The following is a 223,108-nucleotide window of genomic DNA, read 5'->3' on the forward strand; positions in this document are numbered from 1 at the left end:
CGCCGTGCCGGTGAATTCGCGCGGCGAGGCGATCGCCTTTGTGCGCGGCGCGGCCGAGCGGCAGGTGGCGATCTTCTACGATGGCGCGGCGATCAACGTGCCGTGGGACAATCGGCTCGATCTGTCGCTGCTCCCCGCCGCGCTCGCCGGCAGCGCGCAAGTGGCGGCAGCACCGCTCGCCCCGCGTTACGGCGTCAATGCGCTGGGCGCGATCAGCTTCACCGCCAGCCGCCAAGGTGGCGCCACCGCGCGCGTCATGGCCGGCAGCGCGGGGCTGCGCGAGGCGCAGGCGACGCTGCCGCTGGCGTGGACCGACACCGATCTTTTGCTCGGCGGCAGTTATGCGACACGCGATGCCGATCCGTTGTCGAGTGACGCCATGCTGCCCTTCTCGCAATCGAGCGAGGAGCGCCGCACGAACACCGATCGCGAGCTTGGCAGCGTCTTCGCCCGCGTCGCCACCAAGATGGGCGGCCATCGGCTGGCGCTCACCGCCTTCCACGTCGATGCGAGCAAGGGGATCGCGCCCGAGAGCGACCGGCCAAGCGGTGCGCGCTTCTGGCGCTATCCCGACGTGCGGCACACCCTCGTGTCCGGTGATGCGCTGTTCACGCTAGGTCCGGCTACCGCGCTTGATCTCATCGGCTGGTACCAGCGGTTCGACCAGACGATCGACAGCTACACCAACGTTTCCTACCAGATCCGCGACGCGCAGGAGCGCAACCGCGATCGCACCTTGGGCGGGCGGCTGTTGCTGACGCAGCAGATCGGCGCGCTGCAACTGGTGGCGTCGGGCAATCTGCTCAGCTCGGTGCACCACCAACGCGACCTTGCCTTCACCAATGGCGCGCCACCGGCGGTGATGCCGGGCTTCATCCGCTATCGCCAGCGGAACGCGAGCCTTGGCCTGGATGCCTCGGCCCCGCTCGCCAACGGGCTGAACGCGGAGCTTGGCGTCGGCTACGATCGGGTCGATTATCTCGACACTGGCGACAAGCCGGCAATCCGCGCGGCACGAGGCTGGACGGGCCGCGCCGGGCTGGTCTGGTCGCCCGATGACGCATGGCGGCTGCGCGTCGCGCTGGGCCGCAAGATCCGCGCGCCAACGATGCGCGAATTGTTCGGCCAGGCGCTGAACCGTTTCCTCATCAATCCCGATCTTCAGCCCGAACGGATCGTCAGCGCCGAGCTGGCGGCCAAATGGCGCAGCGATGCCTGGGATTTGTCGCTCGTCGGCTTCGCGCAGGATCTCGACGGCACGATCGACCAGCGCACGGTCGGCCGGCTGCGGCAGCGCATCAACCTGCCCGGCTCGCAGGTGCTGGGGGTGGAGGCGGTGGCGGTGTGGCGTCCCGTGCCCGCCTGGTCGCTCGGCGGCAGCGCCACCTATGCCCACACCCGCCGCAAGGCTGTCCCCGCCGGACAGACCGATCGGCTGGCGGAGAAGCCCGACGTGCTCGCGCGGCTGTACGCCGACTATCGCGCGCAAACTGGCTTCGGCGCCTTGGCCGAGCTGATGTACACCGGGCGCGCCTATTCGGCCGACGCCGACGGTGCGCTTGTTGCCTTGCCGCGATCGGCCACGGTGAACCTTCGGCTCAGTCAGCGCATCAGCATGGCCGCAGATACCGCCGTTGACCTGTTTGTGCGCGGCGACAACCTATTCGACGCGCTGATTATGCCGCAGCTGGGATTGCCGGCACCGGGACGCTCGGTTCGCTTGGGCATGACGATCGGTGTTCCATAGCGACGGTCGGATATCGGTGCTTGACGTGCCGATCCGATCGCGCCGCCGCCATGTAATTGTTCATGCGGGCCAAGGCCGTGGCGGGCAGCGAGATGCCGATCATCTTGTAGATCCGCTGGATCTCACGGCGCCAATCCTGATCGACCTCGTGATAGCGAACCTCGACCCTTGAGGCTTCGCTACGCGCGACCACCTCTGTCGTGCGCCGTGTGCGTAACGCGACCTTGCGTGTCCACTCACGCGCGATCCACCTGGGATCGACGCGCGCGGATTGGATCGTCATCTGATTACGGACCAGCGAGGCCGAAGAGGAGATTACCGCCTGTGGATCGCGGCTGAGGCAAACGAGCCGGGCGTCCGGGAAGGTGTGAAGAACGGCCGGGAGATCCTGGCTGAATTGCGGCACCTTCAGGATCCAGGGGCGCGACCCATCATCGCGGCGGAGCCATGCCAGCGTCTGCAACAGACGCCGGAACTCGGCATAAGCCATGATGCCATCATCTGCCTCTACGTGGGCCGTGTAGGCGGGGACGCGCCATTGCGCCTCGAATGCGGAGCCGAAGATCGAGACGCTCTGCAACCCGATTTCCTCGTCCGCGTCATTCCAGTGGGTGGGGTGGATCGCACCAAATGCTGGGTTGAGCAGGCGAACGCTCATAGTAGCAAGCCGCCCGCGTATCTTGCGATCGTCGAGCCACGCGCGACCCGGCCGTTGTGGCAACGGATTCCAGCTCTCGAAGAAGCGGGTGAACGCGAGCCGGGGATCGCAGGCGAGGAGACGTTGGATGCGAGTAGTGCCCGACCGCATCTGCCCGACGATGATGATCGGCGCGTGGATCGGCTGGTCCGCGATCTCCGGGTGCCGGCGCCAGAGCGCGTGGAGGCGGCGGCGGTTGCGCAGCGCGGCGACCAGCTGGCCGTGTGCGATGGTGCGGCCGAGCGGGGTGAGGTGCGCGACCGTTTCGAGGTCGTGGCACAGCGCGTCCAGGCGGGTGCGCCAGCCGTTGTCGGGGTCATCGGGCGGCGGCGCCGTCCGGCCCGCGGCCTTGCGGAGCAGGCCCTCGGGATCGAGGGTAGGGCGTTCGGCCCAGCCGCGTCGCCATGCGCCCTCCAGCGCGGCATCGAGCATCTGCAGGCGCCTGGGCCGAGGCGGGGCGAGCGGCGTTGCGGCCAGCGGTGGTGTCGTCTCGAGGGCGGCAGGCGCGGGCGGGCTGAAAGGCGGCATCGTTGCTGAACGCCGGAGCGCCGCGTGGGTGCCGCGGGGCCGGGAGAAGTGCCGCCCCGGTCAGTGGCTTGGCCGGCGCCGCTGGGGCCGTCCGGCCTAGCTTTCCTCGACCTGGGAGACGTCGCGCACCGCGCCGCGGGCGGCGTTGGTGGTCATGGCGGCATAGGCGCGCAGCGCGGGAGAGACGGCGCGCTTGCGGCCGAACGGCTTCCACGCCGCCTTGCCGCGCGCCTCCATCGCCTCGCGCCGGGCGGCGAGCGCGGCGTCGTCGACGTCGAGGCGGATGCCGCGGTTGGGGATGTCGATCACGATCGGATCGCCCGTTTCGACCAGCGCGATCAGCCCGCCCTCTGCCGCTTCGGGCGAGACGTGGCCGATCGACAGACCCGAGGTGCCGCCGGAGAAACGCCCGTCGGTGATGAGCGCGCAGGCTTTGCCCAGCCCCTTCGATTTCAGATAGCTGGTCGGATACAGCATTTCCTGCATGCCCGGCCCGCCCTTCGGCCCTTCGTAGCGGATCACCACGACGTCAGCGGCCTTTACCTCGTTGCCGAGGATGCCGGCGACTGCCGCGTCCTGGCTTTCGTACACGCGCGCGGTGCCGTGAAAGGTGAGGATGCTGTCGTCGACGCCGGCGGTCTTCACGATGCAGCCCTCGGGCGCGAGATTGCCGTAAAGAACGGCCAGCCCGCCATCGTGCGAGAAGGGATGCTCGGCATCGCGGATCACGCCGGCAGTGCGATCGGTGTCGAGCTCCTTCCAGCGGTTGTTCTGGCTGAACGCCTGGGTGGTGCGCACGCCGCCGGGCGCCGCGCTGTAGAATTGGCGCACGCTGTCGCTGGTGGTGCGGCTGATATCCCAGCGGTCGAGCGCGTCGGCCATCGTCGGCGCGTGCACGGTCGGCAGGTTCGTATCGAGCAGCCCGGCGCGATCGAGCTGGCCAAGGATCGCCATGATGCCGCCGGCGCGGTGGACGTCCTCCATGTGGACGTCCTGCTTGGCGGGCGCGACCTTGCACAGGCAGGGCACGCGGCGCGACAGGCGATCGATGTCGGCCATGGTGAAGCCCACCTCGCCCTCATAGGCGGCGGCGAGCAGGTGGAGCACCGTGTTGGTCGAGCCGCCCATTGCGATATCGAGGCTCATGGCGTTTTCGAACGCGGCGAAGCTGGCGATCGAACGCGGCAGCGCGCTGGCGTCATCCTGTTCGTACCAGCGCTTGGCCAGATCGACGATCGTGTGCCCCGCCTCGCGGAACAGCGCCTCGCGATCGGCATGGGTGGCGAGCACCGAGCCGTTGCCGGGAAGCGACAGGCCCAACGCCTCCGTCAGGCAATTCATGCTGTTGGCGGTGAACATGCCCGAACAGGAGCCGCAGGTGGGGCAGGCGGATCGCTCAATCACCTGCACTTCTTCGTCGGTGTATGCCTCGTCGGCGGCGACGACCATCGCGTCGACCAGATCTAGCGCCACCGTCTGGCCGCGAATGTCGGCCTTGCCGGCCTCCATCGGGCCGCCCGAGACGAAGATCGCGGGGACGTTGAGGCGCAGCGCCGCCATCAGCATGCCGGGCGTGATCTTGTCGCAATTGGAGATGCAGACCATCGCATCGGCGCAATGCGCGTTGACCATATATTCGACGCTGTCGGCGATCAGATCGCGGCTCGGCAGGCTGTAGAGCATGCCGCCGTGGCCCATGGCGATGCCGTCATCCACCGCGATGGTGTTGAATTCCTTGGCAACGCCGCCCGCTGCCTCGATCTCCCGCGCGACCAGCTGGCCCAGATCCTTCAGATGGACGTGGCCGGGGACGAATTGCGTGAAGCTGTTGACCACCGCGATGATCGGCTTGCCGAAATCCTCGTCCTTCATCCCCGTCGCGCGCCACAGGCCGCGCGCGCCCGCCATGTTGCGGCCGTGGGTGGTGGTGCGGGAGCGATAAGCGGGCATGGCGTTTGTCTCGGCTGTTACGAAGCGCGGATTAGCGAGCCGCTGGATAGCGCATCATGCGCGCAATCGGAAATGCGGCGTTGCGGTGGCGCAGACCGCGGGGCGCGGAAGTTGACAATGTTGACGCATATACAGTGTTTATTCTGAGCGTGTTGAGTTTCATTCTTTACTTCTTGAACTGCCGCGTGGCGATGCAACGTACGACGATGATTATCCCACGGGGAGGCGCTGTAGGACAGGGTTGTAGATGGGGCATTGTGCTCCAAGCTTCCCGTAGCCGCGTGCGCGCCTCACCGGCGGTTAAGCACACGTTCTTGACACACGTGCGGGATTAAGGCGAAGTAAGTTTATGCTGCCATTTGCCACTGAATTTCCGGTAAAGCAATCTAACAACAAAGCTGCGTTCGCTGCTGAGGTTTTTGCTTGGCTACGAGGAATGCGGCATAGTCAGATTTTAGCTGCATCTTCGGAACGGGAACTCGACGGGGAAAACGTATTTTTAACCGCTAAAGGCGGTGAAGAACTGCGGATGCGTGAGCTTCGGCGTGGTGACGACTGGGATGCGATTGGCTTTCGTCACGACATGCCTGATGAGCAAGGCAGAATTTGGCGCACTGAAGCCGTTTTGAAGCGAAGTCTAGAGCAGAGTGGGGATGATGTTGTTCGACTAAGAACGCAATGTCTTGCAGCGCGACCTGGCGCTGTCCTTCAGTCTCCTAAGAAGCCATATCTTATCAAGGGCCTGCTGAAGGGCTCGTGGGGCGGAATCGATGGGCAGATTGAGGTCTGCGATGAACCCCTTTGGCTTGAAGATAGTGCAGAAGATCTAGACCTCGCTGAGGCAATAATTTCTGGTACTGGTAGCCAATGGCTACCTATCGTGTACATCTCTGCGATCGGTTTTGAAGAATGGCGTTTATCTGAAAACGAAATAGAAAAACTCGCCTACGATCTTGGTGGGGTAGCGCATGTCGTAGTGGAGCCGAGTCGAACTTTCTCGTTTAAATTACGAGATGTGAGCGACGGAAAAAATATCTATGGGGCGCGATAGGGATAGCACTCCCGCAGCATGGCTTTATTCGTCGGTTTTTTACCGACCGTTACTTTGAGGGTGCAGATAACTTTTTCGAGTTGGTACGAAGCGCCGCAACCGATCTTAGGGCGCACATGCCTTCAAGTGGTTGGGACTGGACTGACTTTCAAGAACATGCTCTTAAAGCTCAGCGAGCTACACTTCGGGACTCTTTATCACAAGTTGATGCAGAGGAGTTATTTGAGGGATTTTCAAAGCAATTGGAGGACCTTCAAGACGAAAATCGTCGGCTTAAAGAAGAAATAAATAGACAAGCTACTGTCGCGATCACCATCACTCAGCCTGATATATCAAATGTGGGTTTCCTTGGAAGTGTGGCAAAAGAGATCTATCCCGGAGAGATTATAGATCGCGTGAGGCTTGCTGTTTATACAGCTATATTTGCAGCAGAAACAAGCGGTGTAGATGAACGTTCCTTGGCAATTTGGGAGGAAATCGTTCAACACACCCCACGGTCCCCTGCTTTAGACGAGCTGCTTTCCGACTTATCTCGCGCTACGAAGGATCCGAAACGGGTAGCAAACGAGGTGACAAGTTTGCTTGAGAGGCACGGGTACAGGGCTAAATCTGACAATAAGCACGTCAGGCTTGAGCCTCAGAACGGCTACGTCGGCTTGAAAAGTCTGACTGTTTCAAAGACACCGAGCGATAGTCGCGGTTTAAAAAACCTTTGTAAGCAAATCGAACGGACTCTGGGTATCAGTAAGTTACCCGCCGACTAGGGGTAGGAACAGCGCAACGCTGTCCCTACCATGATCATCAAACGTCCAGATTGGCCACGCTCAGCGCGTTCTCCTGAATGAACTCGCGTCGTGGCTCCACGACATCCCCCATCAGCCGCGTGAAGATCTCGTCGGCGACGTCCGCCTGGTCGATCGCGACCTTCAGCATCGAGCGGTTGTTGGGGTCGAGGGTGGTTTCCCAGAGCTGCTCGGCGTTCATTTCGCCGAGGCCCTTGTAGCGCTGGATCGCGAGGCCCTTGCGACCCGCGGCGAGGATCGCTTCGAGCAGCTGTGATGGGCGGGCGACGAGGGTTTCGCCCTTGCCGATCACCAGCGTCTCGTCGGCGTCGTTGTCCTCGATCGCGCCGTCGAGCGTCGTGTCGGGGCTGGGCTCCTCGGCGCGTTCGGCGGCCTTCAGCGACACGAGCTTGCGCGCGTGGTCGTAGAGGTCGGCGTGTTCGGCGGCGAGGGTGTGGAGCTTGCGCGCCTCGGCGGAGGCTACGAAGGCGGCCTCGACGATGTGATGATCGGTCACGCCGCGCCAGAAGCGCTGGAAGTGGAAGCCGCCCTCCGGCGTCATCTGCGCCGTCCAGCGCGCCTCGGGATCGCCCTGGTCGAGGCGGCGGGTGACTTGCTGGAGCCGCTGCGCGCGCTCGTCGGCCGATACCTGCGGATCGAGCGCGCCGCCCAGCGCCAGCGTTTCGATGATAACGGGATCGTAGCGGCGCGGCACGTAGCGCATCAGCGTGCGCATGCGGCGGGCGTGCTCGACGAGGTTGAAGAGCGGCTGCCCGGTGCCGACGCCGTCGAGCGTGGTGCCGGCGGTGCCGTTGCGCACCAGGTAATTATCGAGCGCGGCCTCGTCCTTGAGGTATTCCACCGCCTTGCCGCGCGTCGCCTTATAGAGCGGCGGCTGCGCGATATAGAGGTGCCCGGCGGTGATGAGGTCGGGCATCTGACGATAGAAGAAGGTGAGCAGCAGCGTACGGATGTGCGCGCCGTCGACGTCCGCGTCCGTCATGATGACGATCTTGTGATAGCGCAGCTTGTCGAGGTTGAACTCGTCGCGGCCGATGCCGGTGCCCATCGCCTGGATCAGCGAGATGATCTCCTTTGACGAGAGCATGCGATCGGTGCGCGCGCGCTCGACGTTCAGGATCTTGCCGCGGATCGGCAGGATCGCCTGATATTCGCTGTTGCGGCCCGACTTGGCCGAGCCGCCCGCGGAATCGCCCTCCACGATGAACAGCTCGGACTTGGCCGGGTCCTTTTCGCGGCAATCGTGCAGCTTGCCCGGCAGGCCGCCGATCGAGCCCATCACCGTCTTGCGGCTGGCATCGCGCGCCTTGCGCGCGGCTTCGCGCGCGGCGGCGGCGTCGATCACCTTCTGGATGATCTGACGCGCGTTCTGCGGATGCTCCTCCAGCCAGTCGGCCATCTTGTCGGCGAGCAGGCTTTCGAGCGGCTGGCGGACCTCGGAGCTGACCAGCTTGTCCTTGGTCTGCGAGGAGAATTTGGGGTCGGGCAGCTTGACCGAGACGATCGCGGTGAGGCCCTCGCGCATGTCGTCGCCGGTGAGGCTGACCTTCTCCTTCTTCAGCATCCCCGACTTGTCGGCATAGGCATTGAGCGTACGCGTCAGCGCCGAGCGGAAGGCAGCGAGGTGGGTGCCGCCGTCACGCTGCGGGATGTTGTTGGTGAAGCACAGGACGTTTTCGTAGTAGGAGTCATTCCACTGGAGGGCGACGTCGATGCCGATGTCGTCACGCTGGCCGCTGATCGCGATCGGCTCCGGGAACAGCGCGGCCTTGTTGCGATCGAGCCACTTCACGAATGCGGCGATGCCGCCCTCGTAATAGAGCTCGACGGTCTTGGGCTCCTCGTGCCGCGCGTCGGTGAGGAACAGGCGGACGCCCGAATTGAGGAAGGCGAGCTCGCGGTAGCGGTGTTCGAGCTTGTCGAAATCGAACTCGGTGATCTTGAAGGTGGCGGGCGAGGGGAGGAAGGTGACGCGCGTCCCCTTCTTGCCCTCCGCCGGGCCGACGACCTTCAACGGGGCGACCGCATCGCCGAATGCGAAGCGCATGTAATGCTCTTCGCCGTCGCGCCAGATGGTGAGATCGAGGAATTCGGACAGCGCGTTGACGACCGAGACGCCGACGCCGTGGAGGCCGCCCGACACCTTGTAGGCATTGTCGTTCGAGGTGTTTTCGAACTTACCGCCGGCGTGAAGCTGGGTCATGATGACCTCGGCCGCCGACACGCCCTCTTCCGGGTGGATGCCGGTGGGGATGCCGCGGCCGTTGTCGGTGACACTGACCGAGCCGTCCGAGTTCAGCGTGATGTCGATCCGGTCGCAATGGCCGGCCAGCGCCTCGTCGATCGCATTGTCGCTGACCTCGAACACCATGTGGTGGAGGCCCGAGCCGTCGTCGGTGTCGCCGATGTACATGCCCGGCCGCTTGCGCACCGCGTCCAGGCCCTTCAGCACCTTGATCGAGGAGGCGCCGTAGTCGTTCGAATTCTGCTGTTCTGCCATGCCGAGTATATAGGCACCGACGCGGTGTAACGAAAGCGAAATGGCATGCGCGCTCAGGCCGGGTGGGCGTGCGCCTGCACAAGCGGGAGGGGGCGTTCGCGCAGGCTGAGGAACAGGATCGCGGCGAGGGCGAGCGCGATCGCCGCCATGCCGAGCGCGGCGCTGTAGCTGCCCGTGCTGTCATGCAGGCGACCAAAGGCGGTGATGCCGGTCGCGGTGCCGAACAGGCCGATCATGACGAGCAGGCCGTATAGCTCGCCAAAGGCGCGCAGGCCGAACAGGCGGGTGGCGAGATAGGGCAGCAGATCATGCTCCGCGCCGTTCATGAGGCCCGCAAGAAAGACCAAGGCCAGCATCAGCGGCAGGCCGGGCGCGGGGAGTTGCAGCCCGACAAAGGCGAGGGCCGACAAAGCGGCAAAGGCGGCGGCGGTCGCCTGTGGCCGGAAGCGATCGACCAGCGCGCCCATGACGAGGCGCCCCACCACCTGGCTGGCGGCAAAGGACGTGACGAGCAGCGCGGCCGCGGCGGGCGTGAACCCGCGATCGGTGCCGAGCGGGACAAGCGAGGTGACGAGCCCGACGCTGGCGATGTTGATGAGCGCAGCGGTGGCGCCGAGCCGCCAATAGCGGCTGTCGCGGCGCGTTTCCGCCCCCGTCATGCCCTCTACCGGCACGGCGGCGGCGGCATCGTCGGGGTCGGGCCGGGTCGGGGCGGTGCGCTCGCGCCGCAGGAGAAAGAGGATCGCGGGGAGCGCCAGCGCGACCACCATGGCGCCCAGCGCAACGAAGCCCACGCGCCAGCCATAATCCGCGATGATCACGCCCAGCACGGGGGCGAGCGCCAGCGAGGTAATCGAGATGCCGGAGGTGGCGACGCCGAGCGCGATGCCGCGGCGCGCCTCGAACCGCTGCGCGATCAGCTTGCCGTACACGATCGCGCTGGTGCCCGGCACGGTGAGCGCCAAGCCGAAGATCAGCGTCTGATATTGCCACAAGGGGCCGCTGAGCGAGGCCATGCCGGCGTACACGAGCCCGAGCAGCAGCATGGCGAGAATGATGATCGCCTTCACCCCAACACGGTCGGCCAGCCGGCCAAAGAACGGCACGGTCAGCCCGCCAAGCAGGCCGAGCCCGGCGGCGGTGGCGATGTCGCCGCGGCTCCAGCCGAACTCCTCGACCGGGCCGGCGATGAACAGGCTCGACAGGTTCTGGAACAGGCCGGGGCCGGTGCCGATGCCGATCATCGCGGCGGCGACCACAGGCCAGCCAAGCCGCCACTCGCCGGCCTGGGCCGGTCGCGGTGGGGTTCTCTCCATGCCGCGATGGTAGCGTTGGCAGCGGGGCCGTCCAGCCCCATGCGGCGAGCCGTGGCGGGCGACGTCAGCCGAGCGCGATGCGGGTCGCGGCGTCGTCGATCGCGGCGAAAAGGGCGGGCTCGGTGCCGGTCATCCACACCTGGGGATGGTGGGCGAGGCGGGCGAACAATGCGGCGCGGCGGTCGGGATCGAGATGCGCGGCAACCTCGTCGAGCAGCAGGATCGGCGGTTGCCCACGGCGTTCGCCGACGAGATCGGCGTGGGCAAGGACGATGGCGAGCAGCAGCGCCTTCTGCTCGCCGGTAGAGGCCTGAGCGGCCGGGATGTCCTTGTCGACGTGGCGCACCATGAGGTCGGCGCGGTGCGGGCCCACCAGCGTGCGCCCGGCGGCGGCATCACGCGCGCGCCCGCTGCGCAAGGCGTGAAGCAGCGCGTCGGCATCGTCGTGCCAGCCGTCGAGCGACAAGAAGGCGCGCGGGAAATCGCCGCTCACTGTCTGGTCGAGCCGTGCGGTAAGCGCGGCGACGGTATCGGCGCGCGCGGCGGCGAGCGCGGCGCCATGCTGTGCCATCTGGCCCTCGAGCGCGGTGAGCCACTCGGGATCGGGATAGGGCTCTGCCAGCAGCTTGTTGCGCGCGCGCATCGCGGCGTCGTAGCGACTGGCCTCGGTGGCGTGCGCCGGGGCGAGTGCGAGCGTCAGGCGATCGAGGAAGCGCCGCCGCTCGCTCGCCGGCTCCACGAACAGGCGGTCCATCGCCGGGGTGAGCCACAGCACGGACAGCCACTCGGCCAGCGTATTGGCGGCGGCGCCCGCGCCGTTGATCCGCACCACGCGCCGCTCGGGCGAGGTGGCCAGCGTGCCGGTGGCGATTTCGGTCATATCGTCCAGCGTGGCGGCAATGCCGAACCCGCCCGGACCGTCGCGCCGGGCAACCTCGCCCAGTGTGGCGCGCCGCAGGCCCCGGCCGGGCGCGAGCAGCGACACTGCCTCCAGCACATTGGTCTTGCCTGCACCGTTCGGGCCGGTGAGCAGGACGAAGCCGGGATCCGGGGCAAGCGTCAGCGCCGCATGGTTGCGGACATGGGTCAGCACGAGCCGGCGGATCATCACGCGCGGCTCTACTGTGGGTTCACCCTGGGCGAAAGTGGCTGGTTTCCGGCCGTGCGCGGCCGCGTCAGGCGAGCAGCGCTGGAAGCGGGGAAGACGTGGCGTGATTCAGCCGACGCTTCATCTCGGCACCCGATGCGAAAGCGCCGGATCATTTGCCCTTGGGTAGCGGTTAGGCACCTCATGATGCCAAGGTTATTGCATTCGGCTGGATCGGCGACGCCTGCCCGACCGGCCGCACCCATAGGTGCGAGCGCGGCGGGGAACGAGGCCGTCCGCCATTCTTGTGACATTCAGCTAGAGCCCGCTAAGCGCGCGGCGATGCATGATGTGGGTGAGACGATGACGATGCGCGCGACCGTCGGCTGGGGCCTGTTGGGCGGATTGGCGCTGGCCGTATCCGGCTGCGCCACGGCGCCTGCCCCGGTGAAGCCGCCGCCGGTGGTGGCGACGCTGCCGCCGCCACCGACGATGCCGGCCGGTGGCTATATCGGCATGAAGAGCGCGCCCAAGCGTGCCGACGGCCGGTATATCACGCCCAATCTCGACAATACCGATCAGGCCGCGGTCTGGCATTTGCGCAACGCGCTGAACGTCGCCGCGCTCGGCTGCGACCAGGCCGGTGGCGGGGTGATCGAGCCCTATAATGCGTGGATCAACACGCGCGCCGCAGTGATCGATCGTTACTACCAAGCCTATATCAAGGAATGGCAGACGACCGGTTGGGGCGATTGGCAGCGCGTTTATGACGACAACCAGACGCGCATCTACAATTTCTACGCACAGCCCGCGATGCGGAAAGCCTTTTGCGCGATAGCCCGCGAGGAGGTGGCGCAGGTCGGGCAGGTTGCGGATGCCGATCTGCCCGCCTTTGCCCGCGCGTCGCTGCTGCGGCTGGATCGGCCGTTTACCGAATTCTATGCCGCCTATGACGCTTGGCGCGACTATTATCAGCCGGTGGTGAAGGCACCGCCGGCAGCGCAAACCACCGCCATTCCGGTCGTGGTGCCCCCGCCGGCCGCAGTCGCATCGCCGGGCGGCGCCGGTGTTGCGCCCACCGGTGTTGCGCCGGCTGCTGCGCCCGCCGACGTCGCGGTTGGCGCGCCCGCCGCGGCGGCGCCGATATCCGACGAAGAGGTAATCGTCGCACCCGCTGCACCGGCGGCCATGCCGAGCGAGGACATGGTCGTCGCACCCGCTCTGTCCGCCCCCGCGGCAAGCGAGGATATGGTCGTGGCGCCTGTTCTGTCGGCTCCTGCGGCAGGAAATGCACCGACCACTGCGACCACGCCGCCACAAGGTTAGCGCGTGGAACAACGCCGTGAGCGGCGTCGAGAGACGATCCGCAGCGATTGCCGGGACAAGGAGCACGCGGGAGGAAGGGCTGACCTCCCTCCCGGCGCAGGATCAGGCGGCGAGGCGTTCCGGCTCGGCGACGGCTTCTTCGCGGCGCTGGCTGAGATACGAGGCCATTTCGTCGCCGAGTTCTGCCTGCGCGCGCTTGTAGAGCACCGGCTCGGTCAGGCCGAGGCGCTTGCGGGCGGCGCCGAGCGGCTCGTGCATGAGCTTCAGATAATCCTCGCCGGCGAGCCACTTGGCCGCCTTGCCGCGCTGATAGCCCTCCATCACGGCGCGGGCGAAGAGCGTGCTGCCGGTGATCCGCAGGCTCTTGAGCGCGGCGGCCGAGCCGATGAAGGCCCAGCCGGCCCCGCCGACCTGCGCATAGCTGAATGCGACGAGCGCGGCTTCGCCGAGGCTTTCGTCGGCCTTGTAGCCGGTCATCACGTGCCAGATGTCGTGGATGTCGCGCGTGCGGCGGCCGAACCACGCATAGGGATGATCAACCTCGACGTTATCGTTGCCTTCGCGGCTGACCGCGACGAGGCCGTCGGCCGAATAGCCGGTGCTGTCGAGAAAATCGCGATAGGCGGCGCCGACGGTGCCGGGCGCGAAGCTGTCAACCCAGGCGCGATCGGAGAAGCGCTCCGACAATTCGGCCTGTTCGCGCGCGATCCGGCCGCCTTCTTCGGTGCCAAGCAGCTTGGCATAGCCCCATTCGGTGCTGCCGACATTCAGCGCGCGCATGATGCGGAAGACCTGAACCGTATCATCGCCGTTGTTCAGCAGCTTCTTGATCGCGTCGAACGCGGTGTTCCAGTCGCGCCGGCCGGTGCTGCCGGGGAATGGGGGAAGCTTAGCGGCCATGTTCATCGACTCCTACTGACACGGCTGTAAATAAAGCCGGTGTCGGTGGTCGTCAATGGGGCCGTGAGGTTCGGGCGAGATTTTGCGCTCGGCGCGGGGGATGCCGATGCTAGGCGGCGGCAGGCTGCGGCGTGGCGGCGGTGGCCATGTAGCGGGCTAGGTGATCGTCGCTGGTGCCCATCAGGCCTTCGATTACCGTGGCGCGCTTGAAATAGTGGCCGACGGCGAGCTCCTCGGTCATGCCCATGCCGCCGTGGAGCTGCACGCCATTCTGCCCGACGAAGCGGCAGGCCTCGCCGACGAGCACCTTGGCGCCCGAGATGGCGAGCGTTCGCTCGCGCGGCGGCGCGCCTAGCTTCATGGTGGCAAGATAGGTGGCGGAGGTGGCGGCCTCGATCTTCATGAACATGTCGACCATGCGGTGTTGCAACGCCTGGAAGCCGGCGATCGACTGGCCGAACTGACGGCGGTCGCGCGTGTAGGCGATGGTATCGTCGAGGATGCGGCGGGTGACGCCGAGCGCCTCGGCAGCGAGGGCGGCGATTGCGGCGTCGGTGGCGTGCTCGATGGCGGTGGCGGCGATGTCAGGCGCGGCGACCAACTGCGCTTCGGTGAGGGCGACCGCGTCGAAGCGAAGGTCGGCGGCGCGGCGGCCGTCGATCGTACGGTAGGGGAACATTGTGACGCCGTCGCTGTGTGGATCGACGGCGAAGACGGCGGTGCCGTCGGCCGTCTGGGCCGTGACGAGCAGGGTCGTCGCCCAAGGGGCGGCCATGATCGTCGATTTGGCGCCACCGAGCAGCCAGCCGTCGCCGCTACGGTCCGCGCGGGTGTGGTGCGGTGGGGCGCCGAGGCGGGCGCCGCGTTCGGTGTCGGCGAGGACCACCACCGCCGCGCCGGACGCGATGCGCGGCAACAGCGCGGCGGCGGCCTGCGTGCCGCTGTGGCGCAGCAGCGTGGCGCTGGTGATGGCGGATTCCAGATACGGCTCGGTCACCAGCGCGACGCCGAGTTCCTGCATGACGACGAGCAGGTCGAACGGATCAGGCGCGTCGGGACCACCCAGCGCGAGGAGGCCGAGCTGGTCGGCAAGACCGTGCCACAGCGCGGTGTTGCGGCCGCTTTCGGATGCGACCGCCGCCTGCCGCGCCGCAAAATCGTGATGATCGCGCAGATAGGCGGCGAGCGATGCGCGTAGCTGTTCCTGTTCGGGTGTGAAGCTGAAATCCATGCCGCCTCTCCTTGGGGCTGTGCTGGCCGTTGCCGGTCAATCAGACGATGTGATGTTCGCGCACCCAGAACAGGGGCGATTGCGCCAGGTCGATGAAATTGCGTTCGTCCTCCAGCAGGCGGCGACCGGCGTCGCGCGCATCCTTGCTGTCGTTCACCGCCACCAGATCATCGATGCTGTCCCAGAACAGCTCGGCGACGCCATCATAGGGCGGGACGGTGGCGCCGCGCGCGTCGGCGGTGCCGGCGAGCCGGTGATCGGCGAAGCTGTGGCTTTGCACATAGCGGCGGATGCGCAGCAGCGGCGCGACCTCCGCCACCAGCGGGGCGTGGTGATCGCGCCAATAGGCCTGGAACTGCTCAAGCGAGAGATCCGCGTGGCGGCGGAGCCAGAAGGTGAGCTTGATCATGACCGGGCGATCCCCGCGTTCGCGCGATCGAGTGCGCGCCACACGATCGTCTTCTGGATCTCGGTGGCGCCGCCGTAGATCGTCTGGGCGCGCTCGAAAAGGTAGGAGGCGGTGCGCGGCACGGCAAAGGGCGCGGCCTCGGGCGCCGCGTCGCGCCAATCGGCGCGGGTGCGATCGGCCACGATCGCGCGATCCCGCCCGGCGAGCTCGACCCACAATTCAGTGATCTCCTGTGCCAGCTCGGTGCAGGCGATCTTGAGCGCGGAAACGGCGGCGGGGGCGGCATCGCCGCACAGGACGCGCAGCACCGACATCTCGACGGCGTTCAGCCGGATCTCGGCGAGCGCGACGCGGCGGGCGAACAGCGGCTCGTCCGCCATGGTTGCCGCAACGCTGCCCGGCATGGTGGCGGCGACGCGGCGGAGCTCGGCCAAGTCGGCGCGCTTGCGGCCGATATGCGCATAGGAGACGCGCTCGGCGGCGAGCAGGACGTTGGCATAGTGCCAGCCCTTGCCCGGTTCGCCGATCATGTTGGCGGCGGGCACGCGCACATTGTCGAACTCGACGCGGTTGAGTTCGTGCGCGCCGTCGATCGAGATGATCGGATGGACGGTAATGCCCGGCGTGCGCATGTCGGCACAGATCATCGAAATGCCGTCCTGCTTGCGTTCGCACTTTTCGGTGCGGACGAGGCAGAAGATCCAGTCGGCCCAATGCGCGCCCGAGGTCCAGATTTTGGTGCCGTTCAGCACGTAATCGTCGCCGTCGCGCACCGCGCTCATGCGCAGCGAGGCCAGGTCGGAGCCCGACTCCGGCTCGGAATAGCCCTGCGCCCACATCGCGCGCGATTCGAGAATGTCGGGCAGCCAGCGGCCCTGCTGCTCGGGCGTGCCGAACGCGCAGATGATCGGGCCGATATAGATGACCGCCATCGGGATGATCGACGGCGCGCCGGCGAGCTCCAGCTCCTGTTCGAAGAGATAGCGCTCGACCGGCGTCCAGCCGGGACCGCCGTGCTCGGCCGGCCAGCCGACGCCAAGCCATCCCTTGGCGTTCAGCGCCTGCTGCGAGCGAACGTGATCGTCGCGTGTCAGCTTTCGTCCGTCGCGCACGAGCGCGAGCACGTCTTGCGGATATTCCTGGCTGAAGAAGCGGCGAATGTCCGCGGCGAAGGCCTGTTCGGCCGGGGAAAGCGCGAGATCCATGCCGTAGCGTCACCCACGATGTCGGGAGCGTCAACAGCAACATCGCGCCGCCTTCACGCGTTGGATGGGCAAGTCGCCTGCACATCGCGGGCAATTGCGGGAAAGGATGTGCGATGAACAGGAAAGTCACCGCCGTTGCGGCGATCGGTATTCCGGCGCTGATCGTCGGCGGGCTGGCCGTTGCCAGAGCGCGGCAGCGCGGCAATGCTGCGGTGCCCGAGCCGGCCAAGCCGGTCGAGTTGCAGCGGTATCTCGGCCGCTGGTACGAACAGTTCCGCTACGAGGCGCCGTTCGAAAAGGGGATGGAGGCTGTGACGGCGGATTACTTCCGCAACAGCGACGGATCGATCCGTGTGGTCAATCGTGGCCGCAAGGGCGGGCTCGGCGGGCAGGAAAAATCATCAACCGGCAAAGCAAAGGTGGTCGATCAGGCCACCAACGCAAAGCTGAAGGTGACGTTCTTCGGGCTGATCAGCGGCGATTACTGGGTGCTCGATCATGACGACGATTATGCCTGGTCGATCGTCGGCGAACCGTCCGGCCGCTATCTTTGGGCGCTGACACGCGAGAAGAAGCCGGGCGAGGCGACGGTCGACATGCTGCGCGAGCGCGCGCGGACGCTCGGTTATGACGTGTCGAAGATCCGGCGGACGCAGCAGCCGTAGCAGGGCGGGGCAGGGTTTGCGCGGCTGGCGCCCAAACCCCGCCTTGCCGTTCAATCAATCGGCGAGATCGGCCGTTTCGGCAGGTGCCGCGCGTCCGCTCTTCGCAGAAGCGGCCTTGTTGCCCGATTTGGTGATCTTCGTGCCGGGCTTGCGGCCCAAGCCCAGTTTCTTGGCGACTTCGCGACGAGCGGCCGAATAACCGGGCGCAACCATCGGGTAATCGGACTTGAGTCCGTAACGCTGGCGATATTCGTCGGGAGAGAGGCCGTTCGCATTCAGGTGACGCTTGAGGCTGCGATACTTCTTGCCGTCGATCATCGAGATGATGAATTCGGGGTCGGCGAGCGACTTGCGGGCGCTGACCGCCGGCTTGTGCTCGGGCGCGTCGACCGGCTCAGCGTCGTCGGACTCCGGTGCTTTTCCGAGGTTGCGGACCGCATCGTAGAGCGAGGCAAGGACCGCCGGCACATCGTTTACATCGACGCGCGTGTTCGGATTGGCGAGCCACGCGATGGTCAGTTCAGTTGCAAGAAGGGTGCTGTCGTCATCAGGCTTGTCAGTCATAGCTCTTTCTATCGGAAGGTAAGCAGGGGGAGTAGTAGGGACTTACACGATGCTGACGTTCACCAACGGTTAGAATCCGAACACTTTGTCCTGATTACTGCTCAGGAGGAGGTTCGTTTTCCTTGGTTAACCGTCATCTGGCAAGAACCTAATTATTCAACTGCGTTACGAAAATTCCCAAAGTGGAAACAAGGGCAGAAGCACTTGCCAAATCCGCTCTGCTGATAACGGCAAGTTGATCCGGCTGAGAGAGGATTGGGGTAAGAAGAAGCGAGCTGGTACGAAAGTTCCTCTGCCAGACACAATTACGGGTTTATTTTCGGACATAATGTCCGATAAAGAGTACTCAAAACCAGTTGGTTGCGCGGTCGTAGCATGACGGACCCATTTTCTGTGTCGGTCCACAGCGCGCGATCGTCGCGCCGAGCGGCTCGAAAAGCGCGCGTGCGATGAACGCCGCTCCTTTCGCGGTGGATGGAGCGGACGCCCTTTCTCCTGCGATCCCAGATCCCTAGCAGGTGGGCAAAGGGAGGCTCATGTCCGTTAAGTTCCTTAATGCGCTCGGTGCGGTTATCGCAACGAGCATTCTTGCCGCTTGCGTGCCCGCCGCGCCGCCGGTCGCCGCGCCTGCGCCGCCGCCAGTGGTACGACGTCCGCCGCCGCCGCGCCCGGCGCCCCGGCCGGCCCCCGAGCGGCCCCAGGCGCCGGCGGCGTTGCTGAATGCGGTACAGGCGCTGGGGCAAAGCTTCGATGGGGATGTCGGCATTTCCGTGCGTGACGTGGATGACGGCTGGGTGGTCGCGTGGGCCGGTGACAAGCCGCGGCCGCAGCAGAGCGTCAGCAAATTGTGGGTCGGCATCACGGTGATGGACGCGGTGGAGAAAGGGCGGCTGACGCTGGACGATCCCGTCACGGTTCGCCGATCAGACCTGACCGTCTTTCACCAGCCGATCCGCCCGCTGGTAAAGGGCGATGGCTATCGCACCACGGTGGGCGCGCTGCTGAGCGGCGCCATGACCCGCAGCGACAATACCGCGAACGACGTGCTGCTGTGGCGTGTCGGTGGCCCCGAGGCCGTGCGCCGGATGCTGGCCGATAAGGGCGTCAGGGGCGTCACCTTCGGTCCCGGTGAGCGGTTGCTCCAGGCGCGCACGGCGGGGCTGACGTGGCGGCCAGAATGGGCGGGCGGCTGGGGTTTCCTGCAGGCGCGTGCGGCCATGAGCTATGCTGCGCGCAAGAAGGCGCTGGACCGCTATCTCGCCGATCCGATCGATGGCGCCTCCGCCAATGGCGTGACGCTGGGTATCGCGCTGCTGGCGCAGGGCAAGTTGCTGAAGCCGGCGTCGACCGACAAGCTGCTATCACTGATGCGGGCGAGCAAGACGGGGCCGCTGCGGCTGAAATCCGGGCTTCGGCCCGGCTGGTCGCTGGCGCACAAGACGGGCACGGGGCAGGACCTGAACAGCCTGTCGACTGGCTATAACGACGTCGGTCTGCTCGTGGCGCCGGATGGCCACCGCTATGCCGTGGCAGTGATGATCGCCAGCACGCGGCAGCCAATCCCTGCCCGCATGCGGCTGATGGGCAATGTGTCGCGGGCGATCGTAGCGGCGCACAACGACGATTGAGCCAGTCGCCCGATCGGCGGCTGCTGCGGTCAGAAGCGGTTCGGTGGCGCGGGGCGGGGCGGCTCCGGGGGGGATGCCATCGAGGGTGCTGCTGGACGGGTGAGCCATTTGAGTCCGCCCGCCGCTGCCATCAGCGTGATGCCGAGCGCCGCCTTGTCCCGCTTGCCCAGCAGGGTGAGGCCAAGCGTGGCGAACACGGAGGGGATCAGGCCGACCTTGCCGATCGTGCCGAAGCGAACGGCGCGATCGAGATTGCGGCCGAGCGTCAGCTCGGTGCGCGCCGCCCCGGTGGTGGGTTGGCGCGAATGCGGCTGCGCCGAGCGGCCCGTGGGGTCTGTCGCCGGATCGGCATCGGTGCCGCCTGCCACCGTATCGGCGGCAAAGGCACCGCGCGTACCCATCGGGAGCGGCGCGCCGGTGGTGGTGTCGCGTGCGGTCTGGCGCTCGAGCTCGCAGTTGAACTCGGCACCGAGCAACAGAACATAGGCAGACAGGTAGAGCCAGGTGAGCAGCACAACGGCGGCACCGAGCGACCCATAGGTGGCATCATAGCTGCCGAAATTGGCGACGTAGATGCCGAAGCCGAGCGTCATGAGCAGCCAGGACAAGGCGGCAAGCACGGAGCCGGGGGTGAGCCAGACCCAGCGCGCGCCCTCCCGATTGGGGGCGAAGCGGTACAAGGTTGCCGCCACGCCGGCGCCGACGGCGGCCACCGCCAGGTACGATACGATCTTGCTGACGACCAGCAGCGGACCGGGCAAGGCGGGGAAAAGGTGCTCCAGCGCGCCCATCATCGTGATCGCGATCACCGCAACGACCGCACTGACGACCGCGCTCGCGGTGATGGCGAGCGCCAGCAGGTTGAGCTTCACGAAGCCGCGCGTCTCCTCCTCGTCATACGCAATGTTGAGTGCGGTGATGACTGCCGTCGCACCCTTCATCGCGCCGTACAGGGCGATGGCGAGCGCGATGAGCAGGCCGAAGCCTTTCTTGCCGTCCGAGGTGGATACGACATTCGCCAGTTGCTCACCGATCAGCCGCGCGGCATCGGCCGGCATCAGTTGGGTGAGCGCACGCACATTATCGATCACCGTTTCGGGCGTGGCGATGAGGCCGTAGCTGAGCACGATCGCGCCGAGCAGCGGCACCATAGCGAGGATACCGCAAAAGGCGACGCCCGAGGCGACGAGGCTGATATTATCCTGCCCCGCTTCCTTCCAGGCGCGCACGGCGACTTCCTTCCACCCGCCAGGCGGGATCGCCCATGGCTGCGCGGCGTCGCGCCCTTCATGTCGGTTAGCTATTGCTTGGCTGGTGACGGCCATTCGTCCTCCGGATCATCACCGTAACGAACCGGCCGGCGGCGATGACGTTCCCACGCGTTTGTGCTGAACGCGGTGCAAAGTGCCCGTAGAGGCAGCAGCAACCGGCCCGGAGAACCGCGCGTTTCCATCTCGCATCCGGCTAATCAGGGTCGGGCGCGGAAGGCCGGCCTGAAAACCGGCGCGGAGATCAAGCGATGACCAAGACGCTGAAGGCCGGCGATCACGTGAAATGGAATACGCCGCAGGGTGAGACGAAAGGCGAGGTGGTGCGCAAGGTGACGAGCACCACGAAGGTCGGCGGCCACGAAGTGAAAGCCACCAAGGACGAGCCGCAATATCGCGTCAAGAGCGACAAGACAGGCAAGGAAGCGGTCCACAAGCCGGACGCGCTGAAGAAGGCATAAGCAGATGATAAGCGGGGAGGCGGCCGCCGGGCTGTCGCCACGAGACCGGCGCCTCTCTGCATCTTAGGTGGGTGCCGGTACGACGACACCCCATTCGCGGCTAGCCGGACGTAGCGCTGCCTCAGGCGAGTAACGCGGTCAGTCGCTCCAACCGATCCGACGAACTGTCCAATGCCTCCTTCAGCAGCAGGCGACCGTCCTTTTCCATCAAGCCGGGGATCTGTGCAGCCTGCTTGCTCTTTGCGCGCGGGGTGAGCGCGATCGCAGCGGGGCCGGCATCGATGCGGGCGATCTCCAGTCCGCGCGCCCGCTCGCGCACCCGCGCGACCGCCATCAGCAGCGCGGCGTCTTCCGGCAGGTCGCCGAAGCGATCCTCCAGCTCGGCCTCAAACGCGTCGAGGTCGGCATCGCTGCGCAGCCGGCCGAGGCGGGCGTAGAGGGTAATGCGCAGATCCTCTTCGGGGATCCAGTCTTCGGGAAGGCGCCCTTCGAGGCCGAGGTGCAGTTCGGGCGTCCAGCGCTCCACCGTTTCGCCACGCTCGGTGCGCAGCGCGTCTTCGAGCAGTTGCTGATACAATTCGACGCCGATCAGCCGCATGTGGCCGGCCTGGGTATCGCCCAGCAGGTCGCCGGCGCCGCGCATGTCGAGATCGCGTGCGCTGATCGCAAAGCCGGCGCCGAGCCGGTCGAACGCCTCAAGCGTGCGCAGTCGCTTCAGCGTGCGCGGCGAGATGGCGTCATCGGCGTCGGTGAACAGAAGGACCTGGCCACGGCGATGCCCGCGCCCGACGCGGCCGCGCAGCTGGTGCAGCTGCGAGAGGCCGAAACGATCGGCGTGGATGATCGCCATCGTGTTGGCGCGCGGTACGTCGAGCCCCGCCTCGATGATGTTGGTGGCGAGCAGCACGTCGCCGTCGCCGCGGCCGAAACGCACCATCGTCTCGTCTATTTCAGCGGCGGGCATCTTGCCGTGCGCCTGAAGCAGCTCGAGCTCGGGCACCAGCTTGGCGATCTGTTCGGCGAGCGGCGCCATGTCGGCAATGCGCGGCACGACGACGAAGCTCTGCCCGCCCCGCGCCCGCTCGCGCAGCAGGGCGCTGCGCAGCGTGGCGGGCGCAAAGGCGGATACGGCAGTGCGAATCGGCTGGCGGCGCGCGGGCGGGGTCGCGATCACCGACAATTGCCGCAGACCAACGAGGGCGGTCTGCAACGTGCGCGGGATCGGCGTGGCCGACAGCGTGAGGATGTGGCCGGCGGAGAGATCCTGCAGCTTTTTCTTGTCCGCCGCACCGAAGCGCTGCTCCTCGTCGATGATGACGAGCGCAAGATCGGGATAGGTGACGCCCTTGCCCGCGACGGCGCCGGTGCCGATGACGATCTGGATCGAGCCGTCGGCCAGCCCGGCCTTGACCCGGCGCTTTTCCGCCGCGCTGGACAGGCGCGACAGGCCGGCGACCGCGATCTTTGTACCCTCGAACCGGGCGGTGAAGGTTTCGAGGTGCTGACGCGCGAGCACGGTGGTGGGCGCGGCGAGCGCGACCTGCTTGCCGGCGAGCGCAGCGATTGCGGCGGCGCGCAGCGCCACCTCGGTTTTGCCGAAGCCAACGTCGCCGATGACCAGCCGGTCCATCGGCCGCCCGGAGGCAAGATCGCTGCGCACCGCCTCGATCGCGGTGAGCTGGTCGGCGGTCTCGGAAAAGGGGAAGCCGGCGGCGAACCGTTCATAGGCGGCGGGTGAGGGATCGAGCACGGGGGCGGTGTGGTCCTCGCGCTCGGCGGCGAGCTGCGTCAACTGCCGCGCGGTATCGGCGATCGCCACCGCGATCTCGCCGCGTCGATCCTGCCAGGTGCGGCCGTCGAGCGTGTCGAGTGTGACGGCATCGTCCTCCGCGCCATAGCGCCACAGGCGATCCGTCTCGGCGACGGGCACCAGGCGCACGGCGTCCTTGGCATAGGTGAGCTTGATGGTGTCGCCGCCGGAGCCGTCTGCGCCGGGCAGCGGCTCGATGCCGGCGACGACGCCGATGCCGTGATCCTCATGGATGACGGTGTCACCGACGCGGATCTCCGACAGCTGAACAAAGGAGAGATCGACGCGGTTTGCGGCGCCATCCTGTCGATCGGCGCGGCTGCCGAGCAGATCGGCCGCGGCGACGGCGAGCACGCCCTTGCGCCGGAAGCCACGATCAGCGGGCGCGGCGAGCGTGAGGAACGTGCCGGCGGGTGCTTTGGCGATCGCCGGCCAGTCGCGGGCAAGCTCCGCCGCCGATTCGACGCGTTTTTCGACCCGCCGCGTGAGGAAGCGCAGGTCGCGCTCGCTGCCGAGCAGCACCAGCCGGTCGCCATCCGCCTGCGCCTGCCTGGCGACCTTGGCAAAGGCGGCGAGCGGGGAGCGTTGTTCGACAAAACGGGCTGGCGATTCACCCTCAGGCTCGAGCGGCGCGGTGCTGCGGCCATCCAGCGCCTTGGCCCAGCTTGCCTCATCGACGATGTCGCGCGCAGCGCGTCGGCTGCCACGCCTGGCCGCGTCGCTGCTCAGCGCCAGCAGCCGTCGCCGGCGCTCGTCGGCGCGATCGGTGATGGCGATGACCGCGTCTGGCAGGTGATCGAGCAAGGTGACGCGCGTGTCGCCCAGCGGTGGCTCGGCCACGCGGCCAAGCTCATGCCGGACCACATCGTCGATGCTGCGCTGGTCGAAGGGATCGTAGAAGCGCAGGCCAGTGACGACGCCATCGGCAGCCTCGATCCGCAACGGCGATTCCACGTCGGCGGGGAATATGTCTAACACCTGGCCGCGCAATGCGACCTCGCCCGGCTCGTCCACGCGTTCGTCGACGAAGTAGCCGAGCGCGATCAGCTCCTCATGCAAGGCAGCAAGATCGCAAGGCTCGCCCACCGCAACCGACGGCGGGCTGACGTCAAAAGAATCGGGAGCGGGATAGGCGCGCGCCAGCGCCTCGCCCGATGTCACCAGCGCGACATGCGGGCGCTTCTTCGCCGCCAGCGTTTGGCGCAGCGCGCGGAGCGCCGAGACGCGCTGGCCGACATTGGCGGGGGAGGGCGGGGCCTCGTCGCCCGGCAGCGCATCGGTGCCCGGGCAGAACAGAACGGTCGCGTCCGGCATCATGGCCGCCAGCATGCGGGTGAGCGCAATGGCGCGCGTCTCGTCCGCCACCGCGACGATCACGTCCTTCGATGCGAGAAGCGGGGCGATCGCCGCGGCGGTTTCCGCTATGCTCATCGGCGATGGCGGCAGATCGCCGAACGGCGGCAGGGTGGAAGCGTTCGCATGGGGCGTTTGGGACATTCCAGGGGCAGCATCCACGATGGCAAGTCCGCTCGAACGGGCGGCGGGCCGCGGCGTTCCCGCATCATTGCGGAATGGGCAGACCATGAGTGATTGGGCGGGTGCCGGCGGTCGCGCGCAACAGATAAGAGTCAGGGCGGCGGAACTTCGCCTAGCCATGTGGCTTAAACAGGCTGATAGTGGCGGAAGCGAGGAGAGCGTGATGGCCCGAACAGCAGAAAAGCGTGGCAAGGACGAAACCAAGGCTGCGGAAAAGAAGGTGAAAGCCACGGGCAAGCCCGCCGGCGGTGCACGCGGCGGCATCACCGCGCCGGTGACACCATCGCCCGAGCTTGCCGAAATCGTCGGCAAGGACGACCTGCCGCGCAGCGAAGTCGTCAGCAAGGTGTGGGACTACATCAAGAAGAACGATCTTCAGGATGCGAAGGATCGTCGCCAGATCAATGCCGATGACAAGCTGGAGAAGATCTTCGGCAAGAAATCGGTCAGCATGTTCGAGATGAACAAGCATCTGAGCAAGCATCTGTCCGCCAAGAAGGACTGAGCTTTGCGCAATAGGGCGTGTCATCCGCTGGTGGCACGCCGTTGCGAGCTCGTCCGTTGGACTGCGCGGCGTAACAGTTAGCCGTGCGGTAACGCCGTCACCACGGGCTCGAGACGCACCGGAAAGTTCACCGAGCGCGCGATGAAGCGCAAGGCGTGCGCCTGATCGTGCAAGGCGAACGCGGCCTGGATATCCGATGCGGCCGATACCAGAACATGCGGGCGCAGCGTGACGCTGTCGAACCGGCCGCCGCCGTCCGCTTCCTCGACCATGACGCCGGTCGGCTGGTCGCCGTAACGCTCGACAACCACGCCGGCACCCGCGCATAGCCCCAAATACCAGAGCTTGTGACAAGCCGCCAGGGAGGCGACGAGCAGTTCCTCGGGGTTCCAGCGCGCCGGATCGCCGCGGAAGCTGGGATCGGACGAGCCATGGATCGGCGGCTTGCCCGGCGCAGAAATGCGGTGGTCACGCGCATAGCCGGCAATGCTGCGCGTGCCCTCACCGGTGTTGCCGGTCCATGCCAGATCGAGGCTGTACTGGTGAAATTTCATTCCGGCGCTCCGCTGCGGTGGCAGAAGCGCGTGTTTATCGCGGCGTCGTGGCCGACGCGAGCGGCGGCGCGTTGCAGGAACACGCCGCCGCTCGCTGTTAATGCCGTCAGTTCGGCGTTTCGCCGGTTGCGGTGCCCGGCTGGCTCGATGGCGGCACGGGCGGGGTGGATGAGCGGGCATCGCTCACCGCCTCGTCATACCAGCCGGCGAGATCCTGCTTCATCTGACGCAGCGCATCGGGGTTCAGATAGGTCATGTGGCCGGCGGGATAATAAGCGTAGCGCAGGTTCGGCTGGAGCGTCGGATCCAGCATCATGTGACCGAGATCGTTCTCCGTGCCGAAGAACGGCGTCGCCATGTCGTAATAGCCGTTGAGCGACAGCACCTTGAGGTACGGATTGGTGCGCATCGCGGCGGCGAGATCGACCGCGGTGTTGGGATTGTTCTGGCTGCCGTAGCCGCCGCCTGGCGCCTTGTGCGCCCAGTTCCACTTGAACCCCGCGCCGTCGCGGGCCGACAGGCGATACGGCAGGTCGGTCTGATAGCCGAGCTTCGAGTGCAGATAATCCTGGAACGAGGCGATGTACGCGCCCGAGATGGCGTCGGACGATGCATCGGTTTCGGGGCTGTCGCCCGCCGCATCGGTGTCGATGCCGAGGTAGCGTGAGTCGAAGCGCCCAACGGTGCGGTTTGAGCCGCGCAGCAGCTCCTTGCGGAATCGCGACAGATCGATGCGTAGGTTGTTCTGCTTGATGAATTCCGGGCTGATGCCGATCAGCTGGCTCATCTGCTCCGCGACCTGGTCGCGCTCCTGCGGCGAGATCAGCTGTCCCTTGGCGAGCGCGCTCATATACGGGCCGGTGGCGAAGGCGCGCGCCTGCGCGACGACCGTGGTGACATCGGCCGGGCGGTTCTGCAGGCGATTATGGTACCAGGCGGTCGCGGCGTAGCTCGGCAGATAGTTCAGATAGACCTGATCTAGCCCCGGCTGACGATAGCCGTAGTTCATGATCGAGCTGAGCAGCATCACGCCGTTCAGCGCCATGCCGCGATCCTGCAGCTGATAGGCGAGCGCGCCCGCGCGCAGCGTCCCGTAGCTTTCGCCCAGAATGAACTTCGGGCTCATCCAGCGGCCGTATTTCGTCACATAGCGCATGATCGCGCGGGCGAAGACGTCGACATCCTCGTCGACGCCGTAGAAATCGCCGGGCTTCGCATCGCCGAGCGGACGCGAATAGCCCGAGCCGATTGCGTCGAGGAAGACGAGATCGGTCTTGTCGAGCAGCGAATAGGGGTTGGCGTCAACATCATAGGGCGCCGGACGAACGAATTCGGGATTGGTTGTGCGGATGCGGATCGGGGCGAAGGAGCCCATACGCAGCCAGAAGGAGGGCGAGCCGGGGCCGCCGTTGAACAGGAAGGTGATCGGCCGCTTCGTGCCCGGCTTCGTTCCGTCGAGCGTGTAGGCGGTGTAGAACATCGAGGCGGTCGGTTTCCCCTCGTTGTCGCGGGTCGTCAGCGTACCAGCGGAGGCGACGTAATTGTAGCGCTTGCCGTTGATGGTGACGCTGTCGCGGGTGCGCGTCTCGGTTTCCTCGACCGGCGCCTTGGCCCATGCCTCTTCTGCCTCGGCCTTCATCACCTCCGCGTGGCTACGGGCGGGCGGCTGCTTGGCGTCGGGCTTGTCCTGGGCGGCGAGAGGGGCGGAAAGGGTGGTGGTGGCGATCAGCGCGAGGAGGAAGTGCTTGGTCACAAACAACTCTTTTTGCGGAAAATTAGGCCATCATGATTGACCTGTTTTCCGTGAGGCGCAACCGTTCAGCCGCCCGAGCAGCAATCGTTATGTGATTATCGCCCAGAACCGCCGGCAATGCCGGCGTCGAACAGCCGCGCGATTTCGCCCGAGGACAGACCGAGCGTGTCGGCGAGCACCTGCTCGCTATGCTGGCCGTTGCGCGGCGCGGGGGCAGGCGGGCGGCGCTCCTCCGCGGGCATGGTGGCGAAGGCGCCGGCGGCGGGGTAGCGGGTGCCGCTAGGGTCCGCCGCAGTGCCGAAGATGGGGTTTTCGCCGACCAGCCGGGGATCGCGCACGGCATCGGCCATGGTGCCGTAGGCGGAGTGCACGATGCCGCCCCCGTCGAACGCGGCGGCGAGGTCGGCATGGTCGCGCGCCGATATGGCCGCCTCGAACAGTGGGAACAGCGCGTCGCGGTGCGTGAAGCGCAGGCCATCGTCCTTGGCGAAGCTGACGCCGCGCTCCGCTTCGATGCGGGCGATGGCGTCGCCGAGGTTCAGCGCGGCGACGAGGTTCGCCCATTGGCGATGCGTGACGACGACGATCATCGTGCGCTTGCCGTCGCGCGTGGTGAAGTCGCGCCCGAACAGGCCGAAGACGGTGTTGCCGAGGCGCGGGCGATCGGTGCCGGTGTTCATTACCTCCGCGATGCCACCGAGATTGGCGACGGTGCCGATTGCGACGTCGGACAGCGGGATCCGGATCTCGCCACCCTCGCCAGTCGCGTCGCGTCGGCGCAGCGCGGCCATCAGCGCAAAGGCAGCATAGGCGCCGGTGAGCAGATCCCATGCGGGGAGAACGTGGTTGACCGGCTCCGGCCCGGCGCCGGTCAGCAACGGATAGCCGACGGCGTTGTTGACGGTATAGTCGAGCGCGGGGCTGCCGTCCGCCCAGCCCATCACGCGTACGGTGATGAGGTCCGGGCGACCCTCAGCCAGCGTGTCGTGTGCGAGGAAGCCCTTCACCGGAAAGTTGGTGACGAACTGCCCGGTCGCCCGCACCAGCGCCTGAAGCAGTTCGCGTCCTTCCGGTCGGCCGAGATCGAGCGCGAGGCTTTTCTTCGCGCGGTTGAGGTTTTCCCAATAAAGCGAGTCGCCGCCTTGCGTGACCGGCCAGCGGCGGAAGTCTGGCCCGCCGCCGATCTGGTCCACGCGGATCACCTCCGCCCCCATCTGCGCGAGATAGAGCCCTGCGGTGGGCGAGGCGACGAACGACGACGCCTCGATCACGGTCAGGCCGGGGAGGAGGTTGTACATCTCAATTCACTCCGGCGGCGAACTCGCGCAGCATGTGCTTGGCGATCTGCAATTGCAGGATCTGCGTCGTGCCCTCGTAGATGCGGTAGATGCGCGCATCGCGGAAGAAACGCTCGGCATCATATTCGGCGAGATAGCCCGCGCCGCCATAGATCTGCACCACGCGATCGACGATGCGGCCGCAGGATTCGGACGCGAAGACCTTGGTCGCCGCTGCCTTGCGCAACACCGGCTCGCCCGCATCGACGCGGCGGGCGCAGTCGGCGAGCATGGTTTCGGAGGCGTAGATCTCGATGTCGCTTTCGGCGAGCATCTGCTGGATCAGCTGGAAATTGGCAATCGGCTCGCCGAACGCCTTGCGCTCGCTGGCGTAGCGCAGCGCCGAGTCCACCGCGCGGCGGGCATAGCCCATCGATGCCGCGGCAACCGAGAGGCGGCCGTTGTCGAGGCTCTTCATCGCAGTGACGAAGCCCTTGCCTTCCTCAAGCCCGAGCAACGCGTCGGCAGGGAGTTGCACGTCTTCCAGGATGATGTCGGCGATATGCGTGCCGGCCTGGCCCATCTTCTTGTCGGACTTGCCGACGGTGATGCCTGGCGTGTCCATCGGCACGATGAAGGCGGAAACGTGCGCGTTCTTGGGCAACGCCTCCTTCGAGGTGCGGGCCATGATGACGGCCATCTTCGCGTCAGGCGCATTGGTGATGTAGCGCTTCGTGCCATTCAGCACCCAGCCGTTGCCCGACTTCACCGCCATGGTCTGCATGCCGGCGGAGTCGCTGCCCGAGCCCGGCTCGGTCAGGCCGAAGGCGGTGACCATGCCCTCGGCCATCTGCGGCAGCCACTTGGCCTTCTGCTCCTCCGTGCCGCCATTTCGCAGCGCCGAATTGACCATGCCGACCGTGATCGAGATGATCGATCGGAAGCAGGGCATGGCATAGGCCAGCTCGCGGATCGTCTGGGTGTACTGATAGGTGTTCATCCCCGCGCCGCCATATTCCTCGGCGATGGTCAGCCCGAACAGCCCCATGTCGCGCATCTCGCCCAAGATGTCGGCAGGGATGCGATCGGTTTCGAGGATGTCCTTTTCGGCCGGGATCAGCCGATCGCGCACGTAGCGGCGCAGCTGGTCGATGAACTGGTCGAACGTTTCGGCATCCATGCCGGGATTGAGCGTGCTCATGCGTGGGAACCTCAGATCGGATCGTAGGGGAAGACGTGCGCCGACACTTCGTCAGGCCGCGCGAAGCTGGGGCGGAAGGAGGGGATCAGCTCATCGGCGATCGCCTGCGCCGACCAGCCTTCCAGCTTGGTCATCGAGCGGATCGGGCGCGGCTTGGAGAACAGAACGATCTCGTTCTTGCGCACGGCGAAGATCTGGTTGCTGACGTCCTTCGACAGGTCGGACGCCAGAAAGGCGACGAGCGGCGCGATCTTGTCGGCACTCATCGTCTGGAGGCGCGCGACCCGCTCCTTCGCCTCGGGCGTCTCGGCCGGGATCGAGGCGGTCATGCGGCTCCAGGCGAAGGGCGCGATACAGTTCGACCGGACGCCGGCGCGCGCCATGTCGAGCGCGATCGATTGCGACAGGCCGATGATGCCGGCCTTGGCGGCGGAATAATTCGCCTGGCCGATGTTGCCGATCAGCCCGCTGGTCGAAGTAAAGTGGACGAAGCTGCCCGACTGCTGCTCACGAAAGTACGGCGTGGCGGCCTTCGACACATTGAACGCGCCGTTGAGGTGAACGTCGATTACCGCGCGCCAATCCTCGTGGCTCATCTTGTGCCAGATGGAGTCGCGCAGGATGCCGGCGTTGTTCACCACCGCATCGATGCGGCCGAACTGCTTCACCGCATCCTCGACGATCGTGGCAGCGGCGGCAGGATCGGCGACGCTGGCGAGGTTCGCAACGGCCTTGCCGCCGGCGGTGACGATGTCCGCCGCGGTCTGCTCGGCAGGGCCCGCTTCGCCGCCTTCGCCGCTGCCGCCGACACCCGGATCGTTGATCACCACCGCGGCGCCCTCACGCGCACACAACAGGGCGATTTCTCGCCCGATGCCGCGGCCTGCGCCGGTGACGGCCACGACCTTGCCGTCGAGAATGCCCATGCTCCACCTCCCGAAACTGTTGGATGACGGGTTACGGCGCACGAGCACTCATTTCAAGATGGCGCATTGCAGTTTCAGTCCAATGAAGTTTATGGATCAGGCATGAGTTCTCCGGTGCCCTCCGTCGTTCAGGCGTTTGCCATTGTCCGTGCGCTGGCGGACGGGCGGGCGCTGACGCTGTCGGAAGTGGCGGCGAGCTGCGGGATCAGCCCGTCGAGCTGCCTCGGGCTGCTGCGCACGCTGGTCGGCGAGGGGGTGCTCTCGCTGGGCGACGGTAAGAGATACGCGCTGTCGCCGCCATGGTCGGACATCGCCGCAAGCGATCTTGATCGCTCGACGCGGCTGGTAGCGCGCGCGCGACCGTTGCTGGAGCGCGCCGCGCGCGTGTGGCATGCGCCGATCGGCTTGTGGCGGGTAACCGGGCGCGATCGGTTGCAGCTGGTCGCGCTGGGGCAGAGCGTCGCCGCCACGCGGATCCATATGGAAGAGGGGCAGCGCCAGCCGATCGGCAGCGGCGCCGTTGGACGGGCGTTGGCGGCCGCACAACGTGTCGGGCGCGACGAGTTGGCGCGGCGCTTCGCCGCGGTGCGCTGGCAGCGACCGATCGGGTTCGAGGATTATGCCGCGCAGGTCGCCGAGGCAGTCGCGCAGGGCTATGGCGTGGACGATGGGCTGAGCTATGCCGGCATCGCCTCGATTGCGGTGGGGCTGCCCGACGATGCGCACGGGCTGTGCGTCTCCGCCTCCGTGTTCGCCGGGTCGCGCACCGATGGCGAGTTCGCCGATCTGGCCGGCGCGCTCCGCCAACTGGCCGCAGACATCGCGGCGCTCGACCAAAAACAGCCGCAGCCGATCAGAAAGGTTCGTGCATGATCCCCGCCGCTCGCAATGATTTTCCCGAGATCCGCGACGCCGTTCGCGCGCTCGTGCGCGAATTTGGCGACAGCTATTTCCGCGAGGTGGACGACCAGCGCGCCTATCCCGAGGCATTCGTCGAGGCGCTGACCAAGGCAGGGTGGATGGCGGCGCTGATCCCCGAAAGCTACGGCGGGGCGGGGCTGGGGCTGACCGAAGCGTCGATCATCATGGAGGAGATCAACCGCGCGGGTGGCAATTCGGGTGCCTGCCACGGGCAAATGTACAATATGAACACGCTCTTACGGCATGGATCTGAGACGCAGAAGCAACGTTTCCTGCCTGAGATCGCCAGCGGGGCGCTGCGGCTGCAATCCATGGCGGTGACCGAGCCGACGACGGGCACCAATACCACCGAGCTGAAGACGCGGGCGGAGCGGCGCGGCGACAGCTATGTCGTCAACGGGCAGAAGGTGTGGATCAGCCGCATTCAACACTCCGACCTGATGATCCTGCTGGCACGCACGACACCGCTTGATCAGGTGAAGAAGAAGGCGGATGGCCTGTCGATCTTCCTGGTCGATCTGCAGGCGGCGATCGGCAAGGGTATGGAGATCCGGCCGATCCGCAACATGGTCAATCACGAGACCAACGAGGTTTTTTTCGACGATCTGGAGCTGCCCGCCGATAGCCTGATCGGGGAAGAAGGCCAGGGTTTCCGCTACATATTGGACGGACTTAACGCGGAACGTGCACTGATCGCGGCCGAATGTATCGGCGACGGATACTGGTTCGTCGAGCGCGCCGTGCAATATGGGTCGGAGCGGATCGTGTTCGACCGTCCGATCGCCAAGAACCAGGGCGTGCAGTTTCCGATCGCGCAGGCGTATATGGAAGTGCGGGCGGCGGACCTGATGCGATACGAGGCCTGCCGGCTGTTCGATGCGCACCAGCCGTGCGGTTCTGAGGCCAACATGGCTAAGCATCTGGCGGCGGAATCGTCGTGGAAGGCGGCGAACGCGTGCCTTCAGACACATGGCGGCTTCGGCTTTGCGGCTGACTATGATGTCGAGCGCAAGTTCCGGGAAACGCGTCTTTATCAGGTTGCGCCGATCAGCTCGAACCTGATCCTGAGCTTCGTCGGCGAGCATGTGCTGGGGATGCCGCGCAGCTTCTGAGCGGGGTCATACCCGCACGGGACGCGCGGACTGGTCGGGCGTGCCGAAGACGCGGCGGTAGCGGGCGATCTCGTGCGGATCGCCGGTCGCCTTGGCGGGGTTGTCGGACAGCTTGACCGCCGAACGGCCGTTGACCCGCGTAACCTTGCAGACGAGCGACAGCGGGGCGAGCGCGGCGTCGTCGCCGCTGGGATCGCAGCCGCGGAAGTCGTTGGTCAGGTTGGTGCCCCAACCGAAGCTCATGCGGACACGGCCGTGAAAATGGTGGTAGGTCGCCTCGATGCTGTCGATGTCCATACCGTCGGAGAAGATCAGCAGCTTGGTGCGGGGATCTTCACCCTTCTCCTGCCACCAGCGGATGATCTGCTCGCCGCCCTCGATCGGCGGCATGCTGTCGGGGCGGAAGCCGGTCCAGCGCGCTACCCAGTCCGGCGCGTCGCGCAGGAAGGCTGCGGTGCCGTAGGTATCTGACAGTACGATCAACAGGTTACCCGAATAATCTTCCTGCCATTCTGAGAGTATCTGATAGGGTGCCCGGGCGAGGTCCGCGTCGGTATCGGCGAGCGCGGCGGCGACCATCGGGAGTTCGTGGGCGTTGGTGCCGATCGCTTCGAGATCGGCGTCCATGGCAAGGCGGACGTTGGAGGTGCCGATGAAGCGGGGGCCGAGGCCTTCTTTCAGCGCCTCGACGCACCAGCGTTGCCAGAGGAAGCCGTGGCGGCGGCGGGTGCCGAAGTCCGACAAGACAAGGTCGGGAAGTGCTTGCAGACGCTCGACCTTTTCCCAAAGCCGCGCCTTCGCGCGGGCGTAGAGCACGTCGAGGGCAAAGCGACCGCGGTGGTGGAGGGCGGCGCGGGAGCGGAGCTCGTTGACGATGGCGAGGGCGGGGATCTCCCACATGGTGACGGCCGCCCAGGGGCCGGTGAAGCTGAGCTCGAACTGGCCGTCGACGACGCGTAGATCGTAGGCGGGGAGCTGAAAGTCCGCCAGCCATTCCAGGAACTTGGGACCGAACATTCGCTCGACGCCGTAGAAGGTGTTGCCGGCGAGCCAGATCAGTTCCTGCTTGGTGAAGCGCAGGGTGCGGGCGTGATCGAGCTGTTCGCGCAAGCCCGCTTCGTCGATCGTGTCGGCGAGCCGGACGGTGCGGGTGCGGTTGATGAGGGAGAAGGTGACCTCAACGTCGGGGTGGCGCGAGTGAATTAGCTGCAACATCAGCAACTTGTAGAAATCGGTGTCGAGCAGGCTGCGGACGATCGGGTCGAGGCGGAAGCTGTGATTGTAGGTGCGGGTGGCGAGATCGGTGAGCGTCATGGCAGGGGATTGCGCGAGGCAGGTGCTTCGTTCCACCGGGGGTGACGATCGGCCGCACGCCACCATGAAGCGGCCTGCCTTCGGAGATGATCGGCCTGTTTGCGGAGAAGATCGGCCACGCATGCATGCGACGTGGCCAGGTCGAAATCAGTCGTCGTTTTCGGCGCCGTTTTCGGCCTGGCTGCGCTTGATCGGCAGCGCTTCCTTGAAGGTGAGGGTGCGATAGGGGAACGGGATTTCCATGCCGGCATCGTCGAGCGCACGCTTGATCGCGCGGACCACCTGGTCGCGGCTGACGTGCGCGTCGACCGGCTTGGAGCCGGCCCACCAGCGCACCAGGAAGTTGATGCTGCTGTCGCCGAACTCCTTGGCGTAAACCTCCACCTTCTGATCGGCCGCGACGCTGTCGCAGCTCTTCACCGCCTCCAGGATCACATCGCGCGCGGCCTCGAGATCGACGTCATAGGCGACGCCGACGTCGACGGTGTGGCGGCGGATGGCGCGCTGGGTGACGACGGTGACCGGGTTCTTGAAGAGGTAGGCGTTGGGGACGATCACGATCTCGCCGGACAGGTGGCGCAGGTGCGTGTCGCGCAAGGATATCATCTCCACCCGGCCCTCGACATCCTCGCACGCGATCACGTCGCCGATGCGCATCTGCTTGCGCAGCATGATGAGGATGCCAGCGAGGAAATTCTCGAAAATGTCCTTGAAGGCGAAGCCGACGGCGACGGAGCCGAGGCCGAGCACGGCGAGGATGTTCGCCGGCGTGACACCGGGAAAGACGATGGAGGCGCCGATCAGGAGGCCGACGACCCAGATGAGCACGCCAATGAGCGTCTCGAACAGATTGACCAGCGAGCCGCGCAGCTCGGTGCGGCCGAGCAGGCGCTCGGCGAAGCGGCGCGCGAAGCGTGCGAGGATGTAGGTGACGCCGATCACGAAGATCGCGATGGAAAGCTGCGGCAGGAGGCGGATGAACTCGGCGGCCAGCTCCTGCACGCGGCGCAGCAGAATATTGATCACGTTCATCGGCGGCTCCCTTTCATAAAAGAACGCACAAAGGCGGAAAGGTTCGCCGACAACGGGCAAGGCGTGCTTGTCGATGCGGCGATTAGCCGCGACAAGGGCGTGAAAAGAGGAGCCTTTCCATGCGTCGTCGGACCTTTGTCGCCACCTTGCCCGCGCTTGCCATGGCGCCGACCCTTGCCCGTGCGCAGCAAGCCGGCGGAGCACAGGGAGCCGAGGGGCCGGGACAGGGCGGCGCGCCGCAGCCGGCGACCGCCAAGGCGGCGGCCGATCTGCCGGGGCATTGGGCGGCCGGCGAAGACCGCTTCATCCGGCCCGACGTGCATGCCGGGGACCGGCCGGTGGGGGCGAGCTTCGCCTCGCGCACGGCAGTCTATGGCATGAACGGCGCGGCGGGCACGGCGCACCCCTTTGCGACGCAGGCGGGGATCGACATCCTGCGGCGCGGCGGATCGGCGGTGGATGCCGCGATCGCGATCAACGCCTGCCTCGGCTTTCTGGAGCCGACCGCCAACGGGATCGGCGGCGACATTTACGCGATGATCTGGGACCCCAAGCAGAAGAAGGTGGTGGGGCTGGCCGGATCAGGGGCGAGCCCGCGCGGGCTGTCGCTGGAGACGGTGCGCTCGCGCGCCAAGAACGGCGTGCTGCCGCCGCTGGGGGCGATCACCGTATCGGTGCCGGGCACGGTGGACGGCTGGTGGACGATGCACCAGCGCTACGGCAAGCTGCCGTGGGCGGCGCTGTTCGAGCCGGCGATCGCGATGGCGGAGGCGGGGACGCCGGTGCCCGACATCATCGCTTATTATATCCGCCGCAGCCTGGTGAACTTCGCACGGCCGGGGAACGGCGTGGAGGAGACCGCCAATGCGCTGAAGACCTGGGGCATGGCGGACGGCAAGGGGCCGCAGGCGGGGCAGGTGTTTCGCAACCCCGATCTGGCGCGCACGCTGCGCGCGATCGCGCAGGGCGGCCGCGACGCCTTCTACACCGGCGAGATCGCGCGCACGATCGACCGCTATTTCAAGAAGATCGGCGGCTGGCTGCGCTACGAGGATCTGGCGGCGCATCGCTCCGAATGGATCGAGCCGAACCGCACCGATTATCGCGGCACCACCGTTCATGCCTTGGGCGCGAATACGCAGGGCATCGCAACGTTGCAGATGCTCAACATCCTTGAGCATTTCGACCTGAAGGGCGCGGGCTTTCAATCCGCGCTGTCGATCCACCTTCAGGCAGAGGCGAAGCGGCTGGCCTATGAGGATCGCGCGCGTTTCTATGCCGATCCGAAGTTTTCCAAGGTGCCGGTCGATTGGCTGATCTCCAAGGATTATGCCGCCCAGCGCGCCAAGCTGATCCGGCCCGATCGCATCCTGACGCCGGTGTATCCGGGGCAGGCGCCGAGCCAGGGCGACACGACCTATTTCTCCTGCGCCGACAAGGACGGGATGATGGTGTCGCTGATCCAGTCCAATTTCCGCGGCATGGGATCGGGGCTGGTCGCCGATGGGCTCGGCTTCATGTTCCAGGATCGCGGGCAGTTGTTCAGCCTGAAGGACGGGCACCCCAATATCTATGCGCCGGGCAAGCGGCCGTTCCAGACGATCATTCCGGGCTTCACGACGCGCGGCAGCGACCCCTGGATGAGCTTTGGCGTGATGGGCGGTGACATGCAGCCGCAGGGACAGACGCAGATCATCGTCAACCGCGTGGATTACGGGCTGGAGATCCAGTCTGCCGGCGATTCGCCGCGCTGGCACCATGAGGGCTCGTCGCAATCGATGGGCGAGGACGATCCCGATCTGGGGCCAACGGGGCGGCTGCGGCTGGAAAGCGGCGTGCCGGCCGAGACGCGCAAACGGCTGGCGGCGATGGGCTGGAAGCTGGGCGATCCCGATGGCGGCTTCGGCCGGTACGAGTGTGTCGAGCATCGCATGGATGGCGACACGCGGGTGTATGCCGCGGCGAGCGAGATGCGCGCCGATGGGTGTGCGCTGGCGTATTGAGCGAGGCGGTAGTCGCCTCCCCGGCGCAGGCCGGGGTCCAGCTGGGAAGGCAGATGTAACGACGCGCCGCGTTCACCATCAATGTCCCGCAACTGGGCCCCGGCCTTCGCCGAGGAGCAGCTGACTGACGGAAGGCGGTACTAGATCGGGCGAACGGTTCTATCCACCCGTTCGCCCTGAGCCTGTCGAAGGGCCTGTCCGAAGCGCTGGTACGCTGGGCACGTACTTCGACAAGCTCAGTACGAACGGCTCTCTTTGTTGAAACCGAGCGGCAGCCGCGCTCAATCCGGGTAGCGGGCGTGCATGAAGAACAGGCCGTCGGGCGGCGCGTTGAGGCCGAGGCGGGCGCGGTCGGCGGCGGCGAGCGCGTCGCCCATGTCCGCGATCGACCAGCGGCCGAGGCCGACCAGTGCGAGGCAGCCGACCATCGAGCGGACCTGATGGTGGAGGAAGGAGCGCGCCTCGGCGACCACCTCGATGCGATCGCCGCTGCGGGTGACGTTCAGCACGTCCAACGACTTCAGCGGGCTGGCCGATTGGCAATGCGCCGAGCGGAAGGTGGTGAAATCGTGCTGGCCGATCAGGAGCTGCGCCGCGGCGTGCATCGCGGCGGCGTCGAGCGGCTGGGCGACTTGCCAGGCGAGGCCCTTTTCCCACGTCAGCGGCGCGCGGCGATTGACGATGCGATATTCGTAGGCGCGGCCGGTGCAGGTGAAGCGGGCGTGCCAGTCGTCCGCCACTTCCTCGCAGGCGAGGATCGCGACCGGGTTGGGGCGCAGGCGGGCGTTGAGCGCTTCGCCGAGGCGGAAGGCGGTGATCGGCTTGGTGATGTCGAGATGCGCGCGCATCGCGGCGCCGTGGACGCCGGCATCGGTGCGGCCGGCGGCGTGGACGGCGGTGCGCTCGCCGGTGACGGCGAAGGTGGCGTCCTCGATCGCCTGCTGCACGCTCGGGCCGTGATCCTGCCGCTGCCAGCCCATGAAGGGGCGGCCGTCGAACTCTACGGTGAGCGCGAAGCGCGTCACAGATGCGTGCCGGGTGAGATGGGGAAGCCGCGGAGCAGCTCTGGGACGGTCATCACGCCCCGGCCGGCGCGCTGGACGGAAGTGGGGCGGATCGCGCCACTGGCGCAGGCGATGGTGAACTGGTCGTCGATGACGGTGCCGGGCGGGGCGGCTGGTGCGTCGAGCACCTCGGCGGCGAGGATGCGCAGGCGTTCGCCGTTGATCTCGAGCCAGGCCCCGGGCGGGTTGAAGGCGCGGATCTGGCGCTCGGCCGCGGCCGCGTCCTGCCCGAGATCGAGGCGCATCTCGTCCTTGGCGATCTTTGCGGCGTAGGTAATGCCGTCCTCGGGCTGCGGCACGGGCGGGTGCGCCGGTAGGTCGGCCAGCACCTCGACCATCAGGCGGGCACCCATTGCGGCGAGCTCGGTGGTCAGCTCGCCGGCGGTCTTTATCGCTACGGCCGTGCGGCCCTCGAGGCGGACGGGGCCGGTATCGAGCCCGGCCTCCATCTGCATGATGCCGACGCCCGTCTCGGCGTCGCCGGCGAGAATGGCGCGCTGGATCGGGGCGGCGCCGCGCCAGCGCGGGAGGAGCGAGCCGTGAATGTTGAGGCAGCCTTGGCGCGGCGCGTCGAGCACGGCGCGCGGGAGGATGAGGCCATAGGCGGCGACCACCGCGACGTCCGCGTCGAGCGCGGCAAAGTCGGCCTGCGCCTCGACATTCTTCAGCGAGACGGGGGTGCGCACCGCGATGCCGAGCGCCTCGGCACGCTGGTGGACGGGCGAGGGCACCAGCGCGCGGCCGCGCCGGCCTCCGGGGCGGGGCGGCTGGCTGTAGGCCGCGATGACATCGTGCCCGGCCGCGACCAGCGCGTCGAGCGCGGGCACGGCGAAGTCGGGCGTTCCCATGAAGACGATCCGCATGGGGCGCGCTTCAACGCGCTGGCGCGAGCGTACGCAACCCCCTATCTGTTCCCGCGATGGCATCGCAGGAGATCGAGGCGCTGACGGGCGCGCTGGCGCGGCTGCCCGGCCTGGGCCCACGATCGGCGCGGCGGGCGGTGCTGCACCTCATGAAAAAGCGCGAGGGCGCACTGGTGCCGCTGCTCGCGGCGTTGCAGGCGGTGGAGGAGCGGCTGGCGACCTGCTCGACCTGCGGCAATGTGGATACGACCGATCCGTGCGCGATCTGCGTCGATCCCCGGCGCGATGCGCGGGCGCTGTGCGTGGTGGAGGAAGTGGCGGACCTGTGGGCGCTGGATCGCTCCAGACTGTTTCCGGGGCGCTTTCATGTGCTGGGCGGGCGGCTCTCGGCGCTGGAGGGCGTGCGGCCCGAGGACCTCTCGATCGACCGGCTGGTGCAGCGGATCGAGGGCGGCGGCGTCGACGAGGTGGTGCTCGCGATGAACGCGACGCTGGAGGGGCAGACGACCGCGCATTACATCGCGGAGCGGCTGGAGCGCTTTCCGGTGCGGATCACGCAGCTGGCGCATGGCCTGCCGGTGGGGGGCGAGCTCGACTATCTCGACGAGGGCACGCTGGCGCAGGCGCTGCGCGCGCGGCGGCCGGTGGGCTGACGGCGAGCAGGGGCGGCCACGCTTGATTCACAACCGGCACGCCAATATCTGCGCGGGATGGCCGTTCTTCCTATTGTCGAGATCCCCGATCCCCGCCTTCGCCTGATGTGCGAACCCGTCGCCACGATCGATGACGCGGTGCGCCAGCTTTCCGCCGACATGACCGAGACGATGTATGCCGCGCACGGCATCGGCCTCGCCGCGATCCAGGTGGGCGTGGCGCGGCGCGTGGTGGTGATCGACCTGCAGGAGCGCGAGAGCGAGGACGAGGAAAAGCCCGAAGCGGTGCGTAATCCGGTGACGTACATCAACCCGGAGATCGTCTCGGTCTCCGAGGAGATGTCGCGCTATCAGGAAGGGTGCCTGTCGATCCCCGAGCAATATGCCGAAGTGGAGCGGCCGGCGCGGTGCCGCGTTGCGTGGCTCGACCTCGATGGCGCACGGCACGAGGAGGACATGCACGGCCTGCTCGCAACGTGCATGCAGCATGAGATCGATCACCTGAACGGCGTCTTGTTCATCGACCACATCACCAAGCTGAAGCGCGACATGCTGCTGAAGAAGCTGGCCAAGGCGCGCAAGAACGCTGCCTGACGGCGCTTGCCGTGCGTGTTGGGGGCGGCTAGGTTCGCGCTTCGTTCTCTTGAGGAGGAAGCGTGGATCCGATCGTCGGCATGGTTGTCATTGTTGCGTTGCTGCTCGGGCTGGCGGTCGGCTGGTGGCTGGCGCAGCGCCAGGTGGCGGCGATCCGCGCCGAGCGCGACGCGCGGGGCGACGAGTTCAAGCGCGCGATCGTCGACCTGGCGGGCGCCGAGGAACGGGCGAAGGCGGCTGACGCGTTGCGGCAGGAGCTGGCCGCGCTGCGCAGCGATCGCGACGCGGCGCGCGGCGACGTCGCGCGGCTGGAGGCGGAGGCGCGCGGTTTCGATGCGCGGCTGACCGAGCTGCGCGAGGCAAAGGATGCGCTGGCGGCGCAATTCAGCCAGGTGGGGCAGAAATTGCTGGCCGAGGCGCAGGACCGCTTTCTCCAGCGCGCGAACGAGCGCTTTCGCGAATCGGAGGAAGTGGCGGGCGCAAACCTGCGCGCGATGCTCCAGCCGGTGAGCGAGCGGCTGCAGCGCTACGAAGAGGGCGTGCACAAGGTGGAGGCCGAGCGGCGCGACGCCTTTGGCGAGCTGCGCGGGCAGATCGAGCAGATGCGCGTCGGGCAGGAAAGCGTGCGCAGCGAGGCGGCGAAGCTGGTCAACGCGCTGCGCAACGCGCCCAAGGCGCGCGGCCGCTGGGGCGAGCAGCAATTGCGCAACGTGCTGGAAAGCTGCGGGCTTTCCGAACATGCTGATTTCGCGACCGAGGTGTCGGTGTCGGATGGCGAGGGCGGGCGGCTGCGCCCCGACGTGATCGTGCGGATACCGGGCGGCAAGTCGCTGGTGATCGACGCGAAGGTGTCGCTCAACGCCTATCAGGATGCGTTCGGCGCGGTAGACGAGACCGAGCGCGCGGCGGGGCTGACCGCGCATGCCGCGGCGATGCGCGCGCATGTGAATGGCCTCGGCGCGAAGAATTACTGGAGCCAGTTCGACGATGCGCCCGATTACGTCATCATGTTCGTGCCAGGCGAGCATTTCCTCTCCGCCGCGCTGGAGCATGATGCGGGGCTGTGGGATTATGCCTTCGAGCGCCGCGTGCTGCTGGCGACGCCGACCAACCTGATCGCGATCGCGCGCACCGTCGCGGCGGTGTGGCGGCAGGAGCTGCTGGCCGAACAGGCGCGCGAGATCGCGCAGCTCGGCAAGGACCTGTATGCGCGATTGTCGGTGATGGGCGGGCATGTCGCGAAGCTCGGCAAGAACCTCGACACCGCGATGGGCGCGTACAACCAGTTCGTCGGCAGCCTGGAATCGCAGGTGCTGACACAGGCGCGCCGCTTCGAGGCGCTGAAGATCGACACGGCGGGCAAGAGCATCGAGGCGCCGCCGGTGAGCGAACAGAGCGCGCGGCCGCTGACGAAGCTGATCGGGAGCGAGGCGGCGGAATAGGGGCTGGTAGTGGCAGGGTTGTGGCGGTGAGGGGATGGTCCGCGCTGCTGGGGTGCGCGGGTGATCTGACGTGTCGTGCCGGCGGCCTTGGCTGCCCGCGCGGCTGGCTGGCTGCGATATGAACGGCGGGCGATCGCTTATTCCGGCTAAGGTCGGGCCAATTGCAGGGCTGCGACGTTGAGGGCGTAACGCGATGACCGCTGTGATTGCCTAGGACGTAGACTCATAAAAGCGCCCGTCTGCTTACGCCCAAGTGCGGATGTCAAGTCTTCGTGAGTAGGAAGGAGTATGCTCGATGATCCCGGCACAATCAGGGCGGAGAAGCATCCTTACCCCCGTCACGTCAGCGTTCCCCTGATGCTCGGGCTTCTCACCTTGCCATTACTGTTCGGATGGTTCTTGGCACGGCGGGGCTACCCAAATAGCATGAGGATCGCGGTCGTCATTTACGCCGTACTCACACCTGCCCTCGCCGCTCTAGGCCGGCTAGCATAGCCACAGATGACCATCCGCTTTCGCCCACTAGCGAACATCGGGCAGTTGTGTGACCATCACGAAATGCCGTCCTACCGTCCCTCGCTGTTATGCTTTGTCGCGTTGGCGTCCTGCGGTTCCAAGCTGGTCGAACTCGCTGCTGATAGGCGCTGGACTGTAGTTGTTGGCGATAAGGTCGAAGGGTCCGCTGTCCTCTTCGCGCACAAGGCCAAAGACGGCTGCATTGAATGCGGAGCTTCGGTGTCCGGGCGCGGATGCCCCGGCGTCGGGTTCGCCACGGGCAATGATAGCGTCGATCGGGATTATGACCGCATCGTGCAGTCAGCGCGTGAGGATGGGTCCGGCAACGTCCAAGTCGTCGTGCGTCTGGCAGGCGAGGTTGTTCCAAATGGTGCTACAGGCAGGCCGATGATACGCGCTAGCCTTTTCGAGGCCGGTTCACCTGACCGCAGCTAATCACAATAGCTCACCGCAAAGATGTCGTTCCGCAATCCTCCCAAGGCCGGCCGCTCACGATCGTGCTGGAGGCACTCGTAAGCGGACAGGCCGCTAACGCCCATTACTGGACGTTGGCGATAAGGCGCTCGGCAGCAGCACTGGCGCGTGCGGCGCAGCGGGCGAGATTGTCCTCAATGGCAGTGCACCGGATAATCCCGATACGCTCACCCTCGCGGTGGAAGGTCACAACGACATGGACCTTGCCGCGTCGTCTCGGCGTAATCTGCTCGACAACGGCTCGTATCCGATGGCTGCGATCGTTCGTCTGTATTTGCTGAGTTGTGGTTCGGAAAAGGCTCGCAAAGCGTTGGGTCAGCCCATCATCGCCGCCTGTCCAGACCTCTACCGCCGAGCTTTGCAAGGTAGCGAGCAGTATTATGAGAGCATAATTCACGAAGGCACTTTAGCTGCGACATGTCCGCTTTCCACGCAATATCGGTCATTCAGCCCATGGGCCGAGCGCTAGGTTATGCGTTCGCGACCTTCGCCGTGGCGTGATTTTGCAAGCTGGCTCGTTTTGAGGCTGATGGCTGCCGCTTGCTTTTAGACAATCAGCCGCAGCGCTCGTTGGACCTTGGATCCCGGCGCGGGGCCGGGATGACGAAGGTGGCGGGGGCGCGGTCTGGTGCTGGTCAGCTGCGCAGGGCTGCTGCAGCGCGGGCCTTGGCTTCGATCTCGGCGGGGGTGCCGGTGGTGATCCAGCTGCCGCCGACGCACAGGACGGGGTCGAAGGCGAGCCAGTCGGGGGCGGTGGCTTCGGTGATGCCGCCGGTGGGGCAGAAGCGGCATTGGTAGAAGGGGGCGGCGAGCGCCTTTAGCGCCTTCAGCCCGCCGGAGGTCTCGGCGGGGAAGAACTTGAAGTGGGTGAGGCCGAGGTCGAGGCCGCGCATGATGTCGCCCGCCGTGGCGATGCCGGGAAGGTACGGGATGCCGCTGGCGATGATCGGATCGGCCAGCCGCTCGGAGAGGCCGGGGGAGACGATGAACTCGGCGCCGGCCCTGGCCACCTGGTCGAACTGATCGGTGGAGACGACGGTGCCCGCGCCGACGATCGCGCCGGGCACCTGCTTCATCTCGGCGATGGCGTCGAGCGCGGCGGGGGTGCGCAGCGTGACCTCGAGCACGCGCAGGCCGCCGGCGACGAGCGCCTCGGCGAGCGGGCGGGCGGTGGCGGCGTCGTCGATCACCAGCACGGGGATGACCGGGCTGGTGCGCATGATGTCTGCGATGGTGGTCACGCGGTATGCTCCTGGGCGAAGGCGGCCGCGGCGCCGAAGAGGCCGGGCTGGGGATGGGTGATGAGCTTGACCGGGATGCCGGCCATCAGCGACTGGAAGCGCCCCTTGGCGACGAAGCGCTGGTCGAAGCCGGAGCGGATCAGCTTGTCCTTGATGCGCAGGCCGAGTCCGCCGGCGATCACCACGCCATTGGCGCCATGCGCGAGCGCGAGATCGCCAGCGGCGGCGCCGAGCGCGAGGCAGAAACGGTCGAGCGCGGCGAGCGCGATCGAGTCGGTACCCTCCAGCGCCTCGGTCCAGATCGTCTTGTCGTCGTGCGAGGGGACGGAGCGGCCCTCCATTTCGGCCAGCGTTTCGTAGATCGCGACAATGCCGGGGCCGGCGCAGATCCGCTCGGTCGAGACGCGGGTGAAGGTGCGGCGGAGACGGCGCAGGATCGCGTCCTCGATCGGATCGAGCGGGGCGTAATCCATGTGGCCGCCCTCGGTGGGGAGGACGTGGTAGCCGGCGCCGGTCTTCAGCACCTGAGCGACGCCGAGCCCGGTGCCGGGGCCGCAGACGGTGGTGACGCCTTTCTCGGGGAGCGGCATGTCCGGGCCGCAGAGGTGGTCGAAATCCTGCTCCGGCAGCTGCGCCACGGCGTGGCCGATCGCGCCGAAATCGTTGATGATCGTATAGGTGTCGGCGCCCAACCGCTCGGGGATGAGCGAGGGGCGGATCACCCAGGGGTTGTTGGTGAGGCGGATGACGTCGCCGGTGATCGGCGAGGCGACGGCGATCGCCGCGGCCTTTGGGACGGGGCGGTCGAGCTTCTTTTCGAACGCCTGCCAGGCGGTCTGCAGGCTGGCGTGCTCGGCGGTCTTCAGCGTGACGGGCTCGCCGAGCGAGACGACGCGGCCGCCCGCCACCTCAGCAATGGCGAAGCGGGCGTGGGTGCCGCCGAGATCGACCGAAACCAATTCCATTACGTACTCCCGCGTTCGTTCAGGGGTTGGGCAGTGCCGGGCGCTTTTGACTGCCCCTCTCCCCGGCCCTCTCCCCACAAGTGGGGAGAGGGAGATTACAGATCGGCGCCCGCGAGGACGGCGGAGGCGCCGCGTTCGGCCTCGTCGGAGAGGCCGCGGAACATGCCGAACAGCTCGCGGCCGAAGCCGCTGGCGGCGGGCGGGGCCGCGGCGGGGGTGCGCGCGGCCCATTCGGCGGGGTCGACCAGCGCCTCCAGCGTGCCGTTCACCGCATCGACGCGGATCAGGTCGCCGTCGCGGATCAGCGCGATCGCGCCGCCGGCGCCGTCGATGCCGGGCAGGGCCTCGGGCGAAACGTGGATCGCGGCGGGCACCTTGCCCGAGGCGCCCGACATGCGCCCGTCGGTGACGAGCGCGACGCGGTAGCCCTTGTTCTGGAGCACGCCGAGCGGGGGCGTGAGCTTGTGCAGCTCGGGCATGCCGTTGGCGCGCGGACCCTGGAAGCGGACCACGACCACGACGTCGCGGTCGAGCTGACCGGCCTGGAAGGCGGCGAGCACCTCGGCCTGATCCGAGAAGACGGCGGCGGGGGCCTCGACGATCCAGCGGTCCTGCTCGACGGCGGACACCTTGATGCAGGCGCGGCCGATGTTGCCGGCGAGGATGCGCATGCCGCCATCGGGGGCGAAGGGGTCGGCGGGGGTGCGCAGGATGGTGTCGTCGCCGCTCGGGCCGGGATCGCGCCAGGCGAGCGTGTCGCCGTCGAGCGTCGGCTTGGCGGCGGCGTCGGCGAAGCTGTCGCTGCCCGCCGTCAGGATGTCGCCGTGGAGGTGGCCGCTCGCCAGCAGCTCGCGGATGACGAAGGCCATGCCGCCGGCGGCCTCGAAGCCGTTCACGTCCGCCGCGCCGTTCGGGTAGACGCGGGCGATCAGCGGCACGGCGCGCGAGAGGCGGTCGAGATCCTCCCAGTCGATCACGATGCCGGCTGCGCGGGCGATGGCGGGAAGGTGGAGGAGGTGATTGGTCGAACCGCCGGTAGCGAGTAGGCCGACCGCGGCGTTCACGATCGCGCGTTCGTCGACGCAATGGCCGATCGGGCGGTAGTTCTCGCCGCGCCAGCCGAGCTCGGCGACGCGGTGGACGGCGGCGCGGGTGAGCTCCTGGCGCAGCTTGGTGCCCGGATTGACGAAGGCGGCGTTGGGGACGTGAAGGCCCATCACCTCCATCATCATCTGATTGGTGTTGGCAGTGCCGAAGAAGGTGCAGGTGCCTTGCGTGTGATAGGCGGCGATTTCGCTGTCGAGCAGCTCCTCGCGGCTCGCCTCGCCACTGGCATAACGTTCGCGCACCGCGGCCTTGGCCTTGTTGGGCAGGCCCGAGGGCATCGGGCCACCGGGGACGAGCAGCATCGGCAGGTGGCCGAAGCGCAGCGCACCCATGAGGAGGCCGGGGACGATCTTGTCGCAGATGCCGAGCAGCAGCGCGCCCTCGAACGTGCCGTGGCTGAGCGCGATGGCGGTGGAAAGCGCGATGGTGTCGCGGCTGAACAGCGACAGTTCCATGCCGGCATAGCCCTGCGTCACGCCGTCGCACATCGCCGGCACGCCGCCGGCGACCTGCGCCGTCGCGCCGATCTCGCGTGCCCAGACCTTCATCTGTTCGGGGTAGCGGTAATAGACGGCGTGCGCGGAGAGCATGTCGTTGAAGGCGGTGACGATGCCGATGTTCATGCCGTCGCCCGCCTTCATCGCGGGACGATCCTCCTCCGTACCGGCATAGGCGTGCGCGAGGTTCGCGCAGCCGAGCATCGGACGGCCGATCCACTGGTCGCGCTCCCGCGTCAGCAGGTCGAGGTAGCGCGCGCGACCGAGGCGCGAGCGTTCGATCACGCGATCGGTGACGGCGGAGACGATGGGGTTCAACGGCATGGGGATACTCTACTCCGTTCGGCCCGCGCTTGTCGAAGGTGGCGTGTCTTTGCGGACACGCGCTTCGCCAGGCTCAGCCCGAACGGTGTTGGGTGGGCGATCCTGAGCGCCTATTCCGCCCAGTGGATGTCGACGGGCAGTTCGGCGTCGGCGAGGACGCGGCCGATCGGATATGCAGAGCCGGCACCCTGCGCGATCGCGTCTTCAAGCACCTTGCGCTTCTTGGCGCCGGTGACGGCGATCATCAGCGCCTTTGCGGAGATGATGCCGGCGCGCGACAGGCTGACGCGCGCGACGGGTGCTTCGGCGGGCAGTTCCTCGGGCATGACGCCGAGCGCGCGGCGCTCGCGCGGGCCATTCAGTGCCTCGTCGAAATCCGGGCCGGGAAAGATCGAGGCGGTGTGGCCGTCGGCGCCGACGCCGAGCAGGCACAGGTCGAGCGGCCAGTGCAGATCCTGCATCAGCGCATCGGCCGAGCGGCCGGCGGCCTTATAGTCGTCGGTCGCCTGCGGCACGATCGGCATCACGCGCGCGCCCTTGGGGATGAAGATCTTGCCGATCATCGTCACGTTGCTGAGCGGATCGCCCAGCGGCACGATCCGCTCGTCGGTCGGCACGATCGTCACGCGCTTCCAGTCAAGCTTCGCGGCGGCGAGCTTCTGATAGATCGGGATCGGGGTCTTGCCGCCCGACAGCGCGATCACCGCCGCGCCGCGCGCCTCGATCGCGCTTTCGATAATGAACTGAACGTCGCCGGCGACGGCTTCCGCCATCTCCTGTGCGTCGTCATATTCCCACCATTCGATTTCTTCGCTCATGTTCTTCTCCGTCGTGCCGGCCGAAGTGCCGGCATCCACCCGTCCCATATCCACCGGCCGGCGATACGCGGCACGGTGGATGCCGGCACAAGGCCGGCATGACGGGTTTGTTCAATCGTCCTGCCAGGTGACGCCGTCGCGCTCGGTCAGCGCGATGGAGGCGGCAGGCCCCCAGGTGCCGCCGCTGTAATGCTTGGGCTTCATGTCGTTCGCCTTCCATCCTTCGCGGATGGCGTCGATCCAGGTCCATTGCGCCTCCACCTCGTCGCGGCGGACGAACAGCGTCTGGTCGCCCTCGATCAGGTCGAGCAGCAGGCGCTCATAGGCGATGCGGCGGCGCTTGCCGGCGAATTCGGCATCGAGGCTGAGGTTCAGCGGCACTTCGCGCAGGCGAATGCCCTCGCGATCAAGGCCCGGCTCCTTCGCCATCACCAGCAGCTGGATATATTCCTCGGGCTGGAGGCGGATGACCAGCATGTTGGGCTGGAGCAGGCCGCCGCGCCCCGAGAACATCGAGTGCGGGACCGGCTTGAACTGAATCGCGATCTCGCTGCGGCGGGTGGGCATGCGCTTGCCGGTGCGCAGGTAGAACGGCACGCCCTGCCAGCGCCAATTGTCGACATGCGCCTTCAAGGCGACGAACGTTTCGGTGTTCGAATCCTTGCCGAGCTCCTCGTCATAACCCTTGACGATCTCGCCGTTCACCGCGCCGCCGACATATTGGCCGATGACGCTGTTCTGCGGCACTTCCTCTGGCTTCAGCTGGCGCAGCGAGCGGAAGACCTTGGCCTTTTCGTCGCGGATCTCGGTGACGTCGTAGCGCGCGGGCGGCTCCATCGCGATGAGAGCGACGAGCTGCAGGATGTGGTTCGCCACCATATCGCGCAGCGCGCCGGCGCCGTCGTAATAGCCGGCGCGATCCTCCAGCCCGACCGTCTCGCTGACGGTGATCTGGACGTTGTCGATGCCTTGCGCGTTCCACACTGGCTCGAAGAAGGAATTGCCGAAGCGCAGCGCCAGGATGTTCTGTACCGTCTCCTTGCCGAGATAATGGTCGATGCGGAAGATCCGCTCTTCGGGGAAGGCGGTGGCGACGCAATCGTTGATCTCGCGGCTGGAGGCGAGATCGTAGCCGAGCGGCTTTTCGAGGCCGATGCGCACCGTTTCGCCGGCGAGCCCGGCGCTTTCGAGGCCGCGGATCACACTTTCGAACAAGGACGGCGCGGTGGAGAGGAAGATCGCGAGGCCACCCGACACGTCGCCGACCTTGCGGGCGAGCACGTCATAGCCCTCCAGCGTGGTGGCATCGAGCGACTGATATTGCAGCCGTTCGAGGAAGGAGGCGATTGCGTCCGCGTCCTTGCGATCCTTGGGAAGGAACTCCTCGAGCGCCTCTTTCGCAAAGGCACGGAAGCTGGCGTCGTCATGCTCTGAGCGGGCGGTGCCGGTGATCGTCAGATCCTCGGGCAGCAGCTTGTCGGCGTGGAGGCCGTAGAGCGAGGGCAGCAGCATGCGCTGCGCCAGATCGCCCGTCGCGCCGAACAACAATAATTTACCCACCGGATTGCGCTGCATGGGGGCTCCTCCTTCTGCGTTGTCGCTACCGCGCCCGAAGCGGATCGCGCCCGTCGGGCGAGGGGATCAGTGCACCAGCCCCGCGAGCGGATCGGCGCCGATCATGATGTTGAGGTTCTGCACCGCGGCACCCGACGCGCCCTTGCCCAGATTGTCGAGCGTGGCGACGAGGCGGAACTGGCCGGCGTCGGGGCTGGCAAAGGCGTGCAGCGTCATGCGATCGGTGCCGGCGTCATCCTCGATCCGGATTAGCGTGGCGGGATCGGCCGCGACGCGGACCAGCGGCGCGTTTCTATAGGCATCGCTCAGGGCTCCGCGCACCTGATCGAGCGTGGTGCCGGCGGCGAGATGCGCGGCGTGGAGCGGCACTTCGATCACCATGCCGCGGTGAATGTTCGCGACCGAGGGCATGAAGATCGGCGCCACGGTGAGGCGAGCGTGCTGCGTCATTTCGGGCACATGCTTGTGGCCGAGGCCGAGCGCATAGGCGCGGTGGGCGGAGCCGGCGCCGCTTTCGAACTCTGCGATCATCGCCTTGCCACCGCCCGAATAGCCCGAGGTGCCGTGTACGGCGAGCGGGGTGTCGGCAACCAGCAGCCCGGCGCGCACCAGCGGGGCGACGAGCGCGAGAAAGCCGGTGGGATAGCAGCCGGGATTGGAGACGCGGGCGGCGCCGGCGACGTCGAAGCCGAGCTCGGGAAAGCCATAGGTCCAGCCTGCGGCGACGCGATGCGCGCTGGACGCGTCGATCACGCGGGTGCGCGGATTGTCGATCAGCGCCACCGCCTCGCGCGCAGCGTCATCGGGCAGGCACAGGATCACGACATCGGCGGCGTTGACCGCGTCGCGCCGGGCGGCGGCGTCCTTGCGCTTGTTGTCGGCGAGCGTGACCAGCTCCAGATCGGTGCGGCCGGCGAGCCGCTCGCGGATCTCTAGCCCCGTCGTGCCGGCCGCGCCGTCGATGAAGACGCTGGCGGTCATGCGGCGTCCCGCAGCGCCGTTGCCGGGACATAGCCGACCAGGCCGCTGGCGGGCGCGACGCCCCAGGCGAGTTCGCCGGTAATGTCGAGCAGCTCGAACGAATCGCCCGGCGCCAGCGTGGCGAGCGTGTCGCCGTCCGCGGCACGGGTGGCGCGCAAGGGGGCCTCGACCGCGACGACGCGCGGGAGCGGGGCGGCATAATGCGGGGCGAAGACCTGATCGGCGAGGCGGACGTCCGCCAGATCGCCGCGCACGGCGAAGCGCGCCGGATCGAGCACGCGCGACCGGCCGACCAGCGCGAACGTCTTACGCGGTGGCACGAGCGGGGACGGGCTGGTCGCCGTCACCGAGGAAATGGCCGAACTCCTCAAGAAATGTTGCCCCTTCGGATGTGCGCGCGACGAAGATGTTGCGCTTGTCGCTATCGTCGCGTTGGCGGCGCAGATAGCCGAGCGCACCGAGCCTGTTCAAGGCGCGTGTCACAACCGGTTTGGAAACATTGAGAATGCGCGCAAGACCGCGCACCGTATGCGGCCCGGGCTTCAGATATACCACCAGCAGAAGGGCCATTTGCCGGTTGGTCAGATCCGGTTCGCCCGAGCGGACATAATCCACCAGGGTGTTCATCCAGGAACTGAGATCGGAATTCGCCAAAATTGCCACGTTGCGTCATCCGGATACAGGGCCGCTGATGCGTGCCATTCGCGAGAGATAACGTCCGCCTGCGCCGCTGGTTTCAGAACTGTCACGAAATCCGTTAAGGTTGTTCGGCGGTTGTGGGTCGCGTGCCGGGCAGTTGATCGCAGGGCCGCTGGGCCCTATGTGCGCGCATCCGCTGGCATGCGCCGGCCCAATATCGAGTTCAGCATGTTTACCTTCCTTCTCGTCGTTCAGGCGATCATCGCCGCCGCCCTCGTGACGGTGATCCTGATGCAGCGGTCCGAAGGTGGTGGGCTGACCAGCGGCGGCAGCCCGTCGGGGCTGATGTCCGCACGCGGCGCGGCGGATTTCCTGACGCGGGCCACCTCCGTGCTGGCGGCGCTGTTCGTGCTGATGTCGATCACGCTGGCGGTGCTGGCGGCGAATCGCGGCGGCACCAATGTCGACACCTCGCTGGAGCGGACCGCACCCGTGGCGCAGACGGCGCCGCAGCCGCAGAGCGACGACGCGGCACTCTCCGGCGCGGAAGCGGCCGCAGCGGCGGCGGCGGCGAACCAGATGGCGCCGGCCGATAACGGCGTGCCGCTCGCCCGCTAATTTTACCCGGTTCGCCGGTTTTCGTGGTGCCCGCGGCGACGCGGGCGCTTGTGTACCATGCTTGTTCGAGGCTAATCCGATATCCCCATGGCGCGGTTCATTTTCATCACCGGCGGCGTGGTCTCCTCGCTTGGCAAAGGTCTCATGGCGGCGAGCCTCGCGGCGCTCCTCCAGGCGCGCGGCTATCGCGTGCGTATCCGCAAGTTCGATCCGTATCTGAACGTCGATCCGGGCACGATGAGCCCGTACCAGCATGGCGAAGTCTATGTGACCGACGACGGGGCGGAAACCGACCTCGACCTTGGCCATTACGAGCGCTTCACCGGCGTCGCGGCGCGGCAGAGCGATAACGTGACCTCGGGCCGGATCTATCAGCAGATCATCCAGCGCGAGCGGCGCGGCGATTATCTCGGCGCGACGGTGCAGGTGATCCCGCACGTGACCGACGCGATCAAGGCGTTCGCCAAGGACCAGACCGACGACCTCGATTTCGTGCTGTGCGAGATCGGCGGCACGGTGGGCGATATCGAGTCGCTGCCGTTCATCGAGGCGATCCGCCAGCTGAAGAACGAGGTGGGCCGCGGCAATGCGATCAGCGTCCACGTGACGCTGGTGCCGTATATCGCGGCGGCGGGTGAGCTGAAGACCAAGCCGACGCAGCATTCGGTGCGCGAGCTCGCCGCGCTGGGCGTGCAGCCCGATGTGCTGGTGTGCCGCTGCGAACAGCCGCTGCCGCCATCCGAGCGGGCGAAGATCGCGCTGTTCTGCAACGTGCCCGAAACGGCGGTGATCCCGGCGCTCGATGCGAAGAGCATCTATGCGGTGCCGCTGCAATATCACGGCGAGGGGCTGGATACCGAGGTGCTGCGCGCGTTCGGCATCACGCCGTCGTCCGCGCCCGACCTGTCGCGCTGGACCGAGATCGTCGATCGCCTGACCAACCCGGAAGGCGAAGTGACCGTCGGCGTCGTGGGCAAATATGTCGGCCTGCAGGACGCGTACAAGTCGCTGAACGAGGCGCTGGTGCATGGCGGCATCGCCAACCGCGTGAAGGTGAACGTCCGCTGGATCGACGCCGAGATCTTCGAGAATGACGATGCCGAGATCGCCGCGCAGCTCGAGCCGTGCGACGCGATCCTGGTACCGGGCGCGTTCGGCGAGCGCGGCGCGGAGGGCAAGATCGCCAGCGTGCGCTTCGCGCGCGAGCGGGAGATCCCGTATTTCGGCATCTGCTTCGGGATGCAGATGGCGTGCGTCGAGGGCGCGCGCGACCTCGCCGGCATCTCGCAGGCGTCGTCGACCGAGTTCGGCCCGACGACCGAGCCGGTGGTGGGCCTGATCACCGAATGGATGGGCCGTGACGGGCTGCAGAAGCGCGAGGCCGAGGGCGACCTGGGCGGCACGATGCGGCTGGGCGCTTATGAGGCGAAGCTCGCCGGCAACAGCGTCGTTGCGTCGATCTATGGCGACACGACGATCCACGAGCGGCACCGTCACCGTTACGAGGTGAACACCGGGTACAAGGACGCGCTGGAAAAGGGCGGCCTCGTCTTCTCCGGCATGTCGCCCGACGGCACCTTGCCCGAGATCGTCGAGCGGCCGGATCATCCGTGGTTCGTCGGTGTGCAGTTCCACCCGGAGCTGAAGAGCAAGCCGTTCGATCCGCATCCGCTGTTCGCCAGCTTCATCGGCGCGGCGGTGAAGCAGAGCCGGCTTGTCTGATTTCGGCGAGGGCGATCTGCCGCCATGGCAGGTCGTCGCCTCGCGGCTGGTGATCGACGATCCGTGGCTGCGGGTGCGCGCGGACGATTGCGTGACGGCCGAGGGCGCACGGATCGCGCCGTTCTTCGTGACCGAATATCCCGACTGGGCGATCGTCGTCGCGATCGACACCGATGGCTGCCTGTTGCTGGTGGATCAATATCGCCACGGCTGGGGCGTGACGAGTCGCGAGCTGCCGACCGGCGCGGTCGATCCGGGCGATGTGGACGCGATCGCCGCGGGGCAGCGCGAGCTGCTGGAGGAAACCGGCTATGGCGGCGGCGACTGGCGGCTGGTGGCGACGCTGGCACCCAATCCGTCGAACCAGTCGAACCGCTGCTTCGTGCTGCTGGCGACGGGGGTGACGAAGCTGGCCGAGCCGCAGGACGAGCCGACCGAGCGGCTGCGGCTGGTGGCGCTGCCGGTCGCCGAGGCGGTGGCGGTCGGGCGGCGCGGCGGGATCGTGCAGGCGATGCATGTCGCGGCGCTGGCCATGGCGCTGCCGGCGGAATGGGGCGGGTCGGCGGGCGCATAAATCTGTGCATCGTGGCGGGATTAGGCCGCAAACTCATGAAGCGGACCGGCCGCTAACGCCCCAAAACCGTCACTCGCCGGCTTCGCCAACGCTCCCGAAAGCGGCCGCTTGTTCAACGAGCAGAAGACGTCGGATGACCGGCCAGTCTGATGGTTCGCGGGCAATAATGGTTGTGGGAGTTTGGCCCTCTCGCCGGATCGCACTCGGTCAACGCGCTCGAACTGCAAGGGGGCGGATCAATGCCGGCTAGGCTATTGCCTTATTCACAATGTTTTAGGGGCGCGTGCCTTATCTGTTTACCATGAGAATGGAACGTCTTTGCAGCGGCTGTCGCGATGGCTCGGATTTCGAGTTGCCCTTCACGATGGCCTTCCAGCCAATCGTAGACGTCGCAGCCGGAAAGGTTTTCGCTTATGAGGCGCTGGTTCGAGGCGTCGCCGGCGCTGGCGCGCATCAGATCCTCTCGGGTGTTAACGAAGCCAATCGCTACTCATTCGATCAGGCGTGTCGGGTCAAAGCAATCGAGATGGCCGTTGAAGCAGGGCTAATGCAGAGCGATGCGAAGCTCTCGATCAATTTTCTGCCAAACGCAGTCTACTCGCCCCTCGCATGTATCCAGCTGACGCTCGCCACTGCTCGTAGTGTGGATTTGCCTACCGACAGGCTGATCTTCGAGTTCACTGAAAATGAGCAAATGGGCTCGCCTGAGCACGTGTCGTCGATCATCGACACCTACAAGAAAATCGGATTTACCGTCGCAATCGATGATTTCGGCGCCGGACATTCCGGCCTGGATATGTTTGCAAGCTTTTGCCCCGACGAGATCAAGCTCGATATGCAGCTGGTGCGCGGAATAGACGGCGACCATCGTCGTCAGGCAATCGTGCGTGCTGTCGTCAATATGTGCGAAGATCTAAACACGCTTGTCGTCGCGGAAGGAATAGAAAACGCGCAAGAAGCATCGGCACTGCGCAATCTGGGCGTGCGATACCATCAGGGTTACTGGTATGCGCGGCCGAAAATCGGCAAATTGCCGGCTATCAATCCCGAGTGTTTCGTCAACTGATTACAGTCGCGATCTCGCGGCGGGCCGACGTGTGAGCGATTCGCGGCAGAAGCAGCTATCTAACAGGTTGCCGATGGACTTGCAGGCGCAAGCAACGTCTGCTTTCCTCCCACTGCCAGCCATTTCGCATCGAAGCTGCTCATCTCAAAAGCGGTCGTTCCGCTCCCGCCCAATTATGATCATTGAGAAGATGGCACGCGCGGCCGAGGCCGATCGTTCGTACAGCGCGAGCTTTCCCGTGTTTTGGTTCCCGACTGGCGGTCTCGGGAAAGCTCAACCTGCTCGCCGGCCATCTGCGCTCATCGGGACCCATCGTCTTACGACGGGTCATCAGCCGGCAGGCAGTTCGCGCGCGCTCAGTCGGTGGCGCGCCGCTTCTCCGAAGTCGTCGCGGGGCGGTGTCCGTAGCTTAGGACGCTGGTGATCCGCCAAGCGCCGTTCTGCTTCGCCCACACCATCACGAATCTGGCGACCCCCTCGCATCGTCCCGTCGCCAGGTCGCAAAAGCGGTGTTCGCCTTCCTCGACGGCACCATAATCCTTGATCGGATATACGCGAAACGTTGCCGCAATCAGCTCGCGCTTCACCTTTCCGCAAATGTATCGGCGAACGCCGTCGACCATCGCGTCGCGCTCAAAGGTGGCACCGCCGGTGTCGTGGTAAAAGGCGACCTCTGGATCGAAATAGCCGGAGAAGGTCGGCAGGTCGCAGCGGTTGTAGGCGTCGAACACCTTCGCATCGAGCACGCCGATTTCGGTCGCCAACGGATCGGCTGGCAACGGCACGGGTAACGCGAGCAAAGCTGCGCGACGGCGGTCGCAGTCATCATGACCATGGTCCTGTCAGTTCATCTGGCCGCGGAGAAAGGCGATCAGCTTTGGATCGCTGCCCGTCCGTTCAAGAATCGGCAGGATGACCCGCCACCCGTTGTCGCTGTTGGTCAGGATGACGATGCCGTTACCGCTCGCGCGGTCAATTGCGGCAAAGGTGAAAGCGCCTGGATCCTTGCCGGTGTGGAGCATCGTCGTGCCATCGGGAAAGCCGAGGAGCTGCCAGCCCAGCCCGAAGCCGGTCCAGGGGGGACAGGTGGCCGCTTTCGACCCGGCACACATTTCGGGCGTGAGGTCGGCCTGCGATTTGCTGCGCTCCGCCGCTAAAGATGCGCCAAGCCCGCGGTCGTCGCGGGCATCAATGAGAAAGCGGGCATAATCGCGTGCGGTCGCGTGCGCCAGATCGGCAGCATTGAAGCGGATAACCGGCTCAACCGGCAGGGGCTTGCCTGAGTCATCAAATGGCACGGCGATCGGCACCGTTTCGCCTTGCGCCGACACATAGCCCGAGGCGCGCATGCGGGCGGGGGAGAACAGCCAGCGGGCGGCGAGCGTCTCGAAGGATTGGCCGGTGCGGCGCTCGGCGTAGCGCGCCGCATATTGATATCCTTCCCCCGAATAGCCGGTGGTTGTGCCGGGATCATGATCGAACGCCAGCCCCTTCGCATCACGCCAGTTCGGCAGCCCCGTGCGATGGCTCAGCGCCATGCGGACTGTCAGCTTCATCCGCCGGGGATCGCGCGACAGGTCGGGGTCACTCCAGTAGCGATCCATCGGCTCATCAAGCGACAGCTTGCCGGCTGATGCGAGTCGCAGGATGACCTCCGCGGTCAGCGGCTTCGTCAGTGACGCGAGATTGTAGGGCGTGGCGACCGTGGCCGGACGACGGGGGCCAGCCATGCCCCAAGCTCCCGTCGAGACGATCCGCCCGCTGCGGATCACGGCGACAGACGCACTTTCCACGTGCTGTTCGCGAAGGGTACTAGCCATGTCGGGCAGCGCGTTGCTCGTCTTGGCGGCGCCCATCAAAGCGCCAGCCATCACCGCGACCATGCCGACGCGAACTCCCCGGCGCAGCACGCTAACTGTATTGCTCATGTAAGACAGCTAGCGATAGCGGAGGTTGGCAGCAACCTCGATCGTATGTGCCGTCGAGGTGACGGACGTGAGAACCGGGAAGGCGAGAGATTCCCCAAAGACGAAGGCGCCCGGGCCTGTCGGCCCGGACGCCCCACGACGCCTCGAAAGGGAGCAAAGAGGCGCCGAGCGGTTAGGCGGCTTGCGCCTCGTTCTCGTCGCGCTTGTCCTCGACCACGGTCGGCTTCTGGCCGGTCTTGATCGAAATGCTCTTGGGCTTCATCGCCTCGGGCACTTCGCGGACGAGATCGACGACCAGGAGGCCATCGTTCAGCCGGGCGTCCTCGACGAACACGAAATCAGCGAGTTCGAAGCGGCGCTCGAAGCTGCGGGTCGCAATGCCGACATGCAGGAAGTTCGGGCCGGTCGCCTTGTCGTCCTTCTTGCCCGCGACGAGCAGCAGATTCTGCTGTGCGGTGATCTCGATCTCGTCGCGCGAGAAGCCCGCCACGGCGAGCGTGATGCGGTAACGATCCTCGGCGAGACGCTCGAGATTGAAGGGCGGATAATTCTCGGACGACGAGCGGGCGTTCGCCTCGATGAGGTCGAACAGACGATCGAAGCCGATGGTCGAACGGCGATAAGGGGTAAGATCCAGACGCATCTTCAATTCCTCCGGTGAGCGAGTTGAAAAGCGGCATCGTGCACAGGGCCACGGTGCCGTCTGTGCGACCCGTACGTGGCGCCGCACGCCTAGAAATCTGGGGCGGTCAAGGCATTTTTCAAGAGGCTGAAGCAATATCCCCTGAACAGATAGGGTATTGATTCCCTACCGGCTTAGTAGGAGATTGCGTCCGTCATCGAAGGGGACGGATCATGTCGCTTACGCTTGCCCTTATTCTCGCCCAGGCGGCCGCGCCGCCGACCGATCAACAGGCGGTTCCGGCGTCGGCGCCTGCTGCGACGGAGCCGGATGGAGCCGTCGATCTCGGGCGACTCGGGCCGGCGCAGCAGGCGGGCGGGGACATCGTGGTGACGGCGCGGCGGCGGGCGGAGACGGTGCAGGACGTGCCGATCGCGATGTCGGTGATCGGGGGCGAGGCGCTGGCGGAAACCGGCACGTACAACGTGGGTCGGCTGACGCAGCTACAGCCATCCCTGCAATTCTATTCCACCAACCCGCGCAATTCCGCCGCCAACGTGCGCGGGCTGGGCGCGCCGTTCGGCCTGACCAACGACGGGATCGAGCAGGGCGTCGGCATCTATGTCGACCAGGTCTATTACAGCCGCATCGCCTCGGCGACGTTCGACTTCACCGATACCGAGCGGATCGAGATCCTGCGCGGGCCGCAGGGCACGCTATATGGCAAGAACACGACGGCGGGCGCGATCAACATCACCACCCGCAAGCCGAGTTTCGAGACCGAAGCGCGCGCCGAGGTGACAGGCGGCAATTACGACTTCTTCCAGGGCAAGTTCTCGCTGTCCGGGCCGCTGGTGAACGATGTGGTGGCGGCGCGCATTTCGGGTTCGGTCACCACGCGGCGGGGCACCGTGTACAATGTGCGGCAGCGCGAGTGGCAGAACAGCCAGGACAATATCGGGCTGCGCGGGCAGATGCTGTTCGAGGCGGCGCCCAACCTCGATGTGACGCTGTACGCCGACTATAACCGGCAGAACCCCAATTGCTGCGTGCAATATTATGCGCGGGTGGGCGCCACGCAGCGGCCGCTGGCGCGCCAATATGCCGCTCTGGCTGCTGCGTTCGGCTATGCCCCGCCGTCGACCGATGCGTTCGATCGGCTGACCGATGTGGATAGCGATTTGCGCGCCAAGCAGGAGCTGGGCGGCGCCTCTGCACTGGTCAACTGGAAGCTCGGAGGGGGGACGCTGACGTCGGTGACGGCGTGGCGGTTCTGGCATTGGGATCCGTCGAACGACCGCGACTTCATCGGCCTGCCGATCACGCCGGTGTCGGCGAACCCGTCGCAGCAGAGCCAGTTCACGCAGGAGCTGCGCTTTGCCTCCGATACCAAGGGGCCGGTCGAGTACACGGTCGGCGCGTTCTATTTCTACCAGACGCTCGATACACAGGGGCAGCAGGTGCAGGGGTCGGCGGCGAGCCGCTTCCTGCTCAATCCCGGCAATCCGCCCTTTGGCCCGAACGGCTGCGCGACGCCGACCGCCGCGGCGTGCAACCCGGCGGTGCTCGACGGGCTGACCTCGCGCAACGAGATCGGGTTCAAGAACACGTCGGCGGCGGTGTTCGGCAAGCTGACGTGGCGGCCGACCGATCGGCTGGAGATCGCGCCGGGCCTGCGGGTCAATTACGACGAAAAGGAAGGGTCGTATCTTGCCGTCGTGACCAACGGCACCGGCACGCCGCTGACCAGCGACCAGCGCGGCGTGCTGGCGCCGCAGAGCTACACGCCGTCGTTCGATAACTGGAACGTCTCGGGCGACATCACCGTGTCGTACGACATCGACCGGGACGTGCATGGTTATGCCACCTATGCGCGCAGCTATAAATCGGGCGGCATCAACCTGTCGGGCCTTCCCCTCGACGCGGCGAACAATCCGATCCTGGCGGTGCAGACGATCGATCCGGAAAAGGTGAACCATTTCGAGCTGGGGCTGAAGACGCAGTTCCTCGATCGCCGCGCGACGGTGAACATTGCCGCCTTCTGGACCGAGATCGACGATTATCAGGCAACGGTGAACAACCAGCAGGTGGGCGTGCTGCGCGGCTATCTCGCCAATGCCGGCAAGGTGCGCACGCGCGGGGTGGAGGTGGACAGCGCCTTTCGCCCGATCGCGAACCTGAACCTGTATGCCAACGGCGCCTATACCGACGCCAAATACGTCCGCTTCACCGACGCGCCATGCCCGCCCGAGCTGTCCGGTGGTACGACGGCCGGCGCGGGGCAGGCGGCGAGTGCGCCGGGGACGCCGGGCGGGATCAGCCCGCGGTCGTGCGATATTTCCGGGCAGGTGCTGCCGGGCGTGTCGAAATGGGCGTTCAGCTATGGCGCGGAATATGGCGTGCCGGTCGCGATCGGCGGCGTGTCGGGGCAGGCGTACCTCGGCTACGACGGCAGCTATCGCTCGCGCTTCTCATCCAACCCGTCACCGTCGCGCTACACCTTCGTCGATGGCTATGCGCTGTCGAACTTCCGGCTGGGCTTCAAGAACGACGACGGACTGAACGTCTTTGCGTGGCTGCGCAACGCGTTCGATCAGGATTATTTCGAGCTGCTGGCGACGCAGTCCGGCTCGACCGGGCTGATCGTGGGGCAGCCGGGCGATCCGCGCACCTATGGCGTGACGCTGTCGGCGAAGTTCTGATCGCGCGCCGCCTCAGTCGCGCAGATGGTCGCTGAGAAAGGCGATCAGCGCCTCGACGCGGGCGGGGCGCAGCGGGCTGGGCGGGGTGAGGAGGTGCAGGCCGATCGGCTCGGGCCGCCAGTCGGGCAGGATCTCGACCACCGCGCCGTCGCTCAGCGTGTCGCCGAGGATGAAGGCGGGGAGGCGGGCGATGCCGAGGCCGGCGACCAGCGCGGGCACCAGCGCCTCGCCGCTGTTCGCCGCGAGCGGGCCTTGCGCCTTGACCGAGATTTCCGCGCCGCCGGGGCCGCGAAAGCGCCACGGGCCGACAAGATTGGTGTAGCCGAGAAGGTGGTGCTCGCCGAGCTGGCCGGGGTGCGTCGGCGTGCCGTGGCGGGCGAGATAGGCGGGCGCGGCGACCAGGTAGGACTGGATCGAGCACAAGCGGCGCGCGCGCAGCGAGCTGTCGGGCAGGTCGGCGATGCGCAGCGCGACGTCGAACCCCTCCGCGACGATGTCGACGCGCGCGTCGGAGAGGTGCAGCTCGACCTCGATGCCGGGATGTTCGGCGAGGAAGCGCGTGAGCAGGGGCGCGATGTTGCTGACGCCGAAGGTCATCGGTGCGGCCATGCGGATGCGGCCAGCGGGTGCCTGGGCCCCGTCACGCGCCGCCTCTTCCGCGGCGTGGGCGGAGGCGAGAATGAGCGCGGCGTGATCGGCGAGCGGCTTGCCCGCCTCGGTCAGTGCGAGCCGGCGCGAGGTGCGGTGGAACAATGATTGGCCGAGATCAGCCTCCAGCCGCGAGATCGCCTTGGAGATGGTCGCCTTGCTGAGCCCCAGCGCCTCGGCGGCGGCGGTGAAGGAGCGATGCTCCGCCACGGTGGCGAAGATCGCCCAGGCTTCGAGATCGGGCAGGCGCATCGAACGATCCTTGGAGGGTTGGTCTGGCGCGCTACTTACAAGGTGAAACAATCCGTTTCAATCGTTTCTGTTTATGAGCGGTACGGGTCGACCTATCTCCGTCGCAACACACGGAAAGGTTCACCATGACCGACACTCGCACACAGATCGACGTCCGGCCTTTCAGCAGCCTTGGCCATGCCGATCACGGCTGGCTGGACGCGCGGCATCATTTCAGCTTCGCCAGTTACCACGATCCTGCCCGCATGGGATGGGGCGCCATTCGCGTGTGGAACGACGACACCATCGCGCCGCAGAACGGCTTTCCGCCGCATCCGCACAGCGACATGGAGATCATCACCTATGTCCGCAGCGGGGCGATCACGCATCAGGATTCGATGGGTAATCGCGGCCGCACCGGTGCCGGCGACGTGCAGGTGATGAGCGCCGGTTCGGGCGTGCGGCATGCCGAATATAACCTGGAGGCCGAGCCCACCACCTTGTTCCAGATCTGGATTCATCCGCGCAGCAGCGGTGGATCCCCGAGTTGGGGTGCCAAGCCGTTTCCCAAGGGCGATCGATCGGGCCGGTTCGTGACGCTGGCGAGCGGCTTTGCCGAGGATGGCGATGCGCTGCCGATCCGCGCCGATGCGCGGGTGCTCGGCGCGACGCTGCAGCAGGGCGAGCGGGTGACGTACCGCGTGGGCGAGGGGCGGCATGCCTATCTGGTCGCCGCGACGGGTGCGGTGACGGTGGACGGTACCGCGATCGGCACACGCGACGGCGTGGCGCTGCGTGGTGGAGACTATGAGATCGTCGCGAGCGAGGATGCCGAGCTCGTCCTTGTCGATGCCGAATGAATGTCGATGCCGAATGAATGACGCGCGCTCCGTCCCGATCGGACGGAGCGCTACCATCGATCAATGCGTTGCCCCGTGCGGGCTGAACAGCAGGAGACAGCAATGACCAAGGTTCTCGTTCTTTATTACTCGTCCTACGGCCATGTCGCGAAGATGGCGGATGCCTTTGCCGAGGGTGCGCGCGAGGCCGGCGCCGAGGTGGACGTGCGCCGCGTGCCCGAGACGGCGCCCAAGGAAGTGGCCGAGGCGGCTGGTTTCCAGAAGGACGAATCGCATCCGGAGATCGAGGGCGTGAACGCGCTGGAAAATTACGACGCGATCATCATCGGCGCGCCGACGCGTTTTGGCCGCATGCCCAGCCAGATGGCCGCATTCCTAGATCAAGCCGGTGGCCTGTGGGCGCGTGGTGCGCTGAACGGCAAGGTGGGCGGCGCGTTCACCTCGACCGGCAGCCAGCATGGCGGGCAGGAAGTGACGCTGTTCTCGATCATCACCAACCTCTTGCATTTCGGCATGACGGTGGTGGGGCTGGATTACGGCTTCAAGGACCAGATGACGATGGAAGCGATCCATGGCGGCTCGCCCTATGGCGCGACGACGCTGGCGGGTGGCGACGGCAGCCGTCAGCCGAGCGACATCGACCTGGGCGGTGCGCGTTATCAGGGCAAGCGGATCGCGCAGACGGCGGCCAAGCTGAGCGCCTGATCTTCTAGCTGGTACCTGACGGTCGCGGCTCGCCGGTTCGCTGGCGGGCCGCGATCGTGCGTTTGGGCCACGGTTTCGTCAGCGTTCGGCCTTGTTCTTGCGGCGCTGCCTTTTCTTGCGCTTGCCCGTGTCGGCCGGGGGCGGGGCGATCGTGCGCACGACGGGTGGCGGTACGATCACCGGGACGGGATCGACCGCCGGATTGGCGGCAAAGTCCCGGCGGGCGCGGGCGAACAGGAAGCGGGCGCGCGCGGCGCCGGGCGCGGTGGCCGACGTGCCGACCCAGCGCCAATGCCATGGCTCCCACTTCACGCCCTGCTTGTTGCCGGCGGGAAAGGACATCTCGAAGCCGAAGCGGGGCGCGTTGGCGGCGAGCCAGCGAAAGGCGGGCTTGGCGGCCATGCACGCCTCGGCATCGGGGCAGCCGTCGGCTGGGCGGACGGTGAAATCGAGCGCATAGCCGGTGGCATGCTCGCTATGCCCCGGCGGCGCGGCGGAGATCGCGCGATCGGCGCCGCTGTCGCTTTCGCGCGTGCGGCAAAAGGTGCTTTGCTGATAGGCGAGCGAGCGGTGGCAGGAGAAAGCATACAGCCGCCCCTCGACCGCGCGATCGCCGGCGGCGGCCGCGATCAGCCGTTGCAGGTCGGCTGCGGCTTCGGGGCGTAGCCTGCACGTGTTGATCGCGAGATCCCCCGGCACCGTTACCAACGTGCCGGGCGCGGCATCGCCGTAGGGCAGGTGGCCCAGGGCCCGCCCGTCCGGCTGCAACGGAATGCTGTTGCCATTGCACAGCTGGGCCTGCGCCGGTGTGGCGGCGATGAGGAGGATGAGGGGAAAAAGGGCGCGCATCGGCGCGACACTGGCCATGCTGCGCGCGGGATGGCAAGGGCCGCTGCATGATCGGCGACCATGTGCTCTTCCTCGATGGCGAGGCGTTGATAATCGACAAACCGGCTGGCCTGCCGGTCGATCGGCCGCGTGACGGCGCGATCAGTTTGGAAAACCATCTATCCAACCTCACCTTCGGCTTTCGCCGCTGGCCGCAGGCGGTGCACCGGCTGGACCGCGATACGAGCGGGTGTCTGCTCCTGTCGCGCAATCCCAAGGCGCATGCGCGCCTGCAGCAGGCGTTCGAGGCCGGGGCGGTGACGAAGCGATACCTCGCCGTTCTCGATGGCGTGCCGGAGGGCGAGGCGGGCGAGATCGACCTGCCGCTGGGCAAGGTGTCGTCGGCCGAGCAGGGCTGGCGGATGCGCCACGACCCCGCCGGCAAGGCGGCACGTACCGCGTGGCAGGTGCTGAAGGTGCAGGACGGGCTGGCGCTGGTGGAGTTTCGCCCCGCGACGGGGCGCACGCACCAGATCCGCGTGCACGCGCTGGAGGGGCTGGGCGTGCCGGTGCTGGGTGACCCGACATATGGGCGGTCGCACAAGGCGGGGATGATGCTGCACGCCGCCGCGCTGAGCGTGCCGCGCGCGGGCAAGCCCGATGCGGCGGCCGAGGCGCCGTGGCCGGCGCGGTTTGCGCACGTGGGCTTCGATGGTTGAGGTGCCCGAGGACGCGCTGGAGGAGCGCTTCCTCGCCGCCAGCGGGCCGGGCGGGCAGAACGTCAACAAGGTGGCGACGGCGTGCCAGCTGCGCGTCGACGTGTTTCGCCTGGGGTTGCACCCGGAGACGTATCGCCGGCTGAAGCTGCTGGCGGGATCGCGCATGACGAGCAGCGGCGCGCTGGTGATCACCGCGCGGCGTTATCGCACACAGGAGGCCAATCGCGCCGACGCACGCGAGCGGCTGGCGGAACTGCTCGCCAAGGCGGAGGAACGCGAGGCGCGGCGGGTCAAGACCAAGCCGAGCCGCGCGGCCAAGACCAAGCGGCTGGACGCAAAAAAGGGGCGTGGCGCGGTGAAGGCCGGGCGCGGCAAGGTGCGCGACTATTGAAGTGCGCCGCATGTGTATTATGTAGGCGACACACCTTGAGGCAGGACGGCGATGGCGAAGAAGGGCAAGAAGAGCGGATTTCGGATCCCCAAGGAAATCGGCGGGATGAAGGTGCCCAAGGAGGCGCGCCGTGCCGGTGAGGCCCTGATTGCAAAGGCGAGCAGCCCCGAGGGCCGGCAGGCGCTGGCGTCGGGGCTCGCTATGGCGGCGACGTTCGCCGCGGCGGCTGCGGCACGGCAGAGCCGGCAGCCCGGTTCGTCGGGCAGCGCCTGCCATCCGGGCGCAAGCACGCGCAAGGGCGGCGGCAGCACGCCCGGCATCGATCCCACGCGCGTTGCCGATGCGTTCGGTGAGGCGGCGAATGCTTTCATGAACAAGGTGTTCAGTCCCAAATAGAGGCAGCGGAACCACGCCGATCATGCTTTCGCTTTCTTCACCATCATTGGCGCGATAACGATCTGTTGAAACAACAGAGTCGCGGATGGTGGCCGAGCCACGGGGGATAGCGAACCACTTTCTGGAGGCAGCAATCGAGCCGGCGCGCTGGCTCGATGTGTTGCAGCATGTCGCCGAGGAAACGCGATCACGGCATGCTCAGATCGTAGGCGTGGGGCCTGATTTCGATGTCGGCTTCAATTGGGTGAACGGCATGGATGCTTCGGCTCATGCCGCCGCCGATCGAACCGAACTGATGCTGCCGTCGACCAACTATCGCGTTGCTGCCGGCCTGTCCGCTGCTCCGCACGATGTCGTGTGGGAGAACAGCTACGCTGCACTCCGACCCCGGCTGACCGGTGACGCTTATCTTGATCTGTGCAGCGATCTCGACATTCCCAACGGATGCCAGACCAACTTGGTGGCGGGCGCCGACGGGCTGATCGGATTCTCGCTGCTCCGCTCGGCACGCGAAGGGCCAACCGACGCGGCAACGCGCGCGATGTTCGCGGCATTCAGCGCCGCCGCGCGGGTCGCGGCATCGCTGCAAGTGGCGCTGGAGCAGGACGGCTGCAAGCTGGTGGCCGGCTCGTTCGACGCGATGGACGTTGCGTGTTTCGTGCTGGACCAGCGGATGCACGTGCGCGCGCTGAGCCGCGCGGCGGAGGATCTGCTGACGCGCGGCGCGTTGCGGCTGGTGGAGGGGCGTGTGTCATCGCCCATGCCGCAGATCGCGCGGCGTCTTTCCGCGGCAACGCAGGCGGTGCGCGATCAAGGCGTGGCGGCCGCGAGTGTCGTCGTGCCGCAGCACGCCGGCGCGAGCGGGGCGGACTTGCTGACGCTGAAGCTGCACCGCTTGCCGATGCGTCCCTGGAACATGGGCTTTGCGCCCTTCGCCATTCTGACGGCGAAGCGGCAATCGGCGGCAACCGACGGCGACCTTAAGCTGCTGCGCGACGATTATGGCCTGACCGCTGCCGAAGCGGAGATCGCCATGCTGCTGCGGCAGGGGCATAGCAGGGCGCAGATAAGCGAACGTCGCGGGATCGGGGCGGAAACGCTGCGCAGCCATTTGCGCGCGCTGTTCGGCAAGCTGGGCGTGCGGCGGGAGACCGAAGCGATCCACCTGCTGCACGCCCTGCTGAGCTGATTAGCCGCCGGTGCGCGCCTGATCCGCGGGTGGGCGCGGGGCATCGGGATAGGGCATGATCAGCGACCCGTCCGGCGCGGCGGTATAGTTCGTCTGCGTGGGGAACGGGATGGAGATGTTCTCCGCGTCGAAGCGCCGGTGGATCGCGAGACCGACCGCGTGGCGGGCGCGATACGAGGTTTCGTAATCGGCCGAGGGCGAATCGAATTGCAGCTCGAAGTCGATCGACGAGCCGCCGAACGCGACGAAGCCGGCGCGCACGAAGATCATGCCGGCGCGCTCCACCTCTTCCTGGAAGATCTGCGGCAGGCGCGCGAGCGTGTCGCGATCCGTTTCATAGGCGACGCCGATCGCCAGCTTTGTGCGGCGGCGATCGCGCTGCGTGTTGTTGATGATCTCCTTGTCGAGCAGATTGCGGTTGGAGATGATCCGCTGCTCGCCGTCGATGCCGCGGATGCGGGTGGATTTGAGGCCGATCTCCTCCACGCTGCCGCTGCTGCTGTCATAGGTGATCGAATCGCCGCGGCGGAACGGGCGGTCGAAGATGATCGCGAGCGCGGCGAACAGATCGGCGAAGATGCCCTGCGCCGCGAGGCCGATGGCGATGCCGCCGACGCCGAGACCGGCGACGAGGCCCGTCACGTTCACGCCGAGATTGTCGAGCACGACGACCAGCGCGATCGCAAACACGATGATCGTCACCAGAAGGCGGATGAGGCCCATGGCGTTCATCAGCGCCTCGCCCGAGTAATTCTCCGCATGGGTGCGATGCTCGATCGCGCCCAGGATCAGCTCGCGCGCCCAGATTGCCGCCTGGAAGACCGCGGCGAGCGTGAAGAGGAAGTTGATCGTCTTCGCCACGATCTCCGGCGGATCGGCGTAGCCGGCGACGAGTTGCGCGGACGCCATGACGATGAAGAAGGTGCCGGTGCGCTGGATCGCGCGACCGAGAATGGCCGACCAGCCCATGCCGGATTTGGAACGGCCCGCGAGCCGCGGACCGAGCCCGCGCAGCCAGAACAGGACGGTGGCGATCACCGCGCCGATCGCAAGCGCGATCACGATCTGGAGCCAGTGGGCGCTGAACCAGTCGATGCTGGAGACCCAGAATGTCCTAAACTGTTCCTGTACGTCCTCGCCGGAAAGCTTGGCTATCGGCGCCGTGCTGTTCTTTGCTGTCATTCGATCCTTCTATGCCGTTTTCGCCGGACTCATGCCCGGCGCGGTCCGGCGCTGTCGACCCCGGCTGCGATGCCGGGGGCGATGCGCGGGCTAGGCCGCTTCCTTGACGCCGTTGTTTTCGCCGGTTTCGAGAAAGGCGATAAAGCCGCGCTCGGCCCGGCTGAGCCAGCGCGTGGTGCGCGGCAGGTGCAGCGCCGCGCGAAAGGCGTCCTGCCCATCCTTGATCAGCGCGATGAGCGCCGGATGGACATAGGATTTGCGCGCGATCGCAGGCGTGTTGCCCAGCTGTTCGGTAACGGGGGCGAGCAAAGTCTTGAGGCTGATGTCCTTCTTCGCCGCGGCCAGCGTCTGAAAGGCGATGACGCTCGCGCCCCAGGTACGGAAGTGCTTGGCGGTGAAATCCTCGCCCATCGCTTCCTTGATATAGGCGTTGACGTCCGACGAGGTGATCGGCCGCGCCTCGCCGGCGTCGTCGAGATATTGAAACAGCTTCTGCCCGGGCAAATCCTGGCAGCGCTTCACGAAGCGCGCGAGGCTGCCGTCGGTGATGGTCAGCAGGCGCAGCTTGCCCGACTTGGCGCGATATTGCAGCTTCAGCGTGCGGCCGCGGATTTGGGCGTGACGATCGCGCAGCGTGGTAACGCCGAAGCTCTTGTTGCTCTTGGCATAGGTCTCGTTGCCGATGCGCAGGTGCGCGGTGTCGAGCAGCTTGACCACCGCAGCGATCGTCTTTTCCTTCGGGTGACCGCGCAGCTTGAGGTCAGCCTCGACGCGGCGGCGTAGCTTGGGCAGCGAGCGGCCGAAGGCGGCGCACAGATTATACTTCTCATCTTCGCGCGCGGCGCGGAATTCGGGATGGTAGCGATATTGCTTGCGACCCTTTTCGTCCCAGCCGACCGCCTGGATGTGGCCCTCGGGATCGGGGCAGAACCAGGCATCGCGATAGGCGGGGGGCAGGCCGATGCCGTTCAGCCGGTCGATCTCGTCGCGATCGGTGATGCGCTGCCCGTCGGTGTCGTAATAGCCCCAGCCATGGCGCATTTTCTTCCGGGTAATCCCGGGCTCCTCGTCATCGTGATAAACGATCTTGGTCGACGCCACTGGTGAACCTCCACATGCCCCGGAAAATGCGCAGACCGTCGCAGCGGTTCCGGAACGGGCGGCGGCGCCGCCGGTTGTGGGGAGAACCTCTCATCGGAGTTTTTCGCGACATGGCCGACCTTTCCAAAGCCCGCGTGCTTATTCTTGCCACCGACGGATTCGAGGATGCCGAACTGTTCGACCCGCGCCAAGCGCTGCTGGATGCCGGCGCCACGGTGACGCTTGCCTCGATCAAGACCGATCCGATCCAGGGCGTAAAGAACGACAGCGATCCCACGCGCACGATCACGCCGGACCTGACGCTGGATCAGGTGGACACGGAGGAGTTCGACGCGCTGCTGCTGCCGGGCGGGGTCGGCAATCCCGATAAGATGCGCATGGAAGAGCGCGCGGTGGCGATCGTCGGCGAGTTCATGGACGACGACAAGATCGTGGCGGCGATCTGCCATGCGCCATGGCTGCTGGTAGAAGCGGACGTGGTGGACGGCCGCCGCGTGACGAGCTGGCCATCGGTGCGCACCGACCTGGAAAATGCCGGCGGCGACGTGGTCGACGAGGAAGTGGTGATCGACGAAAACCTGATCACCAGCCGCAAGCCCGACGATATTCCTGCCTTCAACCGCGCGCTGGTCGCGGCGCTGGAGGAAGAGCTGGCCGACTGATGGCTTGCTCCCCGATCATGCGCGCGCCACGGTGCCGCGCATGACGGGTGCAACCAGGCCGGCGGCGATCGGCCATCAGTTCATCAGGGTGCCCGCGACCGGCCAGCCAGCGCCGGTATCGCGGGTGCTTGCCGATGAAGTGCCGATCGCGATCGAGTGCAACGGCCTGGCCTATGCCGTGCTGATGGCGACGCCGGCGGCGCTCCAGGAGCTTGCCGCCGGCTTTGCCTTGAGCGAGCGGCTGATCGATGGGCGCGATGATCTGCGCGCGATCGACGTGGCGGAGGCGGAGGCTGGCATATTGGTGCGCGTGACGCTGGCGCGGCGCGTTGCCGGACGGATCGCGGATCGGGTGCGGCATCGTGCCTCCGACGCGTCGTGCGGGCTGTGCGGGGTGGAGACGCTGGCGCAGGCGTTGCGGCCGTTGCCGGCGGCGGCGCGCTGGAGCGGTGAGGACGCGGCGGTGTTCGCCGCCTATCACGCGCTGCGCGATCACCAGCCGCTCAACGCCGAAACGGGCGCGGTGCATGCCGCCGCCGCTTGCTCACGCGAGGGTGAGATCCGCGCGGCGTTCGAGGATGTCGGGCGGCATAATGCCTTCGACAAATTGATCGGATCGATGCTGCTCGCGGGGCAGGCGTGGGACGGCGGCTTTGCGCTGCTCACCTCGCGCTGTTCGTTCGAGCTGGTCGAGAAGGCGGTGCTGTCGGGCTGCCCGATGCTGGCCACCATTTCTGCGCCGACGCGGCTGGCGGTGGAGCGCGCGGGCGCGGCGGGGCTGGCGCTGCGCTCGCTGGTGCGCGCCGATGCGTTGCTGGCGAGCGACGCCTAACGCGCGCGGCGCGTGGGGGCGTGGAAGTCCGCGGGTTTGTTGGCGATCCAGGCAAGGAAGCGCGCCATGGCGGGCAGCGCGCGGACGGCTTCCATGTCGGCCAAGCGAGCGAGCGTCTTGTTGTCGACCGCGGCATGGATCGCGCGGTGGCAGATCGGGTGAACGGGCGACGTTGCCGTGCCGCCCTGGCTCTTGGGCACGACGTGATGCCATTCCACCCGCTTGCCGAGCGGGCGCCGGCACAGCGCGCAATCGTTAGCGATCGGCGCGTCTATCCGCGCCGCTGCCTCGGCCAGGGCGATCTTGCGCTTCACGCGTCCCATCACCGCTGAAGATAGGGAGGCAGGCGGCGACTTGCAGCGTCGGGCGCAATCGGCATAACAGCCGGTAAGTCAGCCGGCTTACGATCGGCGACAGCAGGAGACGATGCATGGCCGAGCCGCACCCCTTGTTTGACCTGACCGGCAAGGTCGCGCTGATCACCGGGGGCTCGCGCGGGCTGGGCCGGGAAATGGCGCTCGCCTTTGCCGATGCCGGTGCGGACGTGATCGTCTCCAGCCGCAAGGCAGAGGCGTGCGAGGCGGTGGTGGCGGAGATCGAGGCGAAGGGCCGCCGCGCCGCCGCGATCCCGGCGCATGCGGGCAAGTGGGACGAGATGGACCGGCTGGCCGATGCCGCTTGGGGCATGTTCGGCCGGCTCGACATTCTGGTGGCGAATGCCGGCATGGGGCCGCTGGTGCCGAGCCATGAGGTGAGCGAGGCGCTGTTCGACAGCGTGTTAGGGCTGAACTTCAAGGGGCCGTTCCGCCTGATGGCGAACATCGCGCATCGCATGGCGCAGGGCGACGGTGGGGCGATCCTGGCGACGTCCTCGATCGCGTCGCTGCGCCCGACGCCGATGGTGGTGCCTTATGCCGGCGCAAAGGCGGCGCTGAACGCGATGGTTTCCAGCATGGCGCATGAATATGGGCCCAAGGTGCGCGTGAATGCGATCGCCGCCGGGCCGTTCCTGACCGACATTTCGAAGGCGTGGACCGAGGAAGCGCGCGAGACGACCGACAGCGCGTCGGGGCGCCCCGGCCGCCCGGAGGAGATCGTGACGAGTGCGCTCTATCTCGCCAGTCCAGCGTCCAGCTTCGTCACGGGCACGGTGATCCGCTGCGATGGGGGCTGCTGATGGCGGCCGATCTGGAATCGAGCGCGGTTGACGCAGCGTGGCTGACGACGCGGCTGCGCGATGCGGGTGTGCTGCGCGCGGCGCGGGTGACGGCGGTGGAGGCGACGCCGGTCGGCGTCGGAATGCTGGGCGATTCGATCCGCTTCGTCGTTGATTATGATCAGGACGAGGGCGCGCCGGGGTCGTTCGTCGGCAAGTTCGCGAGCACCGATCCGACCAGCCGCCAGACCGGCGCCGGCTTTGGCCTGTACGAGCGCGAGGTGGGTTTCTACCGCCATGTCGCGGATACGGTGGCGGTGCGGTCGCCCAAGTGCGTCTCGATCGAGCATGATCCGGCGGACGGCACCTTTGCGCTGCTGATGGAGGATCTGACGCCGGCACGCGCGGGCAACCAGCTGACCGGGTGCGACCTGGCCGATGCCGAGCGGGCGATGGAGCAGGCGGCGGCGCTGCACGGCCCCCGCTGGAACGATGCCAGCCTGCGCGATCATGCGTTTCTCGACACCAGCGGCGCGCGCGATTTCGTGGTCAACGTCTTTCCCGACTGTCTGGCCGAATTCCACCGCCGCTATGACGGCGTGCTGGAGCCCGAATATATGGCGGTTTGCGACCGCTATGGCGCGCTGCTGGGATCAGCGCCGGTGCTGCAGCCGACCAGCTTCACGCTGACGCATGGCGACTTCCGGCTCGACAACATGCTGTTCGACGCGCGTGGCGGCGAGGTGCCGCTGGCGGTGCTCGACTGGCAATCGCCGTCGATCGGGCTGGGCGCGGTGGACGTCGCCTATTTCCTGGGGCTGGCGCTGTCGATCGAGGACCGGCGGCAGCATGAGCGGCACCTGCTGGAATATTATCTGGAGCAGCTGCGCGGCTATGGCGTGCGGGAGTACGGCTATGACGACCTGGATCGCGATTATCGGCTGACGTTGCTGTCCGGTGTGTCGACGGCGGTGTTCGCGTCGGCCTCCACCAAGCGGACCGAGCGGGGGGACGCGATGTTCCTTGCCATGGCGCGCGGCGGATGCGCGCAGGCGATCGACTGCGATGCGCTCGCGCTGATGGCCTAAGGAGGAACACGGTTGGGGGGATTGGTAGCGGCGACCACGCTGGTGCCGCGCGATGACGGCTATGTCGTCACGCTGGATCGCGATTGGGAGATCTGGGGGCCGGCGGGCGGCTACATTGCGGCGATCGCGCTTCGCGCCGTCCGCGAGCGCGCGTTGCCCGGGCATCGCCCGGTGACGATCACCGGGCAATTCGTTCGCGTGGCGCGCTGGGGCACGCTCGACGTGCGTGTGGACGCGATCAAGGAAGGTGCCTCGGCCTTGTATGCTGTGACGCTGTCGCAGGACGCCAAGCCGGTGTTTCTGGCGCAGGTCTGGACGACGTCGCGGGCCGAGCCTTCGATTGCGGTAACGCCGGCGTTTCCCGCGGTCCCTGGGCCGACGGAGCTGCGCGATCAGGATTCCATCATTGCCGAGCGCGGGATCAAGACGAACGGCTTCTGGAACAATCTGGATGGGCGGCCGGTGCACTTCCGCTTGCACAGCGACCCGCCGGCGCCGGTGCCGAAACAATATCGCTGGATGCGCTTTCGCGAATGGCCGGCTGACGGCGCCGACGACTTGTTCTTTGATGCGATGCGCACCGCGCTCCTGATCGACCTGGGTATCTGGCCCGGGCATTGGCACCGCCTGTCAGAGACTGCGCCGTACCTCGCGCCGTCGCTCGATCTCACCGTATATTTTCACGGGCGCCAGCCAGCGGGCGACTGGCTATTGAGCGAGGCCGATAGCGATGTTTCGGGTGACGGGCTGATCAGCGGGCGCGTGCGCATGTGGAGCGAGGATGGGCACGTGCTGGCGACGGGCAGCGGGCATTGTCTGGTGACGACGCCCAAGCCGCGCTGATCAAGCGGGTGCGCTTCAAGCGTGCGGCAGCCACTCCTCGATGACTGCGTTCACCGCTTCGGGCGCTTCCTGTTGTACCCAGTGCGACACGTCTGGCAGGCGCCGGATGGTGAGATCCTTGACGTAGCGGTCGGTGCCGTCGAGCGTTTCGAGGCCGAGCGCCTTGTCCTCCTCGCCCCAGACGATCAGCGTGGGCACGTCGACCTTGCCGTCGCCGGTGTCGAGCGCGCCACGATTGCGCAGGGCGGCGCGGTACCAGTTCACCATTGCGGTCAGCGCGCCTGGGCGCTGCGCGGCTTTTGCGTAGACGTCGAGCACGTCGTCGGGGAAGCGGCTCTTGTCCACCGCCATGCCGCGGAACGCCTCGCGAATGCCGCGCGCGTCGTTGCGGCCGAGCGACCATTCGGGGAGGAACGGAAGCTGGAAGAAGGCGACATACCAGCTGCGCTTGCGCTGCGGGCCGTGCTTCAGCGCCTCGGCGAAGCAGGCGGGGTGGGGAAGGTTCATCACCACCAGTCGCTCGAGCGGGCGCTTTTTCCAGATCGCGAACAGCCAGGCGATCGCGCCGCCCCAATCGTGCGCCATGAGCGTCAGCTTAGTGGCGCCGCTGGCGTCGAACAGCGCGGCGGCATCCGCCACGATTTGGTCGGCGCGATAGGCGCTGACGCCCTTCGGACGCGAGGACCCGCCATAGCCGCGCTGGTTGGGTGCCCAGACGCGATAGCCCATGCTGGCGAGCAGCGGCATCTGGTGGCGCCAGGAGAAATTGAGCTCCGGAAAGCCGTGGAGGCACAGGACCAGGTGGTCACCGCTGCCGGCTTCCGCCACCTCGAAGCTGTGGCCGTTGGCGGCGACCTCCCGAATGGTGATGCCGCTGTCGGCCGGCGGGTGCCAGCTTGGTGTCATGCGACCGCGCTCTCGGCCGCCGCTGCGGCGTAGCGGTACAGATTGGGCTGCCCCGTCCAGGCGGTTTGGCCGCCATCGGCGACGAACGCGGCGCCGGTGACGTAGGAGGCCGCGTCCGAAGCGAGGAAGGCGATCACCTCGGCCATCTCCTCGGGGGTGCCGGCGCGGCCCATCGGGATCGTGTCGTGCCAGCCGGCTTCGAGACCGGGGATGGTCTTTGCGCTGGCGGTGAGCGGGGTGGCGATGAGGCCGGGGCACAGGCAGTTCACGCGAATGCCCTCGCGTGCGTGATCGACCGCGAGGCTGCGGGTGTAGTTGATGACGCCCGCCTTGGCGGCATTATAGGCGGTGAAGCCATAATCGCCGCCGAGGCCCGAGATCGAGGCGGTGTTGACGATCGCGCTGGCGCGCCCGGTCATGTGCGGGATGGCGGCGCGGCAGGCGTAGAAGACCGCGTTGAGATCGATCGCGATCACGCGCTCCCAGGTTTCCGGCTCCAGATCGGGGGTGCGGCCGAAACAGCCGATGCCGGCATTGTTGACCAGGATGTCGATGCGGCCATGCGCCTCGGCCGTCTGGGCGACCATTGCCTCCACCGCCGCGCGATCCGCGACGTCGACGGTGAGCGCATGGCCACCGATCTCGTCGGCGATCGCCTGTGCGGCCTCGCTCACCAGATCGGCAACCACGACCGTTGCGCCTTCGCCCGCCATCAGGCGTGCCGTTGCCGCACCGATGCCCGAGCCGCCGCCGGTGATCAGCGCCACCTTGTCCTTGAACCGCATGTTCCTCTCCCCTGTGCGGCCCGGTTGATTCGGTGCGCGCTTCGGGCCATCATAACTTTCGTTATGGCTGCGGGAAGAGGGCAGCCGGGGAGAAGGACATGGCGGAGAGGAAGCGCGCCTGTATCATCGGCGCGGGATGCTCGGGCTTCACGACCGCAAAGCGGCTGAAAGACGAGGGAATTTCGTTCGATTGCTTCGAGATGTCGGACGATATCGGCGGCAATTGGTACTTTCGGAATCCCAACGGCAAGTCGGCCTGCTACCAGTCGCTGCATATCGACACGTCGAAGTGGCGGCTGGCGTTCGAGGATTATCCGGTCCCGGCGAACTGGCCCGATTTTCCGAGCCACGCGCAGCTGTGGCAATATTTCCGCGATTATGTGGATCACTTCGGTCTGCGCCCGCTGATCACCTTCAACACCGAGGTGACCAAGGCCGAGCGGCAGGCGGGCGGCGGCTGGGTGGTGACGCTGTCGACCGGCGAGACACGCGAGTACGAGACGCTGTTCGTGTGCAACGGGCACCATTGGGACCCGAATGTGCCGAGCTATCCCGGCAGTTTCGACAACCCGCATTTTCACGTCCACAGCTATCGCGATCCGTACGATCCGGTCGATCTGCGCGGCAAGAATGTCGTCGTGGTCGGCATGGGCAATTCGGCGATGGATGTCGCGAGCGAGCTGTCGCAGCGGCACCTCGCCAAAAACCTGTGGGTTTCGGCGCGGCGCGGTGTTTGGGTGCTGCCCAAGATGGCGGGTGGCAAGCCGATGGACAAATCGGCCATGCCCAGCTGGATCCCGCGCAAGATCGGCAAGGCGCTGGCGCGGCGTGCGGTGAAGAAGCTGGTCGGGCGGATGGAGGATTACGGCCTGCCGAAGCCCGATCACGAGCCGCTCGACGCGCACCCCAGCGTCTCGGGCGAGTTCCTGACGCGGGCAAGCTGCGGCGACATCAAGTTCAAACCGAATATCAAGGCGTTGGAGGGCACGCGCGTCCGCTTCGGCGATGACAGCGTGGAGGAAGTGGACGCGATCATCTATGCCACCGGCTATCGGATCAGTTTCCCGTTCTTCGACGATCCCAAGCTGTTGCCTGACGCGCAGAACCGCTTCCCGCTGTTCAAGCGCATGGTGATCCCCGGCATCCACGACCTGTTCTTCATGGGGCTGGCGCAGCCGCTGCCGACGCTGGTGAACTTTGCAGAGCAGCAGTCAAAGCTGGTCGCGGGGTTCATGACCGGGCGGTATGCGCTGCCGTCCGTTGCGGAGATGGAGCGGATCACCAAGGAGGACGAGGACCGCGAGCTTGGCGATTATTACAAGTCGCAGCGGCACACGATCCAGGTCGATTTCGCCCGCTATGTCGCCGATCTGCACAAGGAGATCGCCAAGGGCGAGCGGCGCGCGCAGGCGCAGACCGGGAAGCAGGCGGCATGACCGACACGCTGGTGCGGCCGCCGATGTCGGCCGCGGCGCTCGATGCGGATGATCGCGCGGCGCTGGTGGAGAGCGTCCGCCGGCTGCTGGCGGATCGCTGTACCGAGGCGGACGTGCGGCGTATCATGGACAGCGAGAGCGGGCATGATCCGGCGTTGTGGCGGGCGCTCGCCGACCTGGGCGTGGTCGGGTTGGTCGCCCCGGAAGCTGCGGGCGGCGCGGGGCTGGGGCCGGTCGAACTGGGGATGGTGATGGAGGAGGCGGGCGCGGCGCTGCTGCCCGCGCCGCTCATCTCCACCGCGCTTGCGACGACGCTGGCGCCGGATCTGCCGGGCGTTGCTGATGGCTCACGTATCGCCGCGGTCGCCTTCGCCGGCAGCCATGACTGGACCGGACGCAGTGATGTTCGGCTGGATGGCGATCGGCTGAGCGGCACGGCGCGCTTCGTGCCCGATGCGGCGATTGCCGATGTGATCGTGGTGGCGAGCGACGATGGCGTCTTCGCGGTCGAGCGCGGCGACGTGGAGGTGACGCCGCTGCCGGTGTTCGATCGCACGCGGCGGATGGCCGATGTCGCCTTTTACGGGCCGGCGACGCGGATCGGGGATGCGGCGCGGGTGAAGGCGACGCGCGACCTTGGCATGGTGGCGCTGGCGGGCGAGCAGGCGGGCGGGGCGCGGCGGATGCTGGAGATCACCGTCGCGTACGCCACCGATCGCCACCAATTCGGGCGCGCGATCGGCAGCTTCCAAGCGATCAAGCATATGGCGGCGGACCTGCTGCTGGAGAGCGAATCCGCCACCTCGGCGGCGCGCGATGCGGCGCGGCAGCTGGCGGAGGACGCGCCGACGGTCGATGCAGCGGTGGCATTGGCGGCGTTCGCCTGTGCCGATGCCTTCGTGCGGGTGGCGAAGGATGGCGTGCAGATGCACGGCGGGATCGCCTTTACGTGGGATCATCCGGCGCATCTCTACCTTCGTCGCGCGCGCTCGGGCGCGCAGCTGTTCGGCGACAGCGCGGTCTGGCGCGAGCGGTATATTCAAGCACTGGAGGCGCAGGCATGAGCATGAGCGACGAGGCGCTGCGCGGTGAGGTAGAGGCGTGGCTGGCGGCGCATTGGAAGGGCGTGCCGGCGCATAGCGAGAGCTTCGGTCGCGATCCGCGCAGCGAATGGCTGGCTAAGGTACGCGATGCGGGGTGGGCCGTGCCGCGCTGGTCGAGCGAGTGGCAAGGGCGGGGGCTGTCCAACGATCAGGCGAAGATCGTCGAGCGTGCCTTTGCCAAGGTGGGCGCGCCGGGCGCCGGGCAGGACCGATCGAACCTGTGGGCGAACACCGCGCTGGCGCATGCGACCGATAGCTTCAAGCGCGAGATCGTGCCGCAATTGCTCGCCGGCGAGGTAGGTATGTGCCTTCTCTATTCGGAGCCTGGCGCCGGATCGGACCTGGCCGCGGTGCGCACGCGTGCCGACAAGGTAGATGGCGGCTGGCGCGTCACTGGGCAGAAGGTGTGGACCAGCGGCGCGCGGGTGGCGGATTACGGCATGCTGATCGCGCGCACCGATTGGGACGTGCCCAAGCATCGCGGGATCAGTTTCTTCTTCCTGCCGATGAAGCAGCAGGGGGTGGAGGTGCGCCCGTTGCGCCAGATCACCGACGAGGCGCATTTCAACGAGGTGTTCATCGACAACGCCTTCATACCCGAGGAAAATCTGCTCGGGCCGCTGAACGGCGGGTGGGGCGTGCTGCAGACCGCGCTCGCCTATGAACGATCGGTGATGGGCGATGGCGCGCGCGGGCCGCGATCGGGCGCGGACGAGCCGAAGGGTGACACCGCGCTGCTCGCGCTGGCACGCGAAGCCGGGCGGCTCGACGATGCCGTGGTGCGGCAGGACGTGGCGCAGGTGATCGCTTGGCGCGTGCTGAACAAGCTCAATACCGCACGCGCCAAGGCGGAGCTGGCGCAGGGCACGTCGTCGCCGATCATGTCGCTCGGCAAGCTGGCGATGAGCCGGATCCTGCACGAGGAAGCGCGGGTGCGTACGATGCTGCTCGGGCCGGAGAGCCTGCTGGAAGGGCCGGATCATCCGCGCGCGGAGGATGCGAATTTCCTGTCGCTCAACGCGTACTTCACCTCGATCGGCGGGGGCACGGATCAGATCCAGCGCAACATCATCGGCGAGCGTGTGCTGAGCCTCCCGAAAGAGCCGGAGATCGACCGCACGATTCCGTTCCGCGAGGTACGCGCAGGCTAGGCAATACTAACAGGCGGCAAGCCGGGGATGGCGCACGCACGATGCGCCACCACGGTTATCGCCATCACGGGAGAGGGTGGATGAGCAAGGCGATCTTCATCACGGGCGGCGCGTCCGGCATCGGGCTTGCCGCCGCACGCCGGTTCGCGCGCGAAGGCTGGACGGTCGGGATCGGCGATATCGACGAGATCGGCATGCGCCGCGTGGCGGAGGAGCTGGGCGCGTTCACCGTGCCGCTCGACGTGCGCGACCGGGCGCAATGGGCCGAGGCACTGCGCGCCTTTGCGGTGCATGCCGGCAAGATCGACGTGCTGCTGAACAACGCCGGCATCGCGCGATACGGCATGTTCGAGGAGGTGACGCCGGACGAATCCGATCTTCAGGTCGACATCAACGTGAAGGGCGTGATCAACGGCGCTTATGCCGCGCTGGATTATCTGAAGGCCAGCAAGGGTCGGCTGGTCAATGTCGCGTCGGTGGCCGGGATCGTCGGGTCGCCGGGGCTCGCGGTCTATTCGGCGACCAAGCATGCGGTGCGCGGGCTGTCTGAGGCGCTGGATGCGGAGTTCACCCGGCACGGTATCGATGTATCGTGCGTGATGCCCTTCTTCGTCGAAACGCCGATCCTCGATGCCGGATCGAAGGGCAGCAACCGTACCATTCGCGACGCGATCGGCCAGTCGCCGGTCTATACCGTCGCGGAAGCGGCGGACGTGGTGTGGCAGGCGACACACGGGCGCGACCGCGAGTATATCGTTGGCAAGGCGGGGCGGCAGGCGAATTTCGCACGCCGGTTCATGCCCAATCGGCTGCGCAAGCGCATGAAGGCGGTGTTCGCCTCCTGATCGGGGGCGAGCGGATCAGCCGAGGCCGGGCTGATCGGCGGCCTTCGACGGCTTGACGGGCGGGGCCGGGGTCTTCGGCTTGAACGCGCACAGGTCGATGACCGGGCAGCGCCAGCATTCCGGCCGCCGCGCCTTGCAGATGTAGCGGCCATGCAGGATCAGCCAGTGGTGCGCGTGGAGGCGAAAAGGCTGGGGCACCGCCTTTTCCAGCTTCAGCTCGACCGCGAGTGGCGTCTTGCCCTTGGCCAGGCCGGTGCGGTTGCCGACGCGGAAGATGTGGGTGTCGACCGCGAAGGTTTCCGCACCAAAAGCGCAGTTCATCACGACGTTGGCCGTCTTGCGCCCGACGCCGGCGAGCTTTTCCAGCGCGTCGCGGTTCGCGGGTACGTCGCCGCCGTGCTGATCGATGAGTGCCTGACTGAGCGCGATGACGTTCTTTGCCTTGCTGTTGAACAGGCCGATCGTCTTGATGTGCTGCTTCAGCCCGTCTTCGCCCAGCGCGAGCATCTGCGCGGGCGTTTCGACCTCGGCGAACAGCCGGCGCGTTGCCTTGTTTACGCCCGCATCGGTCGCCTGTGCGGACAGCACTACCGCGACGAGCAACTGGTAGCTATTGCCCGATTCTAGCTCGGTTTCGGGATGCGGATTGGCCTCGGCCAGGCGACGGAAGAATTCGAAAACGTCGGCTTTTTTCAAAAGCCCAGCACCTCGGCCATGTCGTAGCGGCCGGCGGGCTTGTCCGCGAGCCACAAGGCGGCCTTCACCGCGCCGCGCGCGAAGATCGAACGATCCTCGCCGCGGTGGCCCAGCTCGATCCGCTCGCCCTCACCGGCGAAGACGACCTGATGATCGCCCACCACCGTGCCGCCGCGCAGCGAGGAAAAGCCGATTGTGCCTTCCGTGCGGGCGCCGACGAGACCCGCGCGGCCGTCCACGCGCTCTTCGTTCAGCGTGGTGCCGCGCCCGCGCGCGGCCGCTTCGCCGAGCAGCAGCGCGGTGCCCGAGGGGGCGTCCACCTTGTGGCGATGGTGCATCTCGACGATCTCGATGTCCCACTCCGGCCCCAGCCGTTCCGCCGCCTGCTGCACCAGGATGCCGAGCAGGGTGACGCCAAGCGACGTGTTTCCGGTCTGCAGCACCGCAACGCTTTCCGCCGCGCGATCGATCAGCGCGTGGTGCGTGGCGCTGAGCCCGGTGGTGCCGATGACGATCGGCGTGCCGGCGGCCGTCGCCGCGGCGAGATGCGCCTCCAATGCCGACGGCGTGGAGAAATCCACGAGAACGTCGGCATCGTGCGCGAGCGGTACCGGATCTTCGCGCACGTCGACGCCCCCTGCCACCGAGGCGCCCTCGTCCGGGACGATGGTGGCAATCACGCGACCCATCCGCCCCGCGCTTCCGTAGATGCCGATCGCGGTCATGCGTTAACCCTTATCGCCTGTGTCGCGCCTCGATACCGCCCGACATCATCTGCGTCGAGAGGAAGACATGGATCATCGTCGCTAACGAAGACGCGCTGGTTTATGCCCGTTCACATGAACGACGAACGTGGCATCATGATCCTGACGGGTGCAGGTATTTCTGCAGAAAGCGGCCTTGCGACCTTTCGCGGGCCGGGCGGGCTTTGGGAGGGGCATCGGGTCGAGGACGTGTGCACGCCCGAGGCGCTGGCGGCCGACCCGGCGCTGGTGCACCGTTTCTACGATCTGCGGCGTGATGCGCTGAACGATGTCACGCCCAATGCTGCGCATGAGGCGCTGGCGCGGCTTGATGCGGCGTGGGCGGGCGAACTGCTGATCGTGACGCAGAATGTCGACGATCTGCATGAGCGCGCCGGCGCGAAGCGATTGCTGCACATGCATGGCGAGCTGCGATCGGCGCTGTGTGCGTCCTGTGACGAGCGGGCGCCGTGGCCCGATCCGCTGCCGCCGGGCACAAGCTGCGCCGCGTGCGGTGCGCCCGCGATGCGGCCCGATATCGTGTTCTTCGGCGAGATGCCGTATCAGATGGAGGCGATCGAGGCGGCGCTGTCGCGGTGCGATCTGTTCGTCTCGATCGGCACCTCGGGCGCGGTCTATCCCGCGGCGGGGTTCGTGCAGCTAGCGCGGCGTTATGGCGCGGAAACGCTGGAGCTGAACCTGGAGCCTTCGGCCGGCAGCGACTGGTTCGATGACAGCCGCTTCGGCCCGGCCAGCGTGCTCGTCCCGGCGTGGGTGGACGCGCTGCTGGCGGCTTAGTCCACCCAGTCGAGGCCGATGTCGCGGTAAACGCCGCGGTCCTCGTCCCAGCCGGGCTTCACCTTGACGTGCAGGTAAAGGTGGACCGGCCGATCCAGCAGCACGGCAAGTTCGGCGCGGGCGCGGGCGCCGATTTCCTTGATGCGGGCGCCGCCCTTGCCGAGCACGATCGCGCGCTGTGTCGGGCGTTCGACCAGGATCTGCTGGTGGATTTCGGCCGCGCCGTCCTCGCGATCGTTGAACTTTTCGGTTTCCACCGTCGCGGCATAGGGAAGCTCGGCGTGGAGTTGCAGGTACAGCTGCTCGCGGGTGACCTCGGCGGCGAGCATGCGCTCGCTGGCGTCGGACACCTGATCCTCGGGGAAATGCCATGGTCCGTCGGGCATCGCGGCGGCGAGCGCGCGCTTCAGCTCGGGCAGGCCGTCGCCAGTGGCGGCGCTGATGAAGAAGGTGTGCGCGAAATCGACCTGCGCATTCAGCTTTTCGGCGTGGATCAGCAGCTTCGGCTTGTCGGCTAGATCGACCTTGTTGAGCACCAGGAATTTGGGCTCGGGCCGTTCGGCGATTCGTTCTGCAATATCAGTGACTTTGGCGCCGAGGCCGCCCTTTGCATCGACCACCAGCGCGAGCACGTCGGCGCCCTCGGTACCGCCCCAGGCGGCGGCGACCATGGCGCGGTCGAGGCGGCGCTTGGGGTCGAAAATGCCGGGGGTGTCGACGAGGAGCAGCTGCGCGTCATCCTCCATCGCGACGCCGAGCAGGCGGGTGCGGGTGGTTTGCGCCTTGGGGCTGACGATCGCCACCTTCTGGCCGACCAGCGCGTTGACGAGCGTGGATTTGCCGGCGTTGGGGGCGCCTAGAACGGCGACGAGGCCGCAGCGAGTCATGCGAATTCCTTCAACGGTGCGCGCGCGCTCATTGCCGCGGCGCGCAGGAAAATGGGGGTGAGAAGCGGGGCAGCCTGGCCACGGAGGGGATGCTTGCGGATCACGCGCGGCCTTTTACCGGAGAAAATCGGCCGTGGACACTCATGTGCTGGCCAGCATCATTTTTTGCGGGTCTTCTTCGCCGGTGCGACGCGGACCTCGCGCAGCAGCGCCTCGGCGGCGGCGGTTTCGGCCTCCTGCTTGCTGCTGCCCTGCGCCTCTGTTTCGGCGAGCTTCGGGATCGCGGCCTTTACCGTGAAACGCGGCGCGTGGCCGGGTCCGGAGCGGTCGACGACCTCATAGACGGGCGGCTTGCGATTGTTGGCGGCGGCCCATTCCTGAAGCGCGGACTTGGGGTGCTGCGGCGCGGCCGAGCCGGCGTGGATGCGATCGGCCCACAAGCGGCGCACGGCGGCGCGCGCGGGACCGGGCCCGCCCTCGCGGTACAAGGCGCCGAGCAGCGCCTCCATAACGTCGCCGAGAATATTGTCGCTGTCGCTCGCGCCATCGTCGCGCGCCTGCTTGCCGAGGCGCAGATGGGCGGGCACGCCGATCGCGCGCGCGATGTCTGCGCAGACGGCGCCGGTGACGAGCGCGTTGAGCCGCTTCGACATCGCGCCTTCGGGCTCGTCGGGGAACAACTCGAACAGCCATTCCGCCATGGAGAGGCCGAGCACGCGATCGCCGAGGAACTCAAGCCGCTCGTAATGCGCCTCGCCGCGGCTCGCGTGGGTGAGCGCGCGTTCCCACAGCGTGATGTCCGCCGGCGCGTGATCGAAGTTGCGCGTGATCCAGGCGGCGAGATCAGTCAAAGCCGCCCCCGATACGGTTCCAGCGCGCGGCCGTCACCCAGGTCCACGGCAGCAGCCAGTTGGCCGAGCCATCGGTGGACCAGAAGACGATCACCGCCTTGCCCTGCACGCGATCGAGCGGGATGAAGCCCATGCCCTGCGCCTGGCCGGGCAGCGCCTCTTCCGCCGACGGGAAGCGGCTGTCGGCGGAATCGTCGCGATTGTCGCCCATCAGGAACACGTTGTTCGCCGGCACGGTGTAGACTTGCGTGTCGTCGGCATCGGGAATGTAGCGCTGGTCGAGCACCTCGTAGCTGCGCCCGCCCGGCAGCGTTTCGCGAAAGCGCGGGATCTGGCAGATCGCACCTTGCGACGTCTGCTGGATGAAGCGGGTGTCGCAATGCCGCTCATCGAAATTGGGCGAGAGCGGCACCGTGAAGTCGGCAATCCGCTGCTTGGGGATCGCCTGACCGTTCAGGAACAGCTGACCGCGCCGCATCTGGACGGTGTCGCCGGGCAGGCCGATCACGCGCTTGATGACGTCGTGATCGTCATCGCCCTTCGAGCGGAACACCACCGTGTCGCCGCGCGCGGGCGTGCCGGGGAACAGACGGCCCGAGATCGGCGGCACGCCGAACGGCATGGACCAGCGCGAATAGCCGTAATTCCATTTCGAAACGAACAGATAGTCGCCGATCAGCAGCCGCGGCAGCATCGATTCCGAGGGGATCGAGAACGGCGCGATGACGAAGCTGCGGAACAGCCAGACGACGAGCGCCAGCTTCAGCAGGAAGCGGATCGTCTCGCTGGCCTCCGAGCGCGGCTTGGCCGGGCTGCTCGTCGTGGCCGTGGAGGGGGGCGCCGGCGGGGCGGGGGATTGTTCGTCCATGATCGGCGGCGTCGCCGATGCCGCGCGATGCGTCAAGCCGGGGAACGATCACCCGTGTGTTCCTGTTCGTGCCATGTCTGTGGCACCGACGGCTTTCCGTGTTATCGCGGCAGCGTAACGATCGGGCCGCACCAGCCCTGCTGTGACACGTGGAGATAGAGAAAATGACGGATTGGTCGACGATCGAGGCCCTCCCGAAGCAACGCCTGGAACAGCTGTTTGCCGACGATCCCGAGCGGCTGTCGCGGCTCTCGCTCGACGTGGCCGGCATCCATTTCGACCTGTCGAAGACGCATCTGACGCCCGAGGCGGTGACGGCGTTCGAGGCGCTGGCGAAAGAGGCCGATCTCGCCGGCAAGCGCGAAGCGATGTTCGGCGGAGCGCACGTCAACGTGACCGAGGATCGTCCGGTGGAGCACACCGCCGAGCGCGGCGAGGGCAGTCCCGAAAGCGTGAAGCGCGCGGCGGATTACCATGCGCGGATGCGGATGCTGATCGACGCGATCGAGGCTGAGGCGTTCGGGCCGGTGCGCCATGTGCTGCATGTCGGCATCGGCGGCTCCGCGCTCGGCCCCGACCTGCTGGTCGATGCGCTGGGGCGCGATAGCGAGCGGTATGACGTCGCGATCGTTTCCAATGTCGATGGCGTGGCGCTGGAGGATGTGTTCGACCGGTTCGATCCCTCCGCGACATTGCTGGTGGTCGCATCCAAGACCTTCACCACGACCGAGACGATGATGAATGCGGACAGCGCGATTGGCTGGATGCAGGAACATGGCGTCGAGGACCCCTATGGCCGCGTCATCGCGCTGACCGCCTCACCCGAGAAGGCGATCGAATGGGGCGTGGACGAAACGCGCATCTTGCCGTTCTCCGAAGGCGTGGGTGGGCGGTACTCGCTGTGGTCCTCGATCGGCTTTCCGGCGGCGATCAAGCTGGGGTGGGACCAGTTCGCCGAATTGCTGGAAGGCGCGGCGGAGATGGACCGGCATTTCCGCCTGTCCGCCATGCACGAGAATGCGCCGGTGCTCGCGGCGTTCGCCGACCTGTATTACACGCAGGTCCGCGGCTGCGAGACGCGCGCGCCGTTCGCCTATGACGAGCGGCTGCGGCTGCTGCCGAGCTATCTTCAGCAGCTGGAGATGGAATCGAACGGCAAGGGCGTGACGGTGGACGGCAAGCCGGTGGGCCGGCCGACCGCGCCGATCACCTGGGGCGGCGTGGGCACGGACGCGCAACATGCGGTGTTCCAGCTGCTGCACCAGGGCACGCATCTGGTGCCGGTGGAATTCCTAGCGGTGATCGAGGCGGGCGACACGCTGGCCGAGGAGCATCATCGCCAGTTGCTGCTCAACGCCTTTGCGCAAGGTGCCGCGCTGATGAAGGGGCGCGCCAACCCGGACGATCCGGCGCGCGCCTACCCGGGCGATCGGCCGTCGTCGACGATCCTGCTCGACATGCTCGACGCGCGCACGCTGGGGGCGCTGATCGCCTTCTACGAGCATCGCGTGTTCGTGAACGGCGTGCTCCTGGGGATCAATTCGTTCGACCAGTTCGGCGTCGAGCTGGGCAAGGAAATGGCCAAGGCGGCGGCAAAGGGCGGGGGTGACTTCGACCCCTCCACCACCGATCTGATCCGGCGCGCCGGGTTGGAATAAGGAAATGGTCAGCCGCTCCACGGAACGTCGTCGCCGTCTAGGGCTTAGGACGGTCACGGTAGATCTCGAGGAATCGGAGTGGCAGGAGTTGTTTGCCGCAACGGGAATGACCACAAAGCGCGCTGTGGTCGAGGCGTGTTTGCGGCAGACCGTCGAGGCGCAAAAGGCTAGGATGCAGGCGCGCTCCGATTAGCAACGTCTGCACCATTACCGAGTTTGTCCCGGAGTTCTGTTTGATGCTCGATTTCGACTATGATCTGTTCACCATCGGTGCCGGCTCCGGCGGCACGCGGGCGTCGCGTGTGGCGGGGGCGCATGGTGCGCGGGTGGCGGTGGCGGAGGAGCATCGCGTCGGTGGCACCTGCGTCATCCGCGGCTGCGTGCCCAAGAAGCTGCTCGTCTATGGCGCGCATTTCGCGGAAGACCTGAAGGACGCGCAGCGCTTTGGCTGGCGCGTGCCCGACGATCTGGCGTTCGACTGGAAGTGCCTGCAGGAAAACGTGCTGGCCGAGGTCGACCGGATCAACCAGGCGTATACGACCACGCTGGAATCGAACGGCGTCGAGATCATCCACCAGCGCGCGACGATCACCGGGCCGAACGAGGTGACGCTGGCGGACGGCACGACCAAGAGCGCCAAGCACATTCTGGTGGCGAGCGGCGCGCGGCCGCATGTGCCCGAGTTTCCCGGCTGCGAGCATGGCATCACCTCCAACGACGTGTTCCACCTCGATGCGATCCCGAAGCGGGTGCTGATCGCGGGCGCGGGCTATATCGCCAACGAGTTCGCGGGCATTTTCCACCAGCTTGGCGCGCACGTGATCGTGATGAACCGGTCCAAGGACATCCTGCGCGGCTACGATCTGCAGATCCGCGACCGACTGCTCCAGATCAGCATGATGAAGGGGCTCGATTTCCGCTTCGATTCGACGTTCGAGAAGATCGTGAAGCAGGACGATGGCTGCCTCGAAGTGCACATGATCGGGCAGGAGGAGCCGGTGATCGTCGATTGCGTGCTTTATGCCACCGGTCGCCTGCCCAACACCGAGGGGCTAGGGCTGGAGCGCGCCGGGATCGAGGTGGATGCGAAGGGCGCGGTGCCGATCAACGACGAGTTCCGCACCAGCTGCCCGTCGATCTCCGCCCTGGGCGACGTGACGAACCGGATCCAGCTGACCCCGGTGGCGATCCGCGAGGGGCAGGCGTTCGCCGACAATATGTTCGGCAAGGGCGGCGCGACCGTCGACTACGATTGCGTGCCCGCTGCGTGCTTCAGCCACCCGCCGATCGCGGGTGTGGGGATGACCGAAAGCGAGGCGCGGCAGAAGCTCGGCTCGGTGCGGGTCTATTCGTCCGATTTCCGCCCGATGAAGAACGTGCTGGCGGGGCGCGACGAGCGATCGCTGTACAAGATGGTGTGCGATGCCGAGACCGACCGGGTGGTGGGCATCCACATGATCGGGCCGGATTGCCCGGAGATCATCCAGGCGGCGGCGATCTGCGTGAAGGCGGGGCTGACCAAGGCGCAGTTCGATGCGACGGTGGCGCTGCACCCGACCATGGCGGAAGAGCTGGTGCTGCTGAAGTAAGCCGGTCGGGGCGCCCCGGCACGGGCCGGGGCGCCCCCGTGGAGCGGGTCAGGCGGTGGCCTCGTCCCGCTCGTCGGCCAATTGCTCGGCAACCAGCGCGGTGACGACCGATTGCAGGATGTGGAGCGCCCAGCGTTCGGACGCCTTGCGCGGGCCGGCCTCCACCTCACCCTCGGTGATGCCGAGCAGGGGGGCGATGCCGGCGATGTTCACGACGTAGAGCGCGGTGCCGAACAGCGCGCCGAGCGCGGCGGGCGGCATGTCGGGCGCCCATTCGCGTACCTTGGCATACAGCCCGCCGAACGCCGCGCTGGCGCCGAGGTGATTGGCGAACTCGACCAGGCTGGTGCCGGTGTCGCCGATCGCGTCGCGCGACCCGGTGGTGTTGTCGATCCAGTCCACCGCGTCGCGGTCCAGCGTCTTGCCGAGCACGCCGGTGCGCCGCCCGGCCCACATGGCCGCCGTCGTCACCACCCCGGCCACGATACCGCCGGCGATCGCCGCGTTGCGCCTGTTCATTCCACCACCTCCTCGATCTGTCGTCGATGAGGTAAGCTGCCGAAGCGCCCTCGGGTTCCGCTCAACGCGGGGCGAAGGGGAGGATGCCGTCGTAGGTCTGGAGATCGGGCGCGCCGACCACGCGGGCGCCGGCGCGCAGGAGAAAGGCGTGGCGGACGATCTCGGCCTGCTGCTCGATCCCGTAGCGCTTGAGCGGCCAGCCGGGCCTGATGCTGTAATGGTAGCGGCAGAAGGGATGGCGGGCGAGGGGGAGGAAGATGCCGCGCTGGTGCTGCCAGACGTGGCACATTTCATGGATGAACAGGCCCTGCTCGCCGAGCGGGGCGCTGGCGAAATCGTCGCGGTAGAGATCGCCGTGCGGGTGGAAATGGATGCGGCCGCGCGGGGCCATGACGACGTGGCGCGGCTGGAACGGGAACCAGCGGTGGCGGCAGATCTCCACCGGCGCGAGGTCGATCGCGTCGCCATAGACCGAGCGGGCGAGATCCTTCTCGCCGGGGGTGAGGGGCCGGGTAGTCATTGCCGCTCTACGTAGGTGGTCCGGCGCGGCGATCCAGCGGCGGCGATCAGTGCGCCGTGGCGGCCGGGCGGTAGAGCACCCAATCCTCGCGGTCGGCGATGACGTGCCAGCGGGCGCCTTCCTCGAACGCCTCGCGGTGGCGCGGGTTGACGTAGACGGCGATGATCTCCTCGCCGGCGGCGGCGCGCTGCTCCAGCCGTTCGAGCACTTCGCGCAGGATCACGGGGCCGAAGCTGTTGTAGATATAGGCGAAGATCGGACCCGCCGGCGGATCGTAGGCGCCGGCATCGCCCAGCACCATCTCGCAGCGTTGGGGCGCGCCGCCGACGGCGAGGAAGCGATCGGCGTTGGCGAGTGCAACCGTGTGCAACTCGGGCGCGAATTCGACGCCGATCGCGCGGGCAAAGCCGGTGGCGGCGGCGATCAGCACCACGCGGCCCTTGCCCGAGCCGTAATCGATGAAGGTGAAGCGCGCCGGATCGATGCCGGCGACCGCCAGCGCCTGCTCCAGCGCAACGCCGTTGCTTGCCTGATAGCCGTTGCCGAGCAGGGCGCGGTCGCGCGCGACGTTCAACGCCGACAAGTTCATCAGGCCGCCGGTGTCGGTGCCCCAGCGGCGATCGAACGCCTGGTCGGCGCGGCGCGCGCGGGCGGCGGCGGGGCCGAAGCTGCGCACCTTGTGCCGGATGGTCTTGAGGGTGAGCGCGGCGATCTGCCGCGGGGTGCGCCCCTCAAGCCGCCGCATCGCCCCGGTCTTCCATGTTCCAAGCTTGGCCATGCCGGGGATTGTTGCCGACCCGATGTTGCGGGCCGGTGAGCCATTTGCCGCAAAATGTGTCTGGCGGGCTATTTGCCGGTGGGCGGCGGATCACCGGCGGCGATGACGCGGGCGGTCTGCTGGATGCGCGTGGCATCGGCGAAGGTGAAGATAAAGGTGAGCGTGCTGCCCGGCTTTACCGCCGGATTGAGCCCGAACAGCATGGCATGCTTGCCGCCCGGGGCGAAGCGCACGTGGCCGAGCGCGGGCACGGGCACCTGCTGCACGGCATCCATCGTCATGCCGCCGCCCTCGGCCATCTTGCTTTCGTGCAGCTCTGTGCGGACCGCCATGTCGGTGCGCACGCTGACCAGGGTGCGATCCTCCGGCCCGCCGTTGATCGTGAAATAGGCCGCGGCCGGGCGCCCTTCGACGGCGGCGAGGCGCACCCAGGCATCGGTGACGGACAATTGCTTCTCGGGCGCGCAGGCGGTGAGGGCTGCGGCGGCGATCGCGAGCACGGGGATGGCGCGGAACATGGCTTTCTCCCAAACCGAAACAGTCGCGCCGCGCTACGCCGCGATGCGTCCGGCGGCAAGCGGGGCAGGTGCCTTGCGGCGTGCGAACCGCCACCTATATCGCGCTTCGTCAACGCTGTTCCGTCGCCGTAACGGGGCGAAGCAGCACGGTTTTTGTTCACTCAAATTGTTTCAGGCAGGGGCTAGAAGAGCACTCATGGCAAAAGTTATCGGTATCGACCTTGGGACCACCAACAGCTGCGTTGCGGTGATGGAGGGCGGCAAGCCCAAGGTGATCGAGAATGCGGAAGGCGCGCGCACCACGCCGTCGATCGTCGCCTTCGCCAAGGATGGCGAGCGGCTGGTCGGCCAGCCGGCGAAGCGCCAGGCGGTGACCAACGGCGACAACACCATCTTCGCGGTGAAGCGCCTGATCGGTCGCCGGTTCGACGATCCGATCACCAAGAAGGATACCGAGCTGGTTCCCTACACGATCGTGAAGGGCCAGAATGGCGACGCGTGGGTGCAGGCCGGCGGCAAGGATTATTCGCCGTCGCAGATCAGCGCCTTCACGCTGCAGAAGATGAAGGAAACCGCCGAGAGCTATCTTGGCGAGACCGTGACGCAGGCCGTCATCACCGTGCCGGCATATTTCAACGACGCGCAGCGCCAGGCGACCAAGGACGCCGGCCAGATCGCAGGGCTTGAAGTGCTGCGCATCATCAACGAGCCGACCGCGGCGGCGCTGGCCTATGGCCTCGAAAAGCAGGATGGCAAGACGATCGCGGTCTATGACCTTGGCGGCGGCACGTTCGACGTGTCGATCCTGGAGATCGGCGACGGTGTGTTCGAGGTGAAGTCGACCAACGGCGACACCTTCCTCGGCGGTGAGGATTTCGACAACAAGGTCGTCGAATATCTCGCCGAGGGCTTCAAGAAGGACGAGGGCATCGACCTCGCCAAGGACAAGCTCGCGCTGCAGCGCCTGAAGGAAGCGGCCGAGAAGGCGAAGATCGAGCTGTCGTCGGCGGCATCGACCGAGGTGAACCTGCCGTTCATCACCGCCGACCAGAACGGGCCGAAGCACCTCGTCAAGACGATCAGCCGCGCCGACCTGGAGCGGATGGTCGACAGCCTGATCCAGCGCACGATCGAGCCGATGAAGAAGGCACTCGCCGACGCCGGCGTGAAGGCCAGCGACATCAGCGAAGTGGTGCTGGTGGGCGGCATGACCCGCATGCCCAAGGTGCGCGAAGCGGTGAAGAACTTCTTCGGCAAGGAGCCGCACACCGGCGTGAACCCGGACGAAGTCGTGGCAATGGGCGCGGCGATCCAGGCGGGCGTGCTGCAGGGCGACGTGAAGGACGTGCTGCTGCTCGACGTAACCCCGCTGTCGCTGGGCATCGAGACGCTGGGCGGTGTGTTCACCCGCATGATCGATCGCAACACCACGATCCCGACCAAGAAGTCGCAGACCTACTCCACCGCTGACGACAATCAGGGTGCCGTGACGATCCGCGTCTTCCAGGGCGAGCGCGAGATGGCGGCCGACAACAAGATGCTCGGCCAGTTCGATCTCGTCGGCATTCCGCCGGCGCCGCGCGGCGTGCCGCAGATCGAGGTGACGTTCGACATCGACGCCAACGGCATCGTGAACGTCAGCGCCAAGGACAAGGGCACCGGCAAGGAGCAGCAGATCCGCATCCAGGCCAGCGGCGGCCTGTCGGACAGCGACATCGAGAAGATGGTGCAGGAAGCCGAGCAGTTCGCCGAGGAAGACAAGAAGCGCAAGGCAGGTGCCGAGGCGAAGAACAACGCCGAGAGCCTGATCCACACCACCGAGCGCCAGCTGGCCGACAATGGCGACAAGGTGGACGAGGCGCTGAAGGGCGAGATCCAGTCCGCGATCGATGCCGCCAAGGCAGCGGTCGAGGGCGGCGACCCCGACGCGATGAACGAGAAGAGCCAGGCGCTCGCGCAGGTCGCGATGAAGCTTGGTCAGGCGATCTACGAGAAGCAGCAGCAGGCTGAGGCTTCCCCGACCGCCGACGCCGATGCGGCGCCGAAGGACGACGATGTGGTCGACGCCGAATTCTCGGAAGTCGACGACAACCAGAAGGCGTAAGTGATGCAGCGGGTCGCCTTCCCACCCCTGGGAGGGCGGCCCGTTCGTCATGCGCGCGGGGGCGCTGAATGACCGAAGTTGATTATTACGAGCTGCTTGAATGCGAGCGCACGGCGGATGCCGGCACGATCAAGACGGCGTATCGCAAGCTCGCGATGAAGTATCACCCGGACAAGAACGCCGGGTGCAAGGAATCAGAGGCGAAGTTCAAGGCGGTCAGCGAAGCCTATGACTGCCTGAAGGATCCGCAGAAGCGGGCGGCCTACGATCGCTACGGCCATGCCGCGTTCCGCAACGGCGGCGGTGGTGGTGGCGGGCACGGCCAGGATTTCTCCGGCTTTTCCGACATTTTCGAAAGCGTGTTCGGCGAGTTCATGGGCGGCCGCGCGGGTGGCCGCCAGCAGGTGCGCCGCGGCGCGGACCTGCGCTACGACATGGAGATCACGCTGGAGGAGGCCTATCACGGCAAGTCCGCGGAGATCACCGTCGATGTGACGGCAGCATGCGACACCTGCCACGGCTCGGGCGCGCGCGCGGGTAGCCATCCGCACACCTGCAACACCTGCGCCGGGCACGGCAAGGTGCGCGCGCAGCAGGGCTTTTTCGTGGTCGAGCGCGCCTGCCCGGTCTGCAACGGCTCGGGCCAGGTGATCGACGATCCGTGCCCCGATTGCCGTGGCGATGGGCGGATCGAGCGTACCAAGACGCTGAGCGTCGAAATCCCGCCGGGCGTCGACGAGGGTACCCGCGTCCGCATGACGGGCGAGGGCGAGGCGGGGGCACGCGGTGCGCCGGCGGGCGACCTCTACATCTTCCTCCATGTGAAGCGGCACAGCCTGTTCGAGCGCGAAGGGACGACGCTGTTCGCGCGCGCGCCGATCAGCTTCACCACCGCGGCGCTGGGCGGATCGCTGACGATCCCGGGGCTCGACGGGCGCAACCACGAGCTGCGCATCCCCGCGGGCATCCAGTCGGGCAAGCAATTGCGCCAGCGCGGCGCGGGCATGCCGGTGCTGCAGGGCCGTGGCTTTGGCGACCTGGTAGTGCAGATCGATGTCGAGACGCCGACCAAGCTGTCGACGCGCCAGCGCGCGCTGCTGGAGGAATTTCGCGAAACCGAAACGGGCGACGAATGCCCCGCCAGCCAGGGGTTTTTCTCGCGCCTGAAGAATGCCTTCGCCGGCGAGTGATGGCGGCGCTATAGTCACGGCGGGGGCCATAAGGAGAGGTAGAATGCGTATCCTGTTCCCCGCCGCGCTCGCCATTGCCGCCGTTGCGGCACCCGGCGCCGCGCGTGACCGCAACGCGGTGCCCGCCGCGACCCCGACCGGCAAGGCGGAAAGCTGCATCCCGATCCGCAACATTCGCGAAAGCCTGGTGCGCAGCGACCGGATCATCGACTTTCGGGTGAACGGCAACCGCTATTACCGCGTCACCTTGCCCAATTCCTGCCCCAACCTCGGCTTCGAGCGGCGCTTCAGCTATGCGACGTCGCTTAGCCAATTGTGCGCGCAGGACATCATCACCGTGTTCAGCCAGACGCCGCCGATGGCGGGTGCGAGCTGTGGCCTGGCGCCGTTCCAGCCGGTGACGCTCGCGAAGTAAGCCGATGGCGCGGCGTGGGAGCGCCAGCGCGTAAAACCGCTGGCGCCCACCGCCATGCGCTGCTAGGCGCAACTTTCTGGCACCCGTAGCTCAGCTGGATAGAGCGCTGCCCTCCGAAGGCAGAGGCCACAGGTTCGAATCCTGTCGGGTGCGCCATCACCGATCGCTGGTTTCTTCTCCGCCCGCCCCCGCTGGTAGGCGGCGCTGCGCCTGGTTCGTGGGTTCGCTCCAGCCGCCGCCGAGTGCCAGGAACACTGCGATCTGATCGTCCGCGAGTTGCGCGGTCGCCGTGGCGGCGGCGACTTCGGCTTGCGCCTGGCTGCGCTGGGCATCGAGCAGGGACAGGAAATCGCCGCGGCCGAAGCGGAACAGCGTGCCCGCCTGCTTGGCGGATAGCGCGGCGTCGTCTCTGGCGCGGGTCAGCAGCGCCGCGCGGTCGCGATTTCGGGCGTAGGTTTCGAGCGCGGTTTCCGTATCGCGCAGCGCGGTGAGCACGGTTGAGTCGAAGCCGGCGAGGTCCGCGGCAACCTGCGCATCGGCCTGCGCGATCCGGGCGCGGACGATCGGGCGGTTGGGGAACGACCAGTTGATCAAAGGGCCGAGCGCGAAGCCGAACGACGATCCAGACCCCAATTGATTGAGCGGGCCCGCCACGCTGGCGCTGCCGCCCAGGCTGACCTGCGGATAAAGATCGGCCGTGGCGACGCCGATCCGCGCAGTATCGGCGGCGATGCGGCGTTCGGCCTGGCGGATATCGGGTCGGCGCCGGATCAGCGCGGCGCCGTCGCCCACCGGCATCGGGCGGGTAAGCCGGGGCAGAGTGGCGCATTGTGCCACATCGCCCGGATAGTCGGCGGGCGGGCGGCCGAGCAGGGTGGCAAGCAGGAATAAGGCGCCCTGCCGCCGGGCAGCGAGGCCGGGCAAGGCGGCGCGGCTGCTGTCGACCGCCGTCTGCGCGCGGCTGACATCAAAGGCCGTGCCGCGCCCGCCGCGTTGCAGGCGGCGCGTCGCGTCCAGCGTTGCGGCTTGCAGGCGCACGACGCGCTGGTTCACTGCGAGCTGGTAATTGGCGGCGCAGGCATCGGCATAAGCCTTTGCGGTGGCCGCGGCGACGCTGATCCGCACCGCGTCGCGCGCGGCCGCGACCGCATCGCGATCGGCCAGGCTTGCCTCGATCGCGCGACGCAGCTTGCCGCGCACGTCGAGCGGATAGGCGAGGGTGATGCCGAGCTGATAGCCGAGCACGCCGGGCAGATGCTCTCCCGTGCCGGCTGGCCGCGCCAACGTGTCGCTGCTGCCGAGCACCGTCGAGAGCGCGCGATTGCCGGCGGCCTCACGCACGACCGCGTCGGCCCGCGCGAGATTGGCGTCGGCCACGCGCAGGTCGGCATTGGCGGCGAGCGCCTGTTCGACCAGCGCGTCAAGCCGCGGGTCGGCATAAAGCCGCCACCAATGATCGGGCAGGTCCGCCTGGGAGAAGGCGCTGCCGGTGGCGGAGACGAACGCGCCGGTCGCGGCGGGCGCGGTGGCCACGGAATGTTCGGGCGGATGGTAATCGGGTCCGGCGGTGGCGCATCCTGCCAGCAGCGCGGCGAGCCCGACGATTGCGGATCGGCGCATCGCGATCACCCTGCCACCGGCTGGATGTCGACGGTGGCGGTGCGCCCGCTGATGAGGCGGATCTCCGGCGGTACGTCGATGAGCTTGATGCGCACGGGAATGCGCTGCGCCAGCCGCACCCAGGAAAAGGTCGGCTCGACGGTGGGCAGAAGATTGCCGGCGTTGCTGCGGGTCGCGTCGTTGATGCCCGAGGCGATGCTTTCGACCCGGCCCTTCAGCGCGCGCGGCTCGCCCATCAGGTGAACGGTGACGGGCGCGCCGATGCGGATCAGCGGCAGCTTCGTTTCCTCGAAATAGCCCTCGACCCGCAGGCTGTCGCGATCGATCAGCGCCAGCGCCTGCTGCCCGGCGGCGACATAATCGCCGGGGTGAAGATCGAGATTGGTGACGGTGCCGTTGACCGAGGCGGTGACGCGGGTGCGCGTCAGGTTGAGCTGGGCCGCCTCGCGCGTGGTGAGCGCCTGGGCGAGCGCGGCCTGGGCGGTGGCGACGCGCGCGACATTCTGTTCGTGCGCCTCGGCCGCGACCAGATCGCCGAGCGCGAGGTCGCGCTGCGCTTCGCGCCGAGCCTGCGCCAGTGTGGCGCGCGCGCTGGCCACGGCGGCGTCCGCCTGTGTCACCGCCAGCGAGTACCGCGGCTTGTCGATCACGAACAGCAGGTCGCCGGCGCGGACCGCCTGATTGTCGCGCACGTCGACCTCCGTGACGAGGCCGTTGATGTCGGGCGTCACGCGCACGACGTCCGCGCGGACGCGCCCGTCGCGGGTCCATGGGCTGCGCTCGTAATGGCGCCAGAGCCATAATGCGACGAACACGGCCAGCACGACGATGACGATGGTGGCGGCGCTGCGGCCGATTGCGGAAGGTATCTTGATCACAAATGTACGCCAAGCAGAGGAAAGAGGACGGCCAGTGCCGCCAAGACGAAGATGAAAAGGCAGACGTCCACCAGCGCGCCGTAGGCGACGAAGCGATACAGGCCGGCCTTGCTGGCCACGCGAACGAGCAGGGCGGTCAGCAGCAGCGCCAGAAGCGCGACAACGAGCAGCGTGGGGACGAATACCGCGCCGATTGCGATCTCGCCGATCATGCCGCGACCCCGCGATAGCTCAGCGCCTCGGGGAAGAGGTTGCGCCGGAGGCTGACCAGCCCCAGCGCGGCGTCGCGGCGGACGGCCGGCGCATCGGCCGCGGCATAGGCCGCCAACGCTGCATCTATTTCGCCGAGCAGCGCCGGATTGGCGGGTGCAGGCGCCGCGGGATCGAGATTGCGGTAATAAGCGCCCACATCGCGCAGCACGTCGGTGAGCGGCGCTGCGTCCATCGGCGGCATGGCCAGGCGGACCTGTCGCAACTCGGCGATCGCGGCACCTGTGCGCAGATCACGCAGCGCGTCATAGAGCGGCGTGCCGTCGCGCTGACCCTGCAACGCCAGCCGCGGCGCGAGCAGCGCCACGCGATCCAGCATGCGATTGATCCAGCCGCGCAGATCGGGCGGGCCGCTCGCGTCGCTACGCCGTGCGATATCACGCCATCCCGCCGCGATCGTCCGCCGGATCGCCTTTTCCACACCGGCCGTTTGCAACAGCCGCGCCATGGTGATCGCAAAGGCGACACCGACGAGCTGCGCGATGGCGCCATTAACGAAGGGGGCGAAGGCGCCCTGATAGCGGCTGGCGATGATCGCCGGACTGCCCAGCCCGAGCAAGGTAGGCAGCGCGATCCCGGCATAGCGCGGACTGTGCATCAGCGCGCCCAGAACAAGGAGCGGCGGCGCCAGCACAGCGACGAGCATCGGAAAGCCGTCGATCCGCGGCAACACGGCATAGCCGTAGAATGCGCCCAGCAGGGTTGCGACCAGCGTGCCAAGGAGGAAGCCACGCAGCGGCACGAGCGGATCGTCGCTCGCCGCGAACAGCGCCAGGAACACGCCGGCCAGCATCACCGCGGTGGCGCCGTCCTGCCACCCGCTGACGATCCATAGCGCCGACCCGATCAGGATGGTGAGAAAGGCGCCCAGTGCCGCGCGCATGGCGCCGGCATAATCGCGATGGAGCTCGCGATTGCGGCGCCCCTCGAGAAGTTCGCCGGCACGCGGGGTGACGGGCATCCAGCTTGGCGTGGTCATCTGATCGACAAGATCGCGGCAGTCGCGGTGCGCATCGATGAGCGCTCCGAGCCGCGCCAGCAGGCTGAGCCGCAGCAGATCGCGCCAGTCGCTGTGCGCGCTGACCGACGGCTCAATCGCGGCGGCGCGGCCGTGCAGCGCGGCGGCCTGCGCCGTGCGCGTCTCGTGATCGGTGGCGGGGGCGGCCAGCCACGCGCGAACGTCCGCCAGCAGTGCGAGGAGATCGGCGGACAGCCCGCCGGGCGCCGCCTGCAGCAGGCGCAGCCGGTCCTCCACCGCGGCGCCGAGCGGGAGCAAGAGCGACAATTGGTCCTGCAGCGCACGAACGGTGCGAACGCGCGGCGCATGGCTGCTGGTTTCGAAAGGAAGATGGATCGAGAGCTGGTGCAACTCGCTGACGTCCTGTGCCAGCCGGCGACGCTCGGCATCGAGATCGGGGCGTGGCTCCAGCGCGAGCAGATCGCGCGACCAGCGCTCCGCATCGACCAGGATCGACGCCACGCGTCCAAGCAGGAAACGTGTGACCGACCCGGGCAGCACGACCCCGTGAACGAGGCTGCCACACAGGATGCCGAGGGTGATTTCCTGAACCCGCAGACTGGCGATGGTGAAGATCGCGCCCGGTGTCTCGACGCTCGGCAGCACGATCAGGCACGCGCTGTAGCCGGCGAGGACGAACATGTAAGAGCGCGGCGTGCGATCGAGCAGCGACACGAAGACGCACAAACCCAGCCATGACGCGATCGCCAGCGTCAGCAGCTCCGGGCTGTTCACCAGCGGTGGCACCATGGCGACCGCCGCCGTTGCGCCCACGAAGGTGCCGATGATCCGGAACAGGGCCTTTGACAGCACGGCGCCGGCGAGCGGCTGTGCCACGATATACGCGGTCAGAAATGCCCAATAGGGTCGATCGAGATTGATCGAGAACGCCAGATACGTGGCGAGCATCGCGGCCGCGAACGACTTGAGCGAAAAGAGCGCCGCCGGGATGCCATAGCGTTGGGTCATGCCCGGAGGCGCCGCTGCTCGATCCGCCCGGCGATATGATCGAGCATCGACACCATCAGAGCGATATCGGCTTCGGGCAATCCTTCGAGCAGCTCCGCACGCAGCGCGGTCAGCCGCGCCTCGATCTGTTGTGCAAGCGCGACACCGGCGTCGGTAAGGCGGACGTGATTGGCGCGGCGATCGCCCTGATCGGCCTGTCGCGCGACGAGACCGCGCCGATCAAGATCGGCCAGCGTGCGGGTGAGCGATGCCGGCGTGATCCCGATCGCCTCCGCCAGTTCGCGTTGGCGCGTGTCCGGCCCCAGCCGCGAGAGGTGGGTGAGGCACCAGCCGCTGGAGTTGGAGATGGAGAATTCGGCAAGCACGCTGTCGGCCAAGCGGTGCCAGGCTCGCGTGACCGGGCTCATGCGAGTTGCAAACTCACGGTATATCTGAGGATCGGGCACGCAGCGTTAGTTAGCGTGCTAAACGAATCGTACAAGAGGCTGGTGGTGTAGTTTTCCTGAGGCAGTGGGCGTGAAACATATCTCCCCCTTGCCGCGTCTAACGCAGGAGGCCCGATCGGCGGGTCTGCCGAGTGGAGCCGCAAGGAGAGCCTGTTTGCGCACGATTGCCCTGATGACCGCCAGCGCCGCAATGGCCCTGGCTCCGGTGGCTGCTACCGCCCAGACCGCGCGAGCGATCTCGCAATCGGATCGTGCGCAGGGGATGCAGGCCAATCCGCAACTCGTGGCGGAGTTCGGCGGGCGTTACGACGGGCCGCAGGCTGCCTATGTGGAGCGGGTCGGCAAAAAGGTGGCGGTGCAATCGGGCTTGTCGAATGCGCAGGGTGATTTCACCGTGCAGTTGCTCAACTCGCCGGTGGAGAACGCCTTCGCCATACCGGGCGGCTATATCTACGTCACCCGCCAGTTGCTGGCGCTGATGAACAGCGAGGACGAGCTTGCCTTTGTGATGGGGCATGAGGTGGGCCATGTCGCCGCGCGGCACTCGGCCGGTAGGCAGCGCACCTCGACGATCGGCGGCGTTCTGGCGGGGATTGTCGGGGCGGCGGCGGGCAATTCGGCGCTGGGGCAATTGGTGGCGACCGGGGCGCAGCGCGCGACGCAGCTTTACGGCCTGAAATACGGGCGCGATCAGGAATATCAGGCCGATGGGCTGGGCGTGCGCTATGTCACGGGCGCGGGCTACAATCCCTATGCCGCGCCCGAGATCCTCGGGCAATTGGGCGCGAGCACCGCGCTGACCGCGCGCGCGTCCGGCAGCGACGCCAACGCCGCACCAACCTGGCTCAGCACGCACCCGTCGAGCGCGGATCGCGTCGCGCGGGCGCGGGCGCTGGCGCAACAGGCGCGCCGTGCCGGTGCACAGCAGACGCAGGACGTGGCGTTCCTGCGGATGCTGGACGGCATGCGCTACGACGATGATCCGGCGCAGGGCGTGATCGACGGGCAGGTGTTTCGCCAGCCGGCGATGCGGGTGAAGTTCACTGCACCCGCGGGATATCGCATCAACAATTCGACCGAGGCGGTGACGGTGCAGGGCGCGCGTGGCCAGGCGCAACTGAGTGCGGCGCCGCGCGGCACGAGCGATCTGTCGGCGGCGGTGGTGCAGCGGTTCCAGGCGCTGGGCGCGCAGGTCTCGGCGGATCAGGTGCGCGCCACCAGCGTCAATGGCCGGCAGGCGGCGGTGGCGACGGTCAGCGCAACCGCGAACCGGCAGCGCGTGGACGCCACGGTGATCGCGATGCCGCTCGCGGGGGCGACCTATCTGTGGACGCTGGTGACGCCATCGGGCGCCGGCGTGGCGGCGTTCGAGCCGCTGCTCGCGAGCTTCACCACCATGACTGACGCCGAGGTGAAGGCGGTCCGCGGCAAGCGCATCCGCATCCACACGGTGCGCGCGGGCGACACGATCGACACGCTGGCGCGGCAGATGGACTATCCGACGCTGCAGCGGGACCGGTTCGTGACGCTGAACGGGCTGACCAATGGGGAAACGCTGCGTCCGGGCATGCTGGTGAAGCTGGTCGTCGCGGGCTGAACGTCGATCGGCGGCGGGTGGTGGCGGCTGTTCTGCGGCAATGCAGCGGAACAGACTGATCGCTTCGTCGCTTGGTAAGGGTCACGGCTACGGCCGTGCCGACCTCACACGGATCTTTTGGAAGGAGAAGGGGTATGATTTCGAAGCTTCTTGGTGGCCTGGCGGCAGGCGCGATCGCGCTGACGCCGGTGGCGGCGAGTGCCGCCAACAGCGCGGCGGCATTGTCGCCGGTACGGGCCGCGACGCCGGTGGCCGATTCGGAGAAGGCCGCTAGCGGCGGCATCATTCCGGCAATCCTGGCGGCGGCGATCGTCGCGGGTGGCATCTACCTTGTCGTCGACGACGACGACGATTCGGACAGCAACTGATCGCGAGGCGGCGGGGAGGGGAAACCTTCTCCGCCGTTTTCTTAGGTGGCGCTTAGCGTCGGCTGCGGCGGCGGGTGGTGCAGCCAAAAGCCGGCCGTTGCTGACTTAGGTCCGCGCGTAGGGCGATCCGTGACGGTGCGCCGCCGTCGCTCGCCGCATCATCTGCGTTTTAAGAACCGGCGCCGATCAGGTGCGGACAGCGCTGCTGTCTTCGGCGCCGCTTGTCGGCTCCGTACGGCGGACGGGAGGCCGGACATCACGTAGACGCTGGATGTGCAGCGCTTGACCAGTTGCACAATCTTAAGACGATCGTCGCGCGCGATCCCTATCGGACCGTCGGCTCCAGCTCTCGTGAAGCAGGCAAAAAAATAGCGGCCGATTGGCCGCTATTTCCTTCAACTTGAGCGAAAGCTCAGTTGCTGTCGGCGTCGTCGTCCGAGTCAGCAATGATCACGATGCCCGCGATCACAGCAGCAGCGGCCAGAACAGCGACGATCACGCCACCGCCAGCAGCTTCTTCACCCTTGGCAGCCGGAGCGCTGGCGCGCGACAGCTTAGCAGCCGAAGTCGGAGCAGCAACGGCAGGAGCCGCAGCGAGCGAGGCAGCGGCAACGGCCGCCATGTAATTACGAAGCTTCATCACGAACTCCCTTTTTTGTCCGTCGCGACGCCCTGCCAGAGAAGCGGTCGCAACGCAATCCATATACCGCACTATGCCGGTAGGTGTTGCAGCAAATCGGTGCTGTGTTGCAGCATTTCAACGCCAATCTCGATCATTCTGCCGCAACTTGAGATATTTCGTCCGTATTGAGGTACCAGCGATGCTGCCCCTCCAGCCCCAAAGCGGTGAGTCGACCGGTGCGATAGGCGCCAGTGTCGATCCCGATTCTGTTGGCACGCTCATCCACATCGTCGGTGATGGTGTGGCCGTGCACCACCAGCTTGCCGTGGTTCCCGGAGAAGTCGAGGAAGGGCTGGCGGATCCAGCGCAGGTCGTTGGTGCTCTGCTGGTCCAGCGCGACGCCGGGGCGGATGCCGGCGTGGACGAACAGATAATCACCTTCGACCAGATAGTCGTCGAGCCCGCGCAGAAAGGCGATGTCTGCCCCGGGGATCGCCCCGGCCATCATTTCGGCCAGTTCGGCGACGCTCGCCTGATCGATCGCCTGCGGATCGAGGCCGTAGCTGACCAGCGTCTCGAACCCGCCAGCGCGGAGCAGCAGGCGGATCAGATCACCGTTGCCGTCATAGGCGCCGAGGAAGATTTCCTCATGGTTGCCCGAAAGGCAGCGCGTGTCGGGGCGTTCGGCGCAAAGCGTGCGGACACGATCGACGACACCCGCCGAATCGCTGCCGCGATCAACCAGGTCGCCGAGAAAGATGATCCCGGTCTGCGCGCCGCCCCGCGCGGCATCGTCCTTCTCGATCTGCGCCAGCAGCGCGTCGAGCAGGTCGAGGCGGCCGTGGATGTCGCCGATCGCATAGATGCGTCGGCCGGCCGGCAGCTCGGCCTGGATCGGTTCGGGGCGACGGCGCGGGAAAAGGCGCGAAAGCATAAGCGGCCGGATTGTTGGGAAAGATTGTCGCCTTACCCAACGCTACTCGCAGCCGCAATATCCCGGTCGATCAGCTTGCCATGCGCAACGGGGTGGAACGGGCGGAGGGCTGATCCGGCCAGATGCCGCGGGTGTCGAGCACCTGCTTGGTCGCGCGCTCCTCCAGCGGCACCGAGCGGAACACGTCGTGATCGACCAGCACGATCATCAGCGGGCAGCGCTCGATCGCGGTGTCGATGTCGATCAGCGTCGCGCCGGTCTTCGCCAGCGCCTCGGGCAACTCGCTGGCATAAGGCTCGACGATGCGAACGCGGCTGCCGAACCGCTCGGCGAGCGCGGTGGCGACGCGCAGCGCCGGGCTTTCGCGGAAATCGTCGATGTTCGCCTTGAACGCGAGACCGAGGCAAGCGACCGGCACGCCGGGGTTCGCCTCGATCATCGCGGCGGCGCTGGCGACGACATGATCGGTCTTGCCGTCGTTCACCTCGCGCGCGGTGCGGATCAGCGGGGTGTTGGCGGGATCGGCAGCGACGAGGAACCACGGGTCGACCGCGATGCAATGGCCGCCGACGCCGGGGCCGGGCTGAAGGATGTTCACGCGCGGGTGACGATTGGCGAGCCGGATCACCTCCCACACGTCGACGCCCATCGTCTCGGCGACCAGGCTGAGTTCGTTGGCGAAGGCGATGTTGACGTCGCGGAAGGCGTTTTCGGTCAGCTTCGTCATCTCCGCCGCGCGCGCATTGGTGGTGACGCAGGCACCGCGCACGAAGCGGCGATAGAAGGTGAGGGCCTTGCGCGCGCAGCGCGGGGTAATACCGCCGATCACGCGATCATTGTCGATCAGCTCGACCAAGATGCGGCCGGGCAGCACGCGCTCGGGACAATAGGCCACGGCATAATCGGCGCCGTCGCCCATGCCGGGGGCGCGCAGATCGGGGCGGAGGCGGGCCAGGAGGTCGCGCACCTTTTCCGTGGTGCCGACGGGCGAAGTGGATTCGAGGATCACCGTGTCGCCGGCCTTCAGCACCGCCGCGAGGCTGGTCGCCGCCTCCAGCACATACGCGATGTCGGGGGAGCGATCGTCCTTGAACGGCGTGGGCACGGCGATGACGAAGACGTCGGCCGGCTCGATCCGGGTCGAGGCGCGCAGGTGGCCGCGCGAGACGACGCCCGAGACGAGGCCGTCGAGATCCACTTCCTCGATATGGACGCGGCCGGAATTTATCGTGTCCACCACCGACTGGTGCACGTCGATGCCCAGAACGCGCGCGCCGGTGCGCGCGATGACGGCGGCGGTCGGCAGGCCGATATAGCCCAGCCCAAGCACGACGACGTTCAGTTCGTTATCCGATTTCATCAGCGATGATCCCCGCGATCCGCGCACTGGCATGGCCGTCCCCGAATGGATTGTGGGCACGCGCCATGGCGGCATAGGCAGCCTTGTTGTCGAGAAGGGTGAAGACTTCGGAAACGATCCGGTCTTCGTCGGCGCCGATCAGCTTGGCCGTGCCGGCAACGACGCCCTCGGGTCGCTCGGTCGTGTCGCGCATCACCAGCACTGGTTTGCCCAGCGCGGGCGCTTCCTCCTGCACGCCGCCCGAGTCGGTGAGTGCCAAGTCGCACATGCCGAGCGCGCGAATGAAATGCGGGTAATCGAGCGGGTCGATGCGCGCCACATTGGCGTGCTGGCCGAGCACCGTCTCCATCACCGAGGCGACATTGGGATTGGGGTGCATCGGGAAGATCACGGCGACGTCTTCGCGTGCGCCGATCCGCGCGATGGCGCGGGCGATCGCGGCCATGCCGTCGCCGAAATTCTCACGCCGGTGCGTGGTGACCAGTACGACACGCTTGCCGGCGAAGCGGGCGGCGAGATCGTCCAATTGGCCGGCGAGCTGCGGCTCTGCGGCGATCCGATTGCCTGTCCAGTGCAGCGCGTCGATCACCGTGTTGCCGGTGACGTGGACGCCCCTCGTCACGTTTTCGCGCGCCAGGGCATCGGCGGCGGTCTGCGTCGGTGCGAAGTGAAGATCGGCGATCGGCGCGACGATGCGGCGGTTCACCTCCTCGGGCCAGGGGTGATAGATGTCGCCCGAGCGAAGCCCGGCCTCGACATGCGCAACGGGGATCTTGCGATAATAAGCCGCCAGCGCGCCGCACATCGCGGTTGCCGTGTCGCCTTGCACGATCACGCGATCGGGCCGCTCCTTGTCGAGCACATCGCCGATGCCGGTGAGCAGGCGCGCGGTGAGGCGGTCAAGCGTCTGTCCCGGCTCCATGAGATCGAGGTCGACGTCGGGCGAGAGGCCGGCGATGGCGAGAACCTGATCGAGCAGCCCGCGATGCTGCGCCGTCACGAGGGTGCGCACTTCAAGCCCCGCGCGAGCCTGCAACGCCCGCACGACGGGGAACAATTTTATCGCCTCGGGTCGCGTTCCAAAGATAACCAGCGTTTTCATGAGCAGCGGCCTAGCAAGTAGCGATTAAGGACGGCCTAAGCGGCTCTACGCGATTGATGCTTTGCCGCAACGGTCTCGCTGGCTAAGGCCGGCGCGGGCCACGCCTTGGGGAGAGTTCAACCGATGTCGTCGATCAAGCCGCTGCGCAAAGCCGTTTTCCCGGTCGCCGGCCTCGGCACGCGATTCCTGCCGGCCACCAAGTCGATGCCGAAGGAAATGCTGACCGTCGTCGACAAGCCGCTGATCCAATATGCGGTGGAAGAGGCGCTGGAGGCCGGGATCGAGCAGATCATCTTCGTCACCGGGCGCGGCAAGGGGGCGCTCGAAGATCATTTCGACATCTCCTACGAGCTGGAAGCGACGATGAAGGCGCGGGGCAAGTCGCTCGCGCTGATCGAGAACATCCGGCAGACGCCGGGATCGCCCGTTTATGTGCGCCAGCAGGAGCCGCTGGGGCTGGGCCATGCCGTATGGTGCGCGCGCGAGATCGTGGGGGACGAGCCGTTCGCCGTGCTGCTGCCAGACGAGCTGATGGTCGGCACGCCCGGCTTCCTGGCGCAGATGGTGGAAGCCTATCACCGCGTCGGTGGCAATCTGATCGGCGCGCTGGAAGTGGCGCCGGAAGAAACCGACAAATACGGCATCATCACGCCCGGCGCGGTCGACGGACCGCTGACCGAAGTGCTGGAGGTGATCGAAAAGCCCAAGCAGGGCACCGCCAAGTCCAACCTGATGACGCCGGGGCGCTACATCCTGCAGCCCGAGGTGATGAAGATCCTCGACAATCCGGTGAAGGGCGCGGGCGGCGAGATCCAGCTGACCGACGCGATGGCGCAGCTGATCGGCAAGCAGCCGTTCCACGGCTATACCTTCGCCGGTGACCGATATGACTGCGGCGACAAGGCGGGGTTCATCCAGGCGAACCTGGCGCTGGCGCTGGCGCGCGAGGATATCGGGCCGTCGGTGCGCGCCTTCGCGCAGACGCTGCTGAGCTAGTCGCCCAACCTGCGGCTTAGCTGCCGAGCAGCTTCATCACGCCTTGCTGGCTCTGATTTGCCTGGGCGAGCATCGCTGTGGCGGCCTGTTTCAGGATCTGCGCTTTGGCGAGGTTGGTCGTCTCCTGCGAGAAGTCGGCGTCCTCGATGCGCGAGCGGGCGTCCTGCAGATTGGTGCTGGTGGTCGTGAGATTGCTGACGGTGGATTCCAGCCGGTTCGCCGCCGCGCCAAGGCCGGCGCGCACCCGCGTGATGTCGGTCATGAAGGTGTCGACCCGCTCCAGCGCATTCTGCGCGCGATAGACGTTCGAGATGTCAAACTCTTCCTCCAGCGAGAATTCGGCGTGGGCGGCGTAGACGAGATAGCGCGACGTATCGGCCCAGCTGTCGCCGGTGGCCTGGCGTACCGTTGTGCCGATATCGTCCTTGCCGATCGGCACGCCGGCGCGCCGCGCACCTGAAACATAGTCGTTGAAGGTGATGAGATGCTCGGCGGGTGAGGGATAGCCGGCCGGTGTTTGCAGCGGGTGCAGGCTATCCCGCGCAAAGGTGAGCGGCGTATTTTCGATGCTGACAGTGATCTTGTCCGCGGCATTGGCGCCGGCCTGAACATCGAACTTGACGCTGCGATCGGGTGCTGGCGTGTCCTGGTGCCAGTAATACAGGTTGGTGTCGAACAGCCGATTGCCGTTGAACGTGGCATCACCCATCGTGCGGGTGATCTGCCGCGCCAAGGCGCTCGCTTCCGTCTGCATGTTCGCACGGTCAGCATCGCTGTAGGTGCCGGACAGCGACTGGATCGTCAGCTCGCGGATGCGCTGGGCCATGTTGGTCACTTCATCGAGTGCACCTTCCGCCGTCTGCACCAGCGAGACGCCATCGACCGCGTTGCGCATGCCCTGGCGCATGCCCATGATCTGGGCCGTCATGCCCGAGGCGATGGCAAGGCCCGCGGCATCGTCCTTGGCGCTGTTGATCCGCTTGCCGGTCGACAGGCGCTCCATCGCGGTCGCGAGGCTGATGTCGGCGGTGCGCGTCGCGCTCATCGCGCGCAGCGCTGCGCCATTGGTGTTGATGACCGTCATGCTGTCCCTTTCGGGCGTCAGCTGACAGCATAATGGTTAATGCCTAGCTAACCATGTCACCTTTGCTGCAAGCGGGGCAGGCGGGATCCTTGGGCACGCGGATGTTCCGGAAGCGCAGGTCGAGGAGGTCGAGCAGGATCAGCCGCCCGGCCGGATCCTCACCGAAGGGCGCGACCGCGCGGATCGCCTCCAGGGCGGCCATGCTGCCGAGGATGCCGGTGACCGGCCCGAGCACGCCCTGTTCGGCGCAGGTCGCCTCGTCGCGATCGGGGGCATCGCCGACGAGGCAGCGGTAGCATGGCTTGTCCGCCTCCCATCCGCGATAGACCGCCAGCTGCCCCTCGAACTGGCCGACCGCCGCCGAGACGAGCGGAATGCGTTGGCGAAGCGCCGCGTCGGCGACCGCGAGGCGGGTTGCGAAATTGTCGCAACCGTCCACCACCACGGCGGCGCCCGCGATCAGATCGGCGGCATTGTCGGCCGTAATCCGGGCGGTGATCGGCGCCACGCTGACATGGGGGTTGTGCCGCGCCACGGCGGCGGCGGCCTGCGCTGCCTTTGGCGCGTCGATGTCCGCGGTGCCGAACAGGATCTGCCGCTGCAGGTTGGAGCGATCGACAACGTCATCGTCGATTACCACGAGGCGTCCGATGCCGGCGCCCGCCAGATAGGCGATCACCGGCGAGCCGATGCCGCCGGCGCCGATCACCACCGCCGTCGCCTGCTTCAGACGCCGCTGCCCGCCCCCGCCGATCTCCCGCAGGATGATCTGCCGGGCGTAGCGCGCGCGCTCCTCCTCGCCGAGCGTCACTGCCATGCGAAGGTGAGCGCGGTGCGATACCATTGATCGGCGCGTGGCGCCGCGACGTTGCTACGCGCCATGCGCATGACGAGGCCGGACGCATATTGCTCAACCGTGGGGCAGCCGATCGCATTCGGCCGCACGCCGCGCAGCCGCCCATCGGGCGCGACGAGCACGGCAAGGTCGATGCGCAGCGGGCTGTTGCCGCTGCACCGGCCGGCCTGCACTTCGTTTCGCACAAAGGCGGCCAGCGCGTTGGCGGCAGGGCGGGGCTGTCGCAGGCTCAGTTCGGGCAGGTGCGACCAATCGCTCGGCGGCACCATCGCTTCGGTGCCGGGCGCAACGAAATCGGTGGTGCCGCCAGTGGTGGCGGGTGTCTGGCTTAGAGCCAGCAGGAGGGAGAGTGCGATCATGGTTCGGTGATCCCCGATGTGCGCATGGCCGGCATCCTATCGGGCGTGGCGGCTATGCGTCCAGCAAGCGCGTGGCTTGCCGCTCTGCGCCGGTAACGCACGGGCGTGCGGCGCGGTGAAGGTCAGCTGGTGGCTAAGCCTGTGGAGCCGAACCCGCCGCCGCCCCGCGCGGTGGTGGCGCTCAGCGTATCAACGAAATCGAGCTCGGGGCGGATGATTGGTACGAACACAAGCTGCGCGATACGATCGCCCGGCTGGATGGTGAAAGGTTCGCTGCCTGGCGGCGTACGCAGCCAGGCGCTGACAAAGATCTGCGCGGTATAATCGGCGTCGATCAGGCCGACCGACTGGCCGAGGATCAGCCCCTTCTTGTGGCCGAGCCCGGAGCGCGCGAGAACCAGCGCGGCCATCTGCGGATCGTTCATCAACACCGCCATGCCCGACGGAATTAGCACCGCCGGCGCCTGCGGCTGCAGCACCAACGGCTCGTCGATGCAGGCGTGCAGGTCGATGCCGGCGGCCATGTCCGTCTGATAGCGTGGCAGCCCCCATTCGCGCAGCCGCGCGTCCAGGATCTGAACCTCGATCTTCTTCCGGCCTGACGTCATCTGAAATCTCTATGCTGTGTGGCCCATCCGGGCGCCGCGCCTTCCCAGCCCTCGGGCGAAAGCGCAAGCCGATCAGGGCCGGCCGCCCCATGCTCACGGTCAATGTGCGGAAAATGGCGCCCACGACAGTGGAGCGGGTGAAGGGAATCGAACCCTCGTCGTAAGCTTGGGAAGCTTCTGCTCTACCATTGAGCTACACCCGCCCATCACGGCGCGTGGAGGCGCACTGCCATGGTCGGGGCCGCGCCGTCAATCCAAATGCGAAGTGGGCTGGCCCGGGTTGTATTGCCGGTAGGACGGGCCGCGCGGTAGGTGGCGCACTCGATCTTCCCGACAGAGACATAGGCCATGCCGATCAAGCTCATCCTGCTCGATGCCGACGACACGTTGTGGCACAACATGCGGCACTTCGAGGTTGCCGAGCAGGCGTTCACCGGCTTGCTCGCCACCTTTGCCGAAGCGGGGATTGCGCGATCGACGCTGGCGACGATCGAGGAACGCAACCTGGCGCATTATGGCTATGGCGCGAAGAGCTTTACCCTGTCGATGATCGAGGCGGCGCTGGCGCTTGGGGGGGCGGATCTGCCGGTGGAGGCGATCGCCCGGATCCTGGAGACGGGGCGCAATCTGCTGCAACACCCCGTCGAGTTGCTGGATGGCGTTGGCGACACGATCGAGGCGCTCGCCGAACTTGGCGATCTGGTGCTGCTGACCAAGGGCGACTTGTTGCATCAGGAGATGAAGCTCGCCGCCTCGGGGCTCGGAATCCTTTTTTCCGCGGTGGAGATCGTGAGCGACAAGACGGTGGAGACGTTCCAGCGCCTGTTCGCGCGGCGCAGCGTCGATCCGGCCGAGGCGATCATGGCGGGCGATTCGCTGCGATCCGATATCCATCCCGCGCTGGCCGCCGGGGCATGGGCGGCGTTCGTCCCGCAGCCGTTGGCGTGGAGCCACGAGCATGCGGCGGAGCCTGTCGATCAGCCGCGCTATCGCCGGCTGGCGAGCCTTGGCGCGCTGCCGGCGCTGATCGCGGAGATCAACGCGATGTGATTGCGACCCTTACCGGAGCCCACGGCAGGTAGAAGAAAGCGCGCGCCGGCGAACGACGGCGCGCGCTCTGCGCCAACAATCAGCCCTTCTTGGCGGCGATGTAGCGGTTCACCTCTTCCTCGAGCACGTCGAGTGGGAGGGCGCCCTGGCTCAGCACGGCCTCGTGGAAATCGCGGATGTCGAGCCTGGGGCCGAGCTCGCGCTCCGCCTTCTGGCGCAGCTCTTTGATCTTCAGCATGCCGACCATGTAGCTGGTCGCCTGTCCGGGCCAGTTGAAGTAGCGATCCACCTCGCGCGCGATGTCGGTATCCGAGACCGAGCTGTTGTTCTTGAAATAGGCGATCGCCTTGTCGCGGTCCCAACGCTTGGCGTGGATGCCGGTGTCGAGCACCAGCCGGATCGCGCGCCAGACCTGGAGCGAGAGCATGCCGAAGCGGGCGTACGGGTCCTTGTAGATCCCCATTTCGTCCGCGAGCCGCTCCGAATAGAGGCCCCAGCCTTCCATATAGGCACCATAGCCGCCGAACTTGCGGAACTTGGGCAAGCCGGTCAGCTCCATCTGGCGGGCGATCTGGAAATGGTGACCCGGTGCGCCCTCATGCGCGGCGATGGCGTCCACCTGAACCTTCTGCGTCTGGTTCATGTCGACGAGGTTGACGTAATAGATGCCCGGCCGCGATCCGTCGGCGGAGGGTGGGTTGTAGAAGGCGGTGGGGGCGGTGCCCTCGCGCCATTTCTCGACCGCACGCACCTCCAGCGGTGCCTTGGGCAGGACGTGGAAGTAGCGCGGGGCGATGGCCATGACGGAGGCGATCACCCCGCGGGCGTCCTTCAGGTACTGATCGCGGCCAGCGTCGGTGTTCGGATATTTGAACTTCGGATCGGTGCGGATCTGTTCAAAGAACTGCTCCAGCGTGCCGGCGAAGCCGACCTGCTTCTTGATCGCTTCCATCTCCTGCCGGATCGCGGCGACCTGCTGCAGGCCGATTTCGTGGATCTGTTCGGCGGTGAGATTGGTGGTGGTCTCGTCCTTCAGGCGATCGTTATAGTAAGCGGCGCCGTCGGGGAGGTTCCAGGCGCCGAAATTGCCCTTCGACTTAGGCTCGATCTCGTCGAGCGCGACGAACAGCAGGTCGTAGCCGCGCTTGAACGGGCCGGTGAGCGCGGCGGCGGCATCGGCCAGCAGCTTCTGCTTGGTGGCGGCGGGCGCGTCGAGCGCGGCGACCTTTTTGCGGAAATCGGCCATCAGCGTCGAATCGGGCCCGCTGTCGAACGGCGCGCCGGTGACGACCTTGCGCGCATCGGCGCGCGCGGGGGCGAAGTTCACCTTGTTAGGAATGATGCCGGACGCGGCCTGATCGCGCATGGTAGCGGTGACTTCGCGCATCACGCGCTCCGCGTCGCGCAGTCGGGCGATGTAGGCCTCGGCGTCCGCAACGCTGTCGACCTTGTGGTTGTTGATGAGCAGGACCGGGATGTCGCCGGCGGGGCTGCCGTTGGTGGACACGGGGAAGCGCAGCTTTCGGAAGCGGTACGCCTCGCGTGCGCGCTCTACCTGATGCTCGAACAGGCGGTAGCTGACGCGTCCGCTCTCGCTAAGCTGGTCGGGTTTGAAGCGGGCATGCATCTCGGCCAGCTGCTTTTCGCTGAGCTCGAGCGCGCGCTTGGCGGCGGCCGGGGTGTAATCGTCGAGCCGGTCGTTGTTGGTCTTCAGCCCGAGATAGGTCTGCGATTCCGGGCTGAGCGCGGTTTGCGCGTCGAAGGCGGTGTCGAGGAACGTGAGCAGCGCGGCGTCCTGCGCGCCCGGCTGCGCGGTGACAGCGGCCTGGCTCGACGTCTGAAGGGGCGCGGCGCAGCCGGCGAGCGGCAGCAGCGGCAAGAGCAGCAGGGCAAGGGGGCGGCGCATTGGTATCTCCCGAAACTTTGTCGTGCTTGTTGCCGGTTAGGGAGAGCGGCGCAATGGCTAGCATCCTCCCCATCGCTGACGGGGAGGATGATTGGCGTCAGTTCTTCAGGCGGTAGCCGGTGCGGAAGATCCACCAGACCGTGCCGAGGCAGATGGCGAAGAAGGCCGCGGTCACCGCAAGGCTGGCGAGCGGCGACACGTCCGCCTGGCCGAAGAAGGTCCAGCGAAAGCCGTTGATGAGGTACGCAATGGGATTGAACAGCGTCACCGTGCGCCACGGCTCGGGCAGCATGTCGAGCGAGTAGAAGGCGCCGCCAAGGAAGGTGAGGGGGGTGACGATCAGCAGCGGGATGACCTGCAACTGCTCGAACCCCTTTGCCCAGATGCCCAGCACGAAGCCGAACAAGGAGAAGGTGCAGGCGACGAGGACGAGATAGGCCAGCATGATGACCGGGTGCTCGACCTGAACGTCGACGAACAGATTGGCGGTGACGAGGATGATGGCCGCCACCAGCATCGCCTTGGTCGCCGCCGCACCGACATAGCCCAGCACGGTCTCGAATGCCGACATGGGTGCGGAGAGCAGTTCGTAGATGGTGCCGGTGAAGCGCGGCATGTGGATGCCGAACGCGCCGTTGAACGTGCTTTCCTGAAACAGCGACAACATCATCAGGCCGGGCACGATGAAGCTGCCGTAGGGTATGCCGCTCACCTCGGTCATGCGTGAGCCGATCGCGGAGCCGAACACGATGAAATAGAGCGAGGTGGTGATGACCGGTACCGCCAGCCCAGTCCACAACGTGCGGCGGAAGCGGTGCATCTCGAAGCGATAGAGCGCCCAGACGCCCTGCCAGTTGAAGCGTGGGGCAGCCAGATGGGGGGAGTTCATGCGGCGCGCTTTCCATGGACGAGGCCGACGAAGATCTCTTCGAGCGAGCTCTGGTGCGTATTGAGATCGGAAAAGTTGATGCCGAGATCGCGCATCCTGGCGAGTAGCGAGGGCACGCCGGTGCGCTCGGCATGGCGATCGAAGACGTAGCGCAGCTCGCGGCCATCGGCGATCAGCTCCAGCTTCCAGTCGGCGAGTTCGGGCGGGATGGCGGCGAGCGGCTCGGCAAGCTGGACGGTGAGCTCCTTGCGACCGAGCTTCTTCATCAGCGCGTGCTTCTCCTCGACTAGCATCAGCTTGCCGCCGTCGATCACGCCGATGCGGTCGGCCATCTCCTCTGCCTCCTCGATGTAGTGGGTGGTGAGGATGATGGTGACGCCGCGCTCGCGCAGCTTGCGCACCATGTTCCACATGTCGCGGCGCAGCTCCACGTCGACACCGGCGGTGGGCTCGTCGAGGAACAGGATCTCGGGTTCGTGCGACAGTGCCTTGGCGATCATCACGCGGCGCTTCATGCCGCCCGACAGTTCCTTGATGATCGCGTCGCGCTTGTCCCACAACGACAGGTCGCGCAGCAGTTGCTCGATCAGCGCGGGGTCGGGCGAGCGGCCGAACAGGCCGCGGCTGAACCGCACGGTCGCGCCGACCGGCTCGAACGCGTCGGTGTTGAGTTCCTGCGGCACGAGGCCGATGCGCGAGCGCGCCTCGCGATAGGCGCGGACGTTATCGTGGCCGTCCACCGTCACGGTGCCGGCGGTGGCGGTGACCAGGCCGCAGATCGCGCCGATCAACGTCGTCTTGCCCGCGCCATTGGGGCCGAGCAGGGCGAAGATCTCGCCGCGGTTGATGTCGAGATCCACGCCCTTCAACGCCTGGTGGCCGGACGCATAGGTCTTTTCCAGACCCCTGATCGAGATGATCGGCTGCATGGTAACTCCTGCGCGCAAGGACGCGCGCGTGGTGGCGCCGCGAGGCGGGCGCCGGCGGTTATTTGGGGTCGGCGACGAGGACCGCAAGCCTGCTGCCGGTGCCGCTGGTCGCCAGCGTCTCGCGCGTGACGAGCATGGTGGCGCCAGGGGTGAGGATTGCCTCCACCTTCTGCCGGAAGCCGTCGGGCAGATGGCCTCTCGTCCGCTCTTCCGGCGATAGTTCGCTCCCGGCGGCGGTAGCGGGGCTGCCGGGCAGGGGCAGGCGGGTCCAGTGCGCGCCGGCGGCGTCGATCGCGCGGAGGTTGAACGCCTGCGTTGCGGTGATCGGCTGGTGCAGCATCAGCGGTGCGGCGCCGATCTGCTTGCCGTTACGCAGCACGACGACGCGGCGGTCGCGGCCGCTGACGATGATCGACACAGGGCCGGTGGGCGAGGCCTGCGGGTTCCAGGTGTAGGGCGCGGGGTTTCGGTGGCCGTCCGCGGGCGGTGCGGCAAGCGGATCGGGGGCGGGGGCGACTTCGGGCACCAGGCCTTCGTCGGTGATGACCACCGTCAGGCCGAGTTGCGTGACGCCGTACAGCGATTTGGCGAAGGCGAGCGGCAGGCGAACGCAGCCGTGGCTGGCGGGAAAGCCGGGCAGCGCGCCGGCGTGCAGCGCGATGCCGTCCCACGCCAGCCGCTGCATATAGGGCATGGGCGCGCCGTTGTAGATGTTCGACTTGTGATCGACCTGCTTCTGCAGGATCGTGAACACGCCGGTCGGCGTGGCATGGCCTTTCTTGCCAGACGAGACGGTGGTGACACCGATCGGCACGCCGTTGCGGTACACATAGGCGCGCTGCTTCTTGAGGCTGACGATCATCGTCACCGGGCCGGCGGGGGCGATCTGCGGCGCCCAGAGATATTGGCCCGGCTTCATCCGCTCGATCGCGCCCGGCTCTGTAATCGGAGCGGCAGACTGAGCGAGCGAGGGGACGGCCACCGCGAGCGCGGGGGTGAGCGTCAGCGACGCAAGCAGCGGGCGAAAGGTCGGCTTCAGCATGCCGAAATGATAAGGTCCCGCCGGTGTATGCACCAGCGGGACCTTATGAAATGCACGGCGAAAAGACGCCGGCCGTCTTACAGGTCGATCAGGATGCGCGTCGGGTCCTCGATCGCATTCTTCAGCGCGACCAGGAAAGTCACCGCTTCGCGGCCGTCGATCAGGCGGTGATCGTAGGAGAGCGCGAGGTACATCATCGGGCGGACGACGACCTGGCCGTTCACCACCACCGGGCGATCCTCGATGCGGTGCAGGCCGAGGACGGCGGACTGCGGCGGGTTGATGATCGGGGTGGACATCAGCGAGCCGAACACGCCGCCGTTGGAGATGGTGAAGGTGCCACCCTTCATCTCGTCCATCTTCAGCGTGCCTTCCTTGGCGCGCTTGCCAAAATCGCCGATCGTCTTTTCGATGCCCGCGACCGACAGGTCCTGCGCATCGCGGATCACCGGCACGACGAGCCCGCCGGGCGACGACACCGCGACCGAGATATCGGCATAATCGTGGTAGATGATCTCGTCGCCCTCGATCGAGGCGTTGACCGACGGGATGTCCTTCAGCGCCATGGTCGCGGCCTTCACGAAGAAGCCCATGAAGCCGAGGCGGACGCCGTGCTTCTTCTCGAACAGATCCTTGTACTTGGCGCGCGCCTCGATCACCGCGCTCATGTCGACGTCGTTGAACGTCGTCAGCATCGCGGCGGTGTTCTGCGCTTCCTTCAGGCGCTTGGCGATTGTCTGGCGCAGGCGCGTCATGCGCACGCGCTCTTCCTTGCGGCCGGTCGAGGCGGCGACCGACGGGGTTGGCGTCGCGGCCGGAGCGGACGGTGCACTGGCGGGGCGCGACGAGGCGGCGGCGGCGACATCGTCCTTGGTGATGCGGCCGTCGCGGCCGGTGCCCTTGATCGTTGCCGGGTCGACGCCATGCTCCAGCACCGCGCGACGCACCGAGGGGCTGAGCGCGGCGGGCGCGTTGCTGTCGACCGGCGTCGCGCCGTGGTTGCCATAGCCGCCCGCCGCGGGAGCAGGCTGGTCACCGGCGGGCGCATCGCCCTTCGGGCTTTCGGTGGCGGCGGGCTGTGGCGCGGGCGTGGCGGCGGGAGCGCCGTCACCGGCCTCGACCGTGGCGATCATCGCGCCGACCTGCACCGTGTCGCCCACGGCAACGGCATGCTGGCCCATCACGCCCGCGACGGGGCTCGGCACTTCCACCGACACCTTGTCGGTTTCGAGGCTGGCGATCGGCTCGTCCGCGGCGACCTTATCGCCCGGCTGCTTCAGCCATTCACCCAGCGTTGCTTCGGTGATCGATTCGCCCAGCGTGGGGACCAGAACTTCGGTTGCCATCTTTTCGCTTCCCTTGTTCCCCGGCGATGGCCGGGGTCCAGTTGCGAGACGCCTCGGGGAGAACGCATCGCGTGGTTACTTCTGTTCCGTAGCCGACCATCGCTGCCGACGGCCAGCTACGCTGTGCGTTACGACGCCGGCGTGCCGGCCTTCTTCGACGTGTCCGCACCGCGGGTACGGCGGATTTCCTCGCGGACATTGTGGCCGAGCGCGTCGGCGATCAGCGCGCCCTGCTCGGCCTGGTGTCGCTTCATCAGGCCGGTGGCGGGCGATGCCGCCGCCGCGCGACCGGCATAGCGCGGCCGCTTCACCGCGCAGCCGGCCTCGCCCAGCGCTTCCTCGATGAACGGTTCGACGAAGAACCAATAGCCGTTGTTGCGCGGTTCTTCCTGCGCCCAGACCACCTCTTCCAGGCTTGGCATGCGCGCGATACGCTTAGCGAGGGCCTCGATGGGGAAGGGGTAGAGCTGCTCGATACGGACGATCTGCGTGCCCGTGTCGCCAGCCGCATCGCGTGCCTCGATCAGGTCGTAGGAGACCTTGCCGGTGCACAGCACGAGCCGCTTGGTCGCCTCGTCCGGCGCACCGTTGGTGTCCGACAGGATACGACGGAAATGCGAGTTGCCGAGGAAGTCCGCCGTGCTCGACACCGCCAGCTTGTGCCGCAGCAGCGACTTCGGCGTCATGATGATCAGCGGCTTGCGGAACGGACGGTGCATCTGCCGGCGCAGGATGTGGAAGTAATTGGCCGGCGTGGTGCAGTTCGCGACCTGGATATTGTCCTGTGCGCACAGCTGAAGGAACCGCTCCGGGCGTGCCGAGCTGTGCTCGGGACCCTGACCCTCGTAGCCGTGCGGCAGCAGCATCACGAGGCCGTTGGCGCGCAGCCACTTTGCCTCGCCGCTCGCGATGAACTGATCGATCATGATCTGTGCGCCGTTGACGAAGTCGCCGAACTGCGCCTCCCACAACACCAGCGTCTTCGGATCGGCGAGCGCATAGCCGTATTCGAAGCCGAGCACGCCGTACTCGGAGAGCGGGCTGTCGAGCACCTCGAACTGGCCGTGCTCGATGTTCCACAGCGGCACGTAGCGCTTTTCGGTGTTCTGATCGATCCACACGGCATGCCGCTGCGAGAAGGTACCGCGGCCCGAATCCTGCCCCGACAGACGGACGCCATAGCCTTCCGACAGGAGCGAGCCATAAGCGAGCGCCTCGCCGGTTGCCCAATCGAAATTCTGGCCGGTCGCGAACATGTTGCGCTTGGCATCCAGCACGCGCGCCAGCGTCTTGTGGATCGCCAGGTCGTCGGGAACGGTGGTGAGTGTGCGGCCGATCGAATCGAACAGCTTCTGCTCGATCCCGGTCTCGACGCTGCGGCGCGCGGTCTCGGCATCGGCCGGGGCGTGCAGGCCCGACCAGCGGCCGGCGAACCAGTCCGCCTTGTTCGGCTTGTAGCTGGCGCCCGCCTCGAACTCGCCCTCGAGAAGCGTGGTGAACTGCTTGACGTTGTCGTCCACCCACGCCTGATCGACGACGCCCTGCTCGACAAGGCGCTTGCCGTAGATCTCGCTGACCGGCGGATGGCTGCGGATCGCCTTGTACATCAGCGGCTGGGTGAAGCCGGGCTCGTCGCCCTCGTTGTGGCCGAAGCGGCGGTAGCACCACATGTCGATCACGACGTCGCGGTGAAACTTCTGACGGAACTCGATCGCCATCTTGGTGGCGAAGGTGACCGCTTCGGGATCGTCGCCGTTGACGTGGAAGACCGGCGCCTGGACGCCCTTCGCGACGTCCGACGGATAGGGCGACGAGCGCGCGAATTGCGGGCTGGTCGTGAAGCCGATCTGGTTGTTGATGACGAAGTGGACGCAGCCGCCGGTGTTGTACCCGCGGATGCCGGAGAAGCCGAGGCACTCCCACACGATGCCCTGGCCCGCAAAGGCGGCATCGCCGTGGATCAGCACGGGCAGCGACTTGCAATGATCCTCAAGGTCGCCGGCGATCGTCTGGATCGCGCGCACCTTGCCGAGCACCACCGGATCCGCCGCCTCGAGATGCGACGGGTTGGCAACCAGCGACATGTGGACCTTCACGCCATCGAACTCGCGGTCGGTGGAGGTGCCCAGGTGATATTTGACGTCGCCCGACCCGCCGATGTCGTCCGGGTTGGCCGAGCCGCCGGCGAATTCGTGGAAGATGACGCGCAGCGGCTTGCCCATGACGTTGGCGAGCACGTTCAGGCGGCCGCGGTGCGCCATGCCGAACACGATCTCGTTCACGCCGGCCGCGCCGCCGTATTTGATGACGCTTTCCAGCGCCGGGATCATCGCCTCGCCGCCATCAAGCCCGAAGCGCTTCGTGCCGACGTACTTGCGGCCGAGGAACTTTTCCCACTGCTCGGCTTCGATGACCTTGTTCAGGATCGCCTTCTTGCCCTGGGCGGTGAAGTCGATCGCCTTGTCCTTGCCCTCCATGCGCTCCTGGAGGAAGCGGCGCTCCTCCACGTCGGCGATGTGCATGTATTCGAGGCCGACGTTGCCGCAATAATTGGCGCGCAGGATGTCGACGAGCTCGCGGATGGTGATCCACTGGAGTCCCATCGTGCCGCCCATGTAGACCGGGCGATCGATGTCGGCATCGGTGAAGCCGTGATATTCCGTCTTGAGGTCCGCCGGCAGCTCACGAATGGTGTTGAGGCCGAGCGGGTCCAGATTGGCGGCAAGGTGGCCGCGCACGCGATAGGTGCGCACCAGCAGCTGCGCACGGATCGAATCGCCGGCGGCGCGCAGGATCTCGTCCTGCGAGGGGGTGGGGGCTGCGGCGGCCGGGGCGGCGGGCTTGCCGCCCTTTTGCGGCTTGGGCGCCGGCTCCATCTGCGTCGGATCGAGCGCGGCGGTCAGATCATCGGTGGTGGACAGCGGCCAGCGCTCGTTGCGCCAGCTCGGCCCCGAGGTGCCGCCTTCCAGCCCCTCGAAGAACCCGCGCCAGCCCGGCTCGACGCTGTCGGGCGAGGCCTTGAAGCGCGTGTAGAGCGCTTCGATGAACGCGGGCGACACGCCGCCTGCGATGTCCGAGAAATCCTGACCTTCGTAGCCCATTGCCAACTCCAATCCCTCGCCGTCCGCAGGAGCGGAGAGGGTTGCGCAGACTTAGGCCAGCATGGCCTCAGTCGTAGCTGGGAGAGGGGCGGGCGGTTTCGTCAGAAACCGTGCCAGCCGTTCGGCTCGCTCGACCCCTCTCCAACTTCGCCTAAGCAACGAGTTGCCTAGGCTTCGTATCCTCGCCCCAGTTCAGGGGAGAGGACGTTACGTTACTTACCCAGCACCGACAGCAGCGTGGAGCCGAGCTCGCTCGGGCTTGCCGCCACCTTGATCCCGGCAGCTTCCATCGCCGCGATCTTGTCCTCGGCGCCGCCCTGGCCGCCCGACACGATCGCGCCGGCATGGCCCATGCGGCGGCCCGGAGGCGCCGTGCGGCCCGCGATGAAGCCGGCCATCGGCTTCTTGCGGCCACGCTTCGCTTCGTCGCGCAGGAACTGTGCCGCTTCTTCTTCGGCCGAACCACCGATTTCGCCGATCATGATGATGGACTCGGTCGCGTCGTCCGCGAGGAACAACTCCAGCACGTCGATGAAGTTGGTGCCGTTGACCGGATCGCCGCCGATGCCGACTGCGGTGGTCTGGCCAAGGCCCGCGTTCGAGGTCTGGAACACCGCCTCATAGGTCAGCGTGCCTGAGCGCGACACGACGCCGACCGAGCCCTTCTTGAAGATGTTGCCCGGCATGATGCCGATCTTGCACTCGCCTGGCGTCAGCACGCCCGGGCAGTTCGGGCCGATCAGGCGCGACTTGGAGCCGGAGAGCGCGCGCTTCACGCGCACCATGTCGAGCACCGGAATACCCTCGGTGATGCAGACGATCAGCGGCACCTGCGCATCGATCGCCTCAAGGATCGAATCCGCGGCGAAGGGCGGCGGGACGTAGATCACGCTGGCGTCGGCGCCGGTCTTGGTCACTGCCTCAGCAACCGTGTCGAACAGCGGCAGGCCGAGGTGCGTGCCACCACCCTTGCCGGGGGTGACGCCGGCGACCATCTGCGTGCCATAATCGAGCGCGGCCTGCGTGTGGAAGCTGCCGGTGTTGCCGGTCATGCCCTGGGTGATGACTTTGGTGTTCTTGTCGACGAGAATGCTCATGTCGTCTCCGTATGATCAACCCGGCGACGGCTGGCCGGTGGCCACGCCATCGCCGGGTGTAGAATTCAGCAGCTTACGCCAGGCTCTCGTCGATGCCCTTGCACGCGACGAGCAGTTCCTTGACCGCGTCGACCGATACCTGAAGGTTGCCCTTGGCCTCGTCGGACAGCTTGACCTCGACCACCTTCTCGACGCCGCCGGCGCCGATCATGACGGGCACGCCGACGTACAGATTATCGATGCCGTACTGGCCGGTCAGGTGTGCCGCGGCCGGCAGGATGCGCTTCTGGTCGTACAGATACGCTTCGGCCATCGCGATGCCGCTGGTGGCCGGGGCATAGTAAGCCGAGCCGGTCTTCAGCAGCGCGACGATCTCGCCGCCGCCGCCGCGCGTGCGCTTGATGATCTCGTCGACCTTCTCCTTGGTGGAGAAGCCCATTTCGATCAGGTCGGCAACGGGGATGCCCGACACCGTCGAATATTCCAGCACCGGCACCATCGTGTCGCCGTGACCGCCGAGGACGAAGGTGTTCACGTCCTTGACCGAGACCTTGAACTCTTCCGCCAGGAAGTGGCTGAAGCGCGCCGAGTCCAGCACGCCGGCCATGCCGACGACCTTGTTGTGCGGCAGGCCGGAGAATTCGCGCAGTGCCCAGACCATCGCGTCGAGCGGGTTGGTGATGCAGATCACGAACGCGTCGGGCGCGTTGTCGCGGATGCCCTCGCCGACGGCCTTCATCACCTTCAGGTTGATGCCGAGCAGGTCGTCGCGGCTCATGCCGGGCTTGCGGGCGACACCGGCGGTGACGATGATCACGTCGGCGCCAGCAATGTCCTTATAGTCGTTCGAGCCGATGATGGTGGCATCGAAGCCCTCGACCGGGCCGCACTGCGACAGGTCAAGCGCCTTGCCCTGCGGCACGCCTTCGACCACGTCGAACAGGACGATATCGCCGAGCCCCTTGAGGGCAGCCAGGTGCGCGAGCGTGCCGCCGATGTTGCCGGCGCCGATAAGCGCGATCTTCTTGCGGGCCATCCAATCCCCTTTCCGTAACGTGAGGTCGTGATTGGAGAGGTCGGGTACGCCCTTTGGGCGACCGGCACAAGCCACTAAAGCCCGAAAGAAGGCTTTTAAAAGATATCCGTTCGCAATAGCAATAGGCGAGTGTCAGCCGGTGCCGTGACCCTCGGCGAGATATTCTTCAGAGCGCATTTCCTCAAGCCGGCTGACGGTGCGCTGAAACTCAAAGCGGCCGTCCCCGGCCGGATAGAGGGCGTCCGGCTCGGCGTCGGCAGCCGCGAGCAGCTTCACCTTATGCTCGTAGAGTGCGTCGATGAGGCTGACGAAGCGGGCGGCTTCGTTGCGGTTTTCCGGGCCGAGGGTTGGGATGCCGACGAGGATCACGGTGTGAAAGCGACGGGCGACCGCAAGGTAGTCGGCGCTGCCGCGCGCCTCGCCACATAGCTTCTTGAAACTGAATACGGCGACGCCCTTCAGCGATTTGGGCACGCGCAATGTGCGCCCCTGAACGATGATCTCCTCGCTTGGCACATGCTCGCGATCTTCGGGTGGATAGTCGGTAAGGCGGAAGAAGGCAGCGGACAGTTCGGCGGTCGCGACGGGGCCATTGGGCACCAGCCAGGTGTTCTGCTGCCCCAGACGGTCGCGGCGATAATCGACCGGGCCGTTGAGCGCGAGCACGTCCATCCGATCCTGGATCAGCGCGATAAAGGGGAGGAAATGCTCGCGGTTGAGACCGTTCTTGTAGAGATCGGTCGGCACGCGGTTGCTGGTCGTCACCACCGTCACGCCTGCTTCGATCATCGCGGTGAACAGGCGCGAGAGGATCATGGCGTCAGGCGAGTTGTTGACGATCATCTCGTCGAACGCGAGCAGGCGTGCTTCCTCGGCCAGCGCGGCGGCGACGGGGAGGATGGGATCGCCCTGCTCCTTGCGCCGCTCGGCCGCGATCCGCTCGTGCACCTCCAGCATGAATTCGCCGAAATGGACGCGGCGCTTCTGCGCGACATTCACGTTGGCGTAGAACAGATCCATCAGCATGGATTTGCCGCGGCCCACGTCGCCCCACATGTAGATGCCGCGCGCGGGCACTACCTTTTTGCGGAAGAACCCCGTGGTGCGCGGGTTTTCCAGCTCCTGGGCGAGTGCGTCGAGCCGCGCGGCGGCGGCGGCCTGTTCGGGGTCGGGGCGCAGTTCGCCGCCAGCGATCAGGGCTTCATAGGCTTGTAGGACTGCGGCCACCGTTCTTCCTTCGTCATGCCAGGCTGGTCGCGGCATTCAGGGTGCCGCGAACCCGGCGGGGCCGCTCCTGCGGCACACTGGATGCCGGCACAAGGCCGGCATGACGGGCAGGGGCGGCGAGGCTTACTTCTTCGTCGGCTTGCGGATCGTGCCGGAGAACTCGGCCACGGGCCCCGCGTCCTGCACCACCAGGCCGCGCATGAAGAGCAGGCGTCCCGTTTCGCGCAGCAGTTCCACTCGCGCCTCCAGCATCTCGTCGATCCGCCCGGCGCCCATGAAGTGCGTGTTGAGATCCAGCGTCACCGCCGTGCCAGCCGCGATCAGGCCGAAGCTGCGCGCCGCGGCGAACAGTGCGACGTCGATGAAGCCGAGCATCGCGCCGCCGTGCACGTTATTGCCCAAATTGGAATGGCGGCGTTCGGGCAGCATCCGCACGCGGCAGGTGCCGTCCTCGACCCGCACCATCATGTCACCGAGGAAGGTGTTGTAGCGATCCGAATTCTTCAGGCCCCAGCGTTTCCAGCCGGGGTGGTCGGGATGATCCTCGTAGTGGAATTCGGGCTTTTCGATCATCAAACCGTTCGTCCTGAGCTCGTCAAAGGACGGGTCATCAACGACACCGTCTATGGGACGTGCTTCGACAGGCTCAGCACGAACGGGGAGGAGGGCAGGGCGCCACTCCTCCGCCGCGTCAGAGGACGCGCTCTACTTCCATTTTCTTGATTTCCGCGATCGCCTTGGCGGGCGACAGCCCCTTCGGGCAGGCGTTCGCGCAGTTCATGATGGTGTGGCAGCGATACAGGCGGAACGGATCCTCCAGCTCGTCGAGCCGCTCGCCGGTCATCTCGTCGCGGCTGTCGGCCAGCCAGCGGTACGCCTGAAGCAGGATCGCCGGGCCGAGGAACTTGTCCGAATTCCACCAATAGCTGGGGCATGAGGTCGAGCAGCAGGCGCACAGGATGCACTCATACAGCCCGTCGAGCTTCGCGCGGTCGTCGGGCGACTGGAGCCGCTCCTTGCCCGCGGGCGGCGGGGTGACGGTCTTCAGCCACGGCTGGATCGAGGCATATTGTGCGTAGAAGTGCGTGAAGTCGGGCACCAGGTCCTTGATCACGTCCATCGCGGGCAGCGGCGTGATCTTGATCTCGCCCTTCACGTCCTCGATCGCGGTGGTGCAGGCGAGGCCGTTCTTGCCGTCGATATTCATCGAGCAGGAGCCGCAAATGCCTTCGCGGCACGAACGACGAAACGTCAGCGACGAATCCTGCTCGCTCTTGATCTTGATCAGCGCGTCGAGGACCATCGGACCACATTCGTCGAGGTTCACCTCGAACGTGTCGTAGCGCGGGTTTTCACCGCTGTCTGGGTCGTAGCGATACACCTTGAAGTTGCGCATCGTGCCGCCGGGTTCGGCCGACGGGATCTTGCGACCGCCCTTGATCTTGCTGTTTGCCGGCAGGGTGAATTCGGCCATGGTACGGTCCCGCTTTCTTTTGGACAGCGCCGGGACGAGAACCCGTCCCGCGCACGATTGCGCCCCAGATACATAACCGGGGGCAAGGTCGCAAATGGAAGCGACGTATTCCGCGACAATCAGATGATGTCGAGCACCAGCCCGAGATCGCGTGCTTCCTCCGCCTCGATATACCAGTTCGACGGCGCCTTGGCTTTCAGATGGTCGAGCGACACGTTGGTGCCTTTCACCAGCGCGGCGAACCCCTCGTCCTGGATGCGGATCGAATCCTGGATCTCGTTCAGCTTGGCAAGCAGCACGGGGGCGAGCGTGTTGAGCGGGCCGGACAGGTTGACCGTCGAGTTCATGATCCGCTCGTGGATCATCAGCCGCGACCCGCGCGTCAGGAAGCGCTTGTCGGCGGGGAAGGCGGACATGAAGGTCGCGCCGGCGGAATAGACCGCCACCTTGCCGAGGAACAGCGTTTCGCGCCCGCTATACTCGCGCAGCAGGCGGATCGTGTCGCCCATGGCGCGTGCCATCTCCGGATCGCCCCCCAACGTGGTGATCGACACCACTAGCGGCCCATCGCCGGTGGCATTGGCGAGCTGGCTGTTGAAGGTGTTGTACATGGCATCGTCTACCACGCCGTGCAGCTGGATGTGCGGATTGGCGAGGAGCGGATAGTCGGTGGCGTTGCTGTTCGTCATGGCGCGGCGAACCCGGCGGGACGGCCGGGGTTCCCGTTTCGCGCGAAAATAGTCGCGTGGTGCGCTGTCGGGTCAGCGCGCCGCTGTGGTGAGGACCGCATTGGCTGGTCGCCCCACCGGACTGGTCGCTGCCGCAGGGGCATGCGCGTCGAGTGCGGCAAGCCAGCGCGCCGCCCCCGTGCCGATCGCCACCTGCGGGTTGGACGGTTCGAGCGCGGCGTCCCGTTCCCAGCCGGCGATCGTCTCCACCGCCTCCTGCACGGCCGCCGCGAGCGGCTGCGGCTTGCGCAGCGCGTGGTTGATCAGCGCGTCGCCGAAGAACGTCCAGTCATTGTCGGACTGGCAGCCGAACGACGTGCGGTCGGCCGACGCCGCGGTGACGATCGCGGTGGTGTCGCTGGACAGCATGGGCACGAACACACCGGCATAGCAGGCGCTGATCAGGATCAGTCGGTTACGGATGCCAAGGTGCGACAGCGTGCTCCACAGGCGGCGTGGCGCGATTGCGCCAAAGCCCTGATCGGCGTCGTTGTAGACCAGGCCGAAGCGCGCGCCGTGGCTGGTGATGTAAAGGACCAGAACGTCCTCGGCAGGGTCCATCACCTCGGCAATGCGGGCAAGCGCCACCTCGAGATTGGCGGGCGATCCCATCGGCAGCGCGCTGTCCGCGGTGCCGTCCGTTCCGGCGAGCACCATGGTGCGGCGTGCCGCATCGTAGCGGCGTGCGAGCACCCGTCCAGCTTCGCGCGCCTCGCGTCCGAATACCGGATCACTATCGAGCGCTGCGGCGAGCACATAGGCGTCCACCACGCCCTTGCGCTGTGGGGCGAGGCCGGTGAGGGCGTCTGACAGGCGGCGGTGTTCCGCCAATTGCCAGCCGGGCGCCCGATCATGCTCGATCGCACCGCCGTGATCGGCCAGTTCCAGGAGACCGCTTTCGCCAGCGCTGCTGACAAGCGGGACTGGCCGGGTGTGCTCGGGCGGATGATAGGTTTGCCCCGGGGCTGCCCCCGCCATCATGGTCAGCAGGATTGTCAGCAGCCTCTTCATGGCAAGCACCCCCCGGCCGCGCATCACAAAGCGCGCGCGGCGGTCTGTCAATCGCTTGATTGCGCACGATCCCGGCGTCTAGCCTGCGGCAACAGGAGAGGCCCGCATGATCGACCTGCATTTCGCCGCCACGCCGAACGGGTGGAAGATCACGATCATGCTGGAGGAATGCGGCCTGCCGTATGCCGTGAAGCCGGTGAACATCGGTGCAGGGGAGCAGTTTCGGCCGGCATTCTTGGCGATCAGCCCGAATAATCGCATTCCGGCGATCGTCGATCACGACCTGCCGGGCGGCGGTGCGCCGGTCAGCGTATTCGAGACGGGCGCGATCCTGCTCTATCTGGCCGAAAAGACGGGACGGTTTTTGCCGACCGACCTGCGCGGGCGCACGATGGTGACCGAATGGCTGATGTGGCAGATGGCCGGGCTTGGGCCGATGCTGGGGCAGAACGGCCACTTTCGCCTCTATGCACCGGAACGGCTGCCCTATGCCATGGATCGCTACGCGCGCGAGGCTGACCGGCTGTACGGTGTGCTGGACCGGCAGCTTGCCAGGACGGGCGCCTATGTGGCCGGCGCCGACTACAGCATCGCGGACATCGCCTGCTTCCCATGGATCATCACGCACAAGGCGCAGGGCATCGACATGGCCGCGTTCCCGCATGTCGCGCGCTGGTTCGCCTCGGTCCGCCAGCGGCCGGCGGTGAAGGCCGGAACGGCGGTGGGGCGGATGGCGCGGCCCGAGGAGATCACTGCCGAAGCGAAGCGGGTGATGATGGGGATCAGGAACGATGCGACCGAGAGGGACGGGGAGTGACGATGATGATCGAGTTCTTCTTTGATTGCTCCAGCCCGTGGACGTGGCTCGGCTTTGAAAGCATCCAGACGCTTGCCGGCGAAATGGGTGCCGACATCGCATGGCGGCCGATCCTCGTCGGCGGCGTCTTCAATGCGGTGAACGGCAGTGTGTACGAGAGCCGCAGGAACCCCGTGCCCGCCAAGGCGCGATACATGCTGAAGGACTTGCAGGATTGGGCGCGGCTGCAAGGCCTGACGATCAACTTTCCTGCCACCGTCTTTCCGGTCAACAGCGTCAAGGTGATGCGGGGCTGCTGCTGGCTGGGGCAGGATTGCGTCGATTTCGCGCGCGCCGCCTTTCACGCTTATTGGACCGAGGACCGCGACATTTCGGACGATGCGGTGATCGCCGATGTGGTCGCGCGGACCGGGGTGGATGCCGCGGCCTTGTTTGCGGCTATCGCGACGGACGAAATCAAGGCGAAGCTGCGCGACAATACGGACGAGTTGATCGCGCGCGGCGGCTTCGGCTCGCCGACGATCTTTGTCGGCAGCGATGACATGTTCTTCGGCAACGATCGCATGCCGCTGGTACGCGCGGCGATTGCGGCTCAGCCCTCGGCCTGAGGCGCGGTCCATTCGAGCGTCAGGGTCGTGCCGCGCCGCGCGGCGCCGGCGGTGGCGCGAATACCTTGCGCTGTCAGTTGCTCGACGGCGGCGTCGCGCGCGGCGGCCGGGCCGGAAACCGTGATGCCGCGATCGAGCCGGCGCGCTGCCCAGATCGCCAGCGCCAGCCCGTCGGCGTCCGGCACGTCATCTTCGATGGCAACCGGGAGCAGGGAGCCATCGGGCGGGCTCAACGTCACCGACCAGTTCGGCGAGGCGGTGATCGCGCGCTGCTCCACCGCGCGATAGGTGGCGAAATCGGCGCCCGGCAGCGGCGCCAGCCGCGCCGCGACCCGGCGCGCATCGGAATCCACGAGCACCATGTTTTCGGGCACGCCGGCGAGCAGGCTGACGCGCTCTGCAACCGTGTTGCGGGCGTCACGCGCCACGGTTGCCCGATTGTCCCCGGCCTGTGCTGCGGCGATCTGCGCTGCCTCGCCGGCGCCGCTTTCCATCCCCACGCGGACCTGATCGACGTGGAGGTCGAGCGGCATCAGCACTGCCGCGCGGGTCGCGGCGATCACCTTGGCGTCGGCGCCAGGCACGATCGTTGGCGTGAGTACGACCGCGCGCACCACGGCGGGCTTGCGATCGAAATCGATGTCGAGCTGGCTGATCCGTGCGTCAGGGCTGAACGGTTGCAGCACCGCCTCGCGGATCTGACGCCGGGCGAAGCTTTCCACCGCGATCTGCTTCAGCGCGAGGCCAAGGGGCACGGCAAGGGCCGCGAGCCCGGCGACGATCAGCGTGCCTTGCAGCCGGGTCTGCGTGGGCGAGAGATGCGCGCCAAAGCCATAGAGGCGCGCCACCGTTGCCGCGGTCAACGCGATGGTGATGAGGTTGGTGATGAACAGCAGCAGCGAGCCGCCCAGCACCGTCCAATTCTGGGTGGCAAGGCCGAAACCTACGACCGCGAGCGGCGGCATCAGGGCGGTGGCGATCGCCACGCCCACCACGGTGGTCGACCGCTCGTTGATCACCGCATAGGAGCCGGCGAGCGCGGACAGGAGCGCGACCAGCAGGTCGAACAAATTTGGCCGGGTGCGGACCGCGATCTCGGACGTCACCGTCTGGATCGGGGAGGCGACGACGATCAGCGTGCAAAGCGCCACCGCGACGAGCGCACCCAGCAGCAGCGCCGATAGCGCCCGGCGGATCTCCGTCAGGTCAAAAGTGGCGATGCCGAAGCCGAGCCCGATGATCGGCAGCATCAATGGCGAGATCAACATGGCGCCGATGATCACGGCGCTGGACGGCAGCAGCAGGCCGAGAACCGCGATGCCGGCGGAGATCAGGATCGCGAACAGATAGGAGCCGGACCAGCCCGATTCGGCCGCGATCCGCTCCACCACCGCGGCATGATGCACCTTGCCGGACGCGCGCGAGCGCCACCAGCGCGCGATCACCGCGCCGCGCGATCTGGTGAGGCCGCCCACGTCGTTCAGGGCTTAATAGACGCGCTTCTTCGGCTTGATGTACTCGGCGTCGTCGGTGAGCGTGTAATCGTGCACCGGACGATAGCCGAGCTCGCACCGGCCGCCCTTGCCGCCCCAGCCCTCAAAGGTGGCGGTCGTGTGCTTCATCCAGTTGGCGTCGTCGCGCTCCGGATAATCCTCGTGCATGTGCGCGCCGCGGCTTTCCTTGCGGTTTTCCGCGCCGCGCATCGTCACGACCGCCTGGCTGATGAGGTTGTCGAGTTCCAGCGTCTCGACCAGATCGGTGTTCCAGATCAGCGAGCGATCGGTAATGCCGATGTCTTCCATCGACTTGTAGATCGCGTCGATCTTGGTCACGCCCTCGGCCAGCAGCTCGCTGTCGCGGAACACGGCGGCGTGGCGCTGCATGGTCTTCTGCATCTCGGCGCGGATCTTCGCAGTGGGCGAGCCCCCGGTGGCGTTGCGGAAATGGTCGAGACGCGCGAGTGCCATCTCCTCCGAGCCCTTGGGCAGCGGATTGTGCGACGTGTTCGGCTTCAGCGTTTCCTTGAGGCGCAGCCCGGTCGCCCGGCCGAACACGACAAGGTCGATCAGCGAGTTGGAGCCCAGCCGGTTGGCGCCGTGCACCGACACACAGGCCGCTTCGCCGACCGCGAACAGGCCGGGGACCACCGCGTCCGGGTTGCCGTCCTTTAGCTGGACGACCTCGCCGTGATAGTTCGTGGGGATGCCGCCCATGTTGTAGTGGACGGTGGGCGTAACGGGGAGCGGCTGACGCGTGAGATCGACGCCGGCGAAGATCTTGCCCGTCTCGGTGATGCCCGGCAGACGCTCCGCCAGCACCTTGGGATCGATGTGATCGAGGTGCAGGAAGATGTGATCCTTGTCCTTGCCGACGCCGCGGCCCTCGCGCATTTCCGCTGCCATCGAACGCGACACGACGTCGCGGCTGGCAAGATCCTTTGCGCTCGGCGCGTAACGCTCCATGAAGCGCTCGCCCTCGGAATTGGTCAGATAGCCGCCTTCGCCACGTGCGCCCTCGGTGATGAGAACGCCCGCGCCGTAGATGCCGGTCGGGTGGAACTGCACGAACTCCATGTCCTGCAGCGGCAGGCCGGCACGCAGCGCCATGCCGTTGCCGTCACCGGTGCACGTGTGTGCCGACGTTGCCGACTGGTACACGCGGCCGCCGCCGCCCGTTGCCAGCACGACCGAGTGCGCGCGGAAGCGGTGGATCTGCCCCGTTTCCATGTTCAGCGCGATCACGCCGCGGCAGGCGCCATTCTCCATGATGAGATCGAGCGCGAAATATTCGATGTAGAAGTCCGCATCATACTTCAGCGACTGCTGGTACAGCGCGTGCAGCATGGCGTGGCCGGTACGGTCGGCCGCGGCACAGGTGCGCTGCACCGGCGGGCCTTCGCCCATGTTCTGCATGTGGCCGCCGAACGGGCGCTGGTAGATCGTCCCGTTGTCGTTGCGGCTGAACGGCACGCCGGCGTGCTCCAGCTCGTACACCGCAGCCGGTGCCTCGCGCACCATATATTCGATCGCGTCCTGGTCGCCGAGCCAGTCGGAACCCTTGACGGTATCGTACATGTGCCACGACCAGTGATCGGGCGAATTGTTGCCCAGGCTCGCTGCGATGCCGCCCTGCGCCGCCACCGTGTGGCTGCGGGTCGGGAACACCTTGGTGATGCAGGCGGTCTTCAGGCCGCTTTCGGCGATGCCCATCGTGGCGCGCAGGCCGGAGCCGCCGGCGCCGACGACGACCGCGTCATAGGTATGGTCGATGATCTGGTAAGCGGCGGGCATCAATTCGCTCCGAAGGCGATCTTGAGGATCGCGAAGATGGCGGTGCCGGTGACGGCAGCGGTGAACAGGTTGAGCGCGACCATCGCGACTACGCGGCGCTCGTCGCGCTGGTAGTCCTCGATCACGACCTGCAGGCCCATGCGGAAGTGATAGAAAACCGACAGGACCAGCAGCAGCATCGGCACCGCGACCCAGGCAGTCGACATCCATTCGCGCATCGCGCCGTAATCATAGCCCGGACGGCGCGCGAGCGAGATCAGCAGCCAGCTCATCAGCAGGATGTTGGACCCGGCAGTGATTTTCTGGTGCCACCAGTGATGCGGGCCGGCGTGTGCGCTGCCCAGGCCGCGGACGCGGCCGATCGAGGTTCCCGAACCCATTACTTGGTCCCCACGTAGAGCCAGAAAGCGAGCGTCAGCACAGTGGAGCCGACAAAGGTGAGCCGCGCCAGGTTCTGGTTCAGCTTCAGCTCGAACGCCGCGCCGGTGTCCAAGACGAGGTGGCGGATGCCGCTCATCATGTGCTGGAACAGCGAAAAGGTGAGGCCGACGCCGAGTACCCAGCCGATGATGTTGAGCCGCCCGTCGCTGAGCGTGAACACGTCGCGGAAGGTGGCATAGGCCGCATCGCCCGACGCCAGCGCGGCAAGGAACCAGACGAGCAGCAACGCGCCGACCGTCGCCATGCCGCTGCCGGTGACGCGGTGCATGATCGACACCGTCATGGCAGGGCTCCATTTGTAGTGGAGCGACATGGGGCCGCTGAACAGATGCGGGCTTTTCGGGCGGGCTGGTTTGGTGGCCAAAGCTTGCGTTTCCTGCGGTGAGCCGACGATTTGGGGCGGTCTATGAAACCCATGCGCCGATGTTGCAAGCGCGAGCGGTCTACTGCGAATCGATCGCAGGTCAGGCAGCCATGTCTCTAACCACGACTTAACCAATGGCTTGGTAGCAGGGTGCCACGTCAACCACGGAGCGCAAGATCTTGCCCGTCGAATTGCCAACCGCGGGCGCGCTTGCCCGCACGATCGATCTGCAGGCCAGATTGCGCGTGTTCGACTTCGATGGAACGATGCGGCAGGCGAGCCGCGACGTGTGGCGGCTGATCGAGCCGGACGTGCGCGCGATCGCGGAAGCCTATTGGCAGCAGTGGCAACGTTTTTTCGATAACGGGCGGGGCTGGGCGGCACACGAAATTTCGAAGATGATCGATATCGGCTGCGAGTTCCTGCGTAACCGGTTCCTGGACACCGAAGGCGTGGCGTGGATCGAATCGATCGAGCGATCGGTCGCCGCCGCCTACAAGGCGGAGGTGTCGCCGCTGGCGCTTCTTTCGATGATCAGCGCAAGCGATCGGGCGGCGCTTAACGTTCTGATGACGCGGTGCGGTGCCGCCGACCCGCGCCTGGCGGCGTATGTCGACACGCTGATGCAATTGTCGGCGCTGGAAGGTGAAATCACGGTGGCGCTGTTCGCCGAATATCGCACCTATAGCGCGCAGGTGGCCCGCGACAGGCTGGCGGCCGACTTTCAGGAGGGCATCGCGGCAACGGCGCAAGAGGCGACGCTTGAGGGCAGCGAACTGCGCGGGCAAGCCTCCACCGCTTCGCTGTCGGCGCGCGGCGTGCTGGGCAAAGCGAGCGAAGTCGCGGCCGCGGCCGAACAATCCGCGCTGGCAATGCGCGATGCGGCGGCCACCGCGGCCGGCCTGATCCGCGCGATCGAGGATGCGCGCGCCGAGGTGGAAGCTGCGGCCGAGATCGCGACGCGCGCGGCCGGGCAGGCCGATCAGGCGGTGGGCGTCAGCGAAGCGCTGAGCGATCACGCCAAGTCGATCGAATCGATCCTGGGGCTGATCCGGGAGATCGCCGGCCAGACCAACCTGCTCGCGCTCAATGCCGCGATCGAGGCGGCGCGAGCCGGGGACGCGGGCCGCGGCTTCGCGGTGGTGGCGCAGGAGGTGAAGAGCCTCGCCAACCAGACGGCGCGCGCCACGGACGATATCGCCGCCAAGATCCGGGCGATTCAGGCGGCGACCCGCGTCACCGTCGAGGCGAATGCCGGTATTCGCAGCACCATCGACGAGGTCCAGACCTCCGCCACGCGCATTCGTGGCGCCATGGAGGCGCAGGCGCAGACGGTAACGGCGATCACCGCGGCGGTCGACGAAACCGCGCTTGCCGCCGATTCCATGTCGGGCACGATCGCGGCGATCCACAGCGATACCGATGGGGTCGCGGTGGAGATCGACGCCCTTGGTGCCGGCTTCGATCGGCTGGCCGGGCGGCTGGGCGCGCTGAGTGGCCGGGCGGGCGACTTCGCAGCCCGCGTGGCCGTTTGAACGACACCAAAAAATACGAACGCTGCCAAGGCGGTGTGCAGGAGAAATCACGATGGTCAGCAGTGTCTTGGCGGAGGTGGCGTCACCAGATGGTGCGACCCGCTCATTCGCCGCGCATGTTCGCAATTACGATTGGGACGGCGACATAGGCGCTGCCGCCAGCGACATCACCGCACTCCTGTCGTCGGCGGATTGTTACCAGATTTCTGCCGAATTCTGGGCGCATTACTTGGGCGGCGCAGCGGCCCGGCATGTATCGTCGGCGGATAACGAAAGCTGGCTGGAGCGGCAGCGGATCCGCAGCGCCCGTTACGTGGAAATCAAATACGCCGCGCCGTTCGACGACGCCTGGTATATCGCGGCGACCAAACATGCCGATGCGGCCTATGAGGCGGGCGTGCCCTTGGCGGTGTTGCTGACGTCGCTGGCTTATGCCCATGCCCGAACGCTGGCCTTGATCGAAACCCGGATCGCCGGCGATTGCGCGCGCATGCGGCGCTGCGCGGATGTGGTGCAGCGGCTCGCGCTGATCGAAGCTGACGTTATGGCAGCGCACATGGCGCACATCGTGCAACGGGAAGTTGCGGCGCAGCGCAGCGCGCAGGCGCAGGCCTTTCACGAGCATATCGCGGGTGCAATCGAGGGGGCGGCGGCGCTGGGGCAGCGGGTGCGCTCGCAAGCCACGACCGCAGCATCGTCGGCAAGTGCGATCATTGGGCGCGGGGCCGAGGTGGCCGCCGCGTCCGAACAATCGGCATTGGCGATGCGCGACGCGGCATCGACCGCGGCTGGCTTGATCCGGGCGATCCAGGACGCGCGCGTCGAGGTGGAGGCCGCGGCAGAGATCGCGAGCCGGGCGGCCGGTCAGGCGGACCGCGCCGTCGGCGTCAGCGAGGCACTGAGCGACCATGCCAAGTCGATCGAGTCGATCTTGGCGCTGATCCGCGACATTGCCGGTCAAACGAACCTGCTAGCGCTGAACGCCACGATCGAGGCGGCGCGCGCGGGTGATGCGGGACGCGGCTTTGCGGTGGTGGCGCAAGAGGTGAAGAGCCTTGCCAACCAGACGGCGCGCGCCACCGACGATATCGCGGCCCAGATCGCCGCGATCCAGAATGCCGCACGCGTCACCGTTGATGCCAATAACGGCATTCGCGGCACCATCGATGAGGTGCAGAGTTCCGCCAGAAGCATTCGGCGCGCGATGGAGCTGCAAGGGCAGACCGTGACGGCGATCACCGCTGCGGTGGACCAGACCGCGCTGGCAGCCGACGCCACCGCCGGAAACATGGCGACGATTATGCAGGAAGGGCAGGCATTTGCGCGCGATTTCGAGATCCTGGATGCCGAGTTTGCCGCCATTGACGATCGGCTGAGTACGCTGCGCACGGCCGCCGTGACATTCAGCGCGCAGGTCGCCTGACGCAAAGAGACGGTACTGCTCCCGCGATGAATTGAGCCAGGGCGCAAGGCCCCTTATGGCGAGGGCATGACCAACATTCTTCTTACCGGCGCATCGCGCGGGATCGGCGCTGCTATTCGCGCGGCGATCGCGCCCGCTGCCACAATTGTCGGCCAGGCAACGCGTGCGATCGATGGCCTCGTCGCAGCGGACCTTGATGAGCCCGGCGCGGCTGCGACGCTGTGGCAGGAGGCGCTGGACCAGCTCGGCAGCGTGGACGTGCTGATCAACAACGCCGGCGTGTTCGAGGCGAATCCGCTCGACGGCGACGATGCGGCTTGGCTGGCAGGGTGGGAGCGCACCATGCGGATCAATCTCACGGCCTCTGCCGAATTGTGCCGCCTGGCGGTGCGCCACTGGCAAGCGCGCGGTGTGCCGGGGCGGATCGTCAATGTGGCAAGCCGCGCCGCTTATCGCGGCGACAGCCCGGCGCACTGGCATTATGCCGCCGCCAAGGCCGGTATGGTCGCCATGACGAAGACGATCGCGCGTGGCTATGCGAAGGAAGGCATTCTGGCTTTCGCGATCTGCCCCGGCTTCACCATGACCGGCATGGCCGACGAGTATCTGGCGAGCCGCGGCGGGGACAAGCTGCTCGCCGATATTCCGCTGGGGCGCGTCGCGATGCCCGACGAGGTGGCGGAGATGGCGCGGTGGCTGGCGCTCGATGCGCCGGCCTCGATGACGGGCGCGGTGCTCGATGTGAACGGGGCGAGCTATGTCCGCTGACAGCTGGCGCGTCACCCTGCCGTGCACCCGTGCGGAGGCCGAGGCGATCGATGCCGCGGACGACCTGGCGATCGACGCGGTGCTGATGACCACCGAAGAGGTGGAGGACGATGTCGAACGCTGGCGGCTCGACGCCTACATGGAAGACGAGCCGAGCGACGCGATGCTGGCGGCGCTGCGCGCGCTGGTGCCGAGTGCCGCGGGTACCCCGGCCGAGGTTACGGCGCTCAGCCCGCAGGATTGGGTCGCCATGTCGCAGGAGGGGCTGGAGCCGATCCGCGAAGGGCGCTTCGTGGTGCACACCAGCGCCCATCCGACTGCGGCGCCTGAAGGTGGGCGTGCCCTGCTGATCGACGCCGGGCGTGCATTCGGGACAGGCCATCATGCGACGACGAGCGGCTGCCTAGCGATGCTCGACGGGCTGGCGGGCAGGTCCTTCCGCAACGTGATCGACGTTGGCACCGGTACGGGCGTGCTGGCCTTTGCGGCGGCGCATCTCTGGCCCGACGCCGCCATCACCGCGACCGACATCGATCCCGCCGCCGTCGATGTGACGCGGGAAAACGCTGCGGCCAATCAGGTCGATGGTGTCGAACTGATCGTCGCGGACGGCGCGCTGAACGATGCGATCACGGCGCGCGCGCCGTATGATCTGGTGATTGCCAATATTCTGGCGGGTCCTTTGGTGTCGATGGCTCCGGAACTGGCGGCGATTGCCGATGCGAACGCGAGGATCCTGCTCGCCGGCCTGCTGGAAACGCAGCGCGAGGCCGTGGTGGCTGCCTTTGCCGCTTGCGGCGTCACGCTCGACACACTGGATCGCCGCGGCGACTGGACGATCTTGCGCCTGACCGCCGGCGCCGACCGCTTCGTACCGCAGAGCCCGCCCGACCCCAAGGGGCGCGACGGCTGGGCGCTGGACATCTGAGCCGGGGGCGCACGGCTGGGATCAGCCGTGCGCGCCGGTCTTTGCGGTGGCATAATGCTGCGTGCCGCGGGTGATCACTTCGTCATCGCTGACGATCTGCGCCACCGCGATTTCGGGCTGCTGTTTGATCTGCTCGTACAGCGGCGCGAAGTCCGTTTCGACCGTGGCACGCAGCAATTCGTCGAAGCTCGGGATGACGAAGTAATTCTGCTGGAAATCGTCGATCCGGTAATCCGTGCGCATCACGCGGGCGAGGTCGAACTTCAGGCGGTGCGGTGACGGATCGTCGAGCGCGAAGCGGCTTTCGGCATAGCTCGACACGATGCCTGAGCCATAGATGCGCAGCCCGTCTGGTTCCGCGATCAGGCCGAACTCGACCGTGTACCAATAGAGCCGCCCGAGATACTTCAGCGCGTCATGCTGCATGGCGCGCTGTCCGCCGCGGCCGTACGCTTCCAGGTAATCGGCAAAGACCGGATCCGCGAGCATCGGTACATGGCCGAAGACATCGTGGAAGACGTCGGGCTCCTGCAGATAGTCGAGTTGATCGGGGCGGCGGATGAAATTGCCTGCGACGAAGCGGCGGTTGGCCATGTGGTCGAAGAACACGTCGTCCGGCACCAGGCCCGGCACGGCGACGACTTGCCAACCAGTGAGCTTCATCAGCCGATCGGATAACTCCTCGAAATCGGGAATGCCCGGTTTCGACAGCTTCAGGACATCAAGCCCGCGCAGCCATGCGTCCGATGCGCGGCCCGGGAGCAGCTTTGCCTGGCGCGCGAACAGCGTGTCCCAAGTGGCGTGATCCTCGGGCGTGTAGTGCGCCCAATCCTGCGGGATCGTCCAGTCGGCGGCGACGCCGGCAGGCGGGGTGGCGGGTGATGTATCAGCCATGAACAGGACATAGCATGGCGTCACCCGGCTTCAAGATAGTTGCGTTTGTAACTAGCCGCTGGAGAGGTGGCGGCGCGTCGACACCTCGTCATGCCAACGCGCCGCCATGTGCTTGAGCGCTTACTCCGCCGCGACGCCGGCGCGCGAGAACATGTCGCCGTCGTCGCTCGGGTCCTCGTTCGCGGCCGGGGCGACCTTGGCCTTCTGCCGCTTGTCGAACGAATCCCACACGTCGTTCCACTGGCCCTTGGTCGCGGCCTTGGAATATTCGGTCGCGCGGGTTTCGAAGAAGTTCGCGTGCTCCACGCCGTTCAGCAGCGGCGTGAGCCACGGGATCGGGTGTTCGTCGATCATGTAGATCGGCTTCAGGCCCAGCTGCCCCAGCCGCCAGTCGGCGATGTAGCGGATGTACTTCTTGATGTCCTTGGGCTTCATCCCCTCGACGGGGCCCATTTCGAAGGCGAGGTCGATGAAATTGTCCTCGAGCCGGATGGTCGTCTGGCACACGTCTGCGATATCGTCCTTCACCGCCTTGGTCAGGCACTGGCGCTCCTGGCAGAAGGCGTGGAACATGCGGATGATGCCCTCGCAATGCAGGCTCTCGTCGCGCACCGACCAGCTGACGATCTGCCCCATGCCCTTCATCTTGTTGAAGCGCGGGAAGTTCATCAGCATCGCGAAGCTGGCGAACAGCTGCACGCCCTCGGTGAAGCCGCCGAACATGGCGAGCGTGCGGGCGATATCCTCGTCGCTGTCGACGCCGAAGTTCTGCATGTAATCATGCTTGTCCTTCAGCTCGGCATATTCGAGGAACGCGCCATATTCGCTTTCCGGCATGCCGATCGTGTCGAGCAGGTGGCTGTACGCCGCGATGTGCACCGTTTCCATGTTGCTGAACGCGGTCAGCATCATCTTGATCTCGGTCGGCTTGAACACGCGGCCGTATTTCTCGTGGTAGCAATCCTGCACCTCGACATCGGCCTGGGTGAAGAAGCGGAAGATCTGCGTCAGCAGGTTGCGCTCGTGATCGGTCAGCTTCTGCGCCCAGTCGCGGCAATCCTCACCCAGCGGCACTTCTTCGGGCAGCCAGTGAAGCTGCTGCTGACGCTTCCAATATTCGAATGCCCAGGGGTATTCGAACGGCTTGTACTGCTTGGAGGCTTGAAGGAGGGGCATGGGTTACTCCGAACGGTAATTGGCAAAATTCATGAACGTGATGCGTGTCGGGCATAAAGGCGGGGTCATCCGCCGGTGCTCCACTGCCACATGGCGGTGGCGCTCATGGCGAGCACGACGCCGCCGGCGAGGGCCATGATGCCGATCATGCGAAAGGCATAAACCTGCCCCGCACTGCGCGGTCGGGCGAGCGCGAGCAGCAGGCCGGCGCCGACCAGCGCGAAGGCGAGCGCGAAGGCATACATGGCAAGGATCTGCCACGTCATCAGCCCACCCGGCGCGAAACATAGACGGTCCGTGTCTTGCGCGCGCCGACGCCCAGGAAGACGATGCCGACGAAATAGCCGAAATCGTACCATCCGCCGTTGTTGGGCACGGCGTAGATCGCGACATCGCGCATGAAGAGGCTGAGCACCCAGGCGACGGGGAAGATGAAGCCGTGCCACAGGCCGAGGAGGAACCCCGGCGTGCCGGGCGCCTGGGCGACGGTGCCGGCGCTCTGGGTGGCGCAGGCGGTGAGCAGCAGCGCGAGCGCAATGCCCGACGCCGCCGTCCGCCAACCACGCAGCAACCCCGCCGTTTCGTTGCGCCGCGTCACAATGCGACCCCGTATGCATCCAAAGCCGCGATGTGTCGTTGTGTTGCCAACCCGAAAGGAGAACCGCAATGCACGACCACAGCAACATCAAAGAGCATATGAAGGTCATCGGCGCCGACGGCGTTCACGTCGGCACGGTCGACCATGTCGAGGGTGAGCGGATCAAGCTGACCAAGAACGACAGCCCCTCGACCGAAGACGGGAAGGGCGCCAAGCATCATTATTTGCCGGCCGGCCTGGTGGCGGAGATTGAAGGCGACACCGTGCGGCTGAGCGCAACGGCGCAGAACGCCGTCGACATGTTCGAAGACGCCGAGTGATGCAGCGCCTGCTCCCGTAAAGGGGGCAGGGTGGCCATCACGGCCGATCATGCGGGCAGTGCCGGGACGCCGGCGCTGCCCGTTCGCATATCGGGACGAGCGCGCGGCGGATCGACCGGCGCGCGCGACGCAGCGGCGGCAATCATTTCCGACAGCCATCGCCACGCCGCCTGGCGGCGCAGGGGCGTATCGACGTGTCGTGCCTTTCATCCGCTCGCTCCTAGCCAAACGATCAACCCGGCTTCACCGATTCGGGAGCCCGCACCGCAGCACGGCCGATCGCGAATCAGAATAGCGCAGAGTGGCCGTCCGCACCACGCCAAAAAGACCAGATGTAGCGATCGGATCGCGCGCGTCGCTCAACATCTGGTATGTAGTTGCCACGCGCCGAACCGGCCATCGGACCGCCGTGTTCGTGTAATGTTCTGCATGCAAGGCGCGCTGTCAAGGCGATGTCGCGCCGGCAGCTTGCGGTATCGCCGGCCGCGCGCTCAGCCAAGCAACGTGGCGTAGCGATCGGCGGAGAAGCCGGCCTCGATCACCGTGCCATGTTCGAGCAGCGGGCGTTTGATCGACGACGGATACGCCTGCATGATCGCCATCGCCCGTGCGCGGTCAAGATCGGCGCGCTCGCTCTCGGGCAATTTGCGGAAGGTGGTGCCCTGCCGGTTGAGCACCTTTTCCCAGCCGAGCCGATCGACCGCGCGCTCAAGCGCCGCCTGATCCACGCCCGCTTTCTTGTAATCGTGAAAGCGGTAGGCGACCTTGTGATCGTCTAGCCACGTGCGCGCCTTCTTGACGCTGTCGCAGGCTGGGATGCCGTAGAGAATGGCCGTCATGAAATAGAGCTCCGGATCGTCGCGCAGGACATGGTGGCGACTGCCGAAAGACGCTGATCGCGCTAAGCCGATGATGTTGCCGGCTCACGAGGTAAGCGGCAGCGCCCGCGCCGCGCCGTCAGACGGAGCCGGCTATGCCGGCGCCACTGCCCGCCGCGGCATCTCCCGGATTGCTTCGGCAATCCGGGTGTGCCCGCTTACTGACAGGCGAGGCATTCGTCGTAGTCGGTCGTCTCGCCCAAATCGAACTTGGGCTTTTCGATCGTGTTGTCGGCCTCCACGCCGCCCGCGAAGCCGGCGCGCTGCACGCTCTTGGAGCGCAGGTAATAGAGCGACTTGATGCCCAGCTCCCACGCGCGGAAGTGGAGCATGAGGAGATCCCATTTCTCCACATCCGCCGGGATGAACAGGTTCAGCGACTGCGCCTGGTCGATATACGGCGTGCGATCACCCGCCAGTTCGAGCAGCCAGCGCTGATCGATCTCGAAGCTGGTCTTAAAGCAGTCCTTTTCCTCCTGGCTGAGGAAATCGAGGTGCTGCACCGACCCGCCGTGCTCGAGGATCGAGCTCCACACGGCTTCGGAATTCTTGCTCTTTTCGTTGAGCAGCTTTTCCAGATACGGGTTCTTGACCGCAAAGCTGCCCGACAGCGTCTTGTGCGTGTAGATGTTGGCCGGGATCGGCTCGATGCAGGCCGAGGTGCCGCCGCAGATGATCGAGATCGAAGCGGTCGGCGCGATCGCCATCTTGCACGAAAAACGCTCCATCACGCCCATGTCGGCGGCGTCGGGGCAGGGGCCACGCTCGGCGGCGAGCGTCATCGACGCCTGGTTCACCTGCGCGTTGACGTGCTTGAAGATGCGCAGATTCCAGCTCTTCGCCATGGCGCCTTCCATCGGCAGGCCGCGCGCCTGGAGGAACGAGTGGAAGCCCATGACGCCCAGGCCGACCGAGCGTTCGCGCGCCGCGGAATAGGCCGCGCGCTCCATGCCCGGCTCGTGCCGGTCGATATAATCCTGCAGCACGTTGTCGAGGAAGCGCATCACGTCCTCGATGAACTGCTTGTCGTCCTTCCACTGGTCCCACGTCTCGAGGTTAAGCGACGACAGGCAGCAGACCGCGGTGCGATCGTTGCCCAGATGATCCTTGCCCGTCGGCAGCGTGATTTCGCTGCACAGGTTCGAGGTGGAAACCTTGAGGCCCAGATCGCGGTGATGCTTGGGCATGGTGTTGTTCACATGGTCGGCGAAGACGATGTACGGCTCACCGGTGGCAAGGCGCGTCTCGACCAGCTTTTGGAACAGCGCGCGCGCGTCCACCTTGCCGCGCACGGCGCCGTCCTTGGGGCTCTTCAGCTCCCATTCGCCGCCGTCGCGCACCGCTTCCATGAAGGCGTCGGGGATCAGCACGCCGTGGTGCAGGTTCAGCGCCTTGCGGTTGAAGTCGCCCGACGGTTTGCGGATCTCGAGGAACTCCTCGATCTCCGGGTGCGACACGTCGAGATAGCAGGCGGCCGAGCCGCGGCGCAGCGAGCCCTGGCTGATCGCGAGCGTCAGCGAATCCATCACGCGCACGAAGGGAATGATGCCGCTGGTCTTGCCGTTGAGGCCGACCGGCTCGCCGATGCCGCGCACATTGCCCCAATAGGTGCCGATGCCGCCGCCGCGGCTGGCCAGCCAGACGTTCTCGTTCCAGGTATCGACGATGCCGTTCAGGCTGTCGGGCACCGAGTTCAGGTAGCAGCTGATCGGCAGGCCGCGCCCGGTGCCGCCGTTCGACAGCACGGGCGTCGCCGGCATGAACCACAGGCGCGAGACATAATCGTAGATGCGCTGCGCGTGCGCGGCATCGTCGGCATAGGCGCTGGCGACGCGGACAAAGAGATCCTGGTAGGATTCGCCCGGCAGCAGATAGCGGTCCTGCAGCGTCTCCTTGCCGAAATCGGTCAGCAGCGCGTCGCGCGAATGATCGACGTCGAGCGGGTAGGGCTTGCGCGCCGCACCGGCGGGCGCATCGGTCGTGTCCGCTTCGGCCGAGGCCGTGTTGTCCAGAGTGTCGGTCGCCATGCTCGCCTCGTTTGCGTCCCTGAAGTCCATCGCCACCGTTCCACCTGTTTGTTCGAGTCGGGAGGCGTGCTCCCGTGTCATACCGGATCAGGCGCCTGGATGAGAACAAAAAGTGACCGAAGCGCCACGCAAAGCGGCGCAATCCCCGCCCACGATATGGGTAATCGTGGGTCTCATTCTACCAGCGCTAGCGCCTGCCCCTGTGCAATACCCCCACAGATTGTGGCAGGTGGCGCGCGGAGGCAAGAGGGTAATCGCGCGGTTGGCCGATCGGTTCATCGCAGGGGGGATGCGGTTCGGCAGGGTGCGCGTGCGGCGACGCGTGGACTTCCGCGGGGTTCGTGAATTGCAAGGCGGATCGCGCGCCGCAAAAATATTTTCCGGAATGTCTGAGGTGGCGGGCGGGGCGCAATGCCGCCGCCGCGCTCGGGCACCATATATGGCGCGCGCGGGATCGCCGCGCGCGCGGCTCAGCCGGCGCGGCGCGTGACGCGGGCGGGCGGCTGGGACAATCTTTCCATGTCGAAGTGGCGGGCGAACTCGAGCCCCGCCCGCCCATCCGAAATCCAGCGGATGGTGGCGGGGAACATCTCGTTGTCGACCAGCTCGATGCGCACCGCGGCGCCGATCGCCTCGTCCGGGAAGTCGACGCCGTCGATCATCACCCCGGTGGCGGACAGGTTGCGGATGCGCACCTCGCCGCTTTCGCCGCCGATCTCCAGCTTGGCCGAGCGCAGCACGGTGGCGCGCGCCGCCCGGCTGACGCGGTGGCCGACGGGCTTGGCACCGCCCGCGTCTGCACCGCCGCTGGCGAGCTGTGCCCGTGCATCCTCCGCCCGCGCCGGTCGGCCATAGACGAAGCCCTGGATGTGGCTGCAGCCGAGATCGCGAATCAAGGTGATCTCGTCCTGCTGCTCGACACCCTCGGCGGTCGTTTCCATGCCCAGCGTATCGGCCAGCGTGACGATCGCCTTGATGATCGCCGCGTTGCGATTGCCCGCCTGGATCGCGCCGCGCACGAAGCTCTGGTCGATCTTGATCTTGTCGAACGGTGCCTTGCGCAAATAGCCGAGCGAGGAATAGCCGGTGCCGAAATCGTCGAGCGCGAGGCGGACGCCGATGCCCTTCAGCGTCTTGAACATCTGGCTGGAGAAGGCGTCGTCGTTGACGAACACGCTTTCGGTGATCTCCAGCTCCAGCCGCGACGCTGCAATGCCGGACGAGGCGATCGCGCTGGTGACGATCGCGGGCAGCGCCGGATTGGCGAACTGGATCGGCGACACGTTTACCGCGATGCGCACCTGCGCCGGCCATTTCGCGGCCTCCGCGCAGGCGGTGCGCAGCACCCATTCGCCGATCGCCTCGATCATGCCGCACTCCTCGGCGACCGGCACGAAATCGGCCGGGCTGACGAGGCCGCGCGTCGGATGCTCCCAGCGGAGCAGCGCCTCGTAACCGACGATGCGCTGATCCTTGGTGGAAACGACCGGCTGATAGACGAGGTGGAATTCCTCCTCGCCCAGCGCGCGGCGCAGGTCGTCCTCCAGCCGCTTGCGCTTCTGCGCGCCGGCCAGCATCTCGTCGCGGAAGAAGCGCGAAACGCCGCGGCCGTCGGCCTTGGCGGCATAAAGCGCCAGGTCGGCGTTGCGGATCAGCGTTTCGCTGTCCTGGCCATGTTCGGGCGCGATGGCGATACCGATAGAACAGCCGATCGACAGCGACGAGCCGGCGATGAAGAACGGCTGCGACAGGGCGGTGATGATCTGCTGCGCCAGCGTGCCGAGGCGATCGCGGTTGCCCTCGCGCGGGAGCACGACCTGGAATTCGTCGCCGCCCAGCCGGCCGACGAGCCCGGCATCCTCCACCGTGCGGGTCAGCCGCTGCGCCACCTGTTTCAGCAATTCGTCGCCGCATTGGTGGCCGAGCGTGTCGTTCACCGCCTTGAAGCGATCGAGGTCGAGCAGGAACAGCGCGGTGGTGGTGTTCGGCCCCTGCGCGGTGGCGAGCGCCTGATCGAGCGACAGCCGCAACCGCTGGCGATTGGCGAGGCCAGTGAGGCTGTCGAACAGCGCAAGCCGGGTGATCTCCGCTTCCGAACGGCGCTTTTCCGTCAGGTCGGAGCCGAAGCCGATGAAGCCTTGAAAGCGGCCAAGATCGTCCAGCATCGGCCGGCCGGAGATCGACCACCACCGATCCGCGTCGGTTTCAAACGCGGGGCCGACCGAATAGTCGGAGAAACTGGAGCGTGCGGACAGGTGAAAGGTGAGCGTTCGCTCGGTATCGGCCATGCTGGAATCGACGCGAAACACGTCCACCAGCCGCTGCCCCTGCGGCGCCATGCCGATCGCGGTCAACTCGCGTGCCACCTTGGCGCTGACATAGTTGAGTCGCCCGGCGCGATCGGTCTGCCAGAACCAGCCGGTGCCGTGGCTTTCATATTCCTGCACCAGCCGCGTGGTGAGCCGCCGCTCGCGCTCCTCCGCCTCGTGCACGCCGATCTGCTCCAGGTCGCGCATCGCCACCCGGCCCATGCCGATCGCCAGCAAGGCGGCGAGCAGCACCGCCGCCACCGCGGCGAGGCCAATCCCGGCGGACACCGGCACCATCAGCGCCAGCGTCACCGCGAACACCAATGACGCCGCGCGCACCGGATGCAGCGCGATCGCAGTCAGCACGATGCCGCCGATGCCCAGCACGAACCCCGCGACACGCAGCGGGCCGGTGGGCAGGGACGGCGACAGAGAAAGCTGCAGCGACAATGCAATCGCGAGCGCCGCCGCACTGCAGGCGAGCATGATGATCCGGTGATGCGACGCCAGCTCCTGCGCGGCGGGCAAGCGCAGCACGCCCCAGGTGAACAGCCCGATCACCGCCATCGCGAGCCCCAGTCCGGTGGCGAGCGCGACCGGCGCGTGCCAGATCGCCAGCGTGCTCGCGATCCCGATCGACCCGAGCAGCAAACCGGCCACCACCACCGGCCACAAGGTGCCGGTTTCCTTCAGCCGCGTGCAGCTTGCGTCGCGCAGTGCATCGTCATCGAGCGGGACCAATCCCAGTGCTTCGGTGAGACGCGCGGACGGAACAGGCGCATCGGATACAGAAAGGCGAACGGAACCCATGCGTCCGGCGTAGGCCAAGAGGGTTGGCAAAGTGTTTATAAACGGATGTTTTCGCCAGAGATCACCAGGGCAGGGAGCCGCCGCCGTTGATCGCGCGCGCAATGTCGATGGGGTCGCCACGCTGCCGGGTTCGCAGACCGGTTGCACTCACCGCCAGCGCGCCATAGTGCTCGGGTCCATGACCACGACGATCCGCGCCGCAGACCTGATCGAGAGCGTTGCCGATGCGCTCCAGTTCATCAGTTACTATCACCCGATGGATTACATCCGCGCGCTGGGCGACGCCTATGAGGCGGAGCAGGGCCCGGCGGCGAAGGATGCGATCGCGCAGATCCTGACCAATTCGCGGATGTGCGCCGAGGGCCACCGGCCGATCTGCCAGGATACCGGCATCGTCAACGTGTTCGTCAAATGGGGCATGGATTGCCGCCTCGACGATACCAGCCGCTCGATGCAGGAGATCGTCGACGAGGGCGTGCGCCGCGCATACCTCCACCCGGAGAACAAGCTGCGCGCTTCGGTGCTCGCCGACCCCGCCTTCACCCGCCGCAACACCAAGGACAACACGCCCTGCGTGCTCCACGTCGACATGGTGCCGGGCGCGACCGTCTCGATCGACGTCGCGGCCAAGGGCGGCGGCAGCGAGAACAAGTCCAAGTTCAAGATGATGAACCCCAGCGATTCGATCGTCGATTGGGTACTGGAAATGCTGCCGCAGATGGGCGCCGGCTGGTGCCCGCCCGGCATGCTGGGCATCGGCATCGGCGGCACGGCGGAGCATTGCGTGCTGCTCGCCAAGAAGGCGCTGATGGAGCCGATCGACATGGGCCCGCTGAAGGCGCGCGGCCCGAAGAACGATATCGAGGCGCTGCGCATCGAGATCTTCGACAAGGTCAACGCGCTCGGCATCGGCGCGCAGGGCCTGGGCGGCCTGTCGACCATCCTCGACGTGAAGATCATGGACGCGCCGTGCCACGCCGCGGGCAAGCCGGTGGCGATGATCCCGAACTGCGCCGCCACCCGCCACGCGCATTTCACGCTCGACGGCAGCGGGCCGGCGTACCTCGAGACGCCGAAGCTCGAAGAATGGCCGAAGGTCAACTGGACGCCCGACAAGGCCGCGATCCGCGTCGATCTCGATACGCTGACGCCCGAGATGGTGCAGGGCTGGAAGCAGGGCGACCGCCTGCTGCTGAACGGCAAGATGCTGACCGGGCGCGACGCCGCGCACAAGCGGATCAAGGACATGCTCGACGCCGGCGAGGAGCTGCCGGTCGAGTTCAAGGGGCGCGTGATCTACTACGTCGGCCCGGTCGATCCGGTCGGCGAGGAAGTGGTCGGTCCGGCCGGCCCCACCACCGCGACGCGGATGGACAAGTTCACCCGCATGATGCTCGACCAGGGCCTGCTCGCGATGGTCGGCAAGGCCGAGCGCGGGCCGGCGGCGACCGACGCGATCAAGGACGCCAAGAGCGCCTATCTGATGGCGGTCGGCGGCGCGGCGTACCTCGTCGCCCGCGCGATCAAGGGATCGAAGGTCGTCGGCTTCGAGGATCTCGGGATGGAAGCGATCTACGAGTTCGAGGTGGAGGACTTCCCCGTCACGGTCGCGGTCGACAGCGAGGGCAACAACGTCCACCAGCTCGCGCCGCTCGTCTGGCGCGAAAAGATCGCGAAGGAAGGTCTGCTTCAGCCCGCATAAGGGCGCAGCAGCTACAGGAGAGGGCGTCATGAGTACGCGGCATCTGGTCGATCCCGAACTGCTGCCGCTGCTCGACCTGTGGCCGGCGGTGACCATGTCGGCCGAGGTGCTGGAGCAGGCGCGCGGCTGGCCCGCGCCGCCGCCGCCCGCCGACGATGACGGCGTGGTCATGGAGCGGATCAGCGTGCCCGGTCCGGAGGGCGCATCTGACCTCGGCCTCGTCATCTTCCGCCCCGTGAAGCCGGTGCAGGGCGCCGGCGGCATCTGCCACATGCATGGCGGCGGCTTCGTGCTCGGCACGTCGGAGGGAAGCGCCACGCGCCTGCGCCCGATGGTCGCGGCGCTCGGCTGCGTCATCGTCTCGGTCGATTACCGCCTTGCGCCGGAAACGCCATTCCCCGGCCCGATCGAGGATTGCTACGCCGGCCTCGCCTGGACCTTCGCCAATGCCGCGCGGCTCGGGATCGATCCGGCGCGGATCGGCGTGATGGGCGAAAGCGCGGGCGGCGGGCTCGCCGCCGCGCTGGCGCTGCTCGCACGCGACCGCGGCGAACATCGCCTCGCGTTCCAGCACCTCCTCTATCCGATGATCGACGACCGCACCGGCGTGATCGACGGCGACCCGCTGACCGGCGAGTTCATCTGGAACCGCGACAGCAACCGCTTCGGCTGGCAGGCGATGCTTGGCGTGGCACCGGGCGGGGAAGCCGTCTCGCCCTACGCCGCCGCGGCGCGCGCGGAGGACCTCGCCGGCCTGCCGCCCACCTACATCGCGACCGGCAGCCTCGATCTCTTCCGCGACGAGAACATCGCCTACGCCCAGCGCCTCCTCGCCGCCGGCGTGCCGACCGAGTTCCACATCTGGCCCGGCGCCATCCACGGGTTCGACGGCGCCCCCGAGGCGGCGATCACGCGCGAAGCGAACCAGTCCCGCATTGCTGCGCTGTGCCGAGTGTTGAGGGGCTAGCAACCGGCTTCAGCACTGGTCTTTGAGGTCTGGGATTGACGGATTGCTAATCGACCGATCGTCAAGTGGTGGACCAACTTATGTGTGCCACTATAAAGGGGTGCATGGCTGATCTCCACGTCTTTATCGACACTAATGCTTGGCTAGCATTTTACGCATTCACAAGCGACGATCTCGAACAGCTTCGCAAGCTTATTGCGGTAATAAACAAAGACAAGGTTAAGCTATATACTAGCCACCAGCTAGTAGATGAGTTTTACCGAAACCGTGAGAAGAAATTACAGGAGTCTCTCGCGGCCTTTACCAGCTCCGGAGTGTCCAAGAGCGTGCCGCGCTACATGCGCAGCTTCCCGGAAATGGCAGACTATGATAAAGCAATGCAGAAGCTCGAAAAGCTGCGGAACGACATGATCGCTCGCTCCCGTGAGGAAGCTAAAAGCAAGGCTCTGGCCGCCGACAAGTTGTTTGCGGACGTGATAAAAGCCGCGCCACCTGAGAAGATCGACAACAAGCTGATCAGCGCGGCGTTGGACAGGCGCTTGCGAGGCAACCCTCCTGGCAAGCCAGATAAACTCGGCGATCAGATCCACTGGGAGGCATTGCTGCGTGACGTGCCCGATGGAGCAGATCTGCACATTGTCTCCAAGGATGGTGACTTCGAGTCGCCTCTTGAAAAGGGTGCCGCGCATGCATTCCTAGTTGATGAGTGGAGGGAGAAGAAGAACGGAAAGCTGACTCTGCACACGGAGCTTAAACCATTCTTCAACGCTCATTTTCCAACAATAAAGCTCGCAGTTGACGTTGAAAAAATTGACGCAATAGACCAGCTCGTGAACGCAGGGTTCTTCGCGGCCACTCACGTTGCTATTGCGCAGCTAATGGTGTTGGTAGATGCGCTTACTTGGGACGATGCAGATAAGATACTCACCGCTGGACTGGAAAACAATCAAATCAGGTGGATAGGCTCAGACAAGGACGTTCGGGAGTTTTATCAGAGCTTGATTGTCAAGTTCGACCAAAAGATCGATCCCGAGCGCAAGCAGTCATTGCTGGCTGTGTTCACGAAGGAAGAGGTTCAAACAGGACTCGACGCGATCGATTGGGAAGGCGATCCGCCGTTTTAGGTGCGAAGGCTAATTGCAGGCATGCGAACCTGCCGCTCGCTTCCTCTGAGTTCCTCTCACTTTGGATGATCGAGCGACCGCGTACAGGAACAGCGGCGGCCTAATGAACGGCTGCAACTGGCCGCTTTCTCTCGATCCGGTCTCACGAGTCATAATGCTCGGTGGATTGCTGAACCTGACTGATACGTACCCACCCTGCCGAACCACTTCGCCGCTTCGGGGTTGTCCCCGCATCGCTGCTGCCGCACAGATCGGCGGATGGTTTCCATGACATGGCGGTGCCCGGGACGGCGGCGGAGTGACGCGCGGGGGACGCGCTAGATGCTGGTCCTTGCCGGCATCGCGATCATCGCGCTCGGCTTTCTCCTGCGCTTCAACCCGATGCTGGTGATCGCCGCGTCCGCGCTTGTCACCGGGCTTGCTGCGGGAATCGATCCGCTCGCCATCCTTGCGGCGTTCGGCAAGGCGTTCAACGATACGCGCTACGTCACCGCCATCTATATCGTGCTGCCGGTGATCGGCCTGCTGGAGCGCAACGGCTTACAGGCGCGGGCGCGTGCGCTGGTCGGCGGGCTGAAGGGGCTGACGACGGGGCGGCTGCTGATGGCGTATCTCGGCTTTCGCCAGATCACCGCCGCGCTGGGGCTTACGTCGGTCGCTGGGCCGGCGCAGACCGTCCGCCCGCTGATCGCGCCGATGGCGGAGGCGGCGGCGGGGGAGGCGCATGATCCCGAGCGGGTGAAGGCGATGGCTGCAGCCACCGACAACATCGGGCTGTTTTTCGGCGAGGATATCTTCATCGCGATCGGATCGATCCTGCTGATGAAGGGCGTGCTGGAAGGGTATGGCATCTTCGTCGAGCCGCTGCACATGTCGGTGTGGGCGATCCCGACCGCGATCGCCGCCTTCGTCATTCACGGCGGGCGGCTGATGTGGCTTGATCGCAAGGCGCGCCGCGTATGATCGGGCTGAATTTCGTTTATCTTGTCGCGGGGGTCACGTTCCTCGCCTTTGCGATCCTCTCGTTCGTCGAGCGGCGCTGGGCCAACACCGGGTTCTACGGGCTGATCGCGACGAGCTTCCTTCTCGGCGACTGGCTGGGCGACATCGGCAATGGCGTGCTCGTCCTGGCGCTTGTGGCGATCGCCGCGAGCGGGCGGATGAGGCGCCGCGTCGCTGCGCCCGAGCCGACGGCGCTCGGCGCGATGGTGTTCGTGCCCGCGCTGGTGATCCCGGCGACTGCGCTGATCGGCACTTTCGTCTTCAAGCAATTTCCGGCGGTGTTCGACGGCAAGCAGGCGACCTTGGTGGCGCTGACGGTGGGCGTGCTGCTGGCGCTGGCGCTGTGCTACGCCTGGCTCCGGCCGGCGCCGGCCGAGCCGTTTCGTGCCGGACGCGGGCTGATGGACGACATCGGCTGGGCCGCCGTGCTGCCGCAGATGCTGGCGAGCCTTGGCGCGGTGTTCGCGCTTTCCGGCGTGGGCGAGGTGGTCGGGCGGCTGGCGGGGCTGGCGATCCCGGCGGGCAGCGTACTGGGCGCGGTGCTGGCGTTTGCGCTGGGCATGGCGCTGTTCACCATGGTGATGGGCAATGCCTTTGCCGCGTTCCCGGTGATGGCGGCGGCGGTAGGCATCCCGCTGCTGGTGCAGACCTATGGCGCTGACCCGGCGCCGGTCGCGGCGGTCGGCATGCTGGCGGGCTTCTGCGGCACGCTGATGACGCCGATGGCGGCGAACTTCAATCTGGTGCCGGCCGCGCTGCTCGAGCTCAAGGATCGCAACGGCGTGATCCGGGCGCAGGTGCCGACCGCGCTGCCGCTGCTCGTGTTCAATGTGCTCTTGTTGTGGTGGATCGTTGCATGACCCTGACGTCCGATGTCGCCGCCGGCTTTGCCCGGCTCACGCTGGGACATGTCGGCCAGCGTTATCCCTTCAAGCTCGATCAGGTACTGACCGGGCCGGACGATCTGCGCGAGCCGCATGAGATCCACCCAATTTTCCACGGCAGCTTCGATTGGCACAGCTGCGTTCACGGTTGGTGGCAGCTGCTGACGATCGCGCGGCTGTTCCCCGATCTGCCCGAAGCCGCAGAGATCCGCCGCCGCGCGGACGAGATGCTGGTGGCGGATAAGGTGACCGGCGAACTGGCGGTATTGGCGCGGCCCTATGCCGCCGGGTTCGAGCGGCCGTATGGCTGGGCGTGGGCGCTCGCGCTGCATGGCGAGGCGGCGCGGCATGATGCGGGCTGGGGCGCGGCGCTGGAACCGCTGGCGCGCGCCTTTGCCGAGCGGTTCCGCCAGCATCTGCCCAAGCTGACGTATCCGATCCGCGTCGGTACGCATTTCAATACCGCCTTTGCGCTGACGCTCGCGCGAGATTGGGCATGCGACCATGATGCGGCGCTGGTGAGGCTGATCGACGCGCGCGCGCGGGACTGGTTCGGCGAGGATCGCGGCTGCCAGGCGTGGGAGCCGGGCGGCGACGAGTTCCTGTCCTCTGCGCTGAGCGAGGCGCTGCTGATGAGCCGCGTGCTGGGCGACGGCTTTGCCGGCTGGTTCGACGTCTTCCTGCCCGACGCCGTCGCCGGTCGCCCGCAAAGCCTGTTCACGCCCGCCACCGTGTCCGATCGCAGCGACGGGAAGATCGCGCATCTCGACGGGCTGAACCTCAGTCGCGCATGGTGCTGGCGCTCGATCGCAGCCGCGCTATCGGCGCACCCGATCGCGCCAGTCGCGCGCGAAGCGGCGGACGATCATCTCGCCGCCAGCCTGCCGCATCTGGCGGACGATTACATGGGGACGCACTGGCTGGCGACGTTCGCGCTGCTCGCACTCACTGTTTGAAAGGGGCTGGCGCCAAGGCGCTGAGCGTGCGAACCCGATCTTCAAATAAAGGGAATCGGGAGAGGGCGAATGGCGCTGAAGACGCGCGTCACCGAGATGCTCGGGATCGAGAAGCCGATCATTCAGGCGGCGATGGGATGGATCGCGCGGTCTCACCTGTCGTCGGCGGTGTCGAACGCCGGCGGCATGGGGATCATCGAAACCTCCTCGGGTGATCTCGAGGCCGTACGCGGCGAGATCATCAAGATGCGCGAACTGACCGACAAGCCGTTCGGCGTGAACGTCGCGCAGGCGTTCGTGCGCGATCCGGGCATCGTCCAGTTCGTGATCGATCAGGGCATTCGCTTCGTCACCACCTCGGCAGGTGATCCGATGAAATATACCGGCATGCTGAAGGCGGCGGGTCTGACGGTGTTTCACGTCGTCCCCAGTCTCGCCGGCGCGCTGCGTGCCGTGGAGGCGGGGGTCGACGGCCTGATAGTCGAGGGTGGCGAGGGCGGCGGGTTCAAGAACGCCAAGGACGTCTCCACCATGGTGCTGGTGCCGCAGGTGGTCGAGGCGGTGAACGTGCCGGTCGTCGCGGCTGGCGGGATCATGGACGGGCGCACGATGGCGGCCGCGTTTGCGCTCGGTGCCGAGGGCGTACTGATGGGCACGCGCATCCTCTCGTCGGCCGAATGCCCGGTGCATGAAAATTGGAAAACGGCGATCGTCGAGGCCGACGCGACCGATACCGTGTTCCTCAACCGCAGCGGGCCGGGCCCGGCGCTTCGTGCCTTGCGCACCGATCGGACGACGCGGATCGAGAAGGAGGGGACGCCCAATATCTTTGGCGAGTTCGCCGACACGCAGGCGGTGTATTTCGGCGGCGATCTGGAAGCGGGGATCGCGCTTACCGGACAGGTGGCGGGCCGCATCCGCGAGGTGAAGCCGATCGCGCAGATCTTCGACGAGACGATGGCGGAATATGAAGCCACGGTCGCGCGCCTGGCGCGGGCCGCGTGAGGGGAGAGGAAGAATGAGCGAAGACGTAACCTATGAGGTGTCCGACGGCGTCGCGACGCTGACGCTGAACCGGCCGGAGCGGATGAACACCATCTCCGGGCCGATGCTCGACGAGCTGACGCGCCTGCTGGTGCGCGCGGGCGAGGACAAGGAGGCGCGGGTGATCGTGCTGACCGGCACGGGCCGCGCGTTCTGCGCCGGGCTAGACCTCAATGCCGCGCAAAAGGGCGAGGGGATCGGCTCTTCCTCCGCCACGTTCGGCGCGACGATCGACTTGCGCAACACGCCGCCCACCGTGCTTCACGCGCTCGACAAGCCGGTGATCGCCGCGCTCAATGGGTCGGCGGCAGGCTATGGTATGGATATGGCGCTGGGCTGCGACATTCGCGTGATGGCGGCGGAGGCGAAGCTGGCGGCGGCGTTCGTGAAGCGTGGCATCCTGCCCGAATCGGGCGGCACCTGGTTTTTGCCGCGCATGCTCGGCTGGGCGAAGGCGGCGGAGATCATCTTCACCGGCCGCACGCTGAGCGCCGCCGACTGCCTGAAAGAGGGCCTCGTCAACGAAGTGGTGCCCGCCGATCAGGTCGCGAACCGGGCGCGCGAGATCGCGCTGGAGATCGCCGCCAATGCGCCAATGGCGGTGCAGGGAGCGAAACGGCTGATGCGCATGGGGATGGAAGAAACCTTCGATACCCATGTGCAGCACGTCTATCTGCAGCTGCTGCCGCTGTTCCAGAGCGCCGACTTCAAGGAAGGCATGGCGAGCTTCCTCGAAAAGCGTACCGCCAATTTCACCGGCAAGTGATTGGCGCAGCCCTCTTTCTGTCGCGCGCAGAAGGAGGGCAGGCGTCAGCCCTGCAGCTGCCGATGGTGGCGGATCACCTCGTCGATGATGAAGCGGAGGAATTTTTCGCTGAACTCGGGGTCGAGCTCCGCCTCCTCGGCAAGCGCGCGCAATCGGGCGATCTGCTGATCCTCGCGGCCGGGATCGGCCGGGGGCAGGCCGGCTTCGGCCTTGTAGCGGCCGACCGCCTGCGTCACCTTGAACCGTTCAGCCAGCAGACAGACCAGGGCTGCATCGATATTGTCGATGCTCTTGCGATATCCCCTCAACACCTCGTCCGCCATTCGCGCCCTCCCATTGCGGCCTAGCGCCTGCGTCCGTAGAGGCAGTTGGAGATGAGCGCCACCGTCCAACGCCTTTCCGGCCATCAGCCGTCACTTGATCCGATGATTCACCTCGTCGCCGACGACATGAATCAGGTCAACGCCGCGATTGTCGATCGCATGCAATCCGACATTCCGCTGATCCCCGAGCTTGCCAATCATCTGATCGGCAGCGGCGGCAAGCGGATGCGCCCGATGCTGACGCTGGCGAGCGCGCGGCTGCTGAATTATGATGGCGGCCGGCATTACGGCCTCGCCGCGGCGGTCGAGTTCATCCACACCGCGACCCTGCTGCACGACGATGTGGTCGACGGATCGGACCTGCGGCGCGGCAAGCGCACCGCCAACATCATCTGGGGCAATCCGGCAAGCGTGCTGGTCGGCGACTTCCTGTTTTCGCGCTCGTTCGAGCTGATGGTGGAGGCAGGGAGCCTCAGCGCGCTGAAGATCCTGTCCAATGCCAGTGCGGTGATCGCGGAGGGCGAGGTGAACCAGCTGACCGCCGCGCGGCGCGTCGATCTCGGCGAAGATCGCTATCTCGAGATCATCAACGCAAAGACCGCGGCGCTATTCGCCGCGGCGTGCCGGATCGCGGCGGTGGTCGCCGATCGGCCGGAGAGCGAGGAGGCGGCGCTCGATGCCTATGGCCGCAATCTCGGCATCGCGTTCCAGCTCGTCGACGACGCGATTGATTATACGTCGGACGCCGGCACGATGGGCAAGGACGCCGGCGACGATTTCCGCGAGGGCAAGATGACCCTGCCGGTGATCCTCGCCTATGCGCGCGGCAGCGAGGAGCAGCGACAGTTCTGGAAGGATGCCGTCGAGGGCCGCCGCGACAGCGATGCCGACTTCGCGCATGCCATCGAGCTGGTGCGCTCCACCCGTGCGGTAGACGACACGATCGCGCGGGCGCGGCATTATGGGCAGCGCGCGATTGAGGCCATTGCGCCTTTTGCCGACGGCACGGCGAAGGATGCGATGATCGAGGCAGTCGAGTTCGCGGTGGCGCGCGTTTACTGATCACGCTGCGGCCGATCGCGTGGTAAGTTACGCCTATCTGGCGATTGCGATCGTCGCGGAAGTGATCGCCACGTCGTTTCTGAAGCAGTCGGACGGGTTCACCCGGCCGGTGCCGACGATCGTGATGGCGATCGGCTACTTGGTCGCCTTTTTCTTCCTGTCGCTGACCTTGCGCGAGGTGCCGACCGGCATCGCCTATGCCATCTGGTCGGGCGTCGGCATCGTCCTGATCACCGCGATCGCCTGGATCGTGCAGGGGCAGCGGCTGGATGCGCCGGCGGTGATCGGCATGGCGCTGATCGTCGCGGGCGTGCTGGTGATGAACCTGTGGTCGCGCACCACCGGGCATTGAGGCGCGAGGTCAGACGGCGCTCGACGGCTCCAGCACGCAGGGCGCGGCGCCCGTCTCGACCTGCAGCGTGGCGTGGCCGATGCCGAAATCGTGGTGCAGCATGTGCTGCACATCGGCGAGGAAGCTATCGCCCGGATGCCCAGCCGGCATCAGCAGATGCGCGGTGAGCACCGGCTCGGTGGTGGACATCGGCCAGATGTGCAGATCGTGCACCGCCGCCACGCCGGGCAGGGCGGCCAGCGCGCCTTGCACGCGATCATAGTCGATCGCGCGCGGCACGGCGGCGAGGCTCATTTCCACCGTCTCGCGCAGCAGGCCCCAGGTCTGCCAGAAGATCAGCCCGGCGATCAGCAGGCTGACGACCGGATCGATCCAGCCGAAGCCGGTGAGCCAGATGCCGATCCCCGCCAGCACCACGCCGGCCGAGACCGCCGCATCCGCCAGCATGTGGAGATAAGCGCCGCGAATGTTGACGTCGCCCTCGCGTCCGCGCGCGAACAGCCAGGCGGTCAGCCCGTTGATGACGATGCCGATCGCCGCCACGGCCGAAACGGTGAGGCCGGGGACGCTGGCCGGCTCCGTCAGGCGCTGCGCCGCCTCCAGCGCGATCGCACCCAGCGCCACCAGCAGCAGCAGCGCGTTGGCAAGCGCGGCGAGGATCGTCGATCCCTTCAGCCCATAGGTGAATCGCTTGGACGGCGGCGTGCGCGCAAGCGCGGCGCCGGCCCAGGCGACCGCCAGCCCGAGCACGTCGGACAGATTGTGCCCGGCATCGGCGAGCAGCGCGACCGAGCCGGTCCAGAAGCCGGCGCCTGCTTCCGCCGCGACATAGGCAAGGTTCAGCCCGATGCCGATCGCAAAGGCGCGGTCCCACCGGTCGGGCGGCGCCGGATGATGGTGGCCGCCGCCTTCGTGGCTGTGATCGTGCCCGTGTCCGTGATGCGCGTGCGCCATGGATGGGCGATTAGCAGCAGGTCAGTTGTGATGCCATGATCGGCTTGTCCCGCTTTTTGCAGCATGCCGCTTTAACCAGCGACCGGCTACAGCGGCGGCCATGCTTCGCGTTCTCACGCTTTCCAGCCTTTTTCCCGATTCGAGCCGACCCAATTTCGGCATCTTCGTCGAGCGGCAGACGTTGGGCCTCGCCGCGCAGTCGGACATTGCGGTGCGGGTCGTCGCGCCGGTGGGACTGCCGCCGTGGCCGCTGCGCCTTATGCCGCGCTTTCAGACGCTGGCGGCGCTGCCGCGCGCGGAAAAGTGGAAGGGGCTGGATGTCGAACGGCCGCGCTTTGCCGCGTTGCCCGGCACGAAGGGGCGGTTTCATGTCGCGGCGCTGACCCGCGCGCTGATCCCGGTGATGGACCGGCTGCGCGAGGACTTCGCCTTCGACGTGATCGACGCCTCCTTTTTCTTCCCCGACGGGCCGGCGGCGGTGGCGCTTGGCCGCCGCTATGGCGTGCCGGTGTCGATCAAGGCGCGCGGCGCGGACATCCACCATTGGGGGCGGCAGCCGGCGACCGCGGCGCAGGTGACGCAGGCCGGTCGGGCGGCAGACGGCCTGCTCGCGGTGTCGGGTGCGATGCGCGACGACATGGTCGCGATCGGCATGCCGGCGGAGCGGATCCGCGTGCATCACACCGGCGTCGATCTGGACCGCTTCGCGCCGGTCGATCGCGCCGCGGCGAAGGCGCAACTCGGCGTAGAGGGTCCTTTGGTCATCTCGGTCGGCGCGCTGATCGAGCGCAAGGGGCATGAGATCGTCGTGGAGGCCGTCGCGCGGTTGCCGGGCGTGTCGCTGCTGATCGCGGGCGAGGGGCCGGCGCGCGGGCGGATCGAGGCCGCCATTGCGCGCGGCGGTCTGGGCACGCGCGTTCGCCTGCTCGGCAGCGTGCCGCATGCAGAGCTGCCGCGGCTGATCGCGGCGGCGGATGTGATGGCGCTCGCCTCGCAGTCCGAAGGACTGGCCAATGCGTGGGTCGAGGCGCTGGCGTGCGGCACCCCGATCGTGATCACGGCCGCTGGCGGCGCGGGCGAGGTGGTGACCGCGCCTGAGGCGGGGCGCGTCGTCGCGCGCGATGCGGGTGCTTTCTCGGACGCGATCGCCGATGTGCTGAAGGCGCCGCCGTCTGCCGAGGCCGTGCGTCGCCATGCCGAGCGCTTCACCTGGGCGGTCAATGCGACGGCGCTGCAGGCGCACCTGCAGGCGCTGGTAACCGCGCACCGCACGGGCGCTTAGAGCCTGATCCAGCAACACTGGATCAGAGGCGGCGCCAACCCGCTCCCCACCCGACCTCCCTCAGCGTATTCTGATCGGTAGGCCGGGTGGGGAGCGGGCCGGTGCCGCTTCCCCGTACGTGGATAAAATTCAGGCGATCAGTTGAGGCTGGCGATCAGCTGATCGAGCTGTTCCCGGCCGAGCTTTTCCATGTCGCTGGCGGATTGCTGGCATGGCCGGGCCGAGCGGCGGGCCTGATCAATCGTGCAGCTTGCGGCGATGCGGCGAAGGCATGCGTTGCCCTCGCAACGCGGGTTGGCCACAGGCGCCGCATTGGGTTCCTGCGCGGCGCGCGCCGGCGTGGTGGCGAAAGCGGCGGCGGTGATGCCGGCGATAACAAGGATCTTGATCATATTTCCCCCCTTCAGTCGTAAGCGGGGGATGGCAGCGGTGCGACGCGACCCGGCGGCTGCCACGACCGATCGTCGCAGCACCGGGCAAGCAGCCGGCACCATGGCCGCCCAAGCGACCTGCCAGTTCGTGAAACAACCGCGGCGAACCCCCCGAGCGCCGGCGGCCTTGACCCCCCAAGCGGGTCGGCGTCAGGCGACCTTGGCGGCCACCTCGTCGGGTTCGCGCAGCACGTAGCCACGGCCCCAGACGGTCTCGATGTAATTCTCGCCCTCGCATGCCATGCTGAGCTTCTTGCGCAGCTTGCAGATGAAGACGTCGATGATCTTCAGTTCCGGCTCATCCATCCCGCCGTACAGGTGGTTGAGGAACATTTCCTTGGTGAGCGTGGTGCCCTTGCGGAGCGAGAGCAGCTCCAGCATCGCATATTCCTTGCCCGTCAGGTGGACGCGCGCACCGTCGACTTCGACCGTCTTGGCATCCAGATTGACCGACAGCTTGCCGGTGCGGATCACCGACTGCGAATGGCCCTTGGAGCGACGCACGACGGCCTGGATCCGTGCGATCAGTTCCTCGCGGTGGAACGGCTTGGTCACGTAATCGTCGGCGCCGAAGCCGAAGGAGCGGACCTTCGATTCCATTTCGTTGACGCCCGACAGGATCAGCACGGGCGTGGAAACGCGCGCGACGCGCAGCTTCTTCAGCACGTCATAGCCATGCATGTCCGGCAGGTTCAGATCGAGCAGGATGATATCGTAATCATACAGCTTGCCGAGGTCCAAACCCTCTTCACCGAGGTCCGTCGAATAGACGTTGAAGCTCTCGGCCGAGAGCATCAGTTCGATTGCCTTGGCGGTCGTCGGCTCATCCTCGATCAGCAGCACGCGCATCCGTCATCCTCCCGTTTGCGAGCATGTGCGGCACCCCGTCACGCCCCAACCGATCCATTAACCAAAGCACAAATGAACGTAAAAGGTAAACAGACGCTTAATCGTCCATTCACATAATTAATCTCTCGGCGTCCCCGCTGAATCGAACAAGGTGCGATGGCGCGCGCGCGGAATATCTTCGCCCAATGTGTCGCGAAGGTAGAGGCTGCGCACCAGCGTGTAGATCACGACCAGCATGGCGGCGGAGAAGAACAGGCCGAACAGCCCGAATACTGCTCCGATCGCAAGAATGGCGAACAGGGTAACGGCGGGCGGGATGGCGACCACCCGGCTGGTGACGAAGGGCGTGATGAAGTTCGTCTGCACCACGCGCACCACGGCGAAGACGGCCACGGTCAGCAGGACGTGGTGAAGCGATTTGGTTGCCGCCAGGCCGAGGGCCGGCACCATGGCGGCCAGCGGGCCGACATAGGGAATGAACTCGCTCAACCCGGTCAGCAGGCCGAGTGCAGGGGCGGAGGGCACGTCGACGAGCCACAGCCCAAGCCCGACCAGCACGCCCATCGTCGTCATCTGGATCAGCTGCGCGCGCAGCCAGAGCCGCAGCGTCGACCCGGTGTCGAGCAGCGCATCCTCCATCACCGCGCGCTTCGATGGCGGCATGAGGAGCAGAAAGCCGCGCTCGTAGATCTTGGGATCGACGGCAAAGAAGATCGCGCCGACCAGCACGAGCAGCGCGTTGAGCACGAACTGTCCCGCGCCCTGCGCCAAGCCGCCGATATCCTGCGCGACGCGGCTGCCGGCAAAGGCGGCACGCACCGCATCCACTACCTTTGCGCCGACCGGCGAGGTCGACAGCTGCGCGCCTAGCTCCGCCACGATGCCCGGGAGACGCGTGACCAGCACGTTGACCTGGGTGCGGAACTCGACGCCGAAGAGCCAGCCGAGAAAGACGATGATCGCCAGTACCGTTACGATGCCGGCGCCAAGTGCCGGCTTGGCCGATAGCCGAAGGCGATGTTCGTAGATCTCCGCAAGGGCGTGGATGACGATCGCGCCCAGGATCGAGCCAAAGGCGAGGATCAGGAGGTCGCCGGTGAAATACAGCGCCGCGGCCAGCGCGCCGACGCCCAGCGTCAGGAACAACCGGCGTATATAGCGGGCGTCGTCTTCGTCAGGAGAAAGCCGGTTCATTGCGGGCGACCGTGGCATGCCGCTGCGGCGGCGGCAACTCAGCCCGTGTGCCCGGCGCGCACCTTGGGCGTGGTCGCGAGCCAGTCGGCCAGCGAAAGCTCGCTGGTGGGCCGGATCTCTGCGCTCATGCCGTTCTGCATCATCTCCAGCGCCCAGCGAGCCCGCTCGTCATGATGCGAGGCGACCAGGTCGCGTGGCACCCACAGGTCGTATTCGCGCATATGCGCGTCGGCCGCGGTGAACAGCACGCAAATGTCTGCCGCCACCCCGATCACCACCAGCCGCGAGACGCCCAATCGCGGCAGCAGCGCGGGCAGCGTCGTGGCGTAGAAGCCAGAGGATTCGGGCTTGATGACGAAATAGTCGCCCTGCTCGGGCGCAAGCTGCCGGATCACGTGGCCGCCCTTGCCCGCGATCGCGAAGGCGATCAGCTGGCTGGGCTCGTCATGCCAGCGGCCGTAATTGTCGTTGACGAAGATCACCGGCACCTTCGCCGCGCGCGCCTGCTGACGGAATTCACGCAGCGGCGCGACCATCTCGGCGACGATTTCCTTTAGCGCATCCCCGCCGTCGAAATCGAACGTATTGAGCAGATCGATGATAAGGATAGCGGCCTTGCCGTTCATGCCAATTGCCTGTGATGGTAGATCGAAAAACGATCCGGCACGGCTTTTGCCGCATCGCCAAAGCAACAATCGTGATGATCCAAATCAAGCGAAGGTAGAAAAGCAAACGCCCGGATCGTTTCCGACCCGGGCGCCTGCGTGACGATTGCTCGTCAGCCCCCTTGTGCCTCCGTCCACGCGCCTGATTTATCAGGCGGGACTGGAAGCTTTCCCCGAACCACGGCCTTTGCCTGTGTGCCAGTGACAGTATTGCTACGTAATGATCAGCGAGGCGTCCACGAAAATGAACGGGAGCTAAACCGATTGCGGCATCGCTGTGTTTATTACGCAACAGCGCCGTTGCCAGCCCGCGTGGCCCTCGATAGACGCTGAGCCATGATCCTGTCGCGCTACGAACGAATGATCGCGCGGCGCTATCTGCTTCCCGGGCGCGGCGAGCGCTTCATTGTTCTCGTGGCTGGCTTCAGCCTCGGGGCGGTGATGCTGGGGGTGGCGGCGCTCGTGATCGTGATGAGCGTCATGAACGGCTTTCGCGCCGAACTCTTTGACAAAATCGTCGGATTGAACGGCCATGCGGTCGTCCAGGGCATCGGCGGGCGGCTGACCGATTGGCGCGACGTGGTGCGCGAGGCGCAGGCGACGCCGGGCGTCACCAGCGCGGTGCCGTTGGTCGAGCAGCCGCTGATGTCCACCTACAATGGCCGTGTCGAGGCGGTGCTGGTGCGCGGCATGCGCGTGCAGGACCTCCGCTCCAACACGACGATCGGCAGCAAGGTGATCGCGGGTACGATCAGTTCGCTGACGCCGGGGTCGAACCGCGTCGCGCTGGGCTCGCGGCTGGCCGAATCGCTCGGTGCGACGGTCGGCTCCGAAATCACGCTGATCAATCCCGCCGGGCAGACGACGCCGTTCGGCACCGTACCGCGTTACGTCAATTACACGGTGGCCGCGGTGTTCGAGATCGGCGTGTACGATTTCGACAAGGCTTATGTGATCATGCCGATGGAGGATGCGCAGACGCTGCTGCTGCTCGGCGATGCGGTGGGCATGATCGAACTCGACACGGTGAACGCCGACAAGGTTGGCCAGATCCTGGCGCCGCTCGCGGAAAAGGTCGGCCGCTTCGCCGTGGTGAGCGACTGGCGGCAGATGAACGCGCAATTGTTCGAGGCGCTGGCGGTGGAGCGCGTGGCGATGTTCGTCGTGCTGTGCATCATCATCCTGGTCGCGGCGTTCAACATCGCTTCCTCGCTGATCATGCTGGTGCGTGCCAAGACGCGCGACATCGCGATCCTGCGCACCATGGGCGCGACGCGCGGGGCCATGATGCGGATATTCATGACGGTGGGGGTGACGATCGGCACGCTGGGGATCATCGCCGGGCTGATCCTGGGCGCGGTGTTCCTGTTCTATCGGCAGGTGGTGGTGAATTTCGTCCAGTTCGTCACGGGTCAGGAGCTGTGGGATCCCTCGATCCGCTATCTGACCGAGCTGCCGTCCAAGCCCGATCCGGTGGAGATCGTCGCCATCGTGCTGATCACCGCACTGATGACGCTGCTGGCGACCGTCTATCCGGCGTACAAGGCGGCGAGCACGGATCCCGTTCAGGTGCTGCGTTATGAATGAGGCCGGGGTGACTGCGACGGGGACGCCCGTTCTGGAAACGCGCGGCCTGTCGCGCAGCTTCACGCAGGGCGGCGAGACGATCGACGTGCTGCGCGGGGTGGAGCTGGCGGTGGCGCCGGGTGAGATCGTCGCGCTGCTCGGACCATCGGGTTCGGGCAAATCCACGCTGCTGCAGGCGGTGGGCCTGCTCGAGGGCGGCTTCGAGGGGTCGATACGGATCGCCGGCGAAGAGGCGGCGAAGCTCGATGCGCCGGGCCGCACGGTGGTGCGCCGCGATCACCTGGGCTTCGTATATCAGTTCCACCATTTGCTGCCCGACTTCAACGCGATGGAGAATGTCGTGCTGCCGCAGCTGATCCACGGCGCGGAGCAGGCGACGGCGGAGGCACGCGCGACCACGCTGCTTACTGCGCTGGGGCTGGGCCATCGGTTGACGCACCGGCCGAGCCAGTTGTCGGGTGGCGAGCAGCAGCGTGTCGCAGTGGCGCGCGCACTGGCGAACCGCCCCGCGCTGGTGCTGGCGGACGAGCCGACCGGCAACCTCGACGAGAGCACGGCGGATCGCGTGCTGGGCGAATTCCTGCGGCTAGTCCGCGAGGAAGGGTCGGCGGCACTGATCGCGACGCATAACGAGCGGCTGGCGGCCAAGATGGACCGCGTGGTGCGGCTGCACGAGGGCGTGCTGACCTGACCGCGTTGGTGCGCGCATTTACCTTGCGCGCAATCGAACGGGTCGCCTATCGTCGCCGGGTCAATCGAGGAGACCGGCGGTGAGCAGCGTTACCGATTTCAAGGTGAAGACCGCCGATGGCGGCGAGACCGCGCTGGCCGACTATCGCGGCAAGGTGCTCCTCATCGTCAACACCGCCTCAAAATGCGGCTTTACCCCGCAATATGAGGGGCTGGAGGCGCTGCACCGCGATTATGGCGCGCGCGGGTTCGAGGTGCTGGCGTTTCCCTGCAATCAGTTCGGCGCGCAGGAGCCGGGCGATGCGGCGGAGATCGCGAACTTCTGCTCGCTGACCTACGACGTCACCTTTCCCGTCTTCGCCAAGATCGACGTCAACGGCGACCACGCCGATCCCTTGTTCGAGCGGCTGAAGAGCGACGCGCCGGGCCTGCTGGGGTCCAAGGCGATCAAGTGGAACTTCACCAAGTTTCTGGTGAACCGCGACGGCGAGGTCGTCGATCGCTATGCGCCGACGACCAAGCCCGAGGACATCCGCAAGCATATCGAAAAGCTGCTCTGACCGCGTGCGCGGGCGGTCAGGCCGGAAAGGTGAAGGCCGCCGAGCCGCTGCGGTGATCCAGCCCGGCCATGATCGCCGTCACCCCGCCGAACAGGAAGCTGACGCCCAGGATAAAGCCGGGAAGGGTCAGCGCCGAGAAAGGCACGGTGGCGAGGATCATCAGCGCCAGCAGGATGTTGACGACGCCCAGCACCAGCATCAGCCAGCGCCGCCGCTTCATGCGCAGCCCCAGTACGATCTCCAGCGCGCCGCGGATCAGCAACCATGCCGCGACGATGACCGTGAGTGAGATCGCGCCGGTGAGTGGCTGCGCCACCATCACGACGCCGGCAATGATCGACAGCACACCGAGCAGGATCGCATAACCGCGGCTTTCGGCGCCTGTGCCGCGGAGCCCGGCTATCAGCGAAAAGATACCGGATATGCTGAAGGCGATGCCGATCAGGAGCGTCGCGGCGACGGTGGCAGGGAACGGCCACAGCAGCGCGGCGAGCCCGAACAGCGCCGAGATCACGCCATAAGCGATGATCCAGCCCCATCCGGCGCCGGTGGTGGGCGGGGTGGCGGCGTTCGTGTCTGACATGGCAACAGCTCCCATCGCTTTGCCGCGAAACGGACCGGATGTCGGCGCAGTTCCGCTGGTCGAATCAAGCGCTGCGGCGTAGGCAGGGGAGATGCCGCATTCCGGGTTCGTACCGCTTCGTATTTTCTCGTCCTACACGATGCTCGACGGAGCGATCGAGCCGAAGGCGATCGCCAAACATGCCGCCAAGCTGGGCTTCCCTGCCGCCGCGCTGACCGATCGCAACGGGCTTTATGCGGCCATGGCGTTTTCCGACGCGGCGTTTGCCGAGGGCGTGCAGCCGATCATCGGCACGATGCTGGGCGTGGCGCGGCCCGACATGCCCGATGGCGTGGCGCCGATCGTCGACTGGCTGGCGCTCTATGCGCAGAACGAGCGCGGTTATGACAATCTGTGCGAGCTGGTGAGCGCGGCGCACCTCGATCGGCCGATCGACCTGCCGCCGCATGTCGACGTGGAAACGCTCGCGCGTTTCACTGACGGGCTGATTGTGCTGACGGCCGCGGGCGAGGGCGCGCTGGCGCGGCTGTTCGCCGAGGACCAGCCGGCGCGGGCGCACGCTTATGCCGATCGGCTCGCGGCGCTGTTCCCGGACCGGGTTTATGTCGAACTGGTGCGCCGTGGTGACGCGATCGAGGAACAGGCCGAGCAGGCGCTGATCGACCTCGCATACGATCGCGGGCTGCCGCTGGTCGCCACCAACCCGTGCTGCTTTGCCGAACATACCTTTGCCAAGGCGCATGATGCGATGCTGTGCATCGCCAATTCGACGTACGTGGAAAGCGAGGATCGGCCGCGCAGTTCGCCCGACGCATGGATGAAGCCGGCGGACGCGATGCGCAGCCTGTTCGATGATCTGCCCGAAGCCATCGCCAACACCATGGTGGTGGCGCAGCGCTGCGCCGTCGCCGCGCCCAAGCGCAAGCCGATCCTGCCCAGCCTTGCGGGCGATCGCGAGGGCGAGGCGGCGATGCTGCGCGAGCGGTCGCACGAAGGGCTTACCGCGCGATTGGCGCGTATCGCGGCGCTGGCCAGCGAGCCGCTGCCCCACGGCTGGGAGGAGGAATATCGCAAGCGGCTCGATTTCGAGCTGGATGTCATCATCCAGATGGGCTTTCCCGGCTATTTCCTGATCGTCGCCGACTTCATCCAATGGGCCAAGTCGCAGGACATTCCGGTGGGGCCGGGGCGTGGCTCGGGCGCAGGCTCGGCCGTCGCGTGGGCGCTGACGATCACCGATCTCGATCCGCTGCAACTGGGCCTGCTGTTCGAACGCTTCCTCAACCCGGAACGCGTCTCGATGCCCGACTTCGATATCGACTTCTGCGAAACGCGGCGCGGCGAGGTGATCCGCTACGTGCAGGAGAAGTACGGCCGCAACCAGGTTGCGCAGATCATCACCTTCGGTAAGCTGAAGGCGCGCGCGGTACTGAAGGATACCGGCCGCGTGCTGCAGATGAGCTATGGCCAGGTCGATCGGCTGGCGAAGCTGGTGCCCAATCACCCGACCGACCCGTGGACGCTGAAGCGCGCGATCGATGGCGTGGCCGAGCTGCACCGCGAATACGCCAACGACAATCAGGTCCGCCACCTGCTCGATCTCGCGATGCAGCTGGAGGGCCTGCCGCGGCACTCGTCGACCCACGCGGCCGGCGTGGTGATCGGCGATCGGCCGCTGGCGCAGCTCGTCCCGCTGTACCGCGACCCGCGATCCGACATGCCCGTCACGCAGTTCGACATGAAATATGTCGAGGGCGCCGGGCTGGTGAAGTTCGACTTTCTCGGCCTGAAGACGCTGTCGGTTTTGAAGCGTGCGCTGCAACTGCTTGAGAAACGCGGGATCAGCGTCGATCTCGACGCGCTGACCTGGGACGACGAAGCGGTGTACGCGCTGCTGCAGAAGGGCGACACGGTGGGCGTGTTCCAGCTGGAATCGGAAGGGATGCGGCGCACGCTGTCCGCCGTCCGGCCGACCAATTTCGGCGACATCATCGCGCTCGTCTCGCTGTATCGACCCGGCCCGATGGACAACATCCCGTCGTTCGGTCGCCGCAAGCAGGGCACGGAGGCGATCGAATACCCACATCCGCTGCTCGAGCCGATCCTGGCCGAAACCTACGGCATCTTCGTGTACCAGGAACAGGTGATGCAGGCCGCGCAGGTGCTGGCGGGCTATTCGCTCGGCGGCGCCGATCTGCTGCGCCGCGCAATGGGCAAGAAGGTGCAGGCGGAGATGGACGCGCAGCGCGCGACCTTTGTCGCCGGCTGCGCCGAGCATCATCAGATCCCGGCCGATCGCGCCAATGCGCTGTTCGACTTGATCGACAAGTTCGCCGGCTATGGCTTCAACAAGAGCCACGCTGCCGCCTACGCGCTGCTCGCCTATCAGACCGCATGGCTGAAGGCGCATTATCCGCACGAATTCTTCGCCGCCTCGATGGCGTACGACATTCACCAGACCGACAAGCTGGCGATCTTCTGCGACGACATGCGCCGCTTGGGCGTCCGCTGCTTGCCGCCGCACATCAACCACAGCCTGGCCGACTTCAACGTGGAGGTGGACGAGGAGGGGCCGGCGGTCCGCTACGCGCTTGCCGCGCTGAAATCGGTGGGCGAGGGCGCGATGGAGAAGCTGGTGGCGGAGCGCGACGCGAGTGGCGTGTTCGCGCGGCTCGACGATTTCGCCGCGCGTGTCGATCCCCGGCTGATCAACAAGCGCCAGCTCGAAACGCTGGCGGCGGGCGGCGCCTTCGACACGATCGAGCACAACCGCGCCGGCGTTCATGCCGTGGCAGAGACGATCCTTGCGGTCGCTGCGCGAACGCATGACCAGCGCGTCAGCGGGCAGGGCGGCCTGTTCGGTGATGCCGAGCCGGCGGGCGACGCGATCAAGATCCCCGGCACGGCGCGCTGGAGCATGTCGGAGCGGATGGAGCAGGAGAAGGAGGCGTTCGGCTTCTACTTTTCCGCGCACCCGGTCGATCGGCATGCGCATCTGGCGAAGAGCCATGGCGCGCGGCTCTATACCGCGCTGGCCGAACTCGCGATCCCCGACGACGGCACCCGCGCCGGCGCCACCATGGCGGTGTTGGTCGAGGACGCGCGCTGGCGCACCTCGGCGCGCGGCAAGCGCTACATGATGGCGACGTTGAGCGATCAGAGCGGCCAGTTCGTCGCGACCTGCTTCGATGATGCGGTGGCCGCCGATCTGGAGGAAGCGGCGCGCGCCGGTGGCTGTGGGCTGGCGACGGTCGAGCTTGATCGCCGGCCGGGCGAGGAAACGCCGCGCGTATCGGTGAAGCGTATCCAGCCGTTCGAGACGCTGGCCTCGCAGGCTCGGCTGGTGGTCGAGGTGTGCGTCGCCGAGGCGAGCGCGATGCCGCAGCTCGCCGGCCTTCTGGAGCATCAGCGCAATGCGCGCGGCGAGGTGATCGTGCGTGTCGCGCTGCCCGATGGCGAGGCGAAGCTGCTGCTCGGGCGCGATTTCCTGCTCGACCTTGAACTGGTGCACCGGATCGAGGATCTGCCCGGCGTGACGGCGGTGGAACTTCGCCAATCCGAAACGCGGCTGGCGTTGGTCGGGTGACGATGATCGCCGCAATCGTCGCACTCGCCGCAGCCGCGACGCCCGCACCGCAGGAGGAGCCGGGCCCGACGCGCGCCTACGGCCTGTCCGATCCCGCGCCCCCGTCAGAGCTTCGCGCGTTCAACCCCGACCGGCCCAGCGTCACCGAAGGGCCCTTCACGGTCGACGCGGGGCATGTGCAGATCGAGCTGAGCGCCGCGGAATATACTCTCGCCCGCGATCGCAGCCGCACGCTGGATGCGCTGCCGGTCAACCTGAAGCTCGGCCTGTCCAACAGCATGGACGTGGAACTGCTGTTCACGCCGTATCAGCGCGTCGAGGCGGACGGCTCGGTCGATCAGGGTTTCGGCGACGAGACGCTGATCCGGCTCAAGATCAATCTGCAGGGCAACGACGGTCAGGGCGTCGCGCTTGGCGTCATGCCCTATGTGAAATTGCCGACCGGCACCGGCGGCCTGTCCAACGATCATGTCGAGGCCGGGCTGATCCTGCCGCTCGCCACCGACCTGCCCGGCGGTTTCTCGCTCGGCGCGATGATCGAGGGCGATCTGGTCTATCGCGAGGAGAAGCAGGGCTACGGCCTCGACCTGATCCATAGCGCCAGCATCAGCCACGACATTGCCGGGCCGGTCAGCGGCTATGTCGAATATGTCGGCTTGGTGCCGCAAGGCGCAGAGGCAGGCCGCGCGAGCCGCTATCAGGCGATCGCCTCTGTCGGCTTCGTGGTCGCTGTGCGCAAGGATCTGCTGCTCGATGCCGGCACGCGCATCGGCTTCAGCGGTGAGGCGGATCGCGCCGTGCTGTTCGTCGGCGCCGCCACCCGCTTTTAGAACAACTCGCCTTGCCCGCCGGCCGGCGGGCGGAACAGATCGGTGCGCAACTGCATCCGTCCGGTGACCCGTTCGATCCCGTTGCGACGACGCGCGATGTCGAAGCGGGTACGCAACAGATCGGCCCACGGCCCTTGGCCGCGCATGCGCGAGAAGAAGCCCGGATCATTGTCCCTGCCGCCGCGCAACGACTGGATCGCCGCCATCACCTTGCCCGCGCGCTCGGGAAAGTGCGTGTCGAGCCACGCGCGAAACAGCGGCGCGACCTCCCACGGCAGCCGAACGGGGATGAAGGACACATCGCGCGCACCAGCGGCGGCTGCGCGCGCGACGATTGTTTCCACCTCGTGATCGGTGATCGCAGGGATCACCGGCGCCATGTTCACATACACCGGCACGCCCGCCTCGCTGAGCTGGCGCACCGCATCCAGCCGCCGCTCGGGATGCGGGGCGCGCGGCTCGATCGTCATCGCGATCCGCGGGTCGAGCGAGGTGATCGAGATGGCGACGCCGACCAGATCCTTCTGCGCCATCGGCACCAACAGATCGAGATCGCGCAGCACGCGATTGGATTTGGTGGTGATCATCAGCGGGTGGTCGCAGGCGGCCAAGACCTCGATGACCTCACGCGTGATACGCCATTTGGCCTCGATCGGCTGATACGGATCGGTGTTCGTCCCCATGGCGATTGGTGCGCAGCGATAGCCCGGCTTGGCGAGCTCCCGGCGCAGTAGCACGGCCGCGTCGGGCTTTACGAACAGCTTGGTCTCGAAATCGAGGCCGGGCGAGAGATCGTGATAGGCGTGGCTCGGGCGTGCGAAACAATAGATGCAGCCATGCTCGCAGCCGACCATCGTGTTGATGCTGCGATCGAACGGGACGTCGGGCGACTTGTTGTAGCTGATGATCGTCTTGGGCTTGAGCAGGCTGACGGTGGTGCGGACCGGTACGGGCTCACCGTCGATCGCGGCGCGTGCATCGAGCCAATCGCCATCAAGCTCGCGGCTCGGCAGGTTGAACCGGGTACTTTCCGCGTTGCTGGTGGCGCCGCGATGCGCGCGGCCGGGCGATGTGCCGTTCTTGCGAGTCGCAGCCATGCGATGGTTCTGCGCGAACAAATGCAGAACATCAAGCCCGCGGCGTCAGCGCCAGCGGCCCGTCTCCATCCAGCGTAGCAGCGGCTTCAGTGGCGTGATCCAGATGATCCCGGTAATGACATAGAACACCATCTGCGCCGCCCAGTGCCAGCCGCCGACCGTGCCCGAGAAGCTGACGATCAGCGCGCACCAAAGGGTGATGAGCACCAGGATGGCGATCATGCCGGCGGGTTTGCGCCATGACGGGCTCATGCGGTGATCCACTCGCGTTCGGTGATGATGGCGTGGAGCGGCATGTCCCACGGGTCGGTCGGCACGCGATCAACCGCCTGCACCGAAAAGGCAACCCCGATGCGCCGCGCCGCCGGGTAAGCGGCGAACGCGCGATCGTAATGCCCGCCGCCCTGGCCAAGCCGCCCCAGCGCACGATCGAATGCGACCAGCGGCGCCAGGATCAGATCGGGCGCCAGTTCTTCCCGATCATGCGCGGGCTGCAACAGGCCGAAGGGGCCAGAGACGAGCGGCGCCTCCTCACCCCGGGCAAGGAAGCGCAGCGGGGTCGGCTGATCGACGACATGCGGCAGGGCAATGTGGCATCCGGCCGCACGCGCGGCATCGGCCAGCAGGCCAGGATCCGCCTCGGCGCCGACGGGCACATAGCTCGCGACCACCATGCCGGGGGTGAGCAAGGCGGTGAAGGCGGGGACGGGCGCGATCACCGGGCGCGGCAAGGCAAGGGCTTGCCGTGCCGATCGCGCGGTGGCGCGGACCGCGCGCTTCTCAGCGGCCGGGGAGGGTGACGGGACCGCCATGGCCGTTTGCCGGGATATCCACTGACGCACAGTACGTCAGGTGGGGACCATGTACGTCGGGCCAGGGCCCGGGCAGGGACAGCCCCCTTTGGATGATGAATAGCCTCAGGGATAATAAGGGCTCGTACCGGGCAGTACCCGTCGCCACCAATCTAGTCGCTCGAGGGCGCATGCTCAAGGGCCTGCGCGAGCGACTCGAGGCGATCGGCGACCCAATTGAGCGCCACCGAGTCCATCTCTGCCGGATCGACGCCGTCGCGCGGCGCGGCGGAGGCCTGTTCCTTGGCCTCGCGCAGTTCGTCGGCCAGCATCAGCGCGGTGAGCAGCAGCGCCTGCGGTACCCCGCCGTCGCCGGCTGCGCGCAGGGCAGTGGGCCAGCGCTCGACCAGCATCGCGCCGAGCCGCCGCACCTCGTCCTCGCCGCCATCGCGCGTGTTTACCACCCACGGCGTGCCGCCGACGTCCAGCGTGACGCGCGCCATCAGCCTTGCTCCCCAAGCAAGCCTGCCGCCTCGCCTGCACCGGCCATTCCGTCGATATCGGCGATCACGCGCACCACTTCGCCGCGCAGCGCGTCGTGGCGCTGGCGCAAGGCGTCGTGATCCGCCGCGCGGTGGTTGATGGCTTCTTCGATGCGCCTGATCGCGGCGTCGATCCGCGTCACAGCGTCGCTTTGTGTCATGCATCGGGATTAGGATCGCGCCGGCGGATCGGCAAGCCCTGCGCGACCGGTCCTGCCCGACCTGCGGTTGACGCGCAGCGCATCCGTCGCGCAAAGGCGCGCGAGATATTCGGGATTCAGGGGAGAATCGGTCGAGATGACGAAGGTTGCGATCAACGGGTTCGGGCGCATCGGCCGCCTGGTGGCGCGCGCTCTGCTGGAGCGTGGCAGCGAGTTGGAGCTGGTGGCGATCAACGATCTGGCCGATGCCAAGTCCAATGCCTGGCTGTTCAGCCGCGACAGCGTGCACGGCAAGTATCCCGGCACCGTGGAGGCCGACGGCAACGATCTGGTGATCGACGGCAAGCGCATCCGCGTAACGGCCGAGCGCGACCCCGCGAACCTGCCGCACAAGGAACTGGGCGTCGACATCGTGCTGGAATGCACCGGCTTCTTCACCGACCGCGCCTCGTGCGAAAAGCACATCGCGGCCGGCGCCAAGAAGGTGCTGATCTCCGCACCGGGCAAGAATGTCGACCTGACCGTCGTGTACGGCGTGAACCACGACAAGCTGGAGGCCGGCCACACGATCGTCTCCAACGCCTCGTGCACCACCAACTGCCTGGCGCCGGTCGCCAAGGTGCTGAACGATTCGGTCGGCATCGAGCGCGGCCTGATGACCACCGTTCACGCCTATACCAACGATCAGAAGATCCTTGATCAGATCCACCCGGACCTGCGCCGTGCGCGCGCCGCGGCGATGAGCATGATCCCGACCACCACCGGCGCCGCGCGCGCCGTGGGCGAGGTGCTGCCGGAGCTGAAGGGCAAGCTCGACGGCTCGGCGATCCGCGTGCCGACGCCGGACGGCAGCCTCGTCGACCTCACGTTCACCCCCGGCCGCGACACCAGCGTCGAGGAAGTGAACGCGCTGCTGAAGGCGGCGGCGGAAGGCCCGATGAAGGGTGTGCTGCACTTCACCGACGAGCCGCTCGTGTCGATCGACATCGTGCACACGCCCTATTCGTCGACCGTCGACAGCCTGGAAACGGCCGTGATCGACGGCAAGCTCGTCCGCGTCGTCAGCTGGTACGACAACGAATGGGGCTTCTCCAACCGCATGGTCGACACCGCCACCGCGATGGCGAAGCTGGGGTAATGCCGATCGGCCGCCTCGCCGGGATCGCGCGCCATGCCTTTCCGAAATCACCGATGCAGGTGATCGAGGCGGCCGAGGTGACGTGCGAGGCGGGCATCGCGGGGGATTACCGCGGTGCCATGAAGGGCAAGCCCTACAAGCGCCAGGTCACGCTGATCGAGCGTGGGGACTGGGAGGCGGCAATGGCCGATGTCGGCCATTCGCTGCCCTGGGAGGAGCGACGCGCCAATCTGCTGGTCGAGGGGCTCGATCTGCCGCAGGTCGCCGGCGTCCGCCTGCGCATCGGCGACGACGTGGTGCTGGAGATCACCCGCGAAACCGATCCGTGCGAGCGGATGGAAGCGCTGGCCGACGGGTTGAAGGCGGCGCTCGCGGGCGATTGGCGCGGCGGCGTTTGTACGATGGTGGTGCACGGCGGCCATATTGCCGTCGGCGATGAGATCAGGATCGAGGAAACATGGCCAAGTCATTCCGAACGCTCGACGACATTGGAGACGTCCACGGCAAGCGCGTCCTCGTCCGCGAGGATCTGAACGTCCCGTTCAACGATGGCGCGGTGACGGACGACACCCGGCTGCGCGCCACCGTGCCGACGATCACCGAACTGTCCGACAAGGGCGCGATCGTGCTCGTCCTGGCGCATTTCGGCCGCCCAAAGGGCGTGCCCAGCCCGGACCTGTCGCTGGCGCAGATCGTGAAGCCGTACGAAGCCGTGCTCGGCCGTCCGGTGCGCTACATCGACTGGGAAGGCGACGCGGCCAACGTCGCCATGCTCCAGCCGGGCGACATCGCGGTGCTGGAAAACACGCGCTTCTTCGGCGGCGAGGAAAAGAATGACGCGGCGGTGATCGATCGTTTCGCCGCGCTGGGTGACCTCTACGTCAACGATGCCTTCTCAGCCGCACACCGCGCCCATGCCTCGACCGAAGGGCTCGCGCGCAAGCTGCCCGCCTTTGCCGGCCGCGCCATGGAGGCGGAACTGGTGGCGCTGGAAAAGGCGCTGGGCGAGCCGGAGCATCCGGTCGCGGCTGTGGTCGGCGGCGCCAAGGTGTCGACCAAGCTTGCCGTGCTGAAGCACCTCGTCACCAAGGTCGATCACCTGATCATCGGCGGCGGCATGGCGAATACGTTCCTCGCCGCGCGCGGCGTCGATGTCGGCAAGAGCCTGTGCGAGCACGATCTGACCGACACCGCGGAGGAAATCCTGGACGCGGCGGACCGGGCGAATTGCACCGTGCATCTGCCGTATGACGTGGTGGTCGCCAAGGAGTTCAAGGCGAACCCGCCGACGCGCACCGTCAACGTCCACGAAGTGGCGGCGGACGAGATGATTCTCGACGTCGGCCCGGCGGCCGTGGAGTCGCTGGGTGACGTGCTGAAGAACTGTCGCACCCTGGTGTGGAACGGTCCCCTTGGTGCGTTCGAGACCGCGCCGTTCGACAAGGCGACGGTGGCGCTGGCGAAGACCGCCGCGGCGCTGACGATCGGCGGCACGCTCGTGTCGGTCGCCGGTGGCGGCGATACGGTGGCGGCGCTGAACCATGCCAATGTGGCGGACGACTTTACCTTCGTCTCGACCGCCGGTGGCGCGTTCCTCGAATGGATGGAAGGGCGCGAGTTGCCCGGCGTCGCCGCGTTGCTCCAGTAAGCTGCACGAAGCCGCGCGATGCGGTTCATCGCGCGGCTGTGATGACGACGAAAGGCTCTCGCTCGGATCGGGCGAGAGCCTTTCGCGTTTCAGGCGGCGAGCGCAGCCGCCTTAGTGACGCCGCGGATCATATCGGCCGCTTTCTCCGCAATCATGATCGTCGGCGCGTTGGTGTTCGATCCCACCAGCGTCGGCATCACCGATGCGTCCACCACGCGCAACCCGGTCAGCCCGCGAACGCGCAGCTGCTCGTCCACCACCGCCATCTTGTCGCCATCGGTGCCCATCTTGCAGGTGCCGACCGGGTGATAGATGGTTTCGGCGTTGGCGCGGATCCACGCATCGATCTGCGCGTCCGACTGCACCTCGCGGCCCGGCGCGAACTCGGCGCCGCGATACGGATCGAGCGCCTGCTGATACGCCACTTCGCGCCCGATGTGGACGCAATCGCGCATCACCCGGCGATCGACCTCGCTCGCCAGGTAATTGGCGTAGATCAGCGGATCGGCGGTGGGGTCGGTCGAGCCGAGCGCGATCCGGCCGCGGCTTTCGGGTCGCAGCTGACACAGGTGCAGCGAGAAGCCGTCCGCCTTTACCCGCGTCTTGCCGTGATCCTTCATGATCGCAAGGACGCCGTGGATCTGCACGTCCGGGCGCGACAGTCCCTCGCGCGAGCAGACGAATGCGCCCGATTCGAGGAATTGCTGCCGCCCGAGCCCCGTGCCGCGCGTCAGATATTCCAGGCCGACGCGTAGCTGCCGCAGCCCCTTGGTATTCGAGAACGCGGTCTTCAGCCCGCGGCTGTACCAGCTCATGATGATGTCGAGATGGTCCTGCAAATTCTCGCCGACACCCGGCAGATCGTGCACCGGTCGGACGCCGACGTCGCGCAGCGCCGCGCCATTGCCGATCCCCGAAAGCTGCAGGATATGCGGGCTCTGCACCGCGCCCGCGCACAGGATCGCCTCGCCATCCACCTCGACGCGCTCGATCGCACCGCCCTTGATATAGTCCACCGCGACTACGCGCCCGCCGGCGACCACCACACCCTTGGTGCGCGCGTCGGTGATGACGGTGAGATTCCGGCGCTCGACCACCGGGCGCAGATAGGCCGCCGCGGTCGACCAGCGCTGCCCGTTGGCGATCGTCAGGTCGTAGCGGCCGAAGCCCTCCTGTTCGACGCCGTTGAAATTCTCGGTCACGGGATAGCCCGCCTGCCGCCCCGCCTCGATCAGCGCATCGTGGAACGGGCTGTCGCTTTCGCCGCCCGAGATCGTCAGCGGGCCGTCCGCGCCGTGCAGCTCATGCTTGCGGTGATGCCCCTCCAGCTTGCGGAAATAGGGGAGCACATCCTCCCACGACCAGCCGGAAAGGCCAAGCTGGCGCCATTCATCGAAGTCCTGCGGGTGGCCGCGGGTATAGACCATGCCGTTGATCGATGACGAGCCGCCCAGGCCACGCCCGCGCGGCCACCAGAGACGGCGATTGTCGAGATGCGGCTCGGCTTCCGTCCAGAAGCCCCAATTGTGCTTGCCCTTCGCCTTGATCAGGCTGCCGACGCCGGCAGGCATGCGCACCAGCATTTCCTTGTTCGCGCCGCCCGCCTCCAGCAGGCAGACGCTGACCGCCGGATCTTCGCTCAGCCGCGCGGCGAGCGTGCAGCCGGCCGAACCACCGCCGATGATGACGTAATCGAAACCAGCCATTTCTCTCTCCAATATTGGTCAATCTGCCGCTTCGTCACGGCTTTCGTTATCGACACTGATGTTAGCCGACCTTGCGCCGGCTTTGCCAGACGACTTGCGCTTATGGGGTCAGCACGATCTTCCCCACCATGTCGCTGCGCTCCATCGCCTCGAACGCCGCGCGCCAGTCCGCCAGCGCATATTCGGCGTGCACGCGCGGGTGGATCCTGCCCTCCGCCGCCAGGCGCCAGATCGCCTCCTGGTTCTCGCGGCCCTTGTCGGGAAACTGACGGCCGTATTCGCCGGCGCGCACGCCAACGACCGAAAAGCCCTTGATCAGCGGCATGTTGGTGGAAACCGTCGCGATGCGCCCCGAGGTGAAGCCGACGACGCACAGCCGCCCGCCAAAGGCGATCGCGCGGACCGATTCGTCGAACACGTCGCCGCCGACCGGATCGTAGATCACGTCCGCGCCGCCGCCGGTGAGCGCCTTCACCTCCTCGCGAAAGCCGCTCGCCGGCAGGCACGCTTCGACCGGGTAAAGCTCTTTCAGAAGGGCGAGCTTCTCGGGCGAGCGCGACGTGGCGATCACCCGCGCGCCGAGCGAGATGGCAAGATCGACCGCGGCGAGCCCCACGCCCCCGGTGGCGCCGTGCACGAGGACCCATTCGCCCGCCTCCACCTTGGCGAGCCGCACTAGCGCGACATAAGCGGTCAAGTAAGCGGCGCCCACGCCAGCCGCTTCGCCGAAGGTAAGGTGCGCGGGCTTGCGCCGAACCGCCGCCGCATCGACCAGCACGCGCTCCGCGAAGCCGCCGAGCCGCGTACCGGCGACCACCGCCTCGCCGCGCTCGAACCCGTCACCTTCGATCACCTCGCCGGCGATCTCCATCCCCGGCGAAAAGGGCAGCGGCGGCTTCAGCTGATATTCGCCGCGCGTCATCAGCAGGTCGGGGAAGTTGAGCGCGGCGGCCTTCACCTGGATCAGCACCTTGCCCGGCGCCACCTGCGGCTCGGGCACGTCGATCAGCGCCGTGCCGGACAGGTCGGGCGACAGCGCAGAGACGACCAGCGCCTTCACGGCCGGCTCACCATGATGTCGAGCAGCGAATCGAACAGGCTCGCCATATCGAGGTGCGGGGCATGCACCTTGCTGAGCCCTAGCGTGATGAGACCATAGGCGCGCACCTCCGCCTCGCCGCGCGAGAAGCCGATGTCGGTGAGGCAGCTGGCGAGAAAATCGAGCATCAGCTCGTCGTGCCGCTCCACCGCGATCCGGGCGCGCGGATCGCTCTCGGCCCAGGCGCGCATCGCAACGGCGATCCGCGACGATCCACGCCGCCGCACCGTCTGCCCCAGCAGGCGGATGCGCCCGATCGGATCGGGCGTCGCACGGCGCAACGCGGCGATCAGGTCGCTGACCTGATCCTCGGCGAAATAGGCGGCGAGCTTCCCCTGATAATCGTCGAAATCGCGAAAGTGGTGATAGAAGCTGCCGGTCGAAACCTTCAGCTCCTCCGCGAGCGGCCGCAGCTTCAGCGCGCGCAGCCCACCGCGGCGCAGCAGCGACTGCCCGGCCTCCAGCCAATCGCGCGGCGTCAGGTCCGGGCTTCGCGACGGAGCGGTTGATCCCGAAACTACTGGCTGCACGCTTGACATCCCTTCTACCATAACGAAGGTTATGCCGGAAATCCGCGCCGGTAAAGGGCCGGTCTGGGTGGGGATTCTTGGAAGAGGTTTGTTAGGCAATGGCTGACGCTTACATCATTGACGCCGTTCGTACGCCGCGCGGCATCGGCAAGCAGGGCAAGGGCGCGCTGGCGCACATGCATCCGCAGCATCTCGCCGCAACGGTGCTGAAGGCACTGAAAGAGCGCAACAATATCAAGACCGAAGAGGTCGACGATATCATCTGGTCGACCAGCTCGCAGCGCGGCAAGCAGGGCGGCGACATGGGCCGCATGGCGGCGCTCGACGCCGGCTACGACGTGAAGGCGTCGGGCACCACGCTTGACCGCTTCTGCGGCGGTGGCATCACCGCGGTGAACTTCGCCGCGGCGCAGATCATGAGCGGCATGGAAGATCTCGTGATCGCCGGCGGTACCGAGATGATGAGCCTGACCGCGGCGATGAGCGCCGAGGACATGGAAAGCGGCAAGCCGCCACTCGGCATGGGCTCGGGCAACGAGCGCCTGAACATCAATCACCCGCAGTCGCACCAGGGCATTTGCGGCGATGCGATCGCCAGCAAGGAAGGCTTCACCCGCGAGGAGCTCGACCGCGCCGGCCTCGAAAGCCAGCAGAAGGCGGCCGTCGCGATCCAGGAAGGCCGCTTCAAGAAGTCGCTCGTGCCAGTGGTCGATGACGAGGGCAATGTCGTGCTCGACCATGACGAATTCCCGCGCCCGCAGACCACTGCCGAGGGCCTTGCCGCGCTGAAGCCGTCATTCGCGGCGCTGGCCGACATGCCGTACAACAAGTCCGGCGACACCTTCCGCAAGCAGATCAACCGCAAATATCCCGATCTCGAGATCCAGCATTTCCACCATGCCGGCAATTCGTCGGGCGTGGTCGATGGCGCGGCCGCCGTGCTGCTCGCATCGAAGGAATATGCCGAGAAGATGGGCTGGAAGCCGCGCGCGCGGATCGTCGCCATGGCGAACGTCGGCGATGATCCCACGCTCATGCTCAACGCACCGGTGCCGGCAGCCAAGAAGGTGCTCGGCAAAGCCGGCTTGACGGTAGAGGACATCGACCTGTTCGAGATCAACGAGGCGTTTGCCGTCGTGTCCGAGAAGTTCATCCGCGATCTCAACCTGCCACGCGAGAAGGTGAACGTGAACGGCGGCTCGATCGCGCTCGGTCACCCGATCGGCGCGACCGGATCGATCCTGATCGGCACCATCGTCGACGAGCTGGAGCGTCAGGACAAGCGCTACGGCCTCGTCACCATGTGCGCCGCAGGTGGCATGGCGCCGGCGATCATCGTCGAACGCCTGGCCGCCTGATCCAAGCAGAAGTTGAACCGCGAGCGGGCCGACAGCGCCCGCCGCGGCGGAGAGAATGATGACGCACCCCTACAAACACGCCGCCGCCACGCCCGACAAGCCTGCCTTCATCATGGCCGGTACGGGGGAGACGGTGACGTTCGCCCAGCTTGACGCGCGCGCGAACCAGGGTGCGCATCTGATCCGCTCGCTCGGCCTGAAGCGCGGCGACGCGATGGCAATGATGATGGACAATTCGCCGCGCTATTTCGAGGTCGCCTGGGCGGCCGAGCGCGCTGGCGTCTATCTCACCTGCATCTCGTCCAAGCTGATGGCGAGCGAGGCGGAATATATCATCCGCGACGGCGATTGCCGCGCGTTCGTAGCGTCAAAGGGCACCGCCGGCTGTGCCGAGACGCTGCTACCGCTGATCGACGATCTCGATCGCTTCATGGTCGACGGCACGATCCATGGGTATAAAAGCTGGGAAGACGCCTGTGCCCAGCAGCCGACCACGCCGATCGCCGATCCGTCGCCGGGGCAGATCATGCTCTATTCCTCGGGCACGACCGGCAAGCCAAAGGGCGTGCGCTTTGCGTTGCCGGAAGAGCCCTATGGCGAAAACGTCTCGCCGCTGATGATGATCGGGCAGGGGCTGTACGGCTTCAATCCCGACATGATCTATCTGTCGCCCGCCCCGCTCTATCATGCCGCGCCACTGCGGTGGTCGATGGCGGTGCAGCAGCTCGGCGGCACGGTCGTGGTGATGGAGCGCTTCGATGCCGAAAAGGCGCTGGAGGCGATCGAGCGGTACAAGGTGACGCACGCGCAATGGGTGCCGACGCACTTCATCCGCATGCTGAAGCTGCCCGAAGAGGCGCGCAGGAAGTATGACGTTTCTTCGCTAAAGGCGGTGTGGCACGCCGCCGCGCCATGCCCGGTCCCCGTCAAGGAAGCGATGATCGACTGGTGGGGGCCGATCATCGGCGAATATTACGCCGGGACGGAAGGCAACGGCTTCCACAACATCCTCTCGCCCGAATGGCTGACGCACAAGGGATCGGTCGGCAAGAACCTGACCACGATCACCCACATCTGCGACGAGGACGGCAACGAGGTGCCGCCGCGCACCGAGGGTGCGATCTATTTCGAGGCGCCGGTGACTGAGCTGAACCCGACCGGGGCGGCGCCATTCAGCTATCACAACGATCCCGAGAAGACGAAGGAGAGCACCAGCGCAAAGGGTTGGACCACCCTGGGCGATGTGGGCTGGATGGACGAGGAGGGCTATCTCTACCTCACCGATCGCAAGAGCTTCATGATCATTTCGGGCGGGGTGAACATCTACCCGGCCGAGATCGAGAATCTGCTCGTCACGCACCCCAAGGTTGCCGACGTCGCGGTGGTGAGCGCGCCGCATGAGGAAATGGGCGAGCAGGTCGTGGCGGTCATCCAGCCGCGCGACATGTCCGCCGATCACGAGGCGCTCGCCGCCGAGCTGGCGGACTTCGCCCGTGCGAACCTTAGCCACGTCAAATGCCCGCGCCGCTGGGAGTTCCGTGCCGAGCTGCCCCGCCATGACACGGGCAAGCTCTACAAGCGGCTGCTGCGCGACGAATTCTGGGGCAAGACCAAGCCGGCCGAGACGACGACGCCGCCAGCGGAGCAAGCGGCATGAGCTTCAACTTCGGTGACCTGATCGAGGCGGTAGAGGCCGCCGTCCCCGGCGACCGTGTCGCGCTCGCCCATGGCGATCAGGTGATCGACTGGGACGGGCTGCGCTCCCGGTCCAACAATCTGGCGCGCGCGCTGATCGCGCGCGGGTTGCAGCCGGGCGACCGCTTCGCCTTTTACGCGTATAATTCCGCCGATTACCTCGTCGCGCTGATGGCGTGCTGGAAGGCGCGCGGCACGCACGTCAACGTCAACTATCGCTACGTTGCCGACGAGCTGGCCTATATCCTGGCGGACAGCGGCGCTACCGTGCTGGTCTATGATGCACGCCTGCGTGATTGCGTTGCCGATGTGGTCGATCGCTCGCCCGCCGTGCGCAGCTATGTCGAGATCGGCGGCACGCCGGCCGAGCTGCCGCCGTTTGCCGAGGCGTTTGAAGAACTGACCGCCGGCGATGGCGCGCCGGTCGAGATCGACCGCGATCCGCAGGACCGCTTCTTTATCTACACCGGCGGCACCACGGGCATGCCCAAGGGCGTGGTATGGACGCACGCCGATCTGAACCTCATCGCGCATGGCGCGGCGGCGGCAGCGGGGCTTCCCGTGCCGGCCAATGTAGAGGAAGCTGCGGCGACGGTGGCGGCCAACCCCGATTATCCGCGTACCGTTTGTGGCCCGCCGCTGATGCACGGCACCGGCCTGCTCACCTCCTACGGCTCGCTGCTCGCCGGCGGCTTTGTCGCGACGCTGCCGAGCAAGAGCTTTCAGGCGGAGGAGGCGCTCGACGCGATCGACCGCTGGCAGGCGAACCGGCTGGTGGTGGTGGGCGACGCCTTCGCCCGGCCGATCCTGGAGGCGCTGGAGGCCCAGCCGGACCGCTGGGACGTCTCCTCGATGCGGCTCATCAATTCGTCGGGCGTCATGTGGACGCAGGGCGTGAAGGATGGGCTCATCCGCCACATGCCCGAGGCGACCTGCCAGGACAATTTCAGCTCGTCCGAGGCGATCGGCATGGGTGTGTCGCTCACCACCAGGGACGGCACGGTGGAGACCGCCAAGTTCGTCGTCGGCCCGCGCTGCCGCGTGCTCGACGACGACGACAAGGATGTGGTGCCCGGCTCCGGCGTCACCGGCAAGGTCGTGCTCGGCCCGCCCAATCCGGTGGAATATCACAAGGATCCGGAAAAGAGCGCACGCACCTTCCGCATGATCGACGGCGCGCGCTACACCGTGTCGGGCGATTTCGCGCAGGTGGCCGAGGATGGCAGCGTCATCCTGCTCGGCCGCGGCTCTGCCTGCATCAATTCGGCGGGCGAGAAGATCTTCCCCGAAGAGGTGGAGGAAGCGCTGAAGCTTTGCCCCAGGGTCGACGACGCACTCGTTTTCGGCATGCCCGATCCGAAATGGGGGCAGGCGGTCGCGGCGGTGGTGCAATCCGCCAACGGCTTCGACGAAGGCGCGGCGCGCGACGTGCTGCGCACCAAGCTTGCCGGCTACAAGCTGCCCAAGCTGATCGTCGCCACCGGCGAATCGCTGCGCGCGCCCAACGGCAAGGCGGATTATGCCAAAGCGAAGGGGCTGGCGGGCGTCGTCTGAGGCGGCGGCCGGTCACACACCGGCGCCGCCTTCCTTTCGCGTTGCTGACAAGCGCATTCAGCCATCATTCTTGCCGATCGGCGCATACAGCCTGCATCATCGGGGCCGGCTCGTGCGCCGGCGGTGGAGTGTAGAGCAGATGGGCAGAAAATTCGTGGCGGCGTTGATGGCTGCGGCGGCGCTGGTGCCCGGCGTTGGCATGGCGCAGGAGCGTGGCGGCGGACGTGGCTGGGGCTATCGCGCGCAGCAGCAACAGCAGCAGCGTGGCGAGCGCGGCGATTGGCAGCGCGGCAATCGTCCGGAGCGCGCCGCGCCCACCGGCGGTGGCGAGCGCCAATGGCAGCGTGGCAACCGTCCTGATCGCGGTGCCGATCGTCAGGCGCAGGGCGGAGCCGAACGGACATGGCAGCGCTCCACCACCATGCAGGAGCGCGGGCCGGCTCGGCAGGCGCCCGACGGCGGCGAGCGGACGTGGCGGCGCTCGACCGAGCAAGGCATAGGCGATCAGGGCAGGGCAGGTTGGGCGCAGCGCCGCGATCGGCCGCAGCCGGACGCCGGTCGCGATTTGCGGCAGCAGCGCCGCGACGGCGCCGATCGCTGGGCGGGACGAAGCGACCCGCGCGGCAACGTCGTCACCCGTGAAACGTACAGCCGCAATCGCCAGCGTGACGCCGTGCGGCGTGACCAGAACCGGGGCCGCGATGATGGCCAGCGCCGCTGGTCGCGCAGCAGCGCCGATTGGAACGACCATGACCGCTGGGACAATCGCCGGCAGGGCTGGAGCGGCCAGAACCGCTGGTCCGACCGTGGGCGCACCAACTGGAACCGCGACTGGCGGCGCGACTCGCGCTACGACTGGGCACGCTGGCGTGCGACCAATCGCAACGCCTTTCGCCTGCCGCGCTATTATGCGCCATACGGCTGGAACCAGGGCTATCGCCGCTTCTCGGTCGGCGTGATCCTGTCATCGTCGCTGTTCGGCCAGAATTACTGGATCAACGATCCCTATTCCTATCGCCTGCCGGACATGGGCGATGACCTTCGCTGGGTGCGCTATTACAACGATGCGCTGCTGGTGGACCTGTATTCCGGCGAGGTGGTGGACGTGATCCACGACATGTTCTGGTGATCGGCGCGATCAACTGATTGCATCGGGGAAGGGCGGCGGGCCACCGGCTCCGCCGCCCGTTCCATTTGCCGGATTACGCCTCCAGGCTGGTGCCGAGCGCCGCGTTCACCACGCCGCCGTCGACCACCAACGTATCGCCGACGACATAATCGCTGGCGCGGCTGGCAAGGAAGATCGCGGCGCCCGCCATGTCCTCGAAATTGCCGATCCGCCGCATCGGAATGCCCTTGGCCACCTGATTGCCATGGTCGCGCGCGGCGCGGTTCATCTCGCTGGCAAAGGCGCCCGGCGCCAGGCTGGTGACGATGATCCCATCCTTGATCAGCCGCGCCGCCATCCGCTTGGTCAGATAGATCAGCGCCGCCTTGGACGCGTGATAGCTGTACGTGTCCCACGGATTGAGGCGGATGCCGTCGATCGAGGTGATGTTGATCACCTTGGACGGCGCGTCATGGTTGGCGTTGGTCTTCAACAGGCCATGCAGCGCCTGGGTGAGGAAGAACGGCGACTTGACGTTCAGGTCCATCACCTTGTCCCAGCCGCTTTCCGGAAACTCCTCGAACGGCACGCCCCAGGCGGCGCCGGCATTGTTGACGAGGATGTCGAGGTGATCCTCGCGCTCGGCCAGCGACGCGGCCAGCGCGCGGCAGCCCTCCACGGTGGAGACGTCCTGCGGCAAAGCGATGCAATTGGGGCCAAGCTCGGCCACCGTTTCCTCGCAGGCCGCGGCCTTGCGCGAGGAAATATACACCTTCGCGCCCTGCTCGATGTACGCTTTGGCGATGATCTTGCCGATGCCGCGGCTGCCGCCGGTGACCAGCGCGGTGCGCCCTTCCAGGCTGAAAAGATTGCTCAGGCTCATCGGTATCCCTCCATGTTTCCCTGCCGGCTAGCGGCGCTGATGGCGCACGACAAGCGGCCTACCGCTTTTTCGAACAGGTTATGATTGACGACCCGATGCGCCATACTATGCTGCCGAAAACAGAAATGATTGGACGAGAGGATGCGCTTTTCGGGTAAGCGTGCCGTTGTAACCGGCGGCGCTTCGGGCATCGGTCGCGCCACCGCGATTCGACTGGCCGAGGAGGGTGCCGAGGTCTGGATCGGCGACATCGACGAGGCCGGCGGGCAGGAGCTTGCCAGCACCTCCAACGGCAAGATCCACTTTCAGCGATGCGACGTCACCAGCGCCGACGACATACGCGCGCTGATGGAGGCGCCGGGCGAGCTCGACGTCCTGTTCAACAATGCCGGCGCGGGCGGCGCGCCGGAAAAGATCGACGAGATCGCGCCGGAGGATTGGGATCGCACCCAGTCGCTGCTGCTGCGATCGGTGGCGCTTGGCATCCGCTACGCCGCGCCGCTGATGGCGAAGCGCGGCGGCGGGTCGATCGTCAACACCTCCTCGGTGTCGGCGCTGGGCACCGGCTATGCGCCGACCGCCTATTCCACGGCCAAGGCGGGCGTTCTGCACCTGTCGAAAATGGCGGCGGCGGATCTCGCCAAGCACAATATTCGCGTGAATGCCGTCATCCCCGGCTTCATCACCACCAACATCTTCACCCGTCACCTTGAGGTGCCCGCCGAGCAGCTCGAGCGCGCCAATCAGGTGATCGCGCATGTCGCCGCGGGCGCGCAGCCGGTGAAGCGTGCCGGCCGGCCGGAGGATATCGCCGCGGCGGTTTCCTTCCTGCTCAGCGACGATGCCGCCTTTGTCACCGGCACGCATCTGGTGGTCGACGGCGGCATCACGATCGGCACCCGGCAAAGCTGGGATCCCGATCAGCCCGGGCTCTTTGCCGCACTGGAGGCATTGCAATGAACGCCACTCTCGCAAGTGCGGCCGCGGTCGGATCGGCGCCCGCCAGCCGGCGGCTGCGCAACGGCACCATGGCGAGCTACGGCTTCGGCGCCGCGGCCTATGGCGTGAAGGATTCGGGCTTCGGCACGTTCCTGCTGCTGTTCTACAATCAGGTGATCGGCGTGCCGGCCGCGACGGTCGGTTTCGTCATCATGTGCGCGCTCATCATCGACGCCTTTGTCGATCCGACGGTCGGTGTCCTGTCCGATCGGACGAGGTCCAAATGGGGGCGGCGCCACCCGTGGCTCTATGGGTCGGCGCTGCCGATCATGCTCGGCTGGGTGTTGCTGTGGAACCCGCCGCAAACCTCCGAGGCGGCGACGCTCGGGTGGCTGTTCGCGGTGGCCGTGCTCGTGCGCAGCGCCGTCAGCGCCTATGAAGTGCCGAGCCAGGCGATGGCGGCCGAGCTCAGCTCGGATTACGACGAGCGGACGCGCATCATGGCGTATCGCTATCTGTTCGGCTGGGCCGGCGGGCTGGTGATGCTGATTGCCGCTTACTGGGTCTTCCTCACGCCGACGCCCGAGATGCCCAATGGGCTGCTCAATCGCGAGGGATATAAGGGTTTCGCGATCGCGGGCGCCCTGTTCATGGGCGTGGCGATCCTCACCTCCGCGATGGGCACCCACCGCGAGATCCCGAACCTGCCCGCGCCGACGATCGAGAAGCAGAGCATTCGGCAGAACTTCGCCGAATTGCTGCAAACGCTGCACAACAAGGCGTTTCTGATCCTGATGGCGGCGGGCCTGTTCGTTTATACGAACCAGGGCGTCACCTACGCGATCTCCAATTATCTCTACACCTACGTCTGGCGCTTCACGACGGTGACCATCCTTGGCGTGACGATGCCGACCTTCGTGCCGCTCAGCATCGTGCTGTTCTGCGGCGTGCTGGTCGCGTTCGTGGTGGCGCCGCGCATCGGCCAGACGACCAGCAAGCCGAAGGCTGCCTCGACGGCCGCGGTGCTGGCGATCATTGTCGGCACTGCGCCTTATTGGCTGCGGCTGGCGGGCGTGTTTCCCGAAGTCGGCAGCCCGGCGATGCTGCCGCTGCTATTCACGATGCTGGCGCTCGGCACCGCGGCGAGCGTTACCGCGCACATCCTCGGCGCGTCGATGATGGCCGACGTGGTGGAGGATTCGGAGCAACGCACCGGGCGCCGGTCCGAAGGCGTGTTCTTCGCCGGCGGCTTCTTTATTCAGAAGTGCACCAGCGGCGTCGGCATCTTCGTGACCGGCCTCATCCTGTGGGCGGCAAGCTTCCCCGAAAAGGCGATTCCCGGGCAGGTGCCCATGGCGGTGCTCGATCGCCTGACGATCATCTATATCGTCGCGGCAACCGCGCTCGCGCTGGTCGCGGCCGCGCTGTACCGCGCCTTTCCGTTCGGCCGTGCCGAACACACCGCGCGATTGGAGGCGCTGCGCATGCAGGCGCTTGATTCGGAGCGCGTCGATCCCGTTCCCTAACGTATAAGTACTTAGAAAATCAGCGGCGTCGACGCTTCGTCGGCGTCGCAACACCGTTCATCGGAATTGGTTCCCGGCGCTATTGGTTTCTTCGCGCGCCCTTCGTAGCAGAGCTGCGACGAACATCCGATGACCGGGGGGTCGCAGTGAATTTGAAGAATCTAGGTGCGCGTTTCGCGCTTGTTGTGTCGTGCGGCCTGATGACGGCGACCGCAGCAAATGCCCAGTTCTGGCAGTGCGCGCCTTATGCTCGCGAAATCTCTGGCATTCAGATCCACGGCAACGCCAATACTTGGTGGGGCAAGGCAGCCGGCCGGTATGAGCGTGGCAATACGCCAAAGGTCGGCGCTGTTCTTTCGTTCCGCTCCACCAATCGCATGCGCGTTGGCCACGTCGCCATGGTCAGCCAGATCGTCAGCGATCGCGAAGTGCTGCTGACCCACGCCAATTGGTCGCGCCGCGGCGGTGTCGAGCGCAACGTGCGCGCCATCGACGTGTCGGATGCCGGCGATTGGAGCCTGGTAAAGGTCTGGTACGCGCCGCAGGGCGGGCTGGGCACCTCCAACTATCCCACCAACGGCTTCATCTACGGCGATCGTCTCGATGGCGGCGAGCCGATGATGGTCGACAATGCCGATGACGAAGCGGACGAGACGCGGCTCGCGAACCTCGCCATCGCCTCGGCCGCCGCCGTGCCGGTGCGCGGTGCCGTCACCGTCGGCGAATCGACGGTCGGCAACTAAGTCGCCGATCGCCGCAACATCGGCTCAGCTCGGGCGGAAGTTCATCGCCGCCCCGTTCATGCAATAACGCTTGCCGGTCGGCGGCGGCCCGTCATCGAAGACATGGCCCTGATGCCCGCCGCACCGCGCACAATGCACCTCGGTGCGCGGGATGCCGAGGCTCACGTCGCGCCGCGTGCCCACGCTGCCCTTCAGCGGCGCCCAGAAGCTGGGCCAGCCGGTCCCACTCTCGAACTTGGTCTTTGACGAGAACAAGGGGTTGGCACAGCCGGCGCAGGTAAAGGTGCCAGCGCGCTTTTCGTTGTTCAGCGGGCTGGAGTAGGGCCGCTCGGTTGCTTCCTTGCGCAACACGTTGAACGCCTGCGGCGACAGCTTCTTGCGCCACGCCGCCTCGCTCAGCTGCACGGGAAAGGTTTCCGCAACCGCCGGAGAGGCGCGGCAGGCGCCGACCAGGGCAGCGACGGCGGTACCGCCAAGACCCAGCATCAGCGCGCGACGATCAAGGGACTGGTTCATTCGCCCGATATAGGGTGCCGCCGCGCCGCTTTCAGTCCCTCCAGCGCGGCTTTAGCGCAGCGGAGAATGGCTGATTCGGTGATGATGGCCCTGCATGCTAGCGAGCGGCTTATGCTCGACCCGCAAGACCGCACCGCGCCCGAGGATTGCACCGCCATGATCGCCGGCATGGCCGCTGACGCGCGCGCCGCCGCGCTCCAGCTGGCGCGGCTTTCCACCGAACAGCGCCGCGCCGGCCTTTGCCACGCCGCGCAGGCGCTGCGCACCGCCGGGCCCGCCATCCTCGCCGCCAATGCCGAGGATATGGCGCGGGCCGAGGCGGCGGGGCTGTCCGGGGCGCTGCTCGATCGCCTGCGGCTGGACGAGGCGCGCATCGCCGTGATGGCGGCGGGCGTCGCGATGGTGGCGACGCTGCCCGATCCGGTGGGGCAGGTGATCGACACCGCCGAGCGCCCCAACGGCCTCCAGCTGTCGCGCGTCCGCGTGCCGATCGGCGTCATCGGCATCATCTACGAAAGCCGCCCGAACGTCACCGCCGACGCCGCCGCGCTGTGCGTGATGGCGGGCAATGCCGCGATACTGCGCGGCGGATCGGAGGCGCGCGCCAGCAACGCCGCCATCCACCAGGCGTTCCGCGCCGGGCTAGCCGCCGCGGGCCTCCCCGAAGCGGCGGTGCAGCAGGTCGCCACCACCGATCGCGCGGCGGTCGGCGCGATGCTGGCGGCGCAGGGCGCGATCGACCTCGTCGTCCCGCGCGGCGGCAAGGGGCTGGTCGCGCGCGTGCAGGCGGAGGCGCGTGTGCCGGTGCTCGCGCATCTCGACGGCATCAATCACGTCTTCGTCCACGCCTCCGCCGATCGCGACATGGCGCGGGCGATCGTGGTCAACGCCAAGATGCGGCGGACCGGCGTGTGCGGCGCGATGGAAACGCTGCTGATCGACGCCGCCTTTCCGCATCCCGCGCAGCTGGTGCAGGCGCTCACCAATGCCGGTTGCACGGTGCGCGGCGATGCCCGCGTGGGCGCGATCAGCGCCGTCGCTTCGGCTAAGCCGGACGATTGGGACACCGAATATCTCGACGCCATCTGCTCGGTGGCGATCGTCGACGGGCTGGACGGCGCGCTTGCGCATATCGCGCGGCACAGCTCGGGCCATACCGACGCGATCGTCGCCGAGGACAATGGCGCGGCAGACCGCTTCCTGGCCGAAGTCGATTCGGCGATCGTGCTGTGGAACGCCTCCACGCAATTCGCCGACGGCGGCGAGTTCGGGCTCGGCGCCGAGATCGGCATCGCCACCGGCCGGCTCCACGCGCGCGGTCCGGTCGCGCTGGAGGCGCTGACGACCTACAAATGGATCGGCCGCGGCACCGGGCAGGTACGCGGCTAGATCAGCGCCCGCCCACCCAGCGGAAGAAGCGCGGCACGGGCGCGTGGCGGCTCATCCACGCGCTATACTCGCGATACACCGGATCGGCGCACAGGTGCCGCTCCTCCGTCCGCGCGCGCCAGTAATAGACGCCACTGACCGCCGCGAGGATCAGCGTCGCGCGCGCCGCATCCACCAGCGATCCGGTGGAAAGGATCGGCACGGTGGAAAGCCACCAGAACAAATTCTTGGTCAGATATGCCGGGTGGCGCGACCAGGCATAGGGGCCATGGGTCAGGATGCCGCGATGCGTCAGGTTGGAAAAGCGCAAGCCGAACGCGACCGTCGCCCAGGCGTAGATGCCGGTCAGCAGCACCAGTAGCGCGCCCACCATGCTCAGGAGCACCGGATGACCCCACAGCCACTGGCTCCATTCGGCGGTGCCGGGATGGTAATCGAGCGGCCCGCCCGCATCCATCAGGATGAACGGCGGGTAGCAGATCAGCGCCGCGGCCCAGCCGGCGGCATAAGGGTTCGCGCTGCGGATATGCGCGTCGAGCGGGCGCATGGTGAGGATGTAGCCGACCGTCGCGAATGCCACGTCGATCACGAACATGAAGGTGATCAGCCAATTGGCCAGCGCCACCGGATCGCGCAGGATGCCGAACGTCGGCGTGCGGATGAAGTCGCCAAAGCCCGGCGGCACGATCGCCAGCATGAAGGCGAGGAAGAACGCCTTCACCCCCCAGGCGCGCAGATGCGCATAGATCGCCTCCGGCTCGGCGCGGCTGGTGTTGGTAATCCACGCGCCAAGCGCCCAGGCCCCGTCGCGCGGCTCCACCAGGCGACGGTCGATCCACAGGACATAAGGGATCGACAGGACGAACAGCACCGGCGCCGCGGTAATGAAGCACCACATGGCGAAGCTGAAATTGCCCACCCAGTAGAACCGCCCGGTGGCGTAGATCAGCGCAATGCCGGCCCAGGTCGCCCATATCCCGACCAGCTTGATCAGGCTGATGTCGATCGTTTCACGCCACGGCCGCCGCAGCGACCAGTCGATGCCGGTCGAGGCGCGGCGATGCACCTTGTCGACCAGCAGCGACCAGAGCACCATCGGCAGCCCGCAGGCGAGCAGATTGACCAGCGCCGCGTAGGGCCCGTCCATGCCATAGGTGCGCGCCACCACGATCCACGCGATCACCCCCGCCAGACCTGCGATCCCCACGCCATGCGACACGGCAGAGGCGGGGCGCGGATCGGCAGGCTGGCGTGGCGCGGGAACGGCTTCTTGCGACATAGCCGCGCCCTAGCATGGCAAAGGTAATCGCCGCATGAAGGATGACGCTCGCTTCGCCGGCGCCGCGCGCCTACATCGCCGCGCATGTTCCAGTTCGACATTCAGGCCGGCGAAAAGGCCGAGCTTTACCGCGACATTCTTTCCGCCCTCGACGCGCTGACCGGTGACGAGCCCGATGCGATCGCCAACATGGCCAATGCCGCCGCGCTGCTCTGGCAATATATGCCCGATCTCAACTGGGCCGGCTTTTACCGCATGGTCGATGGCGAGCTCGTGCTCGGGCCGTTCCAGGGCAAGCCCGCCTGCATCCGCATCGCGCTGGGCGCCGGCGTGTGCGGCGCGGCGGCGGCGACTCGCGAGACGCAACTGGTCGCCGACGTTCATGCATTCCCCGGCCACATCGCGTGCGACGCGGCGAGCGCATCGGAACTGGTGGTGCCGATCGTGCACGATGGCCGGCTGATCGGCGTGCTCGATCTCGACAGCCCCACGCCCGCGCGCTTCGATGCGGAGGATGCGCGGGGCGGGGAGGCGATCGCGGCCCTTCTGGCCGCGCGCATCGCCTAGCGAGGCGCCGCTCCCTGCGTCATTCCGGGACATGCCGGCGCTCGGGGGCAACCCGAACGGCTGGTCATGCGATAGGCAGACACGGCAAAGCCGGATGACGAGTTTCGACAGCAGGGAGAATGGTCGATGCGAGCGCGATCGACAGCGGCAATGCTGGTGCTTGGCCTTACCGGGGCGACGGTGAGCGCCGCCGAGCGGCCGATGGGTCCGGCTGGCGGCAGCCCGGGCCTCGCCGCCGGCCGGGGTGCTGCGACGCGGGCGCCGCAATGGGGCGGCCGCATCGATGGGCGGTGGTGGGCCGGTGCCCGCGCCCCGGGCGGCTGGCGCGCGTACCAGCGGCCGCTGCGCGGCTGGACGCTCCCCGCCTTCTGGGCCGCGCCGCAGTTTCGCGTCGCCAACTGGTCGGGCTTCGATCTGCCGCCGCCGATCAACAACTATGTCTGGTCGCGCTATTATGACGATGCGGTGCTGATCGACGATCGCGGCGTCGTGCACGACACGATCGGCGGCGTCGATTGGAACAAGTTCGACGCGCCCGGCACCGATTACGCCTATCGCGAGGATTGGGGCGGCGCTGCAGGATCCGCGAGTGCGACCCGCGTGGCTGCTGCACCAAGCGTTCCGGGTGGGCCGGGCGCGCCCTATGCGCCGCCGCCGCGCCGCGAGCGTGACGTGATTCGCGCGGCGAGTGCCACTGATGCGCGCCCGCCCGAGGTGCCGGCGGCGCGCGTGTCGCCGCCGGTGCTGGCGGTCGACGATCGCGTGGCGGTGGCAAGCGCGCTCGTCCCATCGCGCCCGCCGCTGCCGGCAGCCGCACGTCCCGGCGCTGCCTATCCGCCACCGCCGCATGCGGGAGCGATGCCACCCCCGCCGCCTTCGGGCGCCGCGGTGCCGCCACCTCCGCCCCGCCTCGCCGCAGCGCCATCCAGGCCCGGCGCCGGCTACCCGCCGCCGCCGCCTCCCGGTGCCGGCTATCCGCCGCCTGGCGCTGCCGTGCCGCCACCACCCCCGCATCTCGCCGGCTACCCGCCCGCCGTGGCGGTACGCGCCCTGCCGCCGGTTCCCGAGCCGCTGCCGGGCGAGGATATGCCGCCGCCGCCGGGCTATTGGCAGGCGCCGCCGCCAGTCGTCACGGTCAACAACGGCGCCCGGGTCGTCACCACCACCACGCCGGCGACGTCGCAGGGCTATTACGCCAACGGCTATTATTATCCGCCGCCCAGCGTCGTTACCGTCACGGTGACCAGCCAGCCGATGCCGGCCGCCCAGCCGACCGAAAGCTGGGAAGAAGAGGTGAGCTATTCGTCGGGACGTCGCCGGCGGCGCTGACCAGTCGGCGCCGCGCTCGGGTGCGAGGGCGGCGCCTCAGCTCAGCCGGTCGATCGCGTCGCGATCGAGGTTGCCGGGAATGATCATCAGCGGCACCGGCAGCGCGCCGGCCTGACCGGCGAAATGGGTGACGAGCGGGCCCGGCGCGCCCTCCGGCGCGGCGCCGAGCACCAGCGCCGCCACCTGCGGATTGCCGGCGATGATCTCGCGGATGATCTTGGGGCCGTCGCCCTGGCGCACGGTGATCGATGGGCGCAGCCCCGCTTCTTGCATCAGCGTGCCGGCGGCCTTCGCAACCAGGCTCTCCGCCCGGCGCAGCGCCTCGTCCTCGATCGTCGCCTGCACGCCGCCGAATGCGATGAACTCGCCCTGCTCGACCAGTGCCAGGATCTCGACGCCGCCCCCCGTCTTCACGGCGCGCCGCGCGGCGAAGCGCAGCGCGATCTCCGCTTCGGGTGCGTCGTCGATAACCGTCAGATAGATGCGCATTGTGTGATTAACCGCCCCCGGTTCAATTCGCCCTTATCCGCCTGCGGGGTTGACCGCGCAAGGCCTCGGCGCAAGAGACGGGCGCTCCCCCAGGAACCGCTGAGGACCCTCATGTCGATCGAAATCAAGATGCCCGCGCTTTCTCCCACGATGGAGGAGGGAACGCTGGCGAAATGGCTGGTCAAGGAGGGCGACACCGTCAAGGCCGGCGACCTGATGGCCGAGATCGAAACGGACAAGGCCACCATGGAGTTCGAGGCGGTGGACGAGGGCGTCGTGGCCAAGATCGTCGTTGCCGAGGGCACCGACGGCGTAAAGGTCGGCGACGTTATCATGCTGCTCGACGGGGAAGACGAGGGCAGCGCGCCGAAGCGCGAAGCGCCCGCCAAGGAAGCGCCGAAGGCCGAAGCCAAGCCTGAGCCCAAGAAGGAGCAGGTCGACGCACCGGTCGATCGCGAAACCGGCGAACCCGTCGCCCCTGACAATCCCGAGACCAGGCCTGCGGCAAAGTCGCAGCAGGCACCGCGCGCTGAAGGCGATCGCGTAAAGGCCAGCCCGCTCGCCCGCCGCATCGCCGCGGAGCAGGGCGTCGATCTTTCGGCGCTCACCGGCTCCGGCCCGAACGGTCGGATCGTCAAGGCGGACGTCGAGGCCGCGCCTGCCGACCAGGCGGCCGCCGCTCCGCGCGGCGAGGCCGAAACGAGCCAGCGGGCGGCCGCCGCCCCCGCGCCCGCGGCCACTTCCGCCCCCGCTGCCGTGCCCGACATCCCGCACGAGACGACCAAGCTCAGCAACATGCGCAAGACGATCGCGCGCCGCCTGACCGAGTCGAAGCAGCAGGTGCCGCACATCTACCTCACCGTCGACGTCCGCCTCGACAAGTTGTTGAAGCTGCGCACCGAGCTGAACGAAAGTCTCGCCGCACGCGACGTCAAGTTGTCGGTCAACGATCTGATGATCAAGGCGCTGGCGGTTGCGCTGGTGCAGGTGCCCAAGTGCAATGTGATGTACACGCCCAACGAGCTCATCACCTTCAAGCGTGCCGACATCTCGGTCGCGGTGTCGACGCCGGAGGGCCTGATCACGCCCGTGATCACCGAAGCCGACACCGCCTCGCTGTCATCTATCTCCACGCGCATGAAAGACCTGGCGGCCCGCGCCCGCGACAAGAAGCTGAAGCCCGAAGAATTCACCGGCGGCACCGCCTCGATCAGCAACATGGGCATGTTCGGGATCAAGCAATTCGACGCGGTAATTAATCCGCCGCAGGGCATGATCCTGGCGGTCGGTGCGGGCGAGAAGCGCCCCTATGTCATTGATGACGCACTGGGAATCGCGACCGTCATGAGCGCGACGGGCAGCTTCGACCATCGCGCGATCGACGGCTCTGACGGTGCGGAACTGATGCAGGCGTTCAAGGCGCTGTGCGAAAACCCGCTGGGCATGCTGGCCTGAGATGAACCGCGCGGTTGCTGCCGAGCTGCTGCATCTGGCCCTCGGGCTGGTGCTGACGCTTGTACTCTTCCGCGCGGCGATCTGGTCCTACCCACAGGGCGCCGGCTCGCTGGAGCCGGTCTGCCTGCTGACGATGCTGGCGTTGCTGGCGATGAGCGTGCCCGCGCTGGTGCGAGCGGCGCGCCAACCAAGGAACTGATACGTGGCAGATACTTACGATCTCGTCGTCCTGGGCTCCGGACCGGGCGGCTATGTCGCGGCGATCCGCGCCTCGCAGCTCGGGCTGAAGGTCGCGATCGTCGAGCGCGAGCTGCTGGGCGGCATCTGTCTCAATTGGGGCTGCATCCCGACCAAGGCGCTGCTGCGCTCGGCCGAGGTGTTTCACCTGATGAGTCATGCCAAGGATTACGGCCTCGCCGCGCAGGGCATCACGGCTGATCTGGAAGCGGTGGTCAAGCGTTCGCGCGGAGTGGCCAAGCAGCTCAATCAGGGCGTCACGCACCTGATGAAGAAGAACAAGATCGCCGTGCACATGGGCGAGGGCAAGCTGAACGGTAAGGGCAAGCTGACCGTCACCGATAAGGACGGCAAGGCGACCGAGATCGGCTATAAGAACGTCATCGTCGCCACCGGCGCGCGCGCCCGTGAGCTGCCGTTCGCCAAGTCCGACGGCAAGCGCGTGTGGACCTATCGCCACGCAATGACCCCGCCCGAGATGCCGAAAAAGCTGCTGGTGATCGGCTCGGGTGCGATCGGGATCGAATTCGCCAGCTTCTACAACGACATGGGCGCCGACGTGACGGTGGTCGAAATGCTCGACCGGCTGGTCCCGGTGGAGGACGCCGACGTCTCGGCGCACCTTGAAAAGGCGCTGAAGAAGCAGGGCATGACGATCATGACCTCCGCCAGCATCGGCGGGCTCGACGTGAAAGCGAACGGCGTGACGGCCAAGCTGAAGGACAAGGCGGGCAAGGAAACCACTGCTGAGTTCAGCCATGTGATCGTTGCGGTCGGAATCGTGCCGAACACGGAAGGTATCGGCCTCAAGGAGTTGGGCGTCGACATGGACGAGCGCGGCTTCCTGAAAACCGACGCCATGTGCCGCACCAACGTGGAGGGCGTCTGGGCGATCGGCGACATCACCGCGCCGCCGTGGCTCGCGCACAAGGCGAGCCATGAAGGTGTCATCGCGGTCGAGGCAATCGCCGGCGGTCACCCGCATGCGATGGACCCGCGCAACATCCCGGGCTGCACCTATTGTCGCCCGCAGATCGCCAGCGTCGGGCTGACCGAGGCGAAGGCCAAGGAAGCCGGCTATGAGGTGAAGGTCGGCAACTTCCCCTTCATCGGCAACGGCAAGGCGATCGCGTTGGGCGAGGCGGAAGGCTTCGTGAAGACGGTGTTCGACGCGAAGACGGGCGAGCTGCTCGGCGCGCACATGATCGGCGCCGAGGTGACCGAGATGATCCAAGGCTACACCATCGGCAAGACGCTGGAGACGACCGAGGCGGAGCTGATGGAAACGGTGTTCCCGCACCCGACGATCAGCGAAACCATGCACGAGGCCGTTCTGGGTGCCTACGGCAAGGCGCTGCATATCTGAGCTGCAGCAAAGCAGCCGCCGTCCTCAGCACGATTGTGGCGGCAATCGACCGACAAGGGAGCGACCATGACCGATCACGCCACCGGCACGCACGTCTTCACGCCCGATCCGCGCAACGACGAGGTGCTGATCGACGTCAATGGCGAGCTGTTCCGCCGCCCGGAGGCGAAGGTCTCGGTGTTCGACTCTGGCTTCATGCTGGGCGATGGCGTGTGGGAGGGCCTTCGCGTCTACGACGGCAAGATCGCCTTTCTCGATCGCCACCTCGATCGGCTGTGGTCGGGCGCGAAGGCGATCATGCTCGATATCGGCATCACGCGCGATGAGATGGTCAGTCGCTTGCGCCGCGTGCTCGACGCCAATCAGATGACGGGCGACGGCGTTCACATCCGGCTGATGGTGACGCGCGGCATTCGGTCGACGCCATATCAGGATCCCCGCGTCGTGATCTCGCCCGCCACAATCGTGCTGATCCCCGAATGGAAGGCGCCGGCGCAAGGCACCGCCACGCGGATGCTGAACCTGTTCACCGTCCACGTCCGTCGCGGCTATCCCGACGTGCAGGATCCGAAGCTCAACTCGCATTCGAAGCTCAACTGCATCACCGCCTGCATCCAGGCCGCACAGGCCGGGGCGGACGAGGCGCTGATGCTCGATCCCCACGGCTTTGTCGCAACCTGCAACTCGACGCACTTCTTCATCGTGCGCAATGGCGAGGTGTGGACCTCGACCGGCGATTACTGCCTCGACGGGATCACTCGGCGCATCGTGGTCGAGACGGCGCGTGCGGCCGGCATCCCGACCTATGAGCGCAATTTCTCGCTGACCGACGTGTACGGCGCCGACGAGGCGTTCACCACTGGCACCTTCGCCGGGCTGGCACCGATTGGCACGATAGACGGGCGGGTGATCGGGACGGAGCGTGGCCCGATGGTGGCGCGCCTCCAGCAGCTGTACCGCGAGGCGGTAACGCGGGAACTCGCATGAACGCCGCGTCTCCTCGCGCCGGCGAGCCGCTGCGCATCGCCATGTGGTCCGGCCCGCGCAACATCTCGACGGCGATGATGCGCAGCTTCTCTGCGCGCGCCGATTGCGCGGTCAGCGACGAGCCGTTCTACGGCTGTTTCCTGAAGCATAGCGGCGCCGATCACCCGATGCGCGAGGCGGTGGTCGCCAGCATGGATTGCAACTGGCAGTCGGTGGCAGCGACGCTGGCGGGGCTGGCGCCGGGTGGCAAGCCAGTGTGGTATCAGAAGCATATGCCGCACCACATGGTCGGTTCGATCGCGCCCGACGATTTGCGCGGCGTGGTGCACGCCTTTCTGATCCGCGATCCTGCGCGGATGGCGGCCTCCTATGCGGCCAAGCGGGAGACGGTGACGCCCGAGGATCTGGGTGTCGCGGCACAGCGCGCCTTCTTCGATCGGGTGGCCGACCGGATCGGCCAAGCCCCGCCGGTCATCGACTCGGCGGACGTGCTGCGCGATCCGGCGGGTACGCTGTCTGCGCTTTGCGCGGCGCTTGGGATCACGTGGGATCCGGCGATGCTGTCCTGGGCGCCGGGCCGCCACGCCGACGACGGCGTGTGGGCGGCGCACTGGTATGGTCGGGTGGAAACGTCGACTGGCTTCGGCGCACCCGAAGGCGAGCCGCAACCGCTCACACCGGCGCTTGCCGCCGTGGCCGACGCCTGCCGGGCGGATTACCTTGCCATGGCAACGCACCGCCTCAACGCCGCCTAATCGTGAGGTCGTTATCCGGGGCGCCAGCGACATCGCGACGCCCCGGATCGTAGGCATGTCTTACTGGCTGAGGAACGTCAGCAGATCGTTGGTCAGCCGGTCGCCTTCGGTCGCGAACAGGCCGTGCGGTGCGCCATCATATTCGACCAGCTGGCTCATCCCGATCCCCTCGGCGGCGCGGCGCCCGGTGGCGTCGATCGGCACCGTCTTGTCGCCGGTGCCGTGGATCACCAGCGTCGGCACGCGGAACGCCGGCAGATCGGGGCGGAAGTCGGTGAAGCTGAAGCTTTTCGCGCATTCCAGCGTCGAGCGCAGCGATGCCTGCATCGCTAGGCGCCAGGCCCAGTCGAGCATCGCATCGCTCACCGGGCTGGTGACATAGCCGACGCCGAAGAAATCCTTGAAGAAGGTGCGGAAGAAGGTCGGCCGATCCTCGCGGATGCCATCGGCGATGCCGAGCAGGTCCGCCTCGGGCGCGCCATGCGGATTATCCTCGGTCTTCAGCATATAGGGCACGACCGAGCTGATCAGGACGGCAGCGTTGACGCCGCGTCCGTCGTGCCGGCTCATGTAGCGCGCCACTTCGCCGCCACCCATCGAGAAGCCGACGAGCGTGGCGTCCTGCTCGACGCCCGCCGCCTTCATCACGTCGGCCAGATCGTCCGTGAGCGAGTCGTAGTCATAGCCGCTCCACGGCTGGCTCGATCGCCCGAAACCGCGGCGATCGTAGGCGATCACGCGATAGCCGGCCTCCGCCAGCGCCACGGCCTGCGGATCCCAGCTGTCGGCGGAAAGCGGCCAGCCGTGCACCAGCACGACCGGGCGACCTTCGCCCCAGTCCTTTACAAAGATATCGGCGCCATCGCGCGTCTTGACGTAAGGCATGATCAACTCCGGTCGGTGAGACTGGAAGAACGGCAGCGGCAAGGCCGCGTTCCGTGCGATCGGTGCCGGATCAGCGCGTCTGGCGCATCGTGGGCACCTCGTCGCGCAACTCGGTGAGCGTGGGACGGCGGATCGAAGGGCGCAGCCGGGCGATACTGCACAGTCCGGCGACCAGCGCGAGCCCGGCGGCGACGAGCGGCGGCACCGCACCCGATCCGATGCCGGCGGCGAGCAGCGCGGCGGCAAGCGTCGCGCCGATGGTCTGACCGGTCAGCCGAACGGTGGAGACAAGCCCGCCGGCCGCGGCGGCGCGCTGGCGCGGCGCAGACCCGACGACCAGGCGCGCGTTGGGCGGCAGGTACAGCCCGAAGCCCGATCCGCACAGCGCCATGCGCCACGCGACATCGAAGTAGCTCGGGTCGGTCGGCATGGTGGCGAGCAAGCTGAGCGCCACAAGCGTCACCGCCATGCCGATTCCGCCAAGAATACCGGCCGGCACCCGATCGGACAGGAAGCCCGAGAGCGGCGCGACGATCATGTTGGTAAGCGGCCAGGGCGCGATACACGCCCCGATCTGCGTCGGGGTGAAGCCAAGCGCGGCGAGGCGGAACGGGGTGGAGACCAGCAGCGTCATCGAGGCGGTGAACGCCGTCAGGCTGCCCATCGCGGAAAGCGCGATGATCGGACGGGCGAGCAGATCCACCGGCAGGATCGGAGCCGGCGCGCCAAGCTCGCGCCGCACGAAGAACCAGCCGAGCGTCGCGCCGGTCGCGATGATCGCGCCGCTCACCACCGGGCTGTCGCCATGCACCAGGCTTTCCGCGCCGCCGATGATGAGCCCGAACATGCCCGCGCACATGATCGCGCCGATCAGGTCGAGCTGCGTCAGCCCCGGCTTCGGATCGGGCAGGGCGCGGCCCAGCGCGATACTGATCACCGCAAATGGCAGCGAACTGGCGAATACCCACGGCCACGGGGCCACAGCCAGGACCAGCCCGCCGATCGTCGGCGCGGCGGCGGCCGAGCTGGTGACGATCACCGAATTGATGCCCAGTCCCCGGCCAAGCTGGCTCGCAGGATAGGTCTGACGGATCAGCGCCGATGAAACGCTCAGCACGCCCGCCGCGCCGATCGCCTGCACCGCCCGCACGATCAGCAGAAAGGGTAGGCTCTTGGCGAAAAAGCACAGCAGCGTCGCCGCCGCGAAGATCATCTGCCCCGCCTGATACGTGCGCTTCAATCCGATCCGCTCGCCCAAACCGGCAAACGGGAGCAGCAGCATGACCAGCATCACCTGATAGACGGTGACGATCGACACCACCGAGCTTGGCGCGACATTCAGATCGCGCGCGATGGTAGGCAGCGCGACATTGGCGATGCCGCCATCGATAATGACCAGCGCGGAGCCGCAGCCCAGCGATGCGATCGCCAGAAAGCGACGCGGAAGAGGCAAACCGTCCGACATCCGTTCGTGCCTGAAGGAAGCCGGCGTCCGGGGCAAGCGAGTCGACGCCCCGTTGCTCAGGATCGGTTTGCCTTGCCCTCGCCAACCGGGCATCGATCGCGGCGATCGAACGGGGAAGGCACATGAAGCGGTGGTGGTTTGCGATGGCAGCGGCAGGAGCGCTTGCGGCATCGACGGCGAGCGCCCAAATCGCCGCGGTGACTGACGATCCCTATATCTGGCTCGAAGACCGCGAGGGCGCCAAGCCGCTCGCCTGGGTGGAAACCGAAAACAAGCGCACGCTTTCGCGGCTGGAGGCCGACCCGCGCTACGACACCTTTCATCGGGAGGCGCTGGAGATCGCCTCGGCCGAGGATCGCATTCCGATGCCGCAGATCATCGGCAGCCGCATCTTCAACTTGTGGCGCGACAAGGCGCATCCGCAGGGCATCTGGCGCGTCACCAGCGCGGCCGACTTTGCACATGCGCAACCGAACTGGACGACGCTGATCGATCTCGATGCCCTGTCGAAGGCAGAGGGCAAGAAGTGGGTGTGGAAGGGCGTGGTCTGCCGCGAGCCCGACGAGAAGCGCTGCCTTGTTTCGCTGAGCGAGGGCGGCGAGGACGCGACCACCTTGCGCGAGTTCGATCTGGAAACGGGATCGTTCGTCGACGGCGGCTTCGATCTGCCCGCCTCCAAGCAGAATGCCGACTGGATCGATGCCGACACGCTGATCGTGTCGCGCGACTGGGGCGAGGGGACGCTGACCAAGTCGGGCTATCCCTATGTGGTCAAGATCCTGAAGCGCGGCGAGCCGATCGCGGCGGCGCGCGAGATCTATCGTGGCACCACCGACGACATTGGCGTCTTCCCCTCGGTGGAGATGGACGCGCAGGGCCATCGCGCGGTGGTCATCACGCGCGCGAAAACCTTTTTCACGTCCGACATCCTGCTGTGGGATGGCGCAAAGGCGACCAAGGTGCCGCTGCCCGAGCGGGTGGACGTGAACGGTCTGGTGGACGGCCGGCTGATCGTCAGGACGAGCGAACCGTGGGGCAAGGTGCCCGAAGGCGCGCTTGCCGCCCTGCCGCTATCGGATGCGATGCGCGGCGCGGGCGAGCTGACCACCATCTTCGCCGCCGGGCCGCGCCAGTCGATCGATCGCAGCAACGTGCGGGTAACCGGCAATGCGGTGATCGCCTCAGTGTACGACAATGTGCGTGGCCGTGCGATGGTGTTCACGCCGGAAGGTGCGGGATGGCGTGGCCGGGCGCTCGATCTGCCCGACAATCTCTCCGTCGACCTGGTCACTGCCGAGCATCGGGGTGACCGCGGCTATCTCGCCGTATCGGGCTTTACCACGCCGACCCGGCTGATGGCGTTCGATGCGGCAAGCAGCACGGCGCCGCTAGCAGTCAAATCATTGCCGCCGCGCTTCGATGTCAGCGGCCTGGTCGTGGAGCAGTTCGAGGCGCGCTCCTCGGATGGGACAAAGGTGCCCTATTTCGTCGTGCACCGCGAGGACGCGCCAAAGGACGGCAGCACGCCCACGCTGATGACGGCCTATGGCGGCTTCGAGGTATCGAACACGCCATACTACTCGGGCATCACGGGGAAGCTGTGGCTGGAGCGTGGCGGCGCCTTTGTGCTCGCCAACATTCGCGGCGGCGGGGAGTTCGGCCCGGCGTGGCATGAGGCGGGGCGCAAGACCAAGCGGCAGCTGATCTTTGACGATTTCGCCAGCATCGCGCGCGACCTGTTCGCACGCGGCATCACGAGTGCGTCGAAGCTTGGTATCTACGGCGGCTCGAACGGCGGGCTGTTGATGGGCGTGGAGCTCACCCAGCATCCCGAGCTGTGGGGCGCGGTGACGATCCAGGTGCCGCTGCTCGACATGCTGCGCTACGAAGGGATCGCGGCCGGTGCGTCGTGGGTGGACGAATATGGCTCCGTCTCGGTGCCCGAGGAGCGCGCATTCCTCGCCAAAATGTCGCCCTATCATGCGCTGCGCAAGGATGGTCGCTACCCGGAGCCGTACATCTGGACGACGACCAAGGACGATCGCGTCGGCCCGCAGCACGCCCGCAAATTCGCCGCGCGGATGAAAGAATATGGCCTGCCGTACCTCTTCTACGAGGATACCGCCGGGGGTCATTCGGGCGACGCGGATATTGCACAGGGCGCGCGGCTTCAGGCCTTGCAGATGACCTATTTCGCGCAGAAGCTGATCGGGTCGGCCGGCGCGGCGCGATAGCCGAGCGGCCGCGCCCTTTCCGCGTCTGGCAGCGAATGCATTTCGGGAACGCATCGTTGCGCAAAACAGTTATTGCTGCACTGCAGCAGCATGGATAAGCCGGTGAACATGAAGCTGAACACCGACGAAGATCGGGTCGACGCGCCAGCAACGCCGCCCGTCAGCATGCCGACCGTTTTCGAAGCGATCGTGAAACAGCAGGCGATTGCGGCGACTTACAACCGCGGTTCCGTCACGCTGGCGCCGCACGTCGTGTATACCAAGCATGGCGAGTTCTACGTCGATGCCCTGACGCTGGAGCGGGACGGCAAGCCGCCGCGCGAGCCGAAAATCGGTGCCTTCAAGATCGCCGGGCTCGGCGGCATGCGCGTAACGCCGCGCCGCTTCACCCGCAGCGAGCTCTTCAATCCCAAGGATGAGCGGTACGAGGGCGTGACGCTGCTAGCCATCGAGGGCTGACGGCGACCAGCCGGGCGGCGCCAGCTCGAACCCGGCGAAGTCGAACCCCGGCGTCACCACGCAACTGACCAGTACCCAGCCGGCGGTCGCTTCGGCGGCCTGCCAGCCATGCGCCGGCACCAGCGCCTGGGGCGCGTCCGGGCCGAGGTGATGCGTGGTGATCACGCCATCCTCCTCGATGTGCAGCACCAGCAGACTGCCGGCATGCCACAGCCACAGCTCCGCCGCATCCACCCGGTGCCAGTGCGACCGCTCGCCCACATCGAGCAGGAACAGGATCGCCGTCATCGGTGATCGCTCGCCGGGCGGGGCGGGCAGGCGCAGCGTTTCGCGGTAATGGCCGCCCTCGGGGTGCGGCGCCAGGCGATGACGCGCAATAAGGACGGCCGCATCGCTCACCGGCAGCGGACCTGGCTGTTCTGATCCACCGCACGGCCGGCCAGCGCGCCCGCCGCCCCGCCGAACAGGGTGCCGACCACGCGGCTGCGTCCACCGTCGATGACGTTGCCCAGCACGCCGCCGAGCGCGCCCCCGACAATCAGGCCGGTCGTGCCGTCGGACCGGCGGCAATAATAGCGCCCGTCCGATCCCGAATAGACGCGGTCGGTCGGCGCCAGCACGCGCTCCTGATATTGCCCGCCCGAGCGATAATAACGCGTCGGATCGTAATCGCCTTCGTCGCGCCAGTTCGAATCGTCGTCATAGGCGTCGCGATCGTCATAGCCGCCGCGCGGCAGCGGCGGCGCGGTCCGCCCGTCGTCCCAGCGCGGATCGCGGTAGCCGGCGTTCGGCACCCGGCGCACCGACTGGTACCGATCGAACTCGCTGCGAAATACCTCCAGCTCGCGATCGAACCGCTCCTGCGCCGCGCGGAAGCGCGCGTCATCGGCAGCGGACTGGGCGACGGCCGGCGTGCCGAGGGCGGCTGCCGCCAGGCCAAGGGCGATCGCAATGCGACGGGTAAGCATGGGATGGGTCTCTCCACGCCCGTGAATGGGCCAAGGCGGGATACGGCTGCTCGGCGAAATCGTTCCTGAACAAAGCCGCGCAGTTGACTGCCCGGATCAGCCCTGATCGAGCATCGGCGGGCCGTAGGCATCGATCGCCTCGAACAATTGGGTAAGCGCCGCGCGCTCGTCCGCATCGATCTCCGGCTTCCAGATCTCGAACAGCAGCACGGTGCGCGTTTCGCTGCCGCGGTTCCACGCCTCATGCTCGAATGAATCGTCGAAGATAACCAGCTCGCCCGCGCGCCATTCGTGCACGTCGGCACCGACGCGCAGGCCGCATCCCGACGGGGCGATGATCGGCAGGTGACAGATCAGCCGCGTGTTGAGCAGGCCGTGATGCGGCTGGATGTGCGTGCCGGGCGTCAGGCGCGAGAACAGCGCCATCGGCGAGCGGCCGGCAATCTGCGGGATCGGCACTTTGGCCAGCGCCGCCATCGTTGCCGGAAAGCGCGCGGCATTTGCCGCCACCATCTCGCCGCCGCGCCACAGGTGCAGCGCGCCCCAGGCCGGATCGTTCAGCAGCGGATTGTTGGGCAGCGGCCGATCTGGATTGCCCTCGACATAAGGCGCAAAGCCTTCGGTAATGGCCTCCAGCTCCGCACGGATCGCCGGGGTCGCCGCTTCCAGTTCGGCCACCCAGTCGAAATCGGTGCGATCGTAGAAGGCGCGCTGCGGCAGCCCCTCGAAATAGAACATGCTCGGCTGCTGCTGATACAAGTCGCGCCGGCCGAGCAGCAGATCGAGCGATTGCGCGACGCGCGCGGGCGGCGCGGCGGGGATCGCCGCTTCGAGATGCGCGGTGAACCGCTGATTGGTGTCCTGCTTGAACGCCTCGGCCTGGCGCAGCAGCGGGTGAAGCGATGGCGGCACGTCGCGACTCACCGCCGCCTGGTTCAGCGCCGCGGTGTAGAAATTCGAGGCGGCGCGATCGTCGCCGTCCAGCCGCTTGCGGTCGCCCATCAGCAGCAGCGCCGCGATATGCCGGGGCTGTTCCCTAAGCTGCGCCTGCAGCGCGTCGGTCTCTGCCGCGGTGTCGGCGCTCAATCGACAGGCCTGCGCCAATGCCAGCCACGGCAGCGGAAAATCGGCCGGGCGCGCCGCGACGATTGCCTCGAAACTCGCGCGTGCGCTCGCACCGTCGCCGCGCCGCAGCGCCTCCACACCTTGTCTGGCGAGGTGTTCGGCATCGGCGCGGGTCATGCTCATGCCGCCTGTATTGCGGCTCCGTCCCGACAGGTAAAGCTGGCGGTCAGGGGAGGGTGACGAAACTGTCCATCACGCGCTTGTGCCCGGCCTTCTCGAATTCGATCTCCAGCTTGTTGCCTTCGATGCTCTCGATCGTGCCATAGCCGAACTTCTGGTGGAACACGCGCAGGCCGACCGACAGGTCCGACCGGCCTTTGTTGCCGAGGCTGATCGACGGCGCGCGGCTTTCCACCACGCGGGTCGGCTCGCGATTGAAGGTGCGGCTCTGCCATTCGCCGCCGGGCTTGCCGCCCAACGTACCTGCGGCGCGCTGCCACCCCGGCCCGCGCCCTTTGCCGCGGCCGACATCCGCAAACGGATCGGCGCGCTCGGACCAATTGGCACGCCACAGGCTCTCGCCGCCGCTCATCGTCGTCTCGCTGTCGACGTGATCGGCCGGCAACTCGCCGACGAAGCGCGACGGGATGGAGCTCGTCCACTGGCCGTAGATGCGGCGATTGGCGGCATGCAGGATCACCGCGAGGCGTCGCGCGCGCGTGATCGCGACGTAAGCGAGCCGGCGTTCCTCCTCCAGGCTGCGCGTGCCGCCCTCGTCCAGCGCGCGCTGCGACGGGAACAGTCCTTCCTCCCAGCCGGCGAGAAACACCGTGTCGAATTCCAGCCCCTTGGCGGCATGGATCGTCATGATGGTGACCTTGGGATCCTCGCGCGCGCCTTCGTTGTCCATGACAAGGCTGACATGCTCGAGGAACGCGCCGAGGCTTTCGTATTCTTCCATCGCGCGGACGAGTTCGCTGAGATTCTCCAGCCGCCCGGCCGCCTCGGCGGATTTCTCCGCCTGCCACATCGCGGTGTAGCCCGATTCATCCAGGATCTGGCGCGCCAGCTCGGCATGCGGCAGCTCGCGCGCCATGTCGCGCCAGCGGGCCACGTCGCCGACGAAATTGCCGAGCGCGCGGCGCGCCTGCGGCGTCAGCTCGTCGGTATCGAGGATGCGTGCGGCGGCAAGGCTCAGCGGCAGCCGCTCGGCGCGCGCCAGCATGTGCAGCTTGGCGATCGCCTTGTCGCCCAGGCCACGCTTAGGCGTGTTGACGATCCGCTCGAACGCCAAGTCGTCCGCCGGCTGGTTGACGATGCGCAGATAGGCCAGCGCATCGCGAATTTCCTGCCGCTCGTAGAAGCGGAAGCCGCCGACGATGCGATAGGGCATGCCGATCGCGATGAAGCGATCCTCGAACTCGCGTGTCTGGTGCTGCGCGCGCACCAGGATCGCGCAATCGTCCAGGCTCTTGCCCGCGCGCTGGCAGCTTTCGATCTCGTCGCCGACGCGGCGCGCCTCCTCCGGCCCGTCCCACACGCCGATCACGCGGACCTTCTCGCCCGCGTCCAGCTCGGTCCACAACTGCTTGCCGAGGCGTCCCGAGTTGTTGTTGATCACCCCGCCGGCCGCCCCCAGGATATGCGGCGTCGAGCGATAATTCTGCTCCAACCGGATCACCTTGGCGCCGGGGAAATCCTTTTCGAACTTCAGGATATTCTCGACCTGCGCGCCGCGCCAGGAATAGATCGACTGGTCGTCGTCGCCGACGCAGCAGATGTTGCGCCGCTCCTGCGCCAGCAGCCGCAGCCAGAGGTACTGGACCGAATTGGTGTCCTGATATTCGTCCACCATGATGTAGCGAAAGCGCTGCTGATATTGCGCCAGTACCTCGCGATTGGTCTTCAGAATCGTCAGCACGTGCAGCAGCAGATCGCCGAAGTCGCAGGCGTTCACCGCGCGCAACCGCTCCTGATATTGCTCGTATAGCTCGCCGCCGCGCCCGTTGGCATAGCGTTCGCTCTCGCCCGCATCCACCTCGCGCGGGGTCAGCCCCTTGTTCTTCCACTCGTCGATCAGCCCGGCGAGGCTGCGCGCGGGGAAGCGCTTTTCGTCGATGTCGGCCGCGAGGATCAGTTGCTTGAGCAGGCGCAGCTGATCGTCGGTGTCGAGAATAGTGAAATTGTTCTGCAGCCCGACCAGTTCGGCATGACGGCGCAGCATCTTGGCGCCGATCGCGTGAAAGGTGCCGAGCCACGGCATCCCCTCCACCGCATCGCCCACCAGCCGCCCGACCCGTTCGCGCATCTCACGCGCCGCCTTGTTGGTGAAGGTGACCGACAGGATCTCACTTGGATACGCGCGCCTGGTGTACAGCAGGTGCGCAAGCCGCGCGGTCAGCGCGGCCGTCTTGCCCGTGCCCGCGCCGGCAAGCACCAGCACGGGGCCGTCGATGGTGAGCACCGCCTCGCGCTGCTGCGGATTGAGGCCTCGAAGGTACGGCGGGTCGGCAAGCTGGGTATCGGTCACGTACGAACAGGTAGGGAACGAGCGCGGCGGGGGCAAGCGACGAGGCGACAACCGGCCGCTCCCATTACGACGTCTGGCGCGCCCGCAGTTCACTCACGGACATCGCCCGAAAGGCGCTCGGGTTCGCCAAACTATGTCTTGCTGCCCCGGTTGAACAATGAGAACATTGCAGAAACAAGTGGGAGAGAGTCATGGCAACGACGGGCAAGTGCCATTGCGGTGCAATCAGCTGGTCGGCGGACGGGCCGCCCGAGCATCATGCCGTGTGCCATTGCAGCGACTGCCGGCGGTGGTCAGGGGCGCCGATGGTGGGATGGATCGCGTGGCGAGCGGACCGGGTGACGATCAACGGCGCGACGGCTCGCTACCATTCGTCGCAGCACGGCACGCGCGAGTTCTGCGGCGCGTGCGGCACCGGCTTGTTCTATCGCAATCCCGAGGTGCTGCCGGGAATCATCGACATTCAATCAGGCACGCTCGACGATCCGGAAAGCCAGCCGCCGGGCGCACAGATCATGGTCAAGGAGCGGCTTGGCTGGGCACCGGGCATCGCCGATCTTCCCGCCTTTCAGACCTATCCCGGCGTGGACTGACACGCGGGGCCTGACTGGCGCACAAAAAACGGGGCGGCTCCCGGTCTGGCAGCCGCCCCGCAGTTCAGGGAATACCGGGCGCGTGCGCCCCGGTGATCGGGCCGGATCGGGGGGGATTGGCGCCGATGGCCATCATATACGCCGCCGATATTGCCCTTTTGTGTCCGGGCGCGACCATGTTGTTGCGCGGCGGCCATGTTGACGCGCGCCAATGACGGGGGGAGAGGGAGGCATGACGAGCATCCCGACCAGCGCCAATTCTCCCCGCCGCGTGCTGCTGGCGAGTTTCGTCGGCACCGGTGTCGAATTCTACGATTTCTATATCTACGCCACCGCCGCCAGTCTGGTGTTCGGCCAGATTTTCTTTCCCGTCGCCGCGCCCGGCATGCAGCAGATGGCCAGTTTCGCCACACTTGCCGTGGCCTTCTTCGCGCGGCCGATCGGCGCGGCGTTCTTCGGGCATTTCGGCGATCGCATCGGGCGTAAATCGACGCTGGTCGCCAGCCTGCTGACCATGGGCGTCTCGACCACGCTGATCGCCTTTCTCCCGACCTATGCCGATGCCGGCTGGTGGGCGCCGTTGATCCTGTGCCTGCTGCGCTTCGGTCAGGGATTCGGACTGGGCGGGGAGTGGGGCGGTGCGGCGCTGCTGGCGGTGGAAAACGCGCCGCCGGGCTGGCGCGCGCGGTTCGGCAGCGCGCCGCAGATGGGCGCGCCGGCCGGCTTCATCGCGGCGAACGGCCTGTTCCTGCTGCTCGGCCTGTGGCTGACGCCAGACCAGTTCCGCGACTGGGGCTGGCGCATACCCTTTCTGATCAGCGCCTTGCTGGTCGGGCTTGGCCTGTGGATCCGGCTGAAGCTCACCGAAACACCCGAGTTCGCCGCCGCACTGGAAGAAGCGCCGCCGCCCGCCGTGCCCTTTGCCGAGCTGGTGCGCCATCACGGCTGGGCGACCATCGCGGGCACGATCGGCGCGATCGCCTGCTTCGCGCTTTATTACCTCAGCACCGCCTTCGCGCTCGGCTACGGCACCAAGACGCTGGGCTATTCGATGCAATCGATGCTGCTGGTGCAGCTTGGCGCGATCCTGTTCATGGCTGTCGGCATCTACGGCTCGGCATGGCTGGCCGACAAACGCTTCGACGAACGCCGCGTGCTCGCTGGCGGCTGTGTGTGCGTGGTGCTCGCCGGGCCGCTGCTCGGGCCGATGCTGGGCTCCGGCTCGCTCGGGCTCGTCTTCATCTACCTGTCGCTCGCGCTGCTGCTGATGGGCTTCGTCTATGGCCCGCTGGGCGCGTGGCTGCCCGGCCTGTTCCCGCCGCGGGTGCGCTACACGGGCACGTCGATGGCGTTCAACATCGCCGGCGTGCTCGGTGGTGGCCTGACGCCGCTGTTCGCGCAGGCGCTCGCCGACAATGTCGGGCTGAACGCCGTTGGCTGGTACGCCAGCGTCGCCGCCGGGCTGAGCCTCGTCGCGCTGCTCCTCGCCCGCCCGCGTGCGAACACGCATGCGGTGGTGGTTCAACCCTAATCGTGCTGCCGCCGGGTGGCGGCAGGCAGCGGGTGAATCAGGCGAGCCGCAGCAGCGTCAGGCGCGCCTTGCCGTAGATCCGCGACGCGTCCTCGACGAAGCCGTCGACCGTCACCGGCTCATTGCGGGCGGTTTCGATGCTTACCCACGTTGCCGGTCCTGCCCAGCCAAGCCGCGCCAGCTTGTGCAGCGCCACCGCGCCGGCACCGGTGCCATACGGCGGGTCCATCATGATGAGGTCGAGCGGCGCGCGCGCCGGCCCCAGCGACATGGCGCTACCGGCGCGCACGTCGGTGTTCGGGGCAGACAGGGCGGCGATGTTCGCGCGCAAGGCATCGAGCGCCGCGCGATCCTGCTCCACGAACAGGCACGAGGCCGCGCCGCGCGACAGCGCCTCCAGCCCCAGCGCGCCCGATCCGGCGAACAGGTCCGCGACCGCCAGCCCTTCCATCGTGCCGAACCGGCTCACCAGCATGGAAAACAGCGCCTCGCGCGTGCGATCGGCGGTAGGACGCGTGGTGTCACCCTTGGGCGCGACAAGCTGCCGTCCGCGCCATTGCCCCGCAATGATGCGCATCAGCGGCTGCCGCGCGGCTTGGTCGGACGCGGCGGACGTGGCGCCCCATCGCGCCGGCCGGGGGCGCCGGTGCGGTTGGGGTCACGCGCGCGGGCGCCGCCACTCGGCCGATCGGGCTTCTCGAAGCGGCCAGGCCCGTCCGAACGTGCCGCTCCATCCGAGCGAGCCGCCCCGCCCGATCGCGCAGCTCCGCCGGGTCGGGTGGCCCGGTCACCGCGCACGGTATCACCGGAACGTGCCGGGCTTGCCAACCTGATGGGCCGATCGGTGCGCGTGGCATCACCGGTTCGCATGGGCCGGGCAGGGCTATCCGCCCCCGCGGTGCGCCCCGCACGACTAGCCGAAGCGGGCGCCTCCTCGCCGCGATCCTGTCGAAACGAGCGGGACCGTTCGGTGCGGCCGCCCCCGTCGCGCACGGCGAGCGAGCCGTCGGCGCGTTGCCGCGGACCCTTGGCCGGCTTCAGGCGGCCTTTGCCCGCCGGTCGTTGACCTTTCGCCCCATCGCCGACAGCCCCTCTGCCGCCGCTGGGCGCTAAACGAGCGCCGGCGGGCAATCCCCCCACCTCGCGCGGCGCCTCGCTCGCGACCGGTGCCACCCCGCGCCGTCGCGCCGGCTGCGGCAGTTCGCGCCGCGTCGGATCGGCCTGGAATGCCTCCACGTCATGATGACGCACCTCACCGATCTGCCCGGGCGACAGGTCACCCAGCACGAACGGGCCATAGCGGGTGCGGATCAGCCGGCTGACTTGCAGGCCGAGGTGTTCCAGCACGCGCCGCACCTCGCGATTCTTGCCTTCCTTCAGGATCAGCTCGATCCACAGGTTCGCGCCCGTGCGCCGCTCGATATTTGCGTCGATCGAGCCATAGCGCACGCCCTCGATCTCGACTCCGTGGATCAGCTCCTCGAGCTGCGGCTGGCTCACCTTCCCATAGGCCCGCGCACGATAGGCGCGCTCCACCCCCGTTGCGGGCAGCTCCAGCTGGCGCTTCAGCCCACCGTCGGTGGTCATCAGCAACAGCCCCTCGGTGTTGAGGTCGAGCCGGCCGACCGGCATCAGTCGCGGCAGCCCCTTGGGCAGGCGATCGTAAATCGTCGCGCGGCCCTGCGGATCGCGCTCGGTCGTCAGCACGCCGGTCGGCTTGTGAAACAGGAACAGCCGCGCGGCCTCGGGCGCGGCGACCGCATTGCCGTCCACCGTCACCCCATCGAGCGACGGCAGCAGCGTGGCGGGCGTTTCCACCGGCGCGCCGTTCAGCGCGACTCGCCCCTCCTCGATCATGCGTTCGATCTCCCGCCGCGAGGCGACGCCGGCGCGGGCGAGCAGTTTGGCGATACGGTGCAAGGGCGCCTGCGACGGCGATTGGGCGCGCGAAGAACTCGACATGGCGCGCCTGATATATCGGTTATGCCGCAGGCGCGAAATTATTTGCGTCCGAGCGGCGACAGACGCGTTATGTTCACGGGGCCACGGTCGTAACGAACAGCGCGGAACGCAGATAATGATCTTCGGCAAGCGGAAACGGTCGATCGTTCGGCTCCTCGTGGTGGAGGACGAGCCGCTGGTCGCCTTTGACACCGAATATCTGCTGCGTGAGCAGGATTATGAAATCGTCGCCACCGTTGATCGGGTGGCGCACGCGCTGGCGATCCTGAACGAGGCGAGCGACATTCATCTGGTGCTGGCCGATCTCGGCCTTGCCGACGGCAGCGGTCTCGAGGTGGCGCGCGTTGCCGGCGAGCATGGCGTGCCCGTGATGATCGTCACCGGCCATTGCCCGCCGGAGGCCGAGGGCATGGCGATGGGGTGCCTCATCAAGCCCTATGCGCCGCGCGACCTGCTGGCGGCGATCCGCGTCATCGAGGACGTTTGCGAGGGATCGCGCCCCCGCAAGCTACCGAGCGGCTTTCGCCTGTTTTCCCGCGAACTGCCGGGCAAGGCGGACAGCGCGGCAGCAAGCTGACGACAGCGCCGGGCTGGTCTGCCGGCCTGTCGTCGCTCCCGTCGTACTAAGTGAACCTGCGCCTCAGGCGCTCGGCTGTACCGGCGCCGGATCGGTGCCCGGCGATGCCGGCGCGGGCTGATCCACATCCGGGCTCGGCGGGGCGACTTCAGGTGGCGGTGCGGCAGGCTCGGGGGGCTGGCTGGGCTGGACCGGCTGCTCGGGCGGTGGGGTGGTGGCCATGATGTTTTGTCCTCTTCTGCGGGAATAACGCGCGGGCGAGCATGCGGGTTGCCGGCAATGCTTGCGGGGAGCCGCGGCGCGGTATAGAGGCCCGCGACCGACGGTGCCTTTTTGCGGGCGTGGCGGAACTGGTAGACGCGCTGGATTTAGGTTCCAGTATCGCAAGATGTGGGGGTTCGAGTCCCTTCGCCCGCACCAGTCATCCGCGGCGTGCCCGCGGACAGGCACCATCCACGAAATTTTCTGTTGAAGGCACGAAGATGCAGACTGTCGAGACGTTGAACGAGGGCCTGAAGCGCGCCTACACGCTGACCATCCCGGCGGCCGAGATCGAAAGCCGCGTCGATGCGGAGCTGAAGCGCGTCGCGCCGCAGGTGCGCATGCCCGGCTTCCGCCCCGGCAAGGTGCCGGCGAACATCGTGCGCAAGATGCACGGCCCCGCGCTGATGCAGGAAGCGCTCAACACCTCGATCCAGGAAGGCATCCAGTCGCTGATCGCCGAGCAGCAGCTGCGTCCGGCGATCCAGCCGTCCGTTGCGCTTGGCCAGGGCTATGAGCCGGGCAAGGACGCCGAGCTGACGGTTGAGCTGGAGGTGCTGCCGCAGGTGCCCGCACCCGCGCTCGACGACCTGAAGCTCGAGAAGCTGGTCGTCCCGGCTGCCGACGAGGTGATCGACGAGCAGCTGCAGAAGTTCGCGGACCAGACCAAGAGCTGGAACGACACGGACGAGGGCTATGCCGCGCAGACCGGCGACCTCGTCACCATGGACTTCGTCGGCAAGACGATGGACGGCGTCGCCTTCGACGGCGGCACCGGCACTGACATGGCGGTGGAGCTCGGCTCGGGTCGTCTGATCCCGGGCTTCGAGGATCAGGTCGTCGGCGCCAAGGCCGGCGAAGAGCGCCAGATCACCGTGACCTTCCCCGAGGAATATCAGGCCAAGGAACTCGCCGGTCAGGACGCGACCTTCGATCTCACCATCAAGTCGGTGAAGACGGCCGGCGAGGCGAAGATCGACGAGGATCTGGCCAAGAACCTCGGCCTCGAGAGCCTGGAGCAGCTGCGCGGCCTGGTTCGCGGTCAGGTCGAGCAGGAGCTCAACAACCTCACCCGCACGCACATGAAGCGCAAGCTGCTCGACCAGCTCGCCGCGGGCCACGATTTCGAGGTGCCGCCGTCGATGGTCGAGGCGGAATTCTCGCAGATCTGGCAGCAGCTGGAGCATGAGGCTACCCATGAGCCCGATCCCAAGGCGGCCATGGAGGAGATGGAGAAGGAGCGCGACGATTACCGCAAGATCGCCGAGCGCCGCGTCCGTCTCGGCCTGCTGCTGAGCGAGATCGGCCAGGCCAACGGCGTCGAAGTGACCCAGCAGGAAATGAACCGCCTGATCGGTCAGGCCGCGCAGCAGTATCGCGGCGAGGACCAGACGCGCTTCATCCAGTACGTCCAGCAGGATCCGATGGCGGCGGCTCAGCTGCGCGCGCCGTTGTACGAGGACAAGGTCGTCGACTTCCTGTTCGACAAGGCCGACGTGACCGAGCGCGAGACGACCCGCGAGGAGCTGGAAGCCGCGATCGAGAGCGAGGACGGTTTCGCGACCGGCACGCACCATCACGATCACGACAACCACAAGCCCAAGCAGAAGAAGGCGGCGGCCAAGAAGAAGGCCGACGACGCACCGGTCGACGAAGCCGCGGCTCCGGGCGAGGGCGAGGCTGAGGTGAAGCCGGCGAAGAAGCCGGCCGCCAAGAAGAAGGCAGCCGAGGCGCCGGCCGAGGGCGGCGAGGAAGCGGCCGCGCCGGCGAAGAAGCCGGCTGCGAAGAAGGCGGCTGCCAAGCCCGCCGCGACGGACGAGGCAGGCGCGGCGGAAGCCAAGCCGGCGAAGAAGGCTCCGGCCAAGAAGGCGGCGCCCAAGACCGAGGGCTAACCGCCGCGGCGTATCGCCGATTGCCACCCCGGATCGGGAAAGAGGTGCTGCCCCGCGGTGGGCAGCACCTCGGACCAGGTCCGGGGTGTCGTGCTTTCGGAAGGTGGCGTCGCGCGGCTTGTGTCGGCATCCACCCTTCCGCAAGACTCTCCGGCTAGTGGCTGCGCGAAGCAGTGCGCCCGCAGGACCATCCTGCGGGGCGACGGAAGGACCCGACCTTGCTCGAACCAGTGCGTGAGCCGACAATCGCCGTGCTGCTGCCTTGCTACAACGAAGAGGCGGCCATTGCGCAGACCGTGGCGGGCTTCCGCGCCGCTTTGCCGGGCGCGACGATCTACGTGTACGACAACAATTCGCGTGACCGAACGGTAGAGGTTGCCCGTGCTGCCGGCGCCATCGTCCGTACCGAGCGAATTCAGGGGAAGGGCGCGGTCGTGCGCCGGATGTTCGGCGATATCGATGCCGACGTCTATGTGATGGCGGATGGCGACGCGACCTATGACGCGGCCTCTGCGCCGGCGCTGGTCAACCGCATGCTGGAGGAGCAGCTCGACATGGTGGTCGGCTGCCGCGTGGGCGAAGCCGCCGCCGCCTATCGCCGCGGTCATCGCCTCGGCAATGCGATGCTCACCGGCATGCTCGCGCAGCTCTTCGGACGCAGCTTCACCGATATTCTAAGCGGTTACCGCGTCTTCTCGCGGCGGTTCGTGAAGAGCTTCCCCGTGCTGTCGGTCGGCTTCGAGATCGAAACCGAGATCTCCGTTCACGCGCTTGAGCTGAAGATGCCGGTCGGAGAGGTCGAGACGCCCTATTTCGCGCGGCCGGAAGGGTCGGTGTCGAAGCTCAGCACCTATCGCGACGGCTGGCGTATCCTCGGCACGATCGCGACGCTCTATCGCATCGAGCGGCCGCTCTGGTTCTACGGCGCCTTTGGCGCGGCGCTGCTGCTGCTCGCCATCATCCTCGCGGTGCCGCTGGCGATCACCTATGCGCAGACCGGCCTGGTGCCCCGTTTCCCCACCGCGATCCTCGCCACCGGGCTCACCATCCTTGCCGCGCTGTCGCTGTTCGCCGGGCTAATCCTCGACACGGTGGTGCGTGGCCGGCTTGAGGTGCGCCGTCTGGCCTATCTCGGCTACCCCGCGCCGCAGGCGCGCTAAAGCCGCTAGGCGCGATCAAACAACTGGCTTACGCTGCGCTTATGGCATCATCGCTCTTCGGCCGCTCGGCGGCTTTTCTCGTCCTCGCTGCGGCTTGGGCGACCGGCGCCACGGCACAGGAGCAGCCGCGCCGCACCCGTGTCGCGCTGGGGCCGCAGCTAGTCCCGCGCTATCCCGGCGCGGACGGCCATGTGGTGCGACCGTTCCTCGATTTCAGCCGAGTAAGCGGCGACACGCCGTTCCCGTTCGAGGCCGCGGACGAAAGCTCCAGCATCTCGATCGTCAACTCGAATGGTTTCGCCTTCGGCCCGGCGCTCAGTTTTGAAGGATCGCGCCGCACGCGCGACATACCCGGGCTGCCGCGCGTCGGCTTTACCGTCGAAGTCGGCGGGTTCGCGCAATATACGGCAAGCGCGGTGCCGATCCGCGGGCGTGTCGAACTGCGCCAGGGGATCGGCGGGCACAAGGGGCTCATCGGCATGGCGGGGGTCGATTACATAGCGCGCGAGCGCGACGAATGGCTGTTCTCGATCGGTCCGCGCGTCACCTTCTCGAACGGCAAGTACCAGCGCGCCTATTTCGGCGTGCCGCTTGACGCGGTCGCCGGCTCCGGGCTGCCGGGCTTTCGCCCTTCGGGCGGGATCCACGCGGTCGGGGTCAATGCCGGCTTTCTGAAGCAGTTGAGCCGCAACTGGGGCATCACCACCTACGCCAAGTACGACCGGCTCATCGATGATGCCGGCGACTCGCCGGTGGTGCGGCGCTTCGGTGATCGCAATCAATTGTCGGGCGGCGTGGCGCTTAGTTACACCTTCTTTGGCCGCGCCAACTAAACCGGCCCACTTGAAGTCGCACGCCGAGCGCGCGACATAGGTGGCCTAGAGGCATAAGAGAGATTTTTTCATGCACAATCCGTTCGAGACCGGCGACTTCGCAGGCGCCCTGGCGCGCGCCGGGGTCGGCATGCAGCAGACGCAGGCCGGGCTCGTTCCCATCGTGATCGAGCAGTCGAACCGTGGCGAGCGTTCGTTCGACATCTTCAGCCGCCTGCTGCGCGAGCGCATCGTGTTCGTGACCGGCGGCGTCGAGGACGGCATGGCCAGCCTGATCACCGCGCAGCTGTTGTTCCTTGAATCGGAAAATCCGAAGAAGGACATCTTCATGTACATCAACTCGCCGGGCGGTGTCGTCACGGCGGGCATGGCGATCCATGACACGATGAACTACATCCGGCCGCGCGTCGGCACGGTGTGCATCGGCCAGGCCGCCTCGATGGGCAGCTTCCTTCTCTCGGCGGGCGAGCCGGGGATGCGCGTGGCACTGACCAACGCGCGCATCATGATCCACCAGCCGTCGGGCGGCGCGCAGGGCATGGCCAGCGACATCGAGATCCAGGCCAAGGAAATCCTGCGCATCCGGCATCGCATGAACGAGCTGTATGCCAAGTACACCGGCAAGCCGATCGAGGTGATCGAGAAGGCGATGGATCGCGACAAGTTCCTCAGCGCGGACGAGGCCAGGGAATTCGGCCTGATCGACGAGGTGTTCGACAAGCGGCCGGCGCCCGCCGACGACGCGGCGGCGGCGGCCTGATCACCGTTTGCGCGTTTTCCGGCATTGCCGGATCAAGATCGGCCGGGTTACCATGCCTGGCCGAAAAGGATGTGATTGAATGACAAAGCTCAGCGGCGGTGACTCCAAGAGCACGCTCTACTGCTCCTTCTGCGGCAAGTCGCAGCACGAGGTGCGCAAGCTGATCGCCGGCCCGACGGTGTTCATCTGCGACGAATGCGTCGAGCTGTGCAACGACATCATTCGTGAGGAAACGAAGTCGGCGCTCGTGTCCAAGAAGGACGGCGGTGTGCCGACCCCGCAGGAAATCTGCGACGTTCTCGACGATTACGTCATCGGGCAGAAGCAGGCCAAGCGCGTGCTCTCGGTCGCGGTGCACAATCACTACAAGCGGCTGAACCACGGCGCCAAGGGTGCCGACGTCGAGCTCGCCAAGTCGAACATCCTGCTCGTCGGCCCGACCGGCTGCGGCAAGACGCTGCTGGCGCAGACGCTGGCGCGCATCCTCGACGTGCCGTTCACCATGGCGGACGCGACGACGCTGACCGAGGCTGGTTACGTCGGCGAGGATGTCGAGAACATCATCCTCAAGCTGCTCCAGGCTTCCGACTATAACGTCGAGCGCGCGCAGCGCGGCATCGTCTACATCGACGAGATCGACAAGATCAGCCGCAAGGCCGAGAACCCGTCGATCACCCGCGACGTGTCGGGCGAGGGCGTGCAGCAGGCGCTGCTGAAGCTGATGGAAGGCACCACCGCCTCCGTGCCGCCGCAGGGCGGGCGCAAGCATCCGCAGCAGGAATTCCTGCAGGTCGACACGACGAACATCCTGTTTATCTGCGGCGGCGCCTTCTCGGGTCTGGAAAAGATCATCGGCGATCGCCTGCAGGGCAAGTCGATCGGCTTTGGTGCCTATGTCGCCTCGCCCGAGGAAAAGCGCACCGGTGAGGTGCTGCGCCAGACCGAGCCGGAGGATCTGCTGAAGTTCGGCCTCATCCCCGAGTTCGTCGGCCGTCTGCCGGTGATCGCGACGCTCGAGGATCTCGACGTCACCGCGCTGGTGAAGATCCTGAGCGAGCCGAAGAACGCGCTGGTGAAGCAATATCAGAAGCTGTTCGAGATGGAGGAGGTGAAGCTCGGCTTCACCGACGATGCGCTCACCACGGTCGCCAAGAAGGCGATCGAGCGGAAGACGGGTGCGCGCGGGCTCCGCTCGATCCTTGAGGCGATCCTTCTCGACACCATGTTCGACCTGCCGGGGATGGATTCGGTCGACGAGGTGATGATCGACAAGGACGTGGTCGACGGCCGCAAGGAGCCGATCCGCGTCTATGCCGAGAAGAAGAAGTCGGGCGTCGACGCCGCCTGACGCTTCCGGCCGCCGGACGAACGAAGCGGGCGTCGGGAAACCGGCGCCCGTTTTCTTTTGTTCAAGCAAGGCGGCGCGGCATCGTTCGGCGTCGTCGCTACCTCACCGTCACCACCAGCCAGGAGATTGGATGACCGAACAGCCCGACATGGTCGACGGCATCGTACCACCGGCAAGCAAGCGAGCATTGCTCCAGCGGCTAGACCTGCCGCTTTATACGCTCCTGTTCCCACTCCTGTCCGCGGTCGCCGTGGCGGTATCGCTGTACGACATGGCGCTGGTCGGCACCCTTGCCGCCGCCGCGATCCTGATGGGCGCGGTGCTCGCCGCCGTGCATCATGCCGAGGTGGTGGCACACCGTGTCGGCGAGCCGTTCGGCACGCTGGTGCTCGCCATCGCGGTCACGGTGATCGAGGTGTCGCTGATCGTCAGCCTGATGCTTTCGGACGCTGGTGACGCCTCCGCGCTCGCCCGCGACACGGTGTTCGCAGCCATCATGATCATCCTGAACGGCATCGTCGGCCTATGCCTGATGGCGGGCGGGCTGCGGCACGGCGAGCAACGCTTCACCCTGCACGGCGTCAGTGCGGCGCTTGCCGTGCTCACCGCGCTGGTCGTGCTGTCGCTGGTGCTGCCCAATTACGTGACCAGCGCCGCGGGGCCGACCTACTCTCCGGCGCAGCTGGTGTTCGTCGCGATCGTGTCGCTGTTTCTCTACCTCATCTTCGTGCTGGTCCAGACGGTGCGGCACCGGGAGTATTTCCTGCCGGACGCGGACATGCCGGCCGACGCGCATGCCGGGCGACCCAGCGGCGCGACCACTGCGACCGCGCTGGTGTTCCTGCTGATTGCGCTGGTCGGCGTCGTGCTGCTCGCCAAGGGGCTGTCGGCAACGGTGGAGCGCGCGGTGCTCGGCGCCGGGCTGCCGCTCGCCATCGTCGGCGTGGTGATCGCCGCCCTGGTGCTCGCGCCCGAGGGGCTCGCCGCCTATCGCGCGACCAAGCGCAATCGGCTCCAGACCAGCCTCAACCTTGCGCTCGGCTCGGCGCTGGCGACGATCGGGCTGACGATCCCGTCGGTCGCGATCGTCTCGCTGGTACTCGACCTGCCGCTGGCGCTCGGTATCGGCGCGAAAAGCATCACGCTCTTGATCCTGACGTTGTTCACCATCACCCTGTCGCTCGGGACCGGACGAACGACGATCCTGGGAGGAGCGGTGCATTTGGTGATCTTCGCAGCCTATCTGTTCACCACCGTGGTGCCATGACGATCGTTCGGCTCGCCGGCGGCGCGGAGCGGGCGCGCGTGGCGGCGATGCTGGGCCGCGCCTTTGCCGACGATCCGGCGATGCGCTGGATCTTCCCCGATGCCGCCGATCGCGCGACTAGGCTCCCGCGCCTGTTCGCGCTGCTGTTCGACGAGGACGCGGCGGGCATGCGGCTGATGACGGAGAACGGCGAGGCGGCGACCTTGTGGCGCCCGCCGGGCGCGCCGACCACCGGCATCGCCACGATGCTGCGGCGCGCATGGCCGCTCTGGCGGGCGCTTGGCGCGAACCTGCCGCGCGCGCTGCGGCTGGCCAACGCGGTCGACGCGCACATGCCGTCGGGCGACTTCTGGTACCTGCACCTCGCGGGCTGCGATCCGGCAGCACAGGGCAGGGGGCTTGGCGGCGCCGTCGTGCGCGCCGGCCTGAACCGCGTCGCGCGGCGCTTTCCCGCCCATCTGGAGACCGCGACCGAGCGGAACCTCGGTTTCTACCAGACGCTGGGCTTCGCCGTGACCGATGAATGGACCGTCCCCGGCGGCGGCCCCCGCTTCTGGTCGATGCGCCGCCCCGCCGATTGAGCGCCACCGACGCTCAGCCCGCGCGGATCACCGCAAGGCCGGCCACCAGCGTCAGCAGCACGAGGCACCCGCTCGACACCGCGAACAGGATGAAGCGCGGCTTCACGCGGTTGCTGGTCGCCTGCACGAGGCTATGCGCCACCCGCAGCGCGACATAGGCCCAGGCCAAGGCGATCGCGACCGGCGATGCGCGTCCGGCGAGCGTCAGGATGCCGCACAGCGCATAGAACAGCACCGGCTGTTCGAGCAGATGGTTGTAGTTGTGCGCCTTCCACTGCGCCTCTGCAGGGAGCGAGCGGTCCGCATCGGCAGCGCGCGAGCCGACCAGCGAACCCATGCGGATGCCGGCGCGCCGCATCGCGGGCAGCCGCGTCGCGAGCATCCAGCCCAGCATCACGAGCGTCCAGCCGATCAGCGCAACGGCAGGCTGGAGAAGCGCGAAGGAGATCATGAACGAAGGCTAGCGCGACCGCGATCTGCTGTCACGCATGTCGGCGCGGCGCAACGGAGGCGCGGGCGCGAGTAGGAGCGGGGCAGCCACGCCGCCCCGCTCCAATACAATCAGGCGAACAGCTTCGCCCAGCCGCGCTTGGCGCGATCCTTCCAATGGCCGCGGTGATAGGCGTCGGACGCCAGCAGCGGCATGACCGAGCCCGCTTCCGCGAACACCATCTGCTCGATGCCCGTGTTCACCTTGCCCCACGATGCCGCTTCCTGCAGCGTCGAGGACGAGCAGGCGCCGTCGCGCACGTCGGCGACGGTGATCTGTACCGCATACTTGTGCACCTCGACATCCTCGTGGCCGAGGATCTCCGCGCACACCACCGTGTCCTGAATGAAGTTCTTCGGCACGCCGCCGCCGATCATCAGCAGACCGGTGGTGCCCGCCTGGATCTTGATCTCGGTCAGCTCGCGGAAGTCGGCGATCGCGTCGAGCACCATGTACGGGCGGCCTTCCTTGGCGGCATCGACCTGATGCTTCACCAGACCGAAGCCGGCCGACGAATCGACGAACGCCGGGCAGAAGATCGGCACGTCATGCTCATAGGCGAGCTTGACGAGGCTGTTGTCCTTCTTGCCGTGCTCGACCAGGTACTTGCCCATCTCGCGAATGAAAGCGCGCGACGAATAGGGCTTCGGCTCCAGCGACTCGGCGATCTTGTTGATCGTGAAGTCGCAATCCTGCAGCTGCTGCTCATCGATGTAGGTGTCGTAGATGCGGTCGATGTAGAGCGAGCGCAGCGTGTCGTCATCCGGCACTTCCAGCGCCTGATAATGCTTGTGGCCCAGGCCCTCGAAGAAATCCATGTCGACGATGGTCGCGCCGGTGGCGACGATGCAGTCGACCATGTTGTTGCGAACGAGCTCCGCATACAGGTCCATGCAGCCGCCGGCCGAGGTCGAGCCCGCGATCACGAGGACGACGGTGCAGTCCTTGTCGGCCAGCATGTCGTTGTAGATCTTGGTCGCACGGCCCAAGTCACGGCTGGTGAAGCTCATGTCGCTCATCGCATCGACGATCGGGCGCGCGTCGAAGCTCTTGATGTCGATGTGCTTGACCTGCTTCGACAGCAGTTCCGCTTTGCGGGTGTCGTTGATCGGCGCATTCGCCGCCGCGGTCTTCGTGAGGGTGTCGGTCATGGGTTGCTCCCACATGATGGCACACGTCGTTCGAGGGGACGCGCAAACCCGTAGGGACGGCGGCGCCCGTCAGGGCACCGCCGTCTATTCCAATGTAAGCAGTCGGTTACAGCTTTACGACGTTGGACGCGGCTTCGCGTTCCACCTCGGTGTACAGCGACACCATCGGCTCGTCCTCGACGATCACCGTCTCGTCCGATCCGAAGCCGTTGAACGCCGTGCGCATCGCCGAGCCATAGGCGCCCAGCATGCCGATCTCGACATAATCGCCGGCCTGAACGTCCGCCGGCAGCAGGAACGGGCCTGCCATATGGTCGAGGTCGTCGCAGGTCGGGCCATAGAACGAGAACGGATGATCGCGCACGGTCGACTGCGGCTCGCGCAGCAACGTCACCGGGAAGCGCCAGCCGATATGCGCCGCATCGAACAGCGCGCCATAGGCGCCGTCGTTGATATACAGCTCGTTGCCGCGGCGCTTTTCCACGCGCACGACGACGCTGCTGTACTCGGCGCACAACGCACGGCCCGGCTCCGCCCACAGCTCGGCCGAATAGCTGATCGGCAGGCTCTCGAACGCGCGGTGGATCGTCTCGAAATAATGCTCCAGCGGCGGGGGCGCCATGTCGGGGTAGGACGACGGGAAACCGCCGCCTACGTCGATCACGTCAACCGTCACGGCCGCATCCACGATCGCTGCGCGCACGCGCTCCATGGCGTCCGAATAGGCTTCGGGCGTCATCGCCTGGCTGCCGACATGGAAGCAGATGCCGAGCGCATCGGCCGCCTGGCGGGCGGCGAACAGCAGCGGCTTCGCTTCGTGCGGTGCCACGCCGAACTTCGACGCGAGGCTGAGCTTCGAGTGCTCGGACGACACGCGCAGCCGGACGCACAGCGTCAGGTCCGACGCATTGCGCGTCGCCCGCATAATCTTTTCAAGCTCTTCGAGCGAATCGAGGCTGAACGTCCGAACGCCATGCGTGAAATACGCCTCGGCAATCGCTTCCTCGGCCTTCACCGGATGCATGAAGCACAAGGTGGCGTCCGGCAGCGTGCGTGCGACGAGCCGCACCTCGGCGATCGAGGCGACGTCGAAATGCGTGATGCCGTTGTCCCAGAGGATCTGGATCAGCTCGGGGGACGGATTGGCCTTCACGGCATACATTGAGCGGCCCGGGAACTTCTCCACGAAGAACCGAGCAGCGCGTGCCGCAGCGTGTGGACGCACGAGCGTGATCGGCTGAACCGGCTTGCCCTGTGCGATGTCGATGGCGCCCGCGACCATGTCACGGGTATCGGTCGTTTGGGGCGCTAGCCCCAGCGCGCGATCTTCCTGGTGCAATTCAAGGGACCTCCAATGCCAGGGGACGAAGCCCCGGTCTTCAGTTGACGAAATCACTGCCTTGCGGTGGAAGTCCCATGGGGCAGCGGAGGCGCGCACTTAGGGTCGGCGACCCCCCGTGTAAAGTGTGTTTTCGGCCGCCCGAAATTGCGGCAAGGACGGGCCGTGACAATTGTACGACAACCCACACGCGCCGGGGTGCGCGACGCGGCGGCAAAGGTCGCCGCCATTCTTCCACCAACGCCGCTTTTCACCGCGGAAATCAAGGGCGTACCCGTTGCCTTCAAGGCAGAATCGCTACAGCCGATCGGTGCGTTCAAGATACGCGGCGCATGGCACCGACTGACCGCTCTTGATCCCAACGCACGCACGCGCGGCGTGGTTGCGTTTTCCAGCGGCAATCACGCGCAGGGGGTCGCCTGGGCGGCCAAGCGGCTCGGCATGCCGGCGATCATCGTCATGCCCGCCGACGCGCCGCGCGCAAAGGTCGAGGGGACGCTGGCGCTCGGCGCCGAGGTGGTCAGCTACGATCGCCATACGGAGTCGCGCGAACAGATCGCGGCGCGGCTGGCCGAGGCACGCGGCGCCACCCTGGTGCCCAGCTTCGACGACGCCTGGGTGATCGAGGGGCAGGGGTCGGCCGGGATCGAGCTTGCCGCGCAGATGGAGGCGGCGGGCCTGGGCGCGCCGCGCCATGTGGTCGTGCCCTGCGGCGGCGGTGGTCTGTCGGCAGGTGTGGCGCTGGCGCTGCCGGATGCCGCGATCACGGTCACCGAGCCCGAGGGGTGGGACGACATGCGCCGCAGTCTGGAGGCAAGCTGGATCCTACCGGTCGGCGATTCGCCCCCGCCCACCAGCTGCGATGCGCTGATGACCAAGCAAGTGTCGCCGCTCACCTTCGACGTGCTCTCG

General features: G+C 66.8%; 217 protein-coding genes and 3 tRNA genes (2 of these 220 only partly in view). 102 read left to right on the plus strand and 118 right to left on the minus strand.

Features of this window, described 5'->3' with window-relative positions; all coding sequences use genetic code 11:
* Window positions 1-1,747, plus strand: partial view of a TonB-dependent receptor gene (locus tag SPDO_RS00225; protein ID WP_088365475.1) — the 3' portion only. 185 nt of this gene lie to the left of the window's left edge; only the last 1,747 of its 1,932 coding nucleotides appear in the window; its start codon lies off the left edge, out of view; the stop codon is at window positions 1,745-1,747.
* Here the strand turns inward: SPDO_RS00225 and SPDO_RS00230 are convergent.
* Complete coding sequence (locus SPDO_RS00230) at window positions 1,677-2,876, minus strand: sulfotransferase family protein (RefSeq protein ID WP_158212127.1); 1,200 nt, start codon at window positions 2,874-2,876, stop codon at window positions 1,677-1,679. The two genes, SPDO_RS00225 and SPDO_RS00230, sit on opposite strands and share 71 nt — an antisense overlap.
* Window positions 2,877-3,068: 192 nt before the next feature.
* Window positions 3,069-4,922, minus strand: a complete 1,854-nt coding sequence (ilvD, locus tag SPDO_RS00235; RefSeq protein ID WP_088365477.1) for a dihydroxy-acid dehydratase — start codon at window positions 4,920-4,922, stop codon at window positions 3,069-3,071.
* A gap of 349 nt (window positions 4,923-5,271) precedes the next feature.
* On the opposite strand from ilvD, the gene SPDO_RS16580 reads away from it, so the two are divergent.
* Both SPDO_RS16580 and SPDO_RS16585 read left to right on the plus strand, forming a co-directional pair.
* Entirely contained in the window at window positions 5,272-5,973 is a 702-nt protein-coding gene (locus SPDO_RS16580) for a hypothetical protein (RefSeq protein ID WP_143559549.1), read from the plus strand.
* Window positions 5,974-6,089: 116 nt separating this feature from the next.
* Window positions 6,090-6,737 (plus strand): hypothetical protein, encoded by a 648-nt coding sequence (locus SPDO_RS16585; RefSeq protein ID WP_143559550.1) that lies wholly within the window; start codon window positions 6,090-6,092, stop codon window positions 6,735-6,737.
* Window positions 6,738-6,774: 37 nt separating this feature from the next.
* Here the strand turns inward: SPDO_RS16585 and gyrB are convergent, their stop codons facing one another.
* The 3 genes from gyrB to recF form a co-directional block, all read right to left on the minus strand.
* Window positions 6,775-9,276: a DNA topoisomerase (ATP-hydrolyzing) subunit B gene (gyrB, locus tag SPDO_RS00240; protein WP_088365478.1), complete on the minus strand. Its 2,502-nt coding sequence runs from the start codon at window positions 9,274-9,276 to the stop codon at window positions 6,775-6,777.
* Window positions 9,277-9,329: 53 nt separating this feature from the next.
* Window positions 9,330-10,592, minus strand: a complete 1,263-nt coding sequence (locus SPDO_RS00245) for an MFS transporter (RefSeq protein ID WP_088365479.1) — start codon at window positions 10,590-10,592, stop codon at window positions 9,330-9,332.
* A gap of 64 nt (window positions 10,593-10,656) precedes the next feature.
* Entirely contained in the window at window positions 10,657-11,700 is a 1,044-nt protein-coding gene (recF, locus tag SPDO_RS00250; protein WP_088365480.1) for a DNA replication/repair protein RecF, read from the minus strand.
* A gap of 321 nt (window positions 11,701-12,021) precedes the next feature.
* On the opposite strand from recF, the gene SPDO_RS00255 reads away from it, so the two are divergent.
* Window positions 12,022-13,005, plus strand: a complete 984-nt coding sequence (locus SPDO_RS00255; protein WP_088365481.1) for a hypothetical protein — start codon at window positions 12,022-12,024, stop codon at window positions 13,003-13,005.
* A gap of 102 nt (window positions 13,006-13,107) precedes the next feature.
* Here the strand turns inward: SPDO_RS00255 and SPDO_RS00260 are convergent, their stop codons facing one another.
* The 4 genes from SPDO_RS00260 to SPDO_RS00275 all read right to left on the minus strand — a co-directional run bounded on the left by SPDO_RS00260 (window position 13,108) and on the right by SPDO_RS00275 (window position 16,750).
* Window positions 13,108-13,905, minus strand: coding sequence for a Coq4 family protein (locus SPDO_RS00260; protein WP_245828931.1), 798 nt, complete (start codon window positions 13,903-13,905; stop codon window positions 13,108-13,110).
* A gap of 109 nt (window positions 13,906-14,014) precedes the next feature.
* On the minus strand, window positions 14,015-15,136 hold the full coding sequence (locus tag SPDO_RS00265; RefSeq protein ID WP_088365483.1) for an acyl-CoA dehydrogenase family protein: 1,122 nt from the start codon (window positions 15,134-15,136) through the stop codon (window positions 14,015-14,017).
* A 40-nt stretch (window positions 15,137-15,176) separates the two neighbouring features.
* Window positions 15,177-15,545, minus strand: coding sequence for an EthD domain-containing protein (locus SPDO_RS00270; RefSeq protein WP_088365484.1), 369 nt, complete (start codon window positions 15,543-15,545; stop codon window positions 15,177-15,179).
* Window positions 15,542-16,750 (minus strand): acyl-CoA dehydrogenase family protein, encoded by a 1,209-nt coding sequence (locus SPDO_RS00275; protein WP_088365485.1) that lies wholly within the window; start codon window positions 16,748-16,750, stop codon window positions 15,542-15,544. Before SPDO_RS00275 ends, SPDO_RS00270 begins: the two co-directional genes overlap by 4 nt.
* A 113-nt stretch (window positions 16,751-16,863) precedes the next feature.
* Between SPDO_RS00275 and SPDO_RS00280 the strand changes: the two genes are divergently transcribed.
* Entirely contained in the window at window positions 16,864-17,415 is a 552-nt protein-coding gene (locus SPDO_RS00280) for a lipocalin family protein (RefSeq protein ID WP_088365486.1), read from the plus strand.
* A 54-nt stretch (window positions 17,416-17,469) separates the two neighbouring features.
* Here SPDO_RS00280 and SPDO_RS00285 read toward each other — a convergent pair whose 3' ends face one another.
* On the minus strand, window positions 17,470-17,979 hold the full coding sequence (locus SPDO_RS00285; protein ID WP_088365487.1) for a Ros/MucR family transcriptional regulator: 510 nt from the start codon (window positions 17,977-17,979) through the stop codon (window positions 17,470-17,472).
* 536 nt (window positions 17,980-18,515) lie between these two features.
* On the opposite strand from SPDO_RS00285, the gene SPDO_RS00290 reads away from it, so the two are divergent.
* The gene (locus SPDO_RS00290; RefSeq protein WP_088365488.1) at window positions 18,516-19,607 is read left to right on the plus strand and encodes a serine hydrolase; all 1,092 of its coding nucleotides are present in this window, start codon (window positions 18,516-18,518) and stop codon (window positions 19,605-19,607) included.
* 29 nt (window positions 19,608-19,636) lie between these two features.
* On the opposite strand, the gene SPDO_RS00295 is transcribed toward SPDO_RS00290, so the two are convergent.
* Window positions 19,637-20,932 carry a YihY/virulence factor BrkB family protein gene (locus tag SPDO_RS00295; RefSeq protein ID WP_088365489.1) on the minus strand — a complete coding sequence of 432 codons (1,296 nt, stop codon included), beginning with the start codon at window positions 20,930-20,932 and terminating at the stop codon, window positions 19,637-19,639.
* Between the two features lie 194 nt (window positions 20,933-21,126).
* Between SPDO_RS00295 and SPDO_RS00300 the strand changes: the two genes are divergently transcribed.
* Window positions 21,127-21,336, plus strand: coding sequence for a hypervirulence associated TUDOR domain-containing protein (locus SPDO_RS00300; protein ID WP_088365490.1), 210 nt, complete (start codon window positions 21,127-21,129; stop codon window positions 21,334-21,336).
* A 121-nt stretch (window positions 21,337-21,457) separates the two neighbouring features.
* On the opposite strand, the gene SPDO_RS00305 is transcribed toward SPDO_RS00300, so the two are convergent.
* Window positions 21,458-24,577: a helicase-related protein gene (locus tag SPDO_RS00305; RefSeq protein ID WP_088366262.1), complete on the minus strand. Its 3,120-nt coding sequence runs from the start codon at window positions 24,575-24,577 to the stop codon at window positions 21,458-21,460.
* On the opposite strand from SPDO_RS00305, the gene SPDO_RS17335 reads away from it, so the two are divergent.
* On the plus strand, window positions 24,570-25,187 hold the full coding sequence (locus SPDO_RS17335) for an SWIB/MDM2 domain-containing protein (RefSeq protein ID WP_425441893.1): 618 nt from the start codon (window positions 24,570-24,572) through the stop codon (window positions 25,185-25,187). The two genes, SPDO_RS00305 and SPDO_RS17335, sit on opposite strands and share 8 nt — an antisense overlap.
* Window positions 25,188-25,264: 77 nt before the next feature.
* Here the strand turns inward: SPDO_RS17335 and SPDO_RS00315 are convergent, their stop codons facing one another.
* From SPDO_RS00315 to SPDO_RS00335, 5 genes are all read right to left on the minus strand, one after another.
* Window positions 25,265-25,741 (minus strand): OsmC family protein, encoded by a 477-nt coding sequence (locus SPDO_RS00315; RefSeq protein WP_088365491.1) that lies wholly within the window; start codon window positions 25,739-25,741, stop codon window positions 25,265-25,267.
* A 106-nt stretch (window positions 25,742-25,847) separates the two neighbouring features.
* Window positions 25,848-27,494 carry a S10 family peptidase gene (locus SPDO_RS00320; RefSeq protein WP_088366264.1) on the minus strand — a complete coding sequence of 549 codons (1,647 nt, stop codon included), beginning with the start codon at window positions 27,492-27,494 and terminating at the stop codon, window positions 25,848-25,850.
* A 95-nt stretch (window positions 27,495-27,589) separates the two neighbouring features.
* A complete protein-coding gene (locus tag SPDO_RS00325) occupies window positions 27,590-28,792 on the minus strand; it encodes a CoA transferase (RefSeq protein WP_088365492.1) in 1,203 nt (400 codons plus the stop codon).
* Between the two features lies 1 nt (window position 28,793).
* Window positions 28,794-29,972 carry an acyl-CoA dehydrogenase family protein gene (locus tag SPDO_RS00330; protein WP_245828934.1) on the minus strand — a complete coding sequence of 393 codons (1,179 nt, stop codon included), beginning with the start codon at window positions 29,970-29,972 and terminating at the stop codon, window positions 28,794-28,796.
* Window positions 29,973-29,983: 11 nt separating this feature from the next.
* Window positions 29,984-30,898, minus strand: a complete 915-nt coding sequence (locus SPDO_RS00335; protein WP_088365493.1) for an SDR family NAD(P)-dependent oxidoreductase — start codon at window positions 30,896-30,898, stop codon at window positions 29,984-29,986.
* Between the two features lie 102 nt (window positions 30,899-31,000).
* On the opposite strand from SPDO_RS00335, the gene SPDO_RS00340 reads away from it, so the two are divergent.
* Together SPDO_RS00340 and SPDO_RS00345 are read left to right on the plus strand one after the other, a co-directional pair.
* Window positions 31,001-31,771, plus strand: coding sequence for an IclR family transcriptional regulator (locus SPDO_RS00340; RefSeq protein WP_088365494.1), 771 nt, complete (start codon window positions 31,001-31,003; stop codon window positions 31,769-31,771).
* Window positions 31,768-32,931, plus strand: a complete 1,164-nt coding sequence (locus SPDO_RS00345; RefSeq protein ID WP_088365495.1) for an acyl-CoA dehydrogenase family protein — start codon at window positions 31,768-31,770, stop codon at window positions 32,929-32,931. Before SPDO_RS00340 ends, SPDO_RS00345 begins: the two co-directional genes overlap by 4 nt.
* Before the next feature lie 6 nt (window positions 32,932-32,937).
* On the opposite strand, the gene pncB is transcribed toward SPDO_RS00345, so the two are convergent.
* Both pncB and SPDO_RS00355 read right to left on the minus strand, forming a co-directional pair.
* Entirely contained in the window at window positions 32,938-34,245 is a 1,308-nt protein-coding gene (gene pncB / locus SPDO_RS00350; protein WP_088365496.1) for a nicotinate phosphoribosyltransferase, read from the minus strand.
* A 147-nt stretch (window positions 34,246-34,392) separates the two neighbouring features.
* Window positions 34,393-35,277 (minus strand): mechanosensitive ion channel family protein, encoded by an 885-nt coding sequence (locus SPDO_RS00355; RefSeq protein ID WP_088365497.1) that lies wholly within the window; start codon window positions 35,275-35,277, stop codon window positions 34,393-34,395.
* 119 nt (window positions 35,278-35,396) lie between these two features.
* Here SPDO_RS00355 and SPDO_RS00360 point away from each other — a divergent pair, with 119 nt between their 5' ends.
* A complete protein-coding gene (locus SPDO_RS00360) occupies window positions 35,397-37,280 on the plus strand; it encodes a gamma-glutamyltransferase family protein (RefSeq protein WP_088365498.1) in 1,884 nt (627 codons plus the stop codon).
* A 281-nt stretch (window positions 37,281-37,561) separates the two neighbouring features.
* Here the strand turns inward: SPDO_RS00360 and truA are convergent, their stop codons facing one another.
* Window positions 37,562-38,305 (minus strand): tRNA pseudouridine(38-40) synthase TruA, encoded by a 744-nt coding sequence (gene truA, locus SPDO_RS00365; RefSeq protein WP_088365499.1) that lies wholly within the window; start codon window positions 38,303-38,305, stop codon window positions 37,562-37,564.
* Window positions 38,302-39,207, minus strand: a complete 906-nt coding sequence (gene fmt / locus SPDO_RS00370) for a methionyl-tRNA formyltransferase (protein ID WP_088365500.1) — start codon at window positions 39,205-39,207, stop codon at window positions 38,302-38,304. The genes truA and fmt overlap by 4 nt, the downstream gene beginning before the upstream one ends.
* Before the next feature lie 56 nt (window positions 39,208-39,263).
* Between fmt and recR the strand changes: the two genes are divergently transcribed.
* The 4 genes from recR to SPDO_RS16590 all read left to right on the plus strand — a co-directional run bounded on the left by recR (window position 39,264) and on the right by SPDO_RS16590 (window position 42,847).
* A complete protein-coding gene (recR, locus tag SPDO_RS00375) occupies window positions 39,264-39,860 on the plus strand; it encodes a recombination mediator RecR (protein WP_088365501.1) in 597 nt (198 codons plus the stop codon).
* 57 nt (window positions 39,861-39,917) lie between these two features.
* Complete coding sequence (gene def, locus SPDO_RS00380) at window positions 39,918-40,454, plus strand: peptide deformylase (RefSeq protein WP_088365502.1); 537 nt, start codon at window positions 39,918-39,920, stop codon at window positions 40,452-40,454.
* An 80-nt stretch (window positions 40,455-40,534) separates the two neighbouring features.
* Complete coding sequence (locus SPDO_RS00385; protein WP_088366266.1) at window positions 40,535-41,896, plus strand: DNA recombination protein RmuC; 1,362 nt, start codon at window positions 40,535-40,537, stop codon at window positions 41,894-41,896.
* 501 nt (window positions 41,897-42,397) lie between these two features.
* Window positions 42,398-42,847 (plus strand): hypothetical protein, encoded by a 450-nt coding sequence (locus SPDO_RS16590; RefSeq protein WP_143559551.1) that lies wholly within the window; start codon window positions 42,398-42,400, stop codon window positions 42,845-42,847.
* Window positions 42,848-42,950: 103 nt separating this feature from the next.
* On the opposite strand, the gene SPDO_RS00390 is transcribed toward SPDO_RS16590, so the two are convergent.
* From SPDO_RS00390 to SPDO_RS00430, 9 genes are all read right to left on the minus strand, one after another.
* Window positions 42,951-43,283 (minus strand): hypothetical protein, encoded by a 333-nt coding sequence (locus tag SPDO_RS00390; protein WP_143559552.1) that lies wholly within the window; start codon window positions 43,281-43,283, stop codon window positions 42,951-42,953.
* 238 nt (window positions 43,284-43,521) lie between these two features.
* Window positions 43,522-44,127, minus strand: a complete 606-nt coding sequence (gene eda / locus SPDO_RS00395) for a bifunctional 4-hydroxy-2-oxoglutarate aldolase/2-dehydro-3-deoxy-phosphogluconate aldolase (protein ID WP_425441894.1) — start codon at window positions 44,125-44,127, stop codon at window positions 43,522-43,524.
* On the minus strand, window positions 44,124-45,092 hold the full coding sequence (glk, locus tag SPDO_RS00400; RefSeq protein WP_088365504.1) for a glucokinase: 969 nt from the start codon (window positions 45,090-45,092) through the stop codon (window positions 44,124-44,126). Before glk ends, eda begins: the two co-directional genes overlap by 4 nt.
* A 95-nt stretch (window positions 45,093-45,187) precedes the next feature.
* Window positions 45,188-47,020: a phosphogluconate dehydratase gene (edd, locus tag SPDO_RS00405; RefSeq protein ID WP_088365505.1), complete on the minus strand. Its 1,833-nt coding sequence runs from the start codon at window positions 47,018-47,020 to the stop codon at window positions 45,188-45,190.
* A gap of 110 nt (window positions 47,021-47,130) precedes the next feature.
* Complete coding sequence (gene pgl / locus SPDO_RS00410) at window positions 47,131-47,838, minus strand: 6-phosphogluconolactonase (protein WP_088366268.1); 708 nt, start codon at window positions 47,836-47,838, stop codon at window positions 47,131-47,133.
* A gap of 111 nt (window positions 47,839-47,949) precedes the next feature.
* Window positions 47,950-49,413: a glucose-6-phosphate dehydrogenase gene (zwf, locus tag SPDO_RS00415; RefSeq protein ID WP_088365506.1), complete on the minus strand. Its 1,464-nt coding sequence runs from the start codon at window positions 49,411-49,413 to the stop codon at window positions 47,950-47,952.
* Window positions 49,414-49,479: 66 nt separating this feature from the next.
* Window positions 49,480-50,394 (minus strand): N-acetyl-gamma-glutamyl-phosphate reductase, encoded by a 915-nt coding sequence (argC, locus tag SPDO_RS00420; RefSeq protein WP_088365507.1) that lies wholly within the window; start codon window positions 50,392-50,394, stop codon window positions 49,480-49,482.
* Complete coding sequence (locus tag SPDO_RS00425) at window positions 50,391-50,714, minus strand: SH3 domain-containing protein (RefSeq protein WP_245828937.1); 324 nt, start codon at window positions 50,712-50,714, stop codon at window positions 50,391-50,393. Before SPDO_RS00425 ends, argC begins: the two co-directional genes overlap by 4 nt.
* On the minus strand, window positions 50,701-51,021 hold the full coding sequence (locus SPDO_RS00430) for a MarR family transcriptional regulator (RefSeq protein WP_088365508.1): 321 nt from the start codon (window positions 51,019-51,021) through the stop codon (window positions 50,701-50,703). Before SPDO_RS00430 ends, SPDO_RS00425 begins: the two co-directional genes overlap by 14 nt.
* 240 nt (window positions 51,022-51,261) lie before the next feature.
* Between SPDO_RS00430 and secG the strand changes: the two genes are divergently transcribed.
* The 4 genes from secG to SPDO_RS00450 all read left to right on the plus strand — a co-directional run bounded on the left by secG (window position 51,262) and on the right by SPDO_RS00450 (window position 55,013).
* Window positions 51,262-51,651, plus strand: coding sequence for a preprotein translocase subunit SecG (gene secG, locus SPDO_RS00435; protein ID WP_088366270.1), 390 nt, complete (start codon window positions 51,262-51,264; stop codon window positions 51,649-51,651).
* A gap of 87 nt (window positions 51,652-51,738) precedes the next feature.
* Window positions 51,739-53,373, plus strand: coding sequence for a CTP synthase (locus SPDO_RS00440; RefSeq protein WP_088365509.1), 1,635 nt, complete (start codon window positions 51,739-51,741; stop codon window positions 53,371-53,373).
* A complete protein-coding gene (locus tag SPDO_RS00445) occupies window positions 53,366-53,947 on the plus strand; it encodes an NUDIX hydrolase (protein ID WP_088365510.1) in 582 nt (193 codons plus the stop codon). Before SPDO_RS00440 ends, SPDO_RS00445 begins: the two co-directional genes overlap by 8 nt.
* Window positions 53,948-54,248: 301 nt before the next feature.
* Window positions 54,249-55,013 carry an EAL domain-containing protein gene (locus SPDO_RS00450; RefSeq protein WP_483881767.1) on the plus strand — a complete coding sequence of 255 codons (765 nt, stop codon included), beginning with the start codon at window positions 54,249-54,251 and terminating at the stop codon, window positions 55,011-55,013.
* Window positions 55,014-55,369: 356 nt separating this feature from the next.
* Here the strand turns inward: SPDO_RS00450 and SPDO_RS00455 are convergent, their stop codons facing one another.
* The 3 genes from SPDO_RS00455 to SPDO_RS00465 all read right to left on the minus strand — a co-directional run bounded on the left by SPDO_RS00455 (window position 55,370) and on the right by SPDO_RS00465 (window position 57,584).
* A complete protein-coding gene (locus SPDO_RS00455; protein ID WP_211279966.1) occupies window positions 55,370-55,777 on the minus strand; it encodes a nuclear transport factor 2 family protein in 408 nt (135 codons plus the stop codon).
* Between the two features lie 78 nt (window positions 55,778-55,855).
* Window positions 55,856-56,941: a serine hydrolase domain-containing protein gene (locus SPDO_RS00460; protein WP_245828939.1), complete on the minus strand. Its 1,086-nt coding sequence runs from the start codon at window positions 56,939-56,941 to the stop codon at window positions 55,856-55,858.
* 172 nt (window positions 56,942-57,113) lie between these two features.
* Entirely contained in the window at window positions 57,114-57,584 is a 471-nt protein-coding gene (locus SPDO_RS00465; protein WP_088365513.1) for an Hsp20 family protein, read from the minus strand.
* A gap of 212 nt (window positions 57,585-57,796) precedes the next feature.
* On the opposite strand from SPDO_RS00465, the gene SPDO_RS00470 reads away from it, so the two are divergent.
* A complete protein-coding gene (locus SPDO_RS00470; RefSeq protein WP_088365514.1) occupies window positions 57,797-60,265 on the plus strand; it encodes a TonB-dependent receptor in 2,469 nt (822 codons plus the stop codon).
* Window positions 60,266-60,277: 12 nt separating this feature from the next.
* Here the strand turns inward: SPDO_RS00470 and SPDO_RS00475 are convergent, their stop codons facing one another.
* Complete coding sequence (locus tag SPDO_RS00475) at window positions 60,278-61,165, minus strand: LysR family transcriptional regulator (RefSeq protein WP_088365515.1); 888 nt, start codon at window positions 61,163-61,165, stop codon at window positions 60,278-60,280.
* A 125-nt stretch (window positions 61,166-61,290) separates the two neighbouring features.
* Between SPDO_RS00475 and SPDO_RS00480 the strand changes: the two genes are divergently transcribed.
* Window positions 61,291-62,004 (plus strand): pirin family protein, encoded by a 714-nt coding sequence (locus tag SPDO_RS00480; RefSeq protein ID WP_088365516.1) that lies wholly within the window; start codon window positions 61,291-61,293, stop codon window positions 62,002-62,004.
* Between the two features lie 102 nt (window positions 62,005-62,106).
* Window positions 62,107-62,709, plus strand: coding sequence for an NAD(P)H:quinone oxidoreductase (gene wrbA / locus SPDO_RS00485; RefSeq protein WP_088365517.1), 603 nt, complete (start codon window positions 62,107-62,109; stop codon window positions 62,707-62,709).
* Between the two features lie 78 nt (window positions 62,710-62,787).
* Here the strand turns inward: wrbA and SPDO_RS00490 are convergent, their stop codons facing one another.
* Complete coding sequence (locus SPDO_RS00490; protein ID WP_245828942.1) at window positions 62,788-63,576, minus strand: M15 family metallopeptidase; 789 nt, start codon at window positions 63,574-63,576, stop codon at window positions 62,788-62,790.
* A gap of 29 nt (window positions 63,577-63,605) precedes the next feature.
* Here SPDO_RS00490 and SPDO_RS00495 point away from each other — a divergent pair, with 29 nt between their 5' ends.
* The 4 genes from SPDO_RS00495 (at window position 63,606) to SPDO_RS00510 (ending at window position 66,232) form a co-directional block, all read left to right on the plus strand.
* On the plus strand, window positions 63,606-64,256 hold the full coding sequence (locus tag SPDO_RS00495; protein WP_088365518.1) for an RluA family pseudouridine synthase: 651 nt from the start codon (window positions 63,606-63,608) through the stop codon (window positions 64,254-64,256).
* Window positions 64,249-64,647, plus strand: a complete 399-nt coding sequence (gene arfB, locus SPDO_RS00500) for an alternative ribosome rescue aminoacyl-tRNA hydrolase ArfB (RefSeq protein WP_088365519.1) — start codon at window positions 64,249-64,251, stop codon at window positions 64,645-64,647. Before SPDO_RS00495 ends, arfB begins: the two co-directional genes overlap by 8 nt.
* Window positions 64,648-64,698: 51 nt before the next feature.
* Window positions 64,699-65,043 carry a hypothetical protein gene (locus SPDO_RS00505; protein WP_088365520.1) on the plus strand — a complete coding sequence of 115 codons (345 nt, stop codon included), beginning with the start codon at window positions 64,699-64,701 and terminating at the stop codon, window positions 65,041-65,043.
* Between the two features lie 85 nt (window positions 65,044-65,128).
* The gene (locus SPDO_RS00510; protein ID WP_088365521.1) at window positions 65,129-66,232 is read left to right on the plus strand and encodes a helix-turn-helix transcriptional regulator; all 1,104 of its coding nucleotides are present in this window, start codon (window positions 65,129-65,131) and stop codon (window positions 66,230-66,232) included.
* Here the strand turns inward: SPDO_RS00510 and SPDO_RS00515 are convergent, their stop codons facing one another.
* Window positions 66,233-67,414, minus strand: coding sequence for a mechanosensitive ion channel family protein (locus SPDO_RS00515; protein WP_088365522.1), 1,182 nt, complete (start codon window positions 67,412-67,414; stop codon window positions 66,233-66,235).
* A gap of 90 nt (window positions 67,415-67,504) precedes the next feature.
* Window positions 67,505-68,455, minus strand: coding sequence for a DNA topoisomerase IB (locus SPDO_RS00520; protein ID WP_088366273.1), 951 nt, complete (start codon window positions 68,453-68,455; stop codon window positions 67,505-67,507).
* A 170-nt stretch (window positions 68,456-68,625) separates the two neighbouring features.
* On the opposite strand from SPDO_RS00520, the gene SPDO_RS00525 reads away from it, so the two are divergent.
* Together SPDO_RS00525 and fdhD are read left to right on the plus strand one after the other, a co-directional pair.
* The gene (locus SPDO_RS00525) at window positions 68,626-69,177 is read left to right on the plus strand and encodes a type 1 glutamine amidotransferase domain-containing protein (protein WP_088365523.1); all 552 of its coding nucleotides are present in this window, start codon (window positions 68,626-68,628) and stop codon (window positions 69,175-69,177) included.
* Between the two features lie 40 nt (window positions 69,178-69,217).
* A complete protein-coding gene (gene fdhD, locus SPDO_RS00530; RefSeq protein ID WP_088366274.1) occupies window positions 69,218-70,009 on the plus strand; it encodes a formate dehydrogenase accessory sulfurtransferase FdhD in 792 nt (263 codons plus the stop codon).
* On the opposite strand, the gene SPDO_RS00535 is transcribed toward fdhD, so the two are convergent.
* On the minus strand, window positions 70,006-70,332 hold the full coding sequence (locus SPDO_RS00535; protein WP_425441897.1) for an HNH endonuclease family protein: 327 nt from the start codon (window positions 70,330-70,332) through the stop codon (window positions 70,006-70,008). The two genes, fdhD and SPDO_RS00535, sit on opposite strands and share 4 nt — an antisense overlap.
* A gap of 107 nt (window positions 70,333-70,439) precedes the next feature.
* On the opposite strand from SPDO_RS00535, the gene SPDO_RS00540 reads away from it, so the two are divergent.
* The 3 genes from SPDO_RS00540 to SPDO_RS00550 are packed head-to-tail and all read left to right on the plus strand — an operon-like array spanning window position 70,440 to window position 73,096.
* Window positions 70,440-71,186, plus strand: coding sequence for an SDR family NAD(P)-dependent oxidoreductase (locus tag SPDO_RS00540; RefSeq protein WP_088365524.1), 747 nt, complete (start codon window positions 70,440-70,442; stop codon window positions 71,184-71,186).
* Window positions 71,186-72,253 carry a phosphotransferase gene (locus SPDO_RS00545; RefSeq protein WP_088365525.1) on the plus strand — a complete coding sequence of 356 codons (1,068 nt, stop codon included), beginning with the start codon at window positions 71,186-71,188 and terminating at the stop codon, window positions 72,251-72,253. Before SPDO_RS00540 ends, SPDO_RS00545 begins: the two co-directional genes overlap by 1 nt.
* Before the next feature lie 12 nt (window positions 72,254-72,265).
* Window positions 72,266-73,096 (plus strand): acyl-CoA thioesterase, encoded by an 831-nt coding sequence (locus tag SPDO_RS00550; RefSeq protein WP_088365526.1) that lies wholly within the window; start codon window positions 72,266-72,268, stop codon window positions 73,094-73,096.
* Window positions 73,097-73,111: 15 nt separating this feature from the next.
* Here the strand turns inward: SPDO_RS00550 and SPDO_RS00555 are convergent, their stop codons facing one another.
* Window positions 73,112-74,002: an alpha/beta fold hydrolase gene (locus SPDO_RS00555; RefSeq protein ID WP_088365527.1), complete on the minus strand. Its 891-nt coding sequence runs from the start codon at window positions 74,000-74,002 to the stop codon at window positions 73,112-73,114.
* Window positions 73,999-74,787, minus strand: coding sequence for a meso-2,3-butanediol dehydrogenase (budC, locus tag SPDO_RS00560; protein WP_088365528.1), 789 nt, complete (start codon window positions 74,785-74,787; stop codon window positions 73,999-74,001). Before budC ends, SPDO_RS00555 begins: the two co-directional genes overlap by 4 nt.
* A gap of 98 nt (window positions 74,788-74,885) precedes the next feature.
* On the opposite strand from budC, the gene SPDO_RS00565 reads away from it, so the two are divergent.
* From SPDO_RS00565 to SPDO_RS00580, 4 genes are all read left to right on the plus strand, one after another.
* Window positions 74,886-76,223: a flavin-containing monooxygenase gene (locus SPDO_RS00565; RefSeq protein ID WP_088365529.1), complete on the plus strand. Its 1,338-nt coding sequence runs from the start codon at window positions 74,886-74,888 to the stop codon at window positions 76,221-76,223.
* Entirely contained in the window at window positions 76,220-77,287 is a 1,068-nt protein-coding gene (locus SPDO_RS00570) for an acyl-CoA dehydrogenase family protein (RefSeq protein WP_211279967.1), read from the plus strand. Before SPDO_RS00565 ends, SPDO_RS00570 begins: the two co-directional genes overlap by 4 nt.
* On the plus strand, window positions 77,284-78,477 hold the full coding sequence (locus SPDO_RS00575) for an acyl-CoA dehydrogenase family protein (RefSeq protein WP_088365530.1): 1,194 nt from the start codon (window positions 77,284-77,286) through the stop codon (window positions 78,475-78,477). The genes SPDO_RS00570 and SPDO_RS00575 overlap by 4 nt, the downstream gene beginning before the upstream one ends.
* An 80-nt stretch (window positions 78,478-78,557) precedes the next feature.
* A complete protein-coding gene (locus SPDO_RS00580; RefSeq protein WP_088365531.1) occupies window positions 78,558-79,322 on the plus strand; it encodes an SDR family oxidoreductase in 765 nt (254 codons plus the stop codon).
* Between the two features lie 15 nt (window positions 79,323-79,337).
* Here the strand turns inward: SPDO_RS00580 and nth are convergent, their stop codons facing one another.
* Both nth and dapB read right to left on the minus strand, forming a co-directional pair.
* Window positions 79,338-80,018 (minus strand): endonuclease III, encoded by a 681-nt coding sequence (gene nth, locus SPDO_RS00585; protein WP_088365532.1) that lies wholly within the window; start codon window positions 80,016-80,018, stop codon window positions 79,338-79,340.
* Complete coding sequence (gene dapB / locus SPDO_RS00590; RefSeq protein WP_088365533.1) at window positions 80,015-80,743, minus strand: 4-hydroxy-tetrahydrodipicolinate reductase; 729 nt, start codon at window positions 80,741-80,743, stop codon at window positions 80,015-80,017. Before dapB ends, nth begins: the two co-directional genes overlap by 4 nt.
* 114 nt (window positions 80,744-80,857) lie before the next feature.
* Between dapB and SPDO_RS00595 the strand changes: the two genes are divergently transcribed.
* Window positions 80,858-81,559 carry an NAD-dependent deacylase gene (locus tag SPDO_RS00595; RefSeq protein WP_088365534.1) on the plus strand — a complete coding sequence of 234 codons (702 nt, stop codon included), beginning with the start codon at window positions 80,858-80,860 and terminating at the stop codon, window positions 81,557-81,559.
* Here the strand turns inward: SPDO_RS00595 and era are convergent.
* From era to lepB, 3 genes are all read right to left on the minus strand, one after another.
* Entirely contained in the window at window positions 81,556-82,446 is an 891-nt protein-coding gene (era, locus tag SPDO_RS00600) for a GTPase Era (RefSeq protein ID WP_088365535.1), read from the minus strand. The two genes, SPDO_RS00595 and era, sit on opposite strands and share 4 nt — an antisense overlap.
* A 158-nt stretch (window positions 82,447-82,604) precedes the next feature.
* A complete protein-coding gene (gene rnc / locus SPDO_RS00605) occupies window positions 82,605-83,297 on the minus strand; it encodes a ribonuclease III (RefSeq protein ID WP_088365536.1) in 693 nt (230 codons plus the stop codon).
* The gene (gene lepB / locus SPDO_RS00610; protein ID WP_088366277.1) at window positions 83,290-84,165 is read right to left on the minus strand and encodes a signal peptidase I; all 876 of its coding nucleotides are present in this window, start codon (window positions 84,163-84,165) and stop codon (window positions 83,290-83,292) included. Before lepB ends, rnc begins: the two co-directional genes overlap by 8 nt.
* A 164-nt stretch (window positions 84,166-84,329) precedes the next feature.
* Between lepB and pgi the strand changes: the two genes are divergently transcribed.
* The 3 genes from pgi to gorA are packed head-to-tail and all read left to right on the plus strand — an operon-like array spanning window position 84,330 to window position 87,412.
* Window positions 84,330-85,823, plus strand: a complete 1,494-nt coding sequence (gene pgi / locus SPDO_RS00615) for a glucose-6-phosphate isomerase (RefSeq protein WP_088366278.1) — start codon at window positions 84,330-84,332, stop codon at window positions 85,821-85,823.
* Between the two features lie 4 nt (window positions 85,824-85,827).
* Window positions 85,828-86,016 carry a type II toxin-antitoxin system VapB family antitoxin gene (locus SPDO_RS17340; protein WP_088365537.1) on the plus strand — a complete coding sequence of 63 codons (189 nt, stop codon included), beginning with the start codon at window positions 85,828-85,830 and terminating at the stop codon, window positions 86,014-86,016.
* A 43-nt stretch (window positions 86,017-86,059) separates the two neighbouring features.
* Window positions 86,060-87,412: a glutathione-disulfide reductase gene (gene gorA / locus SPDO_RS00625; RefSeq protein ID WP_088365538.1), complete on the plus strand. Its 1,353-nt coding sequence runs from the start codon at window positions 86,060-86,062 to the stop codon at window positions 87,410-87,412.
* Between the two features lie 48 nt (window positions 87,413-87,460).
* Here the strand turns inward: gorA and SPDO_RS00630 are convergent, their stop codons facing one another.
* The 4 genes from SPDO_RS00630 to SPDO_RS00645 form a co-directional block, all read right to left on the minus strand.
* Complete coding sequence (locus tag SPDO_RS00630) at window positions 87,461-87,931, minus strand: hypothetical protein (RefSeq protein ID WP_088365539.1); 471 nt, start codon at window positions 87,929-87,931, stop codon at window positions 87,461-87,463.
* Between the two features lie 61 nt (window positions 87,932-87,992).
* Entirely contained in the window at window positions 87,993-88,451 is a 459-nt protein-coding gene (locus tag SPDO_RS00635) for a vgr related protein (protein WP_088365540.1), read from the minus strand.
* Between the two features lie 46 nt (window positions 88,452-88,497).
* On the minus strand, window positions 88,498-89,229 hold the full coding sequence (locus SPDO_RS00640; RefSeq protein ID WP_143559553.1) for a hypothetical protein: 732 nt from the start codon (window positions 89,227-89,229) through the stop codon (window positions 88,498-88,500).
* A gap of 68 nt (window positions 89,230-89,297) precedes the next feature.
* Window positions 89,298-89,747: a copper chaperone PCu(A)C gene (locus SPDO_RS00645; protein WP_088365542.1), complete on the minus strand. Its 450-nt coding sequence runs from the start codon at window positions 89,745-89,747 to the stop codon at window positions 89,298-89,300.
* Window positions 89,748-89,943: 196 nt separating this feature from the next.
* Here SPDO_RS00645 and dnaK point away from each other — a divergent pair, with 196 nt between their 5' ends.
* From dnaK to SPDO_RS00665, 4 genes are all read left to right on the plus strand, one after another.
* Window positions 89,944-91,851 carry a molecular chaperone DnaK gene (dnaK, locus tag SPDO_RS00650; protein WP_088365543.1) on the plus strand — a complete coding sequence of 636 codons (1,908 nt, stop codon included), beginning with the start codon at window positions 89,944-89,946 and terminating at the stop codon, window positions 91,849-91,851.
* 68 nt (window positions 91,852-91,919) lie between these two features.
* Window positions 91,920-93,041, plus strand: a complete 1,122-nt coding sequence (gene dnaJ, locus SPDO_RS00655; protein WP_088365544.1) for a molecular chaperone DnaJ — start codon at window positions 91,920-91,922, stop codon at window positions 93,039-93,041.
* 43 nt (window positions 93,042-93,084) lie between these two features.
* Window positions 93,085-93,456 carry a hypothetical protein gene (locus tag SPDO_RS00660; RefSeq protein WP_088365545.1) on the plus strand — a complete coding sequence of 124 codons (372 nt, stop codon included), beginning with the start codon at window positions 93,085-93,087 and terminating at the stop codon, window positions 93,454-93,456.
* A 79-nt stretch (window positions 93,457-93,535) separates the two neighbouring features.
* Window positions 93,536-93,612, plus strand: a tRNA-Arg gene (locus tag SPDO_RS00665).
* On the opposite strand, the gene SPDO_RS00670 is transcribed toward SPDO_RS00665, so the two are convergent.
* The 5 genes from SPDO_RS00670 to SPDO_RS00690 are packed head-to-tail and all read right to left on the minus strand — an operon-like array spanning window position 93,613 to window position 98,588.
* Complete coding sequence (locus SPDO_RS00670) at window positions 93,613-95,076, minus strand: efflux transporter outer membrane subunit (RefSeq protein WP_088366279.1); 1,464 nt, start codon at window positions 95,074-95,076, stop codon at window positions 93,613-93,615.
* Window positions 95,077-95,081: 5 nt separating this feature from the next.
* On the minus strand, window positions 95,082-95,954 hold the full coding sequence (locus SPDO_RS00675) for an efflux RND transporter periplasmic adaptor subunit (RefSeq protein ID WP_088365546.1): 873 nt from the start codon (window positions 95,952-95,954) through the stop codon (window positions 95,082-95,084).
* The gene (locus tag SPDO_RS00680; RefSeq protein WP_088365547.1) at window positions 95,951-96,166 is read right to left on the minus strand and encodes a DUF1656 domain-containing protein; all 216 of its coding nucleotides are present in this window, start codon (window positions 96,164-96,166) and stop codon (window positions 95,951-95,953) included. The genes SPDO_RS00675 and SPDO_RS00680 overlap by 4 nt, the downstream gene beginning before the upstream one ends.
* Window positions 96,163-98,211 carry an FUSC family protein gene (locus SPDO_RS00685; protein WP_088365548.1) on the minus strand — a complete coding sequence of 683 codons (2,049 nt, stop codon included), beginning with the start codon at window positions 98,209-98,211 and terminating at the stop codon, window positions 96,163-96,165. The genes SPDO_RS00680 and SPDO_RS00685 overlap by 4 nt, the downstream gene beginning before the upstream one ends.
* Complete coding sequence (locus SPDO_RS00690; protein WP_245828945.1) at window positions 98,208-98,588, minus strand: MarR family winged helix-turn-helix transcriptional regulator; 381 nt, start codon at window positions 98,586-98,588, stop codon at window positions 98,208-98,210. The genes SPDO_RS00685 and SPDO_RS00690 overlap by 4 nt, the downstream gene beginning before the upstream one ends.
* 223 nt (window positions 98,589-98,811) lie before the next feature.
* On the opposite strand from SPDO_RS00690, the gene SPDO_RS00695 reads away from it, so the two are divergent.
* Window positions 98,812-100,254: a M48 family metalloprotease gene (locus tag SPDO_RS00695; RefSeq protein WP_088365550.1), complete on the plus strand. Its 1,443-nt coding sequence runs from the start codon at window positions 98,812-98,814 to the stop codon at window positions 100,252-100,254.
* A gap of 134 nt (window positions 100,255-100,388) precedes the next feature.
* Window positions 100,389-100,622: a hypothetical protein gene (locus tag SPDO_RS00700; RefSeq protein ID WP_088365551.1), complete on the plus strand. Its 234-nt coding sequence runs from the start codon at window positions 100,389-100,391 to the stop codon at window positions 100,620-100,622.
* Window positions 100,623-101,034: 412 nt separating this feature from the next.
* Here SPDO_RS00700 and SPDO_RS00705 read toward each other — a convergent pair whose 3' ends face one another.
* The 4 genes from SPDO_RS00705 to wecB all read right to left on the minus strand — a co-directional run bounded on the left by SPDO_RS00705 (window position 101,035) and on the right by wecB (window position 104,640).
* Window positions 101,035-101,262, minus strand: coding sequence for a hypothetical protein (locus SPDO_RS00705; protein ID WP_088366280.1), 228 nt, complete (start codon window positions 101,260-101,262; stop codon window positions 101,035-101,037).
* Between the two features lie 133 nt (window positions 101,263-101,395).
* Window positions 101,396-102,178, minus strand: coding sequence for a metallophosphoesterase family protein (locus SPDO_RS00710; RefSeq protein ID WP_088365552.1), 783 nt, complete (start codon window positions 102,176-102,178; stop codon window positions 101,396-101,398).
* A 70-nt stretch (window positions 102,179-102,248) separates the two neighbouring features.
* A complete protein-coding gene (wecC, locus tag SPDO_RS00715) occupies window positions 102,249-103,538 on the minus strand; it encodes a UDP-N-acetyl-D-mannosamine dehydrogenase (RefSeq protein ID WP_088365553.1) in 1,290 nt (429 codons plus the stop codon).
* On the minus strand, window positions 103,525-104,640 hold the full coding sequence (gene wecB / locus SPDO_RS00720) for a non-hydrolyzing UDP-N-acetylglucosamine 2-epimerase (protein ID WP_088365554.1): 1,116 nt from the start codon (window positions 104,638-104,640) through the stop codon (window positions 103,525-103,527). Before wecB ends, wecC begins: the two co-directional genes overlap by 14 nt.
* A 123-nt stretch (window positions 104,641-104,763) precedes the next feature.
* On the opposite strand from wecB, the gene galU reads away from it, so the two are divergent.
* The gene (galU, locus tag SPDO_RS00725) at window positions 104,764-105,636 is read left to right on the plus strand and encodes a UTP--glucose-1-phosphate uridylyltransferase GalU (protein WP_088365555.1); all 873 of its coding nucleotides are present in this window, start codon (window positions 104,764-104,766) and stop codon (window positions 105,634-105,636) included.
* 16 nt (window positions 105,637-105,652) lie between these two features.
* On the opposite strand, the gene SPDO_RS17070 is transcribed toward galU, so the two are convergent.
* The 5 genes from SPDO_RS17070 to SPDO_RS00755 all read right to left on the minus strand — a co-directional run bounded on the left by SPDO_RS17070 (window position 105,653) and on the right by SPDO_RS00755 (window position 108,746).
* Window positions 105,653-106,720: a flagellin N-terminal helical domain-containing protein gene (locus SPDO_RS17070; RefSeq protein WP_245828949.1), complete on the minus strand. Its 1,068-nt coding sequence runs from the start codon at window positions 106,718-106,720 to the stop codon at window positions 105,653-105,655.
* Between the two features lie 43 nt (window positions 106,721-106,763).
* The gene (locus SPDO_RS00740; protein WP_425441899.1) at window positions 106,764-107,537 is read right to left on the minus strand and encodes a HesA/MoeB/ThiF family protein; all 774 of its coding nucleotides are present in this window, start codon (window positions 107,535-107,537) and stop codon (window positions 106,764-106,766) included.
* A complete protein-coding gene (locus SPDO_RS00745; RefSeq protein ID WP_088365556.1) occupies window positions 107,528-107,935 on the minus strand; it encodes a hypothetical protein in 408 nt (135 codons plus the stop codon). The genes SPDO_RS00740 and SPDO_RS00745 overlap by 10 nt, the downstream gene beginning before the upstream one ends.
* A gap of 122 nt (window positions 107,936-108,057) precedes the next feature.
* Window positions 108,058-108,543 carry a dUTP diphosphatase gene (dut, locus tag SPDO_RS00750; RefSeq protein ID WP_088365557.1) on the minus strand — a complete coding sequence of 162 codons (486 nt, stop codon included), beginning with the start codon at window positions 108,541-108,543 and terminating at the stop codon, window positions 108,058-108,060.
* A gap of 129 nt (window positions 108,544-108,672) precedes the next feature.
* Window positions 108,673-108,746, minus strand: a tRNA-Gly gene (locus SPDO_RS00755).
* Between the two features lie 145 nt (window positions 108,747-108,891).
* Between SPDO_RS00755 and SPDO_RS00760 the strand changes: the two genes are divergently transcribed.
* On the plus strand, window positions 108,892-109,593 hold the full coding sequence (locus SPDO_RS00760; RefSeq protein ID WP_088365558.1) for an HAD family hydrolase: 702 nt from the start codon (window positions 108,892-108,894) through the stop codon (window positions 109,591-109,593).
* 79 nt (window positions 109,594-109,672) lie between these two features.
* On the opposite strand, the gene SPDO_RS00765 is transcribed toward SPDO_RS00760, so the two are convergent.
* The 13 genes from SPDO_RS00765 to SPDO_RS00825 form a co-directional block, all read right to left on the minus strand.
* Window positions 109,673-111,499: a DUF885 domain-containing protein gene (locus SPDO_RS00765; protein ID WP_088365559.1), complete on the minus strand. Its 1,827-nt coding sequence runs from the start codon at window positions 111,497-111,499 to the stop codon at window positions 109,673-109,675.
* Between the two features lie 97 nt (window positions 111,500-111,596).
* The gene (locus SPDO_RS00770) at window positions 111,597-112,388 is read right to left on the minus strand and encodes an ABC transporter permease (protein ID WP_088365560.1); all 792 of its coding nucleotides are present in this window, start codon (window positions 112,386-112,388) and stop codon (window positions 111,597-111,599) included.
* The gene (locus SPDO_RS00775; RefSeq protein WP_088365561.1) at window positions 112,385-113,317 is read right to left on the minus strand and encodes an ABC transporter ATP-binding protein; all 933 of its coding nucleotides are present in this window, start codon (window positions 113,315-113,317) and stop codon (window positions 112,385-112,387) included. The genes SPDO_RS00770 and SPDO_RS00775 overlap by 4 nt, the downstream gene beginning before the upstream one ends.
* Before the next feature lie 58 nt (window positions 113,318-113,375).
* On the minus strand, window positions 113,376-114,359 hold the full coding sequence (locus SPDO_RS00780; RefSeq protein ID WP_088365562.1) for a L,D-transpeptidase: 984 nt from the start codon (window positions 114,357-114,359) through the stop codon (window positions 113,376-113,378).
* Between the two features lie 77 nt (window positions 114,360-114,436).
* Window positions 114,437-115,705 carry a 2-oxoglutarate dehydrogenase complex dihydrolipoyllysine-residue succinyltransferase gene (gene odhB, locus SPDO_RS00785; RefSeq protein WP_088365563.1) on the minus strand — a complete coding sequence of 423 codons (1,269 nt, stop codon included), beginning with the start codon at window positions 115,703-115,705 and terminating at the stop codon, window positions 114,437-114,439.
* Window positions 115,706-115,833: 128 nt separating this feature from the next.
* The gene (locus SPDO_RS00790) at window positions 115,834-118,806 is read right to left on the minus strand and encodes a 2-oxoglutarate dehydrogenase E1 component (RefSeq protein WP_088365564.1); all 2,973 of its coding nucleotides are present in this window, start codon (window positions 118,804-118,806) and stop codon (window positions 115,834-115,836) included.
* 212 nt (window positions 118,807-119,018) lie between these two features.
* A complete protein-coding gene (sucD, locus tag SPDO_RS00795; protein WP_088365565.1) occupies window positions 119,019-119,903 on the minus strand; it encodes a succinate--CoA ligase subunit alpha in 885 nt (294 codons plus the stop codon).
* Window positions 119,904-119,976: 73 nt separating this feature from the next.
* Window positions 119,977-120,939 carry a malate dehydrogenase gene (mdh, locus tag SPDO_RS00800; protein ID WP_088365566.1) on the minus strand — a complete coding sequence of 321 codons (963 nt, stop codon included), beginning with the start codon at window positions 120,937-120,939 and terminating at the stop codon, window positions 119,977-119,979.
* Window positions 120,940-121,071: 132 nt separating this feature from the next.
* The gene (gene zapE, locus SPDO_RS00805; RefSeq protein ID WP_088365567.1) at window positions 121,072-122,166 is read right to left on the minus strand and encodes a cell division protein ZapE; all 1,095 of its coding nucleotides are present in this window, start codon (window positions 122,164-122,166) and stop codon (window positions 121,072-121,074) included.
* Window positions 122,167-122,289: 123 nt separating this feature from the next.
* Window positions 122,290-122,739, minus strand: a complete 450-nt coding sequence (locus SPDO_RS00810) for a PaaI family thioesterase (RefSeq protein ID WP_088365568.1) — start codon at window positions 122,737-122,739, stop codon at window positions 122,290-122,292.
* Window positions 122,740-122,857: 118 nt separating this feature from the next.
* Window positions 122,858-123,640, minus strand: coding sequence for a succinate dehydrogenase iron-sulfur subunit (locus SPDO_RS00815; RefSeq protein WP_088365569.1), 783 nt, complete (start codon window positions 123,638-123,640; stop codon window positions 122,858-122,860).
* A gap of 119 nt (window positions 123,641-123,759) precedes the next feature.
* Window positions 123,760-124,329, minus strand: coding sequence for a ClpP family protease (locus tag SPDO_RS00820; protein WP_088365570.1), 570 nt, complete (start codon window positions 124,327-124,329; stop codon window positions 123,760-123,762).
* Between the two features lie 72 nt (window positions 124,330-124,401).
* Window positions 124,402-125,379 (minus strand): C13 family peptidase, encoded by a 978-nt coding sequence (locus SPDO_RS00825; protein ID WP_088366283.1) that lies wholly within the window; start codon window positions 125,377-125,379, stop codon window positions 124,402-124,404.
* Window positions 125,380-125,485: 106 nt separating this feature from the next.
* Between SPDO_RS00825 and SPDO_RS00830 the strand changes: the two genes are divergently transcribed.
* Both SPDO_RS00830 and SPDO_RS00835 read left to right on the plus strand, forming a co-directional pair.
* Window positions 125,486-126,196: a glutathione S-transferase N-terminal domain-containing protein gene (locus SPDO_RS00830; protein ID WP_088365571.1), complete on the plus strand. Its 711-nt coding sequence runs from the start codon at window positions 125,486-125,488 to the stop codon at window positions 126,194-126,196.
* A 2-nt stretch (window positions 126,197-126,198) separates the two neighbouring features.
* On the plus strand, window positions 126,199-126,804 hold the full coding sequence (locus tag SPDO_RS00835; RefSeq protein WP_245828952.1) for a 2-hydroxychromene-2-carboxylate isomerase: 606 nt from the start codon (window positions 126,199-126,201) through the stop codon (window positions 126,802-126,804).
* On the opposite strand, the gene SPDO_RS00840 is transcribed toward SPDO_RS00835, so the two are convergent.
* Genes SPDO_RS00840 through sdhC form a run of 4 tightly spaced genes read right to left on the minus strand, consistent with a single transcriptional unit; the run spans window position 126,789 to window position 130,899 of the window.
* A complete protein-coding gene (locus SPDO_RS00840) occupies window positions 126,789-128,279 on the minus strand; it encodes a DUF389 domain-containing protein (protein ID WP_245828955.1) in 1,491 nt (496 codons plus the stop codon). The genes SPDO_RS00835 and SPDO_RS00840 overlap by 16 nt on opposite strands.
* Window positions 128,280-128,291: 12 nt before the next feature.
* The gene (sdhA, locus tag SPDO_RS00845) at window positions 128,292-130,094 is read right to left on the minus strand and encodes a succinate dehydrogenase flavoprotein subunit (protein ID WP_088365572.1); all 1,803 of its coding nucleotides are present in this window, start codon (window positions 130,092-130,094) and stop codon (window positions 128,292-128,294) included.
* The gene (gene sdhD / locus SPDO_RS00850) at window positions 130,094-130,474 is read right to left on the minus strand and encodes a succinate dehydrogenase, hydrophobic membrane anchor protein (protein WP_088365573.1); all 381 of its coding nucleotides are present in this window, start codon (window positions 130,472-130,474) and stop codon (window positions 130,094-130,096) included. Before sdhD ends, sdhA begins: the two co-directional genes overlap by 1 nt.
* Entirely contained in the window at window positions 130,474-130,899 is a 426-nt protein-coding gene (sdhC, locus tag SPDO_RS00855; RefSeq protein ID WP_281252538.1) for a succinate dehydrogenase, cytochrome b556 subunit, read from the minus strand. The genes sdhD and sdhC overlap by 1 nt, the downstream gene beginning before the upstream one ends.
* A gap of 191 nt (window positions 130,900-131,090) precedes the next feature.
* On the opposite strand from sdhC, the gene SPDO_RS00860 reads away from it, so the two are divergent.
* From SPDO_RS00860 to SPDO_RS00875, 4 genes are all read left to right on the plus strand, one after another.
* Complete coding sequence (locus SPDO_RS00860; RefSeq protein WP_088365575.1) at window positions 131,091-132,434, plus strand: methyl-accepting chemotaxis protein; 1,344 nt, start codon at window positions 131,091-131,093, stop codon at window positions 132,432-132,434.
* 52 nt (window positions 132,435-132,486) lie between these two features.
* Window positions 132,487-133,857: a methyl-accepting chemotaxis protein gene (locus SPDO_RS17225; RefSeq protein ID WP_088365576.1), complete on the plus strand. Its 1,371-nt coding sequence runs from the start codon at window positions 132,487-132,489 to the stop codon at window positions 133,855-133,857.
* A gap of 66 nt (window positions 133,858-133,923) precedes the next feature.
* On the plus strand, window positions 133,924-134,625 hold the full coding sequence (locus SPDO_RS00870; RefSeq protein ID WP_088365577.1) for an SDR family NAD(P)-dependent oxidoreductase: 702 nt from the start codon (window positions 133,924-133,926) through the stop codon (window positions 134,623-134,625).
* Window positions 134,615-135,553, plus strand: a complete 939-nt coding sequence (locus SPDO_RS00875; RefSeq protein WP_088365578.1) for a 50S ribosomal protein L11 methyltransferase — start codon at window positions 134,615-134,617, stop codon at window positions 135,551-135,553. The genes SPDO_RS00870 and SPDO_RS00875 overlap by 11 nt, the downstream gene beginning before the upstream one ends.
* 21 nt (window positions 135,554-135,574) lie before the next feature.
* Here SPDO_RS00875 and phhA read toward each other — a convergent pair whose 3' ends face one another.
* The 4 genes from phhA to SPDO_RS00895 all read right to left on the minus strand — a co-directional run bounded on the left by phhA (window position 135,575) and on the right by SPDO_RS00895 (window position 138,191).
* Window positions 135,575-136,447 (minus strand): phenylalanine 4-monooxygenase, encoded by an 873-nt coding sequence (gene phhA / locus SPDO_RS00880; protein ID WP_088365579.1) that lies wholly within the window; start codon window positions 136,445-136,447, stop codon window positions 135,575-135,577.
* Between the two features lie 120 nt (window positions 136,448-136,567).
* The gene (locus tag SPDO_RS00885; protein ID WP_088365580.1) at window positions 136,568-137,623 is read right to left on the minus strand and encodes a ribonucleotide-diphosphate reductase subunit beta; all 1,056 of its coding nucleotides are present in this window, start codon (window positions 137,621-137,623) and stop codon (window positions 136,568-136,570) included.
* 65 nt (window positions 137,624-137,688) lie between these two features.
* Window positions 137,689-137,889 (minus strand): hypothetical protein, encoded by a 201-nt coding sequence (locus SPDO_RS00890; protein WP_088365581.1) that lies wholly within the window; start codon window positions 137,887-137,889, stop codon window positions 137,689-137,691.
* Window positions 137,889-138,191 (minus strand): hypothetical protein, encoded by a 303-nt coding sequence (locus tag SPDO_RS00895; protein WP_088366286.1) that lies wholly within the window; start codon window positions 138,189-138,191, stop codon window positions 137,889-137,891. Before SPDO_RS00895 ends, SPDO_RS00890 begins: the two co-directional genes overlap by 1 nt.
* 98 nt (window positions 138,192-138,289) lie before the next feature.
* Here SPDO_RS00895 and SPDO_RS00900 point away from each other — a divergent pair, with 98 nt between their 5' ends.
* Window positions 138,290-138,541 (plus strand): DUF2171 domain-containing protein, encoded by a 252-nt coding sequence (locus SPDO_RS00900; protein ID WP_088365582.1) that lies wholly within the window; start codon window positions 138,290-138,292, stop codon window positions 138,539-138,541.
* Between the two features lie 491 nt (window positions 138,542-139,032).
* Here SPDO_RS00900 and SPDO_RS00905 read toward each other — a convergent pair whose 3' ends face one another.
* From SPDO_RS00905 to SPDO_RS00915, 3 genes are all read right to left on the minus strand, one after another.
* Window positions 139,033-139,380 (minus strand): arsenate reductase, encoded by a 348-nt coding sequence (locus tag SPDO_RS00905; RefSeq protein WP_088365583.1) that lies wholly within the window; start codon window positions 139,378-139,380, stop codon window positions 139,033-139,035.
* Between the two features lie 197 nt (window positions 139,381-139,577).
* Window positions 139,578-141,446 carry a ribonucleoside-diphosphate reductase subunit alpha gene (locus SPDO_RS00910; RefSeq protein ID WP_425441901.1) on the minus strand — a complete coding sequence of 623 codons (1,869 nt, stop codon included), beginning with the start codon at window positions 141,444-141,446 and terminating at the stop codon, window positions 139,578-139,580.
* A 470-nt stretch (window positions 141,447-141,916) separates the two neighbouring features.
* Window positions 141,917-144,565: an EAL domain-containing protein gene (locus SPDO_RS00915; RefSeq protein WP_088365585.1), complete on the minus strand. Its 2,649-nt coding sequence runs from the start codon at window positions 144,563-144,565 to the stop codon at window positions 141,917-141,919.
* A gap of 178 nt (window positions 144,566-144,743) precedes the next feature.
* On the opposite strand from SPDO_RS00915, the gene SPDO_RS00920 reads away from it, so the two are divergent.
* The 8 genes from SPDO_RS00920 to SPDO_RS00955 all read left to right on the plus strand — a co-directional run bounded on the left by SPDO_RS00920 (window position 144,744) and on the right by SPDO_RS00955 (window position 153,010).
* Window positions 144,744-146,267 (plus strand): fumarate hydratase, encoded by a 1,524-nt coding sequence (locus SPDO_RS00920; RefSeq protein WP_088365586.1) that lies wholly within the window; start codon window positions 144,744-144,746, stop codon window positions 146,265-146,267.
* Between the two features lie 28 nt (window positions 146,268-146,295).
* Entirely contained in the window at window positions 146,296-147,234 is a 939-nt protein-coding gene (locus tag SPDO_RS00925; protein WP_088365587.1) for an alpha/beta hydrolase, read from the plus strand.
* A 104-nt stretch (window positions 147,235-147,338) separates the two neighbouring features.
* Window positions 147,339-148,358, plus strand: a complete 1,020-nt coding sequence (locus tag SPDO_RS00930; RefSeq protein ID WP_143559554.1) for a PIN domain-containing protein — start codon at window positions 147,339-147,341, stop codon at window positions 148,356-148,358.
* 321 nt (window positions 148,359-148,679) lie between these two features.
* Complete coding sequence (locus SPDO_RS00935) at window positions 148,680-149,321, plus strand: DUF969 domain-containing protein (protein WP_088365589.1); 642 nt, start codon at window positions 148,680-148,682, stop codon at window positions 149,319-149,321.
* Window positions 149,318-150,220 (plus strand): DUF979 domain-containing protein, encoded by a 903-nt coding sequence (locus SPDO_RS00940; RefSeq protein WP_088365590.1) that lies wholly within the window; start codon window positions 149,318-149,320, stop codon window positions 150,218-150,220. Before SPDO_RS00935 ends, SPDO_RS00940 begins: the two co-directional genes overlap by 4 nt.
* Window positions 150,217-151,200, plus strand: a complete 984-nt coding sequence (locus tag SPDO_RS00945) for a DUF2891 domain-containing protein (protein ID WP_088365591.1) — start codon at window positions 150,217-150,219, stop codon at window positions 151,198-151,200. The genes SPDO_RS00940 and SPDO_RS00945 overlap by 4 nt, the downstream gene beginning before the upstream one ends.
* A 69-nt stretch (window positions 151,201-151,269) precedes the next feature.
* The gene (locus tag SPDO_RS00950) at window positions 151,270-152,205 is read left to right on the plus strand and encodes an NAD(P)H-dependent flavin oxidoreductase (protein ID WP_088365592.1); all 936 of its coding nucleotides are present in this window, start codon (window positions 151,270-151,272) and stop codon (window positions 152,203-152,205) included.
* Between the two features lie 13 nt (window positions 152,206-152,218).
* Window positions 152,219-153,010, plus strand: coding sequence for an enoyl-CoA hydratase/isomerase family protein (locus tag SPDO_RS00955; protein ID WP_088365593.1), 792 nt, complete (start codon window positions 152,219-152,221; stop codon window positions 153,008-153,010).
* 44 nt (window positions 153,011-153,054) lie between these two features.
* Here SPDO_RS00955 and SPDO_RS00960 read toward each other — a convergent pair whose 3' ends face one another.
* A complete protein-coding gene (locus tag SPDO_RS00960) occupies window positions 153,055-153,333 on the minus strand; it encodes a chorismate mutase (RefSeq protein WP_088365594.1) in 279 nt (92 codons plus the stop codon).
* Window positions 153,334-153,384: 51 nt separating this feature from the next.
* Between SPDO_RS00960 and SPDO_RS00965 the strand changes: the two genes are divergently transcribed.
* Window positions 153,385-154,395: a polyprenyl synthetase family protein gene (locus SPDO_RS00965; protein WP_088366287.1), complete on the plus strand. Its 1,011-nt coding sequence runs from the start codon at window positions 153,385-153,387 to the stop codon at window positions 154,393-154,395.
* Between the two features lie 19 nt (window positions 154,396-154,414).
* Window positions 154,415-154,747, plus strand: coding sequence for an SMR family transporter (locus SPDO_RS00970; protein WP_088365595.1), 333 nt, complete (start codon window positions 154,415-154,417; stop codon window positions 154,745-154,747).
* Between the two features lie 9 nt (window positions 154,748-154,756).
* Here SPDO_RS00970 and SPDO_RS00975 read toward each other — a convergent pair whose 3' ends face one another.
* Window positions 154,757-155,701: a cation diffusion facilitator family transporter gene (locus tag SPDO_RS00975; RefSeq protein ID WP_088365596.1), complete on the minus strand. Its 945-nt coding sequence runs from the start codon at window positions 155,699-155,701 to the stop codon at window positions 154,757-154,759.
* A 100-nt stretch (window positions 155,702-155,801) separates the two neighbouring features.
* Here SPDO_RS00975 and SPDO_RS00980 point away from each other — a divergent pair, with 100 nt between their 5' ends.
* On the plus strand, window positions 155,802-156,983 hold the full coding sequence (locus tag SPDO_RS00980) for a glycosyltransferase (protein WP_088365597.1): 1,182 nt from the start codon (window positions 155,802-155,804) through the stop codon (window positions 156,981-156,983).
* Between the two features lie 137 nt (window positions 156,984-157,120).
* On the opposite strand, the gene SPDO_RS00985 is transcribed toward SPDO_RS00980, so the two are convergent.
* The 4 genes from SPDO_RS00985 to SPDO_RS01000 all read right to left on the minus strand — a co-directional run bounded on the left by SPDO_RS00985 (window position 157,121) and on the right by SPDO_RS01000 (window position 160,083).
* Window positions 157,121-157,375, minus strand: coding sequence for a hypothetical protein (locus SPDO_RS00985; RefSeq protein WP_088365598.1), 255 nt, complete (start codon window positions 157,373-157,375; stop codon window positions 157,121-157,123).
* Between the two features lie 189 nt (window positions 157,376-157,564).
* On the minus strand, window positions 157,565-158,263 hold the full coding sequence (gene ctrA, locus SPDO_RS00990; protein ID WP_088365599.1) for a response regulator transcription factor CtrA: 699 nt from the start codon (window positions 158,261-158,263) through the stop codon (window positions 157,565-157,567).
* Between the two features lie 117 nt (window positions 158,264-158,380).
* Entirely contained in the window at window positions 158,381-159,457 is a 1,077-nt protein-coding gene (locus SPDO_RS00995; protein WP_088365600.1) for an AI-2E family transporter, read from the minus strand.
* 38 nt (window positions 159,458-159,495) lie between these two features.
* The gene (locus SPDO_RS01000) at window positions 159,496-160,083 is read right to left on the minus strand and encodes a cysteine hydrolase family protein (RefSeq protein WP_088365601.1); all 588 of its coding nucleotides are present in this window, start codon (window positions 160,081-160,083) and stop codon (window positions 159,496-159,498) included.
* 375 nt (window positions 160,084-160,458) lie between these two features.
* Here SPDO_RS01000 and SPDO_RS01005 point away from each other — a divergent pair, with 375 nt between their 5' ends.
* The 3 genes from SPDO_RS01005 (at window position 160,459) to SPDO_RS01015 (ending at window position 162,959) form a co-directional block, all read left to right on the plus strand.
* Window positions 160,459-161,709 carry a lipoprotein-releasing ABC transporter permease subunit gene (locus SPDO_RS01005; protein WP_088365602.1) on the plus strand — a complete coding sequence of 417 codons (1,251 nt, stop codon included), beginning with the start codon at window positions 160,459-160,461 and terminating at the stop codon, window positions 161,707-161,709.
* A gap of 7 nt (window positions 161,710-161,716) precedes the next feature.
* Complete coding sequence (locus tag SPDO_RS01010) at window positions 161,717-162,400, plus strand: ABC transporter ATP-binding protein (RefSeq protein ID WP_245828962.1); 684 nt, start codon at window positions 161,717-161,719, stop codon at window positions 162,398-162,400.
* Window positions 162,401-162,479: 79 nt separating this feature from the next.
* The gene (locus SPDO_RS01015) at window positions 162,480-162,959 is read left to right on the plus strand and encodes a glutathione peroxidase (protein WP_088365604.1); all 480 of its coding nucleotides are present in this window, start codon (window positions 162,480-162,482) and stop codon (window positions 162,957-162,959) included.
* Between the two features lie 16 nt (window positions 162,960-162,975).
* On the opposite strand, the gene SPDO_RS01020 is transcribed toward SPDO_RS01015, so the two are convergent.
* Window positions 162,976-163,542, minus strand: coding sequence for an HdeD family acid-resistance protein (locus SPDO_RS01020; protein ID WP_088365605.1), 567 nt, complete (start codon window positions 163,540-163,542; stop codon window positions 162,976-162,978).
* Between the two features lie 91 nt (window positions 163,543-163,633).
* Between SPDO_RS01020 and dnaE the strand changes: the two genes are divergently transcribed.
* Window positions 163,634-167,128, plus strand: a complete 3,495-nt coding sequence (dnaE, locus tag SPDO_RS01025) for a DNA polymerase III subunit alpha (protein ID WP_088365606.1) — start codon at window positions 163,634-163,636, stop codon at window positions 167,126-167,128.
* Window positions 167,129-167,130: 2 nt separating this feature from the next.
* Window positions 167,131-167,958, plus strand: a complete 828-nt coding sequence (locus tag SPDO_RS01030; RefSeq protein ID WP_088365607.1) for a transporter — start codon at window positions 167,131-167,133, stop codon at window positions 167,956-167,958.
* Here the strand turns inward: SPDO_RS01030 and SPDO_RS01035 are convergent.
* The 5 genes from SPDO_RS01035 to SPDO_RS01055 form a co-directional block, all read right to left on the minus strand.
* Window positions 167,955-169,055 (minus strand): PA0069 family radical SAM protein, encoded by a 1,101-nt coding sequence (locus tag SPDO_RS01035; protein WP_088366288.1) that lies wholly within the window; start codon window positions 169,053-169,055, stop codon window positions 167,955-167,957. The two genes, SPDO_RS01030 and SPDO_RS01035, sit on opposite strands and share 4 nt — an antisense overlap.
* Before the next feature lie 45 nt (window positions 169,056-169,100).
* Window positions 169,101-169,307 carry a DUF2842 domain-containing protein gene (locus SPDO_RS01040; protein WP_088365608.1) on the minus strand — a complete coding sequence of 69 codons (207 nt, stop codon included), beginning with the start codon at window positions 169,305-169,307 and terminating at the stop codon, window positions 169,101-169,103.
* The gene (locus tag SPDO_RS01045; RefSeq protein ID WP_088365609.1) at window positions 169,304-169,867 is read right to left on the minus strand and encodes a 5-formyltetrahydrofolate cyclo-ligase; all 564 of its coding nucleotides are present in this window, start codon (window positions 169,865-169,867) and stop codon (window positions 169,304-169,306) included. The genes SPDO_RS01040 and SPDO_RS01045 overlap by 4 nt, the downstream gene beginning before the upstream one ends.
* A gap of 152 nt (window positions 169,868-170,019) precedes the next feature.
* Window positions 170,020-170,349, minus strand: a complete 330-nt coding sequence (gene zapA, locus SPDO_RS01050) for a cell division protein ZapA (protein ID WP_088365610.1) — start codon at window positions 170,347-170,349, stop codon at window positions 170,020-170,022.
* Entirely contained in the window at window positions 170,349-170,531 is a 183-nt protein-coding gene (locus tag SPDO_RS01055; RefSeq protein ID WP_169716226.1) for a hypothetical protein, read from the minus strand. Before SPDO_RS01055 ends, zapA begins: the two co-directional genes overlap by 1 nt.
* Window positions 170,532-170,685: 154 nt before the next feature.
* Here SPDO_RS01055 and gap point away from each other — a divergent pair, with 154 nt between their 5' ends.
* The 3 genes from gap to SPDO_RS01070 are packed head-to-tail and all read left to right on the plus strand — an operon-like array spanning window position 170,686 to window position 173,335.
* Window positions 170,686-171,687, plus strand: coding sequence for a type I glyceraldehyde-3-phosphate dehydrogenase (gap, locus tag SPDO_RS01060; protein WP_088365612.1), 1,002 nt, complete (start codon window positions 170,686-170,688; stop codon window positions 171,685-171,687).
* On the plus strand, window positions 171,687-172,220 hold the full coding sequence (locus SPDO_RS01065) for an MOSC domain-containing protein (protein ID WP_088365613.1): 534 nt from the start codon (window positions 171,687-171,689) through the stop codon (window positions 172,218-172,220). The genes gap and SPDO_RS01065 overlap by 1 nt, the downstream gene beginning before the upstream one ends.
* Window positions 172,145-173,335, plus strand: coding sequence for a phosphoglycerate kinase (locus tag SPDO_RS01070; protein WP_088365614.1), 1,191 nt, complete (start codon window positions 172,145-172,147; stop codon window positions 173,333-173,335). Before SPDO_RS01065 ends, SPDO_RS01070 begins: the two co-directional genes overlap by 76 nt.
* Window positions 173,336-173,424: 89 nt before the next feature.
* Here SPDO_RS01070 and SPDO_RS01075 read toward each other — a convergent pair whose 3' ends face one another.
* The 3 genes from SPDO_RS01075 to SPDO_RS01085 form a co-directional block, all read right to left on the minus strand.
* Entirely contained in the window at window positions 173,425-175,041 is a 1,617-nt protein-coding gene (locus tag SPDO_RS01075; protein ID WP_088365615.1) for a choline dehydrogenase, read from the minus strand.
* 100 nt (window positions 175,042-175,141) lie between these two features.
* Complete coding sequence (locus SPDO_RS01080; protein ID WP_088365616.1) at window positions 175,142-176,101, minus strand: NADPH:quinone oxidoreductase family protein; 960 nt, start codon at window positions 176,099-176,101, stop codon at window positions 175,142-175,144.
* Window positions 176,098-176,679 carry a TetR/AcrR family transcriptional regulator gene (locus tag SPDO_RS01085; protein WP_245828965.1) on the minus strand — a complete coding sequence of 194 codons (582 nt, stop codon included), beginning with the start codon at window positions 176,677-176,679 and terminating at the stop codon, window positions 176,098-176,100. Before SPDO_RS01085 ends, SPDO_RS01080 begins: the two co-directional genes overlap by 4 nt.
* Before the next feature lie 89 nt (window positions 176,680-176,768).
* Here SPDO_RS01085 and SPDO_RS01090 point away from each other — a divergent pair, with 89 nt between their 5' ends.
* The 4 genes from SPDO_RS01090 (at window position 176,769) to SPDO_RS01105 (ending at window position 182,406) form a co-directional block, all read left to right on the plus strand.
* Window positions 176,769-178,028: an acetyl-CoA C-acetyltransferase gene (locus tag SPDO_RS01090; RefSeq protein ID WP_088365618.1), complete on the plus strand. Its 1,260-nt coding sequence runs from the start codon at window positions 176,769-176,771 to the stop codon at window positions 178,026-178,028.
* Window positions 178,029-178,086: 58 nt separating this feature from the next.
* On the plus strand, window positions 178,087-179,685 hold the full coding sequence (locus SPDO_RS01095) for an acyl-CoA synthetase (RefSeq protein WP_088365619.1): 1,599 nt from the start codon (window positions 178,087-178,089) through the stop codon (window positions 179,683-179,685).
* Window positions 179,682-181,277, plus strand: coding sequence for an AMP-binding protein (locus tag SPDO_RS01100; RefSeq protein ID WP_088365620.1), 1,596 nt, complete (start codon window positions 179,682-179,684; stop codon window positions 181,275-181,277). Before SPDO_RS01095 ends, SPDO_RS01100 begins: the two co-directional genes overlap by 4 nt.
* Before the next feature lie 139 nt (window positions 181,278-181,416).
* Window positions 181,417-182,406, plus strand: coding sequence for an RcnB family protein (locus tag SPDO_RS01105; protein WP_088366289.1), 990 nt, complete (start codon window positions 181,417-181,419; stop codon window positions 182,404-182,406).
* Window positions 182,407-182,479: 73 nt separating this feature from the next.
* Here SPDO_RS01105 and SPDO_RS01110 read toward each other — a convergent pair whose 3' ends face one another.
* Window positions 182,480-183,268 (minus strand): SDR family oxidoreductase, encoded by a 789-nt coding sequence (locus SPDO_RS01110; protein ID WP_088365621.1) that lies wholly within the window; start codon window positions 183,266-183,268, stop codon window positions 182,480-182,482.
* A gap of 141 nt (window positions 183,269-183,409) precedes the next feature.
* Here SPDO_RS01110 and SPDO_RS01115 point away from each other — a divergent pair, with 141 nt between their 5' ends.
* From SPDO_RS01115 to SPDO_RS01125, 3 genes are all read left to right on the plus strand, one after another.
* Window positions 183,410-184,228, plus strand: a complete 819-nt coding sequence (locus SPDO_RS01115; RefSeq protein WP_088365622.1) for an SDR family NAD(P)-dependent oxidoreductase — start codon at window positions 183,410-183,412, stop codon at window positions 184,226-184,228.
* A complete protein-coding gene (locus tag SPDO_RS01120) occupies window positions 184,225-185,733 on the plus strand; it encodes an MFS transporter (RefSeq protein WP_342746644.1) in 1,509 nt (502 codons plus the stop codon). The genes SPDO_RS01115 and SPDO_RS01120 overlap by 4 nt, the downstream gene beginning before the upstream one ends.
* A gap of 200 nt (window positions 185,734-185,933) precedes the next feature.
* Entirely contained in the window at window positions 185,934-186,476 is a 543-nt protein-coding gene (locus SPDO_RS01125) for a CHAP domain-containing protein (RefSeq protein ID WP_211279968.1), read from the plus strand.
* 24 nt (window positions 186,477-186,500) lie between these two features.
* On the opposite strand, the gene msrB is transcribed toward SPDO_RS01125, so the two are convergent.
* Window positions 186,501-186,992, minus strand: coding sequence for a peptide-methionine (R)-S-oxide reductase MsrB (gene msrB / locus SPDO_RS01130; protein WP_088365624.1), 492 nt, complete (start codon window positions 186,990-186,992; stop codon window positions 186,501-186,503).
* Between the two features lie 84 nt (window positions 186,993-187,076).
* Here msrB and SPDO_RS01135 point away from each other — a divergent pair, with 84 nt between their 5' ends.
* A complete protein-coding gene (locus SPDO_RS01135) occupies window positions 187,077-188,381 on the plus strand; it encodes a glutamate-5-semialdehyde dehydrogenase (RefSeq protein WP_211279995.1) in 1,305 nt (434 codons plus the stop codon).
* 1 nt (window position 188,382) lies between these two features.
* Here SPDO_RS01135 and SPDO_RS01140 read toward each other — a convergent pair whose 3' ends face one another.
* Window positions 188,383-189,660, minus strand: a complete 1,278-nt coding sequence (locus tag SPDO_RS01140) for a methyltransferase family protein (RefSeq protein WP_088365625.1) — start codon at window positions 189,658-189,660, stop codon at window positions 188,383-188,385.
* An 84-nt stretch (window positions 189,661-189,744) separates the two neighbouring features.
* Here SPDO_RS01140 and SPDO_RS01145 point away from each other — a divergent pair, with 84 nt between their 5' ends.
* Both SPDO_RS01145 and SPDO_RS17230 read left to right on the plus strand, forming a co-directional pair.
* On the plus strand, window positions 189,745-190,227 hold the full coding sequence (locus SPDO_RS01145; protein WP_088365626.1) for a GAF domain-containing protein: 483 nt from the start codon (window positions 189,745-189,747) through the stop codon (window positions 190,225-190,227).
* A gap of 150 nt (window positions 190,228-190,377) precedes the next feature.
* Window positions 190,378-191,556 carry an RcnB family protein gene (locus tag SPDO_RS17230; RefSeq protein WP_143559556.1) on the plus strand — a complete coding sequence of 393 codons (1,179 nt, stop codon included), beginning with the start codon at window positions 190,378-190,380 and terminating at the stop codon, window positions 191,554-191,556.
* Between the two features lie 36 nt (window positions 191,557-191,592).
* Here the strand turns inward: SPDO_RS17230 and SPDO_RS01155 are convergent, their stop codons facing one another.
* Window positions 191,593-192,045, minus strand: a complete 453-nt coding sequence (locus tag SPDO_RS01155) for a universal stress protein (protein WP_088365628.1) — start codon at window positions 192,043-192,045, stop codon at window positions 191,593-191,595.
* Window positions 192,046-192,156: 111 nt separating this feature from the next.
* Between SPDO_RS01155 and SPDO_RS01160 the strand changes: the two genes are divergently transcribed.
* The 5 genes from SPDO_RS01160 to SPDO_RS01180 all read left to right on the plus strand — a co-directional run bounded on the left by SPDO_RS01160 (window position 192,157) and on the right by SPDO_RS01180 (window position 196,845).
* Window positions 192,157-193,500: a pyruvate dehydrogenase complex dihydrolipoamide acetyltransferase gene (locus tag SPDO_RS01160; protein WP_088365629.1), complete on the plus strand. Its 1,344-nt coding sequence runs from the start codon at window positions 192,157-192,159 to the stop codon at window positions 193,498-193,500.
* Between the two features lies 1 nt (window position 193,501).
* Window positions 193,502-193,699, plus strand: a complete 198-nt coding sequence (locus SPDO_RS01165) for a hypothetical protein (RefSeq protein WP_088365630.1) — start codon at window positions 193,502-193,504, stop codon at window positions 193,697-193,699.
* 3 nt (window positions 193,700-193,702) lie between these two features.
* Window positions 193,703-195,103: a dihydrolipoyl dehydrogenase gene (gene lpdA / locus SPDO_RS01170; RefSeq protein ID WP_088365631.1), complete on the plus strand. Its 1,401-nt coding sequence runs from the start codon at window positions 193,703-193,705 to the stop codon at window positions 195,101-195,103.
* Window positions 195,104-195,169: 66 nt separating this feature from the next.
* Window positions 195,170-196,090, plus strand: a complete 921-nt coding sequence (locus SPDO_RS01175) for an aminotransferase class IV (protein WP_088365632.1) — start codon at window positions 195,170-195,172, stop codon at window positions 196,088-196,090.
* Window positions 196,087-196,845: a sulfotransferase-like domain-containing protein gene (locus SPDO_RS01180; protein ID WP_088365633.1), complete on the plus strand. Its 759-nt coding sequence runs from the start codon at window positions 196,087-196,089 to the stop codon at window positions 196,843-196,845. The genes SPDO_RS01175 and SPDO_RS01180 overlap by 4 nt, the downstream gene beginning before the upstream one ends.
* A gap of 60 nt (window positions 196,846-196,905) precedes the next feature.
* On the opposite strand, the gene SPDO_RS01185 is transcribed toward SPDO_RS01180, so the two are convergent.
* Both SPDO_RS01185 and SPDO_RS01190 read right to left on the minus strand, forming a co-directional pair.
* Window positions 196,906-197,730: an alpha/beta fold hydrolase gene (locus tag SPDO_RS01185; RefSeq protein ID WP_088366292.1), complete on the minus strand. Its 825-nt coding sequence runs from the start codon at window positions 197,728-197,730 to the stop codon at window positions 196,906-196,908.
* Window positions 197,731-197,800: 70 nt separating this feature from the next.
* A complete protein-coding gene (locus tag SPDO_RS01190) occupies window positions 197,801-199,195 on the minus strand; it encodes an MFS transporter (protein ID WP_088365634.1) in 1,395 nt (464 codons plus the stop codon).
* A 122-nt stretch (window positions 199,196-199,317) separates the two neighbouring features.
* Between SPDO_RS01190 and SPDO_RS01195 the strand changes: the two genes are divergently transcribed.
* The gene (locus tag SPDO_RS01195) at window positions 199,318-201,429 is read left to right on the plus strand and encodes a prolyl oligopeptidase family serine peptidase (protein ID WP_088365635.1); all 2,112 of its coding nucleotides are present in this window, start codon (window positions 199,318-199,320) and stop codon (window positions 201,427-201,429) included.
* A gap of 108 nt (window positions 201,430-201,537) precedes the next feature.
* Window positions 201,538-201,888 (plus strand): hypothetical protein, encoded by a 351-nt coding sequence (locus SPDO_RS01200; protein WP_088366293.1) that lies wholly within the window; start codon window positions 201,538-201,540, stop codon window positions 201,886-201,888.
* On the opposite strand, the gene SPDO_RS01205 is transcribed toward SPDO_RS01200, so the two are convergent.
* From SPDO_RS01205 to SPDO_RS01220, 4 genes are all read right to left on the minus strand, one after another.
* Window positions 201,871-202,287, minus strand: a complete 417-nt coding sequence (locus tag SPDO_RS01205; RefSeq protein WP_088365636.1) for a cupin domain-containing protein — start codon at window positions 202,285-202,287, stop codon at window positions 201,871-201,873. The genes SPDO_RS01200 and SPDO_RS01205 overlap by 18 nt on opposite strands.
* Window positions 202,284-202,856, minus strand: coding sequence for a glycine zipper 2TM domain-containing protein (locus SPDO_RS01210; RefSeq protein ID WP_088365637.1), 573 nt, complete (start codon window positions 202,854-202,856; stop codon window positions 202,284-202,286). Before SPDO_RS01210 ends, SPDO_RS01205 begins: the two co-directional genes overlap by 4 nt.
* A 96-nt stretch (window positions 202,857-202,952) precedes the next feature.
* Window positions 202,953-204,104 (minus strand): aspartyl/asparaginyl beta-hydroxylase domain-containing protein, encoded by a 1,152-nt coding sequence (locus SPDO_RS01215; protein WP_245828967.1) that lies wholly within the window; start codon window positions 204,102-204,104, stop codon window positions 202,953-202,955.
* Between the two features lie 43 nt (window positions 204,105-204,147).
* A complete protein-coding gene (locus SPDO_RS01220) occupies window positions 204,148-206,451 on the minus strand; it encodes an ATP-dependent helicase (RefSeq protein ID WP_088365638.1) in 2,304 nt (767 codons plus the stop codon).
* A 191-nt stretch (window positions 206,452-206,642) separates the two neighbouring features.
* Between SPDO_RS01220 and SPDO_RS01225 the strand changes: the two genes are divergently transcribed.
* On the plus strand, window positions 206,643-207,044 hold the full coding sequence (locus SPDO_RS01225) for a GFA family protein (RefSeq protein WP_088365639.1): 402 nt from the start codon (window positions 206,643-206,645) through the stop codon (window positions 207,042-207,044).
* A gap of 232 nt (window positions 207,045-207,276) precedes the next feature.
* Window positions 207,277-208,575 (plus strand): MFS transporter, encoded by a 1,299-nt coding sequence (locus SPDO_RS01230; protein WP_088365640.1) that lies wholly within the window; start codon window positions 207,277-207,279, stop codon window positions 208,573-208,575.
* A gap of 37 nt (window positions 208,576-208,612) precedes the next feature.
* Here the strand turns inward: SPDO_RS01230 and rsmD are convergent, their stop codons facing one another.
* Together rsmD and SPDO_RS01240 are read right to left on the minus strand one after the other, a co-directional pair.
* Entirely contained in the window at window positions 208,613-209,152 is a 540-nt protein-coding gene (gene rsmD / locus SPDO_RS01235) for a 16S rRNA (guanine(966)-N(2))-methyltransferase RsmD (RefSeq protein ID WP_088365641.1), read from the minus strand.
* On the minus strand, window positions 209,152-210,537 hold the full coding sequence (locus SPDO_RS01240; RefSeq protein WP_088365642.1) for a pseudouridine synthase: 1,386 nt from the start codon (window positions 210,535-210,537) through the stop codon (window positions 209,152-209,154). The genes rsmD and SPDO_RS01240 overlap by 1 nt, the downstream gene beginning before the upstream one ends.
* A 115-nt stretch (window positions 210,538-210,652) precedes the next feature.
* Between SPDO_RS01240 and SPDO_RS01245 the strand changes: the two genes are divergently transcribed.
* On the plus strand, window positions 210,653-211,114 hold the full coding sequence (locus SPDO_RS01245) for a response regulator transcription factor (protein ID WP_088365643.1): 462 nt from the start codon (window positions 210,653-210,655) through the stop codon (window positions 211,112-211,114).
* A gap of 63 nt (window positions 211,115-211,177) precedes the next feature.
* Here SPDO_RS01245 and SPDO_RS16890 read toward each other — a convergent pair whose 3' ends face one another.
* Window positions 211,178-211,336, minus strand: a complete 159-nt coding sequence (locus tag SPDO_RS16890) for a hypothetical protein (protein ID WP_169716227.1) — start codon at window positions 211,334-211,336, stop codon at window positions 211,178-211,180.
* A gap of 113 nt (window positions 211,337-211,449) precedes the next feature.
* On the opposite strand from SPDO_RS16890, the gene SPDO_RS01250 reads away from it, so the two are divergent.
* The 8 genes from SPDO_RS01250 (at window position 211,450) to SPDO_RS01285 (ending at window position 219,216) form a co-directional block, all read left to right on the plus strand.
* Window positions 211,450-211,534: transfer RNA gene (locus tag SPDO_RS01250), tRNA-Leu, on the plus strand.
* A gap of 62 nt (window positions 211,535-211,596) precedes the next feature.
* A complete protein-coding gene (gene tig / locus SPDO_RS01255) occupies window positions 211,597-213,267 on the plus strand; it encodes a trigger factor (RefSeq protein ID WP_088365644.1) in 1,671 nt (556 codons plus the stop codon).
* 218 nt (window positions 213,268-213,485) lie between these two features.
* Window positions 213,486-214,427 (plus strand): glycosyltransferase family 2 protein, encoded by a 942-nt coding sequence (locus SPDO_RS01260; protein WP_088366295.1) that lies wholly within the window; start codon window positions 213,486-213,488, stop codon window positions 214,425-214,427.
* Between the two features lie 41 nt (window positions 214,428-214,468).
* Window positions 214,469-215,260 (plus strand): MipA/OmpV family protein, encoded by a 792-nt coding sequence (locus tag SPDO_RS01265; RefSeq protein ID WP_088365645.1) that lies wholly within the window; start codon window positions 214,469-214,471, stop codon window positions 215,258-215,260.
* Between the two features lie 70 nt (window positions 215,261-215,330).
* On the plus strand, window positions 215,331-216,020 hold the full coding sequence (locus tag SPDO_RS01270) for an ATP-dependent Clp protease proteolytic subunit (protein WP_281252541.1): 690 nt from the start codon (window positions 215,331-215,333) through the stop codon (window positions 216,018-216,020).
* Window positions 216,021-216,099: 79 nt separating this feature from the next.
* Window positions 216,100-217,368 carry an ATP-dependent Clp protease ATP-binding subunit ClpX gene (gene clpX, locus SPDO_RS01275; RefSeq protein ID WP_088365646.1) on the plus strand — a complete coding sequence of 423 codons (1,269 nt, stop codon included), beginning with the start codon at window positions 216,100-216,102 and terminating at the stop codon, window positions 217,366-217,368.
* A 130-nt stretch (window positions 217,369-217,498) separates the two neighbouring features.
* Entirely contained in the window at window positions 217,499-218,635 is a 1,137-nt protein-coding gene (locus SPDO_RS01280; protein WP_245828971.1) for a calcium:cation antiporter, read from the plus strand.
* Window positions 218,632-219,216, plus strand: coding sequence for a GNAT family protein (locus SPDO_RS01285; RefSeq protein WP_088365647.1), 585 nt, complete (start codon window positions 218,632-218,634; stop codon window positions 219,214-219,216). Before SPDO_RS01280 ends, SPDO_RS01285 begins: the two co-directional genes overlap by 4 nt.
* A 13-nt stretch (window positions 219,217-219,229) precedes the next feature.
* Here the strand turns inward: SPDO_RS01285 and SPDO_RS01290 are convergent, their stop codons facing one another.
* The 3 genes from SPDO_RS01290 to SPDO_RS01300 all read right to left on the minus strand — a co-directional run bounded on the left by SPDO_RS01290 (window position 219,230) and on the right by SPDO_RS01300 (window position 222,196).
* Window positions 219,230-219,667, minus strand: a complete 438-nt coding sequence (locus SPDO_RS01290; protein WP_425441904.1) for an MAPEG family protein — start codon at window positions 219,665-219,667, stop codon at window positions 219,230-219,232.
* A gap of 110 nt (window positions 219,668-219,777) precedes the next feature.
* Window positions 219,778-220,857 carry a 1,9-bis(guanidino)-5-aza-nonane synthase gene (locus SPDO_RS01295; RefSeq protein ID WP_088365648.1) on the minus strand — a complete coding sequence of 360 codons (1,080 nt, stop codon included), beginning with the start codon at window positions 220,855-220,857 and terminating at the stop codon, window positions 219,778-219,780.
* Between the two features lie 106 nt (window positions 220,858-220,963).
* Window positions 220,964-222,196, minus strand: a complete 1,233-nt coding sequence (locus SPDO_RS01300; protein WP_425441905.1) for a type III PLP-dependent enzyme — start codon at window positions 222,194-222,196, stop codon at window positions 220,964-220,966.
* A gap of 165 nt (window positions 222,197-222,361) precedes the next feature.
* On the opposite strand from SPDO_RS01300, the gene SPDO_RS01305 reads away from it, so the two are divergent.
* Window positions 222,362-223,108, plus strand: partial view of a threonine ammonia-lyase gene (locus tag SPDO_RS01305; RefSeq protein ID WP_211279969.1) — the 5' portion only. Its footprint extends 216 nt past the window's final position; the window shows 747 of its 963 coding nt (coding positions 1-747); its start codon is at window positions 222,362-222,364; its stop codon lies beyond the right edge, outside the window.

It is taken from the genome of Sphingomonas dokdonensis (assembly GCF_002197685.1).
In the GTDB taxonomy this organism is placed as follows: domain Bacteria; phylum Pseudomonadota; class Alphaproteobacteria; order Sphingomonadales; family Sphingomonadaceae; genus Sphingomonas; species Sphingomonas dokdonensis.

Excerpts from the sequence above, each read along its gene's own strand:
- SPDO_RS00230 (WP_158212127.1), bottom strand. The coding sequence starts at position 2,876 with ATGCTCGATGCCGCGCTGGAGGGCGCATGGCGACGCGGCTGGGCCGAA.
- ilvD (WP_088365477.1), bottom strand. The coding sequence starts at position 4,922 with ATGCCCGCTTATCGCTCCCGCACCACCACCCACGGCCGCAACATGGCG.
- SPDO_RS16580 (WP_143559549.1), top strand. The coding sequence starts at position 5,272 with ATGCTGCCATTTGCCACTGAATTTCCGGTAAAGCAATCTAACAACAAA.
- SPDO_RS16585 (WP_143559550.1), top strand. The coding sequence starts at position 6,090 with ATGCCTTCAAGTGGTTGGGACTGGACTGACTTTCAAGAACATGCTCTT.
- gyrB (WP_088365478.1), bottom strand. The coding sequence starts at position 9,276 with ATGGCAGAACAGCAGAATTCGAACGACTACGGCGCCTCCTCGATCAAG.
- SPDO_RS00245 (WP_088365479.1), bottom strand. The coding sequence starts at position 10,592 with ATGGAGAGAACCCCACCGCGACCGGCCCAGGCCGGCGAGTGGCGGCTT.
- recF (WP_088365480.1), bottom strand. The coding sequence starts at position 11,700 with ATGATCCGCCGGCTCGTGCTGACCCATGTCCGCAACCATGCGGCGCTG.
- SPDO_RS00255 (WP_088365481.1), top strand. The coding sequence starts at position 12,022 with ATGCATGATGTGGGTGAGACGATGACGATGCGCGCGACCGTCGGCTGG.
- SPDO_RS00260 (WP_245828931.1), bottom strand. The coding sequence starts at position 13,905 with ATGGCCGCTAAGCTTCCCCCATTCCCCGGCAGCACCGGCCGGCGCGAC.
- SPDO_RS00265 (WP_088365483.1), bottom strand. The coding sequence starts at position 15,136 with ATGGATTTCAGCTTCACACCCGAACAGGAACAGCTACGCGCATCGCTC.
- SPDO_RS00270 (WP_088365484.1), bottom strand. The coding sequence starts at position 15,545 with ATGATCAAGCTCACCTTCTGGCTCCGCCGCCACGCGGATCTCTCGCTT.
- SPDO_RS00275 (WP_088365485.1), bottom strand. The coding sequence starts at position 16,750 with ATGGATCTCGCGCTTTCCCCGGCCGAACAGGCCTTCGCCGCGGACATT.
- SPDO_RS00280 (WP_088365486.1), top strand. The coding sequence starts at position 16,864 with ATGAACAGGAAAGTCACCGCCGTTGCGGCGATCGGTATTCCGGCGCTG.
- SPDO_RS00285 (WP_088365487.1), bottom strand. The coding sequence starts at position 17,979 with ATGACTGACAAGCCTGATGACGACAGCACCCTTCTTGCAACTGAACTG.
- SPDO_RS00290 (WP_088365488.1), top strand. The coding sequence starts at position 18,516 with ATGTCCGTTAAGTTCCTTAATGCGCTCGGTGCGGTTATCGCAACGAGC.
- SPDO_RS00295 (WP_088365489.1), bottom strand. The coding sequence starts at position 20,932 with ATGGCCGTCACCAGCCAAGCAATAGCTAACCGACATGAAGGGCGCGAC.
- SPDO_RS00300 (WP_088365490.1), top strand. The coding sequence starts at position 21,127 with ATGACCAAGACGCTGAAGGCCGGCGATCACGTGAAATGGAATACGCCG.
- SPDO_RS17335 (WP_425441893.1), top strand. The coding sequence starts at position 24,570 with ATGCTCATCGGCGATGGCGGCAGATCGCCGAACGGCGGCAGGGTGGAA.
- SPDO_RS00305 (WP_088366262.1), bottom strand. The coding sequence starts at position 24,577 with ATGAGCATAGCGGAAACCGCCGCGGCGATCGCCCCGCTTCTCGCATCG.
- SPDO_RS00315 (WP_088365491.1), bottom strand. The coding sequence starts at position 25,741 with ATGAAATTTCACCAGTACAGCCTCGATCTGGCATGGACCGGCAACACC.
- SPDO_RS00325 (WP_088365492.1), bottom strand. The coding sequence starts at position 28,792 with ATGTACAACCTCCTCCCCGGCCTGACCGTGATCGAGGCGTCGTCGTTC.
- SPDO_RS00330 (WP_245828934.1), bottom strand. The coding sequence starts at position 29,972 with ATGAGCACGCTCAATCCCGGCATGGATGCCGAAACGTTCGACCAGTTC.
- SPDO_RS00335 (WP_088365493.1), bottom strand. The coding sequence starts at position 30,898 with ATGGGCATTCTCGACGGCAAGGTCGTGGCCGTCACCGGCGCAGGCCGC.
- SPDO_RS00340 (WP_088365494.1), top strand. The coding sequence starts at position 31,001 with ATGAGTTCTCCGGTGCCCTCCGTCGTTCAGGCGTTTGCCATTGTCCGT.
- SPDO_RS00345 (WP_088365495.1), top strand. The coding sequence starts at position 31,768 with ATGATCCCCGCCGCTCGCAATGATTTTCCCGAGATCCGCGACGCCGTT.
- pncB (WP_088365496.1), bottom strand. The coding sequence starts at position 34,245 with ATGACGCTCACCGATCTCGCCACCCGCACCTACAATCACAGCTTCCGC.
- SPDO_RS00355 (WP_088365497.1), bottom strand. The coding sequence starts at position 35,277 with ATGAACGTGATCAATATTCTGCTGCGCCGCGTGCAGGAGCTGGCCGCC.
- SPDO_RS00360 (WP_088365498.1), top strand. The coding sequence starts at position 35,397 with ATGCGTCGTCGGACCTTTGTCGCCACCTTGCCCGCGCTTGCCATGGCG.
- fmt (WP_088365500.1), bottom strand. The coding sequence starts at position 39,207 with ATGCGGATCGTCTTCATGGGAACGCCCGACTTCGCCGTGCCCGCGCTC.
- recR (WP_088365501.1), top strand. The coding sequence starts at position 39,264 with ATGGCATCGCAGGAGATCGAGGCGCTGACGGGCGCGCTGGCGCGGCTG.
- def (WP_088365502.1), top strand. The coding sequence starts at position 39,918 with ATGGCCGTTCTTCCTATTGTCGAGATCCCCGATCCCCGCCTTCGCCTG.
- SPDO_RS00385 (WP_088366266.1), top strand. The coding sequence starts at position 40,535 with ATGGTTGTCATTGTTGCGTTGCTGCTCGGGCTGGCGGTCGGCTGGTGG.
- SPDO_RS16590 (WP_143559551.1), top strand. The coding sequence starts at position 42,398 with ATGACCATCCGCTTTCGCCCACTAGCGAACATCGGGCAGTTGTGTGAC.
- glk (WP_088365504.1), bottom strand. The coding sequence starts at position 45,092 with ATGGAATTGGTTTCGGTCGATCTCGGCGGCACCCACGCCCGCTTCGCC.
- edd (WP_088365505.1), bottom strand. The coding sequence starts at position 47,020 with ATGCCGTTGAACCCCATCGTCTCCGCCGTCACCGATCGCGTGATCGAA.
- pgl (WP_088366268.1), bottom strand. The coding sequence starts at position 47,838 with ATGAGCGAAGAAATCGAATGGTGGGAATATGACGACGCACAGGAGATG.
- zwf (WP_088365506.1), bottom strand. The coding sequence starts at position 49,413 with ATGCAGCGCAATCCGGTGGGTAAATTATTGTTGTTCGGCGCGACGGGC.
- argC (WP_088365507.1), bottom strand. The coding sequence starts at position 50,394 with ATGACCGCCAGCGTCTTCATCGACGGCGCGGCCGGCACGACGGGGCTA.
- SPDO_RS00430 (WP_088365508.1), bottom strand. The coding sequence starts at position 51,021 with ATGAACACCCTGGTGGATTATGTCCGCTCGGGCGAACCGGATCTGACC.
- secG (WP_088366270.1), top strand. The coding sequence starts at position 51,262 with ATGTTTACCTTCCTTCTCGTCGTTCAGGCGATCATCGCCGCCGCCCTC.
- SPDO_RS00440 (WP_088365509.1), top strand. The coding sequence starts at position 51,739 with ATGGCGCGGTTCATTTTCATCACCGGCGGCGTGGTCTCCTCGCTTGGC.
- SPDO_RS00450 (WP_483881767.1), top strand. The coding sequence starts at position 54,249 with ATGAGAATGGAACGTCTTTGCAGCGGCTGTCGCGATGGCTCGGATTTC.
- SPDO_RS00460 (WP_245828939.1), bottom strand. The coding sequence starts at position 56,941 with ATGAGCAATACAGTTAGCGTGCTGCGCCGGGGAGTTCGCGTCGGCATG.
- SPDO_RS00465 (WP_088365513.1), bottom strand. The coding sequence starts at position 57,584 with ATGCGTCTGGATCTTACCCCTTATCGCCGTTCGACCATCGGCTTCGAT.
- SPDO_RS00470 (WP_088365514.1), top strand. The coding sequence starts at position 57,797 with ATGTCGCTTACGCTTGCCCTTATTCTCGCCCAGGCGGCCGCGCCGCCG.
- SPDO_RS00475 (WP_088365515.1), bottom strand. The coding sequence starts at position 61,165 with ATGCGCCTGCCCGATCTCGAAGCCTGGGCGATCTTCGCCACCGTGGCG.
- SPDO_RS00480 (WP_088365516.1), top strand. The coding sequence starts at position 61,291 with ATGACCGACACTCGCACACAGATCGACGTCCGGCCTTTCAGCAGCCTT.
- wrbA (WP_088365517.1), top strand. The coding sequence starts at position 62,107 with ATGACCAAGGTTCTCGTTCTTTATTACTCGTCCTACGGCCATGTCGCG.
- SPDO_RS00490 (WP_245828942.1), bottom strand. The coding sequence starts at position 63,576 with ATGGCCAGTGTCGCGCCGATGCGCGCCCTTTTTCCCCTCATCCTCCTC.
- SPDO_RS00495 (WP_088365518.1), top strand. The coding sequence starts at position 63,606 with ATGATCGGCGACCATGTGCTCTTCCTCGATGGCGAGGCGTTGATAATC.
- arfB (WP_088365519.1), top strand. The coding sequence starts at position 64,249 with ATGGTTGAGGTGCCCGAGGACGCGCTGGAGGAGCGCTTCCTCGCCGCC.
- SPDO_RS00505 (WP_088365520.1), top strand. The coding sequence starts at position 64,699 with ATGGCGAAGAAGGGCAAGAAGAGCGGATTTCGGATCCCCAAGGAAATC.
- SPDO_RS00510 (WP_088365521.1), top strand. The coding sequence starts at position 65,129 with ATGGTGGCCGAGCCACGGGGGATAGCGAACCACTTTCTGGAGGCAGCA.
- SPDO_RS00515 (WP_088365522.1), bottom strand. The coding sequence starts at position 67,414 with ATGACAGCAAAGAACAGCACGGCGCCGATAGCCAAGCTTTCCGGCGAG.
- SPDO_RS00520 (WP_088366273.1), bottom strand. The coding sequence starts at position 68,455 with ATGCGCCATGGCTGGGGCTATTACGACACCGACGGGCAGCGCATCACC.
- SPDO_RS00525 (WP_088365523.1), top strand. The coding sequence starts at position 68,626 with ATGGCCGACCTTTCCAAAGCCCGCGTGCTTATTCTTGCCACCGACGGA.
- fdhD (WP_088366274.1), top strand. The coding sequence starts at position 69,218 with ATGACGGGTGCAACCAGGCCGGCGGCGATCGGCCATCAGTTCATCAGG.
- SPDO_RS00535 (WP_425441897.1), bottom strand. The coding sequence starts at position 70,332 with ATGGGACGCGTGAAGCGCAAGATCGCCCTGGCCGAGGCAGCGGCGCGG.
- SPDO_RS00540 (WP_088365524.1), top strand. The coding sequence starts at position 70,440 with ATGGCCGAGCCGCACCCCTTGTTTGACCTGACCGGCAAGGTCGCGCTG.
- SPDO_RS00545 (WP_088365525.1), top strand. The coding sequence starts at position 71,186 with ATGGCGGCCGATCTGGAATCGAGCGCGGTTGACGCAGCGTGGCTGACG.
- SPDO_RS00555 (WP_088365527.1), bottom strand. The coding sequence starts at position 74,002 with ATGACACCAAGCTGGCACCCGCCGGCCGACAGCGGCATCACCATTCGG.
- budC (WP_088365528.1), bottom strand. The coding sequence starts at position 74,787 with ATGCGGTTCAAGGACAAGGTGGCGCTGATCACCGGCGGCGGCTCGGGC.
- SPDO_RS00565 (WP_088365529.1), top strand. The coding sequence starts at position 74,886 with ATGGCGGAGAGGAAGCGCGCCTGTATCATCGGCGCGGGATGCTCGGGC.
- SPDO_RS00570 (WP_211279967.1), top strand. The coding sequence starts at position 76,220 with ATGACCGACACGCTGGTGCGGCCGCCGATGTCGGCCGCGGCGCTCGAT.
- SPDO_RS00575 (WP_088365530.1), top strand. The coding sequence starts at position 77,284 with ATGAGCATGAGCGACGAGGCGCTGCGCGGTGAGGTAGAGGCGTGGCTG.
- SPDO_RS00580 (WP_088365531.1), top strand. The coding sequence starts at position 78,558 with ATGAGCAAGGCGATCTTCATCACGGGCGGCGCGTCCGGCATCGGGCTT.
- dapB (WP_088365533.1), bottom strand. The coding sequence starts at position 80,743 with ATGACCGCGATCGGCATCTACGGAAGCGCGGGGCGGATGGGTCGCGTG.
- SPDO_RS00595 (WP_088365534.1), top strand. The coding sequence starts at position 80,858 with ATGAACGACGAACGTGGCATCATGATCCTGACGGGTGCAGGTATTTCT.
- era (WP_088365535.1), bottom strand. The coding sequence starts at position 82,446 with ATGACTCGCTGCGGCCTCGTCGCCGTTCTAGGCGCCCCCAACGCCGGC.
- lepB (WP_088366277.1), bottom strand. The coding sequence starts at position 84,165 with ATGGACGAACAATCCCCCGCCCCGCCGGCGCCCCCCTCCACGGCCACG.
- pgi (WP_088366278.1), top strand. The coding sequence starts at position 84,330 with ATGACGGATTGGTCGACGATCGAGGCCCTCCCGAAGCAACGCCTGGAA.
- SPDO_RS17340 (WP_088365537.1), top strand. The coding sequence starts at position 85,828 with ATGGTCAGCCGCTCCACGGAACGTCGTCGCCGTCTAGGGCTTAGGACG.
- gorA (WP_088365538.1), top strand. The coding sequence starts at position 86,060 with ATGCTCGATTTCGACTATGATCTGTTCACCATCGGTGCCGGCTCCGGC.
- SPDO_RS00630 (WP_088365539.1), bottom strand. The coding sequence starts at position 87,931 with ATGAACAGGCGCAACGCGGCGATCGCCGGCGGTATCGTGGCCGGGGTG.
- SPDO_RS00635 (WP_088365540.1), bottom strand. The coding sequence starts at position 88,451 with ATGACTACCCGGCCCCTCACCCCCGGCGAGAAGGATCTCGCCCGCTCG.
- SPDO_RS00640 (WP_143559553.1), bottom strand. The coding sequence starts at position 89,229 with ATGGCCAAGCTTGGAACATGGAAGACCGGGGCGATGCGGCGGCTTGAG.
- SPDO_RS00645 (WP_088365542.1), bottom strand. The coding sequence starts at position 89,747 with ATGTTCCGCGCCATCCCCGTGCTCGCGATCGCCGCCGCAGCCCTCACC.
- dnaK (WP_088365543.1), top strand. The coding sequence starts at position 89,944 with ATGGCAAAAGTTATCGGTATCGACCTTGGGACCACCAACAGCTGCGTT.
- dnaJ (WP_088365544.1), top strand. The coding sequence starts at position 91,920 with ATGACCGAAGTTGATTATTACGAGCTGCTTGAATGCGAGCGCACGGCG.
- SPDO_RS00660 (WP_088365545.1), top strand. The coding sequence starts at position 93,085 with ATGCGTATCCTGTTCCCCGCCGCGCTCGCCATTGCCGCCGTTGCGGCA.
- SPDO_RS00670 (WP_088366279.1), bottom strand. The coding sequence starts at position 95,076 with ATGCGCCGATCCGCAATCGTCGGGCTCGCCGCGCTGCTGGCAGGATGC.
- SPDO_RS00680 (WP_088365547.1), bottom strand. The coding sequence starts at position 96,166 with ATGATCGGCGAGATCGCAATCGGCGCGGTATTCGTCCCCACGCTGCTC.
- SPDO_RS00685 (WP_088365548.1), bottom strand. The coding sequence starts at position 98,211 with ATGACCCAACGCTATGGCATCCCGGCGGCGCTCTTTTCGCTCAAGTCG.
- SPDO_RS00700 (WP_088365551.1), top strand. The coding sequence starts at position 100,389 with ATGATTTCGAAGCTTCTTGGTGGCCTGGCGGCAGGCGCGATCGCGCTG.
- SPDO_RS00705 (WP_088366280.1), bottom strand. The coding sequence starts at position 101,262 with ATGAAGCTTCGTAATTACATGGCGGCCGTTGCCGCTGCCTCGCTCGCT.
- SPDO_RS00710 (WP_088365552.1), bottom strand. The coding sequence starts at position 102,178 with ATGCTTTCGCGCCTTTTCCCGCGCCGTCGCCCCGAACCGATCCAGGCC.
- wecC (WP_088365553.1), bottom strand. The coding sequence starts at position 103,538 with ATGAAATCGGATAACGAACTGAACGTCGTCGTGCTTGGGCTGGGCTAT.
- wecB (WP_088365554.1), bottom strand. The coding sequence starts at position 104,640 with ATGAAAACGCTGGTTATCTTTGGAACGCGACCCGAGGCGATAAAATTG.
- galU (WP_088365555.1), top strand. The coding sequence starts at position 104,764 with ATGTCGTCGATCAAGCCGCTGCGCAAAGCCGTTTTCCCGGTCGCCGGC.
- SPDO_RS17070 (WP_245828949.1), bottom strand. The coding sequence starts at position 106,720 with ATGACGGTCATCAACACCAATGGCGCAGCGCTGCGCGCGATGAGCGCG.
- SPDO_RS00740 (WP_425441899.1), bottom strand. The coding sequence starts at position 107,537 with ATGGCAGTGACGCTCGGCGAGGAGGAGCGCGCGCGCTACGCCCGGCAG.
- SPDO_RS00745 (WP_088365556.1), bottom strand. The coding sequence starts at position 107,935 with ATGATCGCACTCTCCCTCCTGCTGGCTCTAAGCCAGACACCCGCCACC.
- dut (WP_088365557.1), bottom strand. The coding sequence starts at position 108,543 with ATGACGTCAGGCCGGAAGAAGATCGAGGTTCAGATCCTGGACGCGCGG.
- SPDO_RS00760 (WP_088365558.1), top strand. The coding sequence starts at position 108,892 with ATGCCGATCAAGCTCATCCTGCTCGATGCCGACGACACGTTGTGGCAC.
- SPDO_RS00765 (WP_088365559.1), bottom strand. The coding sequence starts at position 111,499 with ATGCGCCGCCCCCTTGCCCTGCTGCTCTTGCCGCTGCTGCCGCTCGCC.
- SPDO_RS00770 (WP_088365560.1), bottom strand. The coding sequence starts at position 112,388 with ATGAACTCCCCCCATCTGGCTGCCCCACGCTTCAACTGGCAGGGCGTC.
- SPDO_RS00775 (WP_088365561.1), bottom strand. The coding sequence starts at position 113,317 with ATGCAGCCGATCATCTCGATCAGGGGTCTGGAAAAGACCTATGCGTCC.
- SPDO_RS00780 (WP_088365562.1), bottom strand. The coding sequence starts at position 114,359 with ATGCTGAAGCCGACCTTTCGCCCGCTGCTTGCGTCGCTGACGCTCACC.
- odhB (WP_088365563.1), bottom strand. The coding sequence starts at position 115,705 with ATGGCAACCGAAGTTCTGGTCCCCACGCTGGGCGAATCGATCACCGAA.
- SPDO_RS00790 (WP_088365564.1), bottom strand. The coding sequence starts at position 118,806 with ATGGGCTACGAAGGTCAGGATTTCTCGGACATCGCAGGCGGCGTGTCG.
- sucD (WP_088365565.1), bottom strand. The coding sequence starts at position 119,903 with ATGAGCATTCTCGTCGACAAGAACACCAAAGTCATCACCCAGGGCATG.
- mdh (WP_088365566.1), bottom strand. The coding sequence starts at position 120,939 with ATGGCCCGCAAGAAGATCGCGCTTATCGGCGCCGGCAACATCGGCGGC.
- SPDO_RS00810 (WP_088365568.1), bottom strand. The coding sequence starts at position 122,739 with ATGATCGAAAAGCCCGAATTCCACTACGAGGATCATCCCGACCACCCC.
- SPDO_RS00815 (WP_088365569.1), bottom strand. The coding sequence starts at position 123,640 with ATGGCCGAATTCACCCTGCCGGCAAACAGCAAGATCAAGGGCGGTCGC.
- SPDO_RS00820 (WP_088365570.1), bottom strand. The coding sequence starts at position 124,329 with ATGACGAACAGCAACGCCACCGACTATCCGCTCCTCGCCAATCCGCAC.
- SPDO_RS00825 (WP_088366283.1), bottom strand. The coding sequence starts at position 125,379 with ATGAAGAGGCTGCTGACAATCCTGCTGACCATGATGGCGGGGGCAGCC.
- SPDO_RS00830 (WP_088365571.1), top strand. The coding sequence starts at position 125,486 with ATGATCGACCTGCATTTCGCCGCCACGCCGAACGGGTGGAAGATCACG.
- SPDO_RS00835 (WP_245828952.1), top strand. The coding sequence starts at position 126,199 with ATGATGATCGAGTTCTTCTTTGATTGCTCCAGCCCGTGGACGTGGCTC.
- sdhA (WP_088365572.1), bottom strand. The coding sequence starts at position 130,094 with ATGCCCGCCGCTTACCAGATCATCGACCATACCTATGACGCGGTCGTC.
- sdhD (WP_088365573.1), bottom strand. The coding sequence starts at position 130,474 with ATGGGTTCGGGAACCTCGATCGGCCGCGTCCGCGGCCTGGGCAGCGCA.
- SPDO_RS17225 (WP_088365576.1), top strand. The coding sequence starts at position 132,487 with ATGGTCAGCAGTGTCTTGGCGGAGGTGGCGTCACCAGATGGTGCGACC.
- SPDO_RS00870 (WP_088365577.1), top strand. The coding sequence starts at position 133,924 with ATGACCAACATTCTTCTTACCGGCGCATCGCGCGGGATCGGCGCTGCT.
- SPDO_RS00875 (WP_088365578.1), top strand. The coding sequence starts at position 134,615 with ATGTCCGCTGACAGCTGGCGCGTCACCCTGCCGTGCACCCGTGCGGAG.
- phhA (WP_088365579.1), bottom strand. The coding sequence starts at position 136,447 with ATGGCTGATACATCACCCGCCACCCCGCCTGCCGGCGTCGCCGCCGAC.
- SPDO_RS00885 (WP_088365580.1), bottom strand. The coding sequence starts at position 137,623 with ATGCCCCTCCTTCAAGCCTCCAAGCAGTACAAGCCGTTCGAATACCCC.
- SPDO_RS00890 (WP_088365581.1), bottom strand. The coding sequence starts at position 137,889 with ATGACGTGGCAGATCCTTGCCATGTATGCCTTCGCGCTCGCCTTCGCG.
- SPDO_RS00900 (WP_088365582.1), top strand. The coding sequence starts at position 138,290 with ATGCACGACCACAGCAACATCAAAGAGCATATGAAGGTCATCGGCGCC.
- SPDO_RS00905 (WP_088365583.1), bottom strand. The coding sequence starts at position 139,380 with ATGACGGCCATTCTCTACGGCATCCCAGCCTGCGACAGCGTCAAGAAG.
- SPDO_RS00910 (WP_425441901.1), bottom strand. The coding sequence starts at position 141,446 with ATGGCGACCGACACTCTGGACAACACGGCCTCGGCCGAAGCGGACACG.
- SPDO_RS00915 (WP_088365585.1), bottom strand. The coding sequence starts at position 144,565 with ATGGGTTCCGTTCGCCTTTCTGTATCCGATGCGCCTGTTCCGTCCGCG.
- SPDO_RS00920 (WP_088365586.1), top strand. The coding sequence starts at position 144,744 with ATGACCACGACGATCCGCGCCGCAGACCTGATCGAGAGCGTTGCCGAT.
- SPDO_RS00925 (WP_088365587.1), top strand. The coding sequence starts at position 146,296 with ATGAGTACGCGGCATCTGGTCGATCCCGAACTGCTGCCGCTGCTCGAC.
- SPDO_RS00930 (WP_143559554.1), top strand. The coding sequence starts at position 147,339 with ATGGCTGATCTCCACGTCTTTATCGACACTAATGCTTGGCTAGCATTT.
- SPDO_RS00935 (WP_088365589.1), top strand. The coding sequence starts at position 148,680 with ATGCTGGTCCTTGCCGGCATCGCGATCATCGCGCTCGGCTTTCTCCTG.
- SPDO_RS00940 (WP_088365590.1), top strand. The coding sequence starts at position 149,318 with ATGATCGGGCTGAATTTCGTTTATCTTGTCGCGGGGGTCACGTTCCTC.
- SPDO_RS00945 (WP_088365591.1), top strand. The coding sequence starts at position 150,217 with ATGACCCTGACGTCCGATGTCGCCGCCGGCTTTGCCCGGCTCACGCTG.
- SPDO_RS00950 (WP_088365592.1), top strand. The coding sequence starts at position 151,270 with ATGGCGCTGAAGACGCGCGTCACCGAGATGCTCGGGATCGAGAAGCCG.
- SPDO_RS00955 (WP_088365593.1), top strand. The coding sequence starts at position 152,219 with ATGAGCGAAGACGTAACCTATGAGGTGTCCGACGGCGTCGCGACGCTG.
- SPDO_RS00960 (WP_088365594.1), bottom strand. The coding sequence starts at position 153,333 with ATGGCGGACGAGGTGTTGAGGGGATATCGCAAGAGCATCGACAATATC.
- SPDO_RS00965 (WP_088366287.1), top strand. The coding sequence starts at position 153,385 with ATGAGCGCCACCGTCCAACGCCTTTCCGGCCATCAGCCGTCACTTGAT.
- SPDO_RS00975 (WP_088365596.1), bottom strand. The coding sequence starts at position 155,701 with ATGGCGCACGCGCATCACGGACACGGGCACGATCACAGCCACGAAGGC.
- SPDO_RS00980 (WP_088365597.1), top strand. The coding sequence starts at position 155,802 with ATGCTTCGCGTTCTCACGCTTTCCAGCCTTTTTCCCGATTCGAGCCGA.
- SPDO_RS00985 (WP_088365598.1), bottom strand. The coding sequence starts at position 157,375 with ATGATCAAGATCCTTGTTATCGCCGGCATCACCGCCGCCGCTTTCGCC.
- ctrA (WP_088365599.1), bottom strand. The coding sequence starts at position 158,263 with ATGCGCGTGCTGCTGATCGAGGATGAGCCGACGACCGCCAAGGCAATC.
- SPDO_RS00995 (WP_088365600.1), bottom strand. The coding sequence starts at position 159,457 with ATGAACCGGCTTTCTCCTGACGAAGACGACGCCCGCTATATACGCCGG.
- SPDO_RS01000 (WP_088365601.1), bottom strand. The coding sequence starts at position 160,083 with ATGAACGGCAAGGCCGCTATCCTTATCATCGATCTGCTCAATACGTTC.
- SPDO_RS01005 (WP_088365602.1), top strand. The coding sequence starts at position 160,459 with ATGATCCTGTCGCGCTACGAACGAATGATCGCGCGGCGCTATCTGCTT.
- SPDO_RS01020 (WP_088365605.1), bottom strand. The coding sequence starts at position 163,542 with ATGTCAGACACGAACGCCGCCACCCCGCCCACCACCGGCGCCGGATGG.
- dnaE (WP_088365606.1), top strand. The coding sequence starts at position 163,634 with ATGCCGCATTCCGGGTTCGTACCGCTTCGTATTTTCTCGTCCTACACG.
- SPDO_RS01030 (WP_088365607.1), top strand. The coding sequence starts at position 167,131 with ATGATCGCCGCAATCGTCGCACTCGCCGCAGCCGCGACGCCCGCACCG.
- SPDO_RS01035 (WP_088366288.1), bottom strand. The coding sequence starts at position 169,055 with ATGGCTGCGACTCGCAAGAACGGCACATCGCCCGGCCGCGCGCATCGC.
- SPDO_RS01040 (WP_088365608.1), bottom strand. The coding sequence starts at position 169,307 with ATGAGCCCGTCATGGCGCAAACCCGCCGGCATGATCGCCATCCTGGTG.
- SPDO_RS01045 (WP_088365609.1), bottom strand. The coding sequence starts at position 169,867 with ATGGCGGTCCCGTCACCCTCCCCGGCCGCTGAGAAGCGCGCGGTCCGC.
- zapA (WP_088365610.1), bottom strand. The coding sequence starts at position 170,349 with ATGGCGCGCGTCACGCTGGACGTCGGCGGCACGCCGTGGGTGGTAAAC.
- gap (WP_088365612.1), top strand. The coding sequence starts at position 170,686 with ATGACGAAGGTTGCGATCAACGGGTTCGGGCGCATCGGCCGCCTGGTG.
- SPDO_RS01065 (WP_088365613.1), top strand. The coding sequence starts at position 171,687 with ATGCCGATCGGCCGCCTCGCCGGGATCGCGCGCCATGCCTTTCCGAAA.
- SPDO_RS01070 (WP_088365614.1), top strand. The coding sequence starts at position 172,145 with ATGGCCAAGTCATTCCGAACGCTCGACGACATTGGAGACGTCCACGGC.
- SPDO_RS01075 (WP_088365615.1), bottom strand. The coding sequence starts at position 175,041 with ATGGCTGGTTTCGATTACGTCATCATCGGCGGTGGTTCGGCCGGCTGC.
- SPDO_RS01085 (WP_245828965.1), bottom strand. The coding sequence starts at position 176,679 with ATGTCAAGCGTGCAGCCAGTAGTTTCGGGATCAACCGCTCCGTCGCGA.
- SPDO_RS01090 (WP_088365618.1), top strand. The coding sequence starts at position 176,769 with ATGGCTGACGCTTACATCATTGACGCCGTTCGTACGCCGCGCGGCATC.
- SPDO_RS01095 (WP_088365619.1), top strand. The coding sequence starts at position 178,087 with ATGACGCACCCCTACAAACACGCCGCCGCCACGCCCGACAAGCCTGCC.
- SPDO_RS01100 (WP_088365620.1), top strand. The coding sequence starts at position 179,682 with ATGAGCTTCAACTTCGGTGACCTGATCGAGGCGGTAGAGGCCGCCGTC.
- SPDO_RS01105 (WP_088366289.1), top strand. The coding sequence starts at position 181,417 with ATGGGCAGAAAATTCGTGGCGGCGTTGATGGCTGCGGCGGCGCTGGTG.
- SPDO_RS01110 (WP_088365621.1), bottom strand. The coding sequence starts at position 183,268 with ATGAGCCTGAGCAATCTTTTCAGCCTGGAAGGGCGCACCGCGCTGGTC.
- SPDO_RS01115 (WP_088365622.1), top strand. The coding sequence starts at position 183,410 with ATGCGCTTTTCGGGTAAGCGTGCCGTTGTAACCGGCGGCGCTTCGGGC.
- SPDO_RS01120 (WP_342746644.1), top strand. The coding sequence starts at position 184,225 with ATGAACGCCACTCTCGCAAGTGCGGCCGCGGTCGGATCGGCGCCCGCC.
- SPDO_RS01125 (WP_211279968.1), top strand. The coding sequence starts at position 185,934 with ATGACGGCGACCGCAGCAAATGCCCAGTTCTGGCAGTGCGCGCCTTAT.
- msrB (WP_088365624.1), bottom strand. The coding sequence starts at position 186,992 with ATGAACCAGTCCCTTGATCGTCGCGCGCTGATGCTGGGTCTTGGCGGT.
- SPDO_RS01135 (WP_211279995.1), top strand. The coding sequence starts at position 187,077 with ATGGCCCTGCATGCTAGCGAGCGGCTTATGCTCGACCCGCAAGACCGC.
- SPDO_RS01140 (WP_088365625.1), bottom strand. The coding sequence starts at position 189,660 with ATGTCGCAAGAAGCCGTTCCCGCGCCACGCCAGCCTGCCGATCCGCGC.
- SPDO_RS01145 (WP_088365626.1), top strand. The coding sequence starts at position 189,745 with ATGTTCCAGTTCGACATTCAGGCCGGCGAAAAGGCCGAGCTTTACCGC.
- SPDO_RS17230 (WP_143559556.1), top strand. The coding sequence starts at position 190,378 with ATGCTGGTGCTTGGCCTTACCGGGGCGACGGTGAGCGCCGCCGAGCGG.
- SPDO_RS01155 (WP_088365628.1), bottom strand. The coding sequence starts at position 192,045 with ATGCGCATCTATCTGACGGTTATCGACGACGCACCCGAAGCGGAGATC.
- SPDO_RS01160 (WP_088365629.1), top strand. The coding sequence starts at position 192,157 with ATGTCGATCGAAATCAAGATGCCCGCGCTTTCTCCCACGATGGAGGAG.
- SPDO_RS01165 (WP_088365630.1), top strand. The coding sequence starts at position 193,502 with ATGAACCGCGCGGTTGCTGCCGAGCTGCTGCATCTGGCCCTCGGGCTG.
- SPDO_RS01175 (WP_088365632.1), top strand. The coding sequence starts at position 195,170 with ATGACCGATCACGCCACCGGCACGCACGTCTTCACGCCCGATCCGCGC.
- SPDO_RS01180 (WP_088365633.1), top strand. The coding sequence starts at position 196,087 with ATGAACGCCGCGTCTCCTCGCGCCGGCGAGCCGCTGCGCATCGCCATG.
- SPDO_RS01185 (WP_088366292.1), bottom strand. The coding sequence starts at position 197,730 with ATGCCTTACGTCAAGACGCGCGATGGCGCCGATATCTTTGTAAAGGAC.
- SPDO_RS01190 (WP_088365634.1), bottom strand. The coding sequence starts at position 199,195 with ATGTCGGACGGTTTGCCTCTTCCGCGTCGCTTTCTGGCGATCGCATCG.
- SPDO_RS01195 (WP_088365635.1), top strand. The coding sequence starts at position 199,318 with ATGAAGCGGTGGTGGTTTGCGATGGCAGCGGCAGGAGCGCTTGCGGCA.
- SPDO_RS01200 (WP_088366293.1), top strand. The coding sequence starts at position 201,538 with ATGAAGCTGAACACCGACGAAGATCGGGTCGACGCGCCAGCAACGCCG.
- SPDO_RS01210 (WP_088365637.1), bottom strand. The coding sequence starts at position 202,856 with ATGCTTACCCGTCGCATTGCGATCGCCCTTGGCCTGGCGGCAGCCGCC.
- SPDO_RS01215 (WP_245828967.1), bottom strand. The coding sequence starts at position 204,104 with ATGAGCATGACCCGCGCCGATGCCGAACACCTCGCCAGACAAGGTGTG.
- SPDO_RS01225 (WP_088365639.1), top strand. The coding sequence starts at position 206,643 with ATGGCAACGACGGGCAAGTGCCATTGCGGTGCAATCAGCTGGTCGGCG.
- SPDO_RS01230 (WP_088365640.1), top strand. The coding sequence starts at position 207,277 with ATGACGAGCATCCCGACCAGCGCCAATTCTCCCCGCCGCGTGCTGCTG.
- rsmD (WP_088365641.1), bottom strand. The coding sequence starts at position 209,152 with ATGCGCATCATTGCGGGGCAATGGCGCGGACGGCAGCTTGTCGCGCCC.
- SPDO_RS01240 (WP_088365642.1), bottom strand. The coding sequence starts at position 210,537 with ATGTCGAGTTCTTCGCGCGCCCAATCGCCGTCGCAGGCGCCCTTGCAC.
- SPDO_RS01245 (WP_088365643.1), top strand. The coding sequence starts at position 210,653 with ATGATCTTCGGCAAGCGGAAACGGTCGATCGTTCGGCTCCTCGTGGTG.
- SPDO_RS16890 (WP_169716227.1), bottom strand. The coding sequence starts at position 211,336 with ATGGCCACCACCCCACCGCCCGAGCAGCCGGTCCAGCCCAGCCAGCCC.
- tig (WP_088365644.1), top strand. The coding sequence starts at position 211,597 with ATGCAGACTGTCGAGACGTTGAACGAGGGCCTGAAGCGCGCCTACACG.
- SPDO_RS01265 (WP_088365645.1), top strand. The coding sequence starts at position 214,469 with ATGGCATCATCGCTCTTCGGCCGCTCGGCGGCTTTTCTCGTCCTCGCT.
- SPDO_RS01270 (WP_281252541.1), top strand. The coding sequence starts at position 215,331 with ATGCACAATCCGTTCGAGACCGGCGACTTCGCAGGCGCCCTGGCGCGC.
- clpX (WP_088365646.1), top strand. The coding sequence starts at position 216,100 with ATGACAAAGCTCAGCGGCGGTGACTCCAAGAGCACGCTCTACTGCTCC.
- SPDO_RS01280 (WP_245828971.1), top strand. The coding sequence starts at position 217,499 with ATGACCGAACAGCCCGACATGGTCGACGGCATCGTACCACCGGCAAGC.
- SPDO_RS01285 (WP_088365647.1), top strand. The coding sequence starts at position 218,632 with ATGACGATCGTTCGGCTCGCCGGCGGCGCGGAGCGGGCGCGCGTGGCG.
- SPDO_RS01290 (WP_425441904.1), bottom strand. The coding sequence starts at position 219,667 with ATGATCTCCTTCGCGCTTCTCCAGCCTGCCGTTGCGCTGATCGGCTGG.
- SPDO_RS01295 (WP_088365648.1), bottom strand. The coding sequence starts at position 220,857 with ATGACCGACACCCTCACGAAGACCGCGGCGGCGAATGCGCCGATCAAC.